General features: G+C 74.1%; 178 protein-coding genes, 3 tRNA genes and 3 pseudogenes (1 of these 184 only partly in view). 55 read left to right on the top strand and 129 right to left on the bottom strand.

The genetic code is table 11. The features are described 5' to 3' along the window. Positions 1-107: 107 nt before the first annotated feature. The 4 genes from OG946_RS28650 to OG946_RS28635 all read right to left on the bottom strand — a co-directional run bounded on the left by OG946_RS28650 (position 108) and on the right by OG946_RS28635 (position 5,157). Positions 108-1,511, bottom strand: a complete 1,404-nt coding sequence (locus tag OG946_RS28650) for a M16 family metallopeptidase (protein WP_326798857.1) — start codon at positions 1,509-1,511, stop codon at positions 108-110. After that, on the bottom strand, positions 1,508-3,739 hold the full coding sequence (locus OG946_RS28645) for a polyribonucleotide nucleotidyltransferase (RefSeq protein WP_326798856.1): 2,232 nt from the start codon (positions 3,737-3,739) through the stop codon (positions 1,508-1,510). Before OG946_RS28645 ends, OG946_RS28650 begins: the two co-directional genes overlap by 4 nt. 408 nt (positions 3,740-4,147) lie before the next feature. Next, positions 4,148-4,435 carry a 30S ribosomal protein S15 gene (gene rpsO, locus OG946_RS28640; RefSeq protein ID WP_027743620.1) on the bottom strand — a complete coding sequence of 96 codons (288 nt, stop codon included), beginning with the start codon at positions 4,433-4,435 and terminating at the stop codon, positions 4,148-4,150. Between the two features lie 203 nt (positions 4,436-4,638). Next, complete coding sequence (locus OG946_RS28635) at positions 4,639-5,157, bottom strand: M23 family metallopeptidase (protein ID WP_326798855.1); 519 nt, start codon at positions 5,155-5,157, stop codon at positions 4,639-4,641. A 496-nt stretch (positions 5,158-5,653) separates the two neighbouring features. Here OG946_RS28635 and OG946_RS28630 point away from each other — a divergent pair, with 496 nt between their 5' ends. From OG946_RS28630 to OG946_RS28585, 10 genes are all read left to right on the top strand, one after another. Further along, the gene (locus OG946_RS28630; RefSeq protein ID WP_326798854.1) at positions 5,654-8,068 is read left to right on the top strand and encodes an outer membrane protein assembly factor BamB family protein; all 2,415 of its coding nucleotides are present in this window, start codon (positions 5,654-5,656) and stop codon (positions 8,066-8,068) included. A gap of 28 nt (positions 8,069-8,096) precedes the next feature. Beyond that, positions 8,097-10,361, top strand: coding sequence for an outer membrane protein assembly factor BamB family protein (locus OG946_RS28625; RefSeq protein WP_326798853.1), 2,265 nt, complete (start codon positions 8,097-8,099; stop codon positions 10,359-10,361). Positions 10,362-10,365: 4 nt separating this feature from the next. Beyond that, on the top strand, positions 10,366-12,606 hold the full coding sequence (locus OG946_RS28620; protein ID WP_326798852.1) for a protein kinase domain-containing protein: 2,241 nt from the start codon (positions 10,366-10,368) through the stop codon (positions 12,604-12,606). 26 nt (positions 12,607-12,632) lie between these two features. Continuing rightward, the gene (locus OG946_RS28615) at positions 12,633-14,705 is read left to right on the top strand and encodes a protein kinase domain-containing protein (RefSeq protein ID WP_326798851.1); all 2,073 of its coding nucleotides are present in this window, start codon (positions 12,633-12,635) and stop codon (positions 14,703-14,705) included. 199 nt (positions 14,706-14,904) lie between these two features. Beyond that, the gene (locus tag OG946_RS28610; RefSeq protein ID WP_326798850.1) at positions 14,905-18,891 is read left to right on the top strand and encodes an SCO5717 family growth-regulating ATPase; all 3,987 of its coding nucleotides are present in this window, start codon (positions 14,905-14,907) and stop codon (positions 18,889-18,891) included. A gap of 332 nt (positions 18,892-19,223) precedes the next feature. Continuing rightward, entirely contained in the window at positions 19,224-21,107 is a 1,884-nt protein-coding gene (locus tag OG946_RS28605) for an ABC transporter substrate-binding protein (protein WP_326798848.1), read from the top strand. A gap of 159 nt (positions 21,108-21,266) precedes the next feature. Further along, positions 21,267-22,322: an ABC transporter permease gene (locus OG946_RS28600; protein WP_326798847.1), complete on the top strand. Its 1,056-nt coding sequence runs from the start codon at positions 21,267-21,269 to the stop codon at positions 22,320-22,322. Continuing rightward, on the top strand, positions 22,319-23,311 hold the full coding sequence (locus OG946_RS28595; RefSeq protein ID WP_326798846.1) for an ABC transporter permease: 993 nt from the start codon (positions 22,319-22,321) through the stop codon (positions 23,309-23,311). The genes OG946_RS28600 and OG946_RS28595 overlap by 4 nt, the downstream gene beginning before the upstream one ends. Beyond that, positions 23,308-24,285 carry an ABC transporter ATP-binding protein gene (locus OG946_RS28590; protein ID WP_326798845.1) on the top strand — a complete coding sequence of 326 codons (978 nt, stop codon included), beginning with the start codon at positions 23,308-23,310 and terminating at the stop codon, positions 24,283-24,285. Before OG946_RS28595 ends, OG946_RS28590 begins: the two co-directional genes overlap by 4 nt. Before the next feature lie 140 nt (positions 24,286-24,425). Continuing rightward, on the top strand, positions 24,426-25,457 hold the full coding sequence (locus OG946_RS28585) for an ABC transporter ATP-binding protein (protein ID WP_326800389.1): 1,032 nt from the start codon (positions 24,426-24,428) through the stop codon (positions 25,455-25,457). Positions 25,458-25,500: 43 nt separating this feature from the next. Here OG946_RS28585 and OG946_RS28580 read toward each other — a convergent pair whose 3' ends face one another. The 9 genes and pseudogenes from OG946_RS28580 to rimP all read right to left on the bottom strand — a co-directional run bounded on the left by OG946_RS28580 (position 25,501) and on the right by rimP (position 37,772). Then, positions 25,501-26,445: a bifunctional riboflavin kinase/FAD synthetase gene (locus OG946_RS28580; protein ID WP_326798844.1), complete on the bottom strand. Its 945-nt coding sequence runs from the start codon at positions 26,443-26,445 to the stop codon at positions 25,501-25,503. 185 nt (positions 26,446-26,630) lie between these two features. Beyond that, positions 26,631-30,557: a trypsin-like peptidase domain-containing protein gene (locus OG946_RS28575; RefSeq protein ID WP_326798843.1), complete on the bottom strand. Its 3,927-nt coding sequence runs from the start codon at positions 30,555-30,557 to the stop codon at positions 26,631-26,633. 194 nt (positions 30,558-30,751) lie between these two features. Beyond that, a complete protein-coding gene (gene truB / locus OG946_RS28570; RefSeq protein WP_326798842.1) occupies positions 30,752-31,654 on the bottom strand; it encodes a tRNA pseudouridine(55) synthase TruB in 903 nt (300 codons plus the stop codon). Further along, positions 31,651-32,178, bottom strand: a complete 528-nt coding sequence (gene rbfA / locus OG946_RS28565) for a 30S ribosome-binding factor RbfA (protein ID WP_326798841.1) — start codon at positions 32,176-32,178, stop codon at positions 31,651-31,653. Before rbfA ends, truB begins: the two co-directional genes overlap by 4 nt. 24 nt (positions 32,179-32,202) lie before the next feature. Further along, positions 32,203-32,499 (bottom strand): DUF503 domain-containing protein, encoded by a 297-nt coding sequence (locus tag OG946_RS28560; protein ID WP_101421154.1) that lies wholly within the window; start codon positions 32,497-32,499, stop codon positions 32,203-32,205. A gap of 99 nt (positions 32,500-32,598) precedes the next feature. Next, positions 32,599-35,616, bottom strand: coding sequence for a translation initiation factor IF-2 (gene infB, locus OG946_RS28555; protein WP_326798840.1), 3,018 nt, complete (start codon positions 35,614-35,616; stop codon positions 32,599-32,601). A gap of 183 nt (positions 35,617-35,799) precedes the next feature. After that, positions 35,800-36,066 (bottom strand): annotated as a pseudogene (locus tag OG946_RS28550) (YlxR family protein); the annotation flags it as partial. Between the two features lie 216 nt (positions 36,067-36,282). After that, positions 36,283-37,269, bottom strand: coding sequence for a transcription termination factor NusA (nusA, locus tag OG946_RS28545; RefSeq protein ID WP_326798839.1), 987 nt, complete (start codon positions 37,267-37,269; stop codon positions 36,283-36,285). Positions 37,270-37,271: 2 nt separating this feature from the next. Continuing rightward, a complete protein-coding gene (gene rimP, locus OG946_RS28540; protein ID WP_326798838.1) occupies positions 37,272-37,772 on the bottom strand; it encodes a ribosome maturation factor RimP in 501 nt (166 codons plus the stop codon). Between the two features lie 136 nt (positions 37,773-37,908). Between rimP and OG946_RS28535 the strand changes: the two genes are divergently transcribed. From OG946_RS28535 to OG946_RS28520, 4 genes are all read left to right on the top strand, one after another. Then, a complete protein-coding gene (locus tag OG946_RS28535; protein WP_442814648.1) occupies positions 37,909-38,427 on the top strand; it encodes a hypothetical protein in 519 nt (172 codons plus the stop codon). 97 nt (positions 38,428-38,524) lie between these two features. Continuing rightward, positions 38,525-39,001: a DUF4439 domain-containing protein gene (locus OG946_RS28530; protein ID WP_326798836.1), complete on the top strand. Its 477-nt coding sequence runs from the start codon at positions 38,525-38,527 to the stop codon at positions 38,999-39,001. Positions 39,002-39,042: 41 nt separating this feature from the next. After that, positions 39,043-39,963, top strand: coding sequence for an aminoglycoside phosphotransferase family protein (locus tag OG946_RS28525; RefSeq protein WP_326798835.1), 921 nt, complete (start codon positions 39,043-39,045; stop codon positions 39,961-39,963). Positions 39,964-40,604: 641 nt separating this feature from the next. Next, positions 40,605-40,769, top strand: a complete 165-nt coding sequence (locus tag OG946_RS28520; RefSeq protein WP_326798834.1) for a hypothetical protein — start codon at positions 40,605-40,607, stop codon at positions 40,767-40,769. Between the two features lie 91 nt (positions 40,770-40,860). Here the strand turns inward: OG946_RS28520 and OG946_RS28515 are convergent, their stop codons facing one another. The 7 genes from OG946_RS28515 to OG946_RS28485 form a co-directional block, all read right to left on the bottom strand. Beyond that, entirely contained in the window at positions 40,861-42,576 is a 1,716-nt protein-coding gene (locus OG946_RS28515) for a proline--tRNA ligase (protein WP_326798833.1), read from the bottom strand. A gap of 81 nt (positions 42,577-42,657) precedes the next feature. After that, positions 42,658-43,191, bottom strand: a complete 534-nt coding sequence (locus tag OG946_RS28510) for a GNAT family N-acetyltransferase (protein ID WP_326798832.1) — start codon at positions 43,189-43,191, stop codon at positions 42,658-42,660. Between the two features lie 135 nt (positions 43,192-43,326). Next, the gene (locus OG946_RS28505) at positions 43,327-44,172 is read right to left on the bottom strand and encodes a GNAT family N-acetyltransferase (RefSeq protein WP_326798831.1); all 846 of its coding nucleotides are present in this window, start codon (positions 44,170-44,172) and stop codon (positions 43,327-43,329) included. A gap of 62 nt (positions 44,173-44,234) precedes the next feature. After that, positions 44,235-45,389, bottom strand: a complete 1,155-nt coding sequence (gene ispG, locus OG946_RS28500; RefSeq protein WP_101421164.1) for a flavodoxin-dependent (E)-4-hydroxy-3-methylbut-2-enyl-diphosphate synthase — start codon at positions 45,387-45,389, stop codon at positions 44,235-44,237. Positions 45,390-45,675: 286 nt separating this feature from the next. Then, positions 45,676-46,992 (bottom strand): M50 family metallopeptidase, encoded by a 1,317-nt coding sequence (locus tag OG946_RS28495; protein ID WP_326798830.1) that lies wholly within the window; start codon positions 46,990-46,992, stop codon positions 45,676-45,678. Between the two features lie 30 nt (positions 46,993-47,022). Next, positions 47,023-48,282, bottom strand: coding sequence for a 1-deoxy-D-xylulose-5-phosphate reductoisomerase (gene dxr / locus OG946_RS28490; protein ID WP_326798829.1), 1,260 nt, complete (start codon positions 48,280-48,282; stop codon positions 47,023-47,025). Between the two features lie 17 nt (positions 48,283-48,299). Then, positions 48,300-49,262 carry a sulfite exporter TauE/SafE family protein gene (locus tag OG946_RS28485; RefSeq protein WP_326798828.1) on the bottom strand — a complete coding sequence of 321 codons (963 nt, stop codon included), beginning with the start codon at positions 49,260-49,262 and terminating at the stop codon, positions 48,300-48,302. Between the two features lie 146 nt (positions 49,263-49,408). On the opposite strand from OG946_RS28485, the gene OG946_RS28480 reads away from it, so the two are divergent. Then, positions 49,409-50,200, top strand: coding sequence for an ArsR/SmtB family transcription factor (locus tag OG946_RS28480; protein WP_326798827.1), 792 nt, complete (start codon positions 49,409-49,411; stop codon positions 50,198-50,200). A 48-nt stretch (positions 50,201-50,248) separates the two neighbouring features. On the opposite strand, the gene OG946_RS28475 is transcribed toward OG946_RS28480, so the two are convergent. Continuing rightward, a complete protein-coding gene (locus OG946_RS28475; protein WP_326798826.1) occupies positions 50,249-52,207 on the bottom strand; it encodes an acyl-CoA dehydrogenase family protein in 1,959 nt (652 codons plus the stop codon). Between the two features lie 478 nt (positions 52,208-52,685). Here OG946_RS28475 and OG946_RS28470 point away from each other — a divergent pair, with 478 nt between their 5' ends. Together OG946_RS28470 and OG946_RS28465 are read left to right on the top strand one after the other, a co-directional pair. Further along, the gene (locus OG946_RS28470; RefSeq protein ID WP_326798825.1) at positions 52,686-54,134 is read left to right on the top strand and encodes an aldehyde dehydrogenase family protein; all 1,449 of its coding nucleotides are present in this window, start codon (positions 52,686-52,688) and stop codon (positions 54,132-54,134) included. 171 nt (positions 54,135-54,305) lie between these two features. Then, positions 54,306-55,658 carry a phospholipase D-like domain-containing protein gene (locus tag OG946_RS28465; RefSeq protein WP_326798824.1) on the top strand — a complete coding sequence of 451 codons (1,353 nt, stop codon included), beginning with the start codon at positions 54,306-54,308 and terminating at the stop codon, positions 55,656-55,658. A 49-nt stretch (positions 55,659-55,707) separates the two neighbouring features. Here OG946_RS28465 and OG946_RS28460 read toward each other — a convergent pair whose 3' ends face one another. Together OG946_RS28460 and OG946_RS28455 are read right to left on the bottom strand one after the other, a co-directional pair. Further along, the gene (locus OG946_RS28460; RefSeq protein ID WP_326798823.1) at positions 55,708-57,567 is read right to left on the bottom strand and encodes a helix-turn-helix domain-containing protein; all 1,860 of its coding nucleotides are present in this window, start codon (positions 57,565-57,567) and stop codon (positions 55,708-55,710) included. 254 nt (positions 57,568-57,821) lie between these two features. Further along, positions 57,822-60,017, bottom strand: coding sequence for a hypothetical protein (locus OG946_RS28455; protein WP_326798822.1), 2,196 nt, complete (start codon positions 60,015-60,017; stop codon positions 57,822-57,824). A gap of 294 nt (positions 60,018-60,311) precedes the next feature. On the opposite strand from OG946_RS28455, the gene sigJ reads away from it, so the two are divergent. From sigJ to OG946_RS28440, 3 genes are all read left to right on the top strand, one after another. Beyond that, positions 60,312-61,211 carry an RNA polymerase sigma factor SigJ gene (gene sigJ, locus OG946_RS28450; RefSeq protein WP_326798821.1) on the top strand — a complete coding sequence of 300 codons (900 nt, stop codon included), beginning with the start codon at positions 60,312-60,314 and terminating at the stop codon, positions 61,209-61,211. Between the two features lie 272 nt (positions 61,212-61,483). Then, a complete protein-coding gene (gene gabT / locus OG946_RS28445; protein WP_326798820.1) occupies positions 61,484-62,842 on the top strand; it encodes a 4-aminobutyrate--2-oxoglutarate transaminase in 1,359 nt (452 codons plus the stop codon). 83 nt (positions 62,843-62,925) lie between these two features. Continuing rightward, entirely contained in the window at positions 62,926-63,753 is an 828-nt protein-coding gene (locus OG946_RS28440) for a phosphatase PAP2 family protein (protein ID WP_326798819.1), read from the top strand. Here OG946_RS28440 and OG946_RS28435 read toward each other — a convergent pair. The 3 genes from OG946_RS28435 to OG946_RS28425 form a co-directional block, all read right to left on the bottom strand. Further along, positions 63,707-64,234: a hypothetical protein gene (locus OG946_RS28435; protein ID WP_326798818.1), complete on the bottom strand. Its 528-nt coding sequence runs from the start codon at positions 64,232-64,234 to the stop codon at positions 63,707-63,709. The genes OG946_RS28440 and OG946_RS28435 overlap by 47 nt on opposite strands. A 171-nt stretch (positions 64,235-64,405) precedes the next feature. Continuing rightward, on the bottom strand, positions 64,406-65,503 hold the full coding sequence (locus OG946_RS28430) for a DUF4190 domain-containing protein (RefSeq protein WP_326798817.1): 1,098 nt from the start codon (positions 65,501-65,503) through the stop codon (positions 64,406-64,408). 4 nt (positions 65,504-65,507) lie between these two features. Next, entirely contained in the window at positions 65,508-65,957 is a 450-nt protein-coding gene (locus OG946_RS28425; RefSeq protein ID WP_326798816.1) for a DUF4190 domain-containing protein, read from the bottom strand. Between the two features lie 100 nt (positions 65,958-66,057). On the opposite strand from OG946_RS28425, the gene OG946_RS28420 reads away from it, so the two are divergent. Beyond that, entirely contained in the window at positions 66,058-67,125 is a 1,068-nt protein-coding gene (locus tag OG946_RS28420) for an adenosine deaminase (protein WP_326798815.1), read from the top strand. After that, complete coding sequence (locus OG946_RS28415) at positions 67,068-67,817, top strand: glycerophosphodiester phosphodiesterase (protein ID WP_326800388.1); 750 nt, start codon at positions 67,068-67,070, stop codon at positions 67,815-67,817. Before OG946_RS28420 ends, OG946_RS28415 begins: the two co-directional genes overlap by 58 nt. Positions 67,818-67,964: 147 nt before the next feature. On the opposite strand, the gene OG946_RS28410 is transcribed toward OG946_RS28415, so the two are convergent. Together OG946_RS28410 and OG946_RS28405 are read right to left on the bottom strand one after the other, a co-directional pair. Further along, positions 67,965-69,578 (bottom strand): MFS transporter, encoded by a 1,614-nt coding sequence (locus OG946_RS28410; protein ID WP_326798814.1) that lies wholly within the window; start codon positions 69,576-69,578, stop codon positions 67,965-67,967. A gap of 36 nt (positions 69,579-69,614) precedes the next feature. After that, entirely contained in the window at positions 69,615-70,166 is a 552-nt protein-coding gene (locus OG946_RS28405) for an NAD(P)H-dependent oxidoreductase (RefSeq protein ID WP_326798813.1), read from the bottom strand. Between the two features lie 150 nt (positions 70,167-70,316). On the opposite strand from OG946_RS28405, the gene OG946_RS28400 reads away from it, so the two are divergent. Beyond that, positions 70,317-73,724 (top strand): AfsR/SARP family transcriptional regulator, encoded by a 3,408-nt coding sequence (locus OG946_RS28400; RefSeq protein WP_326798812.1) that lies wholly within the window; start codon positions 70,317-70,319, stop codon positions 73,722-73,724. Positions 73,725-73,777: 53 nt separating this feature from the next. Here OG946_RS28400 and OG946_RS28395 read toward each other — a convergent pair whose 3' ends face one another. From OG946_RS28395 to OG946_RS28355, 9 genes are all read right to left on the bottom strand, one after another. Then, positions 73,778-75,004: a saccharopine dehydrogenase family protein gene (locus tag OG946_RS28395; protein ID WP_326798811.1), complete on the bottom strand. Its 1,227-nt coding sequence runs from the start codon at positions 75,002-75,004 to the stop codon at positions 73,778-73,780. A 20-nt stretch (positions 75,005-75,024) separates the two neighbouring features. Next, positions 75,025-76,491, bottom strand: coding sequence for an NAD(P)/FAD-dependent oxidoreductase (locus OG946_RS28390; protein ID WP_326798810.1), 1,467 nt, complete (start codon positions 76,489-76,491; stop codon positions 75,025-75,027). Continuing rightward, on the bottom strand, positions 76,488-77,279 hold the full coding sequence (locus tag OG946_RS28385) for an ABC transporter permease (RefSeq protein ID WP_326798809.1): 792 nt from the start codon (positions 77,277-77,279) through the stop codon (positions 76,488-76,490). The genes OG946_RS28390 and OG946_RS28385 overlap by 4 nt, the downstream gene beginning before the upstream one ends. Then, a complete protein-coding gene (locus tag OG946_RS28380; protein WP_326798808.1) occupies positions 77,279-78,199 on the bottom strand; it encodes an ABC transporter permease in 921 nt (306 codons plus the stop codon). Before OG946_RS28380 ends, OG946_RS28385 begins: the two co-directional genes overlap by 1 nt. Beyond that, entirely contained in the window at positions 78,196-79,371 is a 1,176-nt protein-coding gene (locus OG946_RS28375) for an ABC transporter ATP-binding protein (RefSeq protein WP_326798807.1), read from the bottom strand. Before OG946_RS28375 ends, OG946_RS28380 begins: the two co-directional genes overlap by 4 nt. Then, positions 79,368-80,618, bottom strand: a complete 1,251-nt coding sequence (locus tag OG946_RS28370) for a polyamine ABC transporter substrate-binding protein (protein ID WP_326798806.1) — start codon at positions 80,616-80,618, stop codon at positions 79,368-79,370. Before OG946_RS28370 ends, OG946_RS28375 begins: the two co-directional genes overlap by 4 nt. Positions 80,619-80,733: 115 nt before the next feature. After that, a complete protein-coding gene (locus OG946_RS28365; RefSeq protein WP_326798805.1) occupies positions 80,734-82,248 on the bottom strand; it encodes a gamma-aminobutyraldehyde dehydrogenase in 1,515 nt (504 codons plus the stop codon). Positions 82,249-82,354: 106 nt separating this feature from the next. Continuing rightward, the gene (locus tag OG946_RS28360) at positions 82,355-83,485 is read right to left on the bottom strand and encodes a hypothetical protein (RefSeq protein ID WP_326798804.1); all 1,131 of its coding nucleotides are present in this window, start codon (positions 83,483-83,485) and stop codon (positions 82,355-82,357) included. Between the two features lie 186 nt (positions 83,486-83,671). Beyond that, positions 83,672-85,102: a gamma-aminobutyraldehyde dehydrogenase gene (locus OG946_RS28355; RefSeq protein ID WP_326798803.1), complete on the bottom strand. Its 1,431-nt coding sequence runs from the start codon at positions 85,100-85,102 to the stop codon at positions 83,672-83,674. A 255-nt stretch (positions 85,103-85,357) separates the two neighbouring features. On the opposite strand from OG946_RS28355, the gene OG946_RS28350 reads away from it, so the two are divergent. From OG946_RS28350 to OG946_RS28325, 6 genes are all read left to right on the top strand, one after another. Further along, complete coding sequence (locus tag OG946_RS28350) at positions 85,358-85,831, top strand: Lrp/AsnC family transcriptional regulator (RefSeq protein ID WP_101426258.1); 474 nt, start codon at positions 85,358-85,360, stop codon at positions 85,829-85,831. Next, complete coding sequence (locus OG946_RS28345; RefSeq protein WP_442814511.1) at positions 85,819-87,240, top strand: aspartate aminotransferase family protein; 1,422 nt, start codon at positions 85,819-85,821, stop codon at positions 87,238-87,240. Before OG946_RS28350 ends, OG946_RS28345 begins: the two co-directional genes overlap by 13 nt. Positions 87,241-87,420: 180 nt before the next feature. Beyond that, positions 87,421-88,263 (top strand): ABC transporter ATP-binding protein, encoded by an 843-nt coding sequence (locus OG946_RS28340; RefSeq protein WP_326798801.1) that lies wholly within the window; start codon positions 87,421-87,423, stop codon positions 88,261-88,263. Continuing rightward, a complete protein-coding gene (locus tag OG946_RS28335) occupies positions 88,245-89,462 on the top strand; it encodes a hypothetical protein (RefSeq protein WP_326798800.1) in 1,218 nt (405 codons plus the stop codon). The genes OG946_RS28340 and OG946_RS28335 overlap by 19 nt, the downstream gene beginning before the upstream one ends. Positions 89,463-89,580: 118 nt before the next feature. After that, positions 89,581-90,768 (top strand): serine hydrolase domain-containing protein, encoded by a 1,188-nt coding sequence (locus OG946_RS28330; RefSeq protein WP_326798799.1) that lies wholly within the window; start codon positions 89,581-89,583, stop codon positions 90,766-90,768. Between the two features lie 9 nt (positions 90,769-90,777). After that, a complete protein-coding gene (locus tag OG946_RS28325; protein ID WP_326798798.1) occupies positions 90,778-91,881 on the top strand; it encodes an LOG family protein in 1,104 nt (367 codons plus the stop codon). On the opposite strand, the pseudogene OG946_RS28320 reads toward OG946_RS28325, so the two are convergent. Further along, positions 91,878-92,137, bottom strand: a pseudogene (locus OG946_RS28320) (ATP-binding protein); the annotation flags it as partial. The gene OG946_RS28325 and the pseudogene OG946_RS28320 sit on opposite strands and share 4 nt — an antisense overlap. Between OG946_RS28320 and OG946_RS36215 the strand changes: the two are divergent. Next, a pseudogene (locus tag OG946_RS36215) lies at positions 92,130-92,324 on the top strand (ABC transporter ATP-binding protein); the annotation flags it as partial. The pseudogenes OG946_RS28320 and OG946_RS36215 overlap by 8 nt on opposite strands. A 255-nt stretch (positions 92,325-92,579) precedes the next feature. Here OG946_RS36215 and OG946_RS28310 read toward each other — a convergent pair. From OG946_RS28310 to rpsB, 9 genes are all read right to left on the bottom strand, one after another. After that, positions 92,580-93,599, bottom strand: coding sequence for an ABC transporter ATP-binding protein (locus OG946_RS28310; RefSeq protein WP_326798797.1), 1,020 nt, complete (start codon positions 93,597-93,599; stop codon positions 92,580-92,582). After that, positions 93,599-95,203 (bottom strand): ABC transporter permease, encoded by a 1,605-nt coding sequence (locus tag OG946_RS28305; protein WP_326798796.1) that lies wholly within the window; start codon positions 95,201-95,203, stop codon positions 93,599-93,601. The genes OG946_RS28310 and OG946_RS28305 overlap by 1 nt, the downstream gene beginning before the upstream one ends. Positions 95,204-95,325: 122 nt before the next feature. Then, complete coding sequence (locus OG946_RS28300) at positions 95,326-96,384, bottom strand: thiamine ABC transporter substrate-binding protein (protein WP_326798795.1); 1,059 nt, start codon at positions 96,382-96,384, stop codon at positions 95,326-95,328. Between the two features lie 162 nt (positions 96,385-96,546). Next, positions 96,547-97,665, bottom strand: coding sequence for a 23S rRNA (adenine(2503)-C(2))-methyltransferase RlmN (gene rlmN, locus OG946_RS28295; RefSeq protein ID WP_326798794.1), 1,119 nt, complete (start codon positions 97,663-97,665; stop codon positions 96,547-96,549). Between the two features lie 178 nt (positions 97,666-97,843). Beyond that, positions 97,844-98,773 (bottom strand): phosphatidate cytidylyltransferase, encoded by a 930-nt coding sequence (locus OG946_RS28290; protein WP_326798793.1) that lies wholly within the window; start codon positions 98,771-98,773, stop codon positions 97,844-97,846. Positions 98,774-98,844: 71 nt separating this feature from the next. Beyond that, positions 98,845-99,402: a ribosome recycling factor gene (frr, locus tag OG946_RS28285; protein ID WP_047018345.1), complete on the bottom strand. Its 558-nt coding sequence runs from the start codon at positions 99,400-99,402 to the stop codon at positions 98,845-98,847. A 98-nt stretch (positions 99,403-99,500) separates the two neighbouring features. Then, complete coding sequence (gene pyrH, locus OG946_RS28280) at positions 99,501-100,292, bottom strand: UMP kinase (protein WP_326798792.1); 792 nt, start codon at positions 100,290-100,292, stop codon at positions 99,501-99,503. Positions 100,293-100,564: 272 nt separating this feature from the next. Next, entirely contained in the window at positions 100,565-101,398 is an 834-nt protein-coding gene (gene tsf, locus OG946_RS28275) for a translation elongation factor Ts (RefSeq protein WP_326798791.1), read from the bottom strand. 45 nt (positions 101,399-101,443) lie between these two features. After that, on the bottom strand, positions 101,444-102,415 hold the full coding sequence (gene rpsB, locus OG946_RS28270; RefSeq protein WP_326798790.1) for a 30S ribosomal protein S2: 972 nt from the start codon (positions 102,413-102,415) through the stop codon (positions 101,444-101,446). Positions 102,416-103,237: 822 nt separating this feature from the next. On the opposite strand from rpsB, the gene OG946_RS28265 reads away from it, so the two are divergent. Beyond that, a complete protein-coding gene (locus tag OG946_RS28265; RefSeq protein ID WP_442814509.1) occupies positions 103,238-103,702 on the top strand; it encodes a murein hydrolase activator EnvC family protein in 465 nt (154 codons plus the stop codon). A gap of 22 nt (positions 103,703-103,724) precedes the next feature. Here OG946_RS28265 and OG946_RS28260 read toward each other — a convergent pair whose 3' ends face one another. The 22 genes from OG946_RS28260 to nsdA form a co-directional block, all read right to left on the bottom strand. Continuing rightward, positions 103,725-104,279 (bottom strand): TetR/AcrR family transcriptional regulator, encoded by a 555-nt coding sequence (locus OG946_RS28260; RefSeq protein WP_326800387.1) that lies wholly within the window; start codon positions 104,277-104,279, stop codon positions 103,725-103,727. 51 nt (positions 104,280-104,330) lie between these two features. Continuing rightward, positions 104,331-105,140, bottom strand: a complete 810-nt coding sequence (gene whiG, locus OG946_RS28255; RefSeq protein ID WP_047018340.1) for an RNA polymerase sigma factor WhiG — start codon at positions 105,138-105,140, stop codon at positions 104,331-104,333. Positions 105,141-105,452: 312 nt separating this feature from the next. Then, positions 105,453-106,961 (bottom strand): DNA-processing protein DprA, encoded by a 1,509-nt coding sequence (gene dprA, locus OG946_RS28250; RefSeq protein WP_326798789.1) that lies wholly within the window; start codon positions 106,959-106,961, stop codon positions 105,453-105,455. Then, complete coding sequence (locus OG946_RS28245) at positions 106,958-108,580, bottom strand: YifB family Mg chelatase-like AAA ATPase (RefSeq protein WP_326798788.1); 1,623 nt, start codon at positions 108,578-108,580, stop codon at positions 106,958-106,960. The genes dprA and OG946_RS28245 overlap by 4 nt, the downstream gene beginning before the upstream one ends. Continuing rightward, positions 108,580-108,942 (bottom strand): YraN family protein, encoded by a 363-nt coding sequence (locus tag OG946_RS28240; RefSeq protein WP_101421212.1) that lies wholly within the window; start codon positions 108,940-108,942, stop codon positions 108,580-108,582. The genes OG946_RS28245 and OG946_RS28240 overlap by 1 nt, the downstream gene beginning before the upstream one ends. 118 nt (positions 108,943-109,060) lie before the next feature. Then, on the bottom strand, positions 109,061-109,378 hold the full coding sequence (locus tag OG946_RS28235) for a DUF2469 domain-containing protein (RefSeq protein WP_101421213.1): 318 nt from the start codon (positions 109,376-109,378) through the stop codon (positions 109,061-109,063). Further along, positions 109,375-110,133 carry a signal peptidase I gene (lepB, locus tag OG946_RS28230; RefSeq protein WP_326798787.1) on the bottom strand — a complete coding sequence of 253 codons (759 nt, stop codon included), beginning with the start codon at positions 110,131-110,133 and terminating at the stop codon, positions 109,375-109,377. Before lepB (OG946_RS28230) ends, OG946_RS28235 begins: the two co-directional genes overlap by 4 nt. A gap of 239 nt (positions 110,134-110,372) precedes the next feature. Beyond that, a complete protein-coding gene (gene lepB / locus OG946_RS28225; RefSeq protein ID WP_442814508.1) occupies positions 110,373-111,233 on the bottom strand; it encodes a signal peptidase I in 861 nt (286 codons plus the stop codon). Beyond that, positions 111,230-112,579, bottom strand: coding sequence for a signal peptidase I (gene lepB / locus OG946_RS28220; protein WP_442814506.1), 1,350 nt, complete (start codon positions 112,577-112,579; stop codon positions 111,230-111,232). The genes lepB (OG946_RS28225) and lepB (OG946_RS28220) overlap by 4 nt, the downstream gene beginning before the upstream one ends. A gap of 94 nt (positions 112,580-112,673) precedes the next feature. Beyond that, positions 112,674-113,396 carry a signal peptidase I gene (lepB, locus tag OG946_RS28215; protein WP_326798785.1) on the bottom strand — a complete coding sequence of 241 codons (723 nt, stop codon included), beginning with the start codon at positions 113,394-113,396 and terminating at the stop codon, positions 112,674-112,676. Between the two features lie 46 nt (positions 113,397-113,442). Continuing rightward, on the bottom strand, positions 113,443-113,790 hold the full coding sequence (gene rplS / locus OG946_RS28210; protein WP_326798784.1) for a 50S ribosomal protein L19: 348 nt from the start codon (positions 113,788-113,790) through the stop codon (positions 113,443-113,445). Positions 113,791-113,925: 135 nt separating this feature from the next. Next, positions 113,926-114,735 carry a tRNA (guanosine(37)-N1)-methyltransferase TrmD gene (trmD, locus tag OG946_RS28205; protein ID WP_326798783.1) on the bottom strand — a complete coding sequence of 270 codons (810 nt, stop codon included), beginning with the start codon at positions 114,733-114,735 and terminating at the stop codon, positions 113,926-113,928. Next, the gene (gene rimM, locus OG946_RS28200; protein ID WP_326798782.1) at positions 114,732-115,301 is read right to left on the bottom strand and encodes a ribosome maturation factor RimM; all 570 of its coding nucleotides are present in this window, start codon (positions 115,299-115,301) and stop codon (positions 114,732-114,734) included. Before rimM ends, trmD begins: the two co-directional genes overlap by 4 nt. A 166-nt stretch (positions 115,302-115,467) precedes the next feature. Continuing rightward, a complete protein-coding gene (locus OG946_RS28195; RefSeq protein WP_027771538.1) occupies positions 115,468-115,707 on the bottom strand; it encodes an RNA-binding protein in 240 nt (79 codons plus the stop codon). A 2-nt stretch (positions 115,708-115,709) separates the two neighbouring features. Next, positions 115,710-116,204 (bottom strand): 30S ribosomal protein S16, encoded by a 495-nt coding sequence (rpsP, locus tag OG946_RS28190; protein WP_326798781.1) that lies wholly within the window; start codon positions 116,202-116,204, stop codon positions 115,710-115,712. 352 nt (positions 116,205-116,556) lie between these two features. Continuing rightward, entirely contained in the window at positions 116,557-117,147 is a 591-nt protein-coding gene (locus tag OG946_RS28185) for a hypothetical protein (protein ID WP_047018329.1), read from the bottom strand. A 241-nt stretch (positions 117,148-117,388) separates the two neighbouring features. Then, the gene (gene proS / locus OG946_RS28180) at positions 117,389-118,816 is read right to left on the bottom strand and encodes a proline--tRNA ligase (RefSeq protein ID WP_326798780.1); all 1,428 of its coding nucleotides are present in this window, start codon (positions 118,814-118,816) and stop codon (positions 117,389-117,391) included. Between the two features lie 77 nt (positions 118,817-118,893). Beyond that, entirely contained in the window at positions 118,894-120,435 is a 1,542-nt protein-coding gene (ffh, locus tag OG946_RS28175) for a signal recognition particle protein (RefSeq protein ID WP_326798779.1), read from the bottom strand. Positions 120,436-120,535: 100 nt separating this feature from the next. Further along, positions 120,536-123,268, bottom strand: a complete 2,733-nt coding sequence (locus tag OG946_RS28170) for a [protein-PII] uridylyltransferase (protein WP_326798778.1) — start codon at positions 123,266-123,268, stop codon at positions 120,536-120,538. A 301-nt stretch (positions 123,269-123,569) separates the two neighbouring features. Next, positions 123,570-123,908, bottom strand: a complete 339-nt coding sequence (locus OG946_RS28165) for a P-II family nitrogen regulator (protein ID WP_027771544.1) — start codon at positions 123,906-123,908, stop codon at positions 123,570-123,572. Continuing rightward, positions 123,905-125,236, bottom strand: a complete 1,332-nt coding sequence (locus OG946_RS28160; RefSeq protein ID WP_326798777.1) for an ammonium transporter — start codon at positions 125,234-125,236, stop codon at positions 123,905-123,907. The genes OG946_RS28165 and OG946_RS28160 overlap by 4 nt, the downstream gene beginning before the upstream one ends. Before the next feature lie 254 nt (positions 125,237-125,490). After that, on the bottom strand, positions 125,491-126,999 hold the full coding sequence (nsdA, locus tag OG946_RS28155; RefSeq protein WP_326798776.1) for a transcriptional repressor NsdA: 1,509 nt from the start codon (positions 126,997-126,999) through the stop codon (positions 125,491-125,493). 403 nt (positions 127,000-127,402) lie between these two features. Here nsdA and OG946_RS28150 point away from each other — a divergent pair, with 403 nt between their 5' ends. Continuing rightward, a complete protein-coding gene (locus OG946_RS28150) occupies positions 127,403-128,092 on the top strand; it encodes a bifunctional DNA primase/polymerase (protein ID WP_326798775.1) in 690 nt (229 codons plus the stop codon). Positions 128,093-128,190: 98 nt separating this feature from the next. On the opposite strand, the gene ftsY is transcribed toward OG946_RS28150, so the two are convergent. From ftsY to OG946_RS28130, 4 genes are all read right to left on the bottom strand, one after another. Continuing rightward, on the bottom strand, positions 128,191-129,405 hold the full coding sequence (ftsY, locus tag OG946_RS28145; RefSeq protein ID WP_326798774.1) for a signal recognition particle-docking protein FtsY: 1,215 nt from the start codon (positions 129,403-129,405) through the stop codon (positions 128,191-128,193). An 82-nt stretch (positions 129,406-129,487) separates the two neighbouring features. Further along, entirely contained in the window at positions 129,488-133,060 is a 3,573-nt protein-coding gene (gene smc, locus OG946_RS28140) for a chromosome segregation protein SMC (RefSeq protein ID WP_326798773.1), read from the bottom strand. Positions 133,061-133,304: 244 nt separating this feature from the next. Further along, complete coding sequence (locus OG946_RS28135) at positions 133,305-133,505, bottom strand: hypothetical protein (protein WP_047018321.1); 201 nt, start codon at positions 133,503-133,505, stop codon at positions 133,305-133,307. 287 nt (positions 133,506-133,792) lie between these two features. Then, positions 133,793-134,074: an acylphosphatase gene (locus tag OG946_RS28130; protein ID WP_047018320.1), complete on the bottom strand. Its 282-nt coding sequence runs from the start codon at positions 134,072-134,074 to the stop codon at positions 133,793-133,795. Positions 134,075-134,219: 145 nt separating this feature from the next. Here OG946_RS28130 and OG946_RS28125 point away from each other — a divergent pair, with 145 nt between their 5' ends. After that, positions 134,220-135,197: a CAP domain-containing protein gene (locus tag OG946_RS28125; protein ID WP_326798772.1), complete on the top strand. Its 978-nt coding sequence runs from the start codon at positions 134,220-134,222 to the stop codon at positions 135,195-135,197. A 28-nt stretch (positions 135,198-135,225) separates the two neighbouring features. Here the strand turns inward: OG946_RS28125 and mutM are convergent, their stop codons facing one another. From mutM to recG, 8 genes are all read right to left on the bottom strand, one after another. Continuing rightward, positions 135,226-136,080, bottom strand: a complete 855-nt coding sequence (gene mutM, locus OG946_RS28120) for a bifunctional DNA-formamidopyrimidine glycosylase/DNA-(apurinic or apyrimidinic site) lyase (protein WP_326798771.1) — start codon at positions 136,078-136,080, stop codon at positions 135,226-135,228. A 7-nt stretch (positions 136,081-136,087) separates the two neighbouring features. After that, positions 136,088-136,999, bottom strand: a complete 912-nt coding sequence (gene rnc / locus OG946_RS28115) for a ribonuclease III (protein WP_326798770.1) — start codon at positions 136,997-136,999, stop codon at positions 136,088-136,090. 18 nt (positions 137,000-137,017) lie between these two features. Further along, positions 137,018-137,191, bottom strand: coding sequence for a 50S ribosomal protein L32 (gene rpmF / locus OG946_RS28110; protein WP_018844671.1), 174 nt, complete (start codon positions 137,189-137,191; stop codon positions 137,018-137,020). A 2-nt stretch (positions 137,192-137,193) separates the two neighbouring features. Continuing rightward, positions 137,194-137,874 carry a YceD family protein gene (locus OG946_RS28105; RefSeq protein ID WP_326798769.1) on the bottom strand — a complete coding sequence of 227 codons (681 nt, stop codon included), beginning with the start codon at positions 137,872-137,874 and terminating at the stop codon, positions 137,194-137,196. Positions 137,875-137,990: 116 nt separating this feature from the next. Continuing rightward, complete coding sequence (locus OG946_RS28100) at positions 137,991-139,169, bottom strand: ATP synthase F0 subunit B (RefSeq protein WP_326798768.1); 1,179 nt, start codon at positions 139,167-139,169, stop codon at positions 137,991-137,993. Between the two features lie 24 nt (positions 139,170-139,193). Further along, entirely contained in the window at positions 139,194-139,673 is a 480-nt protein-coding gene (coaD, locus tag OG946_RS28095; RefSeq protein WP_326800386.1) for a pantetheine-phosphate adenylyltransferase, read from the bottom strand. A gap of 96 nt (positions 139,674-139,769) precedes the next feature. Continuing rightward, positions 139,770-140,345: a 16S rRNA (guanine(966)-N(2))-methyltransferase RsmD gene (gene rsmD, locus OG946_RS28090; protein ID WP_326798767.1), complete on the bottom strand. Its 576-nt coding sequence runs from the start codon at positions 140,343-140,345 to the stop codon at positions 139,770-139,772. Positions 140,346-140,496: 151 nt separating this feature from the next. After that, the gene (recG, locus tag OG946_RS28085) at positions 140,497-142,776 is read right to left on the bottom strand and encodes an ATP-dependent DNA helicase RecG (RefSeq protein WP_326798766.1); all 2,280 of its coding nucleotides are present in this window, start codon (positions 142,774-142,776) and stop codon (positions 140,497-140,499) included. 165 nt (positions 142,777-142,941) lie between these two features. Here recG and OG946_RS28080 point away from each other — a divergent pair, with 165 nt between their 5' ends. Continuing rightward, positions 142,942-144,816 carry an HSP90 family protein gene (locus OG946_RS28080; protein ID WP_326798765.1) on the top strand — a complete coding sequence of 625 codons (1,875 nt, stop codon included), beginning with the start codon at positions 142,942-142,944 and terminating at the stop codon, positions 144,814-144,816. Beyond that, on the top strand, positions 144,813-147,899 hold the full coding sequence (locus tag OG946_RS28075; protein ID WP_326798764.1) for a tetratricopeptide repeat protein: 3,087 nt from the start codon (positions 144,813-144,815) through the stop codon (positions 147,897-147,899). Before OG946_RS28080 ends, OG946_RS28075 begins: the two co-directional genes overlap by 4 nt. A gap of 127 nt (positions 147,900-148,026) precedes the next feature. Here the strand turns inward: OG946_RS28075 and OG946_RS28070 are convergent, their stop codons facing one another. Beyond that, positions 148,027-149,760, bottom strand: a complete 1,734-nt coding sequence (locus OG946_RS28070) for a DAK2 domain-containing protein (RefSeq protein WP_326798763.1) — start codon at positions 149,758-149,760, stop codon at positions 148,027-148,029. Between the two features lie 222 nt (positions 149,761-149,982). On the opposite strand from OG946_RS28070, the gene rpmB reads away from it, so the two are divergent. Then, positions 149,983-150,168 (top strand): 50S ribosomal protein L28, encoded by a 186-nt coding sequence (rpmB, locus tag OG946_RS28065; RefSeq protein ID WP_018839653.1) that lies wholly within the window; start codon positions 149,983-149,985, stop codon positions 150,166-150,168. A gap of 149 nt (positions 150,169-150,317) precedes the next feature. Here rpmB and thiD read toward each other — a convergent pair whose 3' ends face one another. Then, entirely contained in the window at positions 150,318-151,157 is an 840-nt protein-coding gene (thiD, locus tag OG946_RS28060) for a bifunctional hydroxymethylpyrimidine kinase/phosphomethylpyrimidine kinase (RefSeq protein WP_326798762.1), read from the bottom strand. Next, the gene (locus OG946_RS28055) at positions 151,150-152,124 is read right to left on the bottom strand and encodes a thiamine-phosphate kinase (RefSeq protein WP_125937365.1); all 975 of its coding nucleotides are present in this window, start codon (positions 152,122-152,124) and stop codon (positions 151,150-151,152) included. Before OG946_RS28055 ends, thiD begins: the two co-directional genes overlap by 8 nt. Before the next feature lie 137 nt (positions 152,125-152,261). On the opposite strand from OG946_RS28055, the gene OG946_RS28050 reads away from it, so the two are divergent. Together OG946_RS28050 and OG946_RS28045 are read left to right on the top strand one after the other, a co-directional pair. Next, positions 152,262-152,495 carry an Lrp/AsnC family transcriptional regulator gene (locus OG946_RS28050; protein ID WP_326798761.1) on the top strand — a complete coding sequence of 78 codons (234 nt, stop codon included), beginning with the start codon at positions 152,262-152,264 and terminating at the stop codon, positions 152,493-152,495. A gap of 23 nt (positions 152,496-152,518) precedes the next feature. Beyond that, complete coding sequence (locus OG946_RS28045; protein ID WP_326798760.1) at positions 152,519-153,106, top strand: DUF3515 domain-containing protein; 588 nt, start codon at positions 152,519-152,521, stop codon at positions 153,104-153,106. Between the two features lie 57 nt (positions 153,107-153,163). Here OG946_RS28045 and OG946_RS28040 read toward each other — a convergent pair whose 3' ends face one another. From OG946_RS28040 to OG946_RS28030, 3 genes are read right to left on the bottom strand one after another with little or no spacing between them, the layout of a single operon-like run. Beyond that, entirely contained in the window at positions 153,164-154,333 is a 1,170-nt protein-coding gene (locus tag OG946_RS28040) for a D-alanine--D-alanine ligase family protein (RefSeq protein ID WP_326798759.1), read from the bottom strand. A 32-nt stretch (positions 154,334-154,365) separates the two neighbouring features. Continuing rightward, complete coding sequence (locus OG946_RS28035; RefSeq protein WP_326798758.1) at positions 154,366-155,406, bottom strand: NAD(P)H-dependent glycerol-3-phosphate dehydrogenase; 1,041 nt, start codon at positions 155,404-155,406, stop codon at positions 154,366-154,368. After that, on the bottom strand, positions 155,403-156,149 hold the full coding sequence (locus OG946_RS28030; protein WP_326798757.1) for a lysophospholipid acyltransferase family protein: 747 nt from the start codon (positions 156,147-156,149) through the stop codon (positions 155,403-155,405). The genes OG946_RS28035 and OG946_RS28030 overlap by 4 nt, the downstream gene beginning before the upstream one ends. A 156-nt stretch (positions 156,150-156,305) precedes the next feature. Between OG946_RS28030 and cofC the strand changes: the two genes are divergently transcribed. Then, a complete protein-coding gene (gene cofC, locus OG946_RS28025) occupies positions 156,306-157,085 on the top strand; it encodes a 2-phospho-L-lactate guanylyltransferase (RefSeq protein ID WP_326798756.1) in 780 nt (259 codons plus the stop codon). 24 nt (positions 157,086-157,109) lie between these two features. Further along, positions 157,110-157,313 carry a hypothetical protein gene (locus tag OG946_RS28020; RefSeq protein WP_125937360.1) on the top strand — a complete coding sequence of 68 codons (204 nt, stop codon included), beginning with the start codon at positions 157,110-157,112 and terminating at the stop codon, positions 157,311-157,313. Positions 157,314-157,505: 192 nt separating this feature from the next. Here the strand turns inward: OG946_RS28020 and OG946_RS28015 are convergent, their stop codons facing one another. The 4 genes from OG946_RS28015 to leuC form a co-directional block, all read right to left on the bottom strand. After that, entirely contained in the window at positions 157,506-158,159 is a 654-nt protein-coding gene (locus OG946_RS28015; protein WP_326798755.1) for an HU family DNA-binding protein, read from the bottom strand. A gap of 127 nt (positions 158,160-158,286) precedes the next feature. Next, the gene (locus OG946_RS28010; protein WP_326798754.1) at positions 158,287-158,499 is read right to left on the bottom strand and encodes a hypothetical protein; all 213 of its coding nucleotides are present in this window, start codon (positions 158,497-158,499) and stop codon (positions 158,287-158,289) included. A 126-nt stretch (positions 158,500-158,625) separates the two neighbouring features. After that, a complete protein-coding gene (gene leuD, locus OG946_RS28005; RefSeq protein ID WP_326798753.1) occupies positions 158,626-159,237 on the bottom strand; it encodes a 3-isopropylmalate dehydratase small subunit in 612 nt (203 codons plus the stop codon). Between the two features lie 3 nt (positions 159,238-159,240). After that, complete coding sequence (leuC, locus tag OG946_RS28000; protein ID WP_326798752.1) at positions 159,241-160,653, bottom strand: 3-isopropylmalate dehydratase large subunit; 1,413 nt, start codon at positions 160,651-160,653, stop codon at positions 159,241-159,243. 168 nt (positions 160,654-160,821) lie between these two features. Here leuC and OG946_RS27995 point away from each other — a divergent pair, with 168 nt between their 5' ends. Further along, a complete protein-coding gene (locus tag OG946_RS27995) occupies positions 160,822-161,538 on the top strand; it encodes an IclR family transcriptional regulator (protein ID WP_047018299.1) in 717 nt (238 codons plus the stop codon). A gap of 72 nt (positions 161,539-161,610) precedes the next feature. Here OG946_RS27995 and OG946_RS27990 read toward each other — a convergent pair. From OG946_RS27990 to OG946_RS27940, 11 genes are all read right to left on the bottom strand, one after another. After that, a tRNA-Glu gene (locus tag OG946_RS27990) sits at positions 161,611-161,686 on the bottom strand. Positions 161,687-161,723: 37 nt separating this feature from the next. Further along, positions 161,724-161,796 (bottom strand) — tRNA-Glu (locus OG946_RS27985). A gap of 24 nt (positions 161,797-161,820) precedes the next feature. Further along, a tRNA-Gln gene (locus OG946_RS27980) sits at positions 161,821-161,892 on the bottom strand. A 99-nt stretch (positions 161,893-161,991) separates the two neighbouring features. Further along, positions 161,992-162,585 carry a GTP-binding protein gene (locus tag OG946_RS27975; RefSeq protein ID WP_078572953.1) on the bottom strand — a complete coding sequence of 198 codons (594 nt, stop codon included), beginning with the start codon at positions 162,583-162,585 and terminating at the stop codon, positions 161,992-161,994. Then, positions 162,566-163,192 carry a DUF742 domain-containing protein gene (locus OG946_RS27970; RefSeq protein ID WP_326798751.1) on the bottom strand — a complete coding sequence of 209 codons (627 nt, stop codon included), beginning with the start codon at positions 163,190-163,192 and terminating at the stop codon, positions 162,566-162,568. The genes OG946_RS27975 and OG946_RS27970 overlap by 20 nt, the downstream gene beginning before the upstream one ends. 89 nt (positions 163,193-163,281) lie before the next feature. Then, positions 163,282-163,695 (bottom strand): roadblock/LC7 domain-containing protein, encoded by a 414-nt coding sequence (locus tag OG946_RS27965; RefSeq protein WP_078524293.1) that lies wholly within the window; start codon positions 163,693-163,695, stop codon positions 163,282-163,284. Between the two features lie 9 nt (positions 163,696-163,704). Beyond that, positions 163,705-166,467 carry a sensor histidine kinase gene (locus OG946_RS27960; RefSeq protein WP_442814647.1) on the bottom strand — a complete coding sequence of 921 codons (2,763 nt, stop codon included), beginning with the start codon at positions 166,465-166,467 and terminating at the stop codon, positions 163,705-163,707. Between the two features lie 456 nt (positions 166,468-166,923). Further along, a complete protein-coding gene (locus OG946_RS27955) occupies positions 166,924-167,517 on the bottom strand; it encodes a GTP-binding protein (RefSeq protein WP_078572953.1) in 594 nt (197 codons plus the stop codon). Next, a complete protein-coding gene (locus OG946_RS27950) occupies positions 167,498-167,908 on the bottom strand; it encodes a DUF742 domain-containing protein (protein ID WP_026276533.1) in 411 nt (136 codons plus the stop codon). The genes OG946_RS27955 and OG946_RS27950 overlap by 20 nt, the downstream gene beginning before the upstream one ends. 73 nt (positions 167,909-167,981) lie before the next feature. Continuing rightward, on the bottom strand, positions 167,982-168,404 hold the full coding sequence (locus tag OG946_RS27945) for a roadblock/LC7 domain-containing protein (protein ID WP_047018298.1): 423 nt from the start codon (positions 168,402-168,404) through the stop codon (positions 167,982-167,984). Continuing rightward, entirely contained in the window at positions 168,405-172,124 is a 3,720-nt protein-coding gene (locus tag OG946_RS27940) for a nitrate- and nitrite sensing domain-containing protein (protein WP_326798749.1), read from the bottom strand. It lies immediately after the preceding gene. A 629-nt stretch (positions 172,125-172,753) separates the two neighbouring features. On the opposite strand from OG946_RS27940, the gene OG946_RS27935 reads away from it, so the two are divergent. The 3 genes from OG946_RS27935 to gltX are packed head-to-tail and all read left to right on the top strand — an operon-like array spanning position 172,754 to position 175,295. Continuing rightward, the gene (locus OG946_RS27935; RefSeq protein ID WP_326798748.1) at positions 172,754-172,948 is read left to right on the top strand and encodes a hypothetical protein; all 195 of its coding nucleotides are present in this window, start codon (positions 172,754-172,756) and stop codon (positions 172,946-172,948) included. Positions 172,949-172,993: 45 nt separating this feature from the next. Then, entirely contained in the window at positions 172,994-173,806 is an 813-nt protein-coding gene (locus OG946_RS27930) for a fumarylacetoacetate hydrolase family protein (RefSeq protein WP_326798747.1), read from the top strand. 19 nt (positions 173,807-173,825) lie between these two features. Further along, positions 173,826-175,295 (top strand): glutamate--tRNA ligase, encoded by a 1,470-nt coding sequence (gene gltX, locus OG946_RS27925; RefSeq protein ID WP_326800385.1) that lies wholly within the window; start codon positions 173,826-173,828, stop codon positions 175,293-175,295. Between the two features lie 81 nt (positions 175,296-175,376). On the opposite strand, the gene OG946_RS27920 is transcribed toward gltX, so the two are convergent. Both OG946_RS27920 and OG946_RS27915 read right to left on the bottom strand, forming a co-directional pair. Continuing rightward, a complete protein-coding gene (locus OG946_RS27920; RefSeq protein WP_047018293.1) occupies positions 175,377-175,589 on the bottom strand; it encodes an acyl-CoA carboxylase epsilon subunit in 213 nt (70 codons plus the stop codon). A gap of 62 nt (positions 175,590-175,651) precedes the next feature. Beyond that, on the bottom strand, positions 175,652-177,259 hold the full coding sequence (locus OG946_RS27915) for an acyl-CoA carboxylase subunit beta (protein WP_326798746.1): 1,608 nt from the start codon (positions 177,257-177,259) through the stop codon (positions 175,652-175,654). Between the two features lie 215 nt (positions 177,260-177,474). Here OG946_RS27915 and OG946_RS27910 point away from each other — a divergent pair, with 215 nt between their 5' ends. Continuing rightward, positions 177,475-177,975, top strand: coding sequence for a MarR family winged helix-turn-helix transcriptional regulator (locus tag OG946_RS27910; protein ID WP_326798745.1), 501 nt, complete (start codon positions 177,475-177,477; stop codon positions 177,973-177,975). Positions 177,976-178,076: 101 nt separating this feature from the next. Continuing rightward, positions 178,077-179,696 carry an MFS transporter gene (locus OG946_RS27905; protein WP_326798744.1) on the top strand — a complete coding sequence of 540 codons (1,620 nt, stop codon included), beginning with the start codon at positions 178,077-178,079 and terminating at the stop codon, positions 179,694-179,696. On the opposite strand, the gene cimA is transcribed toward OG946_RS27905, so the two are convergent. Next, positions 179,617-181,245, bottom strand: coding sequence for a citramalate synthase (gene cimA / locus OG946_RS27900; protein ID WP_326798743.1), 1,629 nt, complete (start codon positions 181,243-181,245; stop codon positions 179,617-179,619). The two genes, OG946_RS27905 and cimA, sit on opposite strands and share 80 nt — an antisense overlap. Positions 181,246-181,628: 383 nt before the next feature. On the opposite strand from cimA, the gene OG946_RS27895 reads away from it, so the two are divergent. Beyond that, entirely contained in the window at positions 181,629-182,705 is a 1,077-nt protein-coding gene (locus tag OG946_RS27895; RefSeq protein ID WP_326798742.1) for a S1 family peptidase, read from the top strand. Between the two features lie 164 nt (positions 182,706-182,869). Here the strand turns inward: OG946_RS27895 and OG946_RS27890 are convergent, their stop codons facing one another. Together OG946_RS27890 and OG946_RS27885 are read right to left on the bottom strand one after the other, a co-directional pair. Further along, positions 182,870-183,964, bottom strand: a complete 1,095-nt coding sequence (locus OG946_RS27890; RefSeq protein WP_326798741.1) for a branched-chain amino acid aminotransferase — start codon at positions 183,962-183,964, stop codon at positions 182,870-182,872. A gap of 271 nt (positions 183,965-184,235) precedes the next feature. After that, complete coding sequence (locus OG946_RS27885) at positions 184,236-185,276, bottom strand: 3-isopropylmalate dehydrogenase (RefSeq protein ID WP_326798740.1); 1,041 nt, start codon at positions 185,274-185,276, stop codon at positions 184,236-184,238. A gap of 131 nt (positions 185,277-185,407) precedes the next feature. On the opposite strand from OG946_RS27885, the gene OG946_RS27880 reads away from it, so the two are divergent. Further along, a complete protein-coding gene (locus tag OG946_RS27880) occupies positions 185,408-186,970 on the top strand; it encodes a purple acid phosphatase family protein (RefSeq protein ID WP_326798739.1) in 1,563 nt (520 codons plus the stop codon). Between the two features lie 90 nt (positions 186,971-187,060). On the opposite strand, the gene OG946_RS27875 is transcribed toward OG946_RS27880, so the two are convergent. The 5 genes from OG946_RS27875 to OG946_RS27855 all read right to left on the bottom strand — a co-directional run bounded on the left by OG946_RS27875 (position 187,061) and on the right by OG946_RS27855 (position 192,511). Then, positions 187,061-187,207 (bottom strand): hypothetical protein, encoded by a 147-nt coding sequence (locus tag OG946_RS27875; protein WP_326798738.1) that lies wholly within the window; start codon positions 187,205-187,207, stop codon positions 187,061-187,063. 220 nt (positions 187,208-187,427) lie between these two features. Next, a complete protein-coding gene (locus OG946_RS27870; protein WP_326798737.1) occupies positions 187,428-188,141 on the bottom strand; it encodes an HAD family hydrolase in 714 nt (237 codons plus the stop codon). Between the two features lie 60 nt (positions 188,142-188,201). Next, complete coding sequence (locus tag OG946_RS27865) at positions 188,202-189,785, bottom strand: FMN-binding glutamate synthase family protein (RefSeq protein WP_326798736.1); 1,584 nt, start codon at positions 189,783-189,785, stop codon at positions 188,202-188,204. Between the two features lie 114 nt (positions 189,786-189,899). Further along, positions 189,900-191,531: an L-glutamate gamma-semialdehyde dehydrogenase gene (pruA, locus tag OG946_RS27860; RefSeq protein ID WP_326798735.1), complete on the bottom strand. Its 1,632-nt coding sequence runs from the start codon at positions 191,529-191,531 to the stop codon at positions 189,900-189,902. 53 nt (positions 191,532-191,584) lie between these two features. After that, positions 191,585-192,511, bottom strand: a complete 927-nt coding sequence (locus OG946_RS27855) for a proline dehydrogenase family protein (protein ID WP_326798734.1) — start codon at positions 192,509-192,511, stop codon at positions 191,585-191,587. Positions 192,512-192,641: 130 nt separating this feature from the next. On the opposite strand from OG946_RS27855, the gene OG946_RS27850 reads away from it, so the two are divergent. Further along, positions 192,642-194,030 (top strand): helix-turn-helix domain-containing protein, encoded by a 1,389-nt coding sequence (locus tag OG946_RS27850; RefSeq protein WP_326798733.1) that lies wholly within the window; start codon positions 192,642-192,644, stop codon positions 194,028-194,030. Positions 194,031-194,159: 129 nt separating this feature from the next. On the opposite strand, the gene OG946_RS27845 is transcribed toward OG946_RS27850, so the two are convergent. The 8 genes from OG946_RS27845 to OG946_RS27810 all read right to left on the bottom strand — a co-directional run bounded on the left by OG946_RS27845 (position 194,160) and on the right by OG946_RS27810 (position 206,392). Next, on the bottom strand, positions 194,160-195,680 hold the full coding sequence (locus tag OG946_RS27845) for an MFS transporter (RefSeq protein ID WP_326798732.1): 1,521 nt from the start codon (positions 195,678-195,680) through the stop codon (positions 194,160-194,162). Between the two features lie 66 nt (positions 195,681-195,746). After that, positions 195,747-196,403, bottom strand: a complete 657-nt coding sequence (locus tag OG946_RS27840; protein ID WP_326798731.1) for a TetR/AcrR family transcriptional regulator — start codon at positions 196,401-196,403, stop codon at positions 195,747-195,749. Between the two features lie 191 nt (positions 196,404-196,594). Beyond that, entirely contained in the window at positions 196,595-198,214 is a 1,620-nt protein-coding gene (gene serA, locus OG946_RS27835) for a phosphoglycerate dehydrogenase (protein WP_326798730.1), read from the bottom strand. A 214-nt stretch (positions 198,215-198,428) separates the two neighbouring features. Next, positions 198,429-199,427, bottom strand: coding sequence for a ketol-acid reductoisomerase (gene ilvC, locus OG946_RS27830; RefSeq protein WP_326798729.1), 999 nt, complete (start codon positions 199,425-199,427; stop codon positions 198,429-198,431). A gap of 173 nt (positions 199,428-199,600) precedes the next feature. Continuing rightward, entirely contained in the window at positions 199,601-200,125 is a 525-nt protein-coding gene (gene ilvN / locus OG946_RS27825) for an acetolactate synthase small subunit (RefSeq protein WP_018838935.1), read from the bottom strand. A 29-nt stretch (positions 200,126-200,154) separates the two neighbouring features. Next, positions 200,155-202,083 (bottom strand): acetolactate synthase large subunit, encoded by a 1,929-nt coding sequence (locus OG946_RS27820; RefSeq protein ID WP_326798728.1) that lies wholly within the window; start codon positions 202,081-202,083, stop codon positions 200,155-200,157. 231 nt (positions 202,084-202,314) lie between these two features. Continuing rightward, on the bottom strand, positions 202,315-205,146 hold the full coding sequence (locus OG946_RS27815; RefSeq protein WP_326798727.1) for a putative bifunctional diguanylate cyclase/phosphodiesterase: 2,832 nt from the start codon (positions 205,144-205,146) through the stop codon (positions 202,315-202,317). Positions 205,147-205,459: 313 nt separating this feature from the next. Next, on the bottom strand, positions 205,460-206,392 hold the full coding sequence (locus OG946_RS27810; protein WP_326798726.1) for a 2-hydroxyacid dehydrogenase: 933 nt from the start codon (positions 206,390-206,392) through the stop codon (positions 205,460-205,462). Between the two features lie 106 nt (positions 206,393-206,498). On the opposite strand from OG946_RS27810, the gene OG946_RS27805 reads away from it, so the two are divergent. Together OG946_RS27805 and OG946_RS27800 are read left to right on the top strand one after the other, a co-directional pair. Further along, complete coding sequence (locus OG946_RS27805; protein ID WP_326798725.1) at positions 206,499-207,491, top strand: aldo/keto reductase; 993 nt, start codon at positions 206,499-206,501, stop codon at positions 207,489-207,491. Positions 207,492-207,678: 187 nt separating this feature from the next. Then, positions 207,679-208,827 carry a PQQ-dependent sugar dehydrogenase gene (locus tag OG946_RS27800; RefSeq protein WP_326798724.1) on the top strand — a complete coding sequence of 383 codons (1,149 nt, stop codon included), beginning with the start codon at positions 207,679-207,681 and terminating at the stop codon, positions 208,825-208,827. 60 nt (positions 208,828-208,887) lie between these two features. On the opposite strand, the gene OG946_RS27795 is transcribed toward OG946_RS27800, so the two are convergent. Next, complete coding sequence (locus tag OG946_RS27795; protein WP_326798723.1) at positions 208,888-211,953, bottom strand: helix-turn-helix transcriptional regulator; 3,066 nt, start codon at positions 211,951-211,953, stop codon at positions 208,888-208,890. Between the two features lie 260 nt (positions 211,954-212,213). Here OG946_RS27795 and OG946_RS27790 point away from each other — a divergent pair, with 260 nt between their 5' ends. The 4 genes from OG946_RS27790 (at position 212,214) to OG946_RS27775 (ending at position 219,139) form a co-directional block, all read left to right on the top strand. Further along, positions 212,214-212,384, top strand: a complete 171-nt coding sequence (locus OG946_RS27790) for a hypothetical protein (RefSeq protein ID WP_326798722.1) — start codon at positions 212,214-212,216, stop codon at positions 212,382-212,384. A gap of 2 nt (positions 212,385-212,386) precedes the next feature. Next, positions 212,387-215,428: a helix-turn-helix transcriptional regulator gene (locus tag OG946_RS27785; protein ID WP_326798721.1), complete on the top strand. Its 3,042-nt coding sequence runs from the start codon at positions 212,387-212,389 to the stop codon at positions 215,426-215,428. Between the two features lie 242 nt (positions 215,429-215,670). After that, the gene (locus OG946_RS27780; protein WP_164716126.1) at positions 215,671-215,826 is read left to right on the top strand and encodes a hypothetical protein; all 156 of its coding nucleotides are present in this window, start codon (positions 215,671-215,673) and stop codon (positions 215,824-215,826) included. Between the two features lie 298 nt (positions 215,827-216,124). Continuing rightward, positions 216,125-219,139: a helix-turn-helix transcriptional regulator gene (locus OG946_RS27775; protein WP_326800384.1), complete on the top strand. Its 3,015-nt coding sequence runs from the start codon at positions 216,125-216,127 to the stop codon at positions 219,137-219,139. A 170-nt stretch (positions 219,140-219,309) separates the two neighbouring features. On the opposite strand, the gene OG946_RS27770 is transcribed toward OG946_RS27775, so the two are convergent. The 8 genes from OG946_RS27770 to OG946_RS27735 form a co-directional block, all read right to left on the bottom strand. Continuing rightward, the gene (locus tag OG946_RS27770; protein WP_326798720.1) at positions 219,310-222,327 is read right to left on the bottom strand and encodes a helix-turn-helix transcriptional regulator; all 3,018 of its coding nucleotides are present in this window, start codon (positions 222,325-222,327) and stop codon (positions 219,310-219,312) included. Between the two features lie 34 nt (positions 222,328-222,361). After that, on the bottom strand, positions 222,362-222,943 hold the full coding sequence (locus OG946_RS27765) for a hypothetical protein (RefSeq protein ID WP_326798719.1): 582 nt from the start codon (positions 222,941-222,943) through the stop codon (positions 222,362-222,364). 35 nt (positions 222,944-222,978) lie between these two features. Continuing rightward, the gene (locus tag OG946_RS27760) at positions 222,979-225,225 is read right to left on the bottom strand and encodes an MMPL family transporter (protein WP_326798718.1); all 2,247 of its coding nucleotides are present in this window, start codon (positions 225,223-225,225) and stop codon (positions 222,979-222,981) included. A 124-nt stretch (positions 225,226-225,349) separates the two neighbouring features. Next, entirely contained in the window at positions 225,350-226,843 is a 1,494-nt protein-coding gene (gene gatB, locus OG946_RS27755) for an Asp-tRNA(Asn)/Glu-tRNA(Gln) amidotransferase subunit GatB (RefSeq protein WP_326798717.1), read from the bottom strand. A gap of 37 nt (positions 226,844-226,880) precedes the next feature. Beyond that, entirely contained in the window at positions 226,881-227,120 is a 240-nt protein-coding gene (locus OG946_RS27750) for a hypothetical protein (RefSeq protein ID WP_326798716.1), read from the bottom strand. After that, positions 227,117-228,625, bottom strand: a complete 1,509-nt coding sequence (gene gatA / locus OG946_RS27745) for an Asp-tRNA(Asn)/Glu-tRNA(Gln) amidotransferase subunit GatA (RefSeq protein ID WP_442814499.1) — start codon at positions 228,623-228,625, stop codon at positions 227,117-227,119. Before gatA ends, OG946_RS27750 begins: the two co-directional genes overlap by 4 nt. After that, positions 228,622-228,918, bottom strand: a complete 297-nt coding sequence (gene gatC, locus OG946_RS27740) for an Asp-tRNA(Asn)/Glu-tRNA(Gln) amidotransferase subunit GatC (RefSeq protein WP_027772047.1) — start codon at positions 228,916-228,918, stop codon at positions 228,622-228,624. The genes gatA and gatC overlap by 4 nt, the downstream gene beginning before the upstream one ends. Before the next feature lie 182 nt (positions 228,919-229,100). Beyond that, positions 229,101-230,686: the 3' portion of a putative bifunctional diguanylate cyclase/phosphodiesterase gene (locus tag OG946_RS27735; RefSeq protein ID WP_326798714.1), read on the bottom strand. It continues 562 nt past the right edge of the window; the window shows 1,586 of its 2,148 coding nt (coding positions 563-2,148); its start codon lies off the right edge, out of view — the gene reads right to left on this strand; it ends in the stop codon at positions 229,101-229,103.

Genomic DNA, 230,686 nt, shown 5'->3' with positions numbered 1-230,686 from the left:
TACTACCTCCGGTGTCGATGGGGTTGCTCCGGGAGGGGGCTTCGCCGCGGCCCTCGGGCACGCGCCCACGTTACGCCGTGTCCGCGCGGCACCCGCGCCCCGCTCCCTCAGGCCACCGCCGCCCGCAGCGCGGTGGCCTGGCGGTCCGTGACCGGTCCTATGACGGACAGGGACGGGCGGCGGCCCAGGACGGTCGCGGCCACCTCGCGGACGTCGTCGGGGGTGACGGCGCGGATACGGGCCAGGATGTCGTCGACCGACATCTGCTCGCCCCAGCACAGCTCGCTCTTGCCGAGCCGGTGCATCAGCGCGCCGGTGTCCTCCAGGCCCAGCACCAGGGAGCCGCACAACTGGCCGACGGCGCGCGCGACCTCGTCGTCGGGCAGGCCCTTCTTCGCGACGAGCGCCAGCTCCTCGCGGCAGAGCTTGAGCACGTCGGCGGCCTGCGCCGGGCGGCAGCCCGCGTAGACGCCGAAGAGGCCGCAGTCGGCGAATCCCGAGGTGTACGAGTACACGGAGTAGGCCAGGCCGCGCTTCTCCCGGATCTCCTGGAAGAGCCGGGAGCTCATGCCGCCGCCGAGGGCCGCGGACAGCACGCTGAGCGCCCAGCGGCGCTCGTCGTGCCGGCCGACGCCGGGGGCGCCGAGGACGAGGTGGGTCTGCTCGGTGCGGCGCTCCTGCAGCTCGAAGCGGCCCGCGGTGCGCAGCGTGCGGCTGCCGGCGCGGGGGCCGTGCGGGGCGGCGTCGGTGGCGTCGAGCGCGCCGGCGCGGTCGAAGGCGGCGGCCACGCGGCGTACGACGTCGTCGTGGTCGACGTTGCCCGCGGCGGCGACGACGAGCCGGGTGGGCACGTAGTGGCGCTGGTAGAAGCGGGCGACGCGGTCGCGGGTGAGGGCCGTGACGGTCTCGACGGTGCCGAGGACGGGGCGGCCGAGGGGGGTGTCGCCGAGCATCGTGCGGGCGAAGAGGTCGTGGACGCAGTCGCCGGGGTCGTCCTCGGTCATCGCGATCTCTTCGAGGACGACGCCGCGTTCGGCCTCGACGTCCTCGGCGCGGATGACGGAGCCGGTGAGCATGTCGCAGACGATGTCGATGGCCAGCGGCAGGTCCGTGTCGAGGACCCGCGCGTAGTAGCAGGTGTACTCCTTGGCCGTGAACGCGTTCATCTCGCCGCCGACCGCGTCGATGGGCGCGGAGATGTCGAGGGCCGAGCGCGTCCTGGTGCCCTTGAAGAGCAGGTGCTCCAGGTAGTGCGTGGCGCCGCCGAGCGCGGGGGTCTCGTCGCGGGAGCCGACGTGCGCCCAGATGCCGAAGGTCGCGGAGCGGACGGCGGGCAGCCTCTCGGTGAGCACGCGCAGCCCGCCGGGCAGCACCGTCTTGCGTACGGTGCCGGCGCCGTCGGAGCCGTCGGCGCCTTCGAGGAGCGTCGCGGTGGTGGAGCGCGGACGGGGGACGGCCCGCCCCCGGTACGGGGGGCGGGCCGCCTTCCGACTGCTGCGGGACAGGGTCACTTCGCGGACTCGTCCTCGGACTTCCCGGCGTCGTCGCCGTCCTTCTCCTCGTCCTCCAGGACGGGGATGAGGGACAGCTTGCCGCGCTGGTCGATCTCGGCGATCTCGACCTGGACCTTCTGGCCGACGCCGAGGACGTCCTCGACGTTCTCCACGCGCTTGCCGCCGGCGAGCTTGCGGATCTGCGAGATGTGCAGCAGACCGTCCTTGCCGGGGAGCAGGGAGACGAAGGCGCCGAAGGAGGTGGTCTTCACGACCGTGCCCAGGTAGCGCTCGCCGACCTCGGGCATCGTCGGGTTGGCGATGCCGTTGATGGTCGTACGGGCGGCCTCGGCGGCCGGGCCGTCGGCGGCGCCGATGTAGATCGTGCCGTCGTCCTCGATGGTGATCTCGGCGCCGGTGTCCTCCTGGATCTGGTTGATCATCTTGCCCTTGGGGCCGATGACCTCGCCGATCTTGTCCACCGGGATCTTGATGGTGATGATCCGCGGGGCGTGCGGGGACATCTCGTCCGGCCGGTCGATGGCCTCCATCATCACGTCGAGGATGTGCAGCCGGGCGTCGCGGGCCTGCTTCAGGGCCGCGGCCAGCACGGAGGCGGGGATGCCGTCGAGCTTGGTGTCGAGCTGCAGGGCGGTGACGAACTCCTTGGTGCCGGCGACCTTGAAGTCCATGTCGCCGAAGGCGTCCTCGGCGCCGAGGATGTCGGTCAGCGTCACGTAGCGCGTCTCGCCCTCGATCTCCTTGGAGATCAGGCCCATGGCGATGCCGGCGACCGGGGCCTTCAGCGGCACACCGGCGTTCAGCAGCGACATCGTCGAGGCGCAGACGGAGCCCATGGACGTCGAGCCGTTGGAGCCGAGGGCCTCGGAGACCTGGCGGATCGCGTACGGGAAGTCCTCGCGGCTGGGCAGCACCGGCACGATGGCGCGCTCGGCGAGCGCGCCGTGGCCGATCTCGCGGCGCTTGGGGGTGCCGACGCGGCCGGTCTCGCCGGTGGAGTACGGCGGGAAGATGTAGTTGTGCATGTAGCGCTTGCGCGTCACCGGGTTGAGGGTGTCGAGCTGCTGCTCCATGCGGAGCATGTTCAGCGTCGTCACGCCCATGATCTGGGTCTCGCCGCGCTCGAAGAGCGCCGAGCCGTGCACCCGCGGGATCGCCTCGACCTCGACGGCCAGCGGCCGGATGTCGGTCACGCCGCGGCCGTCGATACGGACCTTCTCGCGGATGACGCGCTCGCGCACCAGTTCCTTGGTGAGCGCGCGGTACGCCGCGGAGATCTCCTTCTCGCGGCCCTCGAACTGCGGCAGCAGCTTCTCGGCGGCGACGTCCTTGACGCGGTCCAGCTCGGCCTCGCGCTCCAGCTTGTTGCTGATGGTGAGGGCCCGGGCCAGCTCGTCGCGCACGGCCTGGGTGAGCGCCTGCAGCACGTCGTCCTGGTGGTCGAGGAAGACGGGGAACTCGCCGGTGGGCTTGGCGGCCTTGGCGGCGAGGTCGGCCTGCGCCTTGCAGAGGGTCTTGATGAAGGGCTTGGCGGCGTCCAGACCGGCGGCGACGACCTCCTCGGTCGGCGCGGTGGCGCCGCCCTTGACCAGCTCGACGGTCTGGTCGGTGGCCTCGGCCTCGACCATCATGATCGCCACGTCGCCGTCGTCCAGGACCCGGCCGGCGACGACCATGTCGAAGACGGCCTCCTCCAGCTCGGCGTGGGTGGGGAAGGCCACCCACTGGCCGCGGATGAGGGCGACACGGGTGCCGCCGATGGGGCCGGAGAACGGCAGGCCCGCCAACTGGGTGGAGGCGGAGGCGGCGTTGATGGCGACCACGTCGTAGAGGTGGTCGGGGTTGAGCGCCTCGATGGTGGCGACGATCTGGATCTCGTTGCGCAGGCCCTTCTTGAAGGAGGGGCGCAGCGGCCGGTCGATGAGCCGGCAGGTGAGGATGGCGTCCTCGCTGGGGCGGCCCTCGCGGCGGAAGAAGGAGCCGGGGATCTTGCCGATGGCGTACATGCGCTCTTCGACGTCCACCGTCAGCGGGAAGAAGTCGAGCTGGTCCTTGGGCTGCTTGGAGGCGCTGGTCGCCGCGAGGACCATGGTCTCGTCGTCGAGGTAGGCGACGGCGGAGCCGGCGGCGAGCTTGGCGAGCCGGCCGGTCTCGAAGCGGATGGTGCGGGTGCCGAACGAGCCGTTGTCGATGACGGCCTCGCTGTAGTGGGTTTCGTTCTCCACCAGGAAATTCTCCTCGTCTGCGCCCACGCCCGTGTGGCGTGGGCGGTGAGCGGTGGAGCACCCGCGCGGCAGGCTCGGGCCGGATGAGCGGCTGTAGGCCGGGCCGGTCTTCGATCGAAGCCACCGGGGTGCGCGCTCTCGCGTGCTCCGAAGGCCACTACCGAGGACCGGCGCCCGCTGTCGGCACTGGTCCGGCGGCTGCGGGCGGTTGCTCCCCGTATTCACTCTGTGCTGATGTCCTGCCGACCAGAGTACAAGTCCCCCTGGCGGCATCTCGACGGCTGGCTGGCAACCGTTCGGTAAGGGTCCGTACGGACGGAGCGGCCCGGCGTCCGGGCGAAACCGGAGCGCAGCGGGCATACGCCGAGGGAGCGGCTCCCGGTGCGGGAGCCGCTCCCTCGTACGGCGCTAGCGGGCGCCGGCGGCGCCGCGGCGGATGCCGAGGCGGTCGACCAGCGTACGGAAGCGGGCGATGTCCTTCTTCGCCAGGTACTGCAGCAGCCGGCGGCGACGGCCGACGAGCAGGAGCAGACCGCGGCGCGAGTGGTGGTCGTGCTTGTGGGTCTTCAGGTGCTCGGTCAGGTCGCTGATGCGCTGGGTGAGCATCGCCACCTGGACCTCGGGGGAGCCGGTGTCGCCTTCCTTCGTGGCGTACTCGGCCATGATCTTCTTCTTGGTCGCGGTGTCGAGCGACATGCTTCCCACTCCTCGGGTTCGGCGCCGCCGAGCGTCCCTGGTTTTGGTCACAGGGAATCTGCGGTGACTCGGCAGGCGGGGCGGTCGCGGCGCCTCACCCCTGGGATACGGGGGCGCTCACGCGAACCGTCCGACAGCCTACCAGCCGCACGGCGGCCCGAAGACCGCCGTCCGGCGCCGCCCGGCGGGGCCGGGGGTGCGGGTCAGATCTTGACACCGTGCTTGCTGAGGAACGCGACCGGGTCGACGGCGGAGCCGTAGACGGGGGTGGTACGGACCTCGAAGTGCAGGTGCGGCCCGGTGGAGTTGCCGGTCGTACCGATCTTGCCGATCAGCTCCTTGGCGTTGACCGTCTCGCCGACGTTCACGTCGATCTTGGACAGGTGGGCGTACTGGGTGTAGACGCCCTCACTGTGCTTGATCACGATGTTGTTGCCGTAGGCGCCGCCCCAGCCGGCCGTGACCACGGTGCCGTCGCTGGCCGCCTTGACCTTCGTGCCCGTGGGGGCGGCGAAGTCCTGGCCGCTGTGCTTCGCGGCCCAGCGGGCACCGCCCTGGTTGTACTGACCGGTGACGTCGTACTTGGCCGTGACGGGCTTGACCCAGTCGGGCTTGCTGTCGGCCGTGGCCACCCCGGAGCCCAGGGCGAGAACCATGCCGCCGCCGGCGGCGAGCATCGCGGTGGTGGCTATGGGGGCGGTGAACTTGGCGTGCTTGAACATTCTCTGAATTCCCTCCAGAAAGGTTTCGACCCCGGCTGCGCTCCGAGGTCGCATCACCTTGGTAACGCGTCGGATCGGGACGGACAAGGACCCTTGGTACGAGCCTGGGTCGTAGCGGCGAGTTGGGTTTTTCTACCCCTTGCGGACCCTCGGAGAACGGTCGCGAGAACGGCCCCGGACGGCGCACGGGAGGGCTGGCGTAGGTCGTATATGCAGGTCAGAGTGGCTCGCGCGGCCCGTGTCCAAAAGTCCGGCGGGCTCCCGTGCCAAAAGTCCGGCGACCATAGGGGCGAAAGTCCCGGACCCTCGTCCGATTCACCTACTACTGCTTTTAGGATTCCTTCAGAGGCATGTGGTGCACGCCACTTCCGGATAAGAATCCGCGGCTCTCGCGCGGGGCTTTCTCCCCTGCCGCGCGGGACCAATTACCCCCCCGCCTGGCGCGGAGCCCGGCCGTCCCCGGTAGGCTGCGTGCGGCCAGTTCCTAGGAGGGGGTATGGAACCGCTGCGACTCGACGACCCCGAGCAGTTCGGGGCGTACCGGCCGGTGGGGCGTCTGGACACGGACGCGGGCGAGATGCGCGCGCCGGTCGCGCGCTACATCGCGCAGGCACCGGGTGGCGAACGCACAGTCCTGATCACCGCACCGCGCACCGAGGCGACGGCCGCCGACCACGGCCACGCCGGGCGCTTCCACGCCGCCGCCGCCGAGGCCCAGCGCCTCGGCGGTACGGGCGGCCCGTGGCTGGCGCCGGTGGGCGAGCTGTCGGCCACGGGGCCGCCGTGGTGGGCGATGCCGTACCGGCCCGCGCTGCCGCTGCCCGCTGCGCTGGACGCCCAGCAGGGCCCGCTGCCCGAGCGCACCGTGTACGCCGTGGGCGCCGCGCTGGCCGAGACGCTGGCCGCGCTGCACGCCGCGGGCATGGCGCACGGCGGACTCGACCCGACGGCCGTGCTGCTCACCGGTGAAGGACCGCTGCTGACCGGCTACGGCACGGTGAGCGCGGCGGGCGCCGACGGCAGCCCGCGCGAGCGCCTTGCCGGGCTGATACCGGAGTTCCTGCCGCCGGAGCAGGCGGCGGGCGGGCGGCCGCGGCCGCTGGGGGACGTGTACGCGCTGGCCGCGGTGCTCCTGTACGCCGCGACCGGGCTGGTTCCCGGCGACCAGGCGGCGGACCCGCAGGCGGGGGCCTTCGCCGACCCGCTGACGGACCCGCTCACCGGCGATCCCGGATACGGCTCAGAACCGTACGCCGCGGACCCGTACGCCACCGGCGCCTACGGCACCCCCGCGAACCCGCTGGACCTGCTCCAGCCCGGACTCCGCGCCGTCCTGGAGCCCTGCCTCCACCCCGACCCGGCCCGCCGCCCCACCGCCGCCGCGCTGCTGCCCGAGCTGCTGCACGCCGCGGCACCCGGCCACTCCGCCGCCCCCGGCATGGGCGCGGCGGCCCCCGGGACCGTGCTCGACGCGGCGACCACCCGCTCCGGTGCCGCCCTGGCCCCCGGCTGGCTGCCCCGCCGGGTCAGCGCCGCGCTGGCGCTCCAGGCCGCCGATGTGCTGGCCGCCGAGACCGAGCCGGACCCCGCGTTCCTCGCGGCGCCGGACCCCGGCACCCCCGGCGCGCCGGACCTGATCGGCGGCGCCACCGTCATCGGCCGCCCCGCCACCCGCCGCGCCCTGCTCGCCGGTATCGCCGGCGGGGCGGTGGGCGTCGCGGCCGGCGGCGCCGCGGCCTGGGCCGCGACCACGGAGGACCCGCCTCCGCCGCCGACCACCGCGGAGCGGCTGGCCGCGCGCACCACCGGGAGGAAGCGGCTGAACGGCGCCCCGCCCCCCGTGCTGTGGGGCAAGGGCCTGGGCAAGGTGGAGCCGGTCGGCCCGCCGGCGGTCGCCGGGGGCACCGCCGCGCTGGTCGTCGCGAAGTCCGGCGTCTTCGCGCTGGACCTGCGCACCGGCGAGGAGCTGTGGGAGCAGTCGGACGTCCGCGCGTCGGCGCCCGCGGTGCCGCTCGCCGACGGCATGGTGCTGGTGCCCGGCAAGGATCTGACGGTGCTCGACGCCGCGGACGGCTCCGTGGCGTGGACGTCGGAGAAGTTCCGCCGGGGCGGCAAGACGCCGTACCGCGCGCTGCTCGGCGTGACCGGCGACACGGCCGCGTTCACCGTCGAGGAGGGCGGCGAGCTGACCGTCGTCGGCTACGACCTCGCCAAGCGCCGCGAGCTGTGGCGCTCGCCCGGCTCGGCCGCCGCGACCGCCGCCCTCTTCCTCGGCGGCTCGGTCGTCCTGGTGCCCGAGGCCGACGAGGACGCCAGGCACCGCGACAAGCCGGCCGCGGTCTCCGCGCTCGACCTCGGCAGCGGCGAGGAGCGGTGGGCGCAGGAGTACGCCGGGATGGCGGGCGGCCACTGGGCCGCGGCGGGCAAGGACCTGCTGGTCGCCACCGCCGGCAAGACGATGCGCGGGTACGACGCGAGCGGCGGCGGCGACGAGCTGTGGAGCCTGACCGCGGAGCCGTGGGACGAGGACATGGAGAGCACCAACCCGCAGAACCTCGGCCCGCCCGCCGTGCAGGGCGAGATGGTCCACGCCCTCGACACCTTCCGCGCCGTGCACTCCGTGGCGCAGGAGTCGGGCGAGGAGCAGTGGAAGCGCAACCCGCAGCTCGCCTACGTCGGGGTGCTCGTCCAGGCGCCGCCGCTGCACGTCACGCCCGACGGGAAGCTCCTGATCGCGGGCGACGACACGCAGGTGCTGGCGTACGACGCGGACGGCGGCGACCTGCTGTGGCGGTTCACCGACATGCGGCCGGGCAAGCCGAAGTACGCACACCGGCGCCGGGTGGCGGTCGGCAAGGACACGGCCGTGATCGCGAGCGGGAGCAGCGTGTACGCGCTGCCGCTGGACTGAGCGCGCGGCGGCAAGGGGGATTGTTCGTATGCACACGTTGACCGGCTCCGGCGGTCACACCGGCGGCGCGACCGGCACCACCGTCGGCGGCCAGGAGAGAGTGGGCCCGCACCGGATCGTCGCGCCGCTGGGCACGTACGGTCCTGAAGGCGGGCCCGGCGCCGACGGGCCGCGGTTCCATCTGGCGTACAGCGAGCCGCTGGGCCGGGTCGTGGTGCTGATGACGCCGCCCGAGGCGCTCGCCGCCGACCCGGGCTTCCGGGTCCGGTTCGCCTCCGAGGCCGGTACGTCCGCGCGGCTGGCCGGTCCTGCCGCCGCGCCGGTGGCCGGGGTGGCGCCGCAGGACGAGGAGCCGTGGGTGGCGTACGACTGCGCGCCCGCGCTGCCGCTGCCCGCGGCGCTGGCGGCGCACGGCGGTCCGCTGCCGGTGCCCTACGTCTGCCGGATGGGGGTGTCGCTGGCCGCCGCGGTGCTCCAGGCGCACGCGCAGGGCCTGGTGTACGCGGGTCTTACGCCCGCCGCGGTGCTGCTGACGGCGGCCGGGCCGCGGCTCGTGGCGTACGGCGCGGTGCGCGCGGCGGCGCCGGGCGACGGGCCCCGTACGGCGGTGCCGGGGCTGCCGCCCGCGTGGCTGCCGCCGGAGCAGCACGCCGGCGGGGTGCCGCGGCCGCTGGGCGACATCTACGCGCTGGGCGTGGTGCTGGCGTACGCCGCCACCGGCGCCCACTCCCCCGACCCGGCCGCGCTGCCCGAGCCGCTGGCCTCCGTCCTCGCCGGCTGCCTGGCCCGGGACCCGGCGCAGCGCCCGCGCGCGGACGCGCTGCTCCAGCAGCTTCAGCAGGCGCAGCAGGCCCTGCCCGCCGAGCCGGGGCAGGAGCAGGTGCCCGGCGCCGTCGCCGCGGCGCTGACCGCGCAACTGCCGTCGCTGCCCGCGCAGGGCCCGCTCGCACCCCCGCCGGGCCCCGGCGCGTCCGGCGGCCCCGGCGGGCCGCCCGCCCCCGGGCAGACCCCGGAGACGTCGGCCGGGGCGGGCGCCGGGGAGACCTCCGTGCCCCCGCCGAGCCCGGGCCGCCGCGCGCTGCTGCGCGGCCTCGCCTTCGGCGCCGCCGGCCTCGCGGTCGGCGGGGGCGGCGTGTACGCGTACCGCCGTGCGACGAAAGAGGATCCGCCTGTCTACCGCACCACCCCCGCGAAGGGCGCGGCGCCCACGCCGCTGTGGCAGTACTCGCTGCAGGGTCAGGAGGCCGACTCGGTCAGCCTCATCGGCAAGATCGCCGTCGTGGAGACGATGGGCGCGCTCACCGCCGTGAACGTGCGCACCGGCAAGAAGGCGTGGGACTCCGACGTGTTCGCGGACGGGGGCCTGATCGACCTCGGCCGGGGCCAGGTGCTCCTCATCCCGACGTTCGGCGCCATGGAGGTCGTCGACCTCGCCGGCGGCAAGTCGAAGGGCGCCATCGAGGACTACTCGCTGAACAGCAAGATGTCCTTCCAGGAGGCCGTCGGCGCGGTCGACGGGATCGTCTACTTCCTGGCCACGCGGGGCTCCGACATGGAGGAGTTCTCCATGGTCGCGTACGACACCCGCAAGCGCGAAGAGGTGTGGAACAAGCCGCTGCCCAAGGGCTACGGCGACCTGAACGACAATCCGCTCAGCGACGGCGAGAGGATGAAGATCCGCGGCCGCGAGCTGCTCGTCCCCAGCGCCCCCACCTCCGGCTTCGACTTCACCTACCTCGCGCTCGACCGGCGCAGCGGGGACAAGGCGTGGGAGCAGAAGTTCGCCGGGATCGAGGACTACGACGGCCCCAGCACCTTCGTGACCGGGTCCGGGGTGCTCGTCAGCCCCAGTAACGACGCCGACGCGCTGCGGGGGTTCGAGACGCGCGGCGCCAAGAAGGTGTGGGAGCACCCGATGAAGGAGCACTTCTCCGGGGAGCTGACCGACGCGCGCTCGCGCGTGCTGTACGGCACGCAGGGCGCCGAGGTGACGGCGCTGTCGGTGAAGAACGGCAAGCCGGTGTGGCGCACCCCGGTCTACTCCGGCGGCCGTTTCGACGTCACCAACGTCGTCCTCAGCGGCACCGGGGGCACCCTCTTCTACAGCAACGACGCCGAGGTGCAGGCGTTCGACACCCGCGACGGCGCCCCGCTCTGGCGGTTCGCCACGGTCAGCGAGGCCGGCGGCGCCACCGACGACGGCACGGGCGTCTCCGGCCGCGTGCTCGCCGCGGACGACGGCATCGCCCTCGTCCTGTCCAAGGACGCCCTCTACGCACTCCCGGTGGACTGATCCCATGGCTACGCCCCTCACCCACGACGATCCGCAGCAACTGGGCCCGTACCGGCTCGTCGCCCGCCTCGGCAGCGGCGGCATGGGCACCGTCTACCTCGCCCGCTCCGCGGGCGGGCGCACCGTGGCGCTCAAGACCATGCACGCCGACCTCGTCAGCGGCGAAGCCGGCACCGCGGGCGCCGAGTTCCGCACCCGCTTCCGGCTGGAGACCGACGCCGCCCGCGTCATCGGCGACCACTACGGCGCCGAGGTCGTCGACGCCGACCCGCTGGCGGAGACGCCGTGGCTGGCGACCGAGTACGTGCTCGGCCCGCCGCTGGACGAAGCGGTGGCGGTGTCCGGGCCGCTGCCCGAGACCACGACGCGGGCGCTGGGCGCCGCACTCTGCGAGGCGCTGGGGCAACTGCACCGCTCCGGCGTCGTCCACCGCGACCTCAAGCCGTCGAACATCCTGCTGACGGCGGCGGGGCCGAAGGTCATCGACTTCGGCATCGCCCGAGCGGCGGGCGACGACCACCTGACCCGTACCGGCACCGCCGCGGGCACGCCGGCCTTCATGTCGCCCGAGCAGGCGTCCGGCGTCGAACACACCCCGGTCGGCGACGTGTTCGCGCTCGCCGGCGTGCTGGTCTTCGCCTGTACGGGCCACGGCCCCTTCGGCGGCGGGCAGGCCGCGGACCTCCTGTACCGGGTGCGCTACGGCGAGGCCGACCTGTCCGGCGTGCCCGCCGGGCTGCTGCCGCTGCTCCAGCGCTGCCTGGCCAAGGAGCCCGAGGGCCGCCCCGGCACCGACGAGCTGGCGATGCTGCTCGCCGAGGGGCTGCCGGACGGTACGGCCGACTTCGCCGACCAGCTCCCGGACGCGCTGCACGCCGACATCCTGCGCCGCGCCGCCGTCGCCTGGCAGCCGCAGCCGCCGCGGCTGCCGTCGCCTGAGCAGGCCGCCATGGAGACCGAGTTGGGCGCGGGCTCCGGCCCCTCACGGCGCAAGGTGCTGGCACTGGCGGGCGCGGGCGCCGTGGCCGTCGGCGGCGCGGGGGTGGGGGCGTGGGCGTACCTCCGCGACGACGGCAAGGAGCCGGCGGCCAAGCCGAAGGCGAAGAAGCCGGCCGCGCCGAAGGAGCTGTGGACGCGCCCGGTCGTCGGCGGCGGCGGCGCGTTCAGCCTGGCGACGGGCGGGAACTACGTGCTGCTCCTCACGACCACGGGCGGCGGGCAGTTCGTCGACGCCCGCAACGGCAAGCTGCGCGGCGTCAGCCAGTCGCTCAGCCCGTCGCTCGGCATCATCGGCGACGACTCCGGGTTCTACTCCGTGGGCAGCCGCAGCGTCTCGGGGGAGGGCACCCACGCGCTCTTCGTCAACGACCCCGAGACCGGCGACTCCGAGGAGGACGTCGTCCTCAACGGCGCGGACATCAGGGGCACGGCCATCGAGGCCGCCGAGAACGGCATCGTGCTGCTGCGCGCGAGCACCCGCTGGGTGACCCGGGTCTACCGCGACAAGAAGACGAAGAAGAAGATCGTCGAGAAGACGCCGTGGACCTCGCAGTTCGTGGCGGCGGACATGAAGACCGGCGAGCTGCTGTGGGGGTACGACAACAAGTCCCCCGACACCGGCCCCTCGTACGCCACCGCGCTGACCAAGAACGAGGCGCTCATCCGGGTCGAGTCCACCCTGACGTGCATCGACGCCAGGAGCGGCGAGGTGCGCTGGACCTGGAAGGCGCCGAAGGAGGACCGCGAGTCGCTGGCCGGGCTGCAGCAGTTCCCGACCGCGAAGGGCCACGTCCTCCTCGGCCTGCGTGACCTGACCGCGCTGCGGCTGTCGGACGGCGAGGTGGGCTGGTCCGTCGGCGAGGGCCGCGACGCGCGCGCCGCCCTCGGCCCCGGCACCCGGCTGTACGGCACCCCGGCGGTCAAGGACGGCAAGGTGTACGTCGTCGAGAACGGCAACGGGCTCATCGCCATCGACGGCGCCAGCGGCGAGGTCGAGTGGGAGGCCAAGGCGGACTGGGCCGGGCCGCAGGCGTTCATCGTCGCGCCGGTGGTCGGCAAGAAGTACGCCTACGTGGGCACCGGCGGGCGCGACTGGGTGCGGGCGGTCGACCTCGAGGAGCACCGGACGGCCTGGTCGTACCGGGGGCCCGAGGACAACGAGCGCCCCATGGTCCTGGAACAGGACGACGCCAAGGTCGTCCTCGTCGTCACCGCGGCCGACGTGCGCGGGCTTCCCCTTCAGTAGGAACTTCCCCCAGGAGCGGTACGTCAATGAAACCCCTCGGCACCGGAGACCCGCTGCGCCTCGGCCCGTACCGCCTCATCGGCGTGCTCGGCGCCGGCGGCATGGGCAAGGTGTACCTCGGCCGTGACTCCTCCGGCCGCCCCGCCGCGATCAAGGTGCTGCGGCCCGAGCTGGCCCACCAGTCGAACCTGGCGCAGCGCTTCGTCCGCGAGGCGCACGCCGCGCAGGCGGTGCAGAGCCCCGGCGTGGCGCGGGTGCTGGGCGCCGAGACGGAGGGCGGACGGCCGTGGATCGCCTGCGAGTTCCTCGCCGGGCCGACCCTCGCGGAGGCCGTCGAGCGGTACGGGCCGCTGGACGGCACGGCGCTGCGCGCGGTCGGCGCAGCGCTGGCGAACACGCTCACCGACATCCACGCGGCGGGCCTCGTCCACCGCGACGTCAAGCCGCCGAACATCGTGCTGACCGCGACCGGGCCGCGGATCATCGACTTCGGCATCGCCCGCCCCGAGCACGGCCTGACCCTCACCAGCACCGGCGAGGCCCCCGTCACGCCGGGCTACGGGCCGCCGGAACAGGTGCTCGGGCAGCGCGTGGGCCCGCCCGCGGACGTCTTCGCGCTGGGCGCGGTGCTCACCCTGGCGGCGACGGGGCAGACGGCGTACCAGGGCAGCCATGTGGCGGCCGTGCAGTACGAGGTGGTGCACGGCGAGCCGCGGCTCGAAGGGCTGCCGCCCGACCTCTACCCGCTGATCGCCCCGTGCCTGGCCAAGGACCCCGCGTACCGGCCCACTCCCCCGCAGATCGCCGCCGCCCTCGCCCCGCCGCCCGGCGCCGAGGCCGTCTGGCGGCAGGGCCCGCTCGCCGAGGACATCGCGGGCCGCGAGCAGGAGGCGGGCCGCCTCGCCGCGCTCCCCGCGGCCGGCGACACCCAGGTGCCGGGGCCGTCGCGGCGGCGGCTGCTGGTTGCGCTCGGCACCGGCGGCGCGGTGGTGGCCGCGAGCGCGGGCACGGCCTCCTGGTGGTGGCTGGGCAAGGACGACGGCGGCACGACCGCGGCACCCAAGCGCGACCCGTGGGCGGCGCAGCCGCTGAAGAGCTACAGCTCCGACAACGCCCCCGCGGCGCTCTGGGGCCCGGTCGGCGGGCTCAACTCCGATACGCCGATGCTGCTTCCGCTGCGCGAGACGCTGGTCGCCGCGATGGCCGACGGCAGCGTCGCGGGCCTGGACATCCGCACCGGCAAGGAGAAGTGGCGCCAGAAGGACGCCGCGGCGGCGGCCCGCGGAGCGGCGCTCGACGAGAACACCTTCGCCGCGGCGGACGCCGAGGGCGCCGTGTACGGGCTGCGCGGGCGCGACCGGCGCGAGCAGTGGTCGGCGCCGGACGCCCGGGCGGCGGTCGTGCTCGCGGGCGACGCGCGGGGCGCGTACGTGACGACGAAGGACGGCGAACTGCGCGCGGTCGGCACGAACGGCAAGGAGCGGTGGACGGTCCCGCTGCCGGTCAAGTCGACCGTCAGCAAGCCCGCGTGGGCCACGACGGCCGACGGCATGCTGGTGCTCTCCGGCTCGGACGGCAAGCTCGCGGTGGTCGACACCCGGGACGGCAAGAAGGTGTGGGACACCCCGCAGCGCAGCTCGTACGCGCTGCCGTGCGCGGTCGGCGGGGGCTTCGTGTACGCGGGCGGGGACGGGCTGACGGCGTACGCGCTGAAGGGCGACGGAAAGGTGGAGTGGAACGAGGACCCGAAGGGCGAGTACATCTGGAGCGCACCGGCGCTGGACGGGGACCTGCTCTACGCCGTGAACGACACGAACCTCACCGTGCGGAACACCAGGACACGGGAGATCGAGTGGACGCAGGACGCCACGGCCGTCGCGCTGAAGTACCCGCCGGTGGTCCAGGGGAACTCGCTGTGGGCCGGGACGACGTCGAGCGTCGATCCGGACGCGATAAAGGTCTACGACATCGGCAAGGGCAGGCTGGCGTGGGAGGACCGCCGCACGTCGCGTGAGCGGGACGACTGGACCATGACCGCCGCGAACAACAGGGTGTTCGTCCTCTACACGGGGTCGCTGACCGCAAACCCCGTGTTCTGACCGGCAGTCGGGCGGACGGTCCCGCGGGGTGCGCCGTGGCCCGCGCGGGTCCGGTGTTCTGAACGGTGACACATCCGTTGCCGATTGCGACAGTCCGGCCTGCCGGCGCGCTCCGTACTCCCCTTAGGGTGGGAGAAGCACACGGCACCGGGCAGGCGCCGGCACGACCGCCGTGGTGCGAGGGGATCTGGGAGGCACAGTGAGCAGCGATCGGGACGAGAACGGCGCGGGCCGGACCAGCCCCGATGTCGAGCGGTCCGCTACGGAGCCGGAGGGTACGGGCGAGTTCACCGGCAGCCCGGCGCCCGCGGCCTGGTACACGCAGGGGGTGCCGCCGCCGAGCACCGGACAGGACGAGGAGGCGGGCAGCGGCTCGCCCCACGCCGGCTCGGCGATGCCTCCGTTGCCCAACGGCTTCACCGCGGCCCACGCTCAGGCCCCGGGGCCGGTGCCGGAGTCGATGACGCCGCCGCCGTTCCTGCTGACGCTGCCGGACGAGCCGCCGGAGCCGCCGCAGGCCGCGGAGCCCGCGACGCAGCCGGAGCCGCCGCGGGCCCCGGAGCCCGCGACGCCGCCCGGGCCGGAGGCGGCTCCCGTGGCCGCCGAACCGGCCGCGGAGCAGGACCGGGACGAGGACGACGACCGGGACGACGATCACGACGAGCCGTACGCGGACGAGGACGACTCCCCGCCGCTGACGGCGGCCACGGACCCGGCCGCCGTGGCGTTCGCGGCGCTGCCGGTGACCCCGGCGGCGCCCGAGGCCGGGACCGACGACGAAGGGGGCGCCGGGACCGATGCCGCGCCCGCGGCGGAGGCCGAGGAGTTCACGTCCTCCCCGGTGAGCGCCCCGAGTTGGTACGGAGGCGGCGCCTCCGCGGCCCCGGCGGGCACCGACGGTACGGCTGACCACGGGACCGCGGCGTACGACGAGCAGGACACTGCCTCCGCCGCGCCCGAGGCGGACGAGGAGCCCGCGGGCGCCACGGCGGAGTCCGCCGACGCGGACGACGACCGGGACACAGGCGCCGACTCGCCCGCGGCCACCGAGACGTCCGGCGAGCACTCCGGGGCCGGCACCGACTGGCCGGCCCTCCCGGAGGCGACCCCCGCCGCGCAGGCCGACGACGACTCCCCGTCCGGCACCGGCTGGCCCTCCCTTCCGGAGGCGGCCCCCGCCGCGCAAGCCGGCGAGGACTCCCCGTCCGGGACCGGCTGGCGGAGCAGCGAGCCGGAGTCGGGGTGGCCCTTCCCGTCCGCGAGCGCGGCCGAGGACCGGGCGGCGGACGACGGCGAACCAACCGCGGCAGCCACCGAAACCGACGAGACCCCCGAGGCGGAGTCCGAGGCGTCCGGCACCGACTGGCAGAGCGGCACCGGCTGGCACGGCACCGCCGCCCCGGCCGCGGACGCGGGCGAGGCGTCCGGATCGGGCGCGGCCTGGCCGTTCCCGGCCACCTCCCCGGCCGCGGCCGGGGAAGCCGCCGAGGCACAGGACCCGGCCGGCACCTCCTCCGGCACCGACTGGCAGGGCGGCGCGGCCGGCACCGGCGAGTCCACCGCGTCCGGGTCCGCGTGGCCCGCCTTCGCCGGCACGCAGGAAGCCGCGGACGACGGGACCGACGCGTCCGGCGAAGGCGCCGAGGCGCCGGAGGCGGGGGCCGCATGGCCGCCCGTTCCCGGTACGCAGCCCGCCGTTGAGGCGGACGGCGACGCGCCCGCGGGCGGCGTATCCGCCTTCCCCGCACCGCAGTTCGCGGCGCCGCCGCGGCCGGACGCCGACGAGGCGGGTACGCCCGCCCCGTACCGCGACGACGCCACGCGCACGCTGACCCCGCTCGTCGCCCACGCCGCGCCCGGCGCCGCCGCGCAGGCGGATCGGGACCAGGATCAGGGCCAGGACGACGACGCGGCGCAGGACGAGCCGGACAGGGGCGACGTGGTGAGCGGCGCGACCATGCGCTTCTCGCCGGCCTCGCTGCGCGCGCAGGCCGCGGAGGTCCAGGACCGTACGCCCGCGGACGACGAGCCGAACGACGCCGTGCCCGCGGCCGCCGAGGTGCAGGACCGGGTCCCGGCCGACGCCGCGCCCGCCCGCGACGACGACGAGCCGCAGGACGCGCCGCCGCAGGCCAGCCCGTACGCGACGGACCGCGCGCCCGCGGGCGCGAACCCCTGGGCGGCCGCGCCCGCCCCCGACGAGTCCGCCTCGCCCACGGCGCTGCCGCCGCTCCCCCCGCAGTTCCCCGCCGCCGAGCAGCAGCGCCCCCCGGCCGCGGACCTGCCGTCCGGCCCGCCGCCCGCCCCGGGCGCGCCCTGGCAGTCACCCACCCGGCAGCCCGCCCCTGAGCAGTCCGCGCCGCAGCCTCCCGCGGCTCCCCCGGCGGCGCCCTCCGCCCCGCCCGCCGCGGCACCGCCGCAGCAGCCGTACCCGGGCCTGCCTGCTCCGGGTGCCGTACCGCCCGGCGCCACCGACGCCCCCGGCGCCGCCCCCGCGGCGTCCACACCGCCGCACGGCGCGCACTCCGCGCCCGGCAGCCAGCTCCCGGCCGCGCCCGCCGCCGGCGCCGAGGCACCCCGCTCCGGGCCCGCCGCCGAGCCGCCGCCCGGCTGGACCGTGGCGTCGCCCTCCGGCGTGCCCGTGGCACCGGCCGCCCAGCAGCCCGACTCCGGTGCCCCGCAGGGCGGTTACGGTTGGCCCCAGCCCCCCGCCGGCCAGCAGAACCAGCCGGGACAGCAGGCCAGCCCCGGGCAGCAGGCCAGCCCCTACCCCGGCCTCCCCGCCCCACCCCCGCAGCAGGCCCACCCCGGCCGGCAGCCGGGCCAGCAGCCCGGCCACCAGGCCCAGCCCGGTCAGCCCGGCCAACTCCCCGCCCAGCCCGGTCAGCCCGCCCAGCCGCCCCCCGGTCTGCCGCCCGCCGGCGGCGCCCAGACCGGTGCCCCGGGCCAGGGCGCGCTCTCCCCGGCCACCTCCCCCGCGCCCCCCGCCCAGCCCGGCGGCGACCCGCGGTCCGGCGGCTGGCCCGACGTCACGCCCGAGCAGCGCCGCCAGCCGGTGCACAACGCCCCGCTCGGCTACACCGCGGCCGTCGAGTTGTCCTCCGAGCAACTGCTGCACGACAAGCACAAGCCGCAGCGCAAGTCGGAGCGCGGCGGCCTGTCCCGCTTCAAGCTCGGCGGCAAGGCGGCCGAGGAGGAGCGGCAGCGCAAGATCGCCCTCGTCCGCACCCCGGTGCTGTCCTGCTACCGCATCGCCGTGATCTCCCTCAAGGGCGGCGTCGGCAAGACCACGACGACCACCGCGCTCGGCGCGACCCTCGCCGCCGAGCGGCAGGACAAGGTCATCGCGATCGACGCCAACCCGGACGCCGGCACGCTCGGCCGCCGGGTGCGCCGCGAGACCGGCGCGACGATCCGCGACCTGGTGACGGCGATCCCGTACCTCAACAGCTACATGGACATCCGCCGGTTCACCTCGCAGGCGCCGTCCGGCCTGGAGATCCTGGCCAACGACGTCGACCCGGCGGTCTCCACGACGTTCAACGACGAGGACTACCGCCGCGTCATCGACGTGCTCGGCAAGCAGTACCCGGTGATCCTCACCGACTCGGGCACCGGCCTGCTCTACAGCGCCATGCGCGGCGTGCTCGACCTCGCCGACCAGCTCATCGTCGTGGCCACGCCCTCCGTCGACGGCGCGTCCAGCGCCAGCACCACGCTGGACTGGCTGCACGCCCACGGCTACGCCGACCTGGTCTCGCGGAGCATCACGGTCATCTCCGGCGTCCGCGAGACCGCCAAGATGATCAAGATCGACGACATCGTCAACCACTTCAAGCAGCGCACCCGCGCGGTGCAGGTGATCCCGTTCGACGAGCACCTGTCGGCGGGCGCGGAGCTGGACCTGTCGATGATGCGGCCGAAGACCAAGGAGGCGTACTTCAACCTCGCCACGCTCGTCGCCGAGGACTTCACCCGCGCCCAGCAGGCACAGGGCCTGTGGACCGGCGAGGGCGGCCAGCAGCCGCCGCACGCGATGCCACCGCTGCCCGGCCAGGGCAGCGGCGCGGGCGGCCCCGGCGGCTACGGCGCGGGCGGGGGGTACCCGGGCGGCGGCGGCTATCCGGGTGGCTCGCCCGGCACCGGCCCGTCGCAGGCGCAGTCCGGCCCGAGCCCGTACGGGTGACGCCCCGGGCGGATCCGCAGGGGGCCCGGCTCGCCGGCCGCCCCGGGTCCGTACCGGCGGGCCGGCCAGCGCAGACGCGCGCCCGCGGGCGCACGGGGGAACGCGTCGCGCCGCCGGCCCCGTCCTGCCGTCCGCCCGGCCTGCCGCCATTGGGTTGAACCAATGAGGCCCGCAGCCTTTTTGAAGGCGCGGGCCTCATTCGCGTTTCAGCCGGGTATCGCCCTCGTACAGGCCGGTCACGATCGTTGACATGTTTAGACCAACCTCGCTAGACAGACCCGACCCCCAGGCCGGTCAGCCGGCATCCCGCCCCCTGAAGACCGCGAGGTGTCATGCAGCCCACCGACGACAACGCCCCGACGCCCGGCCCACTCCGCCGACCGACCCCCGCCGCCCGCTCCGGCAGCCGGCTGCGCCGCGCGCTGTGCGCGGGCGCCGCGGCCCTCGCGCTGCTCGGCGCCGCCACCGCGGGACCGGCCGTGGCGACCTCCGCCCAGGACGACGGCGACGACGGCGACAAGACGGTCCTGACCGCCGCCGTGGCGCAGTCCGTCGACTCGCTCAGCCCGTTCCTCGCGGTCACCCTCGTGGCCACGAGCCTGAACCGGCTGATGTACGACTCCCTCGTCAACTACGACGTCAAGACGCAGGAGCCCATCCCGGGGCTGGCCGAGAAGTGGGAGCCCTCGAATGCGGGCAAGACGTGGACGTACACCATCCGCGACGGCGTGAAGTGGTCCGACGGCAAGCCGCTGACCGCGGAGGACGCCCGCTGGACGTTCCACACGATGATGACCGACGAGGCCGCGGGCGCGGCCAACGGCTCGTACGTCGCCAACTTCGCGAAGGTCTCGGCGCCCGACGCGCGCACGCTCGTCGTGGAGCTGAAGGAGCCGCAGGCCACGATGAACTCGATGGACCTGCCGATCGTGCCCAAGCACGTCTGGCAGGACGTCGACGACCTCGGGAAGTTCAACAACGACTCCGACTTCCCGGTCGTCGGCAGCGGCCCGTTCGTGCTGACGGGCTTCAAGACCGACTCGCACGTCACCTTCGAGCCGAACGAGAACTTCTGGCGGGGCAAGCCGAAGTTCGACGAGGTGACGTTCAAGTACTACAAGGAGACCGACGCCGCCGTCGCCGCCCTGCGCAAGGGCGAGGTGTCCTTCGTGCCGGACCTGACGCCGGCGCAGGCCGCGTCGCTGAAGGGCCAGCCTGACATCAAGGTCAACGACGGCCAGGGGCGGCGCTTCTGGGCCATCGCCACCAACCCCGGGGCGCGGGACGTCGAGGGCCGCAAGTTCGGCGACGGCCATCCGGCGCTGCTCGACCCACGGGTGCGCGAGGCGCTGTTCCTGGCGGTGGACCGCACGGCGATAGTGGACAAGGTGCTCCAGGGGCACGGCGTCGAGGGCGAGGGCTACATCCCGCCGCGGTTCGCCGACTACCACTGGAAGCCGTCCGCCGAGCAGAAGATCGGCTACGACCCGGAGAAGGCGGCGCGGCTGCTGGACCGGGCGGGCTACAAGCTCAAGGACGGCAAGCGCGTCGGCAAGGACGGCGAGCCGCTGAACTTCCGGATGCTGTGCCACTCCACCGACCCCAAGGACAAGGCGGCGGGCAAGTTCCTGGAGGAGTGGTGGGGCGAGCTGGGCATCGGCCTGGACCTGCAGTGCCTGGACAACGTGGGCGACCCGTGGGTGGCCGGTGAGTACGACCTCGCCTTCGACGGCTGGTCGGTCAACCCGGACCCGGACTTCGTCCTGGCCATCCACACCTGCGCCGCGCTGCCGGAGTCGGAGGACGTGGTGGGGCAGACGGACAACTTCATCTGCAACAAGGACTACGACCGGCTCTACGCCGAGCAGTTGGCCGCGTACGACGACCCGGCCAAGCGCGCGGAGATAGTCCGGGAGATGCAGTCGGTGCTCTACGACACCGGGTACATGAACGTGCTGGCGTACCCGAACTCCGTGGAGGCGTACCGCACCGACCACATCGAGTCGATCACCGCGATGCCCGCGGGCAACGGCAACATCTGGGGCCAGGACGGCTCCTGGAGCTGGGCCACCGCGGTCCCCGCCGCCAAGGCGTCGGACGACGGCGGCTCGGCGATGGGCGTGGTGCTCGGCGGCGGCGCGGCGGTCGTCGTGGTGGTCGGGGCGGGCGTGTTCTTCACGCTGCGCCGCCGGGCCACCGCGGAGGACCGCGAGTAGCCCGTACGCACCCTCGCCACCCGGGGTGTCCGGCGCCGCGGCGCCGGACCCCCCGCCCGCCTCCCACCGCCCGAGACCCCCGCCCCCAGTCGTACTCCACCCGCGCGCGACGCCCGCGCGCCAACGCACCCCGGACGGCACCCCAGCAAAGCGAGGGCCATGTCTACGGCAGACCCATCCGTCACCCCCGCCGCCGTGAAAACGGCGCCCGACGCCCGCGGCTCCGCGGGCAGTTCCCGCCGCGCCTACCTCAGCTACGTGGCGGGCAAGCTCGCCGGCGCCGCGGTCTCCCTCTTCGCCATCCTCGTCACCAGCTTCTTCCTCTTCCGGATCATCCCCGGCGACCCGGTCAAGACGATGACGCACGGCCGCAAGGTCGACGCCGAGCAGCTCGCCGCGCTGCGCCGGCAGTACGGTCTCGACCTGCCGCTGTGGGAGCAGTTCACGCACTACGTCGGCGACGCGCTGACCGGCAACCTCGGCGACTCGTACCAGTTCAACAAGCCGGTCCTCGACCTCATCTGGGAGCGCGTGCCGGCCACCCTGCTGCTCACCGGCACCGCCGTGGTGCTCTACAGCGCCCTCGGGCTCTGGCTGGGCACGCGCGCGGCCTGGCGGCACGGCGGCCTCGGCGACAAGGTCAACACGAGCATCGCGCTCACCCTGTGGTCGGTGCCGCACTTCTGGCTCGGGATGCTGCTCATCATCGTCTTCTCCGTCGGCATCGGCCCCGTCCCCGGGCTCTTCCCCACCGGCGGCATGGAGTCGGGCGACGAGCACGGTCTCGCGTACGTCGTGGACGTGATCCACCACATGTTCCTGCCGGTGCTCACCCTCGTGGCCGCGTGCTACGCGCAGACACTGCTGGTCATGCGCTCCTCGCTGCTCGACGAGATGGGCAGCGACTATCTGACGGCCGCCCGCGCGAAGGGGCTGCGCGACGACCTCGTACGCCGCCGGCACGCCGTGCCGAACGCGATGCTGCCGACGATCACGCTCGTCTTCGTCAACCTCGGCTTCATCGCGGCCGGCTCGATCCTGGTGGAGACGGTCTTCTCCTGGCCCGGCCTGGGCGGGCTCTTCTACCAGGCGCTGAGCATCCCCGACCTGCCGCTGATCCAGGGCCTGTTCATCGTCTACGCGGGCTCGATGATCCTGGCGAGCGTGGTCGCCGACCTGATCTATCCGCTGTTCGATCCCCGGGTGGGCCGATGAGTACGGAAGCACTGGGCGAGGAGCCGGGCTTCGAGCCCAAGGGCCCGCCCGCCACGGAACCCCCTGCCTCGGAACCGCCGGCCGCGGAACCCCCCGCCGCCGACCCGCGGGCGCTGGCCCGGGCGCGCCGGCGCCGATCCGCCGCCCGCTTCTGGCGCGCGTACCGGAAGCAGCGCGCGGGGCTCGTGGGCCTCGTCGCGCTGGTCGTCATCGCGTTCGTGGCGCTGGCCGCGCCGCTGCTCGTCGGCTCCGACGCCGACAGCGTGACCGACGCGCCGGGCACCGCGCTGGAGGACCCGAGCACCGAGTTCCCGCTGGGCACCGACCAGTTCGGCCGCTCGGTGCTCGACCTCCTCGTCTACGGGGCGCGCATCTCGCTCACCGTCGGGCTGCTGGCCGCCGCGCTGACCGTCGGCATCGGCACCCTCGTCGGCATGGTCGCGGGACACTACGGCGGCTGGCTCGCCGGCGTGATCATGCGCGTGACCGACTTCTTCCTCGTCATGCCGACGCTGGTGCTGGCGATCGTGCTGGCCACGGTGATGTCCCGGTCGGTCACCACCGTCATCATCGCCATCGGCGTGGCCGCCTGGCCCAAGACCGCGCGGCTGGTGCGGGCGCAGACGCTGGCCATCGAGGCCCGCCCGTACGTCGAACGCGCCCGGGCGCTCGGCGGCGGGCACACGCACATCATGCTCCGGCACGTGCTGCCGAACGTGATGCCGCTGGTCCTCGCCCAGACCACGCTGGTCATCTCCGAGGCCATCCTCACCGAGGCGACGCTCGCGTTCCTCGGCCTCGGCGACCCGCAGGTCATCTCCTGGGGCGGCATGCTCCAGGACGCCCGCGAGGCGGGCGCGATCAGCTCCGGGCACTGGTCGTTCCTGGTGCCGCCGGGCATCGCCATCGCGGTGGTCGCGCTCTGCTTCACGCTGTCGGGGCGGGCGCTGGAGTCGGTCCTCAATCCGAAGCTGGGGGTGGCGAAGTGACGCTCCTCGACGTGCGCGACCTGCACGTGACGTACGGTACGGGCGCCGCCGCCGTCCCCGCGGTCCGCGGCGTGGACCTCAGCCTGGCCGCCGGGCAGAAGCTCGGCCTGGCGGGCGAGTCGGGCTGCGGCAAGTCGACCCTGGCGCTGGCGCTGCTGCGGCTGCTGCCGCGCTCGGCGCGGCTGACCGGGGAGATCCTGCTCGACGGCGAGGACGTGCTCACCATGTCGTGGGGGCGGCTGCGCGCGGTGCGCTGGGCGGGCGCGTCGATCGTCTTCCAGGGCGCGATGCACTCGCTCAACGCCGTCCACCGCATCCGCGACCAGATCGCCGAGCCGATCCTGCTGCACCGGCTGGAGACCTCCCCGAGCGCGGCCCGGCGGCGGGCGGAGGAGCTGCTGGAGCAGGTCGGGCTGCCCGCCGCCCGCGGCGGCGCGTACCCGCACGAACTGTCCGGCGGCCAGCGGCAGCGGGTGATGATCGCGATGGCGCTGGCGTGCGACCCGCGGCTGATCGTCGCCGACGAGCCGACGACGGCGCTGGACGTGATGATCCAGGCGCAGATCCTGCGGCTCATCGAGCGGCTGGTCGCGGACCAGGGCATCAGCCTGCTGATGATCAGCCACGACCTGGCGGTGCTCTCCGACACGTGCGACCGGCTGGCCGTCATGTACGCGGGCCGGATCGTCGAGGAGGGCCCGGCGCAGACGGTGTTCACGGCGGCGGAGCACCCGTACAGCGGCGCGCTGGCGGCCGCGTTCCCGACCGTCGGCCGCGCCGCCGACCGCCGCGCCCCGCAGGGCCTCCCCGGCGATCCGCCGGACCCGGCCCGACTGCCGCCGGGCTGCGCGTTCCACCCGCGCTGCCCGGTGGCGCTGGAGACCTGCGCGACGGCGGACCCGCGGCTGCGGGAGGCGGGCCCGGGGCGGCGGGCGGCATGCGTACACGTGGACAGCGTCAAGGAGGCACGGTGAGCGGGGAGTCGGCGGAGAAGGCAAAGGACGCGGCGGCGCCGGGGGCGGACGGGGGCGTACGGGCGGAACGCGCGGGTGAGCCCGCGGTCGCAGGGAAGGAGCCGGCGAACGGGACCGCCGTCGGCGCCGGAGGCCCCGAGTTGCACAAGCCCGAGCCCGCGGCCGTACGCGGTGAAGACGCCCGCGCCGCCGGGCCGCTGCTCGTCGCCGACGGGCTGCGGGTCGTCTTCCCCGGGCGGCACGGCGCCCCCGCCGCGCGGGCCGTCGACGGCGTGAACCTCGCCATCGGCCCCGGCGAGATCGTCGCCCTCGTCGGCGAGTCGGGATGCGGCAAGACCACCCTGGCCCGCGCGCTCCTCGGCCTGGTCCGCCCCACCGCGGGCGCGGTATCGTTCCGCGGCTCCCCGCTCGCGTACGGCAGCCGGGCGCTCCAGGCGTACCGGCGGCGGGTGCAGCTCGTGCTCCAGGACCCCAGCGGCTCGCTCAACCCGCGGCACACCGTCTACGACGCCGTCGCCGAGGGCCTGCGCATCCACGGCCACCGCGGCGACGAACGCGCCGTCGTGGCCTCCGCGCTCGCCCGCGCCGGGCTGCGCCCGCCGGAGCGGTTCTTCCTGCGCTACCCGCACGAGCTGTCCGGCGGGCAGCGGCAGCGCGTCGTCATCGCCGGGGCCCTGGTGCTCGACCCGGAGCTGATCGTCGCCGACGAGCCGGTGGCCTCGCTCGACGCCTCGGTGCGCGGCGAGATCCTGGCGCTGCTGCTGCGGCTCCGCGACCAACTGGGGCTCTCCGCGCTGGTCGTCACGCACGACCTGGGACTGGCGTGGAACATCGCGGACCGGGTGGCGGTGATGTACCTGGGCCGGATCGTGGAGGCGGGCCCGGTGGAGGAGGTGCTGACGGCGCCGCGGCATCCGTACACGAAGGCCCTGCTGTCGGTGCTGCCGGAATCGGGGACGGCCCCGGTGGTGCTGACGGGCGAGCCGCCGGACCCGGCGCGGATCCCGGGCGGCTGCCGGTTCCACGCGCGCTGCCACCAGCTCGCCTCCGGCGAGGCGGCGTCGGCGGGCGTCGCGGACGCCTGCCGCGGTACGGACCTGCCGGTACTGGACGGGACCCGGCCGGGGGTGGCGTGCCACCTGACCGCGACGGCGGCGGCCCCGCCGGCGTAGGAGGGCAGGCGGCGCCGGCCCGGGGCGGGCCCGGGCGGCGCCGTCAGCGCCCCGCGGTCAGCTCGCGGCAGGCGTCGACGTCGCGGCGCATCTGGGCCTTCAGGTCCTCGACCGTGTCGAAGCGCTCCTGGCCGCGGACGAAGGCGAGGAAGTCGACGGCCACGTGCAGCCCGTACAGGTCGAGGTCGTCGCGGTCGAGCGCGTACCCCTCCACCGTCCGCTCCGTGCCGTCGAACTGCGGGTTCGTGCCGACCGAGATCGCCGCGGGCAGCCGCTCGCCCGCGGCCTCCAGCCAGCCCGCGTACACCCCGTCGGCGGGGACCGCGGTGTGCGGCAGCGTCTCCAGGTTGGCGGTCGGGAAGCCCAGTTCGCGGCCGCGCTGCGCGCCCCGTACGACGACGCCCTCGACGCGGTGCGGCCGGCCCAGGACCTCGGCCGCCCCGGTGACGTCGCCCTCGGCGATCAGCCGCCGGGCGAGCGTGGAGGAGAACGGCTTGCCGCCGCCCGCGGCGCCGCTGACCTGGAGGTCGACGACGTCCACCGTGTAGTCGTACGTCTCGCCGAGGGAGGCGAGGAACGCGACGTCGCCGGCGGCCCTGTGGCCGAAGCGGAAGTTCGGGCCCTCCACCACCACGCGCGCGTGCAGCTTGTCGACCAGCACCTTCACCACGAAGTCCGCGGGCGTCAGCTTCGAGAACTCCGCGGTGAACGGCAGGATCAGCAGCGCGCCCACGCCGAGGTCCGCCATCAGCTCCGCCCGCCGGTGGTGCGCGGCCAGCAGCGGGGGGTGGCTGCCGGGGCGGACGACCTCCATGGGGTGCGGGTCGAAGGTCACCACGACGGACTGCACGCCCAGCTCCCGGGCCCGCTTCACCGTCCGGCCGATGATGAGCTGGTGGCCGCGGTGCACGCCGTCGAACGAGCCGATGGTGACGACGCTGCGCCCCCACCCCTCGGGGATGTCCTCCAAGCCACGCCAGCGCTGCACTCTGCCCGCTCCTCGGTCCGCCGTTGTCGTGCCTGCCCCGTACAGGATTGTGGAACACAAGACTGCCATGCTCGCGGTCGAGCGCAGGACCCGGGCGCCGGTCGGCCCGGCGGGACGGCCGGTTTCGTGCGGCGGTACGGGCGGTCAGTACCGACTCCGCCGTCTTCGGACGCGCGCCCGCGCGCTCAGGACGCGCGCCGCGGGTGCGCCGTGCCCACGGCGAGCTGCGCGCTCGGCCCCAGCAGCACCGCCCAGCCGTCCCGGTCCGCGGCCAGCCAGCCGCGCAGTTGCGCCGCGAACGCGGGCAGCTCGGCGGCGAGCGCCACCAGCCGCCGGTCGAAGACCGCCGCCCCCTCCGGGGTACGGGACAGCAGCAGCCCGATGCGCCGGACGAGGTCCCGGGTGCCGCACTCCGCGCGCCGGCCGGTGGCACGGCCGACGGCGGCGAGGAGGGCGTCGAGCACGGCGGGTTCGCGCTCGCGGTCCAGGAGCACGGCGAGCAGTTCGCGGCGCAGGGCGCGGGAGGTGCGGGTGCCCGGGTCCGCGACGACGGGCGCGAGCGCGCGGCGTACCACCGGCGAGTGCGCGGTCAGCAGCTCGACGGCGAGCGGGAGGAGCACGGCACGGTCGCCCTGCCCGTGCTCCAGCCGCCGGTCCACGAAGTCGGCGGCGGCCGCGGCGCCTTCGGGGTGGTGGTCGACGTACTCGCGGACGAGGTCCGCGGCGCCGCGCGCCAGCGCGGGGGCGGGGGCACGTACCCGCGCAAGGGTGCGCAGCACGTCGGCGGCGCCGTTGCCGGGCCGGTGGAGACGGTCACGGAAGGCGTCGAGCACGGGCCCGGGGTGGGTGGCGAGCGCGGGGGCGAAGTCGGCGGGGGCGAGGTGCGGGTCGTCGTCGGCGAGGAGCGCGAGGGCGCGGTCGAGGTGCGCGGGGCGGCTCTCCGGGTCGCGGAGGAGCACGGCGAGGGCGGGGCCGTGGAGGGTGTCGTCGTCGGTCCGCGCGAGCAGGGCCTGCGCGGCGTAGCGCAGCAGCGCGCGGTCGGCGGCGCCGCGCGCGTGCCGGGCGGTTCTCGGCGCGTACGTCGCGGCGGCGGCCCGGCGCTCCGGGCGGTGGTCGCGCGCCCAGCGGTCCACGGCGCGGCAGAGGGCGGACGGCTCGTCCTCGGCGAGCGCGGCGAGGAGTTCGCCGGCCCGCGGGTGGGCGGTGGCGACGAGGGCGTCGGCGAGGTCGTCCACGGCGCGGGCGCGGTGGGTGTGGAGGAGCGCCTGGGCGGCGTCGGCGACGGTGGCGCCCTCGGCGGGCAGAGCGCGCTCGTCGTCGAACCAGCCGACGAGGAGCGGCTGCGCGGCGGCCGGGTCGGCGTGCAGCAGTTCCCCGGCGGCGGTCAGGTACGCGGACGGGCGGCGGGTGTCGGCGGGCACGAGGCGGCGCAGCAGGTCGAGGCGGTCGGCGAGCGGGAGGGGCAGCCGGGTGAAGAACGACGGGCCGAAGGGGGCGAGCACGCCGGGGAGTTGCGCGGTGCCGCCGAAGCGGGCGGCGTGCCCGGCGAGGCACGCGGCGAGGCGCCGGAGCACCTGCCGGTACGGGCGGGCGTCGGGCACCCGCAGCAGGGTCTCGCCGAGCAGATGGGCGGCCCACCAGCCGCCGTCGGCCTCGGGGGGCGTACCGGGCCCTGGCTCGGGGAACGACGTGCGGCGGCTGACCGCGGTGTCGGCGGCGGCCAGCAGGTCCGTCAGCCGGCGGCCCAGCTCCCTACTCCCGTGCCGCCGTTCCAGCAGGAGCAGCGCCTCGACGCACGGCCCGATCCGGTGCGGCGGCACCGGCAGCGCGCGCCGCGGAGCGCCGCCGTCCGCGGAGGACGGCAGGTCGCCGGGGCGCCAGCGCTCGGAGGTGCGGTGGACGAGCACGGCGAGGGTGGCGTCGACGTCGAGGTGCGCGCCCTGCAGCCAGTCGGCGAACTCCTCGTGCGCGAACCGGTACCCGGCACCCGCGGGCACCAGCAGCCCCTCGGCGAGCACCGCGGAAGCCCACCCGGTGAGCCCGGCGAGATGGTCCGGCACCCGCCACGGAAACAGCTCCTCGAACGCCGCCCGCTCCAACTCCCCCTGCCCGGGCCCCAGACACCGCCGCGCCGCCTCATGCGCCTGCCCGGCCACGTAAGCGGCAAGCCGGCCGATGGCGGCTCCCCGGGGCCCGCCGGGACCGGCGCCGCGGGCGAGCCGAGAGGCGATTCGCAGAGAAACCAGCGCAAAGTTGGCCTCGAAAACCTCCCACCGCCGCGGTCCGGCGCCGCCCGGCGCGGAGGCGGCGCCGCCCGGCGCGGAGGCGGCGCCGCCCGGCGCGGAGGCGGCGCCGCCCGGCCCCGCAGCGGCGGCAGCCGGTCCCAGGACCGACGCGGGCCCCACCCCGGCCTGCGGCGAAGCCGCTGCCGGCCGGGCCCCGCCCGGCGCGGGGGCACCGTCGCTCAGGTCCGAGCCCGCCCCGCCCGCGAACGGCGCCGCGGACACCGGTCCGGCGCCCGCGGCCCCCGGCCCGGCACCCGTCCCCGCCCACTCCGTCCCGTACCCGGTGGAACCCGCCGCCGCGCCCGGCTCCGCCGCCCCGCCCTCCCACGGCAGCGCCGCGCGGACTTCCGCCAGCAGCCGTAGTGTCAGCGGGTGGCGGGCCTCCGCCCCGTGGAGGGCGGTGGGCGGGATGCCGTAGTGGTTACGGGCCCGTGCCGCCTCCGCCGGGGTGAAGTCCCCCGTCGGGACGCACGGCGGCAGCGTGTCGGGACCCGACCGCCCCGCGTGCAGCATCCCCGCGGGGAACAGCGCACCCGCCCGCTCCCAGTACTCCGGCCGGCACGCCAGCACCAGCCGTACGCCGTGCTCGCCCAGCCACTCCGCCGTGTGCGCCGTCCACTCCCCCAGCGCCGCCCCCAGCACCGGCGGCATCTCCTCCGGGCCGTCGAGCAGGACCAGCAACGGCCGCCCCGCGACGTGCGCTTGCGCGGCGACCGCCTCCGGGGTGGCCGACGCCGGGTCGCCCGCGCAGCCGGCGGCGCCCGCCGCCGCGGCCACCACCCGCGCGGCGTCGCGCAGCGCCCGGGCCACGGCATCCCGTACACCCGCGTCCGCGACCTTCAGATCCGCGCCGCGCAGCCGCACCGACGGCGCGCCCTCCGCGGCGCGGCGGGCCGCGAGCCCGGCGAGTTCGGTGGACCGCCCGGTGCCCGGCCCGCCGACGAGCGCGAGAACGTGCGCGCCACCGCCGAAGAACCGCCCGAACTCCGCCACCACGCCCGGCCGTTCCACCGGCAGCCCCCACACCGGCGCGCGAGAGTCCCCGTCGTCCGGTAGTGCCGCGCCGACGCAGTCACCCCGGCCCTCCGCGACGCCCGCGACCTCCGCTCCCCCGAAGCCCCCGGCTCCCGCGACAGCACCACCGCCCGCCGCCCCCAGCTCCACCGCCCCCGCCAGGTTCAAGTCCCTGCCGTACGCCGCCACCTGCGCCCCGCCCCGGTCCAGCGCCGCGCCCAGCGTCCCCGCCGCGTCGTCCACCGCCCCGCGCAGCGGCACCGCGTGGGCCACCCCGCCGCGGTCCGCGTGCAGCGCGGTGCCGACCACCGCGACCACCGCCCCGCTCGCGGCGTCCACGACCGGCGCGCCGCTCGCCTCGCCGCCCGCGCACAGCGACTCGTGCGGGGCCAGGGCGAGTTGCAGCACCCCGTCGACGAGGTGGTAGCGGTCGGTCGCGGTGTACGTGGCCGTGGCCGCGGCCACCACCCGCCCCGGCACCCGCGCCCGGGGCAGCGCGACGGCCACCTCCGTGCCGTCGTCGGGCACCGCGGCGGCGAGCGCGAAGGCCCGGGCGCCGGCCAGCCCCCGGGCCCGTACGACCGCCAGGTCCGCACCCGGCAGCGAGGTGACGTCCGCGGACTCGACCAGCCAGGTGTGCGCGTCGCCCGGCGCGTGCAGCACCAGCCGGGCGAGCCCGTCCACGGCCTCGTGACTCGTGAGCACCGTGCCCTCGGCGTCCACGAGAAATCCGGTGCCCCGCGGGCGGCCGGCCAGGTCGCGGATGCGTACCACGGTGCCGGGCGCGCGCGGCGGCGGCGATGAATACGGCAACGGCCAGCCTCCCCGGGTGAGCCCCAGGGCATGGCTTGCCACCGCCTGATCACGGGAAACGACGAATGGCGCGATGCGCCCCCCGGGGCACCCGTTCGGCGGAATCCACGCCACCGCGGAAGACCGGCGCGCCGGTCACGTACCCCCGCGCTACCGGCCCGCGGCCCGGCGGACTACGCGAACGGCACCGCGGACTACGCGAACACCGCCAGCGCCTTCGCCCGCCCCCCGGCCGGCTCCACCAGCGCCAGGAACCGCCCGTCCGGGCCGAACACCGCGTGCGGCCCCTCCGCCAGCCCCTCCGGTACCGCCACCCGCACCCCGTGCGACAGCAGCCGCGCCTGCTCCGCGTCCACGTCCCAGCGCGGGAAGGCCGCCGCCGCGGCGTCGCCGATCGGCAGCACGTCGAGCCGCTCCTCCAACTGCTCCAGCGTCCGCGCCCCGTCCAGCCCGTACGGGCCGACGCGGGTGCGGCGCAGCGCGGTGAGGTGGCCGCCGACGCCGAGACCGGCGCCGAGGTCGCGCGCCAGGGCGCGGATGTACGTCCCGGAGGAGCACTCGACCGTGACGTCCAGGTCCGTCACCCGGGTGCCGTCCGCGGCCGTCGCCGCCCGCACGTCGTGCAGCACGAAGGTGCTGACGGTCACCGGCCGGGCCGGCAGCTCCACGGCCTCGCCGTCGAGCACCCGCTTGTACGACCGCTTGCCGTCCACCTTGATCGCGCTGACGGCCGACGGCACCTGCATGATGTCGCCGGTCAGCCCGGCGATACCGGCGTCGACCGCGCCGGGCGGCAGGTCACCGGCGTCGGCGGTGGCGGTGACGTCGCCCTCGGCGTCGTCGGTCACCGTCGTCTGGCCGAGCCGGATCGTGGCCCGGTACTCCTTGTCGGTGAGCGCGAGGTGGCCCAGCAGCCGGGTCGCCTTCTCCACGCCGAGGACGAGCACGCCCGTCGCCATCGGGTCCAGCGTCCCGGCATGGCCCACGCGCCGGGTACGGGCCAGCCGGCGCAGCCGGCCGACGACGTCGTGCGAGGTCAGCCCGGCCGGCTTGTCGACGATGACAAGGCCGTCCGGGCCGGTCGGCTTCCCCCTCATGCCCCCGCCGGGCCCCCGTCCGCATCGCCGCGCGCCGCGCCGGGACCCGGCTCGCCCGGGTCCGCCCCGCCGTCGTCCGCGTTGTCGTCCTCGCCGTCCTCGTCGCGGTCCCGCTTGTACGGGTCCGCCCCCGCCGCGTACTCCGCGCCCGCGGCGGCACTGCGCACCTGCTCGTCCTGGAGCCGGGCGCGCTCCAGGACGTCGTCGATGTTCTTGGCGTTCTCGGGCAGCGCGTCCGGCACGAACGCGAGCGTGGGAGTGAACTTCACCCCGGCGGCGGCGCCGACCGCCGAGCGCAGCACGCCCTTGGCGCTCTCCAGCCCCTTCGCGGCCTGCTCCCGCTCCTCGTCGTCGCCGTACACCGTGTAGAAGACGGTCGCCTCCCGGAGGTCCCCGGTCACGCGTGTGTCGGTGATGGTCACCCGGGAGCCGAGCCGCGGGTCCTTGATCCCCCGCTGCAGCTTCTCGGCCACGACCTCACGGATGAGGTCCGCCAAGCGCTTCGCCCGTGCGTTGTCGGCCACTGGTCCGTCTCCTTGCCCACTTGTCTACTCGTCGTCTTCGTGGTGGATCCGCCGCCGTACGGACAGCAGCTCCACCTCCGGCCGGGCGGCGAGCATCCGCTCGCACCGGTCCAGCATGTCGGTGAGGTGCCCGGCGTCCCCGGAGATGGTCGCCAGCCCGATCACGGTCCGGCGGTGCAGATCCTGGTGCCCGACCTCCGCGGCGGTCACCGCGTACTTGCGGATCAGCTCCGCGACGATCGGGCGGACGACGGAGCGCTTCTCCTTCAGCGACCGTACGTCGCCGAGGAGGAAGTCGCAGGAAAGCGTCCCTACGTACACGTGTGTCCGGATCACCCGCCGGTACGGGATATACGGGATGGAAGGCGGCGCGGGGGCGGCCCTTCGCGAAGGGCCGCCCCCGGCCGGCGGTGCTGCTGATCAGGCGCGCGGCTTCTCGCGCATCTCGTACGTCGCGATGACGTCGTCCACCTTGATGTCGTTGTAGTTTCCGAGGTTGATACCGCCCTCGAAGCCTTCGCGGATCTCGGTGACGTCGTCCTTGAAGCGGCGCAGACCCTCGATGTTGAGGTTCTCCGCGACCACCTTGCCGTCGCGGATGACCCGGGCCTTGGTGTTGCGCCTGACCTCGCCGGAGCGGATGAGTACACCGGCGATGTTGCCCAGCTTGGAGGAGCGGAAGACCTCGCGGATCTCGGCGGTGCCGAGCTCCACCTCCTCGTACTCCGGCTTGAGCATGCCCTTCAGCGCGGCCTCGATCTCCTCGATGACCTGGTAGATCACCGAGTAGTACCGGACGTCGACGCCCTCGCGCTCGGCCATCTGCGTCGCCCGGCCCTCGGCGCGGACGTTGAAGCCGATCACGATCGCGTCCGAGCCCGTGGCCAGGTCGATGTCGGTCTCGGTGACCGCACCGACGCCGCGGTGCAGCACGCGCAGGTCGACCTCTTCACCGACGTCCAGCTGCATGAGCGAGGACTCCAGCGCCTCGACGGAACCCGCCGCGTCGCCCTTGATGATGAGGTTGAGCTGCTGCACCTCGCCGGCCTTGAGCACCTTGTCCAGGTCCTCAAGCGACACCCTGCGGGTGCGCTTGGCGAAGGCGGCGTTGCGCTCGCGCGCGGCGCGCTTCTCGGCGATCTGGCGGGCCGTACGGTCCTCCTCGACCACCAGGAAGTTGTCCCCTGCACCGGGGACGCTGGTCAGACCGAGCACCTGGGCGGGGGTCGAAGGACCGACCTCGTCCAGAGGGTTGCCCAGGTCGTCGAGCATGGCGCGCACGCGGCCGTAGGCGTCGCCGACGACCATCGTGTCCCCGACGCGCAGCGTGCCGCGCTGGACCAGCACGGTCGCCAGGGCGCCGCGGCCGCGGTCGAGGTGGGCCTCGATCGCGATGCCCTCGGCGTCCTGCTTCGGGTTCGCCCGCAGGTCCAGGCTGGCGTCCGCGGTGAGGACGACGGCCTCCAGCAGGTCCTCGATGTGCAGGCCCTGCTTGGCGGAGATGTCGACGAACATCGTCTCGCCGCCGTACTCCTCGGCCACCAGCCCGTACTCGGTGAGCTGGCCGCGCACCTTCGACGGGTCCGCACCCTCGACGTCGATCTTGTTGACCGCGACGACGATCGGCACGTCGGCCGCCTTGGCGTGGTTCAGCGCCTCGACCGTCTGCGGCATCACGCCGTCGTTGGCCGCGACCACGAGGATCGCGATGTCGGTCGCCTTCGCACCGCGGGCACGCATGGCGGTGAACGCCTCGTGACCCGGGGTGTCGATGAAGGTGATCCGGCGCTCGTCGCCGTTGACGTCGGTCGCCACCTGGTACGCGCCGATGTGCTGGGTGATACCGCCGGCCTCGCCCTCCAGGACGTTGGTCTTGCGGATCGCGTCCAGCAGGCGCGTCTTGCCGTGGTCGACGTGACCCATGACGGTGACCACCGGGGGCCGCGCCACGAGCGCTTCCTCGCCGCCCTCGTTCTCGCCGAACTCGATGTCGAAGGAGTCGAGCAGCTCGCGGTCCTCCTCCTCCGGGCTGACGACCTGGACGGTGTAGTTCATCTCCTCGCCCAGGAGGTGCAGCGTCTCGTCGGAGACGGACTGCGTCGCGGTGACCATCTCGCCCAGGTTGAACATCACCTGGACCAGGGACGCCGGGTTGGCGTTGATCTTCTCCGCGAAGTCGGTGAGCGACGCGCCGCGGGAGAGACGGACCGTCTCGCCCTTGCCGCGCGGGAGCATCACGCCGCCGATGGACGGCGCCTGCATCTGCTCGTACTCCTGGCGGCGCTGCCGCTTCGACTTGCGACCGCGGCGCGCGGGACCGCCCGGACGCCCGAAGGCGCCCTGCGTGCCGCCGCGGCCACCGGGACCGCCGGGACGGCCGCCGAAGCCGGGACGGCCACCGCCGCCACCGCCGCCGGGACGACCGCCGAAGCCGCCGCCACCGCCGCCGCCACCGGGACGACCGCCGAAGCCGCCGCCACCGCCGGGACGACCGCCGCCACCGCCGCCGCCACCGGGACGACCGCCGGGCCCGCCGCCGCCCGGACGGCCACCGCCGCCGGGACGACCGCCGGCCGGGGCGCCGGGGCGCCCGCTGGGGGCGGGACGCTGCGGCATCATGCCGGGGTTCGGGCGCGGGCCGCCGGGACGCGGGCCGCCGCCCTGGCCGCCCTGCGGCCGGGGCATGCCGCCCGGGGTGGGCCGGGAGCCGCCCGGCGCCTGCGGGCGCGGACCGCCGCCCTGCGCACCGCCCTGACCGCCGCCGGGGCGGGGGGCCTGCGGGCGCGGGGCCTGCGGGCGGGCCATGCCGGTGGAGCCGCTGGACGTGAACGGGTTGTTACCCGGGCGCGGGCCCGCGGGCCTGCCGCCGGGACGCGGGCCGGGCGCACCGGAGCGCCCGCCGCCGGGACGGCCGCCACTGTCGGGCCGGCCGCCGCCCTGACCGCCGCCACGCGCGGGGGCGGGCGGGCGCGGGCCCGGCTTCGCGCCGGGCCTGGGGGCGCCGCCGCGCTCCGCGGCGGGCGGTGCGGTGAACTCCGGCGCCTCGGGCGCCGGGGCCTTCTGCGCCGGGGTGGTCGGGCCCGGAGCCGGGCGGGGGCCCGGACCGGGTGCGGGCCTGCCGGCGTCGGTGCCGGGGCGCGGCGCGGGCTTGCGCTCCGCGGCCTGCTCGGGCTTGACGGGGGCGGGCTTCGCCGCGGGTGCGCCGGGGACGCCGGGCTTGGCGGCGGCCTTCTTCGGCGCTGCGGGCTTGCCGGCGGGCTTGGCCGCAGCCGAGCCGTTGCCGGACTGGAATGCGTCAGTCAGTTTGCGTACGACCGGCGCCTCGATGGTCGAGGACGCCGAACGGACGAATTCGCCAAGTTCTTGGAGCTTGGCCATGACGACCTTGCTCTCGACTCCGAACTCCTTGGCGAGTTCGTATACCCGGACCTTAGCCACTTCGCTCCTTCTGGTCCGGGGGTGTCCGCCGGACCTTCGCTACTTCTGCATGGGCGTACTCATCGCGTACTCATCGAGTGCTCATCGCAATCTCGACCCACTTCCGACTCGCGAGGTACCTGGCCGCGCAGGGTTCCGCGCGGCGCTCGTGTTCTTCGTGCTCATGTCTGCCTCCACGGCCTGCTGCTCCACGAAACGGTCCACGTCCGCGGTGCCGAGCGGGCCGCGGGCCCGCAGGGCCCGGACGAACGCCCGGCGGCGGACCGCCAGGTCGAGGCATGCCTTGACGGGGTGCAGATAAGCGCCCCGGCCGGGCAGCGTACCGCGGGGATCAGGGACGCACGCGCCCCCGGCCTCCACCACACGCAGCAGATCGCCTTTGGCCGCACGCTCCCGGCACCCCACGCAGGTGCGCTCGGGGCAGGCCCGGACGCGCGTCCGGCCAGACACGCTCAAGTCTACCTCCACGGCCGACAGGCACCGCCTCGGGGTACCGATCGAACGGCTGTTTTCGCCCACGGCGGGGCACAGCCCACGGCGGGCCCGACGATACGTGATCTACGCCCGGCGGTGCGACCCGGTTTTCACCGGCCGGCCGGCGGCTTCCGGGCCGCCGGCCCGGAAGCCGGGCGCGGACGGCGCCGGGCCGCGTACCGGACCCCGGCGTCAGTCCGCCGGCTGCTCGGTGTCGGGGCGGATGTCGATGCGCCAGCCCGTCAGCCTGGCCGCCAGGCGGGCGTTCTGGCCCTCCTTGCCGATCGCCAGCGAGAGCTGGTAGTCCGGCACCGTCACCCGCGCCGAGCGGGCCGCCAGATCCACGATGTCGACCTTGGTCACCCGCGCCGGCGACAGCGCGTTGGCGACCAGGTCGGCCGGCTCGTCGGACCAGTCCACGATGTCGATCTTCTCGCCGCCCAGCTCCGCCATCACGTTGCGCACCCGGCCGCCCATCGGCCCGATGCAGGCGCCCTTCGCGTTCAGCCCGGAGCGCGTGGACCGTACCGCGATCTTCGTGCGGTGCCCGGCCTCGCGGGCGATGGCCGCGATCTCCACCGAGCCGTCGGCGATCTCCGGCACCTCCAGCGCGAAGAGCTTCTTCACCAGGTTCGGATGTGTGCGCGACAGGGTCACGGACGGGCCGCGTACGCCCTTGGTCACCCGCACCACGTACGTGCGCAGCCGGGTGCCGTGCTTGTACTCCTCGCCCGGCACCTGCTCCTGCACCGGCAGGATGGCCTCCAGCCGGCCGATGTCGACCAGCACGTTGTTCGGGTCCTTGCCCTGCTGCACGACGCCGGTGACGATGTCGCCCTCGCGGCCCGCGTACTCACCGAAGGTGATCTCCTCCTCGGCGTCCCGCAGCCGCTGCAGGATGACCTGCTTCGCGGTGGTGGCGGCGATCCGGCCGAAACCCGACGGGGTGTCGTCGAACTCGCGCGCCTCCCCGCCCTCCGGCACGTCGTCCGGGTCCTCCTTGGCCCAGACCGTGACGTGCCCGGTCTCCCGGTTCAGCTCCACGCGGGCCTGCTGGCGGCTGCCCTCGGTGCGGTGGTACGCGATGAGGAGGGCCGACTCGATGGCCTCGACCAGCAGGTCGAAGGAGATCTCCTTCTCCCGCACCAAGCCGCGCAGCGCGCTCATGTCGATGTCCACTGCTACGAACCCTCCTCGTCCTTCGTCACCTTGCGGTTGAACTCGATCTCGACCCGGGCCGTGGCGATCTCGCCGAACTCCAGCCGCCGGGCAGCGGGCTTACGACCCTTCACCCCCGGCACCTCCAGGTCCAGTCCCGCGTCGTCCACCGCGGTGATACGTCCCACGACCTCGCCGCCCTCCCTCAGCTGCACCTTGACCAGTCGGTCCGCCGCACGACGGTAGTGGCGCGGCAGGGTCAGCGGGCGGTCCGTACCGGGAGAGGTGACTTCCAGGACGTACGGACGGTCGCCCATGGCGTCGGAGACGTCCAGCTCCTCGGCGATGCGCCGGCTCAGGTCGGCGCAGGTGTCGAGACCCACGCCGTCGTCGGCGTCGACCACGACCCGCAGGACACGCCGCCTGCCCGCCTGGGTGAGCGCGATCTCCTCCAAGTCGAGGTCGCGTTCCTTGACGAGCGGCTCCAGCAGATCCCGCAGCCTCTCGTTCTGGGTGGTGCTCATCCGGGTGACTCCTCGGCCGCGTGTGCTGTTGTGTGACGTCACGTGTCCGGTCAAAGCGTATCCGCTCCACGACCTGTGCGTTGCCCACCGGTACGCTCGGCTCGTGCGGATCAAGGGACTCCCGGCGAGAAGGACCGTGCTGGCCGGTGCCGCCCTGCTGGCGGCGACAGGCACCACCGCGGGCTGTTCCGGAGACGGCGGCGACGGCGGGGATCCCGACCCCGCGCGCACCGAACGGCTCCGGCGCCGCGCCGCGGACGAGTCGCGCTTACTGCTGCGGCGCTACGACGCGACGACGGCGGCCCACCCCGGCCTGGCCGACGCGCTCGCCCCGCTGCGCGCGGAGGTGGCGCTGCACGTGGCCGCCCTGGCCCGCGGCCTGCCCGCGGACACCCGCGCCGCGTCCCCGGAACCGGGGGCGGAAGAACCCGGCGACCGCGCGGACGCCGCTCCCCCGCCGTCGAAGAAGCGCGGCGGCGAGCCGGTGCCCGCGGAACCGGCGCGGGCGGTCGCCGAGTTGGCCACCGCGGAGAAGCGCACCGCCGACGCCCACACCGCCGGCCTGGCCACCGCCCCGGGGGAGCTCGCGGGCCTGCTGGCCTCGGTCGCCGCGGCGGGCGCGGCCCACGTCTACCTCCTCGGGGCGATGGCGTGAGCGCTACGGGGCCCGCCCTCCGGCGCCGCGGCGGGCGCCGTACCCAGCGCGGCGGCCGGGCGGCGGGCCGCCCCCGTCCCGTACCCCAGGAGGCACCGTGAGCGAACCGTCCCACGAGGCCCGCGCCGCGGCGCAGCGCGCGCTGGCCGCCGAGCACGCCGCCGTCTACGGCTACGGCGTCGTCGGCGCCCGCGCCGGCGGCCTGGCCGGCCAGGCGCGCGCCGGCTACGACGCCCACCGCGCCCGCCGCGACGCCCTCAGCCGCGTCGTCAGCGACTTCGGCGACCGGCCGCAGCCCGCCGCCGCCGCGTACGCGCTGCCGTTCGCGGTGCCGGACGAAGCCGCCGCCGTACGGCTGGCGACCGAGCTGGAGGACCGGATCGCGGGCAGCTACGCCGACCTCGTCCGCGCCGCGGAGGGCGAGCTGCGCCGCGACGCGGCGGCCGCGCTGCGCGAGGCGGCGGTCCGGGCGGCACGCTGGCGCGGCGGGAGCGTAGCCTTCCCTGGTCTGGCCGAACGCACGCCCGACACCGCACCCGCGGGCCGGCAGGAGGGCGCCGGCCGCCAGGACTGACCCGCCCGCCCGGCCAGAACCAGCAAGAGGACACCGCCCGCATGGCATCTGCACCGCAGTACAGGGCCGAGCCGCCGGAGCGCCTGGTGCGCCACGTCTCCGCCCACGGCGACCCGGGCCGCGCCTGGCTCGCGGGGCTGTCCGAGCTGGTGGAGGGGCTGCTGCGGCGCTGGGAGCTGATCCCGGAGCGGGTGCACGCGCCGGGCGGCAGGACCAGCGTCCTCGTCCTCGTACGGCAGGAGGACGGCACTCCGGCGGCGCTCAAGGTCGCGTACGAGCCGGAGCGCATCGCGGCCGAGCAGCGCGCGCTGGAGCACTGGAACGGCGTCGGCGCCGTGCGGCTGCTGCGCGCGGAGGCCGCCTCGGGGGCGCTGCTGCTGGAACGGCTGCAGGCGGACGTCAGCCTCCGCTCGCTGGCGGAGGCGAAGGCGCAGTTGGAGGCGGCGGCGACGCTGCAGCGGCTGTGGACCGCGCCGCCCGCGGGCCACCCGCTGCCGACCGTGGCCGAGCACACCGGGCGGCTCGCGGAGCGGCTGCGCGCGCTGCGCACCGAGCCGTACGCGGAGCTGGTCGACGCGGCGCTCGACCGGCGCGAGGCGCTGCTCGGCGACCGGGCGGCGGCGGGGCCCGACGTGCTGCTGCACGGCGACTACCACCAGGGGCACGTGCTGGCCGCCGAGCGGATGCCGTGGCTCGCGGTGGGGCCCCGGCCGCTGGTGGGCGAGCGGGCGTACGACCTGGCCTGGCCGGCGCGGGACCGCGTCGACACCCTGGTGGCCGCGCCGGGCGCGGCGGCGGCGACCAGGCGGCGGCTGACGAAGCTGGCGGACGCGCTGGACGTCGACCGCGACCGGCTGCGGGACTGGACGCTGTTCCGCTGCGTCGCGACGGGCGTGACGGCCCTGGCCCGCGGCGACCGCAACGGCGGCGAACTCCACCTGGAGTACGCGGGCTGGCTCTGACCGCTCCCGGGCCGCCGGGGTCGACGGCAGTCCATGGACGGCCTGTTGGCGCCCCTGGGCTGCGGGGGCGACGCCCTAGGATGCCCGCATGGATCTGGCCCCGCCCTCGCGCATACGGTCCCAGTGGGCCCTGGCCGCCGGGGCGGTCGTGGTCGCGGCCGGGGTGCCGGCCGGGAGCATCGCGTACGTGAGGGGCGGGGACGACGACGCCGCCGACGCGCAGGAGGGGGTGCGGGCGTACGTGGCCGCCTGGGCTCGGGGCGCCGGCGAGGAGGCCGCGAGCCACACCGACCGGCCCCGGGCCGCCGCCGACCTGCTGGACTCCGTACACCGCGGGCTGGACCCGAAGGACGTGCTCGTCTCCCTCGACGACGCCGCGCTCGGCGCGGACCTCGACGTCCCGCGGCTGAAGAAGCGCGTGGCCGCCGCGGACCCCGACGAGTCGGTGCCGGTGGTGACGCTGCGGGACGAGGTCTACCGGCAGCACCGCGACCGGCTGCTGGCCGTTCCAGGGCTGCAGTTCGTCGACTCCCGGCAGCCCGTCGCGCACCTGGCCCGCTCCCTGGTCGGCGCCGTCGCGCCGGACTCCGGCAGGGGCGCCCCAGAGCCCTCCCCCACAGCGAGCCGGGCGCGCGTGGGAGGTGCCCCCACGCACCCACGCCTGGATGATCGGCTACCTGGAGGGCGCCGACCTCGCGTTCAGCGTCCTCGTCGAGGACGGCGGCTCCGGCGGCAAGGATGCGGGCCCGGTCGCCGCCGACTTCCTCCGCGCGGCCACGCCCGCACGGGACGACTCCGGCAGGTAACGCGCCGCCACCCGGCCCCCTACCACCCCGACGGCGGCGGCCACCGCCGCCCGTCGGCTCCGCCGGCTCTCCGCGGCCGGCACCGCGGCTCTCACCCCGCCGACGTCAGCCGCGCCAGCGCCTCGTCCACCGGCAGCTCCTCGCGCTCGCCGGTGCGGCGGTCCTTCAGCTCCACCACGCCGTCGCCCGCGCGCCGCCCGGCGACCAGGATCTGCGGCACCCCGATCAGCTCGGCGTCGGTGAACTTCACGCCGGGCGACACCGATGCCCGGTCGTCCACCAGCACCCGCACGCCCGCCGCGCCCAGCTTCTCCGCCAGCTCCAGCGCCAGCTCCGTCTGCTTGGCCTTGCCCGCCGCGACGATGTGCACGTCCGCCGGGGCCACCTCGCGCGGCCAGCACAGCCCCAGCTCGTCGTGCGTCTGCTCGGCGAGCGCGGCGACGGCCCGGGAGACCCCGATCCCGTACGAACCCATGGTCACCCGCACCGGCTTGCCGTTCTGCCCGAGGACGTCCAGCTCGAAGGCGTCGGCGTACTTGCGGCCGAGCTGGAAGATGTGGCCGATCTCGATGGCCCGGTCCAGCTCGATGCCCGCGCCGCAGCGCGGGCAGGGGTCGCCGGGCTCGACGACGACCACGTCGAGGTACTGGTCGACCTCGAAGTCGCGGCCGCACACCACGTTGCGCGCGTGCGAGTCGGGCTTGTTGGCGCCGGTCACCCACGAGGTGCCCGGGGCGACCCGGGGGTCGGCCAGGTAGCGGAACGCCTTGCCGGCCATGCCCTGCGGGCCGACGTACCCCCGGACCAGGTCGGGGCGGCCGGCGAAGTCCTCGGCGGTGACGACCTCGACCTCGGCCGGGGCCAGGTGCTCGGCGAGCTTGCCCAGGTCCACCTCGCGGTCGCCGGGCACGCCGACCGCGGTGATCTCGCCGTCGACCTTCACCAGCAGGTTCTTCAGCGTCGCGGACGCGGGGACGCCCAGGTGCGCCGCGAGGGTCTCGATCGTCGGGGTGTCCGGGGTGTCCAACTCCTCGACCGGCGGGTGCCCGTCGACCGGGGAGGGCGCCACCGTCGTCGTCAGCGCCTCGGTGTTCGCGGCGAAACCGCAGGAGGGGCACTGCACATAGGTGTCCTCGCCGGCGGCGGCGGGTGCCAGGAACTCCTCGCTGGCCGAGCCGCCCATGGCGCCGGAGACGGCGGAGACGATCCGGAAGTCGAAGCCGAGCCGCTCGAAGATCCGCTGGTATGCCTCGCGGTGCAGCCCGTAGGCGGCGGCCAGGCCCTCGTCGGAGGTGTCGAAGGAGTACGAGTCCTTCATGTGGAACTCGCGGCCGCGCAGCACGCCGGAGCGGGGCCGCGCCTCGTCCCGGTACTTGATCTGGATCTGGTAGAGGATCACGGGCATGTCCTTGTAGGACGAGCACTGATCCTTGACGACCTGGGCGAACAGCTCCTCGTGCGTGGGACCCAGCACGTAGTCGACGCCCTTGCGGTCCTTGAGGGAGAAGAGCAGGTCGCCGTACTCCTCGGCGCGGCCCGTCGTCTCATACAGCTCGCGGGGCAGCAGGGCCGGCAGCAGCACCTCCTGGCCGCCGATCGCGTCCATCTCCTCGCGGACGACCCGCGCCACGTTCTCCAGGACCCGCTTGCCGAGCGGCAGCCACGTCCACACCCCGGCGGACGAGCGGCGGACATAGCCCGCGCGGACGAGCAGCTTGTGGCTCGCGGTCTCGGCGTCGGCGGGGTCGTCGCGCAGCGTCTTGAGCATCATCCGGGACATGCGCTGAACGTGGCTGTGCTGGCTCATGCCCCGGACTCTAGCGCCGGACGCGGGCCCGCCGGTAATTCGTCCGCCGAACCTGTGGACAACTCGCCGGTTGTGGACGACTCAGCGCAGCAGCGGCAGCTCCGCGCCCATCACCACGTACGGGCTGGGGGCGCCGGGGAACACCACGCGGCGGGCGAGGTCGCGGTAGCCGAGCTGCCGGTACAGGTGGCGCGCGGGGCTCTCCACGTCGATCGCCGAGAGCAGGCTCCTGGGCTCCGCGGCGGAGTCGGTGATCCGCGTGATCAGCTCGCGGCCGATCCCCCGCTGCTGGAAGGCGGGGTGCACGTGGAGTTCGGTGATGACGAAGGCGTCGTCGAGCCAGCGGTCCTCGCCGGCGGCGCGCAGATAGGGCTGGACGACGGTGGACCACCAGTACACGCGGTTGTTCGGCATGCCGTAGACGAACCCGACGAGCCGCCCGGTGGCGGTGGTGGCGCCCAGCGCGCGGGCGCCCGTGTTGGTCAGGTGCCGCAGCACGACATGGCGGCGGACGGCGATCTCGTCGTCGGTGAGCCCGAAGGCGACGGCCTGTACGGCAAGCGCGTCGTCCACGCGGGCGGCGAGGTCGAGAGGGCCGACGACGACGTCATCCATGGCTGCGCACCCTACCCTGCGCCCCCGGCCCGCCGGCCCGACCCCCGTGACCACACCCCGCCGCGACGCCGGAACGCCGCGGAGACGACGCCCGTACGCGCCCCCCGCACCTCCGCGACGCCGCCGAGCCGGCTCTCAGAACAGCACGCTCATGAACGCCCCGACCTCGCGGAAGCCCACCCGGCGATACGCCGCGCGCGCCACCGTGTTGAAGTCGTTCACGTACAGGCTGACCACCGGGGCCACCTCGCGCAGCGCGTACCGCAGGACCGCCGCGAGGCCGATCTCCGACAGCCCGCGCCCGCGGTGCTCCGGCGCCACCCACACGCCCTGGATCTGGCACGCGTGCGCCGTCGCCGCGCCGATCTCCGCCTTGAAGACGACCTCGCCGTCCTCCACGCGCGCGAAGGACCGGCCGCCGCCCACCAGTTCCGCGACCCGCGCCTGGTACAGCAGCCCGCCGTCGCCCGCGAGCGGCGAGATGCCGACCTCCTCGGTGAACATGGCCACGCACGCCGGCATGATCAGGTCCATTTCGTCCTTGCGGATCCGGCGGACCAGCGGGTCCGGCTGGACCTCCGTGGGCATCGAGGTGGTGACCATCAGCGGCTGCCGCGCCCGCACCTCGCGCGCCGGCCCCCAGGCGGGCTCCAGCAGGGACCACAGCTCGGCGGTGGGCTCGGCGGGGCCGACGATCGACGAGCAGCGCCGCCCGGCGCGCCGGGCGCGCTCGGCGAAGCCGCGCACCGCCTCGGGGGTGGCGCAGACGGGCACGAGGTTGGCGCCGGCGTAGCAGAGGGATTCCAGCCGCCCGCCCGCGTACCAGCCCCACAGCTCACCGCCGAGCCGCCAGGGGTCGAGCCCCGCGACGGCGACGCGGGAGGCGACGAACGCGTTGGCGACCGGTTCGCGGTCGAGCACGGCGCGGGCGGCGTCGAGCTCCGCGGGCTCCAGCAGCCGGGTGGTGGTGGTCGTCAACACAGCGGCACTGTACCCGTGCGCGCGTCCGCCCGCTTCCTGCGGGTACGCGCCGTACCCGGCGGTCAGCCGACGGTGACCTCCGGCTCGCCGGCGGCGGCGCCGTCGGCCTCCATCCGGTCGGCGATCTTCATCGCCTCCTCGATCAGCGTCTCGACGATCTTCGACTCGGGGACGGTCTTGATGACCTCTCCCTTGACGAAGATCTGGCCCTTGCCGTTGCCGGAGGCGACGCCGAGGTCGGCCTCGCGGGCCTCGCCAGGGCCGTTGACGACGCAGCCCATGACGGCGACGCGCAACGGCACCTCCATGCCGTCCAGACCGGCGGTGACCTCGTCGGCGAGCTTGTAGACGTCGACCTGGGCGCGGCCGCAGGACGGGCAGGAGACGATCTCTAGCCGGCGCTCGCGCAGCCCGAGGGACTCCAGGATCTGGATGCCGACCTTGACCTCCTCCACCGGCGGGGCGGAGAGGGAGACGCGGATCGTGTCGCCGATGCCCTCGCCGAGGAGCGAACCGAAGGCGACGGCGGACTTGATGGTGCCCTGGAAGGCGGGCCCGGCCTCGGTGACGCCGAGGTGCAGCGGGTAGTCGCACTGGGCGGCGAGCTGCCGGTAGGCGTTGACCATGACGACCGGGTCGTTGTGCTTCACCGAGATCTTGATGTCCGTGAAGCCGTGCTCCTCGAAGAGCGAGCACTCCCACAGCGCGGACTCGACCAGCGCCTCCGGGGTGGCCTTGCCGTACTTCGCGAGCAGCCGCCGGTCGAGCGAGCCCGCGTTCACCCCGATACGGATGGGGGTGCCGGCGGCGGAGGCCGCCTGGGCGATCTGCTTGACCTGGTCGTCGAACTTCTTGATGTTGCCCGGGTTCACCCGGACCGCGGCGCAGCCGGCGTCGATCGCGGCGTAGACGTACTTCGGCTGGAAGTGGATGTCCGCGATGACGGGGATCTGGGACTTCCTGGCGATCACGGGCAGCGCGTCGGCGTCGTCCTGCGTGGGGCAGGCCACCCGGACGATCTGGCAGCCGGAGGCGGTCAGCTCGGCGATCTGCTGGAGGGTGGCGCCGATGTCGGAGGTGCGGGTGGTGGTCATCGACTGGACCGAGACCGGTGCCTCGCCGCCGACGGCGACGGACCCGACCTGCAGCGTACGACTCGCCCTGCGCTCGGCCATCTTCAGCGGAACGGACGGCATTCCCAGCGAAACGGCAGTCATCTGGCGGCAACCCCTGTTGTACGGATCATGGCCCCCGCCGGATGAGGGCCCGGCTACCGAGATTACGGCACCCGCGCGCCGGGCTGCGGCCGGTGCCGGGGTGGTCACCGGAAGTGTCGATAAACCGGCACCGTGCGTTTACCGCACGGTGCACCGGGGCCGCGACCTGGGCACACCGCGCGGACCGGCGCAGGCGCCGGCGGGTGGCGGACAGGCGGCGGCGGGTGGCGGACAGGCGGCGGGCGGGCGCGTACGGCGTGGTCCGCGCCCCGCTCCGCCGCCCGGGTCAGCCCGTGAGCTTCACCGGGTTCACCACGTCCGCGACCAGCACCAGCAGCGTGAAGCAGATGAACACCCCGGCGACCACGTACGCCACCGGCATCAGCTTGGCGACGTCGAAGGGGCCCGGGTCGGGTCGCCGGAAGACCCGCGCGAACGCGCGCCGCACCGACTCCCACAGCGCCCCCGCGATGTGCCCGCCGTCCAGCGGCAGCAGCGGCAGCATGTTGAACAGGAACAGCGACAGGTTGAAGCCGGCCACGAGCAGCAGCATCGACGCCACCCGCTGCTCCGGCGGGATGTCGAGGTTCAGCACCTCGCCGCCGACCCGGGCCGCGCCGACGACGCCGACCGGCGAGTCCTCCTTGCGCTCCTCGCCCTGGAAGGCCGCGTTCCACAGGTCGGGGACCTTCGACGGCAGCGCGATCAGCGCGTCGAAGCCGTTGACCACCATGTCGCCCATGCGGTCCACGGACTGGCCGAAGTCCTGCCTGACCACGCCGGTGGCGGGGGTGAAGCCGAGGAAGCCGGCCTTCACGTACTCGCCGTCGACGTAGCCGCCGTCGCCGTCGCTCTTGCTGACCGTGTTCTCGGTGAGCGTGGGGTGCAGGTCGACGCGCTTGCCGTCGCGCTCGACGGTGACGGTGGCCGGGCCGATGGTCTCGCGGATGCTGCTTTGCAGGGTCTCCCAGTCGTCGACCGGGCGGCCGTTGAACGCCACGATCTGGTCGCCGCGCTCCAGCCCCGCCTTCTTCGCGGGCGCGGCGGGGTCGGCATCGTTGCACTTGCGGTCCGGGTTCTCGGCGACCGACTCGGCCTTGATCACACAGTCGGAGACCGAGCCGACGGTCGTGGTCTGGGTGGCGATGCCGAACGTCATCATCACGCCGACGAAGACCACGACGGCCAGCACCAGGTTCATGAACGGCCCGGCGAACATCACGATGACCCGCTTCCACGGGGCCCGCGTGTAGAACAGCCGCTTCTCGTCGCCGGGCTCCAGCTCCTCGTACGCCGCCTGCCTGGCGTCCTCGATCATCCCGCGGAACGGCGAGGTGGAGCGCTGCTGCACCCGCCCGTCCTCGCCGGGCGGGAACATCCCGATCATGCGGATGTAGCCGCCGAGCGGGATCCACTTGATCCCGTACTCCGTCTCCCCCTTCTTCCGGGAGAACATCGTGGGGCCGAAGCCGACCATGTACTGCGGGACGCGGATGCCGAACATCTTGGCCGTGCTGAGGTGGCCGAACTCGTGCCAGGCGATGGAGACGAGGAGCCCGAAGGCGAAGACGACGATGCCGAGAATCGTCATGAGTGTCGTCATGGGCGCACCTTCGTCATCAGTTGTCGATCGTCACTTGTCGTGCTGGTCGGCAGGCAGCCCCGCCAGCTCCCTGGCCCGGGCGCGCGCCCAGGTCTCGGCTTCGAGGACGTCCGCGACCGTCAGCCGGGTTCCCGGATCGTCCGTGCCGTGTTCCGCGACGACCTGGCTGACCGTGTCCATGATGCCAAGGAACGGGAGCTTGCCGGTGAGGAAGCCGTCGACACACTCCTCGTTCGCCGCGTTGAAGACCGCCGGGGCGGTGCCGCCGAGGGCGCCGACGTGGCAGGCCAGCGGCACGGAAGGGAACGCCTTCTCGTCGAGCGGGAAGAACTCCCAGGTGCCGGCGGCCGACCAGTCGAAGGCGGGCGCGGCGTCCGGCACCCGGTCGGGCCAGCCCAGCGCCAGCGCGATCGGCATCCGCATGTCGGGCGGGCTGGCCTGGGCCAGGGTGGAGCCGTCGGTGAACTCGACCATGGAGTGCACGTAGGACTGCGGGTGGACGACGACCTCGATGCGGTCGAAGGGGACGTCGTAGAGCAGGTGCGCCTCGATGACCTCCAGGCCCTTGTTGACCAGGGTGGAGGAGTTGATGGTGACGACCGGGCCCATGTCCCAGGTGGGGTGGGCGAGGGCCTGCTCCGGGGTGACCTCCGTCAGCTCCTCGCGCGTCCGGCCGCGGAACGGGCCGCCGGAGGCGGTGACGAGCAGCTTGCGCACCTCGCCGCGGGTACCGCCGAGCAGGGCCTGGTAGAGGGCGGAGTGCTCGGAGTCCACGGGCACGATCTGGCCGTGCCGGGCCACGTCCTTGACCAGCGGACCGCCGACGATCAGGGACTCCTTGTTGGCGAGCGCCAGCATCCGTCCCGCCTTGAGGGCGGCGAGGGTGGGCGCGAGGCCGATGGAGCCGGTGATGCCGTTGAGCACGGTGTGGCACTCGTCGGCGGCGACCTCGGTGGCCGCGTCAGGACCTGCCAGCACCTCGGGCAGCGGCTCGCCGGACCCGTACCGCGCGGTCAGCGCCTCGCGCAGCTCGCCGGCCTTGTCGGCGCGGGCGACCGCGACGCGGCGTACGCGCAGCTTGTGCGCCTGCTCGGCCAGCAGCTCCACCCGGCCGCCCGCCGCGGACAGGGCGGTGACCCGGAACCGGTCGGGGTTGCGCAGCACGATGTCGATGGCCTGGGTGCCGATGGACCCGGTCGAGCCGAGGATGACGATCTCGCGGGGGCCGTCGTCGGCGGGCGCGGGACGCAGGTGCGGATCGGCGAGCGGAGCAGCAGAGGTCTCGGTCATCGCCCCATTGTGTCGGCTCACACTTGGCGCGGAGCAGATGCCCTCTCGATGCCGTCCGCTGTCGGCTCCCCCGTCGATTCGCCGTCCACCGCCGGGGCGCCGGCGGGGGCCGCCGCGGGCCGCGGGCGGCGGGGACGGCTGCTGATCACGGCGTACGCGGCGAGCACGGCGCAGGCCGGGACGATGACGGTCTCCGGCACGTGCACCAGGGACAGCCCGGTGGCGAGCAGGATGATCGCCAGCACCCAGCGCAGCACGGCGCCGGGGGCGCGGGTGGAGAGCACGGCGCCGACGAGCACGCCGGGGATGGCGCCGAGGAGCAGCACGGCCGCGAGCCCCAGGCTGGCGTCGCCGACGATGAAGTGGCCGGCCGCCGCGGCGGCGACGATCGGGATGGCCTGGACGAGGTCGGTGCCGACGAGGTGGTTGGCCTTGAGCCGGGGGTGCACGAGCATCAGCATCACGATGATCAGCGAGCCGGAGCCGACCGAGGTCATGCCGACGACGAGGCCGCCGACGAGCCCGATGACCAGCGTGGGCACGGGACGTACCGGCACATGCGCGTCCTCGGTCTCCTCGCCCTGCGCGGCGCGCCGCCGGTCCAGCCACATCCGGGCGAGCATGCCGGTGACGGCGAGCAGCAGCGCCGCGCCGATGACGATCTTCACCCGGCTCTGCAGGTCCTCGCCCTCGCCGAGGAACTGCAGCAGGAAGGCGCCGCAGAACGCGGCCGGCACCCCGGTGGGCAGCAGCCAGCGCACCACGTCCCACCGGACGGTGCCCGCCTTCTGGTGCACGGCGGCGCCGAAGGGCTTCATGAAGACCGAGGTCGCCAGGTCGCTGCCGATGGCCTGGGTGGGGTTGACACCGAAGACCGTCACCATGATGGGGGTCATGAGGGCGCCGCCGCCCATGCCCGTGAGGCCGACCATGCAGCCCACGAAGGCTCCGGCCACGACCATCGACCACGAAAAGTCCATAGACATCGATACTAGGGATTTCCTATCGGGATGCTAGGGATAGCCTTCTCCGATTTTCACCCCGGAACCGTGAGCTGCGCCACTCGGCAGCCCTGCCTTGACAGGCAACCATTTGGTTGCCAATCTGGGAAACCGAGGTGGTGACCATGGACGACGTCTTCCGGGCGCTCGCCGACGGCAGCCGCAGAGAGCTGCTCGACCGCCTCAACGAGCGGAACGGCCAGACCCTGCGGGAGTTGTGCACGGGGCTGGAGATGAGCAGGCAGGCGGTGAGCAAGCACCTGGCGGTGCTGGAGTCCGCCGGCCTGGTCACCGCCGTGCGGCACGGCAGGGAGAAGCTGCACTACCTCAACCCCGTGCCGATCCACGAGGTGGCCGACCGCTGGATCGGCCGGTACGAGCGCGGGCGCCTCACGGCCCTGTCCGCGCTCAAGCAAGCGTTGGAAGGAAATCCCTTGAAGAAGCCCGCGTTCGTCTACACGATCTACATCGAGACCACGGCCGAGAAGCTCTACGAGGCGCTGACGACGCCGGAGTTCCTCAAGCAGTACCACGGCGGCTGGGCGCCCCGCTCCGACTGGCAGGCGGGCTCGACCGTCTACTGGCCGCTGGAGGAGAACGGCGAGCCCCTGGACCTGGGCCAGCGCGTCCTGGTGGCCGAGCCGGGCAAGCGGCTGGTGTACACCTGGCACACACTGCAGCCGATGCACCAGGAGATGCTGGGCATGTCGGACGCGGAGTTCGCCGAGGCGAGCAAGGAGCGCTCGCAGGTCGCCTTCGACGTCGAGCCGGCCGAGATCCCGAAGCTGGGCGTGAAGCTGACCATCACCCACGACCACTTCGACAGCGCGGAGAGCAGGATGCTGGAGAGCGTCAGCGGCGGCTGGGTCATGCTCGCCTCGCAGCTCAAGTCGATCCTGGAGCGGCAGCCGGCCTGACCGCGGTGCGCGGACGGCGCGCACCGCCGTCCGCGCGACCGCCGTCCGCTAGCCGATCGGCCGGTGCAGGTTCGGCTTCTTCGCCGGACCCGGCTCGGCCTCGGCGATCCACGGGCCGTCGCCCGACGGGTCGACGATGCCCTCCTCCAGCCAGGTGTACGCGTCGTCCAGCACCTGCCTGACCACCCTGCGGTCCAGGTCGTCGGTGTTCGTCCACAGCCGGCCGAACAGCTCCTCGACCCGGATGCGGGCCTGCCGGCAGAAGGCGTCGGCCAGCTCGTACGCCTCCTTGCCGTGCCCGCCCCGGCCGGGAGCGGCGCGCAGCATCTCGGCCCGTACGCACGCGGCGCTCATCGCGAACAGCTCCGCGCCGATGTCCACCACCCGGCCGAGGAAGCCCTGCTTGGTCTCCATCCGCCCCTGCCAGCGGGACATCCCGTAGAACGTGGAGCGCGCCAGCCGGCGGGCGCCGCGCTCGACGAAGCGCAGGTGGGTGGAGAGGTCGCGGTGCCCGGGCGGGTGGAACTCGCCGTACGTCCGCGGCACCTGCCCCTTGCCCGCGACCAGCTTCGGCAGCCAGCGGGCGTAGAAGCCGCCGGCCCGCGCGCCCGCGCGCGCCTTCTCGGAGAGGTTCTTCTGCGGGTCGATGAGGTCGCCGGCGACCTTCAGGTGGGCGTCCACCGCCTCGCGGGCGATGAGCAGGTGCATGATCTCGGTCGAGCCCTCGAAGATCCGGTTGATCCGCAGGTCCCGGACGATCTGCTCGGCCGGGATCGCCTTCTCGCCGCGGGCGGCCAGCGACTCGGCGGTCTCGTAGCCGCGGCCGCCGCGGATCTGGATCAGCTCGTCGGCCATGAGGCTGGCCATCTCCGAGCCGTAGAGCTTGGCGAGGGCGGCCTCGATGCGGATGTCGTTGCGGTCCTCGTCGGCCATCTGGGACGACAGGTCGAGCACCGCCTCCAGCGCGAACGTCGTCGCCGCGATGAAGGAGACCTTCGCGCCGACGGCCTCGTGCTTGGCGACCGGCCGGCCCCACTGCTCACGGGCGCCGCTCCAGCCGCGGGCGATCTTCAGGCACCACTTGCCGGCGCCGACGCACAGGGCGGGCAGCGAGAGCCGACCGGTGTTGAGGGTGGTCAGCGCGATCTTCAGGCCCGCACCCTCGGGGCCGATGCGGTTGGCGGCGGGGACGCGCACCTGGTGGAAGCGGGTGACGCCGTTCTCGATGCCGCGCAGGCCCATGAACTGGTTGCGGTTCTCCACCGTGACGCCCTCGGACGCGGCCTCGACGACGAACGCCGTGATGCCGCCCCGGTGCCCCTCGGACTTCGGCACCCGCGCCATCACCACGAGGAGGTCGGCGACGACGCCGTTGGTGGTCCAGAGCTTGACCCCGTCCAGCAGGTAGTCGGCGTCGGGCCCGTCGCCGTCGGGGACGGCGGTGGTCGCCAGCCGGGCCGGGTCGGAGCCGACGTCGGGCTCGGTGAGCAGGAAGGCGGAGATGTCGGTACGGGCGCACCGGGGCAGGAACTCCTCCTTCTGCTCCTCGGTGCCGAAGATCTTCAGCGGCTGCGGCACGCCGATCGACTGGTGCGCCGAGAGCAGTGCCCCGACGGCGGGGCTCGCGGTGCCGACGAGGGCGAGGGACTTGTTGTAGTAGACCTGCGTGAGGCCGAGACCGCCGTACTTCCGGTCGATCTTCATGCCGAAGGCGCCGATCTCCTTCAGCCCGCGCACGGTCTCGTCGGGGATCTGCGCGTCGCGCTCGATCAGGGCCCCGTCGATGCTCGTCTCGCAGAAGTCGCGCAGCCGGGCGAGGAACTCCTCGCCGCGCGCCACGTCCTCGGCGGCGGGCTCCGGGTGGGGGTGGATGAGATCGAGGCGGAAACGGCCCAGGAACAGTTCCTTGGCGAAGCTGGGCTTGCGCCAGTCCTGCTCGCGTGCGGCCTCGGCGACCTCCCTGGCTTCCTTCTCGGAGACGGACGGCCGTGTGGATGGTGCGGTCATGAGGGGACTCACCTCGCCGCTGAGTAGGGGTTACCAGCCGGTGCTACTTGTGCGTATGTACCCGATTCGGCCGGGAGACACCACCCCGCGCGCGCCAATCGGGTGCCCCGCACCCCGCCGCACGCCCCCACGCCCCCGCCCCGGGACCTCTCTCCGGCCTTCTACCGGACCCCATCACGCCCTCTCCCCGCACGCCCGCCCAAGGGTAGGCTGCCCCACCGACAAGATCACCCGGGCGGCGGCCGGGCCCGGCCGCCGCCCCCGCGTCCCGCGCCGCGGCGGCCCCCGACCCCGTACCCTCGGCCCCCGCGACCCGTGCGCGCACCGGCGGCCCGCGAAACCGCACCCCGCGCCGCCTCACCCTTCCGTCGCGTAGCGCCGCACCCGCGGAGTGCTACGCGCCGGACAACGCACCCTGCCCCGCCGACCGCCTACGGTGGGCAGCAGAGGTACTTACACTCTCCGGAGGGACTCTGCCGTGACTTCCACACAAGCGTTCTGGCTCGCCGGCCGGCAGGCGACCGGCGAGGACACCCTAGACGTCACTTCGCCCTGGGACGGCCGCACGGTCGGCACGGTGAGCATTCCCACCGACGCCCAGATCGAGGAGGCCGTCGCCGCCGCGCACGCGGTGAAGGACGAGCTGGCCGCCACCCCCGCGCACGTGCGGGCCGCGGCGCTCGACCATGTGACCAAGCAGATCTCCGCGCGCGCCGAGGAGATCGCGCGGCTGATCTCCGCCGAGAACGGCAAGCCGCTGAAGTGGGCCCGCGGCGAGGTCGGCCGCGCCGTGTCCACGTTCCGCTTCGCCACCGAGGAAGCCCGCAGGTGGGGCAGCGGCGACGGCCAGCGGCTCGACACCGACCCGGGCGGGGCCGGCCGGCTGGCCTTCACCCGGCGCTTCCCGTACGGCCCGGTCCTCGGCATCGCGCCGTTCAACTTCCCGCTGAACCTGTGCGCCCACAAGGTCGCCCCGGCCCTGGCCGTCGGCGCCCCGATCATCCTCAAGCCCGCCCCCGCCACCCCGCTGTCCGGTCTGCTCCTCGGCGAGCTGCTGGCGGAGACCGACCTGCCGGCCGGTAGCTGGAGCGTGCTGCCGGTGCCGAACGACCGGATGCCCGCCCTCACCCAGGACGAGCGGCTGCCGATCATCTCCTTCACCGGCTCGGACAAGGTCGGCTACGACATCCTCAACTCCGTTCCCGGCAAGCGCGTCACCCTGGAGCTGGGCGGCAACGGCGCCGCCGTCGTCCTGGGCGACTACTCCTCGGATGCCGACCTCGACCACGCCGCGCAGCGGATCGGCACGTTCGCCAACTACCAGGCGGGCCAGTCGTGCATCTCCGTCCAGCGCGTGATCGCCGACGCCTCGGTCTTCGACCGCCTGGTGCCCAAGGTCGTCGCGGCCGTCGAGGCGCAGGTGACCGGCGACCCGGCGGACGAGGCCACCGACGTCGGCCCGATGGTCAGCGAGGCCGCGGCCCAGCGGCTGGAGTCGTGGATCGACGAGGCCGTCGGCGCCGGTGCCCGGCTGCTGACGGGCGGCAAGCGGGACGGTGCGTCGTACGCGCCCACGGTGCTGACGGACGTGCCGGGCGGCGTGCGGATCTCCCACGAGGAGGCGTTCGGGCCGGTCGTGACGGTGCAGCGGGCGGACGACGAGGACGCCGCGTTCGCGGCGGTCAACGACTCGAAGTACGGCCTCCAGGCGGGCGTGTTCACGCACGACGTGCAGAGCGCCTTCAGGGCGCAGCGGAAGCTGGAGGTCGGCGGCGTGATCGTCGGCGACGTCCCGTCGTACCGCGCGGACCAGATGCCGTACGGGGGCGTGAAGCGCTCCGGCGTGGGGCGCGAGGGCGTGCGGTACGCGATGGAGGACTACACGTACGAGAAGGTCATGGTCTTCACGGGGCTCGACGCGCTCTGACGACGGCCGGCCGGCGCCGGGACCCCCGGGATCATCCCGGGGGTCCTCGCATGTCCGGCCGCCCCGGAACGGCCGTGAATCGTCCATGGCAGGCTCCTGACAACCCAGCCCATGCCCTCTAGGGTGCTCGGCGACCCGCCGATTCCCAGGCACCCAGGGGGGATTCACCACATGAGACGCATACGCGCCTGGCGGCCCGCGGGCGTGGCCGCCGTCCTGCTCTCGCTCACCGCGACGCTCGTCTCCGGCGCCACCGCCGCCGAGCCGCAGGCGCGGGAACCCGCGGCCGCACCCGCGTCACCGGCCGCAGCGCCGCCGGCCGCCGCACGGCCCGCCGCCGCGGCACCGGGCGCCGCCGTCGCCAAGCCCGTCATCAACGGCCCTGTCTTCAACGACCCGCTCGGCTCCACCGCCCAGCGCGGCGCCGTCTTCACCCAGCTCATCGCGCTCATCGACGCCACCCCCGCCGGCCAGACCATCCGCGGCTCGGTGTTCGAGCTGGAGGACACGGCCGTCGCCGACGCCCTCATAGCGGCCCAGCGCCGCGGGGTCGCGGTCAAGCTGATCGTCGACGACAACACCCGCGACAAGGGCAGCGCCGCCTGGACCTCGCTGCGCGGCGCACTGGGCACGGACGACACGAAGACGTCCTGGATCGTCGTCTGCGACGACCGGTTCGAGGACCCCGGCATGGACAACGTGCAGCGCGGCTGCCTCCCGGTCCCGCCGCCGGGGCCCGCGTACAACCACAACAAGTTCTTCGTCTTCACCAGGGTCGGCCCCTTCGACGACGGGACCAGCTACGACAAGGTCGTCTTCCAGTCATCCTCCAATCTCAACGACTGGTACAAGAACGAGTCGTACAACGACGCCGTGACCTTCGCCGACGCCACCGTCCACGACGGCTACGCGAAGTTCCACGAGGACCAGCGCCGCCTGCGCCACTCGGCGGCCGGCGACAACACCTACTACTGGTCCACGCCCACCGGCTCCCCCTACCGCGCGTTCTTCTTCCCGCGCGGCGACGCGAACTACGGCAATCCGGCCACCGACACCATCGTCAACGCCCTCGACGAGGTGGCGTGCGCGTACACCGGCACGGACGGCAAGCGGCACCAGACCGACATCCGCGTCGCCATGTTCCAGTTCCTCGGCTCCCGCAAGCAGGTGGCCCAGAAGCTGGCGCAGAAGCGCGCGCAGGGCTGCTGGGTCGACGTCGTCTACAGCGAGGGCGACGCGACGGTCGAGGGCATCCTCGACGCCGCGGGCATCCAGCGCCAGTTCTGCAACTTCCCCAACGGCCCGGGCATCGACGTGCGGACGCACACGAAGTTCTGGCTGCTGGACGGCGACTACAACGGCAGCATCACGCCGCGCGTCTACACGGGCAGCCACAACTGGACCGGATCCGGGCTCCGTTCCGCGGACGAGGCGATGGTACGGATCACGAGCGCGGACTACCACGCGAAGTACCTGTCGTACTTCTACAAGATCCGCGACACCTGCAAGGCCCGTACGCCGTGACTCCCCCGCCGCTCCGCCGGCCGGCAGCCGGCGGGGCGGCGGAACCCGGCTACGCCTTGAGGGCCAGCCACAGCTCCATCCGCGTGTCCGGGTCGTCCAGCGAGCGCCCGAGGATCTCCTCGACCCGCCGCATCCGGTAGCGCAGCGTGTGCCGGTGCACCCCGAGGTCGGCCGCCGCCGCGTCCCACTGCCCGTGCCGCGACAGCCACGCCCGCAACGAGGCGACGAGGTCGCCGCGGCCCCGCTCGTCGTGCTCCCGCAGCGCCCGCAGCGTGCCGTCCGCGAACGCCTGCACCGCGTCGTCCGCCAGCAGGTCCACCACCGAGCCCGCCGTCACGTCCTCGTGCTCCACCAGCACCCGCCCGCGCCGCCGCGCCACCGACAGCGCCTGCTCGGCCTGCTTGTACGCCACCGTCACCACCGCGGGACCCGCCGGCGCCGACACCCCGGCGACCAGCGGCAGCGTCCCCTGCCCGGCGCCGGACCCGCGGGCCTGCCCCACCGCGCCCGGGTGCGCGGCCTCGACCCGCCCGGCGTGCTGCGCCGCCGCCTCCGCGACCGCGCCGCCGTCCCTGGCCAGGACCACCAGCCGGCCGGCGTCCGGCACCGCGAGGAACGCCTCGCCCGACGCGGCCGCCGCGGCGTCCAGCGCGTCGGCCAGCTCCCCCAGCGCCTCCGGCAGCGGCTCCGGCTCGCCCTCCCCCACCGGCGCCACCGGCATGGCGGCCTCGGCGACGAGGAGGCGGACGGGCGCGTCCAGCAGCCCCCCGTACAGCGGCCCGGCGACGGCCCGCGCGTGGTCGGGCTGGCCGGCGAGCAGCAGCCGCAGCACGGCGGTGCCGAGGCGCTGCTCGGCGGCGGAGAAGGCGCTGGAGCGCTCGGTGACCAGGGTGAGGAGGGAGACGGCGGCGTGCACGGCGTAGCGCTCGGCGGGGGCCAGCTTGCCGTCGGTCCCGACGGCGAGGACGCCGCAGCAGCGGCGGCCGGAGCCGAGGGACTGCAGCTCGACGCGGTCCTCGGCGGGTCCGCCGGCGTCCCGCTCCGGGCGGTCGGGAGCATGGTCGGCCCGACGGGCAGCATCGTCGGCTCGGCCGGGAGCACCGTCGGCCGCAGCCTCCGGCGCCGCGCCTGCGGCCCCGTCCGATGCGGCCCCGTCAGATTCAGCCCCGTCAGCCGACGTCCTTTCCGCCGGCGCCCCGTCCGCTACGGCCCCTCCGTCACCCGTGTCCGCCGGCCCGGCCGGCTCCGCGTCTTCCGGCTCCTCGGCCCGTACGCCCGCCACCACCGCGCTCGCCGGCGCTGGCCGCCGGCGCAGCCGCGCCACGTCGCCCTTCAGCGCCTCCGCCCGCGCCACCGCCCCGGCCGGGGAGACCGCGAGCACCTCCCCCGCCGTGTCGTACAGCGCCGCCCAGCCGTGGACGTGCGCCGCGAGCCGGCTGACGACCGTCGCGGGCCCCTCCGCGCCCAGCGCCGCCCGGGTCAGGTCGCGCTGCGCCTCGAAGCCGCGGGTCAGCGACCGGTACTGGTCGGCGGCGATGGCCGCGGAGACCACCTTGGAGATGGCGATGAACGGCGTCTTGCGCGGCACCTCCAGCAGCGGCACCCGCGCCTCCCGGGCCGCCGCGAGCAGCGCCTCCGGCACCGTCTCGACATTCACGCCGACGCCGAAGCCCACCCCGACCACGCCGGCGTCCGCGAGCCGCCGCATGTAGCGGCGCATGGCCTCGGCGTCCTCGACGTCGAGCTTGAGCGCGGTGGTCAGGATCAGCTCGCCGCCTTCGAGATACGGCACGGGGTCTATCAACTCGCTGGTCTGCGCCCAGCGCACGGCCACGTCCAGTTCGTCCGCGCCGGTGAGGACGGAGAGCTTGAGGGTGGGATGACGGACGAGCGAGGCGAGCGTGGGCATGGCACCTTCTGGCTGCTGCGGCGGCCGGGGCCGCCGTGCTGTTCGTGACTGTCTGCGCGACCGCCCCGGCCGGACCGGGCCGCTACGTACGCGACCGGCCCTGACCGCCCCCGTCCGGCCCCGGCGGGCCGGCAGGCCCTCCGGAGTCCGGCGATCCGCACCGTCCTCCGACCGTCGCGGAGGTCTCCGACCGCTTTCAGACTGTCGCTGTGGGTCTTACGCCGCTCCGTATGAACGGCTGTTGCCATTGTGCCTCAGTGGTGCAAGTCGACCAGCACCGGAGGCGTCCGCTCGCCGTCCACTGTCGTCACGGAGAGCACCGCGTGCCCGGGCGGCAGCGTGTTCGCCAGCTCCGAGGCCGACCAGCGCTCCCGCTCCACGGTGCGCACCGTCACCGAGCGGCTCATGGCTTTCGTACCCGTGAAGACCTGCCGTACCCACCTCAGCAGCTTCCGGATGAGCCCGCCGGAGACATCCGGCACATGGGTGACGTCCTCCGCCTCGACCCACTCCGCGCCCCACGCCTCCGCGAAGTGCCGGCCGTCCCAGGTGCTGACGCCGGTCAGCGCCATCCGGCAGCCGACCGCGGCCAGCAGCGGCCCGCGCACCGGCTCCGCGACGTCGTCGAGCCCGCGCAGCCCCAGCACCACGCCGGCGTGCGCGGCGCGCAGCCTCCCGATGGCCCGTACGGACTCGGGGCTGGCGGTGCGGGCTGCGTCGTCGAGGACGAGGGCGGCGAAGAGGGAGCGGTCGGAGCGGGCCGGGGCGGCGGCGGTGAACTGGGCGAGGAGCAGCCGGGCCAGCACCCGGGACGCCTCGGCGTGCGTACGCTCCGGCAGCACGATCCGTACCCGCATCGGGTGCTCCAGCGCCCGCATGGAGAACTGGCGGCCGCGGCCGCGGGTGTCGAAGAACCGGGCGAAGACGGGGCGGTCGAGCACGGCGAGCCGGCCGGCGAGGCGGGCGCCGACGTCGCCGGGGCGGGAGAGCTGGCGCTCGCGGGCGTCGAGCTCGCGGAGGGCGGCGACGGCGCGGTCGGCGGCGAAGGGGTCGGCACCGTCCTCGGGGGCGCCCTCGGCGACGGCGGCGCAGTCGCGCCGCAGGGCGGCGAGGGCGGCGCGGTCGCCGTCGAGGAGGCCGCGCAGCTCGGCGACGCCGGGGAAGGTGCCGTGCGCCGACTGGTAGGCGCCGATGAGCTGGCCGAGGACGGTGACGGCGGGCCGCGCGTGCGCCCAGTCGGCCTCGTCGCCGCCGAGCAGGGCCTCGGCGAGCAGGGCGGCGGCCTCGTCGGGGTCGGCGGTGCCGCCGTAGAGGTCGAGGTCGTGGGGGGAGGAGGGATCGGCGATGCGGATGACGACGTCGTACGCGTCGTCGTCGCCGAGCGGGGCGCCGGCCGCCCCGACGACGACGACGGCGGCCTGCCCGGCGAGCGCCTGGAGGCAGAGCAGCTCGGCGACGGGTCCGGTGAGGCGGTCGCTGACCACGTTGCCCGCGGGGCCGACGGCGAGTAATCCGGTGCCGAGGAGGGCGGGTTCGAGGGCGATGCCGCCGCCGCGGTAGGCGTAGGGATTGCGCTTGTCGTCGGGGGCGGCGCCGATGCGGACCTGGCCGGTGACGAGGTCGTGCCGGTAGGCGCGGCGGCCGATGTCGCGGAGCCCGGAGGGGTGCGGGCAGGCGGCGGGGCCGTCGCGCCGTACGGAGTCGGCGAAGGCCCGCAGCCGGTCGGGCCGGGCCCGTACGGACTCCCAGGCCCGCGCTATCCGCGCCAGGTCGACGTCGTTCATCCCCCCACCCCGAGCGGCCCCCCCGAGCACCTCGGCCTCCCCCACCAACCCGGCAGCCCGCAACTCGGGCCACGCCACGGGATCCTCGGCCTCGGTGTCCTCCTGGGTCCCGTCGGGCTGCTGGGCGCTGAGGACGGGCTCCAGGAAGCGGGTCCACACCTCGCGCCACCGCCCGATGCGGCCGAAGACGTACACGAGCAACAGGATGAACAGGCCGTAGTAGAGGTAGCCGGCGGCGACCATGGCGCCGGTGTCCCGCCAGGCGTCCAGGGTGATCCAGTCGAGCGGCCACAGCCAGATGGTGATGACGCCGTTCCAGCAGAGCGACCACACGAGCAGCCCGCTGATCAGCGCGAGCGCGGCGCCGCCGAGCAGTTGCCGGTCGGACATCCGGTCCGCCTGGTCAGGCGGCCTGGGCACGTGCCCGAACCGCCAGATCCCCGGCCCGGCCTCCGGCCGCGGGGTGCGCATCCAGCGGACGAACGGGTTCTCCCACTCCTCGACCCCGCCCTGCCCGGCTCCGGCCGCCGCACCCGGCGCCGCTCCCCGGGACTGCGGCGGCACCGCGGGGCCGATGGGCGGCTGCGTGGGCCGCACGGGACGCCAGGGCCGATCCCCGTGCTCCGGTCCCGACTTCTGCGGCCCGCGTCGGCCGTCCTCGCCCATGTTCTGCTCTTCCTTCCGCTGGTCCGGCCCCCGTTACGGGTCCGGCCCCGACCTTGCGTTCCTGCGCCCAGTCCGTCGCCGCCGGCAACTCGGCGCCGTTCCGCCCAACTTAGCGCGTGCCGCCCACCGACCCGGTGCCCGTCCGGGGCACGCGCCAACCGCCGCCGTACGCTCACCGGCACCCCCGGAGTCACATATCCGTGCCCCGCATCGTCCTGAGGGCATGAGAAACACCACCTCCGGGGCACCACGCCCGTCGACCGCCCAGGCCAGCTCGCAAGGGAGGCGGTGAGCGTGCCGCACGACGACGATCTCGCCCGGGCCTTCGAGCACGAGCGGCCCCGGTTGCTGCGGGTCGCGTACTCCACCACCGGCTCCCTCGCCGAGGCCGAGGACTGCGTGCAGGAGTCCTGGCTGCGGCTGCGCCGCGTGCCGGAGCCCGGGGCGATACGCGACCTGCGCGGCTGGCTCACCACCGTCGTCGGCCGGCTCGCGCTCGACGCGCTCGGCAGCGCCCGCTCCCGGCGCGAGCGGTACGTGGGCACCTGGCTGCCCGAGCCGCTCGTGGAGCCGGCCGGGGCGGTACCCGCGGCCGACCCGGCGGAGCAGGTGACGCTCGACGAGTCGGTGAGCATGGCCCTGCTCGTCGTGCTCGACGAGCTGTCGCCCGCGCAGCGCACCGCCTTCCTCCTCCATGACGTCTTCGGCCTGCCCTTCACCCAGGTCGCCGAGGTCGTCGGCCGCACCCCTGCCGCCGTGCGCCAACTCGCCTCCCGCGCCCGGCGGCACGTCGAGCGGAGCCGCCCGCACGAGCCCGCGCCGCGCGCGGAGCAGTGGCGGCTGGTGCGCGCGTTCGCCGCCGCCTGCCAGGAGGGCGATCTGGAGGGGCTGGTGCGGCTGCTCGATCCGGAGGTGGCGTGGCGCGGGGACGGCGGCGGGCTGGTCTCGTCGCTGCCGGGGGTGGTGCGGGGCGCGGAGCAGGTGGCGCGCGGGCTGGTCGCGTTCGGCCGCGGGCCGCTGCCGCCCGGCACGATGCGCGTGGTCACCGTCAACGGGGCCGCGGGGCTGGTGCTGTACGGGTCGGAGGGGGAGGTGTCGGTGGCGGCGTTCACGGTGGACGGGGGGCGGATCACGGCGATCGATGTGCAGCGCAATCCGGAGAAGCTGACGTCGGTCCGCTTCCCGGAGGTCTAGGGCGGACCCTTTACAGAGGCTGTGGCACAGGGCGTGGGTCCCTACGCCGTGCGCCGGCGCCCCGCCCGTACGCCGTACGCCCGCCCCACTCCGCCGTACGCCCTCGTCGGCCCCATCTCCGCACCCCCGCGTTTCCGCAGCTCACCCGCCCCCTGTCCACCGTGGACAAAGCGACACGGCAGACCGCTCCCCCGCGTAGCATGCCCCCACCCGGCGCCCGGCCCTAGCCTGCGAGGGAGAGCATCGTCGTCCGGACCCGGAGGAGATCCCCCATGACCAGCGCTTCCGCCACCGCAGGCGCCGCGCTCCCCCAGGAGCGGCGGCTTGTCACCCCGATCCCGGGGCCGAAGTCCCAGGAGCTGATGGCGCGCAAGAACGGCGCCGTGGCGCAGGGCGTGGGCACGGTGATGCCCGTCTTCGCCGCCCGCGCCTCCGGCGGCGTCGTCGAGGACGTCGACGGCAACCGGCTCATCGACTTCGGCGCCGGCATCGCCGTCACCTCCGTCGGCAACAGCGCCGAGGCCGTCGTCCGCCGCGCGTCCGCGCAGTTGGCCGACTTCACGCACACCTGCATGATGGTCACGCCGTACGAGGGCTACGTGGAGGTCTGCGAGCAGCTCGCCGAGCTGACCCCCGGGGACCACGCCAAGAAGTCGGCGCTCTTCAACTCCGGCGCCGAGGCCGTGGAGAACGCCGTCAAGATCGCCCGTTCGTACACCGGCCGCCAGGCCGTCGTCGTCTTCGACCACGGCTACCACGGGCGGACGAACCTCACCATGGCGCTGACCGCCAAGGACATGCCGTACAAGCACGGCTTCGGCCCCTTCGCGCCGGAGATCTACCGCGTGCCCGTCGCCTACCCCTACCGCTGGCTGACCGGCCCCGAGAACTGCGCCGAGGAAGCCGCGGCCCAGGCCATGGACCTGATCAGCAAGCAGGTCGGCGCTTCGAACGTGGCGGCCATCGTCATCGAGCCGATCCTCGGCGAGGGCGGCTTCATCGTGCCGGCGCCCGGCTTCCTGCCGCGCATCGCGCAGTTCGCGAAGGACAACGGCATCGTCTTCGTCGCCGACGAGATCCAGTCCGGCTTCTGCCGTACGGGCCAGTGGTTCGCCTCCGAGGCGGAGGGCGTCGTCCCCGACCTCATCACCACCGCCAAGGGCATCGCCGGCGGGCTGCCGCTGGCCGCGGTCACCGGCCGCGCGGAGATCATGGACGCCCCGCACGTCGGCGGCCTCGGCGGCACGTACGGCGGCAACCCGGTGGCGTGCGCCGCCGCGCTCGGCGCCATCGAGACGATGCGCGAGCTGGACCTGAACGCGAAGGCCCGGCGCATCGAGGAGATCATGAAGACCCGGCTGATCGAGCTGCAGGGCAAGTACGACGCGATCGGCGAGGTGCGCGGGCGGGGTGCGATGCTGGCCATCGAGCTGGTCAAGCCGGGGACGAAGGACCCCGACCCGCAGCTCACGGCGGCGCTGGCCAAGACGTGCCACACGGAGGGGCTGCTGGTGCTGACCACCGGGACGTACGGGAACGTGATGCGCTTCCTGCCGCCGCTGGTGATCGGCGAGGACCTGCTGGCCGAGGGGCTGGACATTCTGGAAGGGGCGCTCTCGCGGAACGCGTGAGGCAGGCGGTACGGGCACGGCGCACCCCGCGCCGGTCGGCGGCGCGGGGTGCGGAACGGTCACAGGAGCCGGCGCAGGGCCGGGTGTCGGCGCCGCCGCTACGGCGGTGGGCGGTCGCGGCGTGGGCCGTCCTCGGCTGCGCCGTGCTCTACGGGCTGCTGGCCTGGCAGGTCGCGGTGGACGGGCCGGTGCGCGAGCTGGACGAGCGCACCGGCCCCGCGCTGTCGCGGCACGCCCCGCCGGGCGCGGAGCTGCTGGCCGACCTGGGCGGGGTCTGGGTGGCGCTGCCGGTGCTGGCGGCGGCGATGCTGTACGCGGTGTGGCGCACGCCGGTACGCGCCGGGGCGGCGACCGGCGGCGCGGAACGTACCGCGACCGCCTCCGCGCGCCACGGACCCCTTCGTCGTCTTCGCCCCCTTCACCGCCTGCACCCCCTTCGTCTCCTGCACCCCCTTCACCACCGCGTCCCGGCCGCCGTACGGGTCCCGCTGCTCGCCGGGGCCGCCGCCGTCGCCGTGCTGCCCGCCGTCGTCCTGCCGCTGAAGTCCGCGCAGGCCAGGCCCGGCCCCAAGGGCCCGCTCGCCGACGACTACGCCGGCTTCTTCCCCTCCGGCCACTCCACCACCGCCGCCGTCGCCTACGGCGCCGTCGTGCTGCTCCTGCTGCCGCTGCTCCGCTCCCGCACCGCCCGGCGGCTGCTGGTGGCCGCGGCGGGGGCGGTGGTAGCGGGAGCGGGGGCGGGGCTGGTGTGGCGGGAGTACCACTGGCCGCTGGACGTGCTGGCGGGGTGGTGTGTGGCGGGGGTGCTGCTCGCCGGATGCTGGTACGGAGCCACCCGGCTCACGGCGTACGCCGCGGCGCGCGTCATTCCCCACCAGCCGGACCACCCCCGCCGCCCTCAGCACCGGTAGGACCCGTAGGACCTGTAGGCCCCGTCCCGCCCGGACCGTCCGCGAGGTGCGCCGCCGCCTCGTGCATCGCCAGCTCCAGCACCACCGGATCCGTCAGCAGCCCGCTGCCGTCCGGCGGCACCAGCCACCGCAGCGCGCCGGTCGACCGCCCCGGGTAGGGCACCAAGATCCACGTCCCGCGCCCCGCGCTTCGTACGCCCGTACCGACCCACCGCGCCGCCGTCCCCGGCGGCACGAAGAACCCGAGCCGCGCGTCCGTCATGTCCGCCAGCACCGGGCCCGGCCGACCGGTGATCCGGGCGACCACGTCGAGCGCCGGCCGCCCCAGCTCCCCCGGCAGGATCAGCACGTCCCACAGCCGCCCGGCGGGCAGCAGCGACACCCCCAGCGGGTTGCGCTCCCACTCCCACCGGCAGGTCTCGGGTTCGGGTGCCGCCGAGACCAGCCACTCCACCGCGGAATTCGCCCCCGCATCAGTCATCACGCTCATCCCTCGTCGCCCCTCGCACCGGTCTCTGCTAGACCGGCTGTCAGTTGGGGAGAGGGGGCAGGGCCGCAGCTCTTATGCGGCTTTACGGAAATGACCGAGTGGCGTGGACCACCATGCTCAGCAGGGGCGCACGCCGGAGCGCGCGGAGGTGCGCGGCGTGCGTCAGGCGGGCTGTTCGTCGGTGCGGCCGTCGAGGTCCTTCCACCAGTACGCGTACTCGTAGGGCCCGCCCGGCGAGACCTCGAACTCGACCTCGCCCGTCCCGTCGTCGAGCACGAAGCGGTACATGGCCACCGCGACGCGGTCGTCGGCGAGGGTCAGCGGCAGCCCGTGGCCGCTCTCCTGCTCCAGGTTCCCGTCGTCGGAGCCGATGGGGTACGCGCTCACCTCACTGCTCGCCAGTGTCACCAGCTCGCCGGTGAGGTTCTCGACCCGTACCCACACGTCCAGGTAGCCGCCCCGGGTCGGCTCCGCGTGAAGGGTCACCTCCAGGCCGTCGTCGTAGGCAATGGTCTCGCCGGACTCGACCGCGCTGTCCGTCTCGGGCGAGACGGGGGCGAAGAAGTCGACCGCGAGGACGACGAGCAGGATGCTCATGCCGATACCGACGACCGCCGCCACACCGCCGAGCCAGATGCCCGACAGCCCTGACCCCCTGTTGCGCGCCTCGCCCCGCCGCACCCGGCGGAGGGTGACGATGCCGAACCCGACGGCGAGGCCGCCGAGGATGACGGCGAGGGGGCTGAGGAGGACGGTGAAGGAGAGCACGGCGCCGATGACGCCGAGGATCACCGCCGCGGTCCCCGAGCCGTTGCGCGGCCCGGCGGGCGGCACCCAGGCGTAGGGGCCGGGGAGGTAGGGCTTCGGGCCGTACGGACCGGGGTCGGGACCCGGCTGCGGCCGCTGCCAGCCGGGCGCGAGGGGCACGGGCGGACCGCCGTCGGGTGAGGGCAGCAGATCGGTGCCGGGGGCCGCCGGGAGGTCCTTCCGCCCGCCGGACGCGGGGTCCGCGGGGCCGGCGACCGGAACCTCCGTCACCCCCGCATCCCGGCCCCCCTCCGCACTCTGGTCGGCACCCGCACCGTCGTCGGCGGGCCCGTCCGCGCCCGCGGCCGCGCGCGTATCCGCGTCCCCGCCCGCCTCCGCGTCGGCCCCGGCCCCCGCCCCGGCGGGCACCCCGGCGGGATCCCCCGCCTCCCGGCTCTCCTCCACGCGGAGCGCACCTCGCCCCGCCGCGTCGTCCCGCCGGTCCGTTTCCATGGGCTCAACTGTACGAGCCGCCCGTAACCCCTCGGACCGGCTCACCCCGCGCCGCCGCCGGCCAGGACAGCGTCCCCGACCGGTCCACCATGACCTGCACGCGGTCACCGTCCCGCCGGTCCGCGGGCTTCTCCTCCTCGTCGTCCCCGGAGAAGATCACGCCCGTCAGCGTCAGCACGATGACCGCCGCCGCGACCGCGAACGCCACCGCGCCCGTCGCGATGCCGATGACCGCGTTGCGCCCGGCGACCGCCCCGTCGCGCCGCGCGCGGCTGCGCGCGACCAGGCCGAGCACCAGCGCCGCAGGACCCAGCAGCACCGAGAGGACGATGCCGTAGACCGTGGGCAGGAGCGTGACGCCGACGATGCCGCACACCATCGCCTTCGTGCCCAGACCTGCCGGTCCCTGTCGCGCCCCGGCCGCGGCCGGGGCGGGTGGACTGCTCGCCGCCATGTGCGCTCCCTCCGCTGCCCTCGCGCCCCGCGCGCACGCGCGTTCGCACATGCTACGGAGCCGGGGCGGCGCCGTCAGTCCGTTGGCCTACGATGATGCGATGGCCGATCTCGACTCCTTCATCGCCGGTCTGCCCAAGGCCGAGCTCCATGTCCACCACGTGGGCTCCGCGTCGCCGCGCATCGTCGCCGAACTCGCGGCGCGGCACCCGGACTCCGCGGTGCCCGCGGACGCCGCCGCGCTCGCCGAGTTCTTCTCCTTCCGCGACTTCGCCCACTTCATCGAGATCTACCTGTCCGTCGTGGACCTCGTCCGCGACCCCGAAGACGTGCACCTGCTGACGTACGAGATCGCCCGCGACATGGCCCGCCAGCAGATCCGGTACGCGGAGCTGACCGTCACGCCGTACAGCTCCACGAGCCGCGGCATCCCCGACCGCGCCTTCCTCGACGCTCTGGAGGACGCCCGGCGCAGGGCCGAGACCGAGCTGGGCGTCGTGCTGCGCTGGTGCTTCGACATCCCGGGCGAGGCGGGGCTCGCGGCGGCCGAGGAGACCGCGCGGATCGCGATAGACGTGGGCTGCGAGGGGCTCGTGGCCTTCGGCCTGGGCGGCCCCGAGATCGGCGTGCCGCGCGGGCAGTTCAAGCCGTACTTCGACCGGGCCATAGCGGCCGGGCTGCGCAGCGTCCCGCACGCGGGCGAGACGACCGGGCCGCAGACGGTCTGGGACGCGGTCACGGAGCTGCGCGCCGAGCGCATCGGGCACGGCACGAGCGCGGCGCAGGATCCGAAGCTGCTGGCGCACCTCGCGGAGGCGGGGATCGCGCTGGAGGTATGCCCGACGTCCAACATCGCGACGAAGGCGGTGGCTTCGCTGGACGAGCACCCGCTGCGGCAGATCGTGGACGCGGGCGTGACGGTGGCACTGGGCAGCGACGACCCGCCGATGTTCGGTACGGACCTGAACACGGAGTACGGGGTGGCGGCTCGTCTCCTCGGCCTCGACGAGGCGGGGACGGCGGCGCTGGCGAAGAACTCGGTCACGGCGTCGTTCATGGACCCGGTCGCGAAGGCGGCGCTGACCGCGGAGATCGACGCGTACCTCGCCGCCTGGCCCGCGACCGCCGCCGGCGGCGCTCCCGGGGCCGCGACCCCTACCGCCCCGTGACGGGCGCCGCCCCCGCCGTGCTGGCGGTCGCCCACCGCGGCGATCCGTACGTCGTCCGCGAGAACACCCTCGGCTCGCTGCGCTCCGCGGTGGCCGCGGGCGCGGACGCGGTGGAGTTCGACGTCCGGCTGACGTGGGACGGCGTGCCGGTGCTGCTGCACGACCGCACGCTGCAGCGGCTGTGGGGGCAGGAGGTGAACCTGGCCTCGCTGACGTACGCCGAGGTCGAGGAGCGCTCCGAGGGCGGCATCCCGACGCTGCGCGAGGCGCTGAAGGTCATGGCGGACAGCCCGGGCGTCCGGTCGTTCATCGACCTGCCGGACCCGGGGGCGGCCGGACACGTCGTCGCCGAGGTGCTGGAGTCCGACGCGGCGGCGCGTACGTACTACTGCGGCGGCACCGCGGCCCTGCTCACCATCCGCGCCGCGGACCCCGACGCCGAGATAGCGCTGACGTGCTCCTCGCCCGTCCCGTACCGCGCGGGCCTGCTGCGGCGCCTGCGCCCGCAGTGGCTCAACTACCGCTTCGGCCTCCTCGACGAGGCGACGGTCCGCGAGGACCACGACGCGGGCTACAAGGTGTCGTGCTGGACGGTCGACTGGCCGCGCAACTGGCGCCGGCTGACGGCCATGGGCGTCGACGCCATCACCAGCAACCGCATCGCGGGGCTCCGCCGCCACCTGGGCCCCTGAGGGCGGCTCAAGGACAGGCGCTGCAACGGCGGGTGCGGCAACGACCGGCGCCGTAACGGCGGGTGCCGCGTGGCGGGGGCTCGACTCCCCCGCCACGCGGCTCTCTTCCGCTCCCGTGCGCCGGCTGTCCAGGACGGCGTACGGGCCTCAGCGGCCGGCTTCCGCCGGAACCGGGGTCTCGTCCCGCGCGGGCGGGGGTCCGGGGGCGGCTTCCGGCTCCGGCTGCGGTGCGCCCGAGGCGGGCACGCGGCGGAGCAGGGTCGCCGACAGGACCGCCGCCGCGACCGCCAGGCCCGCGGCGAGCGCCGCCGCCACGTTGAGCCCGCTCGCGAACGCCTCCCTGGCCGGCGCCAGCACCGCGTCGCCCAGCGCCGCCGGGAGGTTCTCCGCCGCGCTCAGCGCGCCCGGCAGGGTGTCGCGGGCGGCGGCGTCCGCACCGTCGGGGACGCCGGCGGGGACCGCGTCCGTCATGTCGCCCCGGTAGACGGCCGTGCCGACGCTTCCCAGCAGGGCGATGCCGAGGGCCACGCCGAGGTCGCTGGCCGTGCTGTTGACCGCGGACGCGGCGCCCGCCTTCTCCGGCGGGGCGGAGCCGATGACCAGGTTGGTGGCCAGCGCCATCACCGGCGCGATGCCCGGGTAGAGCAGGTAGAAGCCGGTGATCAGCAGCGGCAGCCCGCCCACGCTGTCGACCTGGGTGAGCACCACGTACCCCGCCGCCGACAGCAGGCTGCCTGCCGCCACGACGTACCCCGGCCGCACCCTGCGGGCGATCACCGGCGACAGCATCGAGACGATCACCAGCAGCACCGCCGCCGGGAGGATCCACAGCCCCGCCTCCAGCGGCGTCAGCCCCTCGACGAGCTGCAGGTACTGCGTGAAGAGCAGGTACACGCCGCCGAGCGCGACCGCGCTGAGGAGGAAGACGGCCAGCGAGCCGCTGAAGGTGCGGTTGCCGAACAGCCGCATGTCCAGCAGGGGGTCGGTCAGCCGTAGCTGCCGCCGGACGAACACGGTGGACAGCACGACGCCGAGGACGAGGGCGACGATCGCCTTGGCGTTCACGCCGTGCGCGGCCATCTCCTTCACCCCGTAGACGATGGGCAGGATGGTGACCACCGACAGCGCCACGCTCGGCAGGTCGAGCCGCCCCGGCTGCGGCGCCCGGTACTCGGGCACCAGGAACGGCGCCGCGAGCAGCACGAGGCCCATCACCGGCGCGCCCGCCAGCAGGGCGGCCCCCCACCAGAAGTTCTCCAGCAGCAGCCCGCCGACCAGCGGGCCGACGGCCACGCCGACGGACACGGACGCCGCCCACAGGCCGATGGCGGTGGCACGCTGCTTGGCGTCCTGGAACATGTTGCTGATCAGCGACAGCGTCGACGGCATCACCGCCGCGGCGCCCAGGCCCATCACGGCGCGCGCCCCGATCAGCGCCTCCGCACTCGGCGCGAACGCGGCCGCCGCGGACGCCGCGCCGAACGCCACGGCGCCGAAGAGGAGGATGCGGCGGCGGCCGATGCGGTCACCGAGGGTGCCCATGGCGACGAGCAGGCCGGCCATCATGAAGCCGTAGATGTCGTTGATCCACAGCAGTTGGCCGCTGCTGGGTTCGAGATCGGCGGCGATGTCGGGGGTGGCGAGGAAGAGCACGGTCATCGTGACGAACAGCAGGATCGTCGGCGCGAGCAGCACCGCGAGGCCGAGCCACTGCCTGGGGCCGGCGCGCAGCGCGGGGGCCTCCGGGGCGATTGCGGACATGATTCTTCTCGTTTCGGGGTTTGGGGACGGCAGGGATCAGAAGGGATATGGGGTGCGGGCGCGGGCGGTGCGCAAGGCGCGGGCCCACCAGATGAGTTCGTCGAGCGCGTGGTCGGGGCAGTCCGTCTCGTGGACGGTCAGCGCGTGCGCCTCGGCGAGGTCGGCGCGCAGGGTGCGCAGCGCACGTGCGGTTTCCTCTCCCGCGCGTACGTGCAGCGCCACCGGCCGCGCCTTGAACGCCTCGGCGCACCACACCAGCGCGCGCTGCAGCGGCCCGGCGGAGTGCCGCTCTGCGGGGTACTGGCCTGCGGGGTACTGCCGGGCCGCGGCCGGGGCCACGACGACGAACCCGTCGGCCGCGTCCAGCCACGGCCGCAGCTCCCGTACGGCGGGCGGCTCCGGCGCGTCGCCGGGCAGCACGCCGGGGCACGGCTCCGGCAGACAGGCGGCCGCGAGGTCGATGAGGTCGACCTCCAGCCGGGCCCGCCGGCCCGCGAGCCCCGCGAGCCACCGGGCCTCGGCGCCCGCCGCCCGGCCGGGTCCGAGGCCGCCGAGGACGGTCAGCCGCAGCGTGACGTCCGTATTCATCCGGGGCCTCCTCCCACTCGCCGGCGACGACGTGGACCACGGTCGGGCAGAGCGCTCCAGGTCTCCTTCCGATCCGCTTCAGGTCCGCTGCGGGTACGGCCCCGGCCTGCGGCGACGGGCGCTGTCAGTGCGCTGGGTTACCGTGAACGCATGCGCTTCGGGGTGCTCGGTCCGCTGGCGGTGTGGACGGCCGGCGGCCAGGCGGTCCGCGTACCGGAGGTGAAGGTCCGCAGCCTCCTGGCCGACCTGCTGATCCACGCCGGCCGCGCCGTGCCCGCCGACCGGCTCGTGGACGACCTGTGGGGCGGCAGCCCGCCGGCGAACCCTGCGGGGGCGCTGCAGACCCGCGTCTCCCAACTGCGCCGCGCGCTGGAGGACGCCGAGCCCGGCGCCCGCGCGCTCGTCGTCTCCCGCCCGCCCGGCTATCTGCTGGACGTCGACCCCGAGGCCACCGACACCGGCCGCTTCGCCGCCCTGACCGCCGCCGCCCGCCGCGCCGAAGGACCCCGGGCGCGCGCGGCCCTGCTCGCGGACGCGCTCGCGCTGTGGCGGGGCGAGGTGCTGGCGGACTTCGCCGACGAGGAGTTCGCGCGCGCGGAGATCGCCCGGCTCGACGAGCTGCGGCTGACGGCCCTCGAAGAGCAGGCGGAGGCCCGGCTCGAACTCGGCGAGCACGCGCTCCTCGCCGACGAGCTGGGCGACCTCGTCGCCCGCCACCCGCTGCGCGAGCGGCTGCGCGCCGCGCAGTTGCGCGCGCTGTACCGCGCGGGGCGGCAGAGCGAGGCGCTGGCGAGCTACGGCCGGCTGCGCACGCAGCTCGCGGAGGACCTGGGCCTGGACCCGGGCCCGGAGCTGGTCGCACTGCACCAGTCGATCCTGGAGCAGGACGCGGCGCTCGGCCCGCCGGAGCGGGAGGAGACGGCGGTACGGGGCAACCTGCCCGCGCCGCACGGCGACTTGATCGGCCGCGACGAGTCGGTGGCGGCGGTCCGGGCGCTGCTGGCCACGGGCCGGCTGGTGACCCTGACGGGCCCCGGCGGGGTGGGCAAGACCCGGCTGGCGCTGGAGACGGCCCGGGGGCTGCCGGGGTCGTTCCCTGACGGCGTGTGGCTGGTGGAGCTGTCGGCGCTGGCACCGCCCCGGCCGGAAGCGGCGCCGGAGGACGTCGCCCCCGACGCCGACACGGCGGCGGAGGTCGTGGCCGCGGCGCTGGGCGTACGGGACGAGACCGCCGGCGGCGGCCTGCTGACCGGCGCGGGCGGCACGCCCCCCGCGGAGCGGCTGGCCGAGGCGCTGCGGACGAAGCGGGCGCTGCTGGTCCTCGACAACTGCGAGCACGTCGTGGACGCGGTCGCCGCTCTCTGCGCCCGGCTGCTCGCGGCGGCACCGGGCGTGCACGTGCTGGCGACGGGCCAGGAGCCGCTGGGCGTCGGCGGCGAACACCTGTGGCCGGTGGCGCCGTTGGACGTACCACCGCCGGGGACCGGAGCCCCCGTCGCAGCCCCGGCCGACGCGGACGGCGCAGTACATCCGGCCGCGGCGATCCCGCCCGCCGCGAGCGGCACCACGCACCAGGCCGCCGCTCCCGCCCCCACCCCCGACCTGGCCGCGCTCCGCACCTCCGGGGCCGTGCGGCTCTTCGCCGCGCGGGCGGCCGCCGCCGCCCCCGGCTTCGCCGTCGACGCGGGGAACGCCGCCGCCGTCGCGACCGTCTGCCGCCGGCTCGACGGCATCCCCCTCGCCCTGGAGCTGGCCGCCACCCGCGTACGGGCCCTCGGCGTACACGAGTTGGCCGCCCGGCTCGACGACCGGTTCCGGCTGCTGTCCGCGGGACCGCGCGACGCGCCCGCCCGGCAGCGCACCCTGCGGGCGATGCTCGACTGGAGCTGGGAGCTGCTGACCGCCCCCGAGCAGGCCGTGCTCCGCCGCCTCTCCCTGCACGCGGACGGCTGCACGCTGCGCGCCGCCGAGGCGGTCTGCGCGGGCGACGGCATCGCCGAGGACGACGTGCTCGGCCTCCTCGCCCGCCTCGTCGACCGCTCCCTGGTCATGACCACGCCGGGCGACGGCGTGGCCCCCGCGCGCTACCACCTGCTGGAGTCCGTCGCCGCCTACGGCCACGAACAGCTCTGCGAGGCCGGCGAGTTCACCTCCGTACGCCACCGCCACGCCGCGTACTACGTCTCCCTCGCCGCCGAGGCCGAGCCCCAGTTGCGCGGACCCGCCCAGCGCCAGTGGCTGCTGCGCCTCGACGCCGAGTCCGCCAACATGCGGGCGGCGCTGGAGGACGCGGTGCGTACCGGCGCCGCGGCCACGGCGCTCGGCCTGGCCCGCGACCTGGCGTGGTACTGGGTGCTACGCGGCCGCCTCGGCGAGGGCCGCCGCTTCCTCACCACGGCCCTGACCACGCCCCCGACGGCCGACGCGGCACATCCCGCGGCCGACGCGGAACGGGAACGCGCGGCCCGTACCACCGCCCTCACCTGGCGCGCCGCCATGACCCTCCGCCTCGGCGAGACCCTCACCCCCGACGCCCTGCCCGCCGTCCGCCCGGCACCGCCCGCCGCCCTCCCCGAACTGGCCGCCGGCGCCCGCGCCGACGCCTTCCTCGGCCTCACCCGGCTCGGCCTCGGCCCGCTGCCCGGCGGCGGCGACCCGCTGGCCCGCGCCGAGGAGGTCTTCCGCGCGCTCGGCGACCAGTGGGGCACCGCCGCGGTGTCCAGCACCATCGCAAGGCAGGCGGTGCTCCGCGGCGACCTGCCGGCGCTCGCGGAGTACGGGGAGCGCAGCATGGCGCTCTTCGCCGGACTCGGCGACCGCTGGGGCCAGTTGCACGCGACGTACGCCCTCGGCACGTACGCGGAGATCACCGGCGACTACGCGCAGGCCGCCCGGCTGCACCGCGAGGGCCTGCGGATGGCCGAGGACCTGGGGCTGTGGTCGGAGGTGTCGGACAAGCTGTCGATGCTGGGCCGCGTCGCGCTGCTCACGGGGGACGTCGCGCAGGCCGACGACCTGCACGGCCGGGCCGCGCGGCTGGCCGCGGAGCAGGGGTACGTGGTGGGCGAGGAGTTCGCGGGCATCGGCCTGGCGCTGGGCGCCCGCCGGCAGGGGCGGCTGGCGGAGGCGGAGGCGCATCTGCGGCGCTGGCTGGACTGGGACCGGAAGATCGAGTCGGACGTGGGCACGGCGCTGATCCTCGCCGAGCTGGGCTTCGTCGCGGAGCTGGCGGGCGACCCGGAGCAGGCCCGCGCCCACCACCGCGAGGGCCTGGCCTCCGCCCGCCCCACCGGCGACCCCCGCGCCCTCGCCCTCGCGCTGGAGGGCCTGGCCGGTGCGGAGTCCCTGGCCGGCAACGCCACCGCGGCCGCCCGCCTCCTCGGCAAGGCCGAAGCCCTCCGCGCCGCCGCGGGCGCCCCCCTCCCCGAAGCCGAACGCATCGACACCGACCGCATCACGGCCCGCCTCCGCGCGGAACTGGGCCCGGCGGACCTGGCAGCGGAGCTGGCGAAGGGCAGGGCCGCCGGGTGGGAAGACGTGCCGACCGGCGAGGCGTGAGCGGACGAGCCGCCGCACGGACCGGGGCCGGCACCGCCTAGGACGTCCCCGGGTCAGCCGCCTTCGCGTACGGACCAGGGGGAGCCGTAGGCCGTGAGGAGGTCCAGGAAGGGACGGGGCGGGAGGGCTTCCGGGCCCAGGACTCCCGCGGCGGTCCACTGGGCGGTGGCGAGGAGTTCCAGGGCTATCACCGGGTTGATGCCCGTCTGCCAGACGACCGCCTGGACGCCGTCGAGGGCCATCGTCTCCTCGTTGTCCGCCACGTGGTAGAGGTACACCTCCCGCGGCCCGCCGGCCTTCGTGCCGCGGACCCACGTCCCCGCGCACGTCTTGCCGCGCATCCGGTCGCCCAGGGTCGCCGGGTCCGGGAGGCACGCGGCGACCACGTCGCGCGGCGAGACCTGCGCGTCGCCGACCGCGACCGGGGCGGTGCGGTCCAGGCCCAGCTTGTGCAGGGTCTTGAGGACGTCGATGAACTCCTCCCCCAGCCCGTACTTGAAGGTGACCCGCTTCGCGTCTATCCAGCGCGGCACGAGGAGCACCTCCTCGTGCTCGACGTTGACGCACTCCACCGGCCCGATGCCCGCCGGGAAGTCGAAGACCTCCGGTTCGCTGAAGGGTTCGGTGGTGTGCCAGCCGCGGCCGGCGTCCCAGATGACGGGCGGGTTGAGGCACTCCTCGATCGTCGTCCAGATGGAGAACGACGGCGCGAAGTCGTAGCCGTCCACGGTGAGGTTCGCGCCGTCGCGTACGCCGATCTCCTCGACGGTGTCGAAGAGTTCGTCGGCGGCGTAGCGCGCGAAGACGTCGGAGAGGCCCGGTTCTACGCCCATGCCGACGAGGGCGAGGCGTCCCGAGGTGGCCCAGCGGTCGGCGGCGGCGAACTGCTCGTCGCCGAGCTTCACGCCGCACTCCTCGTACGGGCGGACGGGGTGCGGGCGGGACAGGGACATCGCCATGTCGACATAGGTGGCGGCGGTGTCGTACGCGGCCTCGAAGAGCGGCATGACGAAGCGCGGGTCGGTGGCGTTCAGGAGCGCGTCGCAGCGGTGGGTACGCAGCAGGCCGGCCACCGCCGTACGGTCCCCGGCGTCCACCCGGGCCGCGGTGAACCGGGCGCCGGAAGGCCCCGGGTGGGCGGCCCGTACGTAGGCGACCGCGGCCTCCGCCCGGCCGAGGTCGTAGTCCGCGACGACCATCGCCTCGAAGAAGTCGCGGCGCGCCGCGATCCGGGTGATCGCCGTGCCGACGCCGCCCGCGCCCACCAGCAAGATGCGCATCTGCCCACTCCCTGCGTCCGTCAGCTGTCGAAGCCCATACCCATGCGGTCCAGCGCCCTGAGCCACAGGTTCCGCCGCCCGCCGCCCGCGTCGGCCCGCGCCAGCGACCACCGCGTCAGCCCGATGCCCGCCCACGCCAGCGGCTCCGGCGGGAACGGCAGCGGCTTGCTGCGCACCATCCGCAGCTCCGTGCGCTCCGTGCGCTCCCCCGCGAGCAGGTCGAGCATCACCTCGGCGCCGAAGCGGCTGGCGCCGACGCCGAGTCCGGTGTAGCCGGCGGCGTACGCGACGCGGCCGGCGTGGGCCGTGCCGAAGAAGGCGGCGAAGCGGGAGCAGGTGTCGATGGCGCCGCCCCAGCGGTGGGTGAAGCGGACGTCCGCGAGCTGCGGGAAGCAGCGGTGGAAGTGGCGGGCGAGCTTCAGATGGGTCTCGGGACGCTGGTCGTACTCGGCGCGCACCGCGCCGCCGAAGTGGTGCACGGCGTCGTAGCCGCCCCACAGGATGCGGTGGTCGGCGGTGATGCGGAAGTAGTGGAACTGGTTGGCGCCGTCGGCGAGCCCCTGGCGGCGCTGCCAGCGCACGGCGTCGCGCTGCGCGGCGGACAGCGGCTCGGTCATGAGCGCGTAGTCGTAGACGGGGGTGAGGTAGGGGCGGATCCGGCGGACCAGGTTCGGGAAGGCGTTGGTGCCGAGCGCGACGTGCGGCGCGCGCACCCGCCCGTACGGGGTACGCACCTCCATCGCGCCTCCGCGCCCCCGCCCGCCCGGGCCTCCCGCGGAGCGGAACGCCCCGCCCCCGCCGCCTCCTCCGCCGGCGGAGGCGAGGGCGAGACCCGGGGTGTGTTCGTAGATCCGTACGCCCGCCTCCAGGCACGCCCGCTTGAGGCCCCAGGCCAGCCGCGCCGGGTGGACCATGGCGACGCCGTCGCGGTCCCAGAGCCCGCCGAGGAACGTCGGCGAGTCGACCTCGGCGCGGACCGCGTCCCGGTCCATCAGCAGCAGCCCCTCGCCGAGCCCGCGGCGCGTCGCCTCCTCGGCGAACTCGCTCAGCTCGTCGAGCTGGTACGGCTCGGTGGCCACCGTGATCTCGCCGGTGCGCCGGAAGTCGCAGTCGATGCCGTACCGGTCGACGGCCGCGCCGATCGCGTCCAGGTTCTCCGCGCCCAGCCTCTCCAGCGTGCCGATCTCCTCGGGCCAGCGCTCCAGGCCGTTGCCGAGGCCGTGGGTGAGCGACGCGGCGCAGAAGCCGCCGTTGCGGCCGGAGGCGGCCCAGCCGCACTCGGCGGCCTCGATGAGGACGACGTCACGGCCGGGTCCGCGCTCCTTGGCCAGCAGCGCCGTCCACAGGCCGCTGTAGCCGCCGCCGACGACGAGCAGGTCGGCCTCCTCGGCGCCGGCGAGCGCGGGCAGCGCCGCGGGCCGTTCCGGGTCGTCGAGCCAGTACGGCCGCGGGGCGGCGGACGCCAGGGAACGTGCGGGGTCCGTCATGCCCGTGACCTCCGCCGCGCCCCGACGACCTGCCCGGCCACCACCAGCGCCAGCGCGGCCACGAACATCGCCGTGCCGATGACGTTCACCTGCACCGGGATGCCGCGCTGCGACGCGCCCCAGACGTACATCGGGAAGGTGACGGTGGAGGGTCCCGCGTTGAACTGCGTGATGATGAAGTCGTCCAGCGAGATCGCGAAGCTCAGCATCGCCCCGGCCGCGATCCCCGGCGCCGCCAGCGGCAGCGTGACCCGCAGAAAGGTCTGCAGCGGCCCCGCGTACAGGTCCCGGGCGGCCTCCTCCAGCTTCGGGTCCATGCTCGCCACCCGCGCCTTGACCGCGACGACGACGAAGCTGAGGCAGAACATGATGTGCGCGATGAGGATCGTCGTCACACCGAACTCGACCCGCATGTTGAGGAACAGGGTGCCCAGCGAGGCGGCCATGACGACCTCGGGCATCGCCATCGGCAGGAAGATCAGCGAGTTGCCCGCGGCCCGGCCGCGGAAGCGGTGCCGGGCGAGCGCGAAGGCCGCGAGGGTGCCGATGACGGTGGCGGCGACGGTCGCGGCCAGCGCGATCCGCAGGCTGAGGCCGACGGAGTCGCACATGCCGGCGACGCCGCAGGGGTCGGTCCAGGCGTCGGTGGAGAAGGACTGCCAGGCGTAGTTGTAGCGGCCCGCGGGGTCGTTGAAGGAGAAGACCAGCACGACGACGTTGGGCAGCAGCAGGTAGACCAGCGCGAGGGTGCCGGCGATGACGACGAGGTGGCGGCGGATCCAGCGCATCAGACCAGCTCCTCGGTGCCGGCCCGGCGGATGTAGACGGTCACCATGATCAGGATGGCGGCCATCAGCAGGAACGACATCGCCGCGGCGGTCGGGTAGTCGAGCACGTTGAGGAACTGCTTCTGGATGGCGTTGCCGACCATCTGCTCCTTCGGCGAGCCGAGGAGCTGGGCGTTGATGTAGTCGCCGGAGGCGGGGATGAACGTCAGCAGAGTGCCCGCGACGACGCCGGGCATCGACAGCGGGAAGGTGACCCGGCGGAAGACGGTCAGCGGCCGGGCGTAGAGGTCCTGCGCGGCCTCGTGCAGGCCCGGGTCGATGCGCTCCAGCGAGGTGTACAGCGGCAGGATCATGAACGGCAGGAAGTTGTACGTCAGTCCGCACACGACCGCCAGCGGGGTGGCGAGCAGCCGGTCGTCGGTGGTCAGGCCGAGGGTCGCGGTGACGTCGAGGACGTGCAGGGTGTCCAGGGCGCCCACCAGCGGGCCGTTGTCGGACAGGATCGTCTTCCAGGCCAGCGTCCGGATGAGGAAGCTGGTGAAGAAGGGGGCGATGACGAGGACCAGGAGCACGCCCCGCCAGCGCCCGGCACGGAAGGCGATCATGTACGCGAGCGGGTAGCCGATGGCGAGGCACAGGACGGTGGCCACGGCGGCGTAGCCGAAGGAGCGGGCGAAGTGCTCGGCGTACTGGTCGAGCGCGTCGGTGTAGTTGGCCCACCGCCAGGTGACCTCGAAGCCCTCCTCGAAGGAGCCGGACTGCACGGAGGTCGACGCCTGGTAGACCAGCGGTGCGGCGAAGAAGACCAGCAGCCACAGCGCGGCGGGCAGCAGCAGCCAGTACGGGGTGAACCGGCGGCGCGGGGGCGGGGGTTCGGCCGCGTCGGGCTTCGCCTCCGGCGGGGCGGCGAGCGCCGTCACAGGGCCTCCTCGCCCGTACCCGCGTCGCCCACTGTCCCGGCGAGCAGGGACTGATCCCCGTCGAGCCCGAAGGTATGCGCCGGGTTCCAGTGCAGGACCACCTCCGCGCCCGGGACGAGCCCGGGGTCGCGCTCGACGTTCTGCACGAACACCGACAGCTCGGGGCAGACGGGGCTGTCGACGACGTACTGGGTGGCGGCGCCGGTGAAGGAGGCGTCGACGACGGTGCCGGGTATCCGGTTGCGGCCGTCGGGGACGGTGTCCATGGCGGCGTCGCGGTGGGTGAGGGAGATCTTCTCCGGCCGCATCCCGGCGAGCACCCGCGTGCCCACGGCGGTGGACCGGGCGCGGCACCGGGCCGCGGGAAGCGCCAGCTTGACGTCGCCGGCGGCGGACAGCAGCAGGTCCGCGCCGGCGGTGCCGGCTATCTCGGTGGCGATCAGGTTGGACTGGCCGAGGAAGTTGGCGACGAAGGAGCTGGCGGGGTCCTCGTACAGCTCGACGGGCGCACCGAGCTGCTCGACCCGGCCCGCGTTCATCACGGCGATGGTGTCGGCCATGGTCATGGCCTCCTCCTGGTCGTGCGTGACGTGCACGAACGTGATGCCGACCTCCGTCTGGATGCGCTTGAGCTCCAACTGCATCTGCCGGCGCAGCTTCAGGTCGAGCGCGCCCAGCGGCTCGTCGAGCAGCAGCACCTCGGGCCGGTTGACGACCGCGCGGGCCAGCGCCACGCGCTGCTGCTGCCCGCCGGAGAGCTGGTGCGGCTTGCGGCGCGCAAGGTGGCCCAGCTCGACCAGCTCCAGCGTCTGCTGCACGTCCTTCGCCACCGACCGGATGCCGCGGCGGCGCAGCCCGAAGGCGACGTTGTCGCGGACGTCGAGGTGGGGGAAGAGGGCGTAGCTCTGGAAGACGGTGTTGACCTTGCGCCGGTGCGGCGGCAGGGCGGTCACGTCCTCGTCGCCGAGGCGTACGGTGCCGGTGGTGGGCCGCTCCAGGCCGGCGATCATCCGCAGCGTGGTGGTCTTGCCGCAGCCCGAGGCGCCGAGGAGGGCGAAGAACGAGCCCCGGGGGACGGTGAGGTCCAGGGGGTGCACGGCGGTGACGTCGCCGAACTTCTTGCTGATCCCGGCGAGCGTGACGCCCGCCCGCTGCTCCGTCACCGCGCTCACGCCCCGATCACCTTGGACCACTTGTCCTGGTACGCGGTCTCCTTGTCGTCGTTCATCGACATGAAGACCTGGCCTTTGTCGATCATCTGCCGGTCGGGGAAGATCAGCGGGTAGTCGGCGAGCGAGGCGTCGATCTTCTTCATCTCGGCGCGGGCGCCGACGACGGGGCAGATGTAGTTGACCCAGGCCGCCAGCTCGGCGGCGACGTCGGGCCGGTAGTAGTAGTCGATCAGCTTCTCGGCGTTGGTCTTGTGCCGGGCTCTCGCGGGGACGAGCAGGTCGTCGGTGGCGTAGAGATAGCCCTTCTCCGGGATCACGAACTCGATGTCGTCGGTGTCCAGCTGGAGCTGCACGATGTCGCCCGCCCACGCCAGGCAGGCCGCGATGTCGCCCTTGACCAGCTCCTCGGTGTAGTCGTTGCCGGTGAAGCGGCGGAGCTGGTCGCCGTCCACGGCCTTCTGGACCCGGGCGAGGGCGGCGTCGAAGTCGTCGTCGGTGAACTTCGTCGGCGACTTGCCCATGTCGATGAGCGTCATGCCGATGGTGTCCTGCATCTCCGTGAGCAGCGACACCTTGCCCTTGAGGCTTTCGTCCTCCATCAACTGCGCGACGGAGGAGACCTCGCGGCCCCCGGTGGCCTTCTTGTTGTACGCGACGACCGTGGCCAGCCCCGCCCACGGCATGGTGAACTGCCGCCCCGGGTCGTGCGCGGCGTTGCGGAAGCGCGGTTCGAGGTTGACGTTGGCGTGCGGCAGGTTGCGCGGGTCCAGGCGCTGCGCCCAGCCGTGCCGGATGAGCCGGCCCGCCATGAAGTCCGACAGGCACACCAGGTCGCGGCCGGTGTCCTGGCCGGCGGCGAGCTGCGGCTTGATGCGGCCGAAGAACTCGACGTTGTCGTTGACGTCCTCGGTGTACTTCACGCGGATGCCGCTGCGCTCCTGGAAGCGCTCCAGGGTGGGCCGGACGTTCTCGTTCTCGTCGTCGACGTCGATGTACAGCGGCCAGTTGGAGAAGGCCAGCTCCTTCTCCTGCTTCGAGTAGTCCTTGGCGGCGGCGGCTTCGCCGTCCGGGCCGCCGCTGTCGGCCGCCGGGATGCCGCACCCGGCGAGCGCCGGCAGCGCCGCGGCCCCGGCCAGCGCGCCGCCCGCGGCGAGCAGCCGGCGCCGGGACACGGCGGCCCGGCCGCTGGTCAGGCTGCGCTCCCAGGCCCTCGCTATGGGTTCGGGGAGTGAGGCGAACGGATCCATGGAGGTCGGCCTTCCTCGGGGACGGGCCAGTGGGCTGCGGGGCGCGTGGTACGGGGTGCGCGGTGCCGGGGCCGGGCGAGCGGTGCGCGGCGGGCGTACGCGGGCGCCGGGCGGCTCAGGGGGTGAACACGGTGCGGTGCCACTCCTTGCGCGCGGTCCCGGTGATGTCCTGCATCACGTGCTTGATCTGGGTGTACTCCTCGAAGGAGTACACGGACATGTCCTTGCCGAAGCCGGAGGCCTGGTAACCCCCGTGCGGCATCTCGCTGATGATCGGGATGTGGTCGTTGAGCCACACGCAGCCGGCCCGGATCTCCCGGGCGGCGCGCGCGGTGCGGTAGACGTCGCGGCTCCAGGCGGAGGCGGCGAGTCCGTAGGGGGTGTCGTTGGCGAGCGCGATGCCCTCGTCGTCGGCGTCGAAGGGCAGCACGGTCAGCACGGGCCCGAAGACCTCGCTCTGCACGATCTCGCTGTCCTGCGCGGCGCCGGTGACGAGGGTGGGTGCGTAGTACGCGCCCTTGAGGTCCGGCGCCCGGCCGCCGGTGACGACGCGGGCGCCGGCGGCGCGGGCCCGGTCGACGAAGGCGGCGACGCGGTCGCGCTGGGCGTACGAGACGAGGGGGCCGAGGTCGGTCGCGGGGTCGAAGGGGTCGCCGAGCCGGACCCGGGCCATCAGCGCGGCGACGCCGTCGACGAAGGCGTCGTACAGCGGGCGCTGGACGTACGCGCGGGTGGCGGCGGTGCAGTCCTGGCCGGTGTTGATGAGCGCCCCGGCGACGGCGCCGTGCACGGCAGCTTCCAGGTCGGCGTCGTCGAAGACGACGAACGGGGCCTTCCCGCCCAGCTCCAGATGGAGCCGCTTGACGCCGGCCCCCGCGGCGGCGGCGAGGGCCGCGACGCGGCGGCCGACGGCGGTGGAGCCGGTGAACGAGGTCATCGCCACGTCCGGGTGCGCGACGAGGTGTTCGCCGGCGTCGGGCCCGGCGCCGCAGACGACGTTGACGACGCCGGCGGGGATCCCGGCGTCGGCGGTGGCCTCGGCGAACATCAGCGAGGTCAGCGGCGTCAGCTCGCTGGGCTTCAGCACGATGGCGTTCCCGGCGGCGACGGCCGGCAGCACCTTCCAGGCGGCCATCTGCAGCGGGTAGTTCCACGGCGCGATGGAGCCGACGACGCCGACGGGCTCGCGGCGGACCGACGAGGTGTGATCGGCGCTGTACTCCCCGGCGGCCCTGCCCTCCGGCAGCCGGGCGGCGCCGGCGAAGAACGCGGCGTTGTCGACGGTGCCGGGGACGTCGAACTCCGTGCTGAGCCGGATCGGCTTGCCGCACTGCAGCGACTCGGCGTACGCGAACTCCTCTGCCCGCTCCGCCAGCAGCCCCGCGAGCCGGTGCAGCGCGTCGGAGCGCTCGCCGGGGGTCGCGGCGCCCCAGCCGGGCTGCGCCGCCGCGGCCGCGGCCACGGCGGCGTCGACGTCCGCGGGCCCGGCGAGTTCGTACCGCAGGACCTCCGCGCCGGTGGCCGGGTCCGTGACGGTCTGCGCCTGTCCTGACGTGCCGGGGACCAGGCGGCCGGCGACGAACTGCGCGCCGGGGGCGAAGCGTGCCGCCGCTTCGAGGCGAGGGGCCATCGAACCACTCCGGATGTCGTTTCGGCCGGGGTTGATGGCTGATCATGACAGGAGGTGCTATATCCGGCAAGGGATTCCGTCGTCTTCATTTGGAGAGGCGACGGAATCAGTCTTCCCAGGTGCCCTCGGTCACCATCGTCCAGTCCAGACAGCGGCGCTGGAAGTCCGCCTCCTCGCCGAGCCGTACGAGCTGCTCCATCCCGTACGCGCGCACCGGCCGCGCCATCCGCACCGGCCGCTCCCCCGCCCCGGCCGCCGCCCGGCCGCCGCCCGCCCGTTCCCGTACGGCGAGGACGCCCTGGCGCTGGAGCGCGCGGAAGACGGCGGGCAGCGCGTCCGGCGGCAGCCGCTCGTCGGCGCAGACCTCGGTGGCGTCCGGAAGACGAATCGTTCCTGGAAAGACGCTGCAGCGCGCCCACAGCAACTGCTCGGCGGGGGTGAGCAGCCGGTGGGTCCAGCGCAGCGAGGCCCGCAGCGAGCGCTGCCTGGCCGGCCAGCGGGGCTCCTCGACGGCCAGGTCGAGGCAGCCCGCGGGGCGGGAGATGCGCTCCAGCAGCAGGTCGGGGCAGTGCCGGGCGAGCTGGGAGGCGGCGATCCTGGCCGCCAGCGGCAGGCCCTCCAGCAGGGCGCAGGTGGCGCGCAGGGCCTCGCGGTCGGCGTCGTCGTCGAGCATGGTGTGCGGCGCCAGGCTCTCCAGCAGCGTCACGGAGTCGGCGGGCGCCAGCGGCTCGAGCCGCAGGGTCGCCCCGCGCGGCCAGGGACGCCGCCGCGCCCCGGCGCCGGCCCCGGCTCCCGCTCCGGCGGCCGGGGCGCCGACGGCTCCGGCGCCCGCGCCGGCCGGGGACGCCGTGCCCGGGCCGCCGCCCAGCGGCACCCGGCTCGTGGCCACCACCCGCAGCCCCGTCCGCTGCCGCAGCAGCGCCTCCATTCCTTCGGCCACCGCCCCGGCGACATGCTCGCAGGTGTCCACGAGCAGCACCGCGGCCCGCCGCCCGCTGTCCGGCAGCCGCCGCGCCGCCTCCGCCAGCCGCCGGTGCACCGCGGCCGGCTCGCGCACCGGCGCCATGTCGACGCGCAGCACCTCGGGGGCGGAACGCCCGCGGCCGAGACGGCCGATCGCCTCGGCCGCGAGCGCGCTCTTGCCGACCCCGCCGGGGCCGGTCACCGTCACCAGCCGCGTGTCACGTAAGAGTTCCCTGAGGCGTGCGGTGTCCGCCCGGCGCCCGATCAGCGTCATGTGCCGTGCCCATCGTCGTCCAGGCTGGTCTGCTGTGTCGTCGCAGTCCGCGGAGTCCTCGCCGCTCCGCGGAGATCAGCCTGCCCCGAGGAGAGGCCGCAGACATCGGTAGCCCGCGCGGATCGGTATACGTATCCGCGCGGGCCGGGCCCGCGGCCTACCTAGGTAGGTGCGCGGGAGCTGCGCTCAGAGCGCGGTCATCACGTGCTTGACGCGGGTGTAGTCGTCGAAGCCGTACGACGAGAGGTCCTTGCCGTAGCCGGACTTCTTGAAGCCGCCGTGCGGCATCTCGGCGACCAGCGGGATGTGGGTGTTGATCCACACGCAGCCGAAGTCCAGCGCCTTCGACAGCCGCATCGCGCGGCCGTGGTCCTTGGTCCACACCGAGGAGGCCAGCGCGTACTGCACGCCGTTGGCGTAGGCGAGGGCCTGGTCCTCGTCGGTGAAGGACTGCACGGTGATGACGGGGCCGAAGACCTCGTTCTGGATGATCTCGTCGTCCTGCCGGAGCCCGGAGACGACGGTCGCGGCGTAGTAGTAGCCCTTGTCGCCGATCCGCCGGCCGCCGGCCTCGACGCGCGCGTGCGCCGGGAGCCGGTCGACGAAGCCGGCGACGCGCTCCAGTTGGGCGGCGTTGTTCAGCGGGCCGTAGAGCGCGTCCGCCTCGCCATGGCCGGTCTTGGTCTCGGCGGCGGCCTTGGCGAGGGCGGAGACGAACTCGTCGTGGACGGACTCGTGGACGAGCACGCGGGTGGCGGCGGTGCAGTCCTGGCCGGCGTTGAAGTAGCCCGCCACGGCGATGTCCTCGACGGCCTTGGGGAGGTCGGCGTCGTCGAAGACGATGACCGGCGCCTTGCCGCCCAGTTCCAGGTGCACCCGCTTGAGGTCCTTGGCCGCGCTGCCCGCGACCTCCATGCCGGCCCGGACCGAGCCGGTGATGGAGGCCATCGCGGGCACGGGGTGCTCGACCATCAGCCGGCCGGTGTCGCGGTCGCCGCAGACGACGTTGAAGACGCCCTTGGGCAGGATGCCGCCCATGATCTCGGCGAGCAGCACGGTGGCGGCGGGGGTGGTGTCGGAGGGCTTGAGGACCACCGCGTTGCCCGCGGCCAGCGCGGGGGCGAACTTCCAGATCGCCATCATCACGGGGTAGTTCCAGGGGGTGACCTGGGCGCAGACGCCGATCGGCTCACGCCGTACGTACGAGGTGAGGCCGTCCATGTACTCGCCGGCCGACCTGCCCTCCAGCATCCGGGCCGCACCGGCGAAGAACCGGATCTGGTCCAGCATCATCGGCAGCTCCTCCGCGCGGGTGAGCTCCAGCGGCTTGCCGGTGTCCTTGCACTCGGTCTCCAGCAGCTCGTCCGCCCGCGCCTCCAGGGCGTCGGCGATCTTCAGCAGCGCCAGTTGCCTGGCCCCGGGGGTGGCGTCCCGCCAGCCGGGGAAGGCCGCCGCCGCGGCCTGCATGGCGGCGTCGACGTCGGCGGCGCCGGACAGGGGCGCGGTCGCGTAGACCTCCTCGGTGGCCGGGTCGACGACGTCCATGGTCCGGCCATCGGCGGCGTCCCGGAATTCTCCGTTGATGTAGTTGCGCAGACGGCGCGGTTCGCTGGTCACTGCGACCCTCCAGTAGTCGGTCCGCTGATGCGCCCCACCATAACGGCGGGAGAATTGCCCGTCACGGGGCGCCGGAACAGGAAGACTTCCGTCGCCGCCCGCGGCCTCGCCGGTGCGGCCACTTCCCCGTCCTCGTACGAGATTGACAGCTCAAGCATCTCGCAACAAGCGAATCCATCGCTTGTACGCCATTCATCCACGGATTCAGTTTCCGAACCCTTGCGGCGGGCTCCGGCGCTCGGGCAGAGTGACAGCGTGGCCACACATGACAAGAAGCAGGCGGGCTCGGCGCTTGACGAGGTCTCGCTGAAGATCGTCGAGCAGTTGCAGCAGGACGGCCGCCGCTCGTACGCCGCGATAGGCAAGGCCGTCGGCCTGTCCGAGGCGGCCGTGCGCCAGCGGGTGCAGAAGCTGCTGGAGCAGGGCGTCATGCAGATCGTCGCCGTCACCGACCCGCTGACGGTCGGCTTCATGAGACAGGCGATGATCGGCATCACCGTCGACGGCGACGTCGAGCCGGTCGCGGACGCGCTGGCCGGCCTCGACGAGGTCGACTACGTGGTGGTGACCGCCGGTTCCTTCGACCTGCTCGCCGAAGTCGTCTGCCACGACGACGCCCACCTGCTGGAGCTCATCAACAAGCGGATCCGGGCGCTGCCCGGCGTCCGCGCCACGGAGAGCTTCGTGTACCTGAAGCTGCGCAAGCAGACCTACTCGTGGGGAACCTGATAACCGTGAGCAAGGACAGCACCGCCGCATCCGGCGCCACCCCCTCGGCCACCTCGAAGGCCGCGTACGACCACCTGTGGATGCACTTCACCAGGATGTCGTCGTACGAGAACGCCCCCGTGCCCACCATCGTCCGCGGCGACGGCGCGTACATCTACGACGAGACGGGCAAGCGCTACCTCGACGGCCTCGCCGGCCTGTTCGTGGTGCAGGCCGGACACGGCCGCACCGAGCTGGCCGAGGCCGCCGCCAAGCAGGCCGCGGAGCTGGCGTACTTCCCGATCTGGTCCTACGCCCACCCCAAGGCCGTCGAGCTCGCCGAGCGGCTCGCGGACGGCGCCCCCGGCGACCTGAACAAGGTGTTCTTCTCCACCGGCGGCGGCGAGGCGGTCGAGACCGCCTGGAAGCTGGCCAAGCAGTACTTCAAGCTCACCGGCCGGCCCGGCAAGTACAAGGTGATCTCCCGCGCCGTCGCCTACCACGGCACCCCGCAGGGCGCCCTGTCCATCACCGGCCTGCCGGGGCTCAAGGCCCCCTTCGAGCCGCTGGTCCCCGGCGCCCACAAGGTCGCGAACACCAACATCTACCGCGCGGCCGGGCAGGGTGGTGCCCCCGAGGAGCCGGCGGCGTTCGGCCGCTGGGCCGCCGACCAGATCGAGCAGCAGATCCTCTTCGAGGGCCCTGAGACGGTCGCCGCGGTGTTCCTGGAGCCGGTGCAGAACGCCGGCGGCTGCTTCCCGCCGCCGCCCGGGTACTTCGCGCGGGTGCGGGAGATCTGCGACACGTACGACGTGCTGCTCGTCTCCGACGAGGTCATCTGCGCCTTCGGCCGGCTGGGCCACATGTTCGGCTGCGACCGGTACGGCTACGTGCCCGACCTCATCACCTGCGCCAAGGGCCTGACCTCCGGCTACTCGCCGCTCGCCGCCTGCCTGGTCTCCGACCGCGTCGCCGAGCCCTTCTACGCCGGCGGCAACACCTTCCCGCACGGCTACACCTTCGGCGGCCACCCCGTCTCCTGCGCGGTCGCCCTCGCCAACCTCGACATCTTCGACCGCGAGGACCTCTACGGCCACGTACGCGCCAACGAGGACGCGTTCCACGCCACCCTGCGCCGGCTGCTCGACCTGCCGATCGTCGGCGACGTGCGCGGCAGCGGCTTCTTCTACGGCATCGAGCTGGTGAAGGACAAGGCCACCAAGGAGACCTTCACGGCCGAGGAGACCGAGCGGGTCCTGTACGGCTTCCTCTCCCGGGCGCTCTTCGAGAACGGCCTGTACTGCCGCGCCGACGACCGCGGCGACCCGGTGGTGCAGCTCGCCCCGCCGCTCGTCGCCGACCAAGGGGTCTTCGACGAGGCGGAGCAGATCCTGCGGGGCGTCCTCACCGACGCCTGGGCGCAGCTCTGACGCTGCCCGCCCCGGTGCGCGCGCCGGGCGGTCCGTCCGTACGAGCGGACCCCCCGGCGCGCCGCCCGCCGCCTCACCTGCGGTTCCGCCGCCCCTTCCTAGGGTGCGAGTGACCGGAGCCCCGCCGTCCTCGTTCCACCACCGTGGGGACACAAGGGGACCCAGGGAAAGAGGTGTGCGATGACCGCGGCGACCACTCGGACCGCCCCACCCGACAACGACGTGCTGTGGGCCCGCTCCCTGCACTACGCCCACGGCGGCACCCCGGCGCTGGCCGGGGTCTCGCTGGGCGTCGCGCAGGGCGAGATCCTCGCCGTCACCGGGCCGCGCGGCAGCGGCAAGACGACGCTGCTGAAGTGCCTGTCCGGGCAACTGCTGCCCCAGCAGGGCGAGGTGTGGTTCAACAGCGGCCCCGTGCACACCCTGTCGAGCGGCGCCCGCGAGCGGCTGCGCCGGGACCGCTTCGGCTGGATCGGCACCCGCCCCGAGCTGGTCCCGGAGCTGACCGCCTGGGAGAACGCGGCGCTGCCGCTGCTGCTGGCCGGCGATTCGCACCGGGCGGCGCGGCGCGCGGCGATGGACTGGCTGGAGCGCCTCGACGCGGCCGACATCGCGCGCTGCCGGCCCGCGGTGCTGCCGCAGGAGCAGCGCCAGCGGGTCGCCATCGCCCGCGCGCTGGTCGCCGGGCCCGACGTGGTCTTCGCCGACGAGCCGACCGCGCCGCTGCGGCGGGCGGAGGGGGTGCAGGCGCTGCGTACGCTCGTCGCGGCGGCGCGCTCGCACGGGATCAGCGTCGTGCTCGCCGGGCCGGAGGGCGACGCGGCCGTCACGGGGGCGGCGGACCGGACGTTCCCGCTGGTCGACGGGCGCCGGGCGAGCGGGGCGCGGACGGCGGCGGAGGTCGCGGGGTACGGGGACGGGGCGGCGGACCCGGGGGCAGCGGGTCCCGCGGGGGCTTCGGGGCCTGCGGGGCCTGCGGGGCCTGCGGAGAACTCGGAGGACTCGTGCTCAGTCTCCGCCTAGCCCGCGGCTCCCACCCGCTGGTCCTGCTGCGCCGGCTGCTCGTCGCGTGCGCCTCGGCAGGCGTCGGCTTCCTGCTGCTGACCGCCCTGGGCCACGCCTCGCCCGAGCAACTGCTGTGGTGCGCGGCGCCGCTGGCGGCCACCGTCCAGTTCGCGGTGGCCGTGGCCCGTACCGACCCGCACGCCAGGCCGTCGCAGGCGCTCTCCTCCGCGGGCTTCGGCCCGGCCGCGGCGCCGGCGGTCGCCGCGGTGACGACGGCGGTGTCGTGCCTGCTGGGCAGCGCGCTGGCGCTGCTGTTCTTCCTGCACCTGCGCGGCGAGTTGTCGGGGCTGCCCTTCGACGGCGCCGCCGCCGCGCTCCTCGGCGCCGGCGGCCCGCTGCCCGTCGTCGGCGCGCTCACGCTGCTCGCCTGCGTACCGGCGCTGGCCGCGGCGGCGAGCGCGGCGAGCCTGCGCCCGCGGCGTACGGCCGCGCAGGGCTCCGCCGCGGCGGCGGCCCGGCTGCGGGCCCGGCGCGAGGCGGCGGACGCGACCGGGGTGGCCCTGGCCGCACCGCGGCCGGTCGGCGACGACCCGCCGGTCCCCGCCGACCTGCCGTGGGGCACCGCGTTGGCGACGACGGGCCTGGCCCTCGGCGCGTACGCGGGCAGCTTCGCGAGCGCCGGCGACAGCGCGGCGCTGAAGCTGCCGCTGCCCGGCGGCTCCGGCGACGCGGCGCCCGCGGTCGTCGCGAGCTGGGCCCTGATCACGGCGGGCCTGATCCTCGCGGGCCCCGGCATCGTCCACCTCTGCGGCCGGCTGCTGTGCGCACTGCGCCCGGGTGCGCTGCGGCTGCTCGCCGGGCGGGTGCTCCAGCAGGAGGCACGCCGGGTGGGCCGCCCGCTGGCCGCGCTGGGCGCGGTGGCGGCGGGCGGGGTGCTGTGCACGCTGGTGTGGCCGGACGGCGACGACGCCCGGTCGCTGGGCCCGTTGACGGTGCTGGGCGCGGCCCTGGTGGTGGGCTGCGCGGTGGCGACGGCGTGCATGGCGGCGCTGGAGTCCACACGCGCCCGCACCCACGCCACGACGGCCCTCCTCCGCCTCGGCGCTTCCCCCCGCCTGCTGCGCCGCGCGGCGCTGCTCCGCACGACGGTCCTCCTGGCGGTCTTCGCCCCCCTGGCCCTGGCCCTGGGCGAACTGGCGTCACTGCCGCTGCGGTAGGGACGGCGGAGGGGCCTTCCTCCCCTGTGCGGGGGACTCCCCCGTCCCCCGCGTGAGCACCCGCGGTTCGCTCGGGCGCGTGACGACCCGGGGGGTGGCCGCTGCCTAGCCTCCCCGCATGACGACGTACGGAGACATCCGCGCCCGGCGCCTCCTCGCCGCCCTGCTCGGGCTGGTGCTGCCGGCGGCGCTGGCCGCGTGCGGGGCGGACCGTGACCGGGACCGGGACGTGCGGGACGACGGCGCCGCCGGGATACCCACGCAAGGCCGCGCCGACGACCCCGCGACCCGCGCCGTGGAGGAGTACCTCGACGAGGTGTGGCCGGAAGACGCGCCCGGCACCGTCGTCGCCGCCCGCGGCGGCGCCTCGGTGACCTGCTCGGGACGCGGACCCGCCGGCCCCGGGACCGGTGCGCGCGCGGGCTGCGACACCGTGTACGACATCGCGTCGATGACGAAGCAGTTCACCGCCGCCGCGATCGTCAAGCTCCAGACCGAGGGGAAGCTGCGCGTCACCGACCCCCTCTCCCGCCACCTCGGCGGCGTGCCCGCGGGCAAGCGCGGCATCACCCTGCACCACCTCCTCACCCACACCGCGGGACTGCCCGAGTCCCTCGGCGACGACTACGACCCGCTCTCCCGCGCCGAGTTGGTCTCCGGCGCCCTCGCCGCCCCGCTCCAGTCGCCGCCCGGCGAGCGCTACGCGTACTCCAACACCGGCTACAGCCTCCTCGCCGCCGTCGTGGAGGAGGCGTCCGGCACCGGCTACGAGTCGTACCTCGCCGGCCACCTCTTCCGCCCCGCCGGCATGACCGGCACCGGCTACGTCCTCCCCGACTGGGACCAGGACCGTATCGCCGTCGAGTACGACCGCAAGGGCCGCCCGCAGGGCAGGCCGATGGACCACCCCTGGGCCGGCGAAGGACCGTACTGGAACCTCCGCGGCAACGGCGGCATGCTCTCCACCGCCCGCGACATGCTCCGCTGGCACCGCGCCCTCCTCGGCGACCGCGTCCTGCCCGGGAAGGCGAGGAAGCTGCTGTTCACGCGGTACGTCCCGGAAGGCGGCGGCGCCGGGTCCTTCTACGGCTACGGCTGGAGCCTGCTCGACCTCGGCGGCGCCCCCGTCGCCACCCACGACGGCGGCAACGAGTGGTCCTCGGGGCGCGTCGCCCGCTTCCTGGACGACGGCACGCTGGTCTTCTGGATCAGCAACGCCGCGACCCGCGCCGGCGCGTGGGATCTCCCGGCCCTGGACAGGGAGTTGACGACGGGAATCGCCGAACGGGTGCGCGACGGCGCCTAGTGTGGGCGCATGCCGCACTCCCCTTTCGAGATCGAGTCCCTGGCCGAGTTCGACGCCGCCGTCGCCTCCGGTTCCATCAGCGGGTTCCGCGTGCAGTCCGTCGATCTGACGGACCGCACGCGGCTGCTGCTCACCGCGGACGTGCACGGCGCGGTGTTCCTCGGCTGCCCGATGGCCGAGGAGGCGGCGCACCGCGTGCAGCGCGACGGCGCGCTGGTCTTCCCCGTCGTGCCGGATCTGCCGTTCGATCCGTACCGGGGCGCGCTCTACACGCCGGACGAGCTGTTCGCGGGCCTGGCGCGGGGGTACGAGCAGACGCCGGACGCCCGCTCGTACGCCTGGTTCCAGCGCACCCGCGCCGAGCACGACATCTTCGCCGCCGTCATACGCGGCATGCACGACGAGTCGATGTCCAACGCGCTGGACGAGCGGCTGCGCGCCTGCCGCCCCGTCGTCGGTGTCATGGGCGGGCACGCGCTGGAGCGCGGCGGCGAGGACTACGCGGGCGCGGCCCGGCTGGGCCGGGCGCTGGTGCGCGCCGGGTTCGACGTGGCCACGGGCGGCGGTCCAGGTGCGATGGAGGCGGCCAACCTGGGCGCGTACGCGGCGGAGTTCGACGACGCGATGCTGGACGAGGCGGTGCGGATGCTCGGCAAGGCGCCGTCGTTCACGCCCTCGGTGGCCCAGTGGGCCGAAGCGGCGTTCGCGGTACGGGAGCGGTGGCCGGGCGGCGGCGACTCGATCGGCATCCCCACCTGGTTCTACGGCCACGAGCCGCCGAACGCCTTCGCGGGGCACATCGCGAAGTACTTCGCGAACGCGCTGCGCGAGGACGGGCTGCTGGCCCGCAGCACCGCGGGCGTGGTGTTCCTGCCGGGCGCGGCGGGCACGGTGCAGGAGATCTTCGACGCGGCGACGCCCAACTACTACGGGTCGCGCGGCGAGCCGCGGCCGATGGTGCTGGTGGGCCGCGCCCACTGGTCGGTGCGGCTGCCGGCGTGGCAGTTGCTGTCGGCGCTGGCGGACGGCCGGCCGATGGCGCCGCGGATCGCGCTGGTCGACGCGGTGGAGGAGGCGCCGGAGGCGCTGCTGAGGCTGGGCGCCGCGGGCTAGGACGCGGCTTCCGCGCCCTGCCCGGCGTGCCGTTCGGCGTGCCCTCCGGCGTCCGGGTCCGGCGGCAGCGTGACCGTCACCGTGAGCCCGCCGCCGTCGCGGGGCGGGCGACCGCGTCCCCGCCGTGGGCGCGCGCGACGGCCCGTACGATCGACAGCCCCAGCCCGGCCCCGCCGCTCGTGACCAGCCGGTCGGCGCCGAGGCGGCGGAACGGCTCGAAGAGGGCGGGGATCTCGTACGGGGGCACAGTGGCCCGCGCGGCGGCGGGCGACCCGCCGCTGCTGCGCGCGGACGAGCCGACGGGGGCGCTGGACACGGCGTCGGGCGCGGGGGTGGTGGAGCTGCTGCGGGAGCTGAACGGAGCGGGGACGACGGTGGTGGTGATCACGCACGAGCGGGAGCTGGCGGCGGCGCTGCCGCGGCAGGTGCGGTTGCGGAGGGGCACAGCCCGGGCGGAAAGGGTCTCAGCCCGACGCGGCCCGGGCCACGGCCCAGGGCGCAGCCCGAGGCCCCGGCGGGCAGCCCCGAGCGGGCCCCAGGGCGCAGCCCGCGGGGGCCGGGGGAGCAGCCCCATGGAGGTCCGGGGCACAGCCCCGAGCGGGGTCCGGAGCGCAGCCCCGCGGGGGTCTCGGGGGCGGAGCCCCTGAGTTTCGGGAAGGGGCGGGGTCGGGGAACACCCCCCGGCAGCCGCGCCCGCCTCACCCTCCCAGTACCACCACCTCCGACGGCTCGAACTCCACCCCCACCCGGTCCCCCACCTCCGGTGCACCCCGCAGTGCCACCGACGACTCCAACTCCGGTCCCGTGTCCGGTCGCAGCGTCAGCAGTACGTGGTCCCCCCGGAACGTCCGCCCCACCACCGCGCAGTCCAGCCCCGTGCCCGCCGGGCAGACCCGCACCCCCGCCGGCCGTATCAGCAGCGGGCGCTCCCCCGACACCCCGGAGTCGGCCACCCCCACCCGCCCCCACGGCGTCTCCGCCGCCGATCCGCGCACCGTCCCCCGTACCACGTTCGCAAACCCCAGGAACCGCGCCACGAACTCGTCCGCCGGCCGCTCCCACACCTCCACCGGCGTGCCGGTCTGCGCCACGCGCCCCTCCCGCATCACCACCACCCGGTCGGAGAGCGCGAACGCCTCCCCCTGGTCGTGCGTGACCGCCAGCACCGTCGTGCCCAGGCGTCCGAAGAGCTGCCGCAGCTCCACCACCAGCCGCTCCCGCAGCGAGCGGTCCAACTGCCCCAGCGGCTCGTCCAGCATCAGCAGTTGCGGCGACGGCGCCAGCGCCCGCGCCAGCGCCACCCGCTGCTGCTCCCCGCCCGACAGCGCCCCCACCGCCCGCCGCTGCGCCCCCGGCAGCCCGACGAGCGACAGCAGTTCGGCCACCCGCTCCCGGGCCGCCGCCCGTGAGGCCCCGTGCATGCGAAGGCCGAAGGAGACGTTCCCGCCCACGTCCCGGTGCGGGAACAACTGCTGGTCCTGGAACATCAGCCCCACCCCCCGCCGGTGCGCCGGCACCCCGGCCAGGTCCCGCCCGCCGAGCAGCACCCGCCCGCCGGCGACGGGCTGCAGCCCGGCCACCGCCCGCAGCAGCGTGGACTTGCCGCTGCCGCTGGGCCCGAGGACGCTGACGATCTCGTGGTCCGCGACGTCGAGGGCGATCCCGTCGACCGCCGCGCGGGCGCCGTAGCGCACGGTGACGTCGTCGAGTACGAGCATCAGAACTCTCCCGCCTGGTTCTTACGGACCCGTTCCAGCAGCAGCAGCGAGGCCGCGCACACCGCCATGAGGATGGTGCTCAGCGCCATCGCCTGCCCGTAGTTGGTCTCGCCGGCCCGCCCGAGGAGCCGCGCGACGGCGACGGGCAGCGTCGGCCGGTCGGGCCCGGCGATGAAGACGGTCGCCCCGAACTCGCCGAGGGAGACCGCGAACGCGAAGCCGGCGGCGACGAGCACCGCCCGCCGCACCAGCGGCAGGTCGACCTCCCGCCAGGCCCGCAGCGGTGACGCCCCGAGCACGGCGGCGGCCTCCCGCAGCCGGTCGTCGACGGCGCGCAGCACGGGCAGCATGGTCCGTACGACGAAGGGGACGCCGACCAGTGCCTGCGCGAGCGGCACGAGGATCCAGGAGGACCTGAGGTCGAGCGGCGGGCTGTCGAGGGCGATGAGGAAGCCGAAGCCGACGGTGACGGCGGAGGTGCCCAGCGGCAGCATCAGCAGCGCGTCGAAGCCGCGGACGAGGGGCCCGGCGCGGCGGGTGACGGCGGCCGCGGCGAGGCCGCCGACGACGACGGCGATGACGGTGGCGACGGCGGCGTAGGCGAGGGAGTTGCCGACGGCTTCCAGCGGCGGGACGGCGAACGTGCCGTCGCTCTCCTGGAGCGCGCGGTAGAAGCCGAGGCCGTGGCCGCCGGGGGTGGCGAAGGAGCGTTCGACGAGGACGGCGAGCGGCGCGAGGAGCAGCACGGCGACGACGGCGACGACGCCGCCGAGGAGGGCGTGTTCGCCGGCGCCGCGGGGGCGGCGGGCGGTGGTCTCGGGGGCGACGAGGCGCAGCGCGGTCTCCCGGCGGCGTACGGTCCAGGCGTGCACGGCCAGGACGGCGGCGACGGCGGCGAGTTGGAGGAGGGAGAGGACCGCGGCGGTGGGCAGGTCGAGGAAGTCGGCGGTCTGGCGGTAGATCTCCACTTCGAGGGTGGCGTAGGCGGGGCCGCCGAGGATCTGGATGACGCCGAAGGAGGTGAAGGTGAAGAGGAAGACCATGAGGGCCGCGGCGGCGACGGCGGGCCCGAGCGCGGGCAGGGTGACGTGCCGCCAGGCGGCGAGGCGGCCGGCGCCGAGGACGCGGGCGGCTTCTTCCTGGCGCGGGTCGAGTTGGGCCCACAGGCCGCCGACGGTCCGTACGACGACGGCGAAGTTGAAGAAGACGTGGGCGAGGAGGATGGCCCACACGGTGGTGTCCAGCCGTACGCCCCACCAGCCGTCGAGGACGCCGCCGCGGCCGGTGAGCGCGAGGAAGGCGGAGCCGACGACGACGGTGGGCATCACGAACGGGACGGTGACCAGGGCGCGCAGCAGTTGCTTGCCGGGGAAGTCGAAGCGGGCGAAGACGTACGCGGCGGGCAGCGCGAGGACGAGGGTGAGCCCGGTGGAGGCGGCGGCCTGCCAGAGGGTGAACCACAGGACGCCGAGGATGTCCGGGTCGCCGAGGACGTCGGGGATGCGGCCGAACTGCCAGCGGCCGCCTTCGCGCAGGCCGCGGGCGACGATGGCGCCGACGGGGTAGGCGAAGAAGACGCCGAGGAACGCGGCGGGTACGGCCATGAGCGCGAGCCGCCCGGCCGCCCCGCGTATCCGGCGGCGGCCCGCGCCCGTGGCCGGTCCCGTTGACGTGCCCGTTCCCGGTCCCGGTCCCGTGTCTCCCTTGCCGCGGTCCGCGGCCCGGGTCACTTCACGACCAGCGAGGTCCACGTCTTGATCCACTGCTCCCGGTTGTCGTCGACGGCCGCCGGGTCGAGGGTGTGGGGGTCGGCGATCTCCTGGCCGTAGCGGGTGAAGACCTCGGGCAGTTCGGTGTTCTCGCGCACGGGGTGGACGAACATGTTCAGCGGCATGTCCCGCTGGAACCGCTCGCCGATGAGGAAGTCGATGAGGGCCTTGCCGCCTTCGGCGTTGCCGGCGTTGGCGAGCAGCCCGGCGAACTCGATCTGGCGGAAGCAGGTGCCGGTGGACACGCCGGTGGTGGCTTCCTTCGGCCGGGACTCCATGTCGAGCACGGGCGGGCTGGAGGCGTACGAGACGACGAGCGGCTTGTCGCCCTTGCCGGCGCCGGAGAAGCGCTCGTAGTACGCCTGCTCCCAGCCGTCGACGACCTCGACGCCGTTGTCCCGCAGCTTGCCCCAGTAGTCCTCCCATCCGTCCTCGCCGTACTCGTCCGCGGTGGCGAGGAGGAAGGCCAGGCCCGGGGAGGAGGTGGCGGCGTTCTCGGTGACGAGGAGGTCCTTGTAGCGGGGGTCGGCGAGGTCGTCGAAGGTCTGCGGCGGGTCGAGGTTCTTCTCCTCGAAGTACGCGCGGTCGTAGTTGACGCACACGTCGCCGTAGTCGACGGGGGTGACGCGGTGTTCGTCCGCGTCGAGCTGGAGTTCCCCGGGTATGCGGTCGAGCCCCTTCGCCTCGTACGGCGTGAAGATCCCGTTGTCGAGGCCGCGGGAGAGGAGGGTGTTGTCGATGCCGAAGAAGACGTCGCCCTGGGGGTTGTCCTTGGACAGGACGGCCTGGTTGACCGCGGAGCCGGCGTCCTTGCCCTTGAGGATGTCGACCGTGTACCCGGACTGCTTCTCGAACGCCTTCAGTACGTCGTCGGAAACGGCGAAGGAGTCGTGTGTGACGAGGGTGACGCTCTTGTCGCCCGCGCCGGACCCGGATCCGTCGCCGGAGTCCGAGCCGCAGGCGGCCAGGCCCAGGGCGAGGGACGCGGCCAGGGCGGTGGTGACGATGCGCTTCATCGGGCTGCTTTCGTGGCGGCGGGCAGCCCGGGCAGCAGCAGAGTCTCGACCGAACTTCCTACCCAGAATGACCTGGGCGAGGTTCGAGGGTCTGCGGCCTGGACGGTGCCGCACTCTCAGCGCTGCGAGCGCTCCCCTGTCGGTGTGTACACCTGAACGGTATCAGGCGGGAGTGTCGGCCGCGGAGGCGGCGAGCTGCCCGCAGGCGCCCTCGATCTCCTGGCCCCGGGTGTCCCGTACGGTCACGGGCACGCCGTGGGCCTCCAGGGCGGCGACGAACGCCCGCTCGTCCTCGGGCCGGGAGGCGGTCCACTTGGAGCCGGGGGTGGGGTTGAGCGGGATGAGGTTGACGTGCGCGCGGCGGCCCTTGAGGAGGCGGCCGAGGAGGTCGGCGCGCCAGGCCTGGTCGTTGATGTCCTTGATCAGCGCGTACTCGATGGAGACGCGGCGGCCGGAGCGCGCCGCGTACTCCCAGGCGGCGTCGAGGACCTCGCGGACCTGCCAGCGGGTGTTGACGGGCACGAGGGTGTCGCGCAGTTCGTCGTCGGGCGCGTGCAGGGAGACGGCGAGGCGGCACTTGAGGCCCTCGTCGGCGAAGCGGAGCATGGCGGGCACGAGGCCGACCGTGGAGACGGTGATGCCGCGCTGGGAGAGCCCGAGCCCGTCGGGCTCGGGGTCGGTGAGGCGGCGGATGGCCGACAGCACGCGGTTGTAGTTCGCCAGCGGCTCGCCCATGCCCATGAAGACGATGTTGGACAGCCGCGCCGGCCCTCCGGGCACCTCGCCGTCGCGCAGGGCGCGCATGCCGTCGACGATCTGGTGGACGATCTCGGCGGTGGACAGGTTGCGGGTGAGCCCGGCCTGGCCGGTGGCGCAGAACGGGCAGTTCATGCCGCAGCCGGCCTGCGAGGAGATGCACATGGTGACGCGGTCGGGGTAGCGCATGAGCACCGACTCGACCAGCGTGCCGTCGAAGAGCCGCCACAGGGTCTTGCGGGTGGTGTCGCCGTCGCAGCTCAGATGCCGTACGACGGTCATCAGCTCGGGCAGCAGCCCCTCGGCGAGCTTCGCCCGGGACCCGGCCGGCACGTCGGTCCAGCCGGCCGGGTCGGTCGCGTAGCGCGCGAAGTAGTGGCGCGAGAGCTGCGCGGCACGGAACGGCTTCTCTCCCAGCTCGGCGACGGCGTCGCGGCGCTCGGCGGGGGTGAGGTCGGCTAGGTGCCGCGGCGGCTTCTTGGCACCACGGGGGACGGCGAAGGTGAGCTCTCCTGGCTTCGGCATAGCCGTACCAGTGTCGCAGACGGATTCACCCTCGCCCGCCTCATCCCCAAATGCCCCGATTCACCGACAAGAGCCCCCTGGCCGGCGCCCCGTGGCCGTCCCCCGGGGCGCCACACCGCCACCCGGCGACCCGTGACTGCCGCCCCTGGCAGCAAGACCGCCCGTGGGCGCGGCCGGGTCAGCCCGCGCCGACGAAGATCACCATCAGCAGCCACACCACCGGTGCCGTCGGCAGCAGGGAGTCCAGCCGGTCCATGATTCCGCCGTGGCCGGGGAGCAGCGTGCCCATGTCCTTGATGCCGAGGTCCCGTTTGATCATCGACTCGGCGAGGTCGCCGAGCGTCGCCGAGGCGGCTGCCGCGGCGCCCAGCAGGAGGCCCTGCCACCAGCGGCCGTCGTCGATGAGCAGTTCCATGCACACCGCGCCCGCCGCCATCGCGAAGGCCAGCGCGCCGCCCAGGCCCTCGCGGGTCTTGCCGGGGCTGATGCGCGGGGCGAGTTTGTTGCGGCCGAGCTTGTAGCCCACGGCGTACGCGCCGGTGTCGCTGATCACCGTGAGGATCAGGAACGTCAGCACCCGCTGCGGCCCGTCGCCGTCCGCGGCGAGCATCAGCGCGACGAAGGAGGCGAGGAACGGCACGTAGAACGCGGCGAAGACGCCGGCGGTGACGTCGCGGAGGTAGTCCTCCGCGGGGCCCGTCAGCCGCCAGACGGGGACGGCGAGGGCGGTGAGCGCGAGGGCCGCCCCGGCGCCCTCGGCGCCGCGCGCGTACCCGGCGATGACCATGGCGATGCCGCCGAGCACCAGCGGCACCAGCGGCGTGCGGATGCCGCGGCACTCCGCCAGCCGCGACGTCAGCTCCCACAGCCCGACCGCCACCGCGACGACGATGACGCCGAGGAAGAGCACCTTCACGACGAAGAGCGTGGCCAGCACGATGGCGCCGAGGCCGAGCCCGACGCCTATGGCCGCGCTGAGGTCCCGGCCGCCGCGGCGCCGCTTGGGGGCGGGCGGCGGCGGGGTGGAGGGATCGCCCGGGGCGCCGGATCCCCCGGAGGGACCTGGGGAGGGTTCGTCGGCAGGGGCGTCGCCGGACACGATGGGCATGCGCGGAGTCTGCGCCCTTTCACCCCCGCCGTACACGGGACCCGCCGGGGCCCCCCTGGAGGAGTCGTTCATCAGACCTCGAGCAGCTCTGCTTCCTTGTGCTTGAGCAGCTCGTCGACCTGGGCCACGTACTTGTGGGTGGTGTCGTCGAGCTCCTTCTCGCCGCGGCGGCCCTCGTCCTCACCGATCTCGCCGTCCTTGACGGCCTTGTCGATGGTCTCCTTGGCCTTGCGGCGTACGGAGCGGATGGCGATCCGCGCGTCCTCGCCCTTGGCCCTGGCGACCTTGATGAACTCCTTGCGGCGCTCCTCGGTGAGCTGCGGGAAGACCACCCGGATGATGTTGCCGTCGTTGGAGGGGTTGACGCCGAGGTCGGAGTCGCGGATCGCCTGCTCGATGTTGCGCAGGGCGCTCTTGTCGAACGGGGTCACCACCGCCATCCGCGGCTCCGGCACCGAGAACGACGCCAGTTGGTTGATGGGGGTCTGGGCCCCGTAGTAATCCGCCGTAATCTTGTTGAACATCGCCGGATGCGCCCGCCCGGTGCGGATCGCGGCGAGGTCCTCCTTGGCGACCACGACGGCCTTCTCCATCTTCTCCTCGGCTTCGAGGAGGGTCTCTTCGATCACCACTGGCTCCTGGTCTCATCTGTGAGCGGAACGGGAGTGCCCCCGTCCGCCCGTACCATGCCTGCACGGTGTCCGACCGGCAGGCCGTTGTCCATCCCTCAGACCCGGCTGCCGTGCGCGCTCACGAGCGTACCGATCTTCTCACCCCGCACCGCCCGGGCGATGTTGCCCGCCTTCAGCAGCTCGAAGACGAGGATGGGCAGTTCGTTGTCGCGGCACAGGGTGACGGCCGTGGCGTCGGCGACCTTGAGGTCACGGGTGATGACCTCGCCGTATCCGAGCGCGTCGAACTTCACCGCGTCGGGGTTCTTCTTGGGGTCGGCGTCGTAGACCCCGTCGACGCCGTTCTTGCCCATGAGCAGGGCCTCGGCGTGGATCTCCAGGGCGCGCTGCGCGGCGGTGGTGTCCGTGGAGAAGTACGGCATGCCCATGCCGGCGCCGAAGATGACGACGCGGCCCTTCTGCATGTGCCGGATGGCGCGCAGCGGGATGTACGGCTCGGCGACCTGGCCCATCGTGATCGCCGTCTGCACCCGGGAGTCGATGCCTTCCTTCTCCAGGAAGTCCTGCAGGGCAAGGCAGTTCATGACCGTGCCGAGCATGCCCATGTAGTCGGAGCGGGCCCGGTCCATGCCGCGCTGCTGCAGTTCGGCGCCGCGGAAGAAGTTGCCGCCCCCGATCACCACCGCGATCTCGTACCCGTCGCGGACGACGGCCGCGACCTCGCGGGCGATGGCGCGCACGACGTCCGGGTCGACGCCGAGGTCCCCGCCGCCGGAGAACGCCTCGCCGGACAGCTTCAGCAGGAATCGCGCGCTGTCCCTCTTCGTATGGTGGCCTTGGTCCGCCTTCTCCTGGTGGCCGTGGTCCGCGTCGGCGTCCTCGTTCATGAATTCTCCTCGTGCGCATGCGAAGGAGGCCATCGCCGTGGGGTTCTCATCCACCCATTCCCGGCAATGGCCTCCTCGTCACTTCCGCGGCCGGCGGCGGTCCCCCGCACCGGCCCGCAACAACTCAACCCGACCCTAGCGGGGCCGGTGGCCGTTCGCCGTACACCGTGCGCGCCGTACACCGCGGCGACCCGCCCCGGGGCGCGTCGGATCGCGGCGCGCGCCGTCCGGTCGCGCTTGCGCGCGCCGGGCGGCACGGTGCACGCCGGTGCTCAGGCGCCGACGCGGATGCGCGCGAAGCGGAACACCTGCGCGCCCGCCTCGTCGAGCACCTTCTTCACCGACTTCTTCGGGTCCTTGGCGAACGGCTGGTCCAGCAGCACGTTCTCCTTGAAGAAGCCGTTCACGCGGCCCTCGACGATCTTCGGCAGGGCGGCCTCCGGCTTGCCCTCCTCGCGGGAGGTGGCCTCGGCGACGCGGCGCTCGTTCTCCACCGTGTCGGCCGGGACCTCGTCGCGGGTCAGCCAGCGCGGGCTGAAGGCGGCGATGTGCTGCGCCACCTCCTTGGCCGTCTGCGGGTCGGCCTTGTCCAGCTCGACGAGCACGCCGACCTGCGGCGGCAGGTCGGGCATGGTGCGGTGCATGTACGTGCCCACGTAGGCGCCCTCGAAGCGCGCGAAGCGGTCGAGGACGATCTTCTCGCCGAGGGTGGCGTTGGCCTCGTCCACGTACGTCTGGACGGTCCTGCCGTCGATCTCGGAGGCGAGCAGCGCCTCCAGGTCGGCCGGCTTGCTGGCCGCGACGTGCTCGGCGAGGGCGTTGGCGACGGCGATGAACTTGTCGCCCTTGGCGACGAAGTCGGTCTCGCACTTCAGCTCCAGCAGGACGCCGGAGGAGTTGTCGTCGGCGATCAGGGAGACGACGGCGCCGTTCTCGGCGGAGCGGCCCTCACGCTTGGCGACGCCCTTCTGGCCCTTGACGCGGAGCAGCTCCACGGCCTTGTCGACGTCGCCCTCGGCCTCTTCCAGCGCCTTCTTGCAGTCCATCATGCCGGCGCCGGTGAGCTCCCGGAGCTTCTTGACGTCGGCGGCGGTGAAGTTCGCCATGATTCGGTGGTTTTCTCTTCTCGACGGGTGACTGGGATCGGCGGATCAGGCCTGCGGGGCTTCGCCGGCGGGCTCCGCGCCCTCGGCGGCCTCGGTGGCCTGCTCGGCGGCCGGGGCGGGGGTCTCGTCGGCCTGCTCGGCGTCGGCGACCTTGGCGGTCTCGGCGGAGGTCTGCACCTCGGCCTCGGCGGCGGCCTCGTCCGTCTTCTCGGCCGGGGCGGCCGGCGCGGTCTTGCCGTCCTTCTCGCCGGCGAGCAGGTCGCGCTCCCACTCGGCGAGCGGCTCGGCGTCGGCCTTGACGGCCTTCTCGTCACCGGTGGCGGCACCGGAGCGGGCGATCAGACCCTCGGCGACGGCGTCGGCGATGACGCGGGTCAGCAGCGTGACGGAGCGGATCGCGTCGTCGTTGCCCGGGATCTTGTAGTCGACCTCGTCGGGGTCGCAGTTGGTGTCGAGGATCGCGACGACCGGGATGCGCAGCTTGCGCGCCTCGCCGACGGCGATGTGCTCCTTCTTCGTGTCCACGATCCAGACGGCGCTGGGCACCTTCTGCATGTCGCGGATGCCGCCGAGGGTCTTCTCCAGCTTGGCCTTCTCGCGGGAGAGGACGAGCAGTTCCTTCTTGGTGAGGCCGGAGGCGGCCACGTCCTCGAAGTCGATGGCCTCAAGCTCCTTGAGGCGCTGCAGCCGCTTGTGGACCGTGGAGAAGTTGGTGAGCATGCCGCCCAGCCAGCGCTGGTTCACGTACGGCATGCCGACCCGGGTGGCCTGCTCGGCGATGGCTTCCTGGGCCTGCTTCTTCGTGCCCACGAACATGATGGTGCCGCCGTGCGCGACGGTCTCCTTCACGAACTCGTAGGCGCGGTCGATGTACGACAGCGACTGCAGGAGGTCGATGATGTAGATGCCGTTGCGCTCGGTGAAGATGAAGCGCTTCATCTTCGGGTTCCAACGGCGGGTCTGGTGCCCGAAGTGGACGCCGCTTTCCAGCAGCTCCCGCATCGTGACGACGGCCATGGCCGTACTCCTCGTGTGTCTCGGTTGTGCGCGGCAGCCGGCCGGCCACCGCTCCTGACGCCCCTGCGCGTCGCCCCTCCGGCGGGGAGCCGGGGGACCGAGTGACGCGGCCACCTTCAGGCAGGTGGCGGGGCGTGCGAAGTCGACCCGGAGAGCCGGGTCGCCACCAGAAGTGTACGGGACGGCATCACCCGCCTGCGCCACGGAGCCCGGTCCCCGGGCGGGTCTCCGGGCGGCCCCAGGACTCGGGTTGTCCACAACCCGCCGGTTATCCACAGAATCCGTCCATGATCCCCATACGTCTCGGCCCTCGGCCAGACTCCCCCCATGAACGGACGACGCGAACGCCGCGCGGCCGGCGAACGGAACGGGGCGGCTGCCGCCACGCGGCGGAGGGCGGACGCGACGGGAGCGCCGGCACGGTATGCGGCGCGGCCTGTGCCCGCGGCGGGGCGGCCGAGGCGCGTGGAGGGACGGCCGACGCCCGCGGCGGAGCGGCCGGCGTGCGCGGTGGGGCGGCCAGCGTGGGCGGCGGCGTGCGTCTCGGGCCGGCCCGCCGGCGTCTCCGGGCGCCGGTGGGGGCGCGTGCCGCGGTGGCCGCTCGCCGTCGGGCTCGCCGTGGCCCTGACGGCGGGCGCCTGGCCCGCACCCCCGTTCACGATGACCACCACGGTGGAGGAGGCGGGTGGGGAGGGGGCGGGGGCGGGGCGGGGGGAACGGGGGATACGGGAAGCGACAACGCCCGGCGGGCGGTCCCGTGGTCCGGGGCCGGCGGTGCCGCCGCCGGCACCGGCTCCGTCGACGGCCCAGGGGGTGGACGCGGTGTGGCCGGTTGACGGCGGGCCGCGGGGGCGGCCGGTGGTGGAGCGGGGGTTCGAGGCGCCGCGTTCGCCGTACGGCCCGGGCCATCGCGGGGTCGACCTGCGGGCCGCGGCCGGGCAGCCGGTGCGGGCCGCGGCGGCGGGGCGGGTGTCGTTCGCGGGCCGGGTGGCGGGGCGCGGGGTGCTGGCCGTCGACCACCCGGGCACGGGCCGCCCGCCGCTGCGCACCACGTACGAGCCGGTGGTGCCGGCCGTAATAAAGGGCGAGCGGGTCGGGAAAGGGCAGGTCATCGGACATCTGCAGGGCGGCGGGTACCACTGCGCGTCGGCCTGTCTGCACTGGGGGCTGCGCCGCGGCCCGGACTATCTCGACCCGCTGTCACTGCTGCCACCCCGGCTGCTCACCGCGGGCCATGCCCGGCTGCTGCCGGTGTTCGGCATCCCGCCGCCCGCGGGCGGCGGCTGACGCCGGGCCGGTGGCGGCGCCGTCAGCGTGCGGCGCCGCGGAGGGCTACGGCGACGGCCGTGTCGGCGACGGTCTCGGGGGCATCGGTGCCGAGTTCGGTGCGGCGGACGGCCGCGTCGACGACCCCCTGGAGCAGGGTGGCGGCGAGGCGGGGTTCGTCGTGGCCGAGGTCCGCCAGGGCCGCGACGACCATGGTGACGAGCCCGCCGTGCGCGGCGCGGATCTTCTCCCGGGCGCCGGCGTCGAGTTCGCCCGCGGAGATGGCGACGACGGCCCGATGGCGGCGGTCGCCGACCAGCGCGAGCTGGGTGCGTACGTACGCCTCGACCTTCGCCTCCGGGGTGTCGGCGCGCTCCATGGCCGCCTCCACCTCGGCGGCCCAGCGCGGGAAGTCGACGGCGCAGAGTTCCTCGACCACGGCGGCCCGGCTGCGGAAGTACTCGTACACGGACGAGCGTGCGAGGCCGGTGCGCTCGGCGAGCGCGGCGAAGTTCAGCGCTTCGGTGCCGCCTTCGCCGAGGAGTTCGCGCGCGGCGTCGAGCAGCGCGTCGTGCTGCATGGTCCGGTGCTCGGCCACGGAGGCCGCTCGAATCTTCGGCACGGTCCAACTTTAGACCGAGGAGGCCGTTCAGCCGCCCGAGTCGGCCAGCTTCGCCCGCAACTGCAGGACGGACTTGGTGTGGATCTGGCTGACCCTGCTCTCGGTGACGCCGAGCACCTGGCCGATCTCGGCGAGCGTGAGGCCCTCGTAGTAGTAGAGGGTGACGACGGTCTTCTCCCGGTCGGGCAGGGTGTTCACGGCGCGGGCGAGCAGCCGGCGCAGCTCGCGGTCCTCGGCGACCTCGACGGGGTCGTCGGCGGCGGTGTCCTCGAGGGTGTCCATGAGGCTGAGCCGGTCGCCGTTGTCGGAGCTGACGTGCAGCAGTTCTTCGAGGGCGACGACGTTGGCGAGGGAAAGCTGGCTGAAAACCCCGTGCAGCTCTTCGAGCTGGATGCCCATCTCGGCGGCGACCTCGGCTTCCGAGGGGGTGCGGCGGAGGGCGGCTTCGAGGGTGGCGTAGGCGCGTTCGACGGCGCGGGCCTTCTGCCGTACGGAGCGGGGGATCCAGTCCAGCGCCCGGAGTTCGTCGATCATCGCGCCGCGGATGCGGGTGATGGCGTACGTCTCGAACTTGATGGCGCGCTCGGGGTCGAACTTCTCGATGGCGTCGATGAGCCCGAAGACTCCGGAGGAGACGAAGTCGGCCTGTTCCACGTTGGACGGCAGGCCGACGCTGACGCGTCCCGCGACGTACTTCACCAGGGGCGAGTAGTGCAGGATGAGCTGCTCGCGCAGCCGGCCGTCACGCGTCTCCTTGTACGACCGCCACAGCTCGTCGACCGACGAGGGTGCTGTGCGTGATGCGGCACGGTCGGACCCGGAGATGTGCTGGGGCATGCGTCGTCGCCTTGAACCGTTCTGGTGGGGGACTGGGTTCGGTGTGGGGGGAGCGAGCGGGTGTGGGGAGGGAGCGGAGCGGGGAGGGTGAAGCAGTGGGGGATGCGGGAACGTTCCGCGAGCGTAGCGTGACCGTACGGTCGCATTCTGCGACTGACGGCTCTTCATGAGTACGCAGATTCGTTCCGCGCACTGCACCTGCGGGTTATCAGGAGGTCACAGCGGGGGGACGGCCGCCGCGGCACCGGGTGGGGGTCGGTTTGCATCTCCCCCACCCTTTCACCCGAACGTCCCAGGTCAAGGAACGGCTCGTCACCTTTTGGGGTGCTCACTGGAGCGCGGGGCCAGCCGCCAGCCGGTGCCGTCGCGGCGGACGAATCCGAGGGACTGCAGCTCATGAAGCCTGCCCAAGGCTTCGTCGCGCTCCGTGCCCGCCTCTTGTGCGATCTGTTCCAGCGGCGCGGTACCCCGCCCGGGGAGGGCTTCGAGCACTCGTGCGGTGGCGGGCGGGAGCAGATCGCGTGGTACGACGGGGCCGCGGCGGACCGGGGCGAGGTCGGCGCCGATGCGGCCGACCAGCTCGACGACTTCGGCGGCCTCGGTGACGAGCTCTGCCTCTCCGCGCAGCAGCTCGTGCACCCCTGAGGAGAGCCCGGAGGTCACCGGGCCGGGCACGCCCATCGTCGGGCGGCCGAGCCGCTGCGCCCAGCGGGCGGTGACGAGGGAGCCGCTGCGGCGCTCGGCTTCGACGACGACGGTCCCGCGGGTGAGGGCCGCCATGACGCGGTTGCGCAGGAGGAATCGCGACCGGGTGGGGTGGTCGCCCGGGGCGAGCTCGGCGACGATGAGGCCCTGTTCGGCGACGCGGCCGAGGAGTTCGCTGTGGCCGGGCGGGTAGACCCGGTCGACACCGCAGGCCAGTACGCCGACGGTGGCTCCGGTGGCGGCGAGCGCGCCGCGGTGGGCGGCGGCGTCGATGCCGTAGGCGGAGCCGGAGACGACGGTCCATCCGGCGTGGGCGAGGCCGGCGGCGAGGGTCGCGGCGACGTGGGCGCCGTACTCGGTGCAGGCGCGGGCGCCGACGACGGCGACGGACTTCAGCGCCCACAGCCGCAGGTCGGGGCGGCCGCGGACCCAGAGGCCGAGGGGCCGGGCGGCGGCGAGGTCGTCGAGCTGCCGGGGCCATTCGGGGTCGCCGGGGCAGACGAACCGCGCTCCGACGGCTGCGGCGGCGGCGAGGTCCTGCCGGGGGTCGGGTCCGCCGAGCCGCCGCCGGTAGCGGACCAGCCGGGTCTCGGCTTCCGGCGAGGGCGGCGGGGCGTCGCCGGTCACCCAGCGCATGAGCGCTACGGCCCCGTGCGTACGCAGCCACCTTCCGGCGACCTCGTCCCCGGGTTCGACGAGCCGCGTCAGCGCGACCCGCGCCAAACGCTCCGCGTCGCGGTCCGAGGGTTCGCCGGGAGCCGCCTCCGGCGCGGGCTCCGTCCCCTGGCTGCTACGGGCGGCCGGCCGGGCGCCGGAGTCGCTGCCGCGCCGGGGCTCTGCGGCCGGGGTCCGCAGAGTGCCCAGCACCGGCCCGGCGACCGGGCCGGACGGCCCGGCCGGCGGGCTCTTTCCCTCGGCCGGAGGCACCGGCGCAGCAGGCGGCGGGCGCTCCCCGCCCGGCGCCGGGCCGGTTGCCGGCCCCGCGCATGCCCCGGCGGGTGTCCCGGCCCGCGGGCCCGTCTGCGGCGCGCTCTCCGCCCCGCCCCGCGCCTCGCTCCACCGCCCGCTCGGCAGGCCGCTGCGCGGCTTCCAGGCGGGCTTCTCGGTCGTGTTCATTCGACGGGCTCCCTCGTTGCCTGGGTACGGGCGCCTCGGGGCACCCCCGTGCGGAGTTCCAGGGCCGCCGCGACGTCCTCGGGCCCCGGGCGGTCGTGGCCCGCGAGGTCGGCGATGGTCCAGGCGACGCGGAGGACGCGGTCGAGGCCGCGGGCGGTGAGCAGGCCGCGTTCGAGGTCGCGTTCCGCCGGGGCGAGGACGCCGGGGGCGGGGTGCCAGCGGCGGCGCAGCTCGTGGCCGGGGACTTCGCCGTTGGTGCGCCAGGCGGTGCCCGCGTAGCGTGCGGCGGCGCGGTCGCGGGCGGCCAGGACCCGGGCTGCGGCATCGGCGGTGGGCTCGGCGCGTTCACCGGCGGCCGACAGCTCGGCGCGGCTGACGGCATCGACGGCGACCCGGAGGTCGACGCGGTCGAGGAGCGGGCCGGTGAGCCGGCCCTGGTAGCGCCGGATGGCCGTGGTCGGGCATTCGCAGCCGCCTTCCTGACGGGCGAAGCGGCCGCAGGGGCAGGGGTTGGCGGCGAGAACCATGAGGAAGCGGGCGGGGAACTGGACGACGCCCGCGGACCGGGCCACGACGACGTGTCCGGACTCCAGCGGCTGTCTGAGGGCGTCGAGGATCCGGCCGCTGAATTCGGGCGCTTCGTCTAGAAAGAGCACTCCTCGGTGGGCCAGGGAGACCGCTCCCGGCTTGGGCAGCGCGTTGCCGCCGCCGATGAGGGCGGGCAGGGTCGCGGAGTGGTGCGGGGCGGCGTAGGGGGCTTCGCCGACGAGGGGCTGGCCCGCGGGCAGGGTGCCGGCCACCGAGTGGATGGCGGTCACTTCGAGCGCTTCGGTCTCGGTCAGGGGCGGCAGCAGCCCGGGCAGCCGTTCGGCGAGCATCGTCTTGCCCGCCCCCGGGGGGCCTTTCAGGTACAGGTGGTGGCCGCCCGCGGCGGCGACTTCGAGGGCGAAGCGGGCCCGGTGCTGCCCGGCGACGTCGGCGAGGTCGGGGCGGTACGCGCCGGGGCCGAGGGCCGCCGGGGTGCACCAGCCGGCTCCGGGCACGGCGAGGCGGGCGGACGGGACGGCCGGGGCGCTGTCGGGGTCGGCGGGTTCGTCGGGGGGTGGCTCGTCGTTGAGGACGGCGATGAGCTGGCGCAGGCTGCGGACGCCGAGAACGGAGACGTCGGGGACGAGGGTGGCCTCGCCCGCGGCGGCTTCGGGGACGACGACCTGGCGGCAGCCGGCGTCCGCGGCGGCGAGCACGGCGGGCAGCACGCCTGGGACGGGCCGGACACGGCCGTCGAGGCTCAGCTCGCCGACCATGACGAGCCCGGTGAGCGCGTCGGGCGCGATGCGTCCGGCGGCACCGAGGGTGGCGCAGGCGATGCCGAGGTCGAATCCGCTGCCGGATTTGGGTACGGCGGCGGGGCTGAGGCCGACGGTGAGCTTCTTCTGCGGCCAGTCGACGCCGGAGTTGACGACGGCGGCGCGCACCCGGTCGCGGCTTTCCGTGAGGCTCTTGTCGGGTAGCCCGACCAGCGTGAACGTGGCGACGCCCGGCTCCAGGTCGGCCTGGATCTCGACGACGACGCCTTCGACGCCGACGAGGGCGACCGAGCACGTGCGGGCGAAGGCCATCAGGCGGCCCCCCGTACGTGCTCGACGACGGGGGCGCCGCGGTCCGGCAGCACCACGCCGACGACGTCGATCCGCATGCCGCCGGGCGGGGCGCCGCCGTGCCGCAGGGCCCAGGCTTCGGCGAGCCGCCGCAGCCGGTCCGCCTTGGCCGGCGGGACGCCGGCCATCGGATGCTCCCAGCCGCCTTCCCGTCTGGTCTTGACCTCGCAGACGACGAGGGCCTCGCCGTCGAGCGCGACGATGTCGATCTCGCCGTCGCTGCATCTCCAGTTCCGCGCCAGGACGGTCATTCCCGCCTGGACGAGCTGCCGCTCCGCGATCCGTTCCCCGTACTGTCCGAGCGCCTGCCGCTGCTTCGGCATCGGGCACCACCTCCCGCGTCCGACTGTGTCGTGCCGCGGGAAAAGTTGTTGATCTTGGTGGATAACCGGCGGGTTGTGGATAACTCCCTCACCCATGAGGGTGACGGAGGAGGGGAACTCAGCCGAGGTCGTCGGAGGGCATCTCCAGGTCGGACTTGCTCAGCTCCTCGATGTTCACATCCTTGAACGTGAGCACCCGCACCTGCTTGACGAAGCGGGCCGGCCGGTACATGTCCCAGACCCAGGCGTCCGCCATCGACACCTCGAAGAACACCTCGCCCTGGACCGAGTGGACCTGCATCTCGTAGTCGTTGGTGAGGTAGAAACGCCGCTCGGTCTCGATCACGTATTTGAACAGACCGACGACGTCGCGGTACTCCCGGTAGAGCTTCAGCTCCATCTCGGTCTCGTACTTCTCGAGGTCCTCGGCGCTCATGGCTCGTTCCCCTTCCGCCTGTGCGTGACCCCATTGTGCGTCCCCCGGGCGCGACGAGCCCGGGCATAGCCGGAAACCGGCCCGTAGGCGGCACCGCTCAGGATCAGCGCCGCCCCGGCGATCACCGCGAGCAGCAGCGGACGCAGCGGCCCGGGCTCGGAGATCCCGCCGGGCAGGGCCGCGAAGCCGTCCGGGCGCTCCAGCATGCCCGCGCCGCCCAGCGGCCACGCCGTCGCGTCGACCCGGCTCCTGACGGCGTCGCGGGGTATGGCTCCGCCGCCCGATTCGGCCAGATGGCTGCGGGAGTCGACGGAGTCGCCGCGGTGGTCGCCGAGCAGGAAGATCATTCCCTCCGGCACGGTGGTCGCGGGGAAGCTCTCCTGAGCCGCGCGCTGACTCTCCGTGACGTACGGCTCCGCGACCGGCACCTCGTCGACCGTCAGCCGCCCCTGCGCGTCGCAGCAGCGGACCGTGTCCCCGCCGACCGCGACGACCCGCTTGACCATCGGCAGGTCCCCCCACGCCGCGTCCTCGAAGACCACGACGTCGCCGCGGCGCACCTCGTCGCCCGAGATCCGCTCGGCCAGCACCCGGTCGCCGGAGGCGACGGTGGGCGCCATGGAGGACGTGGGCACCGTGTACGGCACGTACACCGCGGCGCCCCAGGCGAAGCCGCCGAGGAACAGCACGCACCCGACCGCCACGGCCAGGCCCGACAGGATGTTCCCCCTGCGACCGGCTCCGCTGCTGCTCATGGCCGCACACTACCCAGAGGTCCGGCAGGCAGTCCGCCCGCCCAGTGAACCACCGTGATCAGCGACGCCCGGTCCCGCCACGGCACCGGCCCGGGACCGTAAAACCGCAGGCCAGGCAGGTCGCGTACGCCTCGGAAGCCACCGCTGCCCCGGCGATCACATCACCCGGACGGCCCCGTACTCCCGCGCACCCTGACCAAGCAGGCAGGGCCAGGATCCGGCCCGGCCCCCGGCCCGCCTCAGTCGTTCAGGTCCGCCTTGCGGATCAGCCGGCGCCGCCGCCACAGCACCAGCGGCACCGCCCCGACCAGCCCCAGCGCCGCCGGCGCGGCCCCCGCGGCGGCGTTCAGCCCCGGCTGGTCGAAGGTGCCCGGCACCGGCAGCGTGCCCCAGCGGTCGATCGGCCAGGCCCGCGCGATGGCCCGCCCGACGACCAGGTCCTCGTCGACGAAGCCCTTGTCCGGCGACTTCTCGTGGTAGCGGGAGTCCAGCGAGTCCTGCCGGTGGTCGCCCATCACCCACAGCTTGCCCTCCGGCACCTTCACAGGACCGAAGTCGTTGTCCTCGCAGGGGGTGTCGCCGGGGAAGATGTACGAAGTCTCGTCCAGCGCCTTGCCGTTGACCTTCACCGGGCCGACGCCCTTGCACTCCACGGTGTCGCCGCCGACCGCGATGACGCGCTTGATGAGGTCCTGCTCCTCCGCCGAGGGCATGAGGCCGATGAAGCTCAGCCCCTTCTGGATACCCTCGAGTACGGGCCCGGAGTCCGACGACGGCGCCTCGTTCAGCCAGCCGCCCGGGTCGTGGAAGACGACGACCTCGCCGCGCTCCGGCTCGGCGCCGAACCACGGCGTGAGCTTGTCCACCAGCACGCGGTCGCCGACCTGCAGCGTGTTCTGCATGGAGTTGGAGGGGATGGAGAACGCCTGGACCAGGAAGGTCTTGATGATCAGCGCGAGCACGAGCGCGACGAGGATGAGGATCGGCAGTTCCTTCCAGAAGGAACGCTGCTTCTTCCCGCCCGCGGCGGCCGCGCGGTCGCCGTCCGCGTCGTCCCCCCCGCTGCCGCTGCCGCCGCTGCCGTCCCCGCCGTCGCTCATCGCTCCCGCTTCCGTCGCCGCAGGGCCGCCGGGAGCGCCGGGCGCGGCGTCCTGCGGGACGCCGCCCTTGCCGAGTGAGGGTCGGGGGGCGCCGTCCGGGGAGGTGTCCGCCGGGCCGTCTGCCGCCTGCTCCGGAGGGCCGCCAGGAGGGCCGGCAGCCGGCTGCTGCGCGCGCCCCTGACCGGGCCGGTCTTCTGGATCCTCGTGACCGGACCGGGCGCTGACTGCCACGTCCCCCACATCCACTCCTCACCTTGCCGCTGCCTGCCCCTGGTCAGGTGCAGGCCCACCACTCCCATAACGAGCGAGAGTTCCGCAGGAGTCGGGAGGGGCTCCATTCGGCCCACTTCTTTCGAGGACACCTTATTCGCCTGCGCGTCCGACTCCGGAACCGAGGCATAGGTGTCCGGTGAGTCGAATTTGTCCCAGTGGCCGAGCGGCCAGGCGATGGCCATGGCCCTGCCCACGACGTCCTCTTCCGCGATCGTCCCCTGGTACGGACCGTCCAGGTGGTAACGCGAGTCGGCGGAGTTGGAGCGGTGGTCGCCCATGACGAAGATCCGGCCGTCCGGCACGGTGACGTCGAAGGTCCGTTGCGACGGCTTGTCCCCGGGGTGCAGGTACGACTCCACCAGCGCGGTGCCGTTGACCGTGACCCGCCCGCCGTCGTCGCAGCAGACCACGCGGTCGCCGCCGACCGCCACGACCCGCTTGATCAGGTCCTGTTCGTGCTCCGAGGGCAGCAGCCCGATGAACGTCAGCACGTCCTTGGCCTGCGCGACGCCCACCGGGTCGTCGAGCCGGTCCTCCTCCCGGTTGCTGAGCCAGCCGCCGGGGTCCTTGAAGACGACGATGTCGCCGCGCTCCGGCTTCGCGCCGAACCAGGGCGTGAGCTTGTCCACGACGACCCGGTCGCCGATCCGGATCGTCTGCTCCATGGATCCGGAGGGGATGACGAACGCCTGCAGCAGGAAGGTCTTGACGCCCAGCGCGATCAGCATGGCCGCGCCGATGATGAGCGGGATCTCCTTTATCCGCGAACGGGTTCTGCGCCGCCGCGCCCGCTTGGCCGCCTTGCGGCGCTCCGCCCGCCCGCCGAGGCGCGGCCCCGGCTCGCCACCGTGCCCGGGCGCGCCGCCCGGCCCCCGGTCGCCTTCCGGCTCGTACGGATCGTCGCCGCCCGAGCCGTACGTGCCGTCGTCCTGCCCGCCGTCCCGTCCGTACGGGCCCTCGCGGTGCCCGCCGCCCGCGCCGTACGGGCCGCTGCCGACCGGGCCGTACGGATCCCCGGCGCCCCCGCGTCCGTACGGATCCCCGCCCCCGTACCCGCCACCGCCGCCCGGCACGCCGCCGCTGCCCCCGTGCGGATCACGGCGCCCCGGCCCGCCCCCCGCGCCGCGGCGGCCCTCCTGACCGCCGCCGCCCGCGTGACGCGCGTGGCTACCCCCCATATCCCGGCCGCCCCAGCGAGCCGGCCCGGTCCGGCGGCCACCCCCGCCAGTCCGCCCTGCCGATCACCTTGTCCACCGAGATCGTGCCGCCGCCCGGCGACCCGAGGTGGTCGCGGGAGTCGCGGGAGTCGCTGCGGTGGTCGCCCATGACCCACAGCCGGCCGGGCGGCACGATGACGTCGAACTCGACCAGCGACGGGGCGTCGCCCGGATACAGGTACTCCCGCTCGTCGAGCGGCTTTCCGTTCACCTTCACCCTCCCCCGTGCGTCGCAGCAGATCACGCGGTCACCGCCGACACCGATGACGCGCTTGACGTAGTCGGTGCCTTCGGGCTCCGCAAGCCCGGCGGCCGCGCCGGCCTTGCGCAGCAGGCCCGGCACCGCACCCCCGCCGTCACCGGCGGCGGCGAAGGTCCCGGAGCCGTCGAAGACGACAACGTCCCCGCGCTTCGGTTCGTCCCCGAACGCGTAAGCGAGCTTGTTGACCAATACCCGGTCGCCGGGCTGGAGAACCGGCTCCATGGAACTGCTCGGCACCAGGAACGGCTGCACGACGAAGGCGCTGACGAGCAGCCCGAGGACGGTGAAGGTGGCCGCGAGCGCGACGGCCCAGCGCAGCAGACGGACAAAAGAGGAGCGCGAGGACCCCTCCCGCCCGGACTCCGGGGAGGAGGAGTCGTCGCGCTCCTCGGGCCGCGGCTCAGTGTCCATCGCAGCGAAGCCTAATATGGCCGTTCGCCCGCGTGGACCGGCCGCGTCAGCTCTCGCGCTTCTCCTTGATCTTCGCGGCCTTGCCGCGGAGGTCGCGCAGGTAGTACAGCTTGGCGCGGCGGACCTGGCCGCGGGTCACCAGCTCGATCTTCTCGACGACCGGGGTGTGCACGGGGAAGGTGCGCTCGACGCCGACGCCGAAGCTGACCTTGCGGACCGTGAAGGACTCGCGGACCCCGGCGCCCTGCCGGCGGATGACGACACCCTTGAACTGCTGGACACGGGAGCGGTTGCCCTCGATGACGCGCACGTGCACGTTGACCGTGTCACCGGGCCGGAAGGGCGGGATGTCGTCGCGCAGGGAGGCTGCGTCGACGCTTTCGAGAAGGCTCATGACCGTCTGCTTTCTTCGCCGATGCCACAGGTCATCGACAAGAGTCCGAAGTGGGACAGAGGATGCTGCAGCGTCGTACGGGCGTCGTGTCCCCCTGTGGCAGGGGCGCCGCGTCGGACGGCAGGCAGCAGCCGCCTATTCTTCCACGTCGGCGCCCGTACGCCAAAATCGTCCGTCGGGCCCCTCGGCCCAGCCGAGTTCGGCGAGCAGCGCCCTGTCGTGCTTGTCGTACGCACCGGGCACGGCCCGCGCGATCAGGTCGGGGCGGACCTCGGCGGTGCGGCGCAGCGCCTGGTCGCGGCGCCAGCGGGCGATGCGGCCGTGGTCGCCGCTGAGCAGAATGTCGGGTACGGTCCTGCCGCGCCACTCGGGGGGCTTGGTGTAGGCGGGGCCTTCGAGGAGGTCGGCCATGGCGCCGGGGGCGAAGGAGTCGTCCTGGTGGGAGGCGGCGTTGCCGAGGACGCCCGGCAGGAGGCGTACGACGGCTTCGGCGATGACGAGGACGGGGGCCTCGCCGCCGGCGAGGACGTAGTCGCCGATGGACACCTCGTGCAGCCGGTAGCGGCCGGCGTACTCCTCGATCACGCGGCGGTCGATGCCCTCGTAGCGGGCGGGGGCGAAGACCAGCCAGGGCTCGGCGGCCAGTTCCACGGCCAGCTCCTGGGTGAAGGGCCGGCCGCTGGGAGTGGGGACGACGAGCACGGGGTCGCCGGACCCGGAGCCGGCGACGGCGTCGAGGGCCGCGCCCCACGGCTGGGGCTTCATGACCATGCCGGGGCCGCCGCCGTAGGGGGTGTCGTCGACGGTGTTGTGCCGGTCGAACGCCCACTCCCGCAGGTCGTGGACGCGGACGTCGAGCACGCCGCGCTCGATGGCCTTGCCGAGGAGCGAGAGCCGCAGCGGCTCCAGATAGGCGGGGAAGATCGAGACGACGTCGATCCTCACGCCGGGCCCTCTCCCCCGCGCCCGCCTTCCGGCGCACCGTCCCGGTCGCCGCTGACGGCCAGGTCCAGCAGCCCCGGCGGCGGCTCCACGACGACGCGCTGCGCGTCGAGGTCGATCTCGGGCACGATCTCGCTGACGAACGGGATCAGCGCCTCGCCCCCGTCCGGGCGGGCGACGACCAGCAGGTCCTGGTACGGCAGGTGCGCGACCTCCGCGACGCGCCCCACGGGAGTGCCGTCGCGCAGGACGACGTCGAGGTCGGCGAGCTGGTGGTCGTAGAACTCCTCGGGGTCCTCCGGGGTCGCCTCGGGGTCGACGTCGGCGACGAGGAGGGTGTTGCGCAGCGCCTCGGCGGCGGTGCGGTCGGCGACGCCCTCGAAGCGCAGCAGCAGCCGGCCGCTGTGCACCCGCCCGGTGGCGATGGTCAGCGGGCCTGCGGAGGCCGGGTCTGTGGTGAGGACGGCGCCGGGGGCGAGCCGCCGCTCGGGCTCGTCGGTGCGTACCTCGACGGTGACCTCGCCCTTGATCCCGTGGGCGCGGCCGATCCGCGCGACTACGAGTTGCACGGGTGCCTTCCTCTCCGTACGTCGTCGGCCGTCACCGGGTGCGCGCCGGGCCCTCGCGGGCGTACGGGGCGGACCGCCGCCCGCGTACGGCGACGGGCCGGGGCGCCTGCCGGCCTCCCCGGCCCGTGCCGGTGACGACTGCTCCGTCCGTCCGCGCGACGGTCGGTCAGCGGACCTGGTCCACGTCGACGAGGTCGACGCGGATGCCGCGGCCACCGAGCGCGCCGACGACGGTGCGCAGCGAGCGGGCCGTACGGCCGTTGCGGCCGATGACCTTGCCGAGGTCCTCGGGGTGCACCCGGACCTCCAGCACCCGCCCGCGGCGCAGGTTGCGCGAACTGACCTCGACCTCGTCGGGGTTGTCGACGATGCCCTTCACCAGGTGCTCAAGGGCTTCTTCGAGCATCGTCAGGCCCCGGCGGCCTCGGCCGGGGCCTCGCCGGGCTCGGCGTCGGCCTTCTTCTCGGCCTTCTCGGCCTTGTCGGACTTCTCGCTCTTCTCGGCCTTCTCAGCCTTGTCGGCCTTCTTCGCCTTGGGGGTCACCGCGTCGCCCTTGGGCTCGTCGGCGGCGTCCTTGGCGGCGGCCTCGAAGAGGGCGCGCTTGTCGGCCTTCGGCTCGGGGACCTTCATCGGCTCGGGCGCCGGCAGGCCCTTGAACTTCTGCCAGTCGCCGGTGACCTTGAGGATGGCGAGCACGGGCTCGGTCGGCTGCGCGCCGACACCCAGCCAGTACTGCGCCCGCTCGGAGTCGACCTCGATGCGCGAGGGATTCTGGACCGGGTGGTACAGCCCGATCTCCTCGATGGCCCGGCCGTCACGGCGGGTGCGCGAGTCGGCGACGACGATGCGGTAGTGCGGCGACCGGATCTTGCCCAGGCGCTTCAGCTTGATCTTGACTGCCACGGGAGTGGTGTCTCCTGGAGTTGACGTGATTGGGCCGGCCGAGGTGCTGCGTGGGGTTGCAGTGCCCTGGCGCCCGATGGACGCGCCAGCCGGAGGAGAGAGGGGTCCTGTGCGGCTGTCGAGTTCAGCTCACCATTGTGCCACACGGCGCCGACGCCCCTGCCCGCGCGGTCGCACGCCTCGTACCGCCCGCCGGTGCCCGCAAGGGCGTGCCGGTCGGGCGGCTGGGCGACGTACCCGTATGGGGCGGCTCACGCGGGCTTCAGGCGGCCGCCTCCGCGATCCGGCCGGCGGTCCGGCGGTCGGCCGGCGCCCGGGCGGGATCGGGGGGTCGGGAGTCCGGCGGCGGGGGTCAGGCCGCGGCGGCGGGCTCCGGGATGCGGAACGGCTTGCCGCAGCCGCCGCAGACGATCGGGGCCTGGGCCAGGACCGACGGCACGACGCGGACGTTCCGCCCGCAGTCGCACACGGCCTTCACTCTCACTCCGCCGCCGGACGACCCGTGCCGGGCCGCGGGACCGCGGAAGCTGCGCGGGCTGTCGGCGGCGGTGGCCGCGTCATGAGCCCGCAGCGCCTTGCGTAGGCGCTCGCCGGCCGCACGATAGCGCTTCTTGGCGGCCGGTGTGAGGGTGACCAGGGAGAACCCGCTGCTGGGGTGCGGCTCGTCGGGGTGGTCGAGGCCCAGCTCCTCGGCGATGGCAAGGAAGCGTCTGTTGTGGTAGCGGCCGGCCCGGGAGGTGTCCCGCACCCCGCGGGCCGCGGCAATGCCGTGAACGGCTTCATGCAGGAGTCGCTCGAAGGACAGCTCCGCCCCGCAGGCGGACGAGGACTCCCCGATCAGTGATTCCGGCGCGGCGAGGTCCGGCAACTCCGGGTGGTGCCGCTGAATCTCGGCCCACGCGGCTGCCAGCTCCGCGGCAAGTACAAGTGGTGTCGTGCTCACGTCGGGAGTAACGAGCGAGGGCCCTTCGGTGTTCCGATTCCCGGCATCCCAAATAATTTGCATCTACCCGTCAGTTCGCGATGATGCGGTTGGGACGGGGCGCCTGTGGTGATCTGTGGAGGTCTGCCGCTTAAATGATCGGGTCACAACAAAGCCGTACGTGACCGCTTGTGCACCGTCATGCGCCCTTCGCACCGTGCGTCCCCGCCGCGTCCCCGCCGGAAGCCGCCGCTCCGGACGATCAGTACGCCCGGGCGACGACGGCGAGCGTACCGGGCTCGTCGTCCGCTCCCGGCACCGACCCGTCCGCCGCGATCAGGCAGCGCACCGACACGGCCTGCTCCGCCAGCCTGGCCTCGCCCGCGGGACCGAGGTCCGCCCACGGGATACGGGCCCAGCCGCCGGCCTCCGCCGCCTCGGCCGCCTCCGCGACCGTCCGTACGTCCGCCGTCCGTTCCTCACGCATTCGACGTGACTCGGCCAGCAACCGTTCCTGATCGTCTTCGAGAATCTTCGGCAGCATCCCGGCCCGGTCGTCCAGCAGCGCGTCGAGCGCCACCGGCTCCTTGGTGCCGGGTACGCGCCGGACGAGCGTCGCCGTGCCGGCGGCCAGGTCGCGCGGGCCGATCTCGACCCGTACGGGCACCCCCTTCAGCTCCCAGTCCACGGCCCGCCGCCCGAAGGGGACGTCGACGCGGTCGTCGACCCGGACCCGTACCCCGGCGGCGGCCAGCCGGTCGCCGGCCTCGCGCACCTTGGCGAGCACCGCCTCGTCGCCCTTCACGGCCAGCACCACGGCCTGCACGGACGCCAGCCGCGGCGGGACGCGCAGCCCGTCGTCGTCGCCGTGCACCATGATCATGCCGCCGACCATGCGGGTCGTGGAGCCCCAGGAGGTCTGCCACACGTGCTCGCGGGTGCCGTCCGCGGTCAGGTATTGCGTGCCGAACGCCTTCGCGAAGTTCTGGCCCAGCTCGTGACTGGTGCCCATCTGCAGCGCTTTGCCATCGCGCATCATCGCTTCCAGCGTCAGGGTGTTGAGGGCGCCGGCGAACCGCTCGGCGGCGGTCTTGCGGCCCGGGAGCACGTCGATCGCGAGCACGTTCACCATGAAGTCGGCGTACACGTCGCGCTGGATACGGGCCGCGTACTCCCGCGCCTCCTCGTACGTGGCGTGCGCGGTGTGCCCCTCCTGCCACAGGAACTCCGTCGTCCGCAGGAACATCCGCGGCCGCAGCTCCCAGCGCACCACGTTGGCCCACTGGTTGATGAGCAGCGGCAGGTCGCGGTAGCTCTGCACCCACTTGGCGAAGTAGTCGTTGACGATCGTCTCGGAGGTGGGCCGGACGACGACCGGCTCCTCCAGCACCTTGCCGCCGCCGTGGGTGACGACGGCCAGTTCGGGCGCGAAGCCCTCGACGTGGTCGGCCTCCCTGGCCAGGTAGGACTCCGGGATGAAGAGCGGGAAGTACGCGTTCTGCGCGCCCGCGGCCTTGATCCGGTCGTCCATCTCCCGCTGCGTACGCTCCCACAGCCCGTACCCGTACGGTCGGATGACCATCGTGCCGCGCACCGGGCCGTTGTCGGCCAGTTCGGCCTTGGTGACGACGTCCTGGTACCAGCGCGGGAAGTCGTCCGCCTGGGGCGTGAGTACGGGTGCCTTTGCCATGGCGGAGATCGTAGGGGCCGACCGCGGGCCGCAGGTACTCGTTTACGAGGACGCCGCCGGCCCGCCGGCCGCCGCCGTCACAGCAGCTTCTTGAACTCCTCCGGCAGCTCGAAGTCCTGCGGCGGCTGTTCCCCGCCGCCGAACGGGCTGCCCGATGCGGCCCGGCGCTCGGCCGCGGCCTGCTCGTCGGCCTTGCGCTTCATCGGATTGCCGCTGCGCTGGCGCCCCTTGGCCTTCTTCTGCTGCTTGCCCTTGCGCTTGCCGCCGGCCGCGCCCGGCATCCCGGGCATGCCCGGCATCCCCGGCATGCCGCCGCCCTGGGCCATCTTCGACATCATCTTGCGGGCCTCGAAGAACCGCTCCACCAGGTTCTTCACGGCGCTGACCTCGACGCCGGAGCCGCGCGCGATCCGGGCCCTGCGGGAGCCGTTGATGATCATCGGGTCGTGGCGCTCCCCCGGCGTCATCGACTTGATGATCGCCGCGGTACGGTCCACGTCCCGCTCGTCGAGGTTGTTGATCTGCTCCTTCATCTGGCCCATGCCCGGCATCATGCCGAGCAGCTTGGAGATGGAGCCCATCTTGCGGACCTGCTCCATCTGCGCCAGGAAGTCGTCGAGCGTGAACTCCTTCGGCCCCTTCGCCAGCTTGGCCGCCAACTTCTCGGCCTCTTGCTGGCTGAAGGTCTGCTCCGCCTTCTCGATCAGCGACAGCATGTCGCCCATGCCGAGGATGCGGGACGCCATGCGGTCCGGGTGGAACGCGTCGAAGTCGTCCAGCTTCTCGCCGTTGGAGGCGAACATGATCTGCTTGCCGGTGACCTGCGCGATCGACAGCGCGGCGCCGCCGCGGGCGTCGCCGTCGAGCTTGGAGAGCACCACGCCGTCGAAGCCGACGCCGTCGCGGAACGACTCGGCCGTGCTGACGGCGTCCTGGCCGATCATCGCGTCGACGACGAAGAGGATCTCGTCGGGGCCGACCGCGTCCCGGATGTCGGCGGCCTGCTGCATCATCTCGGCGTCGACGCCGAGGCGGCCGGCGGTGTCGACGACCACCACGTCGTACTGCTTGTCGCGGGCGTGGGTGATCGAGTCCTTGGCGACCCGCACCGGGTCGCCGACGCCGTTGCCCGGCTCGGGGGCGAAGACGGCGACCGACGCGCGCTCGCCGACGACCTGCAACTGGTTGACGGCGTTGGGGCGCTGGAGGTCGGCGGCGACGAGCAGGGGCGTGTGCCCCTGGCCCGCCAGCCACTTGCCGAGCTTGCCCGCGAGGGTCGTCTTGCCCGCGCCCTGGAGGCCCGCGAGCATGATCACGGTCGGCGGGGTCTTGGCGAACCGCAGCCGGCGGGTCTCGCCGCCGAGGATGCCGACGAGCTCCTCGTTGACGATCTTGATGACCTGCTGGGCGGGGTTGAGCGCCTGGGAGACCTCCGCGCCGAGCGCGCGCTCCTTGACCTGCTTGATGAAGGACCGTACGACGGGCAGCGCGACATCCGCCTCCAGGAGGGCGACGCGGATCTCCCGCGCGGTGGCGTCGATGTCCGCCTCGGACAGCCGGCCTTTCCCCCGGAGGGTCTTGAAGGTCGCTGCTAGGCGGTCGGAGAGCGTATCGAACACGGCGTTCGCGATTCCTTGGCTCGGGTGGTCAGGCGGGTGTCGGCTCTCCAGGGTATCCGCCCGGCGGCGCGCGCGGACCGGCGGTGCGCGGCGGACCGGATCAGACCAGCGCCGCCTGGAGCCTTCCGGCCAGCTCGTCGGCGGCGCGGTCGGCGAGGGGGCGGCCGGCGGGGTCGGTGACGTAGAAGGCGTCGACGGCGTTGGCACCGAGGGTGCTGACGTACGCGCCGCGCACCCGCACCCCGGCCGCCTCCAGCGCGCGGCCGATGCGGTGCAGCAGGCCGGGGGCGTCCTGGGCGCGGACCTCGATGACGGTCGCGTGCTGGGAGCTGCCGGGGGCGACGGTCACGCGGGGCGGCGGGCCGGGGGTGCCGCGGCGGCGCGGGCGGTACGCCTTCTCCCGCTCGGCGAGGCGGGCGGGCACGTCGAGGGTGCCGTCGAGGACGCGCAGGAGGTCGGCGCGGAGGCGGTCGGCGGCGGGGAGGGAGCCGAACTCGGACGCGACGCGCCAGTTGAGGAGGAGGACGTGCGGGGCATCGGGGTCGTCGGGGGTGCCGCGACCGGCCGCGGGCCCGGACCCCGTGCCGGCGGGGGTCCTGGTCCGGTCCGGTTCCGGCGCGGGCTCCAGGTCGCCCGCCACCCCCGGGGGCAGCCGCAGGGGGCGCAGCTCCGCGGTGCGTACGGTCAGCCGGTGCAGCGCCAGTACGCCCGCGAGCGCGGCCAGGGCGTCGGGGCGGTCGGGGAGGGCCACCAGCAGCTCCACGCCCAGCGGCAGGGCGCCACCCCGCTCCGTACCCGCCGCGCCTTCCGGCTCCGCCTCCGCGGGCGGCGGCTCCTCGGTCCTGGCGCGCAGCGTCAGCGCCGGTGCGCGGGTACGCCACGCCTCCACCGCGAGCCGCTCCTCCGCCGCCCCCGGCGCCCGCTCGGCCCGCTCCTCGGCCGCCCCGGCGGGCTCGCCCGCAAGCGCGGCGTCGACCCGCCCCGCCAGGTCGGCGACGAGTGAGGCGCGCCAGGCACTCCACGCCGCGGGTCCCGTGGCCAGCGCGTCGGCCTCGGTGAGCGCGTGCAGCAGTTCCAGCGTGCCGCGCCCGCCGACCGCGTCGGCCACGAGGCGTACGGTCGCGGGGTCGTCCAGGTCGCGGCGGGTGGCGGTCTCGACGAGCAGCAGATGGTGGCGTACGAGCGCGGCCACGACGGCGACGTCGGCGGGCGGGAAGCCGATGCGCCGGGCCATGTCGCGGGCGATGGTCTCGCCGGTGACGCTGTGCCCGCCGGGGCCGTCCGGCCAGCCCTTGCCGATGTCGTGCAGCAGCGCGGCGACCAGCAGCAGGTCGGGGCGGCCGACGCGGCGGGTGAGCGCCGCGGCCCGTACCGCGGTCTCCACGAGGTGGCGGTCGACGGTCCAGCGGTGCACGGCGTTGCGCTGGGGGCGGCAGCGTACCCGCTCCCAGTCGGGCAGCAGCCGGGTGAGGAACCCCTCCGCCTCCAGGCTCTCCCACACCTGCACCGTGGCCTCACCGGCGCCGAGCAGCGTCACCAGTTGCTCGCGCGCCTCGTCCGGCCACGGCACGGGCAGCGGCGGCGCCTGCGCGGCCAGCAGCCGGACGGCGTGCAGCGACAGCGGCAGCCCCGCCTGCGCGGCGGCGGCAGCGGCGCGCAGCGGCAGCACGGGGTCGCGGGCGGGGCGGGCGGTACGGGCGAGGACGACCTCGCCGTCCTGCTCGACGACGCCGTCGGCGAGGGGGGTGCGCTCTGCGGGGCCGCGCTGGCCGGAGCCGATGAGGTTCCGCAGCCGGGCGGCGCCGCGCCGCCCGCCGCGGGCGCGCAGGACGCGGTCGACCTCGCGCCAGGTGACGTCGGTGGCGTACGCGAGGGTGCGGGCGGCCTCGTAGACCTCGCGCAGCAGGGTGTCGGCGTCGAGCAGGCCGAGGGCTTCGGCGACCTGGTCCTGCTCCTGGAGCGCGAGCCGGTCGGTGGCGCGGCCGGTGGTCAGGTGCAGCGCGTCGCGGGTGTCGAGGAGCCGCGCGCGGGCGCGGTCCAGTCCTTCGCGGGGGGCGTCGGCGAGCCAGGAGGCGGCGACGGCGCGCAGGGCGGTGGCGTCGCGGAGGCCGCCGCGGGCCTCCTTGAGGTCGGGCTCCAGCAGGAACTGCAGCTCCCCGTGGCGCTCGGCCCGCTCCCGGCCCAGCTCGCGCAGCTCGGGGAGGCGGCGGGCGGCGCGGTTGCGCCAGTCGGCGAAGACGGCGGTGCGCAGCCCGGAGGTGAGCGCGGCGTCGCCGGCGACGTGGCGGGCGTCGAGCAGGCCGAGGGTGACCTTGAGGTCGTCGGCGGCGGTCTTGAGCGCTTCCGCGGGGGTGCGTACGGAGTGGTCGAGGGCCAGGCCCATGTCCCAGACGGGGTACCAGAGCCGGTCGGCGAGGGCGGCGAGTCCGGCGGGCCGGAGGGAGCCGTCGTGGAGGAGGAGCAGATCGAGATCACTGCGGGGTGACAACTCCCCGCGCCCGTAGCCCCCGACGGCGGCGAGGGCGACACCGCGGAGCCCGCCGGCACCGCGGACGTCACCGGGGGCGCGGGGCGAGCTGTCGTCGGGGGTGCCGCGGACGTCGCCGCGGCCGCCGGATCCGGCACCGGGTACGGCGCCTCCGGCCGCCCCGTGGAGCAGGCCGGCGAGCCACCGGTCGGTGGCCCGCGCCAGCGCGGCCCGCCGCGGCGCGCCGCCCTCGGCGTCGAGCAGCCGCACGCGGACCGCGGCGTACGCCTCCTCGGCCAGCGGGGCGTCGGGGTCGGCGGATACGGGTACGGAGTGCGCGGTGCCCCGAGCCGGTTGCGGATCCATCTCGCCGGCCGGCGGGCCGCCTCCGGCCGCGGACGCAGGTGCGCCACCGGAGTGCGCCCGCTCCCCGGGCGCTTCCGGGGCGGGCCCGGCCGGGGCGGCCCCCAGGCCGCCGTCGCCCGGTGCCGTCCCCCGCGAAGGTCTCCCGGCACTCGGGGCCCTGTCTCCCGGCTCCCCGCCCGTGTATCCCCCCGGCTGCTGCCGTCCGGTCTCCGTCACCCACGTACTCCCGCCAGTTGGTCCGCCCACGGCCGGCCCGCACCGTTGCGGACCCTGCCGTGGGCGGGGGTCGCCGACCGCCAGGTCAGAGCGCGTCGGGGCCGCGCTCGCCGGTGCGGACCCGTACCGCCGTGTCCACCGGCACGCTCCACACCTTGCCGTCGCCGATCTTGCCCGTCCGTGCCGCCTTCACCACGACCTCCACCAACTGCTCGGCGTCGTCGTCCTCCACCAGCACCTCGATACGCACCTTCGGCACGAGGTCCACCGTGTACTCCGCGCCCCGGTACACCTCGGTGTGGCCGCGCTGCCTGCCGTAGCCGCTGGCCTCCGTGACCGTCAGCCCCTGCACGCCGAAGGCCTGCAGGGCCTCCTTCACCTCGTCCAGCCGGTGCGGCTTGATCACTGCCGTGATGAGCTTCACGCATCCACCCTCTTGTCCGCGGCCGCGGCCGCCGTCGCCCTGTCCGTGCCCGACGCCTGACCGCCCACGGACGCCCCCGGCGCCGCGGCCACCGCCGCCGAGCCCACGCCGCTGAAGTCGTACGCGCTCTCCGCGTGCTGCGACCGGTCCACGCCCGCGAGTTCCTCGTCCTCGCCGACCCGGAAGCCCACCAGCCGGTCGATGCCCTTGGCAAGCAGCCAGGTGACGGCGAACGTGTACACGAGCACCACGCCCGCGCCCGCCGCCTGCCGGCCGAGCTGCTCAAGACCGCCGCCGTAGAACAGGCCGATGTCGTCGATGGCGAAGAAGCCGATCGCGAGCGTGCCGACGATCCCGCCGACCAGGTGGACGCCGACGACGTCGAGCGAGTCGTCGTAGCCCAGCTTGTACTTCAGGCCCACGGCCCAGGCGCAGACGACCCCGGCGATGATCCCCACCGCCAGCGCGCCCACGGCGTTCACGGAGGCGCCGGACGGGGTGATCGCCACCAGGCCCGCGATGGCGCCGGACGCGGCGCCGAGCATCGTGACCGAGCCGTGCCGCCACTTCTCGTAGATGAGCCAGCCGACGACTGCGGCGCCGGTGGCGACCTGGGTGTTGAGGAGCATCGTCGCGGCGACGCCGTCGGCGGCCAGCTCGGAGCCGGCGTTGAAGCCGAACCAGCCGAACCACAGCAGCGCGGCGCCCAGCAGCACGAAGGGCAGGTTGTGCGGCCGCATCGGGTCCTTCTTGAAGCCGATGCGCTTTCCTACGACGAGCACGGCGGCCAGCGCCGCGACGCCGGCGTTGATGTGCACGGCGGTGCCGCCGGCGAAGTCGATGGCCTTGATGTCGCCGTTCAGGCCGATGAAGCCGTCCGGGCCCCAGACCCAGTGCGCGACGGGGAAGTAGACGATCGTGACCCACAGGGCGACGAACAGCGCCCAGGCGGTGAACTTCACCCGGTCCGCGAGGGCGCCGCTGATGAGTGCAGGGGTGATGATGGCGAACATCAGCTGGAAGGCGGCGAACGCCAGCACCGGGATGCCCTCGTCGCCTCCCGTCAGCGTCTCGGGGGTGATCCCGGCCATGCCTGCGTGGTCGAGGTCACCGAGGACGCCGCCGCCGATGTCGTCGCCGAAGGTGAGGCTGTAGCCGTAGAGCACCCACAGAATGCTGACGATCCCGAGCGAGATGAAGCTCATCATCAGCATGTTCAGGGTGCTTTTGACCCGCACCATGCCCCCGTAGAAGAAGGCAAGACCGGGCGTCATCAACATGACCAGCGCCGCGCTGATCAGTACGAATGCGGTATCGGCGCCATTCAACGTCGCGTCTCCTCCTCGTGCGGCCCGTGCGGGCAGAAGTGGTGCGGGCCGGAATGCGCACGAGGCTGGCGCAGCGGGGTTTCCGCCACCGCCCCCCGGTGTTTCGGGGGCGTGACGAAGGCCACGGAGGTGTTACGGGGCGATGAACTTCCCGCGGGCGCGGGCGGGCGGGGTTACTCTCGCACGCACCACGGGGGCGGCCCGTCCGGGGGACGGGCCAGGCCGCCGGGTGCCGGGGGAGCCGCGGGTTCGAGTCAGCCGGCGGCTTCCACGGCCTCGGGCAGTTCGCGGGCGAGCCGGTCGGCGAGGTCGGCGACCTCGCCCACGGCGCCGTACCGGCGCACGGCAGTGTCGACGGTCTTGCGCAGCCGGGTGTTGACCCGCTCGGAGCGCACCTGGCGGGCGACGGTCAGCGCCTCGCCCGCGCACAGGGCGCACTGCCGGGGATCCTCCTCCAGCAGGTGGACGGTGGCGAGGCCGACGAGGTTCAGCGCGTACGAGCGGCGCCGCTCGGCATCGCCGGCGAACAGCTCGACGGCGCGCGCCATGACGGGCCGGGCGAGGGCGGCGTAGGTGGGGCTGCGGCCCGCGACGTAGGCGAGGTCGCGGTAGGAGTGGGCGTTCTCGCTGTTGAGTTCGGCCTCGGAGAAGAAGCGGATCCAGTCGGGCTCGGAGCCGCCGGGGTCGATCTCGTCGAAGCAGTCCTCGGCCATGCGGACGGCCCGGTGGCAGCGGTCCGGGCGGCCCAGGTTGGCGTACGCGCGCGCCTCCATCGCATACAGCATCGACTGGGTACGGAACGTGGCGCTGTCGCGGCTGCCGTACTGGGCGAGGTGGATCAGCTCCAGGGCGTCGTCGGCGCGGCCGAGGTGGATCATCTGGCGGGCCATGCTGGACAGCACGTACGCGCCGAGCGGCCGGTCGCCGGCCTCCCTGGCGGCGTGCAGGGCGAGGACGAAGTACTTCTGGGCGGTGGGCTGGAGGCCCACGTCGTAGCTCATCCAGCCGGCGAGCTGGGAGAGTTCGGCGGTGATACGGAACAGCCGCTCGGCGACCGCGGGCGGATGGGGCTCCTGCAACAGGTCGGTGATCTCGTGCAACTGCCCGACGACGGCCTTGCGGCGCAGCCCGCCGCCGCACTGGGCGTCCCACTGGCGGAACTTGGCGGTGGTGGTCTCCAGCAGCGCCAGCTCGGGCCCGGAGAGGGCGCAGGAAGGGGCGCCGGCGGAGGCGGCGGCCGGCGCGGGGGCCGGGGGACCGCCGGGCCCGGGGGGCTGCGCCAGCCAGCGCTGCATGGGCTCGACGAGGACGGGGCCCGCGGCGACGTTCAGCGAGGGGCCGAGGAAGCCGCGGCGGGCGAGCATGAGGTCGCTGCGCGAGAACTCGCTGACGTGCTCGACGGTTTCCGCGGCGTTCCACGGCAGGTCGATGCCGGAGACGGCGGGGCGGGGGCGGGCGGCGTGCAGTCCGAGCTGGTCGACGCCGACGACGCAGCCGAAGCGCTCCGAGAACAGGTCGGAGAGGATCCGCGGGATCGGCTCGCGCGGCTGCTCGCCGTCGAGCCAGCGGCGGACGCGGGAGGTGTCGGTGCTGATGTGGTGGGCGCCGAGCTGGCGGGCCCGGCGGTTGACCTGCCTGGCCAGCTCGCCCTTGGACCACCCGCTGCGCAGGAACCAGGAACTGAGTTCCTTGTTGGGGCCCTTGCCCGCGCCGGTGGCACCGGTCCGGCTGCCGCCCGTGCCGTCCAACTCCAACGCCCCCATCCCGCCTCGGCCGTCGTGGTACGCCCCGGATTATCCCCGGAACCGAAGCCCCCGAAGCCCGGTGGGAATTCCTGCCGTTGGCATATCCACCTGTCGCATGCCGCCGCCGCTGGCACCGAAAGTAATCCTACGATCACCGTTTCGCGAGCGCGATCGCGGAAACGCCACCATTCGCCACCCCTACGAGTGAACACGGCGCCGCTGACACGCGGTTGACTTGACGAGGGACGGCACCGCAGCGTTCGAGGTGACGCCCGGCAGGGCGCGCGCCGCGGGCCACGCTACCCCCTGGCGCGCCATCACACCCCGGATACACCTCCCCGACAACACAGTGTTACCAGCAAACTGCTGTGAGTGAGGCGTGCGGAGTGACCGACCGCACCGGCGAGCAGTTGGAGGGGGCATGGGTTTCCCGATCGGCGGCATCCGCGGCCGACGCGACATCGGATCCGTCCGGCGCGCCCGTACGTCCGCCGGGCATACGGCGACGGCGGTGGCGGAGTACACCGGGCTGTGGGGCTGGGACGTGCTGCCCGGCGCGCCGCTGGTGCGCGGCGCCGGCGGCGGGCGCGTCTGCTCGTGCGCGCGGGGCGCCTCCTGCCCCGCCCCCGGCGAGCACCCGCTGCCGGACGCCCGCCCCGTCCCCGCGGGCACCCCGCTGGACGAGGTGACGGACGCCTGGGCGGGTACGCCGGGGGCCGCGGTGCTGCTGCCGGCGGGCCTGTCGTTCGACGCCCTGGAGGTCAGCGCCGTCGCCGGGCGGCGGGCGCTGCCCCGGCTGGAGCGCCTGGGGCTGCCGCTCGGCCCGGTCTGCGCGACCCCGGACGGGCGGGCGCACTTCTTCGTCGCCCCCGGCGCCGCCGCCGAGCTGCCCCGGCTGCTGTACCGGATGGGCTGGGACGGCGCGCGGCTCGACCTGCGCTGCCTCGGCCGCGGCGACCATCTGCTCGCCCCGCCCTGCGATCCGCACGGCCTCGGCCCGGTGCGCTGGCTGCGCCCGCCGACGCTGGACACGGCGGGCGGCCCGCCGCCGGCCCGGCTGCTGCTGGGCACACTGGCGTACGCGCAGAGCGCCTGGCTGCGCACGGGCTGACACCGGCGCTCGCGCACGGGCGGACACCGGTGGCGTACGGTCCGACCAGCCGCCCCGGTCGGCGGGCCGACCCGGCCGGCCGGCGCCGGTCAGGCGGCTCAGTCGCCGATCAGCGCATCCACGAACGCCTCGGGCTCGAACGGCGCCAGGTCGTCCGCGCCCTCGCCCAGCCCCACCAGCTTGACCGGCACGCCCAGCTCCCGCTGCACGGCGATCACGATGCCGCCCTTGGCCGTGCCGTCCAGCTTCGTCAGCACCAGCCCGGTGATGTCCACGACCTCCGCGAAGACCCGCGCCTGCACCAGCCCGTTCTGCCCGGTCGTGGCGTCCAGCACGAGCAGCACCTCGCCGACCGGCCCGTGCTTCTCCACCACCCGCTTGACCTTGCCCAGCTCGTCCATGAGCCCGGTCTTGGTGTGCAGCCGCCCCGCGGTGTCGATGAGCGCCACGTCGGCGCCCTCGTCGATGGCCTCCTTCACCGCGTCGTACGCGACGGACGCCGGATCGCCGCCCTCCGGTCCGCGTACGGTACGGGCGCCGACCCGCTCGCCCCACGTCTGGAGCTGGTCCGCGGCGGCGGCCCGGAAGGTGTCCGCGGCGCCCAGCACCACGGACTTGCCGTCGGCGACCAGCACCCGGGCGAGCTTGCCGGTGGTCGTGGTCTTGCCGGTGCCGTTCACGCCGACGACCAGCACGACGCCCGGCACCTCGCCGCCCTCGGGGCCGACGGACTCGGCGGTGTTCAGGGACCGGTCAGCCTCGGTGCCCACGAGCGCCAGCAGCTCCTCGCGCAGCAGCGCGCGCAGCTCCTCGGGCGTGCGCGTACCGAGGACCCTGACGCGCTCGCGCAGCCGCTCCACCAGCTCCTGCGTGGGCTGCACGCCGACGTCGGCGGTGAGCAGCGTGTCCTCGATCTCCTCCCAGGTGTCCTCGTCGAGGTGTTCGCGGGAGAGGAGGCCGAGGAGGCCCTTGCCGAGGGAGTTCTGCGAGCGGGCCAGCCGGGCGCGCAGCCGGACGAGGCGGCCCGCCGACGGCGCGGGGACCTCCAGCTCCGGCGCGGGCGCCGGCGGCTCGGCGACGATGGTGCCGGTGGCGGCGGCCTCGCCCGGCAGGTCCACCTCCTCGATGATCCTGCGCTGCTCGTCGCCGGGCTCCCCCGCCTCCTCGCCGACCTGCGGCTCGGCGGGGGTCCTGGCGCCGGGCGACGGCGGCGGCGGGGGTACCTGCTTCCGGCGGCGGGAGCCGACGACCAGGCCGCCCGCGACGAGGACTGCGACGACGGCAATGGCGATGACGATGAGGATGATGTCCATAACGCCCACCAGTATCGCCCGCCCGGGAGGTGTTCGCGGCACCCCGCCCACTTCCGTCCCCCGGGGCGCACTGGCGGACGGCTCAGTTGAGCCGCTGGCTGATCACCTTGGAGACGCCGTCGCCCTGCATCGAGACGCCGTAGAGGACGTCGGCGACCTCCATCGTGCGCTTCTGGTGCGTGATCACGATGAGCTGCGAGGTGCGCTGCAGCTCCTGCATCAGCCGCACCAGCCGCTGCAGGTTGGTGTCGTCCAGGGCGGCCTCGACCTCGTCCATCACGTAGAACGGGCTCGGCCTGGCCATGAAGATCGCCACCAGCATCGCCACCGCGGTCAGCGAGCGCTCGCCGCCGGACAGCAGCGACAGCCGCTTGACCTTCTTGCCCGGCGGCCGCGCCTCCACCTCGACGCCGGTGTTCAGCATGTCGTCCGGGTCGGTGAGGATCAGCCGGCCCTCGCCGCCGGGGAAGAGGCGGGAGAAGACGCCCTCGAACTCGCGGGCGGTGTCGTGGAAGGCGTCGGTGAAGACCTGCTCGACGCGCTCGTCGACCTCCTTGACCACCTGGAGCAGGTCGGCGCGGGTGCGTTTGAGGTCGTCGAGCTGCTCGGTGAGGAACTTGTGCCGCTCCTCCAGCGCCGCGAACTCCTCCAGCGCCAGCGGGTTGACCTTGCCGAGCTTGGTGTACGCGCGCTCCGCGGCCTTCAGCCGCTTCTCCTGCTCGGCGCGCACGTACGGCCGCGGCCGGTTGCGCGGGTGCTCCGGGTCCTCGGGCAGCTCCTCGCCCTCGGCGGGCAGCGACGGCGGTACGAGCTGGTCGGGCCCGTACTCCGCCACCAGGTCGGTGGGCTCGACGCCCAGCTCCTCCAGCGCCCGGCCCTCCAACTGCTCGATGCGCAGCCGCTTCTCGGCGCCCAGCACCTCGCCGCGGTGGACGGAGTCCGTCAGCTTGTCCAGCTCGCCAGCCAGCTCGCGGGAGAGCCGGCGCTGCCGGCCCAGCTCCTGCTCGCGCTCCGCGCGGGCCCGCTCGGCGGCGGCGCGCTCCTCCTCGGCGCGGGCGAGGGAGACCTCGACGTGCGCGAGGAGCTGCCGGGCGCCGGCGGCGACCGCGGTGGCGACGGCCGCCTCGTGCCGCAGCCGGGCGCGACGGCGCTCGGCCCGGGTGCGGGCCTCGCGCTCGGCGCGGGCGGCGCGGTCGAGCCCGTCGGCGCGGCCCGCGAGGCCCTTGACGCGCTCCTCGTGGGTACGGACCTGGAGCCTGGCCTCCATCTCGGTCTGCCGGGCGTTGGCGCCGTCGGCGGCGAGCCGGTCGCGTACGGAGGTGTCGGAGCCGTCATCGCCGTCCTCGGCGGCGCCTGCCTCCTCCTCGGCGGTCTCCAACTGCGCCGCCAGCTCCTCCGCCTCCGCTCCCGCGCGGGCCAGGGCCTCTTCGGCGCGGGCCGCCGCGGCAGCGCTGCGCTCGGCCTCGCCTGCGGCGGCGCGGGCCTGCCCGGCGAGCCGGCCCAGTTCGCCGGCGACGCGGGACTTCTCCCGGTCCGCCGCGCTGCGCCGGCCGCCCAGCTCCTCGACGAGCGCGGCGCACTCGGCGCGCCGGGCGACGGCGGCCTCCTGCCGGTCGCGGAGCCGCAGACAGCGGGCGTCCAGCTCGGTCAGCTCGGCCGCCGCCTCGTCGACGGACGCCTGCACCTCCAGCAGGCTGGGGGCGCCGGCGGAGCCGCCGTGGGCGAAGTGGCCGCCGAAGACGTCGCCTTCCGCGGTGACGGCGGTCAGCTCGGGCCGGACGGAGACGAGGTCCTCCGCGTCCTCCAGCGTGGCGACGTACACGGCACGGGCCAGCAGCCGGCGGACGGCGGGCAGCAGTTGGTCGGGGCCCGCGACCAGGGCGGCGAGGTGGCGGGCGCCGGGCGGGAGTTCGCCGTCGGGCTGCGGCTCGTACGGGGCGTCGCCGAGGAGCAGCGCGGCGCGCCCGGCGTCGTGCTTGCGCAGCAGCCGCAGCGCGTCGGCCGCGGCGGCGGGTCCCGAGACGGCGAGGGCGTCGGCGGCGGCGCCGAGCGCGGCGGCGACGGCGACCTCGTACCCGGGGGCGACGGTGAGCAGTTCTGCGGCCGGGCCGAGCACGCCGGTCAGCTTGTCGCGGGCCTGGAGCAGGGTGCCGGTGCCGTCCTTGCGGCGCAGGCCCAGGGCGAGCGCATCGCGGCGGGCGGTGGTGGCGGCGCGGGTACGCTCGGCCTCGGCGGTCTCGTCGCGGGCGGCGGTCAGCTCGGCCTCGGCGGCCTTGAGCGCGCTCTTCGCCGCCTCCTGCTCGGCGGCCAGTTCGCTGTCGTCCCCGGCCAGCCCGTCGACCTCGGCCTTCAGCGTCTCGTACGCCTCCTGCGCGGCCGCGGCGCGCTCCGCCGCCTCGTCGCGCGCGGTGGCCAGCCGGTCGATCTCGGCCTGCGCGGAGGCGGCGCGGCCACGGGCGGCGGTGACCTTGCCGCTGAGCCGGGCGAGCCGTTCGCGGCGGTCGGCGACGGCGCGGGCGGCGTCCTTCAGCCGCCGCTCCTCCGCTGCGAGTGCGCGCTCCAGCTCGGCGCGGTGGGCGACGGTGTCCTCCAGCGCCCGCTCGGCGGCCTCCAGGGCGGCTTCGAGCTCGGCCTCCTGCTGGCGGATGCGCTGCGCCTCGCGCTCCAGGTCCTCCGGGTCACGGCCGCGGCGCTCCTCCTCGGGGGCGGCGGTGGCGTGCTTGGCGCGGGCGTCGGCGAGGCTGACGGTGCCGCGGACCCGCTCGGCGAGCTGGCCGAGTTCGTGCCAGGCGCCCTGCGCCTCGGTGAGCCGCGGGGTGAGGGCCCGTACCTGCTCCTCCAGGGCCGATTCGCGCGCGCGGGCGGCGGTCAGCTCGGCCTCGGTGGCTTCCTTGCGTTCCTTCAGCGCCGCTTCGTCGGCGATCTCGGCGGAGAGGGCCGCGCGCAGGGTGACCAGGTCGTCGGCGAGCAGCCGGAGCCGGGCGTCGCGCAGGTCGGCCTGGATGACGGCGGCCCTGCGGGCGACGGCGGCCTGCCGGCCCAGCGGCTTGAGCTGGCGGCGCAGTTCGTCGCTGAGGTCCTGGACGCGGGCGAGGTTGGCCTGCATCGCGTCCAGCTTGCGCAGCGCCTTCTCCTTGCGCTTGCGGTGCTTGAGGACGCCGGCGGCCTCCTCGATGAAGGCGCGGCGGCCCGAGGGGTCGGCGTGCAGGACGGAGTCGAGCTGGCCCTGGCCGACGATGACGTGCATCTCGCGGCCGATACCGGAGTCCGACAGCAGTTCCTGGATGTCGAGAAGGCGGCAGGTGTCGCCGTTGAGCTGGTATTCGCTGCCGCCGCTGCGGAACATCGTCCGGGTGATGGTCACTTCGGAGTAGTCGATGGGCAGCGCGCCGTCGGAGTTGTCGATCGTCAGCGAGACCTCGGCGCGGCCGAGGGGCGGCCGGCCGGTGGTCCCGGCGAAGATGACGTCCTCCATCTTGCCGCCCCTGAGGGACTTCGCCCCCTGCTCCCCCATCACCCAGGACAGCGCATCCACCACGTTGGACTTTCCCGAGCCGTTCGGGCCGACGACACAGGTGATCCCCGGCCCGAAGCGGAGGGTGGTGGCGGAGGCGAAGGATTTGAACCCCCGGAGCGTGAGGCCCTTCAAGTGCACTGGCGAGCTCTCCTCCGGCGACGAAACATGTGCCGGAGACTCTATCGCGCAAGCCGGTTTCACTGGGTAACCGCCGGGGCACATCAATGACGGAGCATCACCCCCCGGGGCGCCGGCTCCGGGGCGGGTTCCCTGCCGGGGGATCCGTAAGAAGACGGAGAAACGACGAAGGGACGCCGTTAAGCGTCCCTTGACAGTTATCTCAAGCGGTTGAGGTGCAGACCTGACGGTTCTCGCATGATTGTCAGGTAAGCGCAGGCTCCGCCTGGGGTACGTCGAGCAGTGACTCGCTGTTGTGAGCAGCGGCGGCGGCGAGCATGTCGTTCTCGGCCTGGACGCGGACGAGCTCCGACTCCAGGTCCTGGACACGCTGCTGCAGCCGTCGCATCTCGGCGAGGAGTCGCGGGTCTGTACCGCCGACGTAACCGAGAAGCGCCTTTGCCATGATTGCAGGTCCTCCACACTGAGTGACCGACCGAGCGGTGTGGGTCGTGAGGGATTCGCACCCGCGTGTCTGCCCATGGCACAAACAGCAAGGGTGCGCGGGGCTTCAAGCGTCTCACCAAATAGTTTGACGGTCAACACGATCACACCCCGTATCGGGCGCAGCGCGTGCAATTGCAGGCCGCGGGGGGTGGCAGGACCCGTCTGGTGTGAGAGCTTTGCACGCCCGGCAGCCGTTGGCAACCCGCTGGTCATCCCTGTCGGACCAGCCCATATGGCGGAGCGTGCTCAGCGGATGGCAAATGAGTGATATCCGCCGCGCGGCTCGTCCCAGATCTCCGTCACACCCGAGACGCGGCCCGGCGTGTCGGCGGACCGCAGCCACTCCAGCAACTCCTGACACTGCGCTCGCGGACCCTCGGCGACGATCTGGACCCGGCCGTCCGCGAGGTTGGCGGCGAAGCCGCTGAGGCCGCCGATCTCCAGCGCGCGGGCGCGGGTGAACCAGCGGAAGCCGACGCCCTGGACCACGCCGCGCACCCATGCCGTCATGCGGACGTCTGTACTCATGTGACGCACGTTATCCGGACGATGTGGCCGCGGGCACGTCCGGTGCGGGGGGCATGGCGTACAGTCTGCCGACAGCAATATCACTCGTGTGTGCGAGTGGCGCGTGTGCAGGAGATGTTGTCGTCGGACGTGAGGGGTCAGCCGGATGGGCCGCCACAGACGCTCGGAGCCGCAGCCCCCGACAGGCCACCGCGGGAACACGCCCGCCGCGTACGGCTCGTACGACTCCTACGGTGACCGCGAGGCGCACGCCGCCGGCCGGTCGCGGGGACAGCACCGCAAGCAGAGCCCGGCCAGGGCCGGGATGCTCGGTACGTCGGCGGCGCTGGCCGTGGGCGCGGTGGCGATGGCCTCCGGAGTCCTCGGCAACGGCTTCGACCTCGACCGCGGCGGCGGCGGACCCGCCGGGCACGTCCAGGCGGGTGACCCGCCGGCGCCCAGAACCCAGGGCTCCTCGGAGCTGCCGACGCTGGAGGCGTCGCCGTCCGCGAGCGACGGCTCGGAGCGGCCGGAGAGCAGGACGCCGGAGGCGAAGAAGACCGGCGGCAAGGACTCCCGGGACGGCAAGGAGTCGACGAGCGCTTCGCCGTCGGCCCCGGCGCCCGAGCGCGAGAAGCCGGAGTCCGCGGACCCGTCGTCGAAGTCCCCGAGCCCGTCCCGTACGGAGTCGACGTCCCCCTCCCCCACGAAGACGGAGACCTCCGAGCCCACCCGCTCCGCGAAGCCCACCGCCACCGCCGACGCCACCACCGCCGCGGAGGCGGAGGTGCTGCGGCTGGTCAACCAGGAGCGCGCGCAGGCGGGCTGCCGCCCGCTGACGAACGACCCGGAGCTGGCGAAGCTGGCCGGCGACTACAGCCAGGACATGGCGGAGCGCGGCTTCTTCGACCACACCGACCCCGACGGCAACGACCCGTGGGAGCGCGCGCAGGACTACGGCATAGCCGACCTCGGCGGCGAGAACATAGCCCGCGGCCAGGCCAACGCGCAGTCGGTGATGGACGCCTGGATGAACAGCGAAGGCCACCGCGCGAACATACTGAACTGCGACTTCCGCACCCTGGGCGTCGGCGCGCACTTCGGCGACGGCGGCCCCTGGTGGACGCAGAACTTCGGCTTCTGAGGCGCGGCTTGCGGGCGGTCCGTCCGCGTCAGGGGCGCGGCGGGCGCTGGCAGCGCGGGCAGAAGTAGCTGGAGCGGTTCATCCACGGGCGGCGGCGGATCGGGGTGCCGCAGCGGCGGCATGGTTCGTCCTCGCGGCCGTACGCGTCGAGCGAGCGGGCGAAGTAGCCGGACTCGCCGTTGACGTTGACGTACAGGCTGTCGAAGCTCGTGCCGCCGACGTCGAGCGCGGCGTTCAGCACCGCGCGGACGTGCCCGAGGAGTTCCGCGGTACGGGGACGGGTGAGGCCGGCGGTGGGGCGCTCGTAGTGCAGGCGGGCGCGCCAGAGGGCCTCGTCCGCGTAGATGTTGCCGACGCCGCTGATCAGCGACTGGTTCAGCAGCGCCCGCTTGATCGTGGTCCGGCTGCGGCGCAGCGCCGCGTGGAACGCCGCGTCGTCGAACTCCGGGTCCAGCGGATCCCTGGCGATGTGCGCGATGACGTCGGGCAGACCCCCGGCCGCGTTCGGGTGCAGCGAAAGGCCGCCGAAGGTGCGCTGGTCGACGAAGCGGAGCTCCGTGTCCGTCTCGTCCGCGAAGCGGACCCGGATCCGCAGGTGCTTCTCGTCCGGCGCCGCCTCCGGCTGGACCAGCAACTGGCCGCTCATGCCCAGGTGCGCGAGCACCGACTCGGGGCCGTCGGCCAGCGGCAGCCACAGGTACTTGCCGCGCCGCCGCGGCTCCCCCAGCGGGTGCCCCGTCAGCCGGGCGGCGAAGTCGGCGGCGTCCGCGGGATGCCGGCGTACGGACCTGGGGTGCAGCACCTCAACGGAGCCGACCGTGCGGCCCGCGACCCACTTCGCCAGGCCGCGGCGCACCACCTCGACCTCCGGCAGCTCCGGCATCGCCGCGCTACCGGTCGGCGGCCTGCGCCGCCCCGGCGGGGCCCGCGGCGGCGTCACCGTCCGCGGAGTCCGGTACGTCCGCGGGCGTACCTCCGGATGCGGACGCGCCGTCGGACCCGCCGGCCGGCGTGGGCTCCGGTGCCGCGGCCGCGGAGCCGTTGCTCCCCGCCGCGCCCTTGCCCGCCTCGCCGCCCGCCCCGGTCGCGCTGATCGCGCGCCAGGCGGTGTCCGCCGCCTGCTGCTCCGCTTCCTTCTTGCTGCGGCCGGTGCCGGTGCCGTACGTGACACCACCGACGCGGGCGGCAGCCGTGAAGGTCTTCTCGTGATCCGGGCCGGTCTCGCTGACCAGGTACTCCGGCACGCCCAGTCCCCTGGCGGCCGTCAGCTCCTGCAGCGACGTCTTCCAGTCCAGCCCCGCCCCGAGGTTCGAGGACTTCTCGATCAGCGGGTCGAACAGCCGGTGCACCAGCTCCGACGCCGCCTCCAGTCCCTTGTCCAGGTAGACCGCGCCGATCACGGCCTCCAGCGTGTCCGCGAGGATCGACGCCTTGTCCCGGCCGCCCGTCCCCTCCTCGCCCCGGCCGAGCCGGATGAACGCGCCCAGGTCGAGCCCGCGGCTGACCTCGGCGAGCGCACGCGAGTTGACCACCGCGGCCCGCAGCTTGGCCAACTGGCCCTCGGGCAGGTCGGGGTGGCCCCGGAACAGCGTGTCGGTGACCACCAGGCCGAGCACCGAGTCCCCGAGGAACTCGAGCCGCTCGTTGGTGGGCAGACCGCCGTTCTCGTACGCGAACGAGCGGTGGGTGAGGGCGCGCACCAGAAGGGCGGGCTCGAGTTCGTACTCGAGCCGCCCTTCCAGGATCTTGGGGGACGAGGCTGTGTCGGCCGGCGCCTTCCGCGGCGTAGTGGCATCAGACATGAGCCTTCTCCCCGTCGCTCAGACCTCGAGGACCTGGCGGCGGTTGTACGTGCCGCAGTTCGGGCATGCGATGTGCTGCTGCTTCGGCTCGTGGCAGCGCTCACATGCCACCAGGTGCGGGACCGCAGCCTTCCACTGCGACCGGCGGTGGCGCGTGTTGCTGCGCGACATCTTCCGCTTCGGAACGGCCACGGCTACTTCTCCTGCTTCTCGCCGGCGCCGTCGTCAGCGCCGCTCGTATCGTCCTTCTCGCCGTCCGAGACGGTCTCGGCGAGTCCCTGCAACGCCGCCCACCGGGCGTCGACGACGTCGTGCCGGTGGTCCGGGTCGTCCGCGAGCCGCGCCCCGCAGTCGGGGCACAGGCCCGGGCAGTCCTCCCGGCACACCGGCTGCAGCGGCAGTGCGAGCACCACCGCGTCGCGCAGCTCCGGTTCGAGGTCGAACATGTCGTCCTCGAGGTACAGCGCCTCCTCCTCCGCGTCCGCCTCCTCGGCGTCCGCGCCGGAACCGCCGCCGCGGGCCACACGGCCCCTGGCGTCGGTCTCCGGGTAGGAGTACAACTCCTGGATGTCCACTCGGAGCTCCTGCCCGAGCGGCTCCAGACACCTTACGCACTCGCCCGTCGCCCGTGCCCGGGCGGTGCCCGTGACGAGCACGCCCTCCATCACGGACTCGAGCCGCAGCTCCAGCTCGACGGGGTCGCCCTCCGGCACGCCCACCACCTCGTTGCCGAGGTCCTTGGGCGCCGGCACGGTGCGGGAGAGCCGCTTGAGCGTACCGGGACGGCGGCCCAGGTCCCGTGTGTCGAACACGAGAGGGGCGCGGTGGTCCGGATGGGCTTTCAGGGCTTTCCTGCTTTCGTGCACCCTGCGCATGACGGGCAGGGACGGGCGCGGCGCGATACGGCGAGGGTCCAGAATACTTGAGACCCGGCCCAAGACCCAATCCGGGCGTCCGTCCGGGCCGGACCCGTTGGGTGCTCCCCGGCGGCTCAGCGGCCGCGGTCGTCGTACTGCCTGAGCTGCTCCAGGTCGATCATGCTGGTGTCGAAAAGGCTCGTCTCGTCCAGCGCGGCGGGCGCCGGGGTGTAGCCGCCCTGCTGCGGCAGGTGCGCGTCGCTCTGGCCGTACGGCATCTGCTGCCCGGCGCCCGGGTACGCGCCGGCCGCGGCCTGCTCCTGCTGGCCGGCCTGCTGCGCCCAGCCGTAGCCGGGCTCCGGCTGCTCGTAGCCCTGCTGGTAGCCCTGGCCGTAGCTCTGCGGGTAGTCGGGCTGCTCCGGCTGCGGGTAGCCGGCCTGGCTGTAGCCCTGCGCGGCGGTGGCGTCGTAGTACGCGGCGGCCGGCTGCGGGACGGCGTGCGGGGGCTGCTGCGCGGGCGGCGGCGGGATCACGGGGTCCTGCGGGGCGCCGGGGGCGTGCGCCGGGGGCGGGTCGGCCAGCTCGGCCAGCTCCGCGAGGTAGCTCTCGTCCGTCGTGCCCGTGTGCCCCGTACCCGGCTGCCCGAAGGTCTCGCCGAGCTGGTCCGTGGGCCGCGCGCCCTGGAGCTTCTGCCGGCCGCGGCCGACCGCCTCCAGGGTCTTGGTCAGCACCGACTGGAACGCCTGGAACTGCGCCTCGACGTACGTGTCCGCGCGCCTGCGCTGCTCGTGCGGGTCGGCGCTGCGCTCGGGCGCCTCGCCCGCCGGGTCCTGGCCGGCGTCGAAGCCCTGCGGGTCGTCGTACCCGGGGGCGCGGCCCAGCAGCTTGTCCCGGCCGCGGTCGACCGAGCCGATGGTCTTGGTGAGGACGACCTCGAAGTTGGCGAGCTTGCTGTCGACGTAGTCGTCGGCCTCGGCGCTGATCTGCTCGGCCTCCTGGCGGGCCTCGCCCAGGATCCGGTCGGCCTCGGCCTGGGCGTGCCGGGCGACCTCGGTGTCGGAGATCAGCGCGGTGCGCCGGTTCTGCGCCTCGTCGAGGATCTGCTCGGCCTCGCGGCGTGCCTCCTCGACCAGTTGCTCGCGCCCGCCGAGCAACTGCTGCGCCTGGGCGAGCGACCCGGGCAGGGCCTCGCGCACCTCGTTCAGCATGCCGAGCAGCTCGGCGCGGTTGACCACGCACGACGCCGACATGGGCATGGACCGCGCGCCCTGGAGGGCCTCCGCGATCTCGTCGAGCTTTCTCTGCACGTCCATGGGGAAAGACTCTACGGCGCCCGGCTAGGACTTGGTGAGGCGTTCGTCAAGTGCCCGGTTGACAACCGGGGGTACGAGATGGGATACGTCGCCGCCCCAGGTGGCCACCTCTTTGACCAGGCTGGAGGAGAGGAAGCTGTAGGTCGGGTTGGTGGGGACGAAGAGGGTCTCCACGCCCGACAGGCCGTTGTTCATCTGGGCCATCTGCAGCTCGTAGTCGAAGTCGCTGACGGCGCGCAGCCCCTTGACGATGGCGGGGATGTCGCGCTCCTTGCAGTAGTCCACGAGGAGGCCGTGGAAGCTCTCGACCTCCACGTTGCCGTACTCCGTCGTGCACTGGCGGATGAGGTCCATCCGCTCCTCGACGGTGAACATCCCTTTCTTCGACTTGTTGATCATCACGGCGACGTGCACGACGTCGTAGAGCTTCGAGGCCCGGGCGATGATGTCGAGATGCCCGTTGGTGATGGGGTCGAAGGACCCCGGACAGACGGCGCGGCGCAACGGAGGTTCCTCGCTCTCGGTTCCGGTCGTGAGGGGCATGAGGGTCATGAGGTTTCGGTGACGGTCCAGGGTCGGGGGCGGGACGGAGGCGGGCGGTCATGGGGCCGGTGAGGCGGCGCGACCGTACCAGAGCGTGCCTTCGCCGTAGCGCCTGGCCCGCAGCCCCTCGAACCCGTCGGGCCAGGGGAATTCACCGCCTCGGGTGCTGCGCTCCACGGTGGCGAGCGCGCCCGGGGACAGCCAGTCGTGGGCACGGAGTGTGACGAGTATCTCGCCCACGGCCGCGTCCCCCACCTCGTACGGCGGGTCGAGGAAGACCACGTCGTACGGGTCGGGGGGCGGCGGCCCGGCGACGACCTGCTCGGCGCGGGCGGCGCGCACCTCGGCGCCCGGCAGGCCGAGGGCACGGACGTTCTGCCGGATGACGCGGGCGGCGCGGGCATCGGCCTCGACGAGCAGCGCGTGCGCCGCGCCGCGGGAGAGCGCCTCCAGGCCGACGGCGCCGGAGCCGCCGTACAGGTCGAGGACGCGCAGCCCTTCGAGCGGGCCGAGGAGGGTCTGCCAGGTGGAGAAGAGACCCTCGCGGGCGCGGTCGGACGTGGGCCGGGTGCCGGTGCCGGGCGGCACGGCCAGGCGCCGCCCGCCGGCGGTGCCGGCGATCACGCGGGTCATGGCTGCTGGGTGTCCTTGTCCTCACGGGCGCTGTCCGTCCCACGATATGCCTCCGGGGTGACGGGCGCGGTGCCGCCCGGTGGCGCGGGGGCGGCGGGACACTCACGTCTCCGGCCCCGGGGCCCGTAGCGGCCGCCGCCGCGGGACACCCTCAGCCCTTGTCGAGGAACTGCTCCCGCTCCTCGTCCAGCAGGCTCGCCAGCGCGCCGCGCAGCTCCGGGTACGCGGTCAGCTCGGGGTCCTCGGCCACGATCGCCGCGGCGGCGTCCCGGGCCTCGGCGATGACGTCCTCGTCGTCGATGACCGTGAGCATCCTGAGGCTGGAGCGGGCCCCGGACTGCGCCTGCCCCAGGACGTCGCCCTCGCGGCGCTGCTCCAGGTCGATACGGGAGAGCCGGAAGCCGTCCTGCGTGGCGGCGACCGCGTCCAGCCGGGTCCTGGCGGGCGTGCCCTCCGGCATCTCGGTGACCAGCAGGCAGAGCCCGGCGGCCGCGCCGCGGCCGACCCGGCCGCGCAACTGGTGCAACTGGGAGACCCCGAAGCGGTCGGCGTCCATGATGACCATGACGGTGGCGTTGGGGACGTTGACGCCGACCTCGATGACGGTCGTGGCGACCAGCACGTCCACCTCGCCGGCGGCGAACCGGCGCATCACGTCGTCCTTGGCGTCCGGCTGCATCCGCCCGTGCAGCACCTCGACCTTCAGCCCGGCCAGCGGCGCCCCGGGGGCGGCGGAGAGCTGCGCGGCGACGTCGAGGACCGCCAGCGGCGGCCGCCTCTCCGCCTCGTCCTCCGGCGACGGCGCCTCCTTCGCGCCCTTCCCGCCCTTCGCCCCCTTGCTGCTCTTGCCGCTCTTGCCGCCCGTGGGCTCCGCCTCCTCCGCGGAGTCGCCGATGCGCGGGCAGACGACGTACGCCTGGTGCCCGCCCTCGGCCTCCTCCCGCACCCGCTCCCAGGCGCGGGAGAGGAAGTGCGGCTTGTCGGCCGCCGGCACGACGTGGCTGGCGATCGGCGAGCGGCCGGCCGGGAGCTGGTCGAGCACGGAGGTCTCCAGGTCGCCGAAGACCGTCATGGCGACCGTGCGCGGGATGGGCGTGGCGGTCATGACCAGCAGGTGCGGCGTGCGCTTGTCGTCCCCGCGGTTGCCCTTCGCGCGCAGCGCGTCCCGCTGCTCGACGCCGAAGCGGTGCTGCTCGTCGACCACGACCAGGCCCAGGTCGTGGAACTGCACCTTGTCCTCGATCAGCGCGTGCGTCCCGACGACGATCCCGGCCTCGCCGGTGGCCAGGTCGAGCAGCGCCTTGCGGCGGGCCGCCGCGCCGGAGGAGCCGGTGAGCAGCTCGACCTTCGTACCGTGCTCGGCGCCGCCGAGGAGGCCGGCCTCGGCCAGCTCGCCCATCATCTCGGTGATCGAGCGGTGGTGCTGCTGCGCCAGCACCTCGGTCGGCGCGAGCATCGCGGCCTGCCCGCCCGCGTCCACCACGGCGAGCATCGCGCGCAGCGCCACCAGCGTCTTGCCCGAGCCCACCTCGCCCTGGAGCAGCCGGTGCATGGGGTGGTCGGTGGCCAGGTCGGCGAAGATGTCGGCGGAGACCCGCTGCTGGCCCTCGGTGAGGGTGAACGGCAGCCGGGCGTCGAAGTCCGCGAGCAGCCCCTCGGCGGGCGCCACCCGCGGCACCGCGGGCAACTGCCCGTCGGCGTGCCGCCGCCGGGCCAGGGCGACCTGGAGGACGAACGCCTCGTCCCACTTCAGCCGGTCCCGCGCCGCCCACAGGTCGGCCTTGGTCTTCGGCCGGTGCACCTTCAGCAGCGCCTCGCGCAGCGGTACGAGCCCGCGCTCGGTCCGCAGCGCCGCGGGCAGCGGGTCGGCGACGCCCTCCCAGCCGGTGGCCTCCAGCCCGTCCAGCACCGTGTCGACGGCCTGCTGGAGCTGCCAGGAGGCGAGCTGCCGGCACGCCGGGTAGAGCGGGAGGAGCTTGCCCGCCCACTCGTCGGCCTCGGCGTCGGCGCCCGTGCCGTCTTTGCCGGACAGCGGCTTGTAGTCGGGGTGGGCGAGCTGGCGCTTGCGGTTGAAGACGGTGACCTTGCCGGCGAAGAGGGCGCGCCGCCCGGGCAGCAGCTCCTTCTGCGGGTGGTACGCGCCCCGCCCGAAGAAGACGAGGGTGAGCCGGCCGCTGCCGTCGGTGATGACCACTTCGAGCCGGCGCCCCCGGCCCGTACCGAGCATGGCGGCCTTCTCCACCTGCGCGACGACCGTCACGTACTCGTCGGTCTCCAGGTCGGCCAGCCGCGTCAGCTCGCCGCGCTCGGCGTACCGCCGGGGGTAGTGGTGCAGCAGGTCTCCGACCGTGTGCAGATCCAGGTGCTCCGCCATGGCCTTGGCGGTCCGGTCGCCGACGGACGTCTTCAGGGGCTCTTCCAGCACGGACACGCGTCCATTGCACACCATCGAGCCGACAGAGCGTGGAAACCCCTGGTAACCCGGACCCGCGCGGTCCTACGATGGTCCGCCTCGAACTCCCCTTCGCGATCACCGAAGCCGATCGGGATCGCCCGACCCGCGCCGCCCCTTCCACCCCCCGCCGGCGCTCTCGTGATGACATCTGAGAACGCTGCGCCCGCCTCGTCCCACACCTTCCAGGTCGACCTGCGCGGCCTGGTGGACCTGCTCTCCCACCACCTCTACTCCAGTCCGCGGGTCTATCTGCGCGAACTGCTGCAGAACGCCGTCGACGCGGTCACCGCACGGCGCACGGCCGACCCCGGCGCGCCGGACCGCATCCGGCTGTACCCGGAGCCCGACGACGGCGACGGCGCCGGGCTCCGCGTCGAGGACAGCGGGGTGGGGCTCACCGAGGCGGAGGTGCACGAGCTGCTCGCCACCATCGGCCGCAGCTCCAAGCGCGCCGGGGGCCTGGAGTCCGTGCGGGCCGGGTTCCTGGGCCAGTTCGGCATCGGGCTGCTGGCCTGCTTCCTGGTCGCGGAGCGGATCCGGGTGGTCAGCAGGTCGGCGCGGGAGCCCGGGGCGCCGCCGGTGGAGTGGACGGCCGCCGACGACGGTTCGTACACGGTACGGACCCTCCCCCAGGCCGCCCGCCCCGAGCCCGGCACCACCGTGCACCTGACGCCGCGGCCCGGCTGCGCCGAGTGGTTCGAGCCGGCCCGCGTCGCCGACCTCGCCCGCGACTTCGGCTCGCTCCTGCCGTACGACGTGCGCGTCGGCGAGACGCCGGTCACCGAGCTGCCCGCGGTCTGGGACCGCCCGTACCCGAGCCCGGCCGCCCGCCGGGTGGCGCTCGCGGCCCACTGCCGGGACGTCTTCGGCTTCACCCCGCTCGACGCCGTCGAGCTGGACGTGCCGCTCGCGGGCGTGCGCGGGGTCGCGTACGTGCTGCCGTCCGCCGTCAGCCCCGCCCAGCGCGCCGGGCACCGCGTGCATCTGAAGGGCATGCTGCTGACCGCGCGCGCCGAAGGGCTGCTGCCCGACTGGGCGTTCTTCGTCCGCTGCGTCGTCGACACCGACAGCCTGCGCCCGACCGCCTCGCGGGAGGCGCTGTACGAGGACGAGACGCTGCTGGCCGTACGGGAGGCGCTGGGCGGCGCCGTACGCGACTGGCTGACCTCGCTGGCCACCGGCGACCCGGAGCGGCTCACGCAGTTCCTCTCCGTGCACCACCTGGGCGTGAAGTCGCTGGCCCGGCACGACGAGGAGATGCTGCGCACGATGCTGCCGTGGCTGCCGTTCGAGACCACCGACGGGCAGGTGTCGCTGGCGGAGTTCGCGCAGCGCCACCCGGTGGTGCACTTCACCCGCAGCGTGGAGGAGTTCCGGCAGGTGGCGCCGATCGCCTCCGCGCAGGGCATCGGCGTCGTCAACGGCGGCTACACCTACGACGCGGAGCTGGTCGAGTTGCTGCCGCGGGTACGCCCCGGGACCGCGGTCGCCGAGCTGGACCCGGACACCGTGACCGCCCACCTGGACGGCGTCGACGCGGCCGAGGAGCTGGCCCTGTCCGGCTTCCTCGGCGTCGCCCGCGCCCGCCTCGACCCGCTCGCCTGCGACGTCGTGCTCCGCGCCTTCCACCCGCTGACCGTGCCCGCGCTCCACCTCGACGACCGCGCCGCCCGGCACGAACGGGCCCGCGCGGACGAGGAGGAGCAGGCCGACGAGCTGTGGGCGGACATCCTCGGCAGCCTGCGCGGCGGCGCCCCGCGCGCCCGGCTCGTCCTCAACCACCGCAGCCCGCTGGTGCGCCGGATCAGCACGCTGGGCGCCCCCGAGCTGGTCGGCAGCGCGGTCGAGGCGCTGTACGGGCAGGCGCTGCTGATGGCGCAGCGCCCGCTGCGGCCCGCCGACTCGGCGCTGCTGAACCGGGCGTTCGCCGGCCTGCTGGAGTGGGCGACGCACCCGCCGGGGGCCGCGGACCCCGCGGCCGGCGCCCCCGGGACCGGCGAGGAGGACGGCCGATGAGCACGGACACCCCCGCCCCCTCCCCCGCCGGGCCGCCCGCCGACATCTTCGCCTTCCGCCAGGCGATGCACGGCAACGCGCAGGAGCCGGAGGGCCCCGGGCGCAACGCGGGCGCGGAGCGGCTGCTCGCCGAGGCGGAGCGGACCGGTCAGGCCGCGTTCGTCGTCGAGGGCCTGATCCACCTGCTGCAGACGTACAACTTCAGCTCCGAGCAGGACAAGATGTTCGTCCCCTTCGCACGGCTGCTGCGCATGTGGGACGAGCGTCCGGAGGACTTCGACGAGGAGGACACCCACCGGCTGTTCTGGATGTTCAAGTGGGTCTCCTCCGGGATGACCGACCAGCCGCACATCCCGCTGGCGGCGATGGAGAAGTGGCTCGCCGAGATGGAGCGCCGCTACCGCCTCGCGGGCCACAGCGAACGCGCCGTGCGGCAGGCCGAGTACCACATCGCCGAGCACGTCGGCGACGACGCGCGCGCCGCCCGCGCGTACGCCGCCTGGCGCGCCGCGGAGCGCGACGCCACGAGCGACTGCCACGCCTGCGAGCTGCGCGGCCAGGGCAGTTGGGAGGCGGGGCACGGGGACGACGCCGCCGCGCTGGAGCTGTGGGCGCCGGTGCTCGGGGGCGTGCACACCTGCGCGCACGAGCCGCACGCCACGCTCGCGGAGTCGCTCCTGCCGCTGCTGCGGCTGGGCCGCGTCGACGAGGCGCGGGCCAACCACCTGCGCGGGCACCGGATGGTGCGGCGGATGGAGAGCATGCGGTTCGCTTTCGCGCGGCACGTGGAGTTCTGCGCGCTGACGGGCAACGAGGCGCGGGGTCTTGAGCTGCTGGCGGAGCGGCCCGCGTATCTGGCGGACCGGGGCGAGCCGTCGAGCCTGATGGCGTACCTGGCGGTGACGGCGCTGCTGACGCGGCGGCTGGCGGACCTCGGCCTGGGCGCGGACCCGGTGGTGGGCCCGCCGGGGGCCGGGGGTGCCGGCCGGGAGTGGACGGTCGCGGAGCTGGGGGCCTACGCGGAGCGCGAGGCCCTGGCGCTCGCGGGCCGCTTCGACGCGCGCAACGGCACGGCGGCGGTGTCGGCGGGCGTACGCGAGCGGATGGCGCGGGAGCCGCTGGCGGAGCGGCTGCCGCTGGGGCTGCGCGTGGGCCGGCCGGTACGCCGGTCCGCGGCTCCCACGGCTCCCGCGGCCGGTGCCGCGGGGACGACCGCCGCGGGAGCCCCCGCGGCACGGCCCGGGGTGGCGGAGCTGCTGGCGACGGCCAGGGAGCTGACGGAGGCCCGCCGCCCCGACGCGGTACGGGCCTGGGCGGACGCGGCGCGCGCGGCGGCGGAGGCGGGCGCCGAGCTGCCCGTACGCGACCGCGCGGAGGCCGCCGCCCACCGCGCGATGCACCCGGACACGGCGGCCGGCGAGGTCGCGGCCCTCTTCGGGACTGCGGCCGGGCTCTTCGAGGCGGCGGACGAGCCGGGCCAGGCCGAGGTGGCGCGCGCCCGCGCGGCGTTCGCCCTCGCCCGCGAGGGCCGTACGGACGACGCCCTGGCGGCGGTCGCGGAGCCCTGCGCGCGGGCGCTGGCGCTGCACGCGGAGGGCCGCGCCACGGCGGCCGAGGCGGCGACGGCGCTGGTCTGCCGGGCCCGTATCCACACGATGCACGGCGACGGCGCTTCCGGCACAACAGACACCGCCGTGGCGGAAGGCTCCGCGGCCGAGGCGGTGGCCGCGGTAGCGGACTTCGCCGCGCCGTACGCGGACGATCCGCGCGTCGCAGGACGGATCGCCGAGGCGTACGAACTCCAGGCGGAACTCGCCGCCCGCCGCGGCGAGATGGAGCCCGCCGCGGCGCTGTACGAGCAGGCGGTCGACGGGTACGCCGCCGCGGGCGTGCCCTGGTACGCCGTACGGGCCCAGTCCGCGCTGGCCGGCATCGCGTCCCGGCTCGGCGACCGCGAGACCGCGGAGCGCGCCGTGCGCGGGGCGCTGGAGCACAGCGCCCTGCACGCCCGGCCCGCCGGGCAGGCGGGCCTCCACCTGCAACTGGCCGACATCCTCTGCAACACCGGCCGCGACGGCGAAGGCGCCGAGCATCTGCTCGAAGCCGCCCTCTGGGCCGACGAGGCCGGCGACTCCGCCGGCACCGGCGCCTGGGCCCGCCACCACCTCGGCGGCGCCCTGCTCCGCCTCGGCCGCGCGGCGGAGGCGGCGGCGGTGCTGGAGGACGCGCTCGCGGACCTGAGCGCGGACCGGCACGGCGAGGGCGCCGTGGTGCAGACGCGCTGGTGGCTGGGGGACGCCCTTCGGCGGCTCGGGGAGTACAAGCAGGCGGCGGAACAGTACGTGCTGGCCGCGGAGATCGCCGCAGCCTGGCCCCGCGAGGGCGCCCGCGACCACGCGATGCTGGCGACGCTGGCCGCGCAGTCGCTGAGCGCGGCGGACCTCGACACCCAGGCGGCCCGCGCGTACGAGCGCGCGGGCGCGCTCTGGCGGGACCTGGGCGACGTCCCGGCGCTGATCCGCACGCTCAGGTCCCGCGCCTGGCTGGCACTCCGGCCGGCGCAGGAGGGCGCGGCGACGGGCCGGGCGCTGATGGCGGAGGCGGAGCGGGAGCTGACGACGGCCCTGGCGACGACGGAGCCGGGCGCCCCGGAGGCGGCCGAGGCCGGCGGCGCCCCGGTCCGCGGAGGGCTCCGCGACGTCCTGCTCGCCGAACTCGCCGCCACGCACCGGCAGACCGGCGACCTGATCACCGCCGCCGTCGGCAGCACGCCGCACGACCCGGACGAGTCCGAGGCCGAGGCCGCCCGTACCGCGTACGAAGAGGGCCTGGCCCACGTCGTACGCGCCGTGGCCGGCTTCGCCGATCTCGGCCCCGACTGCCGCGACGAGTACACCGGAGCCCAACTGCTCGCCGCCTGGCTGGAGGCCGACCTCGGCCGCCCCGGGGCGGCGGCGCAGCGGGCCCGCGCGGTACTCGCCGCGTACGCGGACGGCGACACCGCCACCGAGACCGCGGAGTCCCGCCGCGACGAGGCCCAGGCGCTGCTGAACTACGCCGGGACCGAGGCCGCCGGGGACTGATCGCCGACGCACCCCACGCCGCACCGCCGCCACCCGGCGAGTGCGGCCGGCGAGGGCGCTCCGCACCGGAGCGCCCTCGCCGACCGCGTGGCGCAACTCCACCCCGCGGGCTGAGCCGCGCTCCCCGCTACTCCACCCCGATCAGCAGTGGTGCCGACTGGCTGCCGCCCTCGTACACCACCGTGTCCACCGCCAGGTGCCCGCTTCGTACGTGCGCCTCCAGGCGGGCGCCGAAGCCCGGGGGCAGGTCCGGGCCCAGTACCAGCGTGACCAGCTCGCCGCCGCCCGCCAGCATCCGGTCGAGCACCGCCTCCGCGGTCTCCGCGAGGTCGGTGCCGACCACCGCCACGTCGCCCTCCACCACCCCGAGCACGTCGCCCGGGCGGCAGATCCCCGCCGTCGTCCACGCGTCCTGCTCCGCGACCGCCAGCTCCGCGTGCCGCGTGGCACCCGCGGCGGCCGTCATCGAGACCACGTCCTCGTCGAACCGCCGCCCCGGGTCGTGCACCGCGAGCGCCGCCAGACCCTGGACCGCCGCGCGCGTGGGGATGAGGGCCGCGCGCACGCCGGACGCCCGCGCCTCCTCCACCGCCACGGCCGCCGTGTGCCGCAACTCCGCGTCGTTCGGCAGCAGTACGACCTCCCGCGCGCCCGTCCGCCGCATCGCCTCCGCCAGCTCCCCGCTCGCGGGCGGCTCCCCCTCCCGTACGGTCACCACGCCCGCGCCCGCCTCGGCGCACAGCGCCGCCAGTCCGTCGCCCGGCACGACGGCGACGACGGCCCGGCCCCCGGGCCCGCCGCCGGAGTCGCCGCGCGGGGGCGCGGCGGCGGCGTCGACCGGGAGGTGGGTGATCTGGATGCGGTACGGCCGGCCCGCCTCGACGCCCGCCTCGACGGCGGCACCGGCGTCGTCGACGTGCACGTGCACCCGCCACAGCCCGTCGCCGCCGACGACGACGAGGGAGTCGCCGAGCGCGTCGAGCCGCGGCCTGAGCCGGGTGACGGCGTCGTCGCCGGCCTCCAGCAGGTAGATCACCTCGTACGCCGGCCCGCCCCCGCCCGGCACCGGACAGGCAACGCCGCCGCCGTCGTGGCGGACGGCCGTCCTGCGGGCACCCGCCCCGCGGCCCGCCGGTCCTTCGAGCCCCAGCTCCGTGGGGCGCGCGGCGCCGCTCAGCGCGTCGGCGAGCGTGCCCAGCACCGCCACCAGGCCCAGCCCCCCGGCGTCCACGACGCCCGCCCGGCGCAGCACGTCCAACTGCCCGGTCGTCGCGGCCAGCGCTTCCCGGGCGCCGTCGTACGCGGCCCTCGCCACCCGCGCCGCGTCGCCCGCGCCGGACGCCTCGGCGGCTGCCGCGGCGGCGTCGGCGACCGTCAGCATCGTGCCCTCGACCGGGTGCTCCACCGCCGCCCGCGCCGCGTCCGCCCCCCGCCGCAGCGCGCCGGCCAGCAGCCCCACGGAACCCGGGCCGGAGCCGGAGCCGGTCCCGGTACCGCCCCCCGCACCGGAGCCCGCGTCCGCCGCCGCCACCGCGCCCGTCAGCCCCCGCAGCAGCTCCGCCAGGATCGTCCCCGAGTTGCCCCGCGCCCCGATCAGCGCCCCGTGCGCCATCGCCCGCAGCACGTCCGCCACCGCCGGCTCCACGCCGCCGCCGCTGCCCGCGACCTCCGCCGCGAACGCCCCGTACACCGCGTCCACCGCCTGCGCCGCCGACTCCACCGTCAGGTACAGGTTCGTCCCGGTGTCGCCGTCGGCGACCGGGAAGACGTTGACCGCGTCGATCTCCTCCCGGCCGCGGCCCAGCGCCTCCAGGGCCAGGGCGCACCAGGCCCGCACGGAAGAGGCGTCGAGCACCTGCACAACCCCCTCGGAACGGACGACGGCACGGCCGGGTACGGTGTAGCGGCAGCGTAGCCGCTGGACCGGTGATTTCCTCCGCCGGGAAGCGCCGTAGTATGCTGCACAGGTTGCCCGGTCCCGTACCGGGCCTTCCTCCCCCGGCACGGCCGACCTGCTCCTTCCCAGGAGAAGGGCGCGCTGCCGGGATCCGACCGTACGTGCATCAGAAGCTTGGAGTGACCCGTGGCTGCCAACTGCGACGTCTGTGGCAAGGGGCCGGGCTTCGGCAACAACATCTCCCACTCGCACCGCCGCACCCGCCGCCGCTGGAACCCCAACATCCAGCGGGTGCGCGCCGTGGTCGGGGGGACGCCGAAGCGCCTCAACGCCTGCACCTCGTGCATCAAGGCGGGCAAGGTCTCGCGCTGACGTAGCGCAGCCGCCCACGCACAGCGAGCCGGTCCACCGCAGGTGGGCCGGCTCTCTCGCGTCCGCGGGGCCCACCGGTCCGTACGGAAAAGGGAGTTGCGCCCGTACGGGGCACGCCCCGGCCCGTACCGGACGGCGTCCCCGAGGTCCTACGCCCCGCGCCACCGCCACCCGTGGTCCACAGGACCCGTCCCCTCCCCCAGCGGGAACCCCGCGGCTATCGCCCCCGTGACGTACTCCTTCGCCGCCGCCACCGCCTCCGGCACCGCCCGCCCCCGCGCCAGATACGCGGCGACGGCGCTCGCCAGCGTGCAGCCGGTGCCGTGGGTGTGCCGCACGGGGATCCGGGGCGCGCGCAGCCAGTGCTCCTCCGTGCCGTCCGTCAGCAGGTCCACGGCGCCCTCGTCCGCCGGCAGATGGCCGCCCTTGACCAGCGCCCAGCGCGGCCCGTACGCGAGCAGCGCCGCCGCCGCCCGCCGCATGTCCGGCTCGCCCGCCACCCGGATCCCGGTCAGCCACGCCACCTCGGCCAGGTTCGGGGTGACGACGGTCGCGACCGGCAGCAGCCGCGTCCGCACCGTGTCCAGCGCCTCGGCCGCCAGCAGCCGGTCGCCGTGGGTCGAGACCCCCACGGGGTCGACCACCACCGGCGCCGGCGTCCCCGCCAGCAGCTCCGCGACCGCCGCCACCGTCTCGGCACCCGCGAGCATGCCGGTCTTGACGGCCTGGACCCCGATGTCGTCGACGACGCTGCGGAACTGGCCGCGCACCGCGGCCACCGGCAGCGTCCAACTGTCCTGCACCCCGAGCGAGTTCTGCGCGGTCACGGCGGTGACGACGCTCATGCCGTGCACGCCGAGCGCGAGCATCGTCTTCAGGTCGGCCTGGATGCCCGCACCGCCGCCGGAGTCGGAGCCGGCGACGGTCAGCACCCGCGGCGGTGCGCTCGCGCCGCCCCGGGCGCCCTCCGCGCCCCCCGGCTCAGCCACCGAAGTGGTCCCAGCCGGCCGCGCCCCGCCACGGCTCGCCGTCCACCGTCACCTGCGCCACCGCCGACGGCGCCTGCACCTCGCCCACGACCCGCCACCGCGCGGGCAGCTTCACCTGCGGCGGGAACGTCGCCACGATCGCGTGGTCCTCGCCGCCCGTCAGCACCCACTGCAGCGGGTCCACGCCCACCGCCTTGCCGATGTCCGCCATCTGTCCGGGCACGTCGAGGGCCGCGGTGCGGACGTCGATACGGACCTTCCCCGCCTCCGCGACGTGACCGAGGTCGGCCAGCAGCCCGTCGCTGACGTCCGTCATCGAGGTGGCGCCGAGCGCGGCCGCCGCCGGGCCCGCCTGGTACGGCGGTTCGGGGCGGCGGTGGGCCTCGACGAAGGCGCGGGGCGAGCGGAAGCCGCGGGCCAGCACGGCGTGGCCGGCCGCGGACCAGCCGAGCCAGCCGGTCACCGCCACCACGTCGCCGGGGCGGGCGCCGGCGCGGGTGACCGGCTCGTGGCCCTGCATGTCGCCGAGCGCGGTGATCGCGAGGGTGATGGCGTCGCCCCGTACGACGTCGCCGCCGACGACGGCGGCGCCGGCGACCTGGCACTCGTCGCGCAGCCCGTCCATCAGCTCCGCGGGCCAGGTGACGAGCAGGTCGGCGGGGACGACGAGGCCGAGGAGCAGGGCGGTGGGGACGGCGCCCATGGCGGCGATGTCGGCGAGGTTCTGGGCGGCGGACTTGCGGCCCACGTCGTACGCCGTCGACCAGTCGCGGCGGAAGTGCCGGCCCTCGATGAGCACGTCCGTGCTGGCGACGACCCGGCGGTCGGGGGCGCTGATCACCGCGGCGTCGTCCCCGGGCCCGATCCGTACCGCGGGCGTCGTGGTCAGCCGGGAGGTCAGCTCCCGGATGAGCCCGAACTCGCCCAGCTCCCCCACGGTGCCCTGGCCCTGCCCGTGGCCCCTCATCGGATCGCTCCTTCCGTCAACCCGGCGCCCGCGGTCTCGCCCGTCACGGCCGGTCCCGACCCTCCCGCGCCGGCCGGACTACGCGATACGGTTGCGTCTCTTCCCCCATGATCCTCGAAGCCGCCCCTGGAGGTTCCGTGGTACAGGCTTACATCCTGATCCAGACCGAGGTCGGCAAGGCGTCGGCCGTCGCAGAAGTCATCGCCAAGATCCCCGGAGTGATCCAGGCCGAGGACGTGACCGGTCCTTACGACGTGATCGTGCGCGCACAGGCGGACACCGTCGACGAGCTGGGCCGGCTCGTGGTCGCCAGAATCCAGCAGGTGTCGGGGATCACCCGGACCCTGACCTGCCCGGTCGTCCATCTCTAGGCCCCCCGTATGCTCGGCCGGTGATGAGCACACCGTCCCGGCCGCCCCGCACCCCCCGGCGCCCCGGCGCCACGCACCGCAGCGCACGGAGCGAACGCCCCACCCTGCTCTTCCGCCCCACCCGGCCATACCGCTCCGCTCTCCGCCTGCCCGCCGCACTGCTGCTGCTCGCCGCCCCGCTCGCCTGTTCCGGTGGCGGCGGCGGCGCGCCGCAGGTGGCCGTGCCGACCCCGCAGGGGAAGGCCGTGGACCACTGCCGCGCGCTCGCCGACCGGCTGCCCGGCACCGTCGACGGCCAGAATCGCCGCGAGACCGATCCGGTCTCGGCGCTGACCGCCGGGTGGGGTGACCCGGCCGTCGAGCTGCGCTGCGGCGTGCCCAGGCCGGAGGTGCTCACGCCCGGGAGTGAACACTACAACCCCACCGCCGACGCGGTGAGTGTGAACGGCGTCGACTGGCTGTACGAGGAGCTGGACGACGGGGCCCGCTTCACCACCACGCAGCGCAGGGCGTTCGTGGAGGTCACCGTGCCGGGCGCGTACGCGCCCGAGGTGAACGCGCTGACGGACCTGGCGGAAGCGGTCGACAAGGCCGTGCCCGGCACGCTCTGACGCCCCCGCGGGCCCGGGACCGGTGACAGGCAACGGACCGCGGGCCGCAGGGGGCCGCTAGCGCAGCCCCGTCGAGCGGCGCAGCGCCGCCTGGATGAGCCGGTCGACCAGCTCCGGGTAACTCACGCCGGACTCCTGCCACATCCGCGGGTACATCGAGATGGGCGTGAAGCCGGGCATCGTGTTGATCTCGTTGATCACGAAGCCGCCGTCGCCGGTGCGGAAGAAGTCCGCCCGCACCAGCCCCTCGCAGGAGCACGCCTCGAACGCGGCGACCGCCAGCCGCTGCACCTCGGCGGTCTCCTCCGCGCTCAGCGGCGCCGGCACGATCCCGTCGGCGGAGTCGATGTACTTGGCCTCGAAGTCGTAGAAGTCGTGGCTGGTGGTCGGCGGGATCTCGGCGGGCACGCTGGCCCGCGGCCCGTCCTCGAACTCCAGCACGCCGCACTCGATCTCGCGCCCGTCGACCGCCGCCTCCACGATGATCTTCGGGTCGTGCCGGCGTGCCTCGGCGATCGCGTCCTCCAGCGCGGCGAGTTCGCCGACCTTCGTGATGCCGATGGACGAACCGGCCCGCGCCGGCTTCACGAACACCGGCCAGCCATGGTCGGCGGCGAAGTCCACGATCTTCTTGCGGGCCGCCGCGCCCTCCTGCCCGGGGGCGCCCTGGTCCCACTCGCGCGGCCGGATCACGACGTACGGGCCGACCGGCAGCCCGTACGAGACGAAGACCCGCTTCATGTACTCCTTGTCCATGCCGACCGCGGAGGCGAGCACCCCGGAGCCCACGTACGGCACGCCGGACAGGTCGAGCATCCCCTGCAGCGTGCCGTCCTCGCCGTACGGGCCGTGCAGCATCGGGAAGACGACGTCCACCTCGCCGAGCGCCTTGGGCACCTGCCCCGGTTCGGCGTAGACGACCTCGCGGCTGCCGGGGTCGGCGGAGAGCACGACGGCGCCGTCCTCGGCCTCCTCGTCGACCAGTTCCTCCACGCGCGGCACCTGGCGGTCGGCGATGGCCATCCGCGCGGGGTCGTCCGCGGTGAGGGCCCAGCGGCCGTCAGCGGTGATGCCGATGGGCAGTACCTCGTACTTGTTCCGGTCGATGGCGGCCATGACGGCGCCCGCGGTGACGACGGAGATGCCGTGCTCGGAGCTGCGCCCGCCGAAAACGACGGCGACGCGCGGCTTGCGGCCCTGGCTTTCGTAGGAGTGCTCGCTGCTCATCGCTCGCACATTACCCGCTGCGTCGGGCAACGTCAGTGTCCCTCCGCCTTGGCGCTGCGCGACATCAGCTCCTTCAGCGCCACGAGCGGCGGCTTCCCGTCGTGCACGATGCTCACCACGGTCTCCGTGATGGGCATGTCGACGGCGTGTCTGCGGGCCAGATCGAGCACCGACTCACAGGACTTGACGCCCTCGGCGGTCTGCTTGGTGGCGGCGATGGTCTCGGCGAGGGTCATGCCGCGGCCGAGGTTGGTGCCGAAGGTGTGGTTGCGGGAGAGCGGCGAGGAGCAGGTGGCGACCAAGTCGCCCATGCCGGCGAGGCCCGCGAAGGTGCGCGGGTCGGCGCCGAGCACGCTGCCCAGGCGGGCGGTCTCGGCGAGGCCGCGAGTGATGAGCGACGCCTTGGCGTTGTCGCCGAGGCCCATGCCGTCGGCGATGCCGACGGCCAGCCCGATGACGTTCTTGACGGCGCCGCCGAGTTCGCAGCCGACGACGTCGGTGTTGGTGTACGGGCGGAAGTACGGGGTGTGGCAGGCGGTCTGCAGCCGGCGGGCCACCTCCTCGTCGGCGCAGGCGACGACGGCGGCGGCGGGCTGCCGGGCGGCGATCTCGCGGGCGAGGTTGGGTCCCGTGAGCACGGCGACCCGGCCGCGTACGCCGTCGGGACCGCCCGCGGGGCCCGCGCCGGCGCCCTCCTTGGCGACGACCTCCTCGATGACCTCGCTCATGCGCTTGGCCGTGCCCAGTTCGACGCCCTTCATCAGGCTGACGAGCACGGTGCCGGGGTCGAGCAGCGGCGCCCAGTGCTCCAGGTTGCCCCGCAGGGTCTGCGACGGCACGGCGAGCACGGTGAACTCGGCGCCCCTGGCGGCCTCGGCGGGGTCCGCGGTCGCGGTGACCGCGTCGGGGAGGCGCACGCCCGGGAGGTAGTCGGCGTTCTCGCGGGTGGCGTTGAGGGTGTCGACGAGCGCGGCTCTGCGGCCCCACATCGTCACCCGGCAGCCGGCGTCGGCCAGCACCATCGAGAAGGCCGTGCCCCACGACCCGGTGCCGAAGACGGCGCAGCGCGTCACGAGTTCTCCTCACGGTCCGCGGAGCGGCGGCGCTGTTCGGCGCGGACGGTCTTCGGATCGAAGCGCTCCGCGGGCGCCTGCTCGCCGCGCAGCTCCTCCAGCAGGCGGGTGACGGCGTCCATGATGACCTCGGTGACCTCCGCGAGCACCTGCGGGGTGGGCTCCTTGCCGTAGAACTCCGAGAGGTCCACCGGCGGCCCGGCGAGCAGGTGGAAGGTCTTGCGCGGGAAGGGCCGGGGCTTGCCGTACGGCGGCAGCAGCTCGTTGGCGCCCCAGTGGGCGACGGGGATGACGGGCGCCCTGGTGACGAGCGCGACCCGGGCGGCGCCGGTCTTGCCCTTCATCGGCCACAGGGCGGGGTCGCGGGTGAGCGTCCCCTCGGGGTAGAACGCGACGCACTCGCCGTCCTCGACGGCTTTGACCGCGGCCCGGAATGCGTTGGAGGCGTCGGTCGACTCGCGGTAGACGGGAATCTGCCCGGTACCGCGCATCACGGTGCCGACGACGCCCTTCTTGAAGAGTCCGTCCTTCGCCAGGAACCGCGGCACGCGGCCGGTGTTGTACTGGAAGTGGGCATAGAAGAACGGGTCCAGATACGAGTTGTGGTTGACAGCGGTGATGAATCCGCCGTCGGCCGGTATGTGCTCCGCGCCACGCCAGTCCCGCTTGACGAGCAGCCGCAGCGGGGGCTTGCAGATGGCCGCGACCAGCCGGTACCAGAAGCCGATCCTCCGCCGTGACACGGTCCTTTTCACCTTCCCGGATTTTCCTCGGTGCGCGTTTCGTGGCCGAAACAGTCTCGCCCCGGGTCTCACGCCTGTCGAGAACACCGTACGCCCATGCGACCGGGCCGCCCCGCCGCGCGCGGCACGGGCAGGTGACAATGGGGCGTAACGACGATGACGAAACGCACGGCACCAGCGCAGACGGAACTCCCCGGCCGACCGGACCGGCGGCTGTGGCATGTCGTCGTACCGCTGAAGCCGCTGGCGCTGGCGAAGTCCCGGCTGGGCCCGGCGGCGGGCGAGCCGGGACGGGGCCGGCTGGCGCTGGCGTTCGCGCTCGACACGGTGGGCGCGGCGCTCGACTGCCCGGCGGTGGACTCCGTCACGGTCGTCACCGACGACGCCGAGGCGGCGGGGCAACTGGCGGCGGCGGGGGCGCGGGTCGTACCGGACGCCCCGCGGGCGGGCCTGAACGCCGCGCTCGCGCACGGGGAGCAGTGCGTACGGGCGGCGGAGCCCGGCGCCGCCGTCGCGGCGCTGAACGCGGATCTGCCGGCGCTGCGCCCCGCGGAGCTGGCCCGGGTGCTCGCGGCGGCGGGCGGCGGCCGGGCGTTCCTGGCCGACGCCCCGGGGGTGGGCACGACGCTGCTGGCGGCGGACGCGGGAGCGGCGCTGGCGCCGGGGTTCGGGGTCGCGTCGCGGGCCCGGCACCTGGCGTCGGGGGCGCGGGAGATCGGGCTGCGCGGGGTGGACTCCGTGCGGCAGGACGTCGATACGGGCGCCGACCTGCGGGCGGCGCTGGCGCTGGGGGTGGGGCCGCACACGGCGGCGGCGCTGGACCGCCTGGCGGTGTGCGGGCGGAGGGCCGGCGGCCGGGACGGCGAGGCGGCCCGGTGCCCGTTCCCGGGGCACGCCCCGGGTACGCGGGCGGCGTCCGACGGCGTGTGCGGCTGAGCTCCGGCCGGTAACCTGCCGCGCATGCAGGCCACAGCGTTCACGTACGACCCGCAGACCCGCAGCGGCAGCGTGCTCCTCGACGACGGCACGCCGCTGCCCTTCGACGGCGCCGCGTTCGCGGCGGGCGGCCTGCGGCTGCTCAGGCCGGGGCAGCGGGTGCGGATCGAGACCGAGGGCGCGGGCGAGGAGCGCAGGATCGTCCTGGTGACGCTGCAGACCTTCTGAGGCGGCGGACCGGGCTGCGGGACAGGGCCGCGAAACGGGCCGTGGAACGGCTCGGGGACCCGGTTCGGACCGGGGCAGGGGCCGGGGCCCGGGCTCCGGCCCGTACGGCGGCGCGCGGCCGGGCCAGGACATGCCGCGGGCCGGTCTCCCCGAGGGGAGCCGGCCCCGCTTGCGGACCCTGCGCCGGGTCCGTCATCGCTTCCTGGCAGTGGTCTTCTTCGCGGTGGTCCGCCGGCCGGCGGCCTTGCGGGCCGGCGCCTTCTTGGCGGTCGCCTTCTTCGCCGGGGCCTTCTTGGCCGACTTCTTGGCGGCCGTCTTCTTGGCGGAGGCCTTCTTCGCCGACGACTTCTTGGCCGTCGTCTTCTTCGCCGAAGACTTCTTGGCGGTGGTCCTCTTCGCCGGCGCCTTCTTGGCCGCGGTCTTCTTGGCCGTGGTCTTCTTCGCCGTGGCCTTCTTGGCGGTGGCCTTCTTGGCCGCCTTCTTGGCGGCGGCCTTGGCGGTGGTCTTGGTGCCGCCGGACAGGCTGCCCTTCGGGGCCTTCTTCACGGCCGTGTCGTTCTTCGGCAGCCGCTTGGTGCCCGAGACGAGGTCCTTGAAGCCCTGGCCCGCGCGGAACCGCGGCACGGAGGTCTTCTTGACCCGGACGCGCTCGCCGGTCTGCGGGTTGCGGGCGTAGCGCGCCGGACGCTCCACCTTCTCGAAAGAGCCGAAGCCCGTGACCGATACGCGCTCGCCGGAGACGACCGCACGAATGATCGCGTCGAGGACGGCGTCCACGGCGTCGGCGGCCTGCTGGCGGCCACCCATCTTGTCGGTAATAGCTTCAACGAGCTGGGCCTTGTTCACGTCTTCCCCTTCTGAGGCATTGATTGCCGGAACGAAATGTTCAAGCTTTTTCGCACGTTAGGCAGATATATACCGCAAATCAAAGGCAAAACGTCTCTCATCACCCTTGTGTCGCAACGGACTACCGCTACGAGCGCGCGTCCAGCTCCCGCCGCAGCCGCTCCAGCCGCCTTGCGGCTCCGGCGAGATCGTGCTTCGCGGCACCCGTGATGGCGAGCAGGCGCCTTGTCAGCTCTGCCCGTTCGGCGTCCGTCGCGGCCACCTCGCGCACCTGGCGGTGGGCCTCCTTCAGCCCGGCTGCGACGGCCTCGTAGAGCGCGAGTTGGCCGTCGGAATCCATGCGCCGATTGTGTCATCTGCGGTGAGTTGTCGCCCGTCGGCATGCCAACGCACCGGCGCGCAAAGCCCCGCGCCCGCCACCGGTCGGTGGCGGGCGCGGGGCCTCGGCTGGGGCGGAAACCGCCGGTCAGCCCTGTACGGTCTGCGGCTTGAACGCCGGCCGGGCCGCCTCGAAAGCGGCGATGTCGGCTTCGTACCGAAGGGTGATGCTGATGTCGTCGAGACCGTTCAGCAGCCGCCAGCGCGCGTTCTCGTCCAGCTCGAACGAGGCGGCGAACGCGGGCTCCCCCGCCGTACCGCCGGCGCGCACCTCCAGGGCCTGGAGGTCGACCGTCACCTCGGTCCGCGGGTCGGCCTCGGCCAGCTCCCACAGCCGCTCGACGTCCGCCTGCGGCAGCACGACGGTCAGCAGGCCGTTCTTGAGCGAGTTGCCGCGGAAGATGTCGGCGAAGCGGGACGAGACGACGGCCTTGAAGCCGTAGTTCTGCAGCGCCCACACGGCGTGTTCGCGGGACGATCCGGTGCCGAAGTCCGGGCCGGCCAGCAGGACGCTGCCGCCCCGGTACGCCGCGTCGTTCAGCACGAACTCCGGGTCCTTGCGCCACGCCTCGAAGAGGCCGTCCTCGAAGCCGTCCCGGGTGACCTTCTTCAGCCAGTGGGCCGGGATGATCTGGTCGGTGTCGACGTTGCTGCGGCGCAGCGGCACGGCGCGCCCGGTGTGGGTGGTGAAGGCTTCCATCGATCAGACCTCCGCGGTGATCAGGTCGGCCGGGGAGGACAGCCGGCCGGTCACGGCGGTGGCCGCGGCGACCTGCGGGGAGACCAGGTGCGTACGGCCGCCCTTGCCCTGCCTGCCCTCGAAGTTGCGGTTGGAGGTGGACGCCGAGCGCTCGCCGGGGGCGAGCTGGTCGGGGTTCATACCCAGGCACATCGAGCAACCGGCGTGCCGCCATTCGGCCCCGGCGGCGGTGAACACCTTGTCGAGCCCCTCCTCGACGGCCTGCAGCGCGACCCGTACGGAGCCGGGCACGACCAGCATCCGTACGCCGTCGGCGACCCGCCGGCCGTTCACCACCTCGGCGGCGGAGCGCAGGTCCTCGATCCGGCCGTTGGTGCAGGAGCCGACGAAGACGGTGTCGACCGCGATCTCGCGCAGCGGCTGTCCCGCGGTCAGGCCCATGTACTCCAGTGCCTTCTCCGCCGCGTGCCGCTCGCTGGCGTCGTCGAACGACGCCGGGTCGGGCACCTGCGCCGACAGCGGCGCGCCCTGCCCGGGGTTGGTGCCCCAGGTGACGAACGGGGCCAGCTCGGCGGCCTCGATGACGACCTCCCGGTCGAAGACCGCGTCGTCGTCCGTGCGCAGCGTGCGCCAGTACTCGACGGCCGCGTCCCAGCCGGAGCCCTCCGGGGCGTGCGGGCGGCCCTTGAGGTACGCGAACGTCGTCTCGTCCGGGGCGACCATCCCGGCGCGCGCGCCGGCCTCGATGGACATGTTGCAGATCGTCATCCGCGCCTCCATCGAGAGCTTCTCGACGGCCTCGCCGCGGTACTCGATCACGTAGCCCTGCCCGCCGCCGGTGCCGATGCGGGCGATGATCGCGAGGATCAGGTCCTTGGCGGTGACACCGTCGGGCAGTTCGCCGTTGACGGTTACGGCCATGGTCCTGAACGGGGCCATCGGCAGCGTCTGGGTGGCGAGCACGTGCTCGACCTGGCTGGTGCCGATGCCGAACGCCAGCGCGCCGAACGCGCCGTGCGTGGAGGTGTGGCTGTCGCCGCAGACCACGGTGGTGCCCGGCTGGGTGAGCCCGAGCTGGGGGCCGACGACGTGCACGACGCCCTGCTCGACGTCGCCGAGCGGGTGCAGCCGGACGCCGAAGTCGGCGCAGTTCTTGCGCAGGGTCTCCAGTTGCGTACGCGAGACCGGGTCGGCGATGGGCTTGTCGATGTCGAGGGTGGGGGTGTTGTGGTCCTCGGTGGCGATGGTGAGGTCGGTCCTGCGCACCGGCCGGCCCGCCTTGCGCAGGCCGTCGAAGGCCTGCGGGCTGGTCACCTCGTGCAGCAGGTGCAGATCGATGAAGAGAAGGTCGGGCTCGCCCTCCGCGCGCCGGACGACATGGTCGTCCCAGACCTTCTCCGCGAGTGTCCTTCCCATCGCATTCCCATCGTCGTTGATTGCGAACTGCGTGTGCGCATGTCCGTGCCGGTGCCCGCCGGCACCGTCCGCTCCCCTCGCGCCGGACGGGGCCCGGTCCCCCCAGGGTGACGCGTTCACCGGAAATTTGAACTTGCGTTTCACAGTGTGAGACGTGAGTATCGTTGCATGGACAACTCTAGCGGCGTCGGCGTACTCGACAAGGCGGCTGTGGTACTGAGCGCGCTGGAGTCCGGTCCGGCCACCCTCGCCGGGCTGGTCTCCGCGACCGGTCTCGCCCGCCCCACGGCCCACCGCCTCGCGGTGGCGCTGGAACACCACCGGATGGTGGCGCGGGACATGCAGGGCAGGTTCATCCTCGGCCCCCGGCTCGCCGAGCTGGCGGCGGCGGCCGGCGAGGACCGGCTGCTGGCCGCGGCCGGCCCGGTGCTCACGCACCTGCGGGACGTCACGGGCGAGAGCGCCCAGCTCTACCGGCGCCAGGGCGACATGCGCATCTGCGTCGCGGCCGCCGAGCGGCTCTCGGGGCTGCGCGACACCGTCCCGGTGGGCTCCACGCTGCCGATGAAGGCCGGCTCGGCGGCGCAGGTGCTCCTCGCCTGGGAGGAGCCCGAGCGGCTGCACCGGGGGCTGCAGGGCGCCCGGTTCACGGCCACGGCGCTGTCGGGCGTACGGCGCCGGGCGTGGGCCCAGTCCGTCGGGGAGCGGGAGCCGGGGGTGGCGTCCGTCTCCGCGCCCGTACGCGGCCCGTCGAACCGCGTGGTGGCCGCCGTCTCGGTCTCCGGGCCGATCGAGCGGCTGACCCGGCACCCGGGGCGGATGCACGCCCAGGCGGTCGTGGACGCCGCCGCGCGGCTCACGGACGCGCTGCGCAGGACGGGCTAGACGGGACCTGAGGGCCCGTACCCGTACGGGAAAGGGCCCCCCGCGCCGCGGGAGGCCCTTCGAAGTCTGCGCTGGTACCCCCGACCGGATTCGAACCGGCGCTACCGCCTTGAGAGGGCGGCGTGCTAGGCCGCTACACAACGGGGGCCTTTGGACGATCCTCTCCTCGCGATGGAGAGGACCTGTACCCCCGACCGGATTCGAACCGGCGCTACTGCCTTGAGAGGGCAGCGTGCTAGGCCGCTACACAACGGGGGCGAGCACATCTGCAACTGCGTTGCGCTGGGGTACCAGGACTCGAACCTAGACTAACGGAACCAGAATCCGTCGTGCTGCCAATTACACCATACCCCACCAAAACACAACCCCCGTCGCGGGGGCTCTGTTCCGGTGGCCGCCGTTCCCGGCGACGGACAGAACATTACCCGATCGCGGACCGCACTCCAAAACGGGTTAGCGGAGCCGGGCCATCAGCGCGTGCTCGACCAGCGTGATCAGCGTGGACTTGGACTCGGAGCGCTGGCGGGCGTCCGTGGTCAGGATCGGGGTCTCGGGCCCGATCTGCAGCGCCTCACGCACCTCGTCCGGCGAGTACGGCTGATGACCGTCGAACCCGTTCAACGCGATCACGAACGGCAACCCCGAGTTCTCGAAATAATCCACCGCAGGGAAACAGTCCGCCAACCGCCGCGTATCCACCAACACCACCGCACCGATGGCACCACGCACCAGATCGTCCCACATGAACCAAAAACGATCCTGACCAGGCGTCCCAAACAGATACAGGATCAAATCCTGATCCAACGTGATACGACCAAAATCCATCGCCACCGTCGTCGTGGTCTTCCCCGACACCTGCGACAGATCATCGATCCCCGCAGACGCCGACGTCATCACCGCCTCGGTACGCAACGGATTGATCTCCGACACCGAACCGACGAACGTGGTCTTCCCCACCCCGAAACCACCCGCCACCACGATCTTCGCCGACGTGGTCGCACGAGCCGGAGAAGAACCGGCCACACCACTAGAGCTTGCGAAGTCCACTGAGCACCCTTTCGAGCAAAGTCACATCTGGCTGGCCCCCCGCGGCTTCGCCGCCGCCCGGCTGGTGGATCGTGACCAGGCCGGCTTCCGCGAGGTCGGCCACGAGGATGCGCGCGACGCCCAGCGGGAGGGTCAGCAACGCGGAGACCTCCGCGACCGACTTGAGTTCATAGCACAGTCGGCAGATGCGCTGGTGCTCGGGGAGCTGGGAAGTGAGGCGGGAGGGGTCGGCAGTGGTCTGCACCAATGCCTCGATGGCGAGCTGGTAACGCGGCCGGGTCCGGCCGCCGGTCACGGCGTACGGGCGCACCAGCCGGGACTGCGGGCTGCGGGCCGCACGGGCGCCGCGGGCCGCCGCCGCGGGCTGGGGCTGCGGCGCGGGCGCGGGACTGCCCCGGTGCGCCGGGTCGCCGCCGTAGGGAGACGGCGACGGGTGCTGCGGCTGCCCCGGGGACGAGGGCACGCCCGGGGCCGCGTACGGCACGCCCGGAGCGCCCGGCTGCGGGGGCATCCCGTGCTGCGGCGGCATGCCCGGCCGGTCGGACTGCGGGCCGTAGCCGTATCGCCAGTCCTCACCGCCGTGAGGTACCTCTTGGTGCGCTGCCACTGCGTTCCCCTTCCCCGACGGCGTGCCGGAGCGTCACTGCACTCGACGCACCATAGCCCGGCGAGCGTGCAACGTGCATCGGTTGTCGGCTAGTTCAGCAGGCTGCCTTGCAGCTCCGCGCGCAGGTCGGGGGTGAGCACGGCGCCCGCCCGGTCGACCAGCAGAGCCATCTCGTAGCCCACCAGACCGATGTCGCACTCCGGGTGCGCCAGCACGGCGAGGGCCGAGCCGTCGGAGATCGACATGATGAAGAGGAAGCCGCGCTCCATCTCCACCACGGTCTGGTTGACGTAGCCGCCCTCGAAGATCCGCGAGGCGCCGGCCGTCAGCGACGTCAGTCCGGATGCCACCGCGGCCAGTTGGTCGGCGCGGTCGCGGGGGAAGCCGTCGGACATCGCGAGGAGGAGTCCGTCGGCGGAGACCACCACCGTGTGCGACACCCCCGGGGTGTTGTCCACGAAATTGGTGATCAACCAGTTCAGGTTCTGCGCCGCCTGGCTCATCGGGCTCACCTAACGCTCCTGATCGTATGTGCCGGGGCCCACGCCCGGTCCGTCGTTCCGCTGCGGCCCCCGCTCGCGGCCCTGCTGGACGCCGCGGCGCAGATTGCTCAGCCTGCCGCGTACGTCCTCCGGGGCCCGGGAGACCTGTGGGCCTCCCAGCGGCGCCTGCTCCGCGGTGCCCTCCACCAGATTCTGGCGGGGCACCCGCCGGGGAAGGCCCGCGGGGGTGATCCCGCCCGCCTTCGGTTCGCGCACCTGCTCGGCGCGCTCCCAGCGTTCGTCGTTCGCCGACCTCCACTCGTCGTCGGCCGGTGCCGGCTCCGGTTCGCCGAAGCCGAAGCCCCCGCGGCCGGTGCCGAGCTGTGCCGTAGATTCCGCTTCCGGTACTGCCGGGCTGTCGTACGCGCCCTGCCCCGTCCAGTGGTTCGACGCGGGGCCGGGCTCTACTTGGCCGTAGGTATCGTACGCGGGCTCCGGCGAGATACCCCCGGGCGTGAAGGCATCCGTACCGGCGGCCTCCGCTTCCGGGTCGTGGAAGCCGGGCGTACGGTCCTGCGCCGCCGCTTCCAGCGCGGCCCTGCGCTCCTCGCGCAGCAGCGAGCGCTGGATGGGGTCGAAGACCCCCTCCTGCCCGCCGAGCGCCGGCATCGCCGGGCGCACCGGCTCGACCTGCGGATACGGAGAGTCGTCGAAGCCCAGCTCGGCCGCGCTGCGCGGCCGGCCGGCGGCGAAGCCGTTGCCGGGGGGCTGGAAGGACGGGCGGTCGGCGACGATCCGGGAGACGGTGAACTCGTCGTGCTGCTCGGGCGCCTCGGTGGCGCCGCCGAAGGCGATCGCCTCGGGGAGCATCACCAGCGAGGTGGTGCCCGACTGCTCGCCGGACGGGCGCAACTGCACGCGGATGCCGTGCCGGTCGGCGAGCCTGCCGACCACGAACAGGCCCATGCGCTGCGAGATCGCGACGTCCACGGTGGGCGGGTTGGCGAGCCGGTGGTTGATGTCCGCGAAGTCCTCGGCGGTCAGGCCGATGCCCTTGTCGTGGATCTCGACCATCACCCGGCGGTCCGGCAGCCGGGTGGCGGTGACCCGGACCTTGGTGTGCGGCGAGGAGAACGTGGTGGCGTTCTCCAGCAGCTCGGCGAGCAGGTGCACGAGGTCGGTGACGGCGCTGCCGTGGATCTCGCTGTCGGGCACGCCCTCCAGCTCGATGCGCTCGTACGACTCGACCTCCGAGGTCGCCGCGCGTAGCACGTCGACGAGCGGGACCGCCTCGTCCATGTGCCGGCCGGTGTCCTCGCCCGCGAGCACCAGCAGGTTCTCGCCGTTGCGGCGCATGCGGGTGGCGAGGTGGTCCATGTGGAACAGGTTCTCCAACTGCTCCGGGTCCGCCTCGTGGTCCTCCAGTCCTGAGATCAGCTCCAGCTGGCGCTCGATGAGGCCCTGGTTGCGCCGGGAGAGGTTGGTGAAGATCGCGTTGAGGTTGCCCCGCAGCAGCGCCTGCTCCGCGGCCAGCCGGACCGCCTCGCGGTGCACCTGGTCGAAGGCGCGGGCGACCTCGCCGATCTCGTCCCTGCTGTGCAGCGGGATCGGTTGCACGCGGGTGTCCACCCGGCCGGGGTCGGTGCGGGAGAGCTGGTCGACCAGCATCGGCAGCCGCTGCTCGGCGATGCCGAAGGCGGAGTTGCGCAGCAGCCGCATGCTGCGGCCCATGGAGCGGGCCATCATCGCGGCGATGACGAAGCCGATGAGCAGCGCGCCGACCGCGATGGCGGCGCCGACGACGGTGTCGCGCTTGGCGGACTCGACGATCTCGTGGGCGTCGGCCACGGCGCGGTCGGCGAACTCGATCTCGACGGTGCGGTACGCGGCGATGGGCACGCTCGTGGCCGCGTACCAGGTCTGCGGGGTGATGCCCTGGTCGGCGAGGTCCGCGGGCGTGACGTCCTCGCCGATGCTCGCGACGCCGGCGAGCATCTCCGCGGGCTCCGGCGGGGCGGTGAACTCGCCCCCGCCGCCCTCGGCCTCGCGCTGTGCCTCGGCGAGCCGCTGCTTGGCCTCTTCCTCCTGGTCGGCCAGCGCGTCCTTGAGCATGCGGTTGTCGGCGGCGGTGCTGCCGGTCCTGAACTCGTCGAGGGCGATGGGCTCCAGATAGGCGAAGGAGGCGAGCGCGGTCTTCTCCTCGGCCAGCACCTCGGCCTTCTCCGGCGGGCTGACGAGCAGCTCGGTGCCGATGGAGCGGACCAGCGAGGCGGAGGACTTGGCGAGTGAGATCGCGTACATCGCGCGGCCGTACGTGGTGATGTTGCTGGCGCCCAGGCCGAGCTCGTTGGCGAAGGTCATCAGCGGGCGGTACATCTGCGCGTACCCGAGGTGGGTGTCGGTGCCGGCCGCCTGGGGCGTGAACGCCGCCTGGCGCATCTGCTCCAGGTTCTTCTCCTGGTCCCGGAAGGCGTCCAGCCGGCGCTGCAGGCCGGGCTTGTCCGGCATGTCCTCCACCTGCCGGTCGAACTCGGCGGCGGCGGCGTCGGTGGCCTTGCGCGCCTCGGTCACCCGGCTCGCCTCGCGGTCTCCGTGCAGCAGGGGCTGCACGGAGACGTCGCGCTCGGCCATGAGACGCTCTGCGTAGTCGCCGGCGGCCTTGGCGACCTTGGCGGTGTTCTCCGCGTCCTGGGCCTCCTGCCAGGTGTCGACGGAGCTGTTCACCTGGAAGCCCGCGAAGACGATGGCCACGAGCACCGGGATCAGCAGGATCGCGTTGAGCCGGGTCGCCACCCGCCAGTTGCGGGGCGAGAACCGGCTGCCGCTGGGCGGCGGGGCCGGCTGCGCCCCGGCAGGGGGCGGCACCGCCGCGTGCGACGGCGGGCTGAAGTTGCCCCGCGCCTCCTGTGCGGGACCCTTGCTGCTGCGCCTCACCGGACCAACAACCTCTCGGCCTACTCTCGGGTCAGTTCCTCGAATTCCAGCACGCCGCGCGGCACATTCCAAACGCCTGGCGAGGACTCCGTACGATCACGCAGGCACCGTCAAATAGGGCGTAAGCGGCGCCAACCGACAAAGTGCAACCGCGGCATCAGCGGAACGGAGTCGACCGCCTGCATCCTGTGCAACGCACCCCCTCAATCTGCTTCCAAACGTTATCAACGCCTCAGGGGCAGGTTGCACCGTACGTGCAACCTGCCCCTGGCGAAGTCTCCGGCCGCGGCGTGCGTTCCGGGCCGGCCGGCGCGGTCAGCGTAGCCGGGCCATCAGCGCGTGCTCGACCAGCGTGATCAAGGTCGACTTGGACTCGGAGCGCTGGCGGGCGTCCGTGGTCAGGATCGGGGTCTCGGGCCCGATCTGCAGCGCCTCACGCACCTCGTCCGGCGAGTACGGCTGATGACCGTCGAACCCGTTCAACGCGATCACGAACGGCAACCCCGAGTTCTCGAAATAATCCACCGCAGGGAAACAGTCCGCCAACCGCCGCGTATCCACCAACACCACCGCACCGATGGCACCACGCACCAGATCGTCCCACATGAACCAAAAACGATCCTGACCAGGCGTCCCAAACAGATACAGGATCAAATCCTGATCCAACGTGATACGACCAAAATCCATCGCCACCGTCGTCGTGGTCTTCCCCGACACCTGCGACAGATCATCGATCCCCGCAGACGCCGACGTCATCACCGCCTCGGTACGCAACGGATTGATCTCCGACACCGAACCGACGAACGTGGTCTTCCCCACCCCGAAACCACCCGCCACCACGATCTTCGCCGACGTGGTCGCACGAGCCGGAGAAGAACCGGCCACACCACTAGAGCTTGCGAAGTCCACTGAGCACCCTTTCGAGCAAAGTCACATCGGGGGTTCCGTCGGCATCCGTGCCGCCGCCGGGCTGGTGAATGGCCACGAGACCGGCCTCGGCCAGGTCGGCGACCAGAATGCGCGCGACGCCCAGCGGCAGGGTCAGCAGCGCGGAGACCTCGGCGACCGATTTCACCTCGCGGCACAGGTGGCAGATCCGCTGGTGCTCCGGAAGCAGCCCCTGCAGCCGCATCGGGTCGGCCGACGTGCTCACCAGGGCCTCGATGGCGAGCTGATAACGGGGCCGGGTCCGGCCGCCCGTCATGGCATAGGGCCGGACCAGCGGCTGATCGCCTTCACCTTCGTAGGGCTGATGCTGGGCACCACCGTACGAGTCGGGTGAGGCGGGTGGCGGGGTCATGGATCCTCCGGGCGGGAACATGGCCGATGGGGAAGGTCTAACAAAAGCGGGCGGCCGGGCGGCCGACCGTCGTTCAGTTCAGCAGGCTGCCCTGCAGCTCCGCGCGCAGATCGGGGGTGAGCACCGCGCCCGCCCGGTCGACCAGCAGCGCCATCTCGTAACCAACCAGGCCGATATCGCACTCCGGGTGCGCCAGCACGGCGAGCGAGGAACCGTCGGAAATGGACATGATGAAGAGGAAGCCGCGCTCCATCTCCACCACCGTCTGGTTCACGCTGCCGCCTTCGAAAATGCGGGAGGCACCGGCCGTCAGCGATGTCAGTCCTGACGCCACCGCGGCCAGTTGGTCGGCACGGTCCCGCGGAAAGCCGTCGGACATCGCCAGCAGCAGTCCGTCGGCGGAGACCACCACCGTGTGCGACACCCCCGGGGTGTTGTCCACGAAATTGGTGATCAACCAGTTCAGATTCTGCGCCGCCTGGCTCAATGGACTCAACTAACGCTCCTGCTGATAGGTGGGACCAAAGCCGTTGCCGCCGAGGGTCTCACCGGTGCCGCCGGCCTGGCGGCCCCGCTGGATTCCCCGGCGCAGGCTCGTGAGCCTGCCGCGCACATCGTCGGGCGCGCGCGAGACCTGGGTCCCGCTGGCGTTCGAGGACTCCTGCGCGGTGCCCGCCACGAGGTTGGCGCGCGGCACCCGCCTCGGCAGCCCCGACGTGGTGACGCCGCCCGCCTGCGGGGTACGCAACTGCTCCGCGCGGCGCCAGCGGTCGTCATTGGGAGAGGGGCGCCAGGCCGGTGCGGGGGTGGCCGTGGCCGGCTGCGGCGCGGGAGCGGGGGGTTCGGCCGCGGCGTCCTGGTCCGGCTCCGCGGCGGTGGGCGCGTCGGCCGGGGGCTGCGCGGCGGTGGGGGCCACGGGAGTCTGCCCGCGGCCGCGGCTCTCGCGGAACCAGTTCGACTCCATCGACTCGAAGATCGGCGTGGGTTCGTCGCCGCGGGTGGGTACGGGGCCGCCGTCGAGCAGGCCGTCGTCAAGGGGCGATTCGGCCCGCTGCGCCGGTAGGGCCGCCGGGTACTCGCCGGTGTCGTGCGGCGCGTGGCGCTGCCCGGGGACCGCGTACTCGCCGGTGTCGCCGGGGCCCGGACGCTGGCCGGGCATGGCGAACTCGCCGGTGTCACCGGGGCCCGGACGCTGACCCGGCATGGCGTACTCGCCGGTGTCACCGGGACCGGGACGCTGACCCGGCATGGCGAACTCGCCCGTGTCACCGGGACCCGGACGCGCCACCGGGTGCTCGCCCGTGTCGTACGACGCGGGGGCCGCCGGGGGCAGCGCGTGGGCGCCGGTGTCCTGCGGGCCGGCGCCGGGACGGGCCACGGGGTGCGCGCCGGTGTCGCCAGGGCCGGGCTGCGGACGGCGCTGCAACGGCGGTGCCGGGTGCTCGCCGGTGTCCTGCGGGGCACCGTACGCGGCCGCCTCGCCGGGTACGGGCGACTGCGGGGAGCGCGGCGGCGGCACGGAGCCGAACGCCGGGATCCCCGCGGCCCCGCCGGGCGGCGGGCCCGAGACGTCGGGGCGGGAGAACTGCGTGGTGTCGGCGTCGTCGTGCTGCCGCGGGCCCTCGTGCCGGTCGCGGCCGGAGTCGCGCAGCCCGGCGCCGGTGTGCTGGGCCTCCGCGGGCTCGCGGGCACCGGAGTCGGCGCCCGGCCGGCCGGCCGGCCCGGGACGGCTTGGCGAGGCGCCGAGACCCTTACCCGAATGGGAGTTCGCACCCGGTGCGGTACCGAAGGCCGAACCGCCCGGGAAGGCGGAGCCCGCACCGGAGCCGGGCGGGCGGCCGGAGGCCGAACCGGCGCCTGCCGGTTCGCGCCCGGGCAGCCCGGGCCGCTGGCCGGGACCGCCCGCACCGCCGGGACCGCCCGAGCCGCCGACGTCGCGGCTGGGCAGCGCGGGCCGGCCGGGGCCGGCGCCCGCCCCCACCTGGCCGCGCTGCTGCGCGGCGCCGAGCCTGCTCATCGCGCCCCCGCGGGCCGCGGCACCGCCGCGTCCCGGGGCGCCGTTGCCGGAGCCGCCGGCGCCCGCGCCGGGCGCGCCGGCCGCGGCGCCCGAGGGCTGCTTGCCACCCGCGCCGCCGCCGTTCTGCGTGACGTCAACGGGGAGCATGACCAGCGCGGTGGTGCCGCCGGAGTCGGAGGGGCGCAACTGGATGCGGATACCGTGCCGCAGGGACAGCCGGCCGACCACGAACAGGCCCATGCGGCGGGAGACGGAGACGTCGACCGTGGGCGGGTTGGCCAGCCGCTCGTTGATCGCCCCGAGGTCCTCGGGCGACAGCCCGATGCCGGTGTCGTGGATCTCGACCAGCACCCGCCCGTCGGGCAGGGCGTGTCCGGTGACCTTGACCTTGGTCTGCGGCGAGGAGAACGACGTGGCGTTCTCCAGCAGCTCGGCGAGCAGGTGCACGAGGTCGTTGACGACGCGGCCGGCGACCTGGGTGGCCGGCACGGCGGACAGTTCGATGCGCTCGTACTGCTCCACCTCGGAGGCGGCGGCGCGCAGCACGTCGACCAGCGGGACCGGACGGGTCCACCGGCGGCCCGGCTCCTCGCCCGCGAGGACGAGCAGGTTCTCGCCGTTGCGGCGCATGCGGGTCGCGAGGTGGTCGAGCTTGAAGAGGTTCTCAAGCTGGTCCGGGTCGGCCTCGCGGGACTCCAGTTCGGATATGAGAGAGAGCTGACGCTGGATGAGGCCCTGGCTCCGGCGCGAGAGGTTGGTGAACATCGCGTTGACGTTGCCCCGCAGCAGCGCCTGCTCGGCGGCCAGCCGGACCGCCTCGCGGTGCACGTCGTCGAACGCGGACGCGACCATGCCGATCTCGTCCCGGCTGTTGATGCCGACGGTCTCGACGGAGGTGTCGACGTCCTGCGGGTCGGCGTCGGAGAGCTGCCTGACCAGCTCGGGCAGCCGCTTCTGGGCGACGGTCTGCGCGGTGTCCTGCAGCCGGCGCAGCGAGCGGACCATGGAGCGGGCGACGACGAAGGCGCCGGCGAGCGAGAGGAGCAGGACGAGAAGGATCAGGACGCCGTTGAGGATCGCGTCCTGCTGGGCGTCGGACCGCATATCGCGCGCAGTCTGCTCCATCTCCTGGAGCAGGTGCTGCTCGATCTTCTTCATCTCTTCGATCTTGACGCTGTCCAGCTCGTACCAGTGCCGGTAGCTCATGTCGGCGTTCTTGATGCTGTCCGGGTTGTTCACCAGGTTCTTGGCGAACGTGTCGGCCTGCTGCACGGAGGCGTTGCCGCCGTCCAGCGAGCGCATCAGGTCCGTCAGGCCGATCCGGCCGGAGTACAGGTGGGCGAAGAGCTTGAGCGCGGAGCTCTCGGCCTCCTGGGCGGAGGCGGCCTCCAGCCGGTCGGTCTCGGCGAAGTCGTCGCGCGGCTCCTCGGCGAGGGCGGCGCTGATGATCGCCTGCTGGACGGAGGCGTACTCCTTGGCGGAGGAGAAGGTGGCCAGCGCCCGGGTCTTGGCGATCATGTCCGGGTTGCTGGTGGCCAGGGCCATGTCCTGGGAGAGCGAGACCAGGGAGTCGATGAGTTCGCCGTACGCCTTGACCGTCTGGGCGGCGCTGCCGGTGTCGTCCGCGTAGGCCGTCTTGCGAATGCCGTTGATCTTGTTGAGCTTCTCGATGACGCTCGTGAGCGAGTTGTTGACCCCGGCGAGGTCCTCGTCATCGGTGGTGTCGATCTCGTCCGCGGACCGGGTGAAGGCGATCAGGGCCTCGTCGGTCTCGTCGCGGGCGTCGGTGATGTCCGGGTGCTTCGGGTTGCCGTCGACGACGAGGCCGGCCGACTTGTCGCGCTCCTGCTGGAGCCTGTCGGCGAGTTCGGTGGCCTCCTCGGTCATGTCCGTCAGCAGCTTCATGTTCTCGAGCTGCTGGAGGTTCTGCCAGGAGTCCTCGATGCGGAAGGCTCCCAGCGTGGTCGCGGCGACCACGGGGAGCGCGAGGAGCGAGACAAGTCTGGTGCTGATGCGCCAGTTGCGCAGCAGGATCCGGGAGCCGGGTCCCTTCGAGCCCTTGGGCCGCTGCATGGTGGCGAAGTCGCCGGCCTCGGGCGCGGGTATTCGGGCGCTGCCGCGGTCGGCGTTCCGGCCCGGCGAGGAGCTCGCGCTCTGGCCGTACCGAAGAGAGGCTGCGCGGTCGGTCTTTCCGCGCACCTCAGGCTCGCCCGGAACGCTGCCGTCAGTCTTCAATCGTCCCTGCACTAGCGTCGCAACCTCTAGGACCGGCTCCGGCGCATGCACCGGAGCGTTGTCTGGTCGTGCGGGAGCTTAGGCCCCCGCCCGCCGTGAACCAACCGGCGCAAGCTCCCCGCACAGCCCCCCGCGTGGCGCCCCGTTGCGCCCTCTGCGTCGACTGCACTCCAGCGACGGTCCGTGGAATTCCAGCACAGTGCCGGGATCTCCAACAAGGCCCGGGGGTAACAGCTCGACGGCAACTACACACCGTGCCAGACAGATTACATGCGGTTGACGCGACGGGTGGGGATAACGGACATTTTCCTACGAGGTGCATGGCGCGGGCCCGTGTCCCGGGTCGCGCCCATCGGTTGGGAAATATCGCCCCTGTAGGGAGATGGCCCGTTTCATCCCGACGTCGAGGCCGACGATATTTGGCTTTCGTCACCGACGAGGTGAGGAAAGTCACAATGCCGTACGGGATGGGTCCCGGCGGCGCGGGGAATAGCGGCCCCTTACCCTTCCCTTGACACAGCGAATCATTCCGTAAAGCTCGGTCTCGTCGGCCCGACAGCGGGCCCCGGCACGTAAAGGCGCGCGTCACCCTCATGATCCTCCGCACCATAGCCAACCCGCGGCGCACCACCCTCGCCCACCTCGACGACGCCGGGGACCTGCTGCTTCCCGAGCCGCCCGGTGCGGTCGCCGCCCGGATCGCCGCCGCGGCCCCGGCCGCCCAGCCGCCGGAGCGCACCGCGAACCCGCGCCGTACCGTGCTGGAGGAGATCCCGTCCGGCGCCTGACCCGCGCGGCGCGACGCCCGGTGACGGGGCGATAACCTGGGCCCCGTGCGTATCGCCAGGTTCTCCGTCGACGGCAGCGTCGCGTTCGGTGTGGTCGAAGGCTCCGACGGCTTCGACGGGGCAGGCGCCCCGCGGGGCGAGGTCACCCTCGACGTGATCAAGGGCCATCCCTTCGCCGAGTTCGAGCGGTCGGGCCGCAAGCTCCCGCTGGACAAGGTGCGGTTGCTGCCCCCCGTCCTCCCCAACAAGGTCGTCGCGATCGGCCGCAACTACGCCGAGCACGCCGCGGAGCTGGGCAACGAGGTGCCGGAGGTGCCCGTCACCTTCTTCAAGCCGTCCACCTCGGTGATCGGGCCCGGCGACCCCATCGCGTACCCCTCCTTCTCCGAGGACCTGCAGCACGAGGCGGAGCTGGCCGTCGTCATCGGCCGGCTCTGCCGCGACGTGCCGCTGGAGCGGGCCCAGGACGTGATCCTCGGCTACACCTGTGCGAACGACGTGACCGCGCGGGACGTCCAGCGGCGCGAGCAGCAGTGGGCCAGGGCCAAGGGCTTCGACACCTCCTGCCCGCTCGGCCCCTGGGTCGAGACGGAGCTGGGGCAGGACAGGATCGCCGACGGCATCGCCATCCAGTGCACCGTCAACGGCGCCCAGCGCCAGCTCGGCAGCACCACGGACCTGATCCGCTCGATCCCGGAGCTGATCGTGCACGTCACCGAGGCGATGACGCTGCTGCCAGGTGACGTCATCCTCACCGGGACCCCCGCGGGCGTCGGCCCGCTCCACGACGGCGACGAGGTCGCCGTCACCATCGAAGGCATCGGCACTCTCGCCAACAAGGTGATCAAGCGTGGCTAGCGCAGCCCCCCCGGCCCCCCTGCGGGTCCGCTTCTGCCCCTCCCCCACCGGCAACCCCCACGTGGGCCTGGTGCGCACCGCCCTGTTCAACTGGGCGTACGCCCGCCACACCGGCGGCTCGCTGGTCTTCCGGATCGAGGACACCGACGCGGCCCGCGACTCCGAGGAGTCGTACGAGCAACTGCTCGACTCCTTCCGCTGGCTCGGCATCGACTGGGACGAGGGCCCCGAGGCCGGCGGCCCGCACGCGCCGTACCGGCAGTCGCAGCGCATGGACATCTACGCCGACGTGGCCGGCCGGCTCCAGGACGCCGGGCACGCCTACCGCTGCTACTGCACCGCGGCGGAGCTGGAGGAGCGCCGCGAGGCGGCGCGCGCGGCGGGGCGGCCCTCCGGGTACGACGGGCACTGCCGGGATCTGAGCGCCGAGCGGGTGGCCGCGTACGAGGCCGAGGGGCGCACCTCGATCGTCCGCTTCCGCATGCCGGACGAGACGATCACCTTCACCGACCTGGTGCGCGGCGAGCTGACCTTCGCACCCGAGAACGTCACGGACTACGGCATCGTGCGCGCCAACGGCGCCCCGCTGTACACCCTGGTCAACCCCCTCGACGACGCGCTGATGGAGATCACGCACGTGCTGCGCGGCGAGGACCTGCTGTCCTCCACCCCGCGGCAGATCGCGCTCTACCGCGCGCTGATCGACCTCGGCGTCGCCAAGCGGGTGCCGGACTTCGGCCACCTGCCGTACGTCATGGGCGAGGGCAACAAGAAGCTCTCCAAGCGCGACCCGCAGGCTTCGCTCAACCTCTACCGGGAGCGCGGCTTCCTGCCCGAGGGGCTGATCAACTACCTCTCGCTGCTGGGCTGGTCGCTCTCCGCCGACCGGGACGTCTTCACCCGCGAGGAGCTGGTCGCGGCCTTCGACATCGCCGACGTGGTGCCCAACCCGGCCCGCTTCGACCTGAAGAAGGCCGAGGCCATCAACGCGGACCACATCCGCATGCTCGACGTGAAGGACTTCGCCGAGCGCTGCGCGCCCTGGCTGCGGGCGCCGCACGCGCCGTGGCCGGCGGAGTCGTTCGACGCGGACGCCTTCGCGGCGGTGGCGCCGCTGGCGCAGACGCGGCTGACCGTGCTGTCCGACATCACGGCCAACGTCGACTTCCTCTTCCTCGACGAGCCGGTGTCCGACGAGAAGTCGTGGGACAAGGCCATGAAGCCGGGCGCGGCCGACCTGCTGCGTACGGCGCGCGCGAAGCTGGCGGCGGCCGAGTGGTCGGCGGAGCCGCTGAAGGAGGCCGTGCTCGCCGCGGGCGAGGAGCACGGCCTGAAGCTGGGCAAGGCGCAGGCACCGGTACGGGTCGCGGTGACGGGACGGACGGTGGGGCTGCCGCTGTTCGAGTCCCTGGAGGTGCTGGGCCGCGAGCGGACGCTGGCGCGCGTGGACGCGGCGCTGGCCAGGCTGGCGGCGGAGCCGCAGGGCTGAGGCGGCGCAGGCGCCGACGACGCGTGAAGGCCCCGCCTGCGGCGGGGCCTTCGGTGTGTGCGGGGCCGGGCCGGCGCCGGGTCAGCGCTGCCAGCTGTGCGGGGCGCGGAACCCGTGCTGGCGCTCCAGCCGGCGCCAGCGGGCGGCGGAGCCGCCGTGCCCGCCGTGGCGGGCGTGCGTCGGCTGCGGGGCGGCGGCGCGGGCGAGGAGCACCGCGGTGAGCGCGGCGAGCTCCTCCTCGCTGGCCTCGCCCTTCTCGACGCGGACGAGGTTCTCGGTGTGCTGCGTGGTCACGTGTGTGCTCCTGGGCTGTTCTGCGTGGTCGGCTGCGGGCTGCGGGGAGTGCGGAAGCGGGGTCACTGCGGCGGGTTGCCGTGCTTGCGCGCCGGCAGGTCCGCGTGCTTCGTACGCAGCATCGCCAGGGACCGGATGAGGATCTGGCGGGTGTCCACAGGGTCGATGACGTCGTCGACGAGGCCGCGTTCGGCCGCGTAATAGGGGTGCATCAGCTCGGCCTTGTACTGCTTGACCATGTCGGTGCGCTTGGCCTCGGGGTCGTCCGCGGCCGCGATGTCGCGCCGGAAGATCACGTTCGCCGCGCCCTCCGCGCCCATCACCGCGATCTCGTTGGTCGGCCAGGCATAGGTCAGGTCCGCGCCGATGGACTGGCTGTCCATCACGATGTACGCGCCGCCGTACGCCTTCCTGAGCACCACCGAGATCCGCGGCACGGTGGCATTGCAGTAGGCGTAGAGCAGCTTCGCTCCGTGCCGGATGATCCCGCCGTGCTCCTGGTCCACCCCGGGCAGGAAGCCCGGGACGTCGAGCAGGGTGACGATCGGAATATTGAAAGCATCGCACATCTGGACAAAGCGGGCACCCTTCTCGCTTGCCTCGATGTCCAGAACACCCGCGAGGGACTGCGGCTGGTTGGCGACGATGCCCACCACCTGACCGTCCAGCCGGGTGAGCGCACAGATCAGATTCGTCGCCCAGCGCTCGTGCACCTCAAGGTACTCACCGTCGTCGACGAGCTCCTCGATCACCTTGCGCATGTCATACGGCCGGTTCCCGTCCGCCGGCACCAGATCCAGCAGCACATCGCCACCGCGGTCCGCCGGGTCCTCGGCGGTGACCGCCGGCGGGTTCTCCCGGTTGTTCTGCGGCAGCATCGACAGCAGATACCGCACCTCCTCCAGGCACGTCACCTCGTCGTCATACGCGAAGTGACACACCCCCGAGGTCTCCGCATGCACATCCGCACCACCCAGACCGTTCTGGGTGATCTCCTCACCCGTCACCGCCTTGACCACGTCCGGACCGGTGATGAACATCTGCGACGTCTCACGCACCATGAACACGAAGTCCGTCAGCGCCGGACTGTACGCCGCACCACCCGCACACGGGCCGAGCATCACCGAGATCTGCGGAATCACACCCGACGCACGGGTGTTGCGCTGGAAGATCCCGCCGTAACCGGCCAGCGCCGAGACACCCTCCTGGATCCGGGCACCCGCACCATCGTTCAGCGACACCAGCGGCGCACCCGCGGCGATGGCCTTGTCCATGATCTTGTGGATCTTCTCCGCATGCGCCTCACCCAGCGCACCGCCGAAGATCCGGAAGTCGTGCGCGTAGACGAACACCGTCCGCCCGTGCACCGTCCCCCAGCCAGTGATCACACCATCCGTGTACGGCCGCTTCGCCTCCAGGCCGAAGCCCGAAGCACGGTGCCGCCGCAGCGGCTCCACCTCGTTGAACGACCCCTCGTCCAGCAGCAGATCGATCCGCTCCCGGGCAGTGAGCTTCCCCTTGGCCTTCTGCGCGGCGGTCGCCCGCTCACTCGGCCCCGCGTGAGCCTGGGCACGGATCCGGCGCAGTTCGGCCGCCCGCCCCCGGGCCTCGTTCTCGACGGCGCCTGCCGTCGCTGCCGCGTCGGAGGGGGCGTAGTCCACTGTGGTCATGAAACGACGGTACGGGTACTTGGGCATCGAACCTTATGTCATTTCCCTACAACGTCGGCCGGTAAATCATGAGCACCCGGCACTATGTGCAGGTGACGGGGCCAGAGATCGGCCAACGACACGTCGATCAGCGCTGTAGGGCCTCGACAAGCAGTTGGACAGATCGTTGATGCGCGAGAAGGTTCCGTAGCAGACCTTCTTGTTAGCCTGGAGCCATGACCACCATGCCCGCATCCCGCGCGCCCGCCCGCACCGTGCCGGACGTCACCGGCATCCTGATGCACACCGCGCACGTGCTCAACACCCGGCTGTCCGCCGCGCTGACGGAGGTCGGCCTGCTCCAGCGCGAGCAGTGCGTGCTCGTCCACGCGCTCGGGGCCGAGCGCACCCAGGGGCAGCTCGCCGAACTGTCGCGCATGGACAAGACCACGATGGTCGTGACCGTGGACGGCCTGGAGAAGGCCGGGTACGCCGAGCGGCGGCCGTCGAGCACGGACCGCAGGGCCCGCATCATCCACGTCACCGAGGCCGGGGCAGAGGTCGCCGCGCGCGGCCAGGAGGTCGTCGACCGGGTGCACCAGGAGGTGCTCGACGCGCTGCCGGCCGCGCAGCGGGACGTCTTCGTCGCCGCCCTGGAGGGCCTGATGGCCGGCCCGCTCGCCGAGCCCGTCCCGTCCGACCAGCCGGTTCGCCGGGCACGGCAGGCCCGGCGGTAACCGGCGAGAAGGTCCGTACAAGAAAACTGAATAAGAGATAGTCCCGTAGAAAACTATCTGCTACGGTCTCTCCTGTTGCCCAACGCATCAGGAGAGACCGCATGAACGCCACCGACGCACCGCAGGGCCGATCCCGCTGGTTCGCACTCGCGATCCTCTGCACCGGCGCGCTGATGATCGTCCTCGACGGCAGCATCGTCACCGTCGCGCTGCCCGCCATCCAGAAGGACCTGGGGTTCTCCCCCGCCGACCTGACCTGGACGGTCAACGCCTACATGATCGCCTTCGGCGGGCTGCTCCTCCTCGCAGGCCGCCTGGGCGACCTGCTCGGGCACAAGCGGATGTTCGTCGCCGGCATCGCGCTCTTCACCGCCGCCTCGCTGCTGTGCGGCGTGGCCACCGAGCCGTGGACGCTGATCGCCGCCCGCTTCGTGCAGGGCGTCGGCGGGGCGCTGGCCTCGGCCGTCGGGCTCGGCATGATCGTCACGCTCTTCACCGATGCGAAGGAGCGGGCGAAGGCCATCGGCGCCTTCGCGTTCACCGGCGCGGTCGGCGCCTCGCTGGGCCAGGTGCTCGGCGGCCTGCTCACGGACGCGCTGAGCTGGCACTGGATCTTCTTCATCAACGTGCCCATCGGGCTGGCGACCGCCGCGCTGGCGCTGGTCGTGCTGCCGGGCGACCGCGGTATCGGTCTGGCCGCGGGCGCCGACGTCGCCGGGGCGCTGCTGGTCACCTCCGGGCTGATGCTCGGCGTCTACACCATCGTCGAGACCGAGAGCCACGGCTGGGCCTCCGGCCGCACCCTCGGCTCCGCCGCGCTCGCCGCGGCCCTGCTCGCCGGCTTCGTGCTCCGCCAGGCACGGGCCGCCGCGCCGCTGCTGCCGCTGCGCGTGTTCCGCTCGCGCACCGTCGCCGGCGCCAACGCCGTCCAACTACTCGTGATCTCGGGGATCTTCGCCTTCCAGATCATCGTGGCGCTCTACATGCAGCAGGTGCTGGGCTACGGGGCCGCCGAGACCGGTCTGGCGATGCTGCCGGCCGCGCTCACCATCGGCGGCACCTCGCTGCTCGTCTCCGCCCGGCTGGTGGCGCGGTTCGGCGAGCGGTCGGTGCTGCTGGCCGGGCTGGTGCTGCTCGCGGCCGGTCTTGCGCTGCTCGTCCGCCTCCCCCGGGACCCGGCCGAGGTGAGCTACGCGGCCCACCTGCTGCCGACGATGCTGCTGCTCAGCGGCGGCGGGCTGGTGCTGCCCGCCATGACGGCGCTGGGCATGTCCGGGGCGCGCGCGGACGACGCCGGGGTGGTGTCGGGGCTCTTCAACACCGGGCAGCAGATGGGCGGCGCGCTGGGCGTCGCGGTGCTGACCACGCTGGCGGCGGGGCGCACGGAGTCGCTGGCCGCGGCCGGGGAGGGCCGGGACGCGGCGCTGACGGGCGGCTTCCAGCTCGCGTTCGGCATCGGGGCGGTGCTGGTCGCCGCGGCGGCGGTGCTGACGGTCGCGGTGCTGCGGCCGCGTACGGCCGGCGGACCGCGGCAGCCCGGCGGCGGTGCGGAGGCTGCCGGTGCGCAGGGTCAGGGTGCGGAGGGTGGTGTGGGTGCGAAGAGCGCCGGTGCGGGCTCCGGCGCCGCCTCCGCGCCCGGTGCTACTCCTGCGGCACGACTCCGGCCCGCAGCAGACCGTAGGCGTACGCGTCGTCCAGCGCCTGCCACGACGCCGCGATGACGTTGTCCGCGACGCCGACGGTGTCCCACTCGCCGCGGCCGTCACCGGTGGTGATGAGCACCCGTGTCGTCGACGCGGTGCCGTGGGTCCCCTCCAGGATCCGCACCTTGTAGTCGATCAGCTCGAAGTCGGCGAGCTGGGGGTAGATCCGCTCCAGCGCCACCCGCAGGGCCCGGTCCAGCGCATGGACCGGGCCTTTGCCCTCCGCGGTGACGACGGCCCGCTCGCCCTTCGCCCACAGCTTCACCGTGGCCTCGTTGGCGTGGCTGCCGTCAGGCCGGTCCTCGACGATGGCCCGCCACGACTCGGTACGGAAGTAGCGCCGCGTCCGCCCGGACTCGCGCAACTGCAGCTCCTCGCGGAGCAGCAGCTCGAAGGAGGCGTCGGCGGCCTCGTACGTCAGCCCGCGGTGCTCGTTCTCCTTGACGCGCTCCACGACCCGGCTCAGCAGCTCGCGGTCGTCGCCCAGGTCGAGGCCGAGGTCCTTGCCCTTCAGCTCGATGGACGCCCGTCCTGCCATGTCGGAGACCAGCATGCGCAGCCGGTTGCCGACCAGCTCGGGGTCGATGTGCTGGTAGAGGTCGGGGTCGACCTTGATGGCGGAGGCGTGCAGGCCGGCCTTGTGGGCGAAGGCCGAGACGCCCACGTACGGCTGGTGGGTGGCGGGCGCGATGTTGACGACCTCGGCGACGGCGTGCGAGATCCGGGTCATCTCCGCCAGCTTGCCCGCGGGCAGCACGCGCATGTCGTACTTCAGCTCCAGCGCGGCCACCACCGGGAAGAGGTTGGCGTTGCCGACCCGCTCGCCGTAGCCGTTGGCGGTGCACTGCACGTGGGTGGCGCCGCCGTCGACGGCGGCCAGGGTGTTGGCCACGGCGCAGCCGGAGTCGTCCTGGGCGTGCATGCCCAGCCGCGCGCCGGTGGCGGCCAGTACCTCGGCAACGGTCTCGCGCACCTGGCCGGGGAGCATGCCGCCGTTGGTGTCGCAGAGCACGACGACGTCCGCGCCGGCCTCGTGCGCGGCGGCGACGACCTGCTTGGCGTACGCGGCGTTGGCGCGGTGGCCGTCGAAGAAGTGCTCGCAGTCGACGAAGACCCGGCGGCCGTGCTCGCGCAGGAACGCGACCGTGTCGCGGACCATCGCCAGGTTCTCGGCGAGCGTGGTGCGCAGCGCCAGCTCCACGTGCCGGTCGTGCGCCTTGGCGACCAGGGTGACGACGGGGGCCTTCGACTCCAGCAGCGCGCGGACCTGGGGGTCGTCCTCGACCCGTACGCCCGCCTTGCGGGTGGCGCCGAAGGCGACGAGCTGCGCCTGCCGGAAGTCGACCTCGTCGCGGGCGCGGCGGAAGAACTCCGTGTCCCGGGGCACCGCGCCGGGCCAGCCGCCCTCGATGAAGCCCACGCCGAAGTCGTCGAGGTGCCGGGCGATGGCCAGCTTGTCGGCGACGGTCAGGCTGATGCCCTCGCGCTGCGCGCCGTCGCGCAGCGTGGTGTCGAAGACGTGGAACGCGTCGTCGGGGGCCTCGGGTGCGGCAGGCTCTGTGCTCATCGAAGTGCTCCTGTCGGGATGGTGTGCTCTCCGGTCCCGGAAATGGAAAAGACCCCTCGCGGGTCGCGAGAGGTCTGCGCGCGGGTCTGGGACGCGGTGAGCCAGCACCGCATGCGGATCGCGGTACGGGTCAGCGCGGACCGGCGCGCCTGTTGCCAATAATCATGACGGCAGACGAGGTCACGTCCGGCAGTCTGGCACACACTTCGCCCGGTCTGGAGATCCGTCTCACCATACGGGCAGAGTACCCACGTTTCGTACCAGGAGGTCAGGGCGCAATTGCGGTCTTGTGTGGATGACATGCGCGTGCCAATTTGGTCCAGGCCAGTCGGTACGGCACCTCCCACAACCCCCACATGGTTCACACAAAGGAGAACCACCGCATGAGACCCCAGAAGTCCGCGCGTCTGGGTGGCACCCTCGCCGCCCTTCTCCTCCTCGGCACCGCCGCACTCGGCTCCACGGCCGCCGCGGCGCCCCCGCCGGCCGACCGTTCCGGGCAGGGGGTGCAGGCCGACGCCGCCACCCTCGCGCTCGACGCCGACGTCACCCGCGTCCTCGGCAGCGACAGCGCCGGCACGTACCTGGACGCCGACACCGGCGACCTGGTCGTGACGGTCACCGACAAGGCCGCCGCCGCCGAGGCCCGCGCCGCCGGCGCCCGCGCCGAGCTGGTCGAGCACAGCGCCGCGGAACTGCGCTCCGCGATGGGCGCCTTCGAGGACCGGGCGAAGATCACCGGCACCTCCTGGGGTGTCGATCCGGCCACCAACCAGATAGCCGTGCAGGCCGACTCCACCGTTTCGGCCGCCCAGTACGCGAAGCTGAAGCGCGTCGCGAAGAGCCTCGACGGCGCGGCCCGGGTGGAGCGGATACCCGGGGCGTTCAAGAAGGAGGTGCTCGGCGGCGACGCGATCTACGGCGGCGGCTACCGCTGCTCCGCTGCGTTCAACGTGACCAAGAACAACGCCCGATACTTCGTCACCGCGGGCCACTGCACCAACGCGGGCGCCTCCTGGTCGGCGACCAGCGGCGGCGCGGCCATCGGCACCCGCGAGGGCACCAGCTTCCCGACCAACGACTACGGCATCGTCCGCTACACCGACGGCTCCTCCCCCGCGGGCACCGTGAACCTCTACAACGGCAGTACCCGGGACATCACCAGCGCCGCCAACGCCGTCGTCGGCCAGGCCATCCAGAAGAGCGGCTCCACCACCCAGGTCACCAGCGGCACCGTGACCGCGGTGAACGTGACCGTCAACTACAGCGACGGCCCCGTCTACAACATGGTCCGCACCACCGCCTGCTCCGCCGGCGGCGACAGCGGCGGCGCCCACTTCTCGGGCAACGTCGCGTACGGCATCCACTCCGGCAGCTCAGGCTGCACCGGCACCAACGGCTCCGCCATCCACCAGCCGGTCACCGAGGCGCTCAGCGCGTACGGCGTGAACGTCTACTGACGCACCGGCAGCACCGCGGCACGAAGGGGGCCGCCGCCGCAGCCCGGCGGCGGCCCCCGGCGCCGCGGTACGGAGCCGCCGGCCCCGTACCGCGGCGTCGGCCCGGCCGGTAACCGGGCCAGGCCCGCGCCTCAGCGAGCCCGTGCCTCAACCCGGTCCCTGCCTCAGCCCAGCTCGTGCATCCACCCGTGCGGGTCCGGCGCCTGCCCCGTCTGCACGTCGACCAGCGCCTTGCGCAGCCGCGCCGTGATCGGCCCCATCGACCCGTCGGCGACCGTCCACTCCGCCGTGCTCGACTTGGCGTGCCCCACCGGCGTGATGACCGCCGCCGTGCCGCACGCGAAGGTCTCCGAGATCGTGCCGTCCAGGCAGCCGGCCTGCCACTCCTCCTTGGAGATCCGCACCTCGCCGGTCCGGTAGCCGAGGTCGGCGGCGATGGTCAGCAGCGAGTCGCGGGTGATGCCCGGCAGCAGCGTGCCGGTCAGCTCGGGCGTGACCACCTCCGCATCGGGGCCCTCGCCCCGGACGAAGTACAGGTTCATCCCGCCCATCTCCTCGATCCACCGGCGCTCCACCGCGTCCAGCCACACCACCTGGTCGCAGCCCTGCTGCACCGCCTGGAGGGTGGCGGCCATCGCGCCCGCGTAGTTGCCCGCGCACTTGGCCTCCCCGGTGCCGCCGGGCGCGGCGCGCACGTACTCCTCGGTGAGCCAGACCGACACCGGCTTGATGCCGCCCGTGAAGTACGCGCCCGCGGGCGAGGCCAGCACCATGAACAGGTATTCGTGCGCCGGGGAGTTCACGCCGAGGCCGACCTCGGTGGCGAACATGAACGGGCGCAGATAGAGCGACTCCTCGCCGGTGCCCGGCACCCACGCCTTGTCCTGGCGCACCAGCGCGTCGATGGCCGCCACGAAGGTCTCGACCGGCAGCTCCGGCATCGCCAGCCGGCGCGCGGAGAGCTGGAAGCGGCGCGCGTTGGCGTCGGGACGGAAGGTACGGACGCTGCCGTCCGGCTGCCGATAGGCCTTCAGCCCCTCGAAGATGGACTGCCCGTAGTGCAGTGCCATCGTCGCCGGGTCGAGGGTGAGCGGCGCGTACGGCTGGAGCTGCGCGTCGTGCCAGCCGCGGCCTTCGGTCCACTTGATCGTGACCATGTGGTCGGTGAAGTGCTTGCCGAAGCCGGGGTTGGTCAGGATCGCCTCGCGCTCCGCGTCGGACAGCGGGTGCGCGGACGGCTTGAGCTCGATCGTGGTCATGAGATTCGTGTCCTTCACCGTTCGGTGGGTGGCGGACCGCGTCCCGTACCGAGGTCCTCGCACCCGAAGGTACTAGGACGTCCGAGCATTACCCCGTGCCGCGGCCCCGCTGTCGATTATGACGGGGGTGCGGGCAGCGGCAAGCGTGGCGGTGGTACGCGGCCCGAAGGGTCATCGTCGCACCGACCCCGCCCGGAGGGCAGGGTCGTCGGCCGTACGGAGAAACCTGACCGGCCGGGCCGGCCGCGGCGAGCGTGTGTGGTCCCGGCGGTCAGCCGGATACTCGGGCGGCGAGCGCGTCGCCGATCTCGTCCGTGCTGCGCGCCGCGGTGCCCCGCGCGGCGAGGTCGGCCTCGACGGCCTCCTCGACGCGGGCGGCCTGCGCGGCGTAGCCGAGGTGGCGCAGCAGCAGGGCGACCGACAGCACCGTGGCCGTCGGGTCGGCCTTGCCGGTGCCGGCGATGTCCGGCGCGGAGCCGTGGACCGGCTCGAACATCGACGGGAAGGCGCCGGTCGGGTTGATGTTCCCGGAGGCGGCGAGGCCGATGCCGCCGCTGATGGCGGCGGCCAGGTCGGTGAGGATGTCGCCGAAGAGGTTGTCGGTGACGATCACGTCGAACCGCTCGGGCTGGGTGGTGAGGAAGATCGTCGCGGCGTCGACGTGCAGGTAGTCCGTGGTGACGTCGGGGTACTCGGCGCCGACCCGGTCGAAGGTGTTCTTCCACAGGTGGCCGGCGTAGACGAGCACGTTGTTCTTGTGCACGAGCGTCAGCTTCCTGCGCGGGCGGGCCTGGGCGCGCTCGAACGCGTCCCGGACCACGCGCTCCACGCCGTACGCGGTGTTGACGCTGACCTCGGTGGCGACCTCGGCCGGGGTGCCGGTGCGCAGGCTGCCGCCGTTGCCGGTGTACGGGCCCTCGGTGCCCTCGCGGACGACGACGAAGTCGATGGCGGGGCGGCCGGCGAGCGGGGTCACGGTGCCGGGGAAGAGCTTCGACGGGCGCAGGTTCACGTAGTGGTCGAAGGCGAAGCGCAGCTTCAGCAGCAGCCCGCGCTCCAGCACGCCGGACGGCACCGAGGGGTCGCCGATGGCGCCGAGCAGGATCGCGTCGTAGTCCTTGAGGGCGGTCAGCTCCGCGTCCGGCAGGGTCTCGCCGGTGGCGTGCCAGCGCCGGGCGCCCAGATCGTAGCTCTCGGTCTCCAGCTTCACGTCCTGCGGCAGGACGGCGGAGAGCACTTTCAGGCCCTGGGCCACGACCTCCGGGCCGATGCCGTCGCCGGGAACGGACGCGAGACGAATGCTGCGAGACATGTGGGGGAGCCTACGCGCTACGTCTTGCGGGATGACACCGCCGTCCGGGATGTGGACATACCGCGGGCGTTCACCACGCCGACGGCCGCGGTTCTCCGGTGCGTCGGCAACAAGGGGGAATGCTCGGGCATATGGAGACCCCCGGCTTCGGCATCCCCCCACGGCTCGCCCGCAGCATGAGCATGGCCGAACAGCACGAGTACCTGCGCCGCGCGCTCTCCCGGCGCCGCGTCGTCACCGGCGCCGGCGGGCTGGCCGGCGGGCTGCTGCTCACCGGGTGCGGCGACGGCGGCGGTCCTGGCCGTACGGACGACTCCTCGGCGGGCTCCGTCAGCCCCGCGCCCTCCGGTGCGGCGGCGTTCGGCCGGCATCTGGCGTTCGGCGCCGACCCGCGCAGCCAGATGCGGGTGGGCTGGCAGCTCCCGCTGCCGGTGCGCCGGCCGTACGTGCGCTTCGGCACCGAGGACGGCGACCTCGGCGAGCGCGTCGAGGCGGAGATCCGGCCGCTGAAGACCCCGGCGCTCAGCGGCCTGCCGGCGGTGGAGCAGCACTACGTGCACGCCGCGCTCGACGGCCTCGCGCCCGGCACGGCGTACGTCTACGGCCTCGGCCACGACGAGTTCGACCCCGCCTCCCGCGACGCCGCCGGGCACCTCGCGACGTTCCGTACCGCCCCCGCCGGGCCCCGGCGCTTCGTCTTCACCGCCTTCGGCGACCAGGGCACGGGATCCGCCGCCCGCGCCCTCACCCGGGGCATCCGCGACCTGCCCGGCGGCCCGCCGGCCTTCCATCTGCACGCCGGCGACATCTGCTACGCCGAGGACTCCGGGCGCGGCCTGGAGAGCGACCACTACGACGCCCGGGTGTGGGACCGCTTCATGCGGCAGATCGACCCGGTGTCCTCGCGGGTCCCGTGGATGCCGGCGATGGGCAACCACGACATGGAGGCGTGGTACTCCCCCGACGGCTACGGCGGCCAGCGCGCCCGCTGGACGCTGCCGGACAACGGCTTCGACCCGCGCGAGGCGCCCGGTGCGTACTCCTTCGTCTACGGCAACGTCGCCGTCGTGGCGCTGGACGCCAACGACGTGTCGTACGAGATCCCGGCCAACCTCGGCTACACCGACGGCGCCCAGGCGCGCTGGCTCGACCGGCGGCTCGCGGAGCTGCGCGGCGCGCCCGGCGTCGACTTCGTCGTGGTCTTCTTCCACCACTGCGCGTACTCCACCAGCACGCACGCCTCGGACGGCGGGGTGCGCAGGCACTTCACGCCGCTCTTCGACAAGCACCGGGTGGATCTGGTGATCAACGGCCACAACCACGTCTACGAGCGCACCGACGCGCTGCGCGCCGGGGCCCTGACCCGCCCGCTGCCGGTCGGCGGCTCCGCGGACCCCGCGCGCGACGGCGCGGTCTACGTCACCGCGGGCGGCGGCGGCCGCAAGCTCTACGACTTCCCCGCGCCGGACAGCTACGAGGGCCGGCGCCGCGACCGCGACGTGGTGCACACCTTCGCCTGGACGCGCGACGGCGAGAAGGCGCCGGAGGACGTGGAGTGGTCGCGGGTGCGCTACACCGGCTACTCGTTCCTGGCGGTGGAGTCCCGTCCCGGCACCTCGCCCGCGCTGCGGGTCGCCGCGTACGCCGAGGACGGCACGCGGATCGACCGGTTCGAGCTGGTACGGGGCCGCTGAGCGGCCGCCGTGCGCGGGCCGGGGTCCCGGGGGCGGTGGGCGCGGGGGCCGGTACGGGAGTGGCGGGGCGGTGGGCGGTGGGGCGGCGGCTCAGTGGCCGGTCGCGCCGCCGTTGTCGCGGCGGTCGAACGCCCGCTGCAGCGCGGCGGCGGCGTTCTTCCGGGCGATCGCGGAGTCCTGGCTCTGCGCGGTGCGGGCGGAGAGGCGGGCGCGGCGGACCGTGGTGGTGGCAGCCATGGGACAGCTCCTCTGGGGCGCGGGGATGACGTGGGGACGCCGCTGGGGCGGGAGCGGCGCCGCAGGGGTGACCTGCGTGGAGGCGCCAGACCTCGACCACCGTCGCTGTTCGGCGAGCGTTCGGCTCCTATAAAAGTAGGACGTCAAAGCGTTCTTGTCTCGCCATATACTCGGGCTTCCTACTATCTGAGACGGCACCGCCGCTGACCTGCGGTGATCGTTACGGGTCCAGGGTGCCGAGGAGCCGCCCGAGCTGGTCGGGCGAGGTGATGCGGCGCACATCCGGGGCCCTCTTGCCGGCCGCCCGCGCGCCCGCGCCCCGGCGGTCCAGCCAGATCCCCGTCAGCCCCGCCGCGTCCGCGCCCGCCGCGTCGGTGTCGGGACGGTCGCCGATGTACGCGACGCGCTCAGGCGGCAGCCCGAGGGCGGCGCAGGCGGCGTGGAAGGCGCCGGCGGCGGGCTTGGCGACGCCGAGCTCCTCGGAGCACACCAGCGCCTCGAAGCGGTCGTGCACGCCGATGGCGCGGAGCTTCTCCTCCTGGTGCGGTGCGCTGTTGTTGGACAGCAGGCCGTGCCGGCGGGGCGGGGTGAGGCCGTCGAGCGCCGGTACGACGTCGGGGAAGGCCCGCCAGTGCCGCCGGTACGCGGCCAGGTAGCCGGCCATCCAGACGTCGGCCTCGGCGTCGGTCAGCGGCCGGCCGGCGAGCACCCGGGCCCGCTCGCGGCGCTGGGCCAGGAAGGTGAACTCCCCGGCGAGGTAGCGCTCCACGTACTCCTCGGAGACCGCGTGCCAGTGATCCGCGGCGGCCTCCGGCGAGGCGTACCGGCCCAGCAGCCCGCGCGCGGTCAGGTACTCCAGCGCGGCGCGCCGCTCGGCGCCGGAGTGGTCGAAGATCGTGTCGTCGATGTCCCAGACCACGGCGAGTATCCGCATGTCACGACGGTAACGCGGGGAGGGCGCCGACGGCTGCCGGAGAGCGCGCGGAGGCGTCCTTCAGACCGTGAACCGGTCCGGGTCGGCCGCCGCCCAGTCCGCGGCCCAGGCCCGCGGCGGCTCGGCCAGGAGCTGCCCGGGCGCCGGCGGCGGCAGCGGCCGGTCGTCGCGGCGGACGGCGCGGGGCTCGATGCGGACGCGCAGTTGGTGCCGGCGCAGTTGGGCCGGGTCGTCCACGCCCATCGCCGACATGATCTCCAGGGCACTCTGCACGGTGGCGCGCTGGAAGCGCTCGACGCGCACCGTCTTGTCCGCCACGTCCAGCGCGTGCACCCGCCGCGGGTCCTGCGTGGTCACGCCGACCGGGCAGGTGTTGGTGTGGCAGCGCTGGGTCTGCAGGCAGCCGAGGGCGAACATCATCGCGCGGGCCGAGTTGGTGTAGTCCGCGCCCTGGATGAGCCGCTTGACGATGTCGGAGCCGGTGGCGACCTTGCCCGAGGCGCCGATGCGGATACGGTCCCGCAGCCCGGTGCCGATGAGGGCGCCGTGGACGGCCGCCAGTCCCTGGGTGAGCGGGGCGCCGATGTTGTCGGCGAACTCCAGCGGCCCCGCCCCCGTACCGCCTTCCGAGCCGTCGACCAGGATGAAGTCGGGGGTGGTGCCCTCGGCGAGCATCGCCTTGCAGACCGCGAGGAGCTGCACCCGCGAGCCCACGCACAGCTTGATCCCGGCCGGCTTGCCGCCGGCGAGTTCCCGCATCCGGGCGACGAACCGCACCAGTTCGCGCGGGGTGGAGAAGACCCGGTGGTACGGCGGCGAGACCACGGTCTCGCCCTGGGGCACGCCGCGGGTGCGGGCGATCCTGGCGTCGACCTTGGCGCCCGGCAGCAGCCCGCCGATGCCGGGCTTGGCGCCCTGGGACAGCTTCAGCGACACGCACTTGACCCGGTCGTCGGCGGCCTTGTCGGCGAACTGCCGGGCGTCGAAGTCGCCGTCGGGGGTACGGCAGCCGAAGTAGCCGGTGCCGATCTCCCACACCAGGTCGCCGCCGGGCCGCAGATGGAACTCGGAGATGCCGCCCTCGCCGGTGTCGTGCGCGAAGCCGCCGCGGGCGGCGCCGCCGTTGAGCGCGAGGATGGCGTGGGAGGACAGGGCGCCGAAGCTCATCGCGGAGACGTTCAGCAGCGCCATGTCGTACGGCCTGGTGCAGTCGGGGCCGCCGACGCGGACCCGCGGCGGGGTCGTGGGCATCGCCACCGGGGCCATGGAGTGCACGAGGAACTGGTAGCCGGGGGCCTCCACGTCGCGCTCCGTGCCGAAGGGCTCCTCGGCGTCGGTGCCCTTGGCGCGCTCGTAGACGATGCTGCGCACGTTGCGGTCGAAGGGGCGGCCGTCGAAGTTCCGCTCGATGAAGTACTGCTGCATCTCGGGACGGAGCCGTTCCAGCAGGAAGCGCAGATGCCCCACCAGCGGGTAGTTCCGCAGCACGGAGTGGCGGCGCTGGAGCACGTCCCACACGCCGAGCGCGGTGAGCGCCAGCAGCACGCCCGCGGCCGGCCACCACGCGCCGGACACCAGCGTCGCGGCGAGGGTGCACCCGATGGCGGCCACGACGACGGCGGCGAAGAAGCTGTTCCTCTTCATACACGATCCATCCGACCACAGCACCGGCCCGCACGCATGGGACCGCCCCCGGCCGACGGGGGAGGCGACCGGGGGCGGCGTGTGCGGGGACCGCGCGGGGCGGTCCTGCCTGCGTCAGCCCATGTGGGGGTAGCGGTAGTCCGTCGGAGCGTCCATCGTCTCCTTGATGGCCCGCGGCGAGGACCAGCGCAGCAGGTTGAACTTCGAGCCCGCCTTGTCGTTGGTGCCGGAGGCGCGGGCGCCGCCGAAGGGCTGCTGGCCGACGATCGAGCCGGTGGGCCGGTCGTTGACGTAGAAGTTGCCGGCCGCGAAGCGCAGCCGCCGGGTCGCGTCGGCGATGACCGCGCGGTCCTGCGCGAGGACGGCACCGGTCAGGGCGTACGCGGCGACGGACTCCATCTGGTCCAGCATCGCGTCGTAGGTGTCGTCCTCGTACACGTGCACGGCGATGATCGGGCCGAAGTACTCCTCGGTGAAGACCTCGTTCTCCGGGTCCGAGCAGACGATGACCGTGGGGCGGACGAAGTAGCCGACGGTGTCGTCGTAGGTGCCGCCCGCGACGATCTCGCACGCCGGGTCGGCCTTGGCGCGGTCGATGGCGGCCTTGTTCTTGGCGAACGCCCGGTCGTCGATGACGGCGCCGATGAAGTTCGCCAGGTCGGTGACGTCGCCCATGGCCAGGCCCTCGGTCTCGTCGGCCAGCGACTCCTTCAGCCCGCCGTCCCACAGCGAGCGCGGGACGTACGCGCGGGAGGCGGCCGAGCACTTCTGGCCCTGGTACTCGAAGGCGCCGCGGGTGATGGCGGTCTTCAGCTTGGCCGGGTCCGCGGTCGGGTGGGCGACGATGAAGTCCTTGCCGCCGGTCTCGCCGACGATCCGCGGGTACGCCTTGTAGCCGGGCAGGTTCTTGCCGACCTCGCCCCACAGGTGCTGGAAGGTGCGGGTGGAGCCGGTGAAGTGGATGCCGGCCAGGTCCGGGTGCGGCAGCGCGACCTCGGAGACCTCCTTGCCGTCGCCGGTGACGAGGTTGATGACGCCGGGCGGCATCCCGGCCTCCTCCAGCAGCCGCATGAGCAGCACGGCGGCGTGCGTCTGGGTCGGCGAGGGCTTCCAGACCACGACGTTGCCCATGAGTGCGGGCGCGGTCGGCAGGTTGCCGGCGATCGCGGTGAAGTTGAAGGGCGTGATCGCGTAGACGAAGCCCTCCAGCGGGCGGTGGTCGAGCCGGTTCCACACGCCGGGCGGCTGGACCGGCGGCTGCTCGTCCATGATCTGGCGGGCGAAGTGGACGTTGAAGCGCCAGAAGTCGACCAGCTCGCAGGGCGCGTCGATCTCCGCCTGCTGCGCGGTCTTCGACTGGCCCAGCATGGTGGACGCGGCGATCGTCTCGCGCCACGGCCCGGCGAGCAGGTCGGCGGCCTTGAGCAGGATCGCGGCGCGGTCGTCGAAGGACAACGCGCGCCAGCCGGGCGCGGCGGCCAGGGCGGCATCGATGGCGTCCTGCGCGTCGGCGCGGGTGGCGGTGCCGTACGTGCCGAGGACGGCCTTGTGGTTGTGCGGCTGCACGACGTCGACGCGCGCGCCGCCGCCCATGCGGTGTACGCCGCCGATGGTCATCGGCAGCTCCATGGGGCTCTCGGCCATTTCCTTGAGCCTGGCCTCCAGCCGCGCACGCTCCGGCGTGCCGGGGGCGTAGGCGTGCACCGGCTCGTTGTACGGGGCGGGGACCTGGGTCACAGCGTCCATGGTTGCCGTTCTCCTTCGAGGTGCGGAGTCTTTCGGGGGGCTCGCGGGGATCGTCAGCGGCGGCCGGCCAGGGCGCGCAGGAAGAAGGCCGTGTTCGCCGGGCGCTCGGCGAGCCTGCGCATGAAGTAGCCGTACCAGTCCGTGCCGTAGGGGGTGTAGACGCGCATCCGGTGGCCCTCGGCCACCAGCCGCTGCTGCTCCTGGGTGCGGATGCCGTAGAGCATCTGGAACTCGTACTCGTCGGTCTTGCGGCCGTGCCGGCGGGCCAGCTCCTGGGTGATGGCGATCATCCGGGGGTCGTGGGTGCCGATCATGGGGTAGCCGTGGCCGGTCATGAGGATCTTCAGGCAGCGCACGTACGCCCGGTCCACCTCCGGCTTGTCCTGGAAGGCGACGACGGCCGGCTCCTTGTACGCGCCCTTCACCAGCCGCACCCGGGAGCCCTCGCCGGCGAGGTCACGGCAGTCCTCCTCGGTGCGGAAGAGGTACGCCTGCAGCACCGCGCCGGTCTGCGGGAAGCGCTCGCGAAGGGTGCGCAGGATGGCGAGGGTCGAGTCCACGGTGGTGTGGTCCTCCATGTCGAGGGTGACCGTGGTGCCGGCCGCGGCGGCGGCTTCGACCACCGGAGTGACGTGGGCGAGCGCGAGGTCGTGGCCGCCGGGCAGCGCCTGGCCGAAGGCGGAGAGCTTCACGGACATCTCGGCGCGGGCCCCGAGGCCCTCGTGCTTCAGCGCCTCGCTGAGGCTGAGGTACGCGTCCCGGGCGCGCAGCGCCTCGCGGGGGTCGGTGACGTCCTCACCGAGGTGGTCGAGGGTGACCTCCAGGCCGCGGGCGGACAGGTCGCGGACGGCGGCGACGGCGTCGGCCAGCTCCTCGCCGGCCACGAAGCGCGCGACCACCTGGCGGCTGACCGGCGCGGCCGAGACGACGCGACGGATTCCGTCGCTGCGCGCGGCGGCGAGAAGCACGGGACCCAGCACGGGGCACCTCCACGGTCGGGGCGCAGGTAACACCTCCGTGAAATCTAAGGATCGCTCCGATCCTGGGCCATCGACACCTGTCACGCATCCGGGAGCGCCGCCTCATACAGATGTATGAGAAGCTGCGGTCATGCGCGGCGACTACCAGCAGTTGGTGGACGAGGTCTCGGCGGCGCTCGGCGCCCCCGCCACCCTGGAGGACCGGGACTTCGGGCTGATCGCCTTCGGCGTCCACGACACCGGCGACGGCTCGTCGGGCGGCGTCTCCTCGCTCATGGACCCGGTCCGGACGAAGTCCATCCTGCACCGGCGCTCGACGGCGGCGGTGCGGGCGTGGTTCGAGGCGTACGGGATCGCGCGCGCGACCGGGCCGCTGCGGATCCCGCCTGACCCCTCCGCCGGGGTGCTCACCGGGCGGATCTGCCTGCCGGCGCGGCACGACGGGGTGGTGCAGGGGTACGTCTGGCTGCTCGACGACGGGCACCTGGCAGACGTCGAACTGGGCGGTCCCGCACGGGCGCAGGACCCGCGGATCGCGCAGGCCATGCGGACGGCGGCGCGGATCGGGGCGCTGCTGGCGGCGGAGACCCGGGCGGGCGCGGCGGCGGGCACGCTGCTGCACGACGTGCTGGTCGGCCCCGCGGCGGGGCGGGACGCCGCGCTGGCGGAGCTGCGGGACGCGCTGCCGGGCGGCGCGGCGGGGCCGGTGGCGGCGGTGGCGGTGCTGCCCTGGCGCCCGGCGGACCCGGCGGCGCCGGGTCCGGGGCTGCCGCGGACGGCGGCGACGACGGTGGTGCGGGTGGCCGACGGGGGCGGGCGCGACGGGGAGAGCGCGGGCGCGGCGGCCGGCGCGCGGGTACGGACCGGGGCGGGCGCCGGGGCAGGCGGCGGGGCGGAACCGGTGCGGGCGCTGGCGGCGCTGGTGCTGCTGCCGTCCGCGGGCTCGGTGGATCCTGCGGTGGCGGCGGCGGAGCGGCTGCTGCACGCGGCGGGCGGCGGGACACGGAGCGGGGCGCCGGGCGAGGTGCGGGCCGGGGTACGGCGCGGGGCGCAGGGCGCGGCCCGTACCCGCGCCGGCGAGCCCGCCACCGGGGCGGGTGCGGCTGCCGTACCGGACGCCGTGGCCGGCGTCGGCGACGGGCGGGCGGACCTCGCCGGGCTGCCCGGCACGTGGCGCGAGGCGCTGGCCGCCGCCCGGGCGGCGCGGGCCGCACCGCGACTGGGCCCGGTGGCGCGGTGGCCGGAGATCGGCCCGTACCGGCTGCTCACCGACCTGCCCGGCGGCGCCGACCCCGCGGTCGGCCGGCTGCTGGAGCCGGCCCACGCCGCGCTGGCCCGCACCGCCGAGGTCTATCTCGACCACGCGGGCCAGGCCGCCCGCACCGCCGCGGCGCTGGGCATCCACCGCCAGACGCTGTACTACCGGCTGTCCCGCGTCGAGGAGCTGACCGGCCTGGACCTCGCGGCGGGCGAGGACCGCCTGCTCCTCCACATGTCCCTCAAGTCCGCCCGCCTCTGACCGCACCCTGCACACACGCGGCACGCGGCACGCGGCACGCGGCAGCCCCGCCCCGCCGCGCCCGCCGCAGGCGAGACGTGCCCGGCCCGCCTCGGTGGTGCGGCGGGCCGGGGGGCCGGGGTGCGGGCGTCAGCCCAGGTGCACCGCGGGAGCCTGCGCCGGGGCGCCGGGCTTGGCGGGGGCGGGACGCGGGGTGCTCATCAGCACCGCCACCACCGCCGCGGCCACGACGAGGATCACCGACGCCACCGTGTACGCCGAGCCGAAGCCCTCGACCAGGCCCGCCTTGACCACGTCCGGCACCGGCCCGCCCGCCGCCCGCCGCTCCTCCAGCGCCCCCGCGGCCGGCAGCCGCTCGGCGAGGTAGTCGGCGGTGGTGCTGGTCGCGACGGTGTTGAGCAGCGCGGTGCCGATCGAGCCGCCGATCTGCTGCGCGGTGTTGACCGTCGCCGACGCCACCCCGGCCTCCTCCTCGCGCACGCCGTGGGTCGCGTAGTTGATCGCCGGGGCCATCACCATCCCCATCCCGAAGCCCAGGACAAGCTCCGCGGGCAGCACCCCGGCCGCGTACGACGTGTCCACGTCCACCGTCGCCAGCCACCCCGTGCCGGCCGCGGCGAGCAGCAGCCCGGGGGCGATCAGCGCCCGCGGCGGCACCCGGGGCAGCAGCCGGCTGGCGAGCCCTCCGGCCCCCGCCAGCACCCCCGCCGTCAGCGGCAGGAACGCCACCCCGGTCTTCAGCGCGGAGTAGCCCATGACGACCTGCATGTAGTACGTGAGGAAGAGGAACATGGCGAACATCCCCACGGTGGCCAGCGCGATGCCCAGGAACGCGCTCCCCCGGGCCCGGCTCAGCACCACCCGCAGCGGCAGCAGCGGCGCCGCGGCGTTCCGCTCGTACAGCACGAAGCCGGTGAGCAGCGCCACGCCGAGGAAGAGCAGCCCGAGCACGAGCGCCGAGTCCCAGCCCTCGGACTCCGCCTCGCTGCACCCGTAGACGACGGCGACCAGGCCGGTCACCGCGAGCACCGCGCCAGGCACGTCGATCCGCTGCCGCACCTGCGGGCGGGTGTCGGCGGGCAGCACCCACCAGCCGGCCGCCGCCAGCACCGCGATGGGCACGTTCACGTAGAGGCACCAGCGCCAGTCCAGATACTCGGTCAGCGCCCCGCCCGCGACCAGGCCGATCGCGCCGCCGCCGGCGGCGATCGCGCCGAAGATGCCGAAGGCGCGGGCGCGGTCGCGCTGCTCGGTGAAGCTCGTGGTGAGCAGCGACAGCGCCGCCGGCGCGAGCAGCGCGGCGAACGCCCCCTGCGCGGCCCGCGCGCCCAGCAGCGCGCCGAAGCCGGGCGCCGCGCCGCCGAGCGCGGAGGCGGCGGCGAAGCCGACGAGCCCGGTCAGGAAGGCCCGGCGGCGGCCGGTGTAGTCGGCGATCCGGCCGCCGAGGAGCAGCAGGCCGCCGAAGGCCAGGGTGTACGCGGTGATCACCCATTGCCGGTCGCCGTCGGAGATGCCGAGGTCCGCCTGGGCGGACGGCAGGGCGATGTTCACGACCGTGACGTCCAGGACGATCATGAGCTGCGCCAGCCCGATGAAGGCGAGGGCAAGCCAGCGCCGCGATCCGGTCGCTGTCTCTTTTGAAGTGTCCATGCCACTACCTTTCTCGTGCGTGCTCGGGGTTCCGGGTGGCTGCGGGGAGTGCGGGCGGTGCGGGCGCTAGCGGTCGTTCCCGCCGACGATGCGGTCCGTGGCCCTGATGAACCGGGCGGCGGTGATCGCCGGACCGGGCAGACCGGCGCCGCGGGCGCGGGCGGCCTCGGGGCGCAGCCCGTCGAGATACAGCTCCAGATGGCGGTGGGCCAGCGCCTCGTCCTCAGGCAGCCCGCCGCCGGGCAGCAGCAGCGTCAGCCGCATCACCATGAACGGCACGTCGCCGAAGACCACGTCGTCACGGAGCCGGCCCGCCTGCTGCGCCCGTACGATCAGCTCCTGCACCGGCCGCAGCGTCCGCGCGCGCAGCTCCGCCAGTTCCTCGTCGATCCGGATCCGGCCGGAGAGCGCGGGGAGCACCGCGCCGATCCGCAGGTTGAGCGCCGTGTGGGCGAACCGGCGCAGCGCCTCGAACGGCTCGTCCCCGCCGGCCAGCGCCTCCTCGGCGGCGCCGCGCAGCTCGGCGAGGGTGGCGGCGGCGACGCCGCGGATCAGCGCCTCGCGGCTGCCGAAGTTGCGGTAGAGCGTGGCGATGCCGACGCCGGCCCGGCGGGCGACGTCCTCCAGCGGGGCGTCGGGGCCCTCGCCCACGAAGACCTCGCCGGCCGCCTTCAGGATCAGCTCGCGGTTCCGCCGGGCGTCCGCGCGCATCGGGGTCCGCATGACCACTCCTCAACCGAAGGGAAAATCTCCACTTACCCGCACCGTAGGAGGGAACCGGAGAGATTTCATCCGTCTGAGGGGAAGTGAGAGGGGACCGCGCGAAGATCCTCCGCATCCCGTCGCGGGGCCGCCCGGGACGGCCGGGAACCGGGGCCGGACACGCGTACGGGCCCGGGGTCTCCCCCGGTCCGCTACTCGGTGAGGTTCACCGCGCGCGCCGAGGCCGCGCCGATCTCACCGGCGATCTCCTGCACGACGGCCGGCGGGATCGTGTCGTCCACGGTCAGCGCGACCAGCGCCTCGCCGCCCGCCTTGGCGCGCGACACCTGCATCCCGGCGATGTTGATGCCCGCCTCGCCCAGGATCCGGCCCATGGTGCCGACGACGCCTGGACGGTCCCCGTAGCTGAAGAACGCCATGTGGTCGGCGAGCGTCAGGTCCACGTCGTGCTCGCCGACGGCGACGACCTTCTGCTGGTGCTTCGGCCCGGAGAGCGTGCCGGAGACCGACACCTCCTCGCCGCTGGCGAGCGTGCCGCGCACCGTCACCACGTTGCGGTGGGCGTTCGACTCCGAGCTGGTGGTCAGCCGCACCTCGACGCCGCGCTCCTGCGCGAACAGCGGGGCGTTCACGTAGCTCACGGTCTCGGCGACGACGTCCTCGAAGACGCCCTTGAGCGCGGACAGCTCCAGCACCTTCACGTCGTGCTGCGTGATCTCGCCGCACACCTCCACGTCGAGCCGGACCGCGACCTCGCCGGCCAGCGCCGTGAAGATCCGGCCCAGCTTCTCGGCCAGGGGCAGCCCGGGCCGTACGTCCTCGGCGATGACGCCGCCCTGGACGTTGACGGCGTCCGGCACCAGCTCGCCGGCGAGCGCGAGCCGCACCGAGCGGGCCACGGAGATGCCCGCCTTCTCCTGCGCCTCGCCGGTGGAGGCGCCGAGGTGCGGGGTGGCGACGACGCTGTCGAACTGGAACAGCGGCGAGTCCGTACACGGCTCGGTGGCGTAGACGTCGAGGCCCGCGCCCGCGACCCGGCCCTCCTTCAGCGCGGCGGTCAGCGCCTCCTCGTCCACGATGCCGCCGCGGGCGGCGTTGACGATCCGGACGGACGGCTTGACCTTCTGCAGCGCCTCGTCGCCGATCAGACCCAGGGTCTCGGGGGTCTTCGGCAGGTGGACGGTGATGAAGTCGGAGGTCTCCAGCAGCTCGTCGAGCGAGACGAGCTTGACGCCCATCTGCGCGGCGCGCGCGGCCTGCACGTACGGGTCGTACGCCACGACGCTCATGCCGAACGCCGCCATGCGCTGCGCGACGAGCACGCCGATGCGGCCGAGGCCGACGACGCCGAGGACCTTCTCGTTCAGCTCGACGCCGGTGTACTTGGAGCGCTTCCACTCGCCGGCCTTCAGCGCGGCGTTGGCCTGCGGGATGTTGCGCGCGCTGGCGATGATCAGGCCGCAGGCCAGCTCGGCGGCGGTGACGATGTTGGAGGTCGGCGCGTTGACGACCATGACGCCGGCCTTGGTGGCGGCGGGTACGTCGACGTTGTCGAGGCCGACGCCCGCGCGGGCGACGACCTTCAGCCGGCGCGCGGCGGCCACGGCCTCCGCGTCGACCTTGGTGGCGCTGCGGATCAGGATCGCGTCCACGTCGGCGATGGCCGCGAGCAGCTCGGCCCGGTCGGCGCCGTTGCAGTGGCGGATGTCGAAGTCGGGACCGAGGGCGTCGACGGTGGCCGGCGAGAGCTCCTCGGCGATCAGTACGGCGGGCTTCCCGGGGGTGGCGCCGGTTACTGGGGCAGTGCTCACGTGGTCCTCACTGGATTCCTGTGCGGGACGGCCGTCCCGACGGCCGCAGGTGGAGGGTGCAGGCGCCGGTCCGCCGGACAGACGCGTGCTGCCGCGTTTGAAGGACACACGACGCTGTGAGCCTGACGCGCGATGTACGAAGAGTGTAGTGGCGCCGGGCGGTGGCCGGGCGCCGCTGCGCCCCGCCACCGCCCGAACGAGCGACCCGGTCCGCTCAGTCCTTGTCGTCGACCCAGCTCATGAGCTTCCGCAGCTCCTTGCCGGTCGATTCGATCAGGTGGTCCGCGTCACGCTTCTTGTACTCGTTGTAGCGCGGCAGGCCGTTGTGGTACTCGGCCATCCAGTCCTTGGCGAACGAGCCGTCCTGGATCTCGCCGAGGATCTTCTTCATCTCGGCCTTGGTGTTGTCGTTGATGATCCGCGGTCCTGAGACGTAGTCGCCCCACTCGGCGGTCTCGGAGACCGACCAGCGCATCTTCTCCAGGCCGCCCTCGTACATGAGGTCCACGATGAGCTTCAGCTCGTGCAGGCACTCGAAGTACGCGATCTCCGGCTGGTAGCCCGCCTCGACCAGGGTCTCGAAGCCGGCCTTGACCAGCGCCGAGGTGCCGCCGCACAGCACGGCCTGCTCGCCGAAGAGGTCGGTCTCGGTCTCCTCGGTGAAGGTGGTCTTGATGACGCCGGCGCGGGTGCCGCCGATGGCCTTCGCGTACGACAGGGCCAGCGCGAAGCCGCCGCCGCTGGCGTCCTGCTCGACGGCCGCGATGCACGGCACGCCGCGGCCCTCCTCGAACTGGCGGCGGACCAGGTGGCCCGGGCCCTTCGGGGCGACCATGCAGACGTCGACGTTGGCGGGCGGCTTGACGAAGCCGTAGCGGATGTTGAGGCCGTGGCCGAAGAACAGCGCGTCGCCGTCCTTGAGGTTGTCCTTCACGGACTCCTCGTAGACCTTGCCCTGCACCGGGTCCGGCACGAGCATCATGATCACGTCGGCCTCGGCGGCGGCCTCGGCGGGAGTGACGACCCGCAGGCCCTGCTCCTCGGCCTTCGCCCGGGACTTGGAGCCCTCGTGCAGGCCGACGCGGACGTCCACGCCGGAGTCGCGCAGCGACAGCGCGTGGGCGTGGCCCTGGCTGCCGTAGCCGAGGACCGCGACCTTGCGGCCCTGGATGATGGACAGGTCGGCGTCGTCGTCGTAGAACAGCTCGGCCACGGTTGCGATCTCCTTGAGTCTTGCGGGTGGCCCCACCGTACGTCTGGCGCGGCGGGGGGTCCTGGGGGGTTCGGGGGTCTCCCCCGAAAAATCTTCCTTCACTGCAACTGCACGGAGTGCAGCAGGGATACGGCGGGGCGGGGCACCGCTGTGGCGGCACCCCGCCCGAGGGGTTACGCAGTCCTGTCGAGGGCGCGGAGGGAGCGGTCCGTGATGGAGCGGGCGCCGCGGCCGATGGCGATGGTGCCGGACTGGACCAGCTCCTTGATGCCGTACGGCTCCAGCATCTTCAGCATCGCCTCCAGCTTCTCGCCGCTGCCCGTGGCCTCGATCGTGACCGCCTCCGGGGAGACGTCCACGGTCTTGGCGCGGAAGAGCTGGACGATCTCGACGACCTGGGAGCGGGTCTCGTTGTCGGCGCGCACCTTCACCAGGACGAGTTCGCGCTGCACCGCCGCGCCCGGCTCCAGCTCGACGATCTTCAGCACGTTGACGAGCTTGTTGAGCTGCTTGGTGACCTGCTCCAGGGGCTGGTCCTCGACGTTCACCACGATCGTCATCCGGGAGATGTCCGGGTGCTCGGTGGTGCCGACGGCCAGCGAGTCGATGTTGAAGCCGCGGCGGAAGAACATCGCGGAGATCCTGGCCAGGATGCCCGGCTTGTTCTCCACCAGGACCGACAGCGTGTGCTTGGACATGTCTTCGTCTCTCTCTTCGCTGCCCGGCCTCAGTCGTCTTCGCCGTCGCCGAAGTCCGGGCGGACGTCGCGCGCGGCCATGATCTCGTCGTTGGAGGTGCCGGCCGCGACCATCGGCCAGACCATCGCGTCCTGGTGGACGATGAAGTCCACGACGACGGGGCGGTCGTTGATGGCGTTGGCCTTCTCGATGACCGCGTCGAGCTGCTCGGGGTCCTCGCAGCGCAGGCCGACGCAGCCCATGGCCTCGGCGAGCTTGACGAAGTCCGGGCAGCGGGTGCCGGCCGCCTGGCGGGCCTGCTCCTCGGCGCCGCCGGCGCTCTCGGCCGCGCCGCCGTTGCCGTTCGGCCCGGAGTGCAGCACGGTGTTGGAGTAGCGGCGGTTGTAGAAGAGGGTCTGCCACTGGCGGACCATGCCCAGCGCGCCGTTGTTGATGATCGCGACCTTGATCGGGATGCCGTTCAGCGCGCAGGTGACCAGCTCCTGGTTGGTCATCTGGAAGCAGCCGTCGCCGTCGATGGCCCAGACCGTCGCGTCCGGCGCGCCCGCCTTGGCGCCCATGGCGGCCGGGACCGCGTAGCCCATGGTCCCGGCGCCGCCGGAGTTGAGCCAGGTGCGGGGCTTGTCGTAGTCGATGTAGTGAGCGGCCCACATCTGGTGCTGGCCGACGCCCGCGGTGTAGACCGTGTCCTCCGGGGCCAGCTCGCCGATGCGCTGGATCACCTGCTGGGGCGAGAGGGTGCCGTCGGAGGGCAGGTCGTAGCCGAGGGGGTACGTCTCGCGCCAGCGGTCGAGCTGCTGCCACCACTCCGCGTAGCGGTCGGTGCCCGTGCCGGGCCGGTCGCCCTGCTCCTGCTCGCTCTGCACCGCCACGACCAGGTCGGCGATGACCTCGCGGGCGTCGCCGACGATCGGCACGTCCGCCTCGCGGTTCTTGCCGATCTCCGCGGGGTCGATGTCGGCGTGCACGATCTTGGCGTACGGCGCGAAGGTGTCCAGCTTGCCGGTCACCCGGTCGTCGAACCGGGCGCCGAGCGCCACGATCAGGTCGGCCTTCTGCAGCGAGGTGACGGCGGCCACCGTGCCGTGCATGCCCGGCATGCCCAGGTGCTGCGGGTGGGTGTCGGGGAAGGCCCCGAGGCCCATCAGGGTGGTGACGACCGGGGCGCCGGTCAGCTCCGCGAGCACCTTCAGCTCGGCGGTGGCGCGGGCCTTGAGCACCCCGCCGCCGACGTACAGCACCGGCCGCCGGGCGGCGCCGACGAGCCGGGCGGCCTCGCGGATCTGCTTGGCGTGCGGCTTGGTGACCGGGCGGTAGCCGGGCAACTCGTGCCGCGGCGGCCAGGAGAAGACGGTGGGCGACTGCAGCGTGTCCTTGGCGATGTCGACCAGCACAGGACCCGGCCGTCCGGTGGAGGCGATGTGGAAGGCCTCGGAGATCACCCGCGGGATGTCCGCCGGGTCCGTGACCAGGAAGTTGTGCTTCGTGATCGGCATGGTGATGCCGCAGATGTCCGCTTCCTGGAAAGCGTCGGTGCCGATCGACTTGACCACCACCTGGCCGGTGATCGCGACCAGCGGCACGGAGTCCATGTGCGCGTCGGCGATCGGGGTGACGAGGTTGGTCGCGCCCGGGCCCGAGGTGGCCATGCAGACGCCGACCTTGCCGGTGGCCTGTGCGTACCCGGTGGCGGCGTGCCCCGCGCCCTGCTCGTGGCGGACGAGGACGTGCCGGACCTTCGTGGAGTCCATCAGCGGGTCGTACGCGGGGAGGATGGTCCCGCCCGGAATGCCGAACACCGTGTCCGCGCCCACGGCCTCCAGGGCGAGGATGAGGGACTGCGCGCCCGTCACGGTCTTGTCTGCCGGTGTGTGCCCCGGAACGCGGGACTGTCCCCCGCTGCGGGCCCGCGGCGGCTGCGGGTGGGGCTCACTCCGCGGGGGAGCCTGCTCGGTCATCGGTTTCTCTTCTCGTCTTCGATTGGTGCGAGGGTTGGGGTGGAGCAGCGGGTTCGAGCAACAAAAAACCCCTCGTGCCGGATGGCAAGCGAGGGGAGCGCGTCGGCGCGGTCCGGGAGTCGGGATCCGCTTCAGCCGACGCGCTGTCCAAGTACGAGAATTCGGGTGCGCATGGACCAGACCATGCCCCCGGGGCGCCGGGGGTGTCAAGTTCGTGGAACCCGGGTCTCACTATGTGAGCGCAATGGCCGAAGCGTCCTCTTCCGGCAGCGCGAACGCTCCCAGGGCCAGCGCGTCCCGTACTCGCTCCTCCTCCAGTGGTTCGCAGTAGGCCATGCCCTGCGCGTGCCGGCAGCCCAGCGCACGCAGCACCTCGGCCTGCTCGGGCAGGTCGACTCCCTCGGCCGTCGAGTCCAGGCCCAGCTCGCCGGCGATGCCGATCATCCCGGCCGCGATGGCGCGCAGCCGGGGCGACTCGGCCAGGCCGTCGACCAGGCCCCGGTCCAGCTTGAGCACGTCCACCGGCAGCCGGCGCAGCGCGGCGATGGCGGCGTGGCCGCTGCCGAAGCCGTCGAGCGCGATGCGCACGCCGAGGCGGCGCAGCGCCACCAGGCGCCGCTCCAGCTCGTCCATGCCGGCCCGGGTGTCGCTGTCGGCGACCTCGATGGTCAGCGCGCCGGGCGGCAGCCCGTGCCGCATCAGCAGGGCCTCCACCAGTTGCGGGGACATGCTCCGGTCGGTGAGCCGGGCGGCGGACATCCGTACGGTCACGGGGATGCCCATGCCCGCCTCGTACCGCTCGGCGGCCTGCTCGACCGTCGCCTCCAGCAGCCAGCGCGCCAGCTCCGCGGTACGGGCCCGGTCCTGCCCGCTGCCGCGCCCGCCGGTGTCCGGCGGGCCCTGCATGAACTCGGCCGGCGTGTGCACGATGCCCTGCGCCGAGCGCCAGCGCGGCTGCGCCGAGAGCGCCGCCAGCCGCCCGCTGGACAGCTCCACCACCGGCTGGTGGACGAGCGTGAACTGCCCGTCGTCCAGCGCGGAGCGCAGCCGGTTCGCCATCTCTATCCGGCGCACCACCTCGGCCTGCATCTGCGGCGCGTACAGCTCGACCCGCGCCTTTCCCGCCTGCTTGGCGCGGTACATCGCCAGGTCGGCGTTGCGCATCAGCTCCGCGGGCGTGCTGCCGGGTTCGGCGAAGGCCACGCCGATGCTGGCCGCGACCCGCACCTCGACGCCGCCCGCGGTGTACGGCTCGGAGAGCCGCACCCGCAGCCGGTCGGCGACCTCGCGGGTACGCCGCTCACGCCCGGCGCCGTCGGACCGGTTCTCGCCCGCCGCGCCGCCGACGAGCAGCACCGCGAACTCGTCGCCGCCGAGCCGGGCCGCGGAGTCCCCGGAGCGGATCGACTCCTGCAGCCGGCGGCCGGCCTGGATGAGCAGCTCGTCGCCGGCGGCGTGGCCCACGGTGTCGTTGACCGCCTTGAAGCCGTCGAGGTCGATGAAGAGCACGGCCGCGTTCGCGTCCCCGGCCCGCCGGCCGCCCAGGGCGTGGCCGACACGCTCGGTGAACAGCGCCCGGTTCGGCAGGTCGGTGAGCGCGTCGTGGGAGGCGCTGTGCTGCAACTGCGCCTGGAGCCGGACGCGCTCGGTGACGTCCCGGGAGTTGAAGATCAGGCCGTTGTGGTGCCGGTTGACCGTCGACTCGACGTTCAGCCAGCCGTCCTCGCCGTAGCCGCCCTCGCCGCCGGCGCGGGCGCCGCGGCGGCCCCGGCCGGCCCGGAAGCGGCACTCGATGCGGATCGAGCGCGCCCCGCCGGGCGGCGCCGACAGGAACCGGCGCACCTCGTGCAGCACCCGGCCCAGGTCGTCGGGGTGGATGAGCCCGGCCAGCTCGCAGCCGACCAGCTCCTCCGGGTCCGTGCCGTAGACCCCCTGGGCGGCCGGGCTGACGTAGCGCAGCACGCCGGACGGCGCCGCGATCATGATGACGTCGCTCGAACCCTGCACCAGCGAGCGGAAGTGGTTCTCCTTCTGGGCGAGCTCCTGGGTGAGGCTGATGTTGTCCAGCAGCATGATCGCCTGGCGGACGACCAGCGCCAGCACGACCGTGCAGGCGGTCATCAGCACCACGCGGTCGACGCTGCGGCCGTCCAGCAGGTTGTACAGGATCCCCAGCGTGCAGACCCCGGCCGCGAGATACGGCGCGAGCGCGCCGATGTGCCCGGCGATGGGGCGGCCGCGCTCCTTCTGGCCGTGCTCCTCGGCCTCCTCCGCCTCCTCGGCCCTGCCGACCCAGGGGGCGTACGCGAGGAGCACCGAGCCGGCGAACCAGCCGGCGTCCAGCAACTGCCCCGAGCGGTACTGCTCCTGGAGCAGCGGCGAGGTGAACAGCGCGTCGCACAGCACCGTGAGCACCAGCGCGCCGATCGCCGTGTTGATCGCGGAACGGCCCGCCGCGGTGCGCCGGAAGTGCAGCGCCAGCACCATGCTCACCAGCACGATGTCCAGCAGCGGGTACGCGAGCGAGAGCGCGACCCGCGGCACCGACTCGTCGTCCCCCGCGGCGTGCGCCAGGGCGAGCGTCCAGGAGATGGTGAGCAGGGAGCCGCCGATGAGCCAGGTGTCCAGGCCCAGGCAGATCCAGCCCGCTCTGCTCACCGGCCGCCGGGCCAGCACCAGCAGCCCGATGACCGCCGGCGGCGCGAAGAGCAGGAAGAAGAAGTCCGCCACGGACGCCTCGGGCAGCGGACGCTGGAGCACGACCTCGTACCAGCCCCAGATCCCGTTGCCGATGCCCGCCATGGCGGACGAGACGCCGAACATGACCCAGGCCGGTCGAAAGCGGCCCTGGCGGATACGCGCGTAGTAGAGACACGAGAAGGCGGCCGCGAACGCCGCCGCGCTCAGCCCGAAGTCCCCCATGATCAGGGCGACTCGGGAAGAGCCCCAGCCCAGAGCGGCACCGGTGGCATACCCCGCGCAGAGCACCGCGAGGACCAACTGGGGTACGACCCCCGCGGGCAACGGCGGCCTGGGCACCACCGCCCCGATCGACGCGGTCACCGCGCCCCCCGGCTGCCGGGAGCCGGCTCCGGCCGCGGCCGCGCCGCGACGCCGGCTCTCAGGGCCGGGAGGCGCGCGGGACTGCCGCGCTGCCCGCGTCCCGGAAAGGATTTCCACTTGCCGTGCATGTGCCCATCGCCCCCCTCGATATCGGATGCGCCGCCGGCAGCGGGCCGGCCACGTTGACGTCGGGAGCAATCCCCGCTGCGGACGATACACCAGGTTCGTCACGCAGGGACATACTTCCTCTACGGAGCGTAACTAAAACCGAGAGTTGCGTCTCAACTACGTAGAGTGTTCATGCGGTTGTCCATCAGGCAACGGCGACCACGTGCTCCACCGGTTCACCTGCGGCGAACCGCCGCAACTGGGCACGCAGCAGCCTCTCCGCCCGCGGCCGGAAGGCGGACGTGGGCCCGCCGGTGTGCGGGCTGATCAGCACCCCGGGGGCGTGCCACAGCGGGTGTCCCGGCGGCAGCGGCTCGGGGTCCGTCACGTCGAGCGCGGCCCGCAGCCGGCCCGGTGTCACCTCGTCCAGCAGGGCTTTCGTGTCGACGACGGCGCCGCGGGCGACGTTCACGAGCAGCGCGCCGTCCTTCATCCGGGCCAGGAACCCGGCGTCGACCAGCCCGCGGGTGGCGTCGGTCAGCGGGGTCGTCACGATCACCACGTCGGCGGCGGGCAGCAACTCCCGTACGCCGTCGAGGGCGTGGACGGGACCGCGCGGTGTGGTGCGCGGGGAGCGCGCGATGCGTATGACCCGCTCGCACTCAAAGCCCGCAAGCCGGTCTTCCACCGCGCTTCCGATGGCGCCGTAGCCGAGGATCAGCACGGTCTTGTCGGCGAGCGACGGGTGGAAGCCGCCGCGCCACTCCTCCGCGTCCTGGTGGCGGACGAAGTCGGGGATGCCGCGCAGCGACGCGAGGGTGAGCGCGAGCGCCAGCTCCGCGGTCGACGCCTCGTGCACGCCGCGGGCGTTGCACAGCCGGGCCCCCGGCGGCAGCGTGGACAGCACGGGCAGGAAGTCGTCGACGCCGGCGGTGAGCGTCTGCAGCACCTTCAGCGCCGTCATCCGCGGCACCGGGTCGTGCGTGATCCGGCGCATGTAGGGGGCCACCAGGAACACGCAGTCCGCCGGGTCAGCCGGGAACTCGGGCTCGGCGTCCCAGTGGACGTAGTCGAGTTCCGGCGGCAGACCGGTGATCTCGTCCGGCGGAATCGGCAGCCACACCTGTCCCTCGCTCATGGACACGAGGCTAGGTGATCGACGCGGGCGCGCGGGGTGCGAGGGGGGCGTGCGGAGGCCGGAGGCCGCCGGCCGGGTGTCGGCGGCAGGGTTTAGTGTGCCTTGCGTGGAGCGCAGGACGATCGGGGCGGCGGCCCTGGAGGTGGGCGCGGTCGGCCTCGGCTGCATGCCGATGAGCTGGGCGTACAGCACGTCGCGGCAGCAGGGCGACGAGTCCGTACGGGCCGTGTGCGCGGCGCTCGACGCCGGCGTGAGCCTGCTGGACACCGCCGACATGTACGGGCCGTTCACCAACGAGCTGCTGGTCGGCCGGGTGCTCAAGGAGCGGCGCGCGGACGCGTTCGTCTCCACCAAGGTCGGCCTCCTCGTCGGCGAGCAGCACGTCGTCGCCAACGGCCGCCCGGCGTACGTCAGGCGCGCCTGCGACGCCTCGCTGCGCCGGCTCCAGACCGACGTCATCGACCTGTACCAACTGCACCGCGAGGACCCCGAGGTGCCGGTCGAGGAGACCTGGGGTGCGATGGCGGAGCTGGTGGCGGCGGGCAAGGTGCGCTCGCTGGGGTTCTGCGCGGTCGGCGCGCGGGCGGACCGCCGGGCGGGCGGCGGGATGTACGACGCGACGATCCGCCGGCTGGGCCGGGTGCAGCAGGTGTTCCCGGTCAGCAGCGTGCAGGCGGAGTTGTCGGTGTGGTCGCCTGAGGCGCTGGCGAGCCTGCTGCCGTGGTGCGAGGCGCGGCAGGTCGGGTTCCTCGCGGCGATGCCGCTGGGGCACGGGTTCCTCACCGGCACGCTGACGCCGGGGGAGGGCTTCGAGCCGGACGACATACGGGCCAGGCACCCGCGGTTCACCGCCGAGATGATGGCGGCGAACCAGCCGGTGGTCGCCGGGCTGCGCCGGGTCGCCGGCCGGCACGGCGCGACGCCGGCGCAGGCCGCGCTGGCGTGGGTGCTGGCGCAGGGGGCGCACGTGGTGCCGGTGCCGGGGGCGAAGCGGGCGCGGTGGTCGGCGGAGAACGCCGCGGCGGCGGGGCTGCGGCTGGCGCCGGCGGACCTGGCGGAGATCGCGGCGCTGCCGCCGGCGCAGGGGTCGTGGGAGTAGCCGCGCGGACGGCCTTCGGGCCCGGGGCCGCCGGGCGGCCGGTGCGTACGGGAGCGGGCGGGCGGGCTCGTACGGACGCGTGGCACTCGTCCGTACGGGCGGGAACGCTCCACCGGCGCGCGGTGTACGCCCGGTTGTGATGTGCTGGGTACGTTCCGGCCGCCGCCCGCCGAAGGAGAACCGTCCCGTGAGAGCCCGCGCCTTCACCGCCGTGGCCGCCGCCGCACTCGTGCTCGCCGCCGGCTGCTCGTCGGGCGACGACGACGGCTCCGGCGGGCCGGCCGCGGAGTCCTCCACCGCGCCCGCAGGCAGCGGCGGCGCCGCCGACCGGGGCGAGCCGCCGCCGGCCAAGGGCTCCGCGAAGGTCGTCGGCACCGTCGCCGAGAACCTGGAGACCCCGTGGGGCCTGGCCGAACTGCCCGGCGGCGACCTGCTGGTCTCCTCCCGCGACACCGGCACCGTCTACCACGTGGCGGCCGAGGGCGGGAAGGTCACCGAGGCCGGCCAGGTGCCAGGCGTGCAGCGCGAACCGGGCAACGAGGGCGGCCTGCTGGGGCTCGCGCTCGGCGCCGACGAGATGCTCTACGCCTACCTCACCTCCGACAGCGACAACCGCATCGTACGGATGACGTACGACTCGGACGGGCCCGAGGGCAACCGGCTGGGCGCGCCGGACACCGTCTTCCGCGGCATCCCCAAGGGCGGCCGGCACAACGGCGGGAGGATCGCGTTCGGCCCGGACAAGATGCTGTACGTGGGCACCGGCGAGGCCGGCGACCCGGCGCTGGCGCAGGACAAGGACTCGCTGGGCGGCAAGATCCTGCGGATGACGCCCGACGGCGAACCGGCGCGCGGCAACCCGGAGGCGGGCTCGGTGGTGTACTCGTACGGCCACCGCAACGTGCAGGGGCTGGCCTGGGACGACGACAAGCGGCTGTGGGCGGCGGAGTTCGGCGACCAGAAGTGGGACGAGCTGAACCTGATCGAGCCGGGGAAGAACTACGGCTGGCCGGAGGTCGAGGGCAAGGAGAACCGGGAGGGCTTCGTCGACCCCGTCGTGCAGTGGCCCACCCCGGACGCCTCGCCGAGCGGCATCGCCTTCGCGGACGGGTCGATCTGGATGGCGTCGCTGCGCGGCGAGCGGCTGTGGCGGATCCCGCTGGACGGCACGAAGGCGGCGGCGGACCCGCAGGCGTTCTTCGACGGCAAGTACGGGCGGCTGCGCACGGTGCAGCGGGCGTCGGACGGCGATCTGCTGCTGATGACCAACGAGACGGACCTGCGCGGCACGCCGGAGAAGGGCGACGACCGCATCCTGCGGCTGGAGGTCAGCTAGGCCCTGTCTAGCCGTGTACGCCAGGGGGCGTACACGGACGTGCGGGTGAGGCGCGGGGACTCACCCGCCGTCGAAGAGCCGCAGCCGGTGCGCCACCGCCGCCGCCTCGCCCCGTGCCGCCACCCCCAGCTTCGCCAGGATGTTGGACACGTGCACGCTCGCCGTCTTCGGCGAGATGAACAGTTCCTCCGCGATCTGCCGGTTGCTCCGCCCGGCCGCCACCAGCCGCAGCACGCCCGCCTCGCGCGCCGTCAGCCCCAGCGACTCCGCCGGATCCTCCGGTTCCGCCGGGGCGGCGGCCGCGGTCAGGGCGATCCGGGCGCGGGCCGCCAGGGCCTCCGCGTCGCGGACGAGCCCGGCCGCGCCGAGGTCCCTCGCCGTGTCGTACGCGAGCCGCAGCGCCCGCGCCGCACCGTCCCGGGCGGCGGCCGCGGCCTGGCCGCTCGCGAGCGCCGACTCCGCCCAGCGGTAGCGGGTCACGGCCTGCTCGTACGGCCACTCCAGGTCCGCCCACGCCGCCTCGGCCTCCGCCCAGCGCGCCGTCGCATCGCGGCCCTCGGCCGCGCACAGCTCCGCCTCCGTCATCAGCCCCTGCGCCTCCCACGGCGGCGCGAACCGAGGCAGGTTGCGCATCGCCGCGCGGATCGCGGCCAGCGCCGCGGGCCGGCCCGTCTCGGCCGCGGGCAGGCCGCGCAGCCGGGCCTCGGCGGCGGCCGTGGCGTACAGCAGCGGCCAGGCGTAGCGCTGCATGCCCAGCCGCAGTCCGTCGCCGACGGCCCGCCCGAACGCGGCGCGCACCTCGGCGACCCGCCCCTCCGCGGCGGCCAGCTCGATCACCAGCCCGACGCGCGGCAGCTCGTACTGCGGCTGCCGGTCGTCTCCGAACTCATCCCTGGCGGCAGCGAGTTCTCTGCGCACCAGGGCGTGGTCCCCGCGCAGCAGCGCCAGCAGCGCCCGGCTCAGGACCGCGCTGCCGCGCAACTGCGCGCTGCGCGCGGTGCGGAACTGCGCGTCCATGGCCTCGCCGGCCTCGGCCCAGCGGCCCAGCGACAGCAACGCGTGGGCGCGGTTGCCGTGGCTGAGAGAGAGGAAGACGGCGAGCCCCGAGTCGGCCAGTGCCTCGACCGCCTCCTCCGCGGCGGCCACCGCCTCCCGGGTCCGGCCGACGCTTTCGAGGGCCCCGGGCAGGTTCGCGTACGCCCGGGCCGCGGCCACCACCAGGCCGCCTGCCAGCGCTCGCTCCCGTACAGCATGGAACTCCGCGATGCCGCCCTCGACGTCGCCGGACTGGACCATCATCCAGGCAAGCGGGATCCGCACGGTCAGCTCGGTCTCGTGCGCGCCGACCAGCAGGGCCAACTGCACGGCGCGCTCCGCGGCCTGGATCGCCTCGGCGCCCGGGGTGCGCAGCGCCTCCCAGTTGGCGATCTCGGCGAGCACCAGCGCGTGCACCGGCGACGGCGGCAGGCCGCGGACCAGTTCCTGTGCCCGGTCCAGGTCCTCCCGGCCGTCGCCGCGGCCGAGGGACTGCAGACAACGGGCGCGCTCGACGCGGAACCACGCGGCGCGCAGCGGCGCGCGGGTGCCGAGCAGCCGCAGCGCCCGGTCGCCGAGCGTGATCGCCCTGCCGTACGCGGACGCGAGCCGGGCCGCGAACACCGTCTCGGCCAGCAGGTCGGCGAACTCGGGCTCCTCGGCCCGCGGGTAGGCGCCGCCGGAGTCCGGCACGGTACGGGACCCGGGCGGCGCCTCGTCCCACAGCGCGACGGCCCGCTCCAGCAGCGCGAGCTGGTCGGCGAAGGCGTGCCGGGCGCGGGCGTCCGCGGCGGCGGCGAGGACGGCGGGCAGGGCGCGGGCCGGGTCGCCGGCCAGATACCAGTAGCCGGCCAGCCGCGCGGGGCGCTCGTCGGCCCGTACGAGGTCGGGCTCTGCCTCCAGCGCCTCGGCGAAGCGGCGGCTGAGGCGGGCGCGTTCACCGGGCAGCAGGTCGTCGGAGACGGCCTCGCGCATCAGGGCGTGCCGGAAGCGGTACGCGTCCACCCGCTCGTCCGCCGGGAGCAGCACCCCGGCGCCGATGGCGGTACGCAGCGCGTCGAACAGGGCGTCCTCGCCGAGCCCGGAGACGGCGGCGAGCAGCGCGGCGTCGACGCGGTCGCCGCCGACCGCGGCCAGCGCGACGATCCGGCGGGCAGGGTCCGGCAGCGCCTCGGCCCGTACGAGCAGCAGGTCGCGCAGCGACTCGCCGATCCCGCCGGCGGGGCGCCCGGCGACCGCGCGGCCCGTACCGGTGCCGATGCCCGCGGCCAGCTCCTCGACGAAGAACGCGTTGCCGTCCGAGCGCCCGTAGACCTCCGCCACCAGGTCCTCCGGCGGCTCGCCGCCACGCAGCCCGGCGAGCTGGCTGCGCACCTCGTCGCGGCTGAACCGGGCCAGCTCGAAGCGGCGGACGCCGCGCAGCCGGTCCAGCTCGGCGAGGCCGGGGCGCAGCGGATGGCGGCGGTGCAGGTCGTCGGAGCGGTAGGTGGCGACGACGAGCAGCCGGGCGGCCTGGACGGAGCGCAGCAGGTAGCCGAGGAGTTCGCGGGTGGAGTGGTCGGCCCAGTGCAGATCCTCGACGACCAGCACGAGCACCCGCTCGCCGGCCAGCTTCTCCAGCATCCGGGCGGCCAGCTCGTACAGCCGCGCCCGCCCGGCCTCGCCCTGCGCGGCCGCCGGCAGATCGGGAATCGGCCCCAGCTCGGGCAGCAGCCGGGCCAGCTCCCCCTGCTGCCCGGCGACGGCTTCGTCCAGCCGGTCGCCGAGGCGGCGGCGCAGGGCGCGCAGCGCGGTGGAGAAGGGTGCGAAGGGCAGGCCGTCGGCGCCGGACTCGATGCAGTTGCCGACGGCGGTGATCGCGCCCGCGGCCTCGGCGCGCGCCAGGAACTCCTCCACCAGACGGGACTTGCCGACGCCCGCCTCGCCGCCGACGAGCACGGCGCACGGCTCCCCCGCGGCGGCCCGGTCGTACGCCTCCGTCAGCGCGCCCAGCTCCGCGGCGCGGCCGACGAAGACCCGGGCGCCGGTACGCGTGCCGGCGTCCGCGGCTGCCGACTCCAGGGGCTCCGGGGACTCCACGCGACCGAGCATCGCACGTCACGCGGCCGGACGCGGCGCCGGCCCGAAGGTCGCCGGGGGACCGGGTGCGGCCGGGGGCGTAGGGCTCGTAAGAGGGGGTCCCCGGGGCTCGTAAGAGGGGCCTTAGGCCGCGGGGCCCGGCCGGGGCGGGCATCTAAGGCGCCGGGCGCTCGGAGATGAGGAAGTCGCCCGATGCGCCGCACCCCCCTGGGAGACGAGTCTTGAGGCACAGGGAGAACACGGCGAGGACGCCGACTCACAGGGGAGCGAAGATGTACGACTACGAGATCCACCGGGCCAGGTCCGCCGAGCTGCGCCGCGAGGCGGAGCAGTACCGGATGGCGCGCGGCGCCACCGCCGCCCGGCGGGCGCGCCGCCGCGGCGCGGCCGGCGAGCCGGGCGGGACCGCCGCCCGCCGCGGGAGCTGGGTGAAGGCGGCCTGAGGATGGCCGCCCCGCCGGCACCTGTCGCCGGGGCCGAGGCGCATGACATCCTCGGTGGCGTGAGAGCCGTCCGCCTCAGCCCCGTACTCGCAGGGCGCACGGAAGAACTCAAGACACTCGACGCCGCGCTCGCCCGCGCTTCCGCGGGCGAGCCGCAGGCGTTCGTGGTGGCCGGCGAGGCCGGGGTCGGCAAGACCCGCCTCGTGGAGGAGTTCCTGGCCGCCGCGCGGGCCGCGGGCGCGGTGACCGCGGCCGGCGGCTGCGTCGAGCTGGGCGCGGACGGGCTGCCGTTCGCCCCCTTCACCACCGCCCTGCGGGCCCTCCAGCGCGAGCTGGGCGACGAGGCGATCGCCGCGGCCGTCGGCGGCCGCGAGGAGGAGCTGTCCCGGCTGCTGCCCGACTCCTCGTACGCCCCCCCGGCCGGCGCCCCGCCGCACGAGCGCGACGGGCGCACCCGCCTCTTCGAGCTGACCGCGCAGAGCCTGGAGCGGCTGGCCGCGGACCGCACCGTCGTCCTCGCCCTTGAGGACCTGCACTGGTCCGACCGCTCCACCCGCGAGCTGCTGTCCTTCCTCTTCCGCACCATGCAGGCCACCCGGCTCGTGGTGCTGGCGACGTACCGCTCCGACGACATCCACCGCCGCCACCCCCTGCGCCCGTTCCTCGCCGAGCTGGACCGGCTGCGCTCCGTACGCCGCATCGAGCTGGCCCGGCTCAGCCGCGACGAGGTCGCCGCCCAGCTCACGGGCATCCACGGCACCGTACCGACGCCCACCCACGCCGACGACATCTTCCGGCGCAGCGAGGGCAACCCCTTCTTCGTCGAGGAGCTGTCGGCCAACCCCGACTGCAGCCTCAGCGAGTCGCTGCGGGACCTGCTGCTCGTCCGGGTCGAGCGGCTGACCGAGCCCGCCCAGCAGGTGGTACGGGTCGCCGCCGAGGCCGGCAGCCACGCGGAGCACGCGCTGCTCGCCGCGGTCACCGGCGAGGGCGAGGACGCGCTGCTGGAGTCGCTGCGCGCGGCCGTCGCCCACAACGTGCTCGTACCCGACGAGGACGGCGAGTCGTACCGCTTCCGGCACGCGCTGCTGCGGGAGGCGGTCCGCGACGACCTGCTGCCCGGCGAGCGCTCCCGGCTCAACCGCCGCTACGCGGAGGTGCTCCAGGCCGACCCCACGCTCGTCCGGGCCGAGCAGCGGCTCACCCGGATCGCCCGCCACTGGCACCACGGCCGGGACAGCACGCGGGCGCTGCCCGCGGTGCTGGCGGCGGCGGTGGAGGCGCGCTGCCGGCACGCCTTCGCCGAGCAGTACGAGCTGCTGAAGCGGGCGATGGAGCTGTGGGACGACGTGCCCGGCGAGGTACGCGCCCGGCTGCGGCCCGCGGACGGGATCGAGGACTACGAACCGGGCGCCGCGGAGACCCCGCTCACCGAGCTGGACCTGCTCGCCGAGACCGTCGTCGCCGCCCGGCTCGCGGACGAGCAGGAACGGGCGCTGGCGCTGACCCGGCGGGCGCTGGAGGCCATCGACGAGAGGGCCGAGCCGCTGCGCGCGGCGTGGTTCTGGGTGCAGCGGCACTGGCTGGTGGAGCAACTGGCACGCGGCGACGGCCGCGCCGAGCTGGACCACGCACTGCGGCTGGTACGCGACCTGCCGCCGTCGCGGGTGCCGGCGCTCGCGCTGACGGCCGCGGCGAGCTGGGAGATGCTGCACCGGCCCGGTCGCCCGGAGGGGCTGGCCGTCGCCGAGCTGGCGGTGCGGACCGCCGCCGCGGCCGGCGAGGAGAACCTGGAGCTGAACGCCCAGGTGATGCTGGGCATCCACCTGGAGGACTCCGGCCGGGAGAACGTCGGCCTGGAGATCCTGCGCGAGGCCCGCGACCGGGCCCGGCGCAGCGGGGACTACACGGCGGCGGCGCGGGCGGAGCTGAACCTGTCCGCGGCGCTGGAGAACCTGGGCCGTTCACGGGAGGCGGCGGAGGTTGCGGCCGACGCGGCGCGGGCGGCGGCGAGCCGCGGACGGCGCGACAAGGTGGCCTTCTCGCTTGGCAACCAGATGGACTCCCTGGTGGCGATGGGCCGTTGGGACGAGGCGGAGCGTGTCGCCGACCGGGCGGAGCGGGACGCGGTCGTCGCCCTGACGTACGGCAACCTGGCGCAGGCCCGGGCCCGGCTGGCGCTGTTCCGCGGCGACGTGGCCCGGGCGGAGACGCTGCTCGCCGCCGCGCGGGACCGGCTCGGGCCGCAGCAGAGGCAGCCGCAGATGGCGATCCCGCTGAGCACGCTGACGGCGGCGGTCGCGGCGGCCCGCGGCGACCTGACGGGCGCCCGCGAGGAGGCCGCCCGCACCATCGACGCAGGTCTGGCGCCGGGCGTACACCGGTACGCCTGGCTGCTGCTGCTCGTCGCGGCGGAGGCCGAGGGGGACGGGCGGCGGGTGCCGGCGTTCGCCCGGGGCACCGCCGCGGCGCTGGCCCGGATCCGTACGGCGGCGGCGGGGCTGTCCTGCTCGGCGCCGGTGTGGGCGGCGCACGCGCTGTTCCTGCGCGCGCAGTTGGCCCGCGCCGCCGGCGACCCCGACCCGGCGCCGTGGGCCGCGGCGGCGGCCGCGTTCGAGCCGCTGGACCGGCCGTACGAGCTCGCCCGGGTACGGCACCGGTGGGCGGAGGCGCTGCTGGCCGCCGGCGACCGGGAGGGCGCCGCGCCCCTCCTCGCCGACGCCCACGCCACGGCGGGCGCCCTCGGCGCCGTCCCCCTGCGCACGGCGGTCACGGCGCTGGCCTCCCGCGCCCGCGTGTCCCTCGGCGGCCCCGACCCGGCCCCGGCGGACCCGGTGCGGGCGCTGGGGCTGACGTCGCGGGAGCAGGAGGTGCTGAAGCTGGTGACGGCGGGACGCAGCAACCGCCAGATCGCAGAAGAGCTGTTCATCTCCCCGAAGACGGCGAGCGTGCACGTGTCCAACCTGATGGCCAAACTCGGCGTCTCCGCCCGCGGCGAAGCCGCGGCGACGGCACACCGCCTCCGGCTCTTCGAGGACGCGTAGGACGCTCGGCCGCGACCCGCGGTCCGGCTCCGTCTGAGGCGGTCGGCGGCGGACGTAAGGCACCTGAGGCCCCCGGCGGCGGTGAATCCCCGGGGGCCTTAGGCATGTACGCGCGCGTAGGTGCCCCGGGTAAGGCGGCGGGCGCCCGGAGATGCGGAAGTCTCCCGATGTGGCGGACCCCCCTGGGCCGCGAAGCTGGAGTCACACCGCAAGAGACCAGCAGAAACGCAGGGGAGAACGAGATGTTCGCGTACCAGATGCACGAGACCCGCTCCGCCGACCTGCGCCGCGAGGCGGCGCAGTACCGCCTCGCCCGCGAGGCCGCCGTCGCCCGCCGGGAGCAGCGCCGCGCGGCCCGCCGGGCGCGCGTCCTGGCCCGCTGGGTGAAGGCCGCGTGACATGCCGTACGGAGCGGCGGATCGGCATGCGGTCCGGGCCACGGGGAGACGAGACCCCGCTCCCGGACCCGAGGACCCCGGGCGGCCGGCCGCTGCCCCGCCGAGCAGCGGCCGCCGCCCCCACAGAAGACCGGACCAGGACACGCTCACCCGGACCGGACCACAGAGCGCCCGCCCGCGCACCGCGGGCCGGGCGCTCTCGTCGTCTGCGGCCCCTCCCCCGCGCCTTCGCCGGGCTGCCCCCGTGTCGTAAGGCTGTGCGATGCTCTCAACTGTGACGATCTCGTGCGTGAGCCCCGTGCTCGTCGGCCGGGCCGACGAGCTGCGCTCCCTCGGCGAAGCCCTGGAGCGGGCCGGTGCCGGCGCGCCGCAGGCCCTGCTGGTAGGCGGCGAGGCCGGGGTGGGCAAAACCCGGCTGGTGGAGGAGTTCGCCGGCCGCGCCGAGCGGGCCGGCGCCGTGGTGGCCGTCGGCGGCTGTCTGGAGCTGGGCGCCGAGGGGCTGCCGTTCGCGCCGTTCGCCACCGCGCTGCGCGCGCTGCACCGCGCGTTCGGCGACGAGCTGGCGCGGGCCGCCGGCGGCGGCGAGGCCGAGCTGGCCCGGCTGCTGCCCGAGCTGGCGGGCGCCGGCGGTGCGGAGGAGCCCGGGGACCGGCACGACGTCGAGGCCAAGGCCCGGCTCTTCGAGCACGCCGCCCGGCTGCTGGAGAAGCTGGCCGCCGAGCGGACGGTGGTGCTGGTGCTGGAGGACCTGCACTGGTCGGACCGCTCCACCCGCGAACTGCTCGGCTATCTCATCCGGTCCCTCCAGGGCGCCCGCGTCATGCTGCTGGGCACGTACCGCTCGGACGACATCCACCGCCGCCACCCGCTGCGTCCCTTCCTCGCCGAGCTGGAGCGGCTGCGCACGGTCCAGCGGCTGGACCTGGCGCGCTTCTCCCGGCAGGAGGTGATCGGCCAGCTCACCGCGATCCGCGGCGCCGGGCCGCTGCCCCACCTGGTGGACACGATCTTCCAGCGCTCGGACGGCAACCCCTTCTTCGTCGAGGAGCTGACCGCCCTGCTGGACTGCGGCGGCTCGCCGGACGCGCTGTCGGAGTCGCTGCGCGACCTGCTCCTCGTCCGGGTCGAGGCGCTGCCGGAGGCGACGCAGCGGGTGCTGCGGACCGCCGCGGAGGCCGGCTCGACCGTGGAGTTCGGGCTGCTGCTCGCGGTGTCGGGGCAGGGCGAGGAGGAGCTGATCGAGGCGCTGCGGCCCGCGGTCGACGTCGGCATCCTGATGCCCGCGGCGGGCGGCCCCGGCGCCGACAGCTACCGCTTCCGGCACGCGCTGCTGCGCGAGGCCACCGGGGACGACCTGCTGCCCGGCGAGCGCTCCCGGCTGCACCGGCGCTACGCGGAGGCGCTGGCGGCCGACCCCTCACTGGTCCGCGCGGAGGAGCACGCCGCCCGGCTGGCCAGCCACTGGTACGCGGCCCGCGACCCGGCCCGGGCGCTGCCCGCCGCGCTCAAGGCGGCCGACGAGGCGGGCATGCGGCACGCGTTCGCCGAGCAGCTGGCCCTGCTGCGGCGGGCCGTCGAGCTGTGGGACGAGGTGCCGGAGGAGCAGTTGCGCGAGCTGCCCGCCGCGCGCTACGCCGAGTCGTATCCGCTGTGCCGCTGCGCCGACCAACCCCACCTGCACTTCGTCGACCTGCTCGCCGAGGCCGCCGTCGCCGCCCGTCTCGACGACTCGCACGAGCAGGCGCGCACGCTGACCCGCCGGGCGCTGGAGCTGCTCGACGAGGAGGCGGAGCCGGAGCGGGCGGCGTGGTTCTGGCTGGAGCGGCAGTGGCAGGTCGTGAACAGCGGCGGCGCCGACGGCTGGGCCGAGCTGGGCAAGGCGCAGGAGCTGGTGGCGGACCGGCCGCCGTCGCCGGTGAAGGCGGACGTGCTGGCGACGGCCGCGCTGTGGAAGATGCTGCACAGCCCCGATCCGGCGAGCATCCCGCTGGCGGAGAGCGCGGTGGAGCAGGCCCGGCTGGTCGGCGCCGCGGAGGTCGAGCTGCACGCGCGGATCACGCTGGCCACGCTGCGTACCCACGCCGCCGACGTCGCCCGCGGCATCGCCGAGCTGTACGAGCTGCGCGACGCCGCCGACCGCAGCGGGGCGCCGACCGTCATCGGCCGGGCGCACAACAACCTCGCGTCCGTGCTGGAGATGACCGGCAGGTCCCGCGAGGCCATCGAGGCGGCGCGCGGCGGTCTCGCGGCGGCCAGGAAGCAGGGCCTGCGCGACTCGATCGCCTTCATCGGGTGCAACATGGTCGACGCGATGATCTCCGTCGGCGAGTGGGACGCCGCCGAGGGGGACCTCGCCCGGCTGCGGTCGTACGGGGCCCAGGCCCGTACCCGCGCGTTCGCCTCCCTCGCCGCGGCCTGGCTGGCGCTGTACCGCGGGGACACCGACCGGGCCGGGGAGCTGCTCGCCGAGGCGCGCGAGGAGGCGGGCGCGAGCCAGGCGGAGCCGCAGGGCGCCTTTCGCATGGTGCAGATCGGGGCGCGGATCCTGATGGAGCGCGGGCAGTACGAAGAGGCGCGGGTGATGCTCGCCGAAGGGCTGGTGAAGCTGCCGGAGCTGGGGCACGAGTCGTATCTGTGGCAGCTCCTGGTCTCCGCGGCGGCGGCCGAGGGCGACGCGCGCGGGCTGCCGGGCACGGCGGCGGGCCGCGACGAGCTGCTGGACCGGCTGGAGCGCGCGGCGGGGCAGTTGGACACGCCGACGCCGATCTGGGTGGCGTGGCAGCGGTACTTCGTCGCGGAGCTGGCCCGCGCGCGGGGCCGCTCCGAGGTGGCCCTGTGGGAGGCGGCGGCGTCGGCGCTGGAGCCGCTGGAGCGGCCGCACGAGCTGGGCTGGGTGCGGTACCGGTGGGCGGAGGCGCTGCTCGCGGGCGGCGCGCCCGGGTCCGTACGGGAGCGGGCGGCGCGGCTGCTCGGGCAGGCGCACGCGGCGGCGGAGGCGCTGGGCGCGGCGCCGCTGCGCGACGGAGTCGAGCAGTTGGCGGCGCGCGCGCGGATCCCGCTCGCGGCTCCCGGCGATGCGGCGGCGCCGGGGCCGGAGGATCCGGCGGAGGCGCTGGGGCTGACGGCCCGCGAGACGGACGTACTGCGGCTGGTCACGGCGGGGCGGAGCAACAGGCAGATCGCCGAGGAGCTGTTCATCTCGCCGAAGACGGCGAGCGTGCACGTGTCCAACCTGATGGCGAAGCTCGGGGTGTCCAACCGCGGGGAGGCCGCGGCGGTGGCGCACCGGATGCGCCTCTTCGAGAGCGCCTGACACCCCCTCGGCTCCGCCGGGGTGGCGGGCGCCGGTCTGTCTCCGGGGTCAAGGGCCTGGCGGGCTCGGCGGGCATGGTCGCGGGCGCCGTCCTGCACCGCCCCGAGTCCCCCGGCACCGTACGAGTCCGGCAACTGCGCTCCGCGACGCGTGACCCCGACCCGCGACGGCTAGTCCTCGAAGAGGCGCAGCCGGTGCGCCATCGCCGCCGCCTCGCCCCGGTTCGACACACCCAGCTTCGCCATCAGGTTCGACACGTGCACACTCGCCGTCTTCGGCGCGATGAACAGCTCTTCCGCTATCTCGCGGTTGCTCCGCCCCGCCGCCACCCGCCGCAGTACGTCCGTCTCTCGGGCCGTCAGGCCCAGCGACTCCACCGGGTCCGCCGGCGGGCGGGACGCCCGGCCGAGGGGGACGCGGGCGCGGCCCGCGAGTTGTTCCACGGACTCGCGGAGCGGGGCCGCGCCGAGGCGGACCGCCGTCGCGTGCGCCTCGGCCAGCAGGGGGGCCGCGATGTCGCGGGCCGTCGCGCCGCCGCCCGCGGCGCCCGCAAGCAGCGCCTCCGCCCGGCGGTACGCGATGTGCGCCAGCGTGTGCGGGTGGCCCAGCGGCTCGTACGCCGCGGCGGCCGCCGCCCACACGGCGGGGTCGCCGAGCCCGCGGGCGCGGGCCAGTTCTGCGGCGAAGAGGCGGGACGACGGTGTCCAGGGCGGCCCCTCGGCAGGCAGGTCCGCCGCCGCGTCCGCCAGCCGCGCCACGACCTCCGCGCGCCGCGCCTCCGGCACCCCCGGCACCCCGGCGACGTCCCCCGCCAGCCGGGCACCGGCGACCAGGAGCTGCCAGACGTACGCCTCCTGGCCGGACAGCGGCAGCAGCGCCAGGTGCCGCTCCAGCAGGTCGAGCGCCTCCGGCGCCTGGCCCAGCGTCCACAGGGCACTCATCTCCACCGCGGCGAACGGCAGTTCGTACTGCGGCTCGCCGTCGTTGCGCCCCCGGTACCGGCGGGCCGCGGCGATCAGCTCCGGCACCAGCTCGAACTCCCCGCGCAGCAGTGCGAGCTGGGCCCGCCGCAGCGCCACCGACGCGCCGGTGCGGGAGCCGGCCGCGTGCCGCTTCCACTCCTGGCGCATCTGCTCGGCACGATCCCACTCGCCCAGCGAAGTCAGCGACTCCACCACGTTGAGCGCGGCGAAGGCCGCGGCGTCGTACAGCCCTCGGCCGTACATGTCCTTCATGCCGGCGAGGCCCGCCTCGACCGCCTCCGCGGACCGGCCGGCCTTCTCCAGCGCGTCGCAGAGGTTGATACACGCGCGGCCCATCTGGCGATGGGCGCCGCGCTGCGCGGCCAGCTCCCGTATCTCGTACAGCTCGGCGATCCAGGCGTCGGAGTCCCCCTCGGCCGAGCGCAGCGTGCACAGCGTGATCCGCGCGCCCAGCTCGACGTCCCCGGCGCCCGCCTGCCGGGCCAGCTCGACGGCGCGCTCGGCGAGCGCCATGCTGTCCAGGTCGGAGGCGTGCAGCAGCTCCCACATCGCCACCTGCGCGAGCACGTCGGCGTGGGTGGCCGAGGCCGGCAGGTCGTGCACCAGCTCGTGCGCCCGGGTCAGCTCCACGCGGCCGTCGCCGCGCCCGGCGAGCGCGATGAGCTTGGAGCGCTCCAGCCAGAACCAGGCGGCGCGCAGCGGATCCTGCGTCTCGTCGACGACCTTCAGCGCCTTCTTCACGAACTTCAGCGCCGGCTCCCACTGGTGGTCAAGCCGGGCGGCGAACGCGGCGTGCGCCAGCAGGTCGACCAGGTGCAGCTCGATCTCCTCCGGCCGGTCCCCGCAGCCGCACGGCGGATACGACTCGAGACCGCCCTGCGAAGGCAGCCCGCGGCGCTCCTCCGGCGACACCTCGTCCCACAGCTCCAACGCCCGCTCCAGCAGCTTGAGCTGCTCGGCGTAGGCGTGCCGGGCGCGGGTCTCCAGGGCGGCGTGGAGCACGGCGGGCAGGGCCTTGGCGGCGTCGCGCGCGTAGTACCAGTAGCTCGCCAGGCGGGTCGCCCGCTCCTCCGCCGCGACCAGCCCGGGGTCGGCCTCCAGGGCCTCCGCGTACCGCCTGCTGAGGCGGGTGCGCTCGCCGGGCAGCAGGTCGTCGAGCACGGCCTCGCGCAGCAGCGCGTGCCGGAAGCGGTACGCCTCGCCCTCCTCGTCGGGCACCAGCACGTTCGCCCCGACGGCGGCGCGCAGGCCCTCGATCAGCTCGTCCTCGGCGAGGCCGGAGACGACGGCGAGCAGGGCGTGCGGGACGCGCGTGTTCCGCGCGGCGAGGCGCACGACGCGCTGGGCGCCCTCGGGCAGCGCCTCGACCCGGACCAGCAGCAGATCCCGGAGGGAGTCGCTGAGGCGGCCCGCGTCGTCGCTGAGGGCCAGCTCCTCGACGAAGAAGGGGATGCCCTCGCTGCGCGCGTACACCTCGGCGGTCAGCTCGCGCTCGGGCTCGGCGACGCCGCGGATGCCGGCGAGCTGGCTGCGCACCTCGTCCTCGCTCAGCCGGGCCAGCTCCAGCCGCTGCACGGAGCGCAGCCGGTCCAGCTCGGCGAGGAAGGGGCGCAGCGGATGGCGCCTGTGGACGTCGTCCGAGCGGTACGTCATGAGGACCACGAGACGGGCGCCCTGGACCGAGCGGACGAGATAGCCGAGCAGCTCGCGGGTGGAGCGGTCCGCCCAGTGCAGGTCCTCCAGGGCCAGCACCACGGTGCGCCCCGCGGCCAGCCGCTCCAGCAGGCCGACGGTCAGCTCGAAGAGCCGGGCCCGGCTGTCCTGGCCGTGCGGCTCCTCGGTGACCGGGCCTAGGTCGGGCAGCAGCCGGGCGAGCACCGGCTCCTGGCCCGCGGCCAGCTCCGTCAGCTCGGCGCCGACCTTGCGGTGCAGCATGCGCAGCGCCGTGGCGAACGGGGCGAACGGCAGGCCGTCCGCGCCCAGCTCCAGACAGCCGCCGACCGCGGTGACCGCGCCGGCGTCCTGCGCCGCCTCCAGGAACTCGTCCAGCAGCCGGCTCTTGCCCACGCCTGCCTCGCCCCCCACGAGCAGCACCTGCGGCTCGCCGAGCGCGGCGCGGGCGAGCGCGGCGTCAAGGGTCTTCAACTCGTCATGACGGCCTGCGAACACCGGGCTGATCGATCGGCTCTGCACACTGTCGAGCATCGCACGCTGCACTGACAGCGTGGAATCGGTTTTCTCACTGGCCGGGCACGGTGGGCAGGTCCGCGAAGACGTCGAAGCGCATGACGGCCGCGATCACCAGCCCGAGCGCGCCCAGCACCACCCCCGCGACGGCCACGGCCCGTACCCACACCACGGGCCGCAGGCCGCTGTCGCCGAACGCCGGGCGGACGAGCACCGCCGCCGACACGATCAGGGCGACGACCGCGGTGAGGCCGTTGAAGAGGGCGATGGTGTGCCAGGGGGTGCCGTACGCGGCGGAGATCTGCTCGGCGGCGGTGCCGTTGGCGGATTCGAGCTGGCCGGTCAGCTCCCGGCGGGCGGAGACGAGGTCGGCCAGCCAGGTGCCGGTCAGCGAAGCGAGGCCCAGGGCGGCGCCCACGATGGCCGCGGCGCCGGCGGCCACGCCGGTGGAGGCGCGGGCGGCGGGGGGCAGCTCGCCGGGCTCGCCGTCGTCGAGGTCGGGATCGGGTCCTTCGTACTCGCCGGGCGCGGCACCGTCGGCGTCCTTCCCGGCCTCGGCGGCCTCGGCGGCCTCCGCGGCGTCCTCGTACGCGGCCTCGTCGGCTGCCTCGTCGGTCTTCGATAGTGCAGTCATGCCGGGCACCGTAGGTGGCCCGTCTGAGAGGAGTATTAACGAACGGCCGTCTCCTGCGGCAGCCGGATGTGCTCGGCCGCCGCCGGCTCCCCCGGCCCCTCGACGCCGATGTACGGCAGCCGCTTCTCCAGCCAGCCTGGCAGCCACCAGTTGGCCCTGCCCAGCAGGTGCATCAGCGCCGGCACCAGCAGCGTGCGCAGCACGAAGGCGTCCAGCGCCACCGCCGCGGCCAGCGCCACCCCGAACATCGCGATGATCCGGTCCCCGCCCAGCGCGAACGCCGAGAAGACCGCGATCATGATGAGCGCCGCGCAGTTGATGACCCGGCCGGTCTCGGCGAGCCCGACCCGCACCGCCCGCCGGTTGTCGCGGGTCGCCCGCCACTCCTCGTACATCCTGCTGACCAGGAAGACCTGGTAGTCCATCGAGAGCCCGAAGAGCACCGAGATCATGATCACCGGCAGGAACGGCTCGATCGGCCCCGTGGCGCCAAGACCCAGCAGCCCGGCCCCCCAGCCCCACTGGAAGACCGCCACCACCACCCCGAAGGACGCCGTCACGGCCAGCACGTTCATCAGCGCGGCCTTCAGCGGTACGCCCACGCTGCGGAACGCCACCAGCAGCAGCAGGCAGCCCAGCGCGATCACGATGCCGCCGAAGAGCGGCAGCTTGCCGACGATCACCTCGGCGAAGTCGTCCTGTCCCGCCGTGATGCCGCCCACGTGCACCTGCATCGACGTGCCGTCCGCGGCCTCCGGCAGCACGTCCGAGCGCAGCCGGTCCACCAGGTCCGACGTCGCCTCGTCCTGCGGCGCGGTCTCCGGGGTGACGGTGATCATCCCGGTGCCGCCGCCCTTGCCGTGCACCGCGGCGGTGGCGTCGGCGACGCCCGGGGTGCCGCGCAGCGTCTCGGGCAGCGCGTCGAAGGCCACCCGGTCGCCGGCGCCGTCGAGGTGGGCGACGAGCGTGAGCGGGCCGTTGCTGCCGGGGCCGAAGCCCCCGGCCATCATGTCGTACGCCTGCCTGGTGGTGGCGCTCGCCGGATGGTTGCCCTGGTCGGAGCTGCCCAGGTGGAGCGCCGCGACGGGCAGCGCGAGGACGCCCATCAGCACCAGCGCGAGCGCGCCCAGCAGCCGCGGCCGGCGCTGCACCAGGCCGGCCCAGCGGGCGGCGAGCCCGCGCGGCACCTCGGGCCGCGGGCCGTGCTCGACGAGCGCGCGCCGCTCGCGGCGGCTGAGGGCCTTCATGCCGATGACGCCGAGCAGCGCCGGCAGCAGCGTGATCGAGGCGGCGACGGTGAGCACCACGGTCAGCGAGGCGGCGACGGCGACGCCGGTGAGGAAGTTCAGCCGCAGCACGAGCATGCCGAGCAGCGCTATGCACACGGTGACGCCGGCGAAGACCACGGCCCGCCCGGCCGTGGCCACGGCGCGCTGAGCGGCCTCGCCGACGGGCAGCCCCTCGCGCAGCCCGCGGCGGTGTCTGGTGACGATGAACAGGGCGTAGTCGATGCCGACGCCGAGGCCGACGAGCATGCCGAGCATGGGGGCGAAGTCGGCGACGGCCATGGCGTGGCCGAGGAGCGTGACACACCAGTACGCCGTGCCGACGCCGACGAGCGCGGTCGCGATCGGCAGCGCCATCGCGGCGAGCGAGCCGAACGCGACGAAGAGCACGACCGCCGCGACGACCACCCCGACGGCCTCGCCGTAGTGCACGGACGGCGCCTGGAGCAGCCCGGCCCCGGGGCCGCCCACGGCGACCTCCAGACCGTCGCCCGCCGCCGTCTCCGCGGCCCCGACGACCTTGCGGACGTCTCCGGTCGCCAGATCGTCCACGGCGCCGTCGTAGCTGACGGTGGCGTACGCCGTGCGCCCGTCGGCGCTGACCGCCCCGCCGTCGCCGGCGCCGTTCCCGGTGGGGGCGCCGGCGTCGCCGCCGGGATCGCCGGCGGCGTACGAGCCGTAGGGGCCGCTCACCTCCGAGACCCCCGGCAGCCCGGCGATCTCCGTCAGCGCCGCGTCCACCCGCTCCTTGGTCTGCGCGTCGCTCACCCCGCCGTCGTCGTGCCAGACGACGGTGTCCGCGACGCCGTCCATGCCGGGGAACGCCTCGGCCATGAGCACCTGCGCCCGCCCGGACTCGGTGCCCGGGACGTCGTAGTCGTTCGAGTACGCCGGCCCCAGGAGGGCCGCCGCGACGGCGGTCCCGGCGAAGGCGGCGAGCCAGAGCAGGACCACGACCAGGCGGCGGCGTAGACACCACCGGGCGAGACCGGACACGGGCGGCTCCCTGGGATATTCATGATCTTTCAGGGAGGTCGGCCCTCAAAGACTCCTGCACCTGCGCAGCCACTGTTACAGGTGCGGGAGATCGTTTGTCCGGTGAGTGGCTTTTTTCACACGATCAGTCCGCTACGCCCAGCTTCTCCATGATCAGCTCCCGGGCGCGGGCGGCATCCGCCTGGCCGCGGGTGGCCTTCATGACCGCGCCGACCAGCGCCCCGGCCGCCTGCACCTTGCCGCCGCGGATCTTGTCCGCGATGGCCGGGTTGCCGGCGATGGCCTCGTCGACCGCGGCGCCGAGCGCGCCCTCGTCCTTGACGATGGCCAGACCGCGCTTGTCGACGACCTCGTCCGGGGTGCCCTCGCCGTCCAGGACGCCGGTGATGACCTGGCGGGCCAGCTTGTCGTTCAGCTTGCCCTCCGCGACCAGCGCCGCCACCCGCGCGACCTGCTCCGGCGTGATCGCCAGCGCGGCCAGCTCGACGCCGTCCTCGTTGGCCCGCCGGGCCAGCTCGCCCATCCACCACTTGCGCGCCGCGGTGGCGTCCGCGCCCGCGTCGATGGTGGCGACGATCGGGCCGATGGCCCCGGCGTTGAGGATGGACTGCATGTCGTGCGCGGAGACGCCCCACTCCTCGCGCAGCCGGTTGCGGCGCAGCCGCGGCAGCTCCGGCAGCCCGGCGCGCAACTCCTCCACCCAGGCACGGGCGGGCGCGACGGGCACGAGGTCGGGCTCGGGGAAGTAGCGGTAGTCCTCCGCCTCCTCCTTGGTACGGCCCGAGGTGGTGGTGCCGGTGTCCTCGTGGAAGTGGCGGGTCTCCTGGACGATCTTGCCGCCCCCGTCGAGGACTCCGGCGTGCCGGACGACCTCGGAGCGCACCGCGCGCTCGACGCTGCGCAGCGAGTTGACGTTCTTCGTCTCGCTGCGGGTGCCGAAGACGGTGGCGCCGGCGGGCATCAGCGACAGGTTCACGTCGCAGCGCATCTGGCCCTGCTCCATGCGGGCCTCGGAGACGCCGAGTGCCTTGATCAGCTCCCGCAGCTCGGCCACGTACGCCTTCGCCACCTCGGGCGCCTTGGCGCCGGCGCCGGTGATCGGCTTGGTGACGATCTCGATCAGCGGGATGCCGGCCCTGTTGTAGTCCAGCAGCGAGTGCGAGGCGCCGTGGATCCGCCCGGTGGCCCCGCCCACGTGGGTGGACTTGCCGGTGTCCTCTTCCATGTGGGCGCGCTCGATCTCGACCCGGAAGACCTCGCCGTCGACCTCGACGTCGAGGTAGCCGTCGTACGCGATGGGCTCGTCGTACTGCGAGGTCTGGAAGTTCTTCGGCATGTCCGGATAGAAGTAGTTCTTCCGGGCGAAGCGGCACCACTCGGCGATCTCGCAGTTGAGCGCCAGGCCGATCTTGACCGCGGACTCCACGCCCGTCTCGTTGACCACCGGCAGCGCGCCGGGCAGGCCGAGGCAGACGGGGCAGGTCTGGGTGTTGGGCCCGGCGCCCAGGGCGGTGGCGCAGCCGCAGAACATCTTGGTCGCGGTGCCGAGCTCGACGTGGACCTCCAGGCCCAGCACCGGCTCGTACGTCGCGAGGGCGTCCTCGTACGTGACAGTCACAGCTCTCTTCCAGCCTCTCGACCCCGGCGCGGCCCGCTCAGCCGGCGAGGATGTCGTCGTCGTTCATCCGGCGCAGCTCCCGCACCAGCAGGGCGACGCCGGTGGCGATGGCGGCGGCGGACACCGCGGCGTCGAGCTGACGCAGCCGGTCCTCCTCGAAGCGCGCCTGCTTCATCTGCTTGGCGACGCCGATCACGCCGAAGAGCGTGGACGTGAGGGACATGTACACACCGGTCTTGGACTTCTTGAAGTCCTTGGCCTTGGCGAACTTGCTCATAGGGCGGGTGCCTCCTCCAGCAGGGGGTGGCCCCACCGGTCGGTGAACGCGGCCTCCACCGCGGCACCGACCTTGTAGAGCCTGTCGTCGGCCATGGCGGGGGCGATGATCTGCAGCCCCACCGGGAGCCCGTCCTCCGGCGCCAGGCCGCAGGGAAGCGACATGGCGGCGTTGCCTGCCAGGTTGGACGGGATGGTGCACAGGTCGGCGAGGTACATCGCCATCGGGTCGTCGACCCGCTCGCCGATCGGGAACGCGGTGGTCGGGGTGGTCGGCGAGACGAGCACGTCGACCTGCTCGTAGGCGCGCTCGAAGTCGCGGGTGATGAGGGTGCGGACCTTCTGCGCCGAGCCGTAGTAGGCGTCGTAGTAGCCGGAGCTGAGCGCGTAGGTGCCGAGCATGATGCGGCGCTTGACCTCGGGGCCGAAGCCCGCCGCCCGGGTCAGCGAGGTGACCTCCTCGGCGGAGTGCGTGCCGTCGTCGCCTGCGCGCAGGCCGTAGCGCAGGCCGTCGTAGCGGGCGAGGTTCGAGGAGACCTCGGCGGGCGCGATCAGGTAGTACGCGGCGAGCGCCTTGTCGAACGTCGGGCAGGACACCTCCACCACCTCGGCGCCCAGCTCGCGCAGCAGCTCGACGGCCTCGTCGAAGCGCTGCATGACCCCCGGCTGGTAGCCCTCGCCGCGGAGCTCCTTGACCACGCCGACGCGCATCCCGGCCACCGAGCCGTGGCGCGCGGCCTCGACCACGGGCGGGACGGGGGCGTCGACGGAGGTGGAGTCCATCGGGTCGTGGCCGGCCAGCACCTCGTGCAGCAGCGCCGCGTCCAGCACCGTACGGGCGCACGGGCCGCCCTGGTCGAGGCTGGAGGAGAACGCGATCATCCCGTACCGCGAGACGCCGCCGTAGGTCGGCTTGACGCCGACGGTGCCGGTGACGGACGCGGGCTGGCGGATGGAGCCGCCGGTGTCGGTGCCGATGGCCAGCGCCGCCATGTACGCGGTGATGGCGGCCGACGAGCCGCCGCCGGAGCCGCCGGGGATCCGGGTGAGGTCCCAGGGGTTGCCGGTGTGGCCGTAGGCGCTGTTCTCGGTGGAGGAGCCCATCGCGAACTCGTCCATGTTGGTCTTGCCGAGGATGACGACGCCGGCTTCCTTCAGCCGCCGGGTCACGGTCGCGTCGTACGGCGGGACCCAGCCCTGGAGCATCTTCGACCCCGCGGTGGTGGGCACCCCCTCGGTGGTGAAGATGTCCTTGAGCGCCAGCGGCACGCCGGCCAGCGGGCCGAGCTTCTCGCCGCGCTCGCGCCCGGCGTCCACCGCGCGCGCCTGGGCGAGCGCGCCCTCGCGGTCGACGTGCAGGAAGGCGTGCACCTTTTCGTCCACCGCGTCGATGCGGGCGAGATGGGCCTCCGCCACCTCGACGGCGCTGACATCGCCCGCGGCGATCTGCGCGGCGGTCTCGGCCGCCGTCTGCCTGATGATTCCCGAGCTGTCCGCCACGGTCACTCCTCCCCCAGGATCTGCGGCACCTTGAAACGCTGCTGCTCCTGCGCGGGCGCGCCGGAGAGCGCCTGCTGCGCGGTCAGGCTCGGCCGGACGGTGTCCGGGCGCATGACGTTCGTCAGGGGCAGCGGGTGGCTGGTCGGCGGTACGTCCTCGCCGGCCACATCGGCGACGCGGGCGACCGCGCCGATGATGGCGTCGAGCTGGCCGGCGAAGTGGTCCAGCTCCTCGCCGCTCAGCTCCAGGCGCGCCAGCCGGGCGAGGTGGGCGACCTCCTCGCGCGTGATGCCAGGCATGCGGGTCATCCTCACAGGGTGGTGTGACGGTTTCGGGGCAATCCTATGGGGCGCGGGGCGGTGCGCCCGACCGGGTTTCCCGGCGGGGCGGTTCCGGCCGCCCGCACGGCCGCCCGCACGGCCGCCCCCGGCCGTACGGGACGGTTGGTCCGGCCGGGTGCGCTACTGGGCCCGGCCGCCGGTCACTTCACCGGCTTCACCGGCTCCTCCGCCTCGCCCGGCTGCGGCACGGCCCCGGCCGCCGCCGGCTCGTCCGCGGCGCGCGCGGCGGACGCCGCGGCCGGCAGCGCCCTGGCCCCGGGTCCCGGACCGCGGGCGCGCAGCCAGGCGGTGGTCTCCTGCGGGGGCATGGCGGCGGCGACGAGCCAGCCCTGCACCGCGTCGCAGCCGAGGTCGCGCAGGTGCTCCCAGGTCTCGTCGTCCTCGACGCCCTCGGCGACGACGCGCAGGCCGAGGGAGTGCGCGAGGTCGACCGTGCAGCGCACGATCTCCAGGTCCTCCGGGTCGACGGCCAGCCGGGCGACGAACGAGCGGTCGATCTTCAACTCGCTGACCGGAAGACGGCGCAGATGGACCAGCGAGGAGTAGCCGGTGCCGAAGTCGTCGAGCGACATCTTCACGCCGTGCCCGGTGAGCCCGGCGAGGGTGTCGGCCGCGCGCTGCGGGTCCTCCAGCAGCACGTGCTCCGTGATCTCCAGTTGCAGCGCGCCGGGCGGCACGCCGTGGCGGGCGAGGCGGGCGGCGACGGCGCCGGCGAAGCCGGGCGTGTGCACGTCGCGCGGCGAGACGTTGACGGCGACGGGGACCTGGAGGCCGGCGGCGCGCCAGTCGGCGACCTGGGCGAGCGCGGTCTCCAGCACGTACTCCGTGAGCACCGGCATCAGGCCCGAGGTCTCGGCGATGGCGATGAACTCCTCCGGGTTCACGTGCCCGCGCTCCGGGTGCGCCCAGCGGACCAGGGCCTCCAGACCGACGACGCGGCCGTCGAAGCCGACCTTCGGCTGGTAGTGCAGCGCGACCTCGCGGGCCTGGAGCGCCCGGCGCAGGTCGCCCAGCAGGCCGAGCCGGTCGGGGGTGTTGCCGTCGCGGCGGGCCTCGTAGACCTCGACGCCGCTGCGGTCCCGCTTGGCCTGGTACATCGCCACGTCGGCGCGCTGGAGCAGGCCCTCGGTCTCGGTGGCGTGCTCGGGGTAGACGGCGACGCCGGCGCTGGCCTCCAGCACCAGGCTCATCCCGTCGAGGTCGAGCGGGGAGCCGAGGGCGGCGACCAGCGTACGGGCCACCCGCTGGGCGCTGGTGGCGGAGTCGGTCAGCGGGATGAGCACGGCGAACTCGTCGCCGCCGAGGCGGGCGGCCTCAGCGCCGCGGGGCAGCGCGAGCCGCAGCCGGCCGGCGAGCTGGAGCAGCAGCCGGTCGCCGGCGCGGTGGCCGAGGGTGTCGTTGACGGCGCGGAAGCGGTCGAGGTCGATGAGGATGAGGGCGGCGCGGCGGCCGGTGCTCTCGGCCTCGCCCAGGGCGTGCCAGGTGCGCTCCAGCAGCCACTGGCGGTTGGGCAGCCCGGTCAGCGGGTCGCGCAACTGCTCCTCGGCGCGGGCGCGGGCCATCCACAGGCTGGAGTCGAGCGCGATGAGCGGCACGGCGAACAGCGGGAGCAGCACGGGGGTGTTGACGGCCACGACGATGATGAGCGGCGCGATGCCGAGCAGCGCGGCGCCGCCCAGGCCCTGGCGGGTGAGGGCGGCGCGGGCGAGCAGGCCGGGGCCCTCGC

The sequence above is a fragment of the Streptomyces sp. NBC_01808 genome (assembly GCF_035917395.1).
Lineage (GTDB): Bacteria > Actinomycetota > Actinomycetes > Streptomycetales > Streptomycetaceae > Streptomyces.
The sequence above is the reverse complement of the archived record's forward strand: the minus strand, read 5'-3'. Positions and strand labels throughout refer to the sequence as shown.

Excerpts from the sequence above, each read along its gene's own strand:
- OG946_RS28340 (WP_326798801.1), top strand. The coding sequence starts at position 87,421 with ATGACCGCGGCGACCACTCGGACCGCCCCACCCGACAACGACGTGCTG.
- OG946_RS27905 (WP_326798744.1), top strand. The coding sequence starts at position 178,077 with ATGAACGCCACCGACGCACCGCAGGGCCGATCCCGCTGGTTCGCACTC.
- OG946_RS27750 (WP_326798716.1), bottom strand. The coding sequence starts at position 227,120 with ATGAGCAAGTTCGCCAAGGCCAAGGACTTCAAGAAGTCCAAGACCGGT.
- OG946_RS28425 (WP_326798816.1), bottom strand. The coding sequence starts at position 65,957 with ATGGCGGCGAGCAGTCCACCCGCCCCGGCCGCGGCCGGGGCGCGACAG.
- OG946_RS28360 (WP_326798804.1), bottom strand. The coding sequence starts at position 83,485 with ATGACGCTGATCGGGCGCCGGGCGGACACCGCACGCCTCAGGGAACTC.
- OG946_RS28010 (WP_326798754.1), bottom strand. The coding sequence starts at position 158,499 with ATGGATTCCGACGGCCAACTCGCGCTCTACGAGGCCGTCGCAGCCGGG.
- truB (WP_326798842.1), bottom strand. The coding sequence starts at position 31,654 with ATGAGGGGGAAGCCGACCGGCCCGGACGGCCTTGTCATCGTCGACAAG.
- tsf (WP_326798791.1), bottom strand. The coding sequence starts at position 101,398 with ATGGCGAACTTCACCGCCGCCGACGTCAAGAAGCTCCGGGAGCTCACC.
- OG946_RS28020 (WP_125937360.1), top strand. The coding sequence starts at position 157,110 with ATGCAGGCCACAGCGTTCACGTACGACCCGCAGACCCGCAGCGGCAGC.
- OG946_RS28240 (WP_101421212.1), bottom strand. The coding sequence starts at position 108,942 with ATGCCGAAGCAGCGGCAGGCGCTCGGACAGTACGGGGAACGGATCGCG.
- OG946_RS28635 (WP_326798855.1), bottom strand. The coding sequence starts at position 5,157 with ATGTTCAAGCACGCCAAGTTCACCGCCCCCATAGCCACCACCGCGATG.
- OG946_RS28395 (WP_326798811.1), bottom strand. The coding sequence starts at position 75,004 with ATGCGCATCTTGCTGGTGGGCGCGGGCGGCGTCGGCACGGCGATCACC.
- OG946_RS27995 (WP_047018299.1), top strand. The coding sequence starts at position 160,822 with ATGGACAACTCTAGCGGCGTCGGCGTACTCGACAAGGCGGCTGTGGTA.
- pruA (WP_326798735.1), bottom strand. The coding sequence starts at position 191,531 with ATGGACGCTGTGACCCAGGTCCCCGCCCCGTACAACGAGCCGGTGCAC.
- OG946_RS28455 (WP_326798822.1), bottom strand. The coding sequence starts at position 60,017 with ATGGGCGAGGACGGCCGACGCGGGCCGCAGAAGTCGGGACCGGAGCAC.
- OG946_RS28465 (WP_326798824.1), top strand. The coding sequence starts at position 54,306 with ATGAGACGCATACGCGCCTGGCGGCCCGCGGGCGTGGCCGCCGTCCTG.
- ilvN (WP_018838935.1), bottom strand. The coding sequence starts at position 200,125 with ATGTCCAAGCACACGCTGTCGGTCCTGGTGGAGAACAAGCCGGGCATC.
- ispG (WP_101421164.1), bottom strand. The coding sequence starts at position 45,389 with ATGACTGCCGTTTCGCTGGGAATGCCGTCCGTTCCGCTGAAGATGGCC.
- OG946_RS28410 (WP_326798814.1), bottom strand. The coding sequence starts at position 69,578 with ATGTCCGCAATCGCCCCGGAGGCCCCCGCGCTGCGCGCCGGCCCCAGG.
- rimP (WP_326798838.1), bottom strand. The coding sequence starts at position 37,772 with ATGAGCACCACCCAGAACGAGAGGCTGCGGGATCTGCTGGAGCCGCTC.
- OG946_RS28245 (WP_326798788.1), bottom strand. The coding sequence starts at position 108,580 with ATGGCCTTCGCCCGCACGTGCTCGGTCGCCCTCGTCGGCGTCGAAGGC.
- OG946_RS28630 (WP_326798854.1), top strand. The coding sequence starts at position 5,654 with ATGGAACCGCTGCGACTCGACGACCCCGAGCAGTTCGGGGCGTACCGG.
- OG946_RS27885 (WP_326798740.1), bottom strand. The coding sequence starts at position 185,276 with ATGTCTCGCAGCATTCGTCTCGCGTCCGTTCCCGGCGACGGCATCGGC.
- rplS (WP_326798784.1), bottom strand. The coding sequence starts at position 113,790 with ATGAGCCTTCTCGAAAGCGTCGACGCAGCCTCCCTGCGCGACGACATC.
- OG946_RS28620 (WP_326798852.1), top strand. The coding sequence starts at position 10,366 with ATGGCTACGCCCCTCACCCACGACGATCCGCAGCAACTGGGCCCGTAC.
- leuD (WP_326798753.1), bottom strand. The coding sequence starts at position 159,237 with ATGGAAGCCTTCACCACCCACACCGGGCGCGCCGTGCCGCTGCGCCGC.
- OG946_RS28385 (WP_326798809.1), bottom strand. The coding sequence starts at position 77,279 with ATGCGCTGGATCCGCCGCCACCTCGTCGTCATCGCCGGCACCCTCGCG.
- OG946_RS28625 (WP_326798853.1), top strand. The coding sequence starts at position 8,097 with ATGCACACGTTGACCGGCTCCGGCGGTCACACCGGCGGCGCGACCGGC.
- OG946_RS28150 (WP_326798775.1), top strand. The coding sequence starts at position 127,403 with ATGGGTTTCCCGATCGGCGGCATCCGCGGCCGACGCGACATCGGATCC.
- nsdA (WP_326798776.1), bottom strand. The coding sequence starts at position 126,999 with ATGGGGGCGTTGGAGTTGGACGGCACGGGCGGCAGCCGGACCGGTGCC.
- OG946_RS27865 (WP_326798736.1), bottom strand. The coding sequence starts at position 189,785 with ATGAAGAGGAACAGCTTCTTCGCCGCCGTCGTCGTGGCCGCCATCGGG.
- lepB (WP_442814508.1), bottom strand. The coding sequence starts at position 111,233 with ATGAGCGACGGCGGGGACGGCAGCGGCGGCAGCGGCAGCGGGGGGGAC.
- OG946_RS27820 (WP_326798728.1), bottom strand. The coding sequence starts at position 202,083 with ATGACCGAGCAGGCTCCCCCGCGGAGTGAGCCCCACCCGCAGCCGCCG.
- OG946_RS28525 (WP_326798835.1), top strand. The coding sequence starts at position 39,043 with ATGGCATCTGCACCGCAGTACAGGGCCGAGCCGCCGGAGCGCCTGGTG.
- OG946_RS28325 (WP_326798798.1), top strand. The coding sequence starts at position 90,778 with ATGCCGCACTCCCCTTTCGAGATCGAGTCCCTGGCCGAGTTCGACGCC.
- OG946_RS28125 (WP_326798772.1), top strand. The coding sequence starts at position 134,220 with ATGGGCCGCCACAGACGCTCGGAGCCGCAGCCCCCGACAGGCCACCGC.
- OG946_RS28055 (WP_125937365.1), bottom strand. The coding sequence starts at position 152,124 with ATGAGGGGCCACGGGCAGGGCCAGGGCACCGTGGGGGAGCTGGGCGAG.
- OG946_RS27890 (WP_326798741.1), bottom strand. The coding sequence starts at position 183,964 with ATGACCACGATCGAGCTCAAGCCGTCCGCGCACCCGCTGTCCGACGCG.
- OG946_RS28330 (WP_326798799.1), top strand. The coding sequence starts at position 89,581 with ATGACGACGTACGGAGACATCCGCGCCCGGCGCCTCCTCGCCGCCCTG.
- OG946_RS27950 (WP_026276533.1), bottom strand. The coding sequence starts at position 167,908 with ATGACCCCGCCACCCGCCTCACCCGACTCGTACGGTGGTGCCCAGCAT.
- OG946_RS28075 (WP_326798764.1), top strand. The coding sequence starts at position 144,813 with ATGAGCACGGACACCCCCGCCCCCTCCCCCGCCGGGCCGCCCGCCGAC.
- dprA (WP_326798789.1), bottom strand. The coding sequence starts at position 106,961 with ATGAACACGACCGAGAAGCCCGCCTGGAAGCCGCGCAGCGGCCTGCCG.
- OG946_RS28080 (WP_326798765.1), top strand. The coding sequence starts at position 142,942 with ATGACATCTGAGAACGCTGCGCCCGCCTCGTCCCACACCTTCCAGGTC.
- rpsB (WP_326798790.1), bottom strand. The coding sequence starts at position 102,415 with ATGGCCGTCGTCACGATGCGGGAGCTGCTGGAAAGCGGCGTCCACTTC.
- ftsY (WP_326798774.1), bottom strand. The coding sequence starts at position 129,405 with ATGGACATCATCCTCATCGTCATCGCCATTGCCGTCGTCGCAGTCCTC.
- gatC (WP_027772047.1), bottom strand. The coding sequence starts at position 228,918 with ATGCCTGGCATCACGCGCGAGGAGGTCGCCCACCTCGCCCGGCTGGCG.
- OG946_RS27915 (WP_326798746.1), bottom strand. The coding sequence starts at position 177,259 with ATGACCACAGTGGACTACGCCCCCTCCGACGCGGCAGCGACGGCAGGC.
- OG946_RS28430 (WP_326798817.1), bottom strand. The coding sequence starts at position 65,503 with ATGGAAACGGACCGGCGGGACGACGCGGCGGGGCGAGGTGCGCTCCGC.
- mutM (WP_326798771.1), bottom strand. The coding sequence starts at position 136,080 with ATGCCGGAGCTGCCGGAGGTCGAGGTGGTGCGCCGCGGCCTGGCGAAG.
- cimA (WP_326798743.1), bottom strand. The coding sequence starts at position 181,245 with ATGAGCACAGAGCCTGCCGCACCCGAGGCCCCCGACGACGCGTTCCAC.
- OG946_RS28290 (WP_326798793.1), bottom strand. The coding sequence starts at position 98,773 with ATGCCCATCGTGTCCGGCGACGCCCCTGCCGACGAACCCTCCCCAGGT.
- OG946_RS28105 (WP_326798769.1), bottom strand. The coding sequence starts at position 137,874 with ATGCGCAGGGTGCACGAAAGCAGGAAAGCCCTGAAAGCCCATCCGGAC.
- OG946_RS27770 (WP_326798720.1), bottom strand. The coding sequence starts at position 222,327 with ATGCTCGACAGTGTGCAGAGCCGATCGATCAGCCCGGTGTTCGCAGGC.
- OG946_RS28615 (WP_326798851.1), top strand. The coding sequence starts at position 12,633 with ATGAAACCCCTCGGCACCGGAGACCCGCTGCGCCTCGGCCCGTACCGC.
- OG946_RS27785 (WP_326798721.1), top strand. The coding sequence starts at position 212,387 with ATGGCCGCCCCGCCGGCACCTGTCGCCGGGGCCGAGGCGCATGACATC.
- rsmD (WP_326798767.1), bottom strand. The coding sequence starts at position 140,345 with ATGACCCGCGTGATCGCCGGCACCGCCGGCGGGCGGCGCCTGGCCGTG.
- OG946_RS28045 (WP_326798760.1), top strand. The coding sequence starts at position 152,519 with ATGAGCACACCGTCCCGGCCGCCCCGCACCCCCCGGCGCCCCGGCGCC.
- OG946_RS28310 (WP_326798797.1), bottom strand. The coding sequence starts at position 93,599 with ATGCTCGTACTCGACGACGTCACCGTGCGCTACGGCGCCCGCGCGGCG.
- OG946_RS27790 (WP_326798722.1), top strand. The coding sequence starts at position 212,214 with ATGTACGACTACGAGATCCACCGGGCCAGGTCCGCCGAGCTGCGCCGC.
- OG946_RS27870 (WP_326798737.1), bottom strand. The coding sequence starts at position 188,141 with ATGCGGATACTCGCCGTGGTCTGGGACATCGACGACACGATCTTCGAC.
- OG946_RS27810 (WP_326798726.1), bottom strand. The coding sequence starts at position 206,392 with ATGAGCGAGGGACAGGTGTGGCTGCCGATTCCGCCGGACGAGATCACC.
- OG946_RS27780 (WP_164716126.1), top strand. The coding sequence starts at position 215,671 with ATGTTCGCGTACCAGATGCACGAGACCCGCTCCGCCGACCTGCGCCGC.
- OG946_RS28305 (WP_326798796.1), bottom strand. The coding sequence starts at position 95,203 with ATGGCCGTACCCGCCGCGTTCCTCGGCGTCTTCTTCGCCTACCCCGTC.
- pyrH (WP_326798792.1), bottom strand. The coding sequence starts at position 100,292 with ATGAACGAGGACGCCGACGCGGACCACGGCCACCAGGAGAAGGCGGAC.
- proS (WP_326798780.1), bottom strand. The coding sequence starts at position 118,816 with ATGGCAAAGGCACCCGTACTCACGCCCCAGGCGGACGACTTCCCGCGC.
- cofC (WP_326798756.1), top strand. The coding sequence starts at position 156,306 with ATGACGAAACGCACGGCACCAGCGCAGACGGAACTCCCCGGCCGACCG.
- OG946_RS28365 (WP_326798805.1), bottom strand. The coding sequence starts at position 82,248 with ATGGCCCCTCGCCTCGAAGCGGCGGCACGCTTCGCCCCCGGCGCGCAG.
- OG946_RS28390 (WP_326798810.1), bottom strand. The coding sequence starts at position 76,491 with ATGACGGACCCCGCACGTTCCCTGGCGTCCGCCGCCCCGCGGCCGTAC.
- OG946_RS28475 (WP_326798826.1), bottom strand. The coding sequence starts at position 52,207 with ATGACCGCACCATCCACACGGCCGTCCGTCTCCGAGAAGGAAGCCAGG.
- OG946_RS28135 (WP_047018321.1), bottom strand. The coding sequence starts at position 133,505 with ATGGCAAAGGCGCTTCTCGGTTACGTCGGCGGTACAGACCCGCGACTC.
- lepB (WP_326798785.1), bottom strand. The coding sequence starts at position 113,396 with ATGGACACTGAGCCGCGGCCCGAGGAGCGCGACGACTCCTCCTCCCCG.
- OG946_RS28405 (WP_326798813.1), bottom strand. The coding sequence starts at position 70,166 with ATGAATACGGACGTCACGCTGCGGCTGACCGTCCTCGGCGGCCTCGGA.
- OG946_RS28400 (WP_326798812.1), top strand. The coding sequence starts at position 70,317 with ATGCGCTTCGGGGTGCTCGGTCCGCTGGCGGTGTGGACGGCCGGCGGC.
- OG946_RS27840 (WP_326798731.1), bottom strand. The coding sequence starts at position 196,403 with ATGCGGACCCCGATGCGCGCGGACGCCCGGCGGAACCGCGAGCTGATC.
- rlmN (WP_326798794.1), bottom strand. The coding sequence starts at position 97,665 with ATGCCGAAGCCAGGAGAGCTCACCTTCGCCGTCCCCCGTGGTGCCAAG.
- OG946_RS28195 (WP_027771538.1), bottom strand. The coding sequence starts at position 115,707 with ATGCTCGAAGAAGCCCTTGAGCACCTGGTGAAGGGCATCGTCGACAAC.
- OG946_RS28130 (WP_047018320.1), bottom strand. The coding sequence starts at position 134,074 with ATGAGTACAGACGTCCGCATGACGGCATGGGTGCGCGGCGTGGTCCAG.
- OG946_RS28605 (WP_326798848.1), top strand. The coding sequence starts at position 19,224 with ATGCAGCCCACCGACGACAACGCCCCGACGCCCGGCCCACTCCGCCGA.
- OG946_RS28595 (WP_326798846.1), top strand. The coding sequence starts at position 22,319 with ATGAGTACGGAAGCACTGGGCGAGGAGCCGGGCTTCGAGCCCAAGGGC.
- OG946_RS27845 (WP_326798732.1), bottom strand. The coding sequence starts at position 195,680 with ATGGACACTTCAAAAGAGACAGCGACCGGATCGCGGCGCTGGCTTGCC.
- OG946_RS28600 (WP_326798847.1), top strand. The coding sequence starts at position 21,267 with ATGTCTACGGCAGACCCATCCGTCACCCCCGCCGCCGTGAAAACGGCG.
- OG946_RS28170 (WP_326798778.1), bottom strand. The coding sequence starts at position 123,268 with ATGGATCCGCAACCGGCTCGGGGCACCGCGCACTCCGTACCCGTATCC.
- whiG (WP_047018340.1), bottom strand. The coding sequence starts at position 105,140 with ATGCCCCAGCACATCTCCGGGTCCGACCGTGCCGCATCACGCACAGCA.
- dxr (WP_326798829.1), bottom strand. The coding sequence starts at position 48,282 with ATGACCGAGACCTCTGCTGCTCCGCTCGCCGATCCGCACCTGCGTCCC.
- OG946_RS27935 (WP_326798748.1), top strand. The coding sequence starts at position 172,754 with ATGATCCTCCGCACCATAGCCAACCCGCGGCGCACCACCCTCGCCCAC.
- leuC (WP_326798752.1), bottom strand. The coding sequence starts at position 160,653 with ATGGGAAGGACACTCGCGGAGAAGGTCTGGGACGACCATGTCGTCCGG.
- OG946_RS28485 (WP_326798828.1), bottom strand. The coding sequence starts at position 49,262 with ATGGACTTTTCGTGGTCGATGGTCGTGGCCGGAGCCTTCGTGGGCTGC.
- OG946_RS27895 (WP_326798742.1), top strand. The coding sequence starts at position 181,629 with ATGAGACCCCAGAAGTCCGCGCGTCTGGGTGGCACCCTCGCCGCCCTT.
- gabT (WP_326798820.1), top strand. The coding sequence starts at position 61,484 with ATGACCAGCGCTTCCGCCACCGCAGGCGCCGCGCTCCCCCAGGAGCGG.
- lepB (WP_326798787.1), bottom strand. The coding sequence starts at position 110,133 with ATGAGCAGCAGCGGAGCCGGTCGCAGGGGGAACATCCTGTCGGGCCTG.
- OG946_RS28460 (WP_326798823.1), bottom strand. The coding sequence starts at position 57,567 with ATGCCCACGCTCGCCTCGCTCGTCCGTCATCCCACCCTCAAGCTCTCC.
- OG946_RS28040 (WP_326798759.1), bottom strand. The coding sequence starts at position 154,333 with ATGAGCAGCGAGCACTCCTACGAAAGCCAGGGCCGCAAGCCGCGCGTC.
- OG946_RS28510 (WP_326798832.1), bottom strand. The coding sequence starts at position 43,191 with ATGGATGACGTCGTCGTCGGCCCTCTCGACCTCGCCGCCCGCGTGGAC.
- rpsO (WP_027743620.1), bottom strand. The coding sequence starts at position 4,435 with ATGTCGCTCGACACCGCGACCAAGAAGAAGATCATGGCCGAGTACGCC.
- OG946_RS28495 (WP_326798830.1), bottom strand. The coding sequence starts at position 46,992 with ATGACGACACTCATGACGATTCTCGGCATCGTCGTCTTCGCCTTCGGG.
- OG946_RS27795 (WP_326798723.1), bottom strand. The coding sequence starts at position 211,953 with ATGCTCGGTCGCGTGGAGTCCCCGGAGCCCCTGGAGTCGGCAGCCGCG.
- OG946_RS28235 (WP_101421213.1), bottom strand. The coding sequence starts at position 109,378 with ATGAGCGCCGAGGACCTCGAGAAGTACGAGACCGAGATGGAGCTGAAG.
- OG946_RS28515 (WP_326798833.1), bottom strand. The coding sequence starts at position 42,576 with ATGAGCCAGCACAGCCACGTTCAGCGCATGTCCCGGATGATGCTCAAG.
- OG946_RS28100 (WP_326798768.1), bottom strand. The coding sequence starts at position 139,169 with ATGGACGTGCAGAGAAAGCTCGACGAGATCGCGGAGGCCCTCCAGGGC.
- OG946_RS27875 (WP_326798738.1), bottom strand. The coding sequence starts at position 187,207 with ATGGCTGCCACCACCACGGTCCGCCGCGCCCGCCTCTCCGCCCGCACC.
- OG946_RS27910 (WP_326798745.1), top strand. The coding sequence starts at position 177,475 with ATGACCACCATGCCCGCATCCCGCGCGCCCGCCCGCACCGTGCCGGAC.
- OG946_RS28370 (WP_326798806.1), bottom strand. The coding sequence starts at position 80,618 with ATGGATCCGTTCGCCTCACTCCCCGAACCCATAGCGAGGGCCTGGGAG.
- OG946_RS28435 (WP_326798818.1), bottom strand. The coding sequence starts at position 64,234 with ATGACTGATGCGGGGGCGAATTCCGCGGTGGAGTGGCTGGTCTCGGCG.
- OG946_RS27850 (WP_326798733.1), top strand. The coding sequence starts at position 192,642 with ATGCGCGGCGACTACCAGCAGTTGGTGGACGAGGTCTCGGCGGCGCTC.
- OG946_RS28300 (WP_326798795.1), bottom strand. The coding sequence starts at position 96,384 with ATGAAGCGCATCGTCACCACCGCCCTGGCCGCGTCCCTCGCCCTGGGC.
- OG946_RS27880 (WP_326798739.1), top strand. The coding sequence starts at position 185,408 with ATGGAGACCCCCGGCTTCGGCATCCCCCCACGGCTCGCCCGCAGCATG.
- rnc (WP_326798770.1), bottom strand. The coding sequence starts at position 136,999 with ATGTCTGATGCCACTACGCCGCGGAAGGCGCCGGCCGACACAGCCTCG.
- OG946_RS27965 (WP_078524293.1), bottom strand. The coding sequence starts at position 163,695 with ATGAGCCAGGCGGCGCAGAACCTGAACTGGTTGATCACCAATTTCGTG.
- OG946_RS28420 (WP_326798815.1), top strand. The coding sequence starts at position 66,058 with ATGGCCGATCTCGACTCCTTCATCGCCGGTCTGCCCAAGGCCGAGCTC.
- OG946_RS27765 (WP_326798719.1), bottom strand. The coding sequence starts at position 222,943 with ATGACTGCACTATCGAAGACCGACGAGGCAGCCGACGAGGCCGCGTAC.
- OG946_RS28480 (WP_326798827.1), top strand. The coding sequence starts at position 49,409 with ATGGACGACGTCTTCCGGGCGCTCGCCGACGGCAGCCGCAGAGAGCTG.